The sequence below is a fragment of the Microbacterium gilvum genome (assembly GCF_039543865.1).
In the GTDB taxonomy this organism is placed as follows: domain Bacteria; phylum Actinomycetota; class Actinomycetes; order Actinomycetales; family Microbacteriaceae; genus Microbacterium; species Microbacterium gilvum.
In genome coordinates this window covers 1-222,396 of sequence record NZ_BAABKO010000003.1, presented here as the reverse complement: position 1 = coordinate 222,396, position 222,396 = coordinate 1, and the positions used below count along the sequence as shown (strand labels likewise).

The 222,396-nt window shown below is 70.5% G+C and carries 225 protein-coding genes, 6 tRNA genes and 1 pseudogene (1 of these 232 only partly in view); 50 read left to right on the top strand and 182 right to left on the bottom strand.

Translation table 11 applies throughout. From position 1 onward, the window contains the following. The 7 genes from ABD998_RS10235 to ABD998_RS10205 form a co-directional block, all read right to left on the bottom strand. Positions 1–668 carry the 5' portion of an NAD-dependent epimerase/dehydratase family protein gene (locus ABD998_RS10235; protein WP_345438743.1) on the bottom strand. It extends 133 nt beyond the left edge of the window, so the window shows 668 of its 801 coding nt (coding positions 1–668); it begins with the start codon at positions 666–668; its stop codon lies off the left edge, out of view. Positions 669–728: 60 nt separating this feature from the next. Further along, the gene (locus tag ABD998_RS10230; protein ID WP_345438741.1) at positions 729–998 is read right to left on the bottom strand and encodes a hypothetical protein; all 270 of its coding nucleotides are present in this window, start codon (positions 996–998) and stop codon (positions 729–731) included. Between the two features lie 99 nt (positions 999–1,097). Then, positions 1,098–2,141, bottom strand: a complete 1,044-nt coding sequence (rhaS, locus tag ABD998_RS10225) for a rhamnose ABC transporter substrate-binding protein (protein WP_345438739.1) — start codon at positions 2,139–2,141, stop codon at positions 1,098–1,100. A gap of 38 nt (positions 2,142–2,179) precedes the next feature. After that, a complete protein-coding gene (locus ABD998_RS10220; RefSeq protein ID WP_345438737.1) occupies positions 2,180–3,229 on the bottom strand; it encodes an ABC transporter permease in 1,050 nt (349 codons plus the stop codon). After that, the gene (locus ABD998_RS10215) at positions 3,226–4,260 is read right to left on the bottom strand and encodes an ABC transporter permease (RefSeq protein ID WP_345438735.1); all 1,035 of its coding nucleotides are present in this window, start codon (positions 4,258–4,260) and stop codon (positions 3,226–3,228) included. The genes ABD998_RS10220 and ABD998_RS10215 overlap by 4 nt, the downstream gene beginning before the upstream one ends. Beyond that, the gene (locus ABD998_RS10210; protein ID WP_345438733.1) at positions 4,257–5,762 is read right to left on the bottom strand and encodes a sugar ABC transporter ATP-binding protein; all 1,506 of its coding nucleotides are present in this window, start codon (positions 5,760–5,762) and stop codon (positions 4,257–4,259) included. The genes ABD998_RS10215 and ABD998_RS10210 overlap by 4 nt, the downstream gene beginning before the upstream one ends. 165 nt (positions 5,763–5,927) lie before the next feature. Further along, positions 5,928–6,929 carry a LacI family DNA-binding transcriptional regulator gene (locus ABD998_RS10205; protein WP_345438731.1) on the bottom strand — a complete coding sequence of 334 codons (1,002 nt, stop codon included), beginning with the start codon at positions 6,927–6,929 and terminating at the stop codon, positions 5,928–5,930. A gap of 121 nt (positions 6,930–7,050) precedes the next feature. On the opposite strand from ABD998_RS10205, the gene ABD998_RS10200 reads away from it, so the two are divergent. Continuing rightward, positions 7,051–8,553, top strand: a complete 1,503-nt coding sequence (locus tag ABD998_RS10200) for a sugar ABC transporter ATP-binding protein (RefSeq protein ID WP_345438729.1) — start codon at positions 7,051–7,053, stop codon at positions 8,551–8,553. A gap of 34 nt (positions 8,554–8,587) precedes the next feature. Here ABD998_RS10200 and ABD998_RS10195 read toward each other — a convergent pair whose 3' ends face one another. The 3 genes from ABD998_RS10195 to ABD998_RS10185 form a co-directional block, all read right to left on the bottom strand. Continuing rightward, the gene (locus ABD998_RS10195; protein WP_345438727.1) at positions 8,588–9,550 is read right to left on the bottom strand and encodes an acetylxylan esterase; all 963 of its coding nucleotides are present in this window, start codon (positions 9,548–9,550) and stop codon (positions 8,588–8,590) included. A 63-nt stretch (positions 9,551–9,613) separates the two neighbouring features. Next, positions 9,614–9,686: transfer RNA gene (locus tag ABD998_RS10190), tRNA-Arg, on the bottom strand. A gap of 154 nt (positions 9,687–9,840) precedes the next feature. Beyond that, positions 9,841–10,434 carry a TetR/AcrR family transcriptional regulator gene (locus ABD998_RS10185; RefSeq protein ID WP_345438725.1) on the bottom strand — a complete coding sequence of 198 codons (594 nt, stop codon included), beginning with the start codon at positions 10,432–10,434 and terminating at the stop codon, positions 9,841–9,843. Positions 10,435–10,529: 95 nt separating this feature from the next. Between ABD998_RS10185 and ABD998_RS10180 the strand changes: the two genes are divergently transcribed. The 5 genes from ABD998_RS10180 (at position 10,530) to ABD998_RS10160 (ending at position 15,643) form a co-directional block, all read left to right on the top strand. Next, positions 10,530–11,312: a nuclear transport factor 2 family protein gene (locus ABD998_RS10180; RefSeq protein WP_345438723.1), complete on the top strand. Its 783-nt coding sequence runs from the start codon at positions 10,530–10,532 to the stop codon at positions 11,310–11,312. Between the two features lie 38 nt (positions 11,313–11,350). After that, positions 11,351–12,655 (top strand): C-glycoside deglycosidase beta subunit domain-containing protein, encoded by a 1,305-nt coding sequence (locus ABD998_RS10175; RefSeq protein WP_345438721.1) that lies wholly within the window; start codon positions 11,351–11,353, stop codon positions 12,653–12,655. Further along, positions 12,652–13,815, top strand: coding sequence for an FAD-dependent monooxygenase (locus ABD998_RS10170; RefSeq protein WP_345438719.1), 1,164 nt, complete (start codon positions 12,652–12,654; stop codon positions 13,813–13,815). Before ABD998_RS10175 ends, ABD998_RS10170 begins: the two co-directional genes overlap by 4 nt. A 35-nt stretch (positions 13,816–13,850) precedes the next feature. Further along, positions 13,851–15,353: a GH39 family glycosyl hydrolase gene (locus ABD998_RS10165; RefSeq protein ID WP_345438717.1), complete on the top strand. Its 1,503-nt coding sequence runs from the start codon at positions 13,851–13,853 to the stop codon at positions 15,351–15,353. A gap of 89 nt (positions 15,354–15,442) precedes the next feature. Next, complete coding sequence (locus tag ABD998_RS10160; RefSeq protein WP_345438714.1) at positions 15,443–15,643, top strand: hypothetical protein; 201 nt, start codon at positions 15,443–15,445, stop codon at positions 15,641–15,643. A gap of 47 nt (positions 15,644–15,690) precedes the next feature. Here the strand turns inward: ABD998_RS10160 and ABD998_RS10155 are convergent, their stop codons facing one another. Both ABD998_RS10155 and ABD998_RS10150 read right to left on the bottom strand, forming a co-directional pair. Further along, positions 15,691–16,248 carry an asparagine synthase gene (locus ABD998_RS10155; protein WP_345438712.1) on the bottom strand — a complete coding sequence of 186 codons (558 nt, stop codon included), beginning with the start codon at positions 16,246–16,248 and terminating at the stop codon, positions 15,691–15,693. 49 nt (positions 16,249–16,297) lie between these two features. Further along, positions 16,298–16,693: a tautomerase family protein gene (locus tag ABD998_RS10150; RefSeq protein WP_345438710.1), complete on the bottom strand. Its 396-nt coding sequence runs from the start codon at positions 16,691–16,693 to the stop codon at positions 16,298–16,300. Positions 16,694–16,814: 121 nt separating this feature from the next. On the opposite strand from ABD998_RS10150, the gene ABD998_RS10145 reads away from it, so the two are divergent. Next, positions 16,815–17,834 carry a Gfo/Idh/MocA family oxidoreductase gene (locus ABD998_RS10145; protein ID WP_345438708.1) on the top strand — a complete coding sequence of 340 codons (1,020 nt, stop codon included), beginning with the start codon at positions 16,815–16,817 and terminating at the stop codon, positions 17,832–17,834. A 144-nt stretch (positions 17,835–17,978) separates the two neighbouring features. On the opposite strand, the gene ABD998_RS10140 is transcribed toward ABD998_RS10145, so the two are convergent. Beyond that, positions 17,979–19,439 (bottom strand): sugar porter family MFS transporter, encoded by a 1,461-nt coding sequence (locus tag ABD998_RS10140; RefSeq protein WP_345438706.1) that lies wholly within the window; start codon positions 19,437–19,439, stop codon positions 17,979–17,981. Positions 19,440–19,731: 292 nt separating this feature from the next. On the opposite strand from ABD998_RS10140, the gene ABD998_RS10135 reads away from it, so the two are divergent. The 3 genes from ABD998_RS10135 to ABD998_RS10125 are packed head-to-tail and all read left to right on the top strand — an operon-like array spanning position 19,732 to position 22,698. Continuing rightward, on the top strand, positions 19,732–20,730 hold the full coding sequence (locus ABD998_RS10135; RefSeq protein ID WP_345438704.1) for a substrate-binding domain-containing protein: 999 nt from the start codon (positions 19,732–19,734) through the stop codon (positions 20,728–20,730). Between the two features lie 56 nt (positions 20,731–20,786). Continuing rightward, complete coding sequence (locus ABD998_RS10130) at positions 20,787–21,842, top strand: ABC transporter permease (RefSeq protein WP_345438702.1); 1,056 nt, start codon at positions 20,787–20,789, stop codon at positions 21,840–21,842. A gap of 4 nt (positions 21,843–21,846) precedes the next feature. Next, on the top strand, positions 21,847–22,698 hold the full coding sequence (locus ABD998_RS10125) for an ATP-binding cassette domain-containing protein (RefSeq protein WP_345438700.1): 852 nt from the start codon (positions 21,847–21,849) through the stop codon (positions 22,696–22,698). Between the two features lie 53 nt (positions 22,699–22,751). Here ABD998_RS10125 and ABD998_RS10120 read toward each other — a convergent pair whose 3' ends face one another. The 13 genes from ABD998_RS10120 to iolC form a co-directional block, all read right to left on the bottom strand. After that, complete coding sequence (locus ABD998_RS10120) at positions 22,752–23,237, bottom strand: heme-degrading domain-containing protein (RefSeq protein WP_345438698.1); 486 nt, start codon at positions 23,235–23,237, stop codon at positions 22,752–22,754. Continuing rightward, on the bottom strand, positions 23,234–24,241 hold the full coding sequence (locus tag ABD998_RS10115; RefSeq protein ID WP_345438696.1) for a Gfo/Idh/MocA family oxidoreductase: 1,008 nt from the start codon (positions 24,239–24,241) through the stop codon (positions 23,234–23,236). The genes ABD998_RS10120 and ABD998_RS10115 overlap by 4 nt, the downstream gene beginning before the upstream one ends. Positions 24,242–24,252: 11 nt before the next feature. Next, positions 24,253–25,137, bottom strand: a complete 885-nt coding sequence (locus ABD998_RS10110) for a sugar phosphate isomerase/epimerase family protein (RefSeq protein WP_345438694.1) — start codon at positions 25,135–25,137, stop codon at positions 24,253–24,255. Between the two features lie 12 nt (positions 25,138–25,149). Beyond that, positions 25,150–25,926: an SDR family NAD(P)-dependent oxidoreductase gene (locus ABD998_RS10105; protein ID WP_345438692.1), complete on the bottom strand. Its 777-nt coding sequence runs from the start codon at positions 25,924–25,926 to the stop codon at positions 25,150–25,152. Then, positions 25,923–26,789 (bottom strand): sugar phosphate isomerase/epimerase family protein, encoded by an 867-nt coding sequence (locus ABD998_RS10100; RefSeq protein ID WP_345438690.1) that lies wholly within the window; start codon positions 26,787–26,789, stop codon positions 25,923–25,925. Before ABD998_RS10100 ends, ABD998_RS10105 begins: the two co-directional genes overlap by 4 nt. 14 nt (positions 26,790–26,803) lie before the next feature. Further along, the gene (locus ABD998_RS10095) at positions 26,804–27,817 is read right to left on the bottom strand and encodes a Gfo/Idh/MocA family protein (protein WP_345438688.1); all 1,014 of its coding nucleotides are present in this window, start codon (positions 27,815–27,817) and stop codon (positions 26,804–26,806) included. 14 nt (positions 27,818–27,831) lie between these two features. Further along, positions 27,832–28,755: a sugar phosphate isomerase/epimerase family protein gene (locus ABD998_RS10090; RefSeq protein ID WP_345438686.1), complete on the bottom strand. Its 924-nt coding sequence runs from the start codon at positions 28,753–28,755 to the stop codon at positions 27,832–27,834. A 55-nt stretch (positions 28,756–28,810) separates the two neighbouring features. Then, positions 28,811–29,860: a LacI family DNA-binding transcriptional regulator gene (locus ABD998_RS10085; RefSeq protein ID WP_345438684.1), complete on the bottom strand. Its 1,050-nt coding sequence runs from the start codon at positions 29,858–29,860 to the stop codon at positions 28,811–28,813. 20 nt (positions 29,861–29,880) lie between these two features. After that, complete coding sequence (iolD, locus tag ABD998_RS10080; RefSeq protein ID WP_345438682.1) at positions 29,881–31,794, bottom strand: 3D-(3,5/4)-trihydroxycyclohexane-1,2-dione acylhydrolase (decyclizing); 1,914 nt, start codon at positions 31,792–31,794, stop codon at positions 29,881–29,883. Between the two features lie 2 nt (positions 31,795–31,796). Further along, positions 31,797–32,687, bottom strand: a complete 891-nt coding sequence (gene iolB, locus ABD998_RS10075) for a 5-deoxy-glucuronate isomerase (protein ID WP_345438680.1) — start codon at positions 32,685–32,687, stop codon at positions 31,797–31,799. A gap of 91 nt (positions 32,688–32,778) precedes the next feature. Next, positions 32,779–34,314: a CoA-acylating methylmalonate-semialdehyde dehydrogenase gene (locus ABD998_RS10070; protein ID WP_345438677.1), complete on the bottom strand. Its 1,536-nt coding sequence runs from the start codon at positions 34,312–34,314 to the stop codon at positions 32,779–32,781. A gap of 26 nt (positions 34,315–34,340) precedes the next feature. Then, positions 34,341–35,246: a class I fructose-bisphosphate aldolase gene (locus ABD998_RS10065; protein WP_345438675.1), complete on the bottom strand. Its 906-nt coding sequence runs from the start codon at positions 35,244–35,246 to the stop codon at positions 34,341–34,343. A gap of 1 nt (position 35,247) precedes the next feature. Next, positions 35,248–36,192 carry a 5-dehydro-2-deoxygluconokinase gene (gene iolC / locus ABD998_RS10060; protein ID WP_345438673.1) on the bottom strand — a complete coding sequence of 315 codons (945 nt, stop codon included), beginning with the start codon at positions 36,190–36,192 and terminating at the stop codon, positions 35,248–35,250. A 170-nt stretch (positions 36,193–36,362) separates the two neighbouring features. Here iolC and ABD998_RS10055 point away from each other — a divergent pair, with 170 nt between their 5' ends. Then, positions 36,363–37,124 carry a GntR family transcriptional regulator gene (locus ABD998_RS10055; RefSeq protein ID WP_345438671.1) on the top strand — a complete coding sequence of 254 codons (762 nt, stop codon included), beginning with the start codon at positions 36,363–36,365 and terminating at the stop codon, positions 37,122–37,124. A 43-nt stretch (positions 37,125–37,167) separates the two neighbouring features. Here the strand turns inward: ABD998_RS10055 and ABD998_RS10050 are convergent, their stop codons facing one another. Both ABD998_RS10050 and ABD998_RS10045 read right to left on the bottom strand, forming a co-directional pair. After that, a complete protein-coding gene (locus ABD998_RS10050) occupies positions 37,168–38,682 on the bottom strand; it encodes a glyceraldehyde-3-phosphate dehydrogenase (RefSeq protein ID WP_345438669.1) in 1,515 nt (504 codons plus the stop codon). Positions 38,683–38,785: 103 nt separating this feature from the next. After that, positions 38,786–40,003, bottom strand: a complete 1,218-nt coding sequence (locus tag ABD998_RS10045; RefSeq protein WP_345438667.1) for a multidrug effflux MFS transporter — start codon at positions 40,001–40,003, stop codon at positions 38,786–38,788. Between the two features lie 60 nt (positions 40,004–40,063). On the opposite strand from ABD998_RS10045, the gene ABD998_RS10040 reads away from it, so the two are divergent. Together ABD998_RS10040 and ABD998_RS10035 are read left to right on the top strand one after the other, a co-directional pair. Then, positions 40,064–40,510 (top strand): MarR family transcriptional regulator, encoded by a 447-nt coding sequence (locus ABD998_RS10040; protein ID WP_345438665.1) that lies wholly within the window; start codon positions 40,064–40,066, stop codon positions 40,508–40,510. Between the two features lie 131 nt (positions 40,511–40,641). After that, complete coding sequence (locus ABD998_RS10035) at positions 40,642–42,252, top strand: ATPase (RefSeq protein ID WP_345438662.1); 1,611 nt, start codon at positions 40,642–40,644, stop codon at positions 42,250–42,252. A gap of 20 nt (positions 42,253–42,272) precedes the next feature. On the opposite strand, the gene ABD998_RS10030 is transcribed toward ABD998_RS10035, so the two are convergent. After that, on the bottom strand, positions 42,273–44,777 hold the full coding sequence (locus ABD998_RS10030; protein WP_345438659.1) for a DEAD/DEAH box helicase: 2,505 nt from the start codon (positions 44,775–44,777) through the stop codon (positions 42,273–42,275). 50 nt (positions 44,778–44,827) lie between these two features. On the opposite strand from ABD998_RS10030, the gene ABD998_RS10025 reads away from it, so the two are divergent. Next, entirely contained in the window at positions 44,828–45,256 is a 429-nt protein-coding gene (locus ABD998_RS10025) for a MarR family winged helix-turn-helix transcriptional regulator (protein ID WP_345438656.1), read from the top strand. Between the two features lie 202 nt (positions 45,257–45,458). On the opposite strand, the gene ABD998_RS10020 is transcribed toward ABD998_RS10025, so the two are convergent. The 4 genes from ABD998_RS10020 to ABD998_RS10005 form a co-directional block, all read right to left on the bottom strand. After that, positions 45,459–46,526 (bottom strand): threonine aldolase family protein, encoded by a 1,068-nt coding sequence (locus ABD998_RS10020; protein WP_345438654.1) that lies wholly within the window; start codon positions 46,524–46,526, stop codon positions 45,459–45,461. A 77-nt stretch (positions 46,527–46,603) separates the two neighbouring features. Beyond that, positions 46,604–47,242: an SDR family NAD(P)-dependent oxidoreductase gene (locus ABD998_RS10015; protein ID WP_345438652.1), complete on the bottom strand. Its 639-nt coding sequence runs from the start codon at positions 47,240–47,242 to the stop codon at positions 46,604–46,606. Continuing rightward, complete coding sequence (locus tag ABD998_RS10010; RefSeq protein ID WP_345439111.1) at positions 47,235–48,656, bottom strand: DUF6421 family protein; 1,422 nt, start codon at positions 48,654–48,656, stop codon at positions 47,235–47,237. Before ABD998_RS10010 ends, ABD998_RS10015 begins: the two co-directional genes overlap by 8 nt. A gap of 170 nt (positions 48,657–48,826) precedes the next feature. Beyond that, entirely contained in the window at positions 48,827–49,993 is a 1,167-nt protein-coding gene (locus ABD998_RS10005; protein ID WP_345438649.1) for an MFS transporter, read from the bottom strand. 39 nt (positions 49,994–50,032) lie between these two features. On the opposite strand from ABD998_RS10005, the gene ABD998_RS10000 reads away from it, so the two are divergent. Next, positions 50,033–50,677 (top strand): IMPACT family protein, encoded by a 645-nt coding sequence (locus ABD998_RS10000; RefSeq protein ID WP_345438647.1) that lies wholly within the window; start codon positions 50,033–50,035, stop codon positions 50,675–50,677. Between the two features lie 36 nt (positions 50,678–50,713). Here ABD998_RS10000 and ABD998_RS09995 read toward each other — a convergent pair whose 3' ends face one another. The 8 genes from ABD998_RS09995 to ABD998_RS09960 form a co-directional block, all read right to left on the bottom strand. Next, positions 50,714–51,982 (bottom strand): DUF3500 domain-containing protein, encoded by a 1,269-nt coding sequence (locus tag ABD998_RS09995; RefSeq protein WP_345438645.1) that lies wholly within the window; start codon positions 51,980–51,982, stop codon positions 50,714–50,716. A 102-nt stretch (positions 51,983–52,084) separates the two neighbouring features. Next, positions 52,085–54,151: a hypothetical protein gene (locus tag ABD998_RS09990; protein WP_345438643.1), complete on the bottom strand. Its 2,067-nt coding sequence runs from the start codon at positions 54,149–54,151 to the stop codon at positions 52,085–52,087. Between the two features lie 41 nt (positions 54,152–54,192). After that, positions 54,193–55,053 carry a carbohydrate ABC transporter permease gene (locus tag ABD998_RS09985; RefSeq protein WP_345438640.1) on the bottom strand — a complete coding sequence of 287 codons (861 nt, stop codon included), beginning with the start codon at positions 55,051–55,053 and terminating at the stop codon, positions 54,193–54,195. Beyond that, a complete protein-coding gene (locus ABD998_RS09980) occupies positions 55,050–56,033 on the bottom strand; it encodes a carbohydrate ABC transporter permease (RefSeq protein WP_345438638.1) in 984 nt (327 codons plus the stop codon). Before ABD998_RS09980 ends, ABD998_RS09985 begins: the two co-directional genes overlap by 4 nt. Before the next feature lie 11 nt (positions 56,034–56,044). Continuing rightward, positions 56,045–57,403 (bottom strand): ABC transporter substrate-binding protein, encoded by a 1,359-nt coding sequence (locus ABD998_RS09975; RefSeq protein ID WP_345438636.1) that lies wholly within the window; start codon positions 57,401–57,403, stop codon positions 56,045–56,047. 42 nt (positions 57,404–57,445) lie between these two features. Further along, complete coding sequence (locus tag ABD998_RS09970) at positions 57,446–58,459, bottom strand: LacI family DNA-binding transcriptional regulator (protein ID WP_345438633.1); 1,014 nt, start codon at positions 58,457–58,459, stop codon at positions 57,446–57,448. A gap of 3 nt (positions 58,460–58,462) precedes the next feature. Continuing rightward, positions 58,463–59,461: a magnesium and cobalt transport protein CorA gene (locus ABD998_RS09965; RefSeq protein WP_345438630.1), complete on the bottom strand. Its 999-nt coding sequence runs from the start codon at positions 59,459–59,461 to the stop codon at positions 58,463–58,465. Positions 59,462–59,541: 80 nt separating this feature from the next. Then, on the bottom strand, positions 59,542–59,922 hold the full coding sequence (locus ABD998_RS09960) for a hypothetical protein (RefSeq protein WP_345438628.1): 381 nt from the start codon (positions 59,920–59,922) through the stop codon (positions 59,542–59,544). Between the two features lie 12 nt (positions 59,923–59,934). On the opposite strand from ABD998_RS09960, the gene ABD998_RS09955 reads away from it, so the two are divergent. Genes ABD998_RS09955 through ABD998_RS09940 form a run of 4 tightly spaced genes read left to right on the top strand, consistent with a single transcriptional unit; the run spans position 59,935 to position 62,813 of the window. After that, the gene (locus tag ABD998_RS09955; protein ID WP_345438626.1) at positions 59,935–60,855 is read left to right on the top strand and encodes an FAD:protein FMN transferase; all 921 of its coding nucleotides are present in this window, start codon (positions 59,935–59,937) and stop codon (positions 60,853–60,855) included. Next, positions 60,848–61,435 (top strand): ferric reductase-like transmembrane domain-containing protein, encoded by a 588-nt coding sequence (locus ABD998_RS09950; RefSeq protein WP_345438624.1) that lies wholly within the window; start codon positions 60,848–60,850, stop codon positions 61,433–61,435. The genes ABD998_RS09955 and ABD998_RS09950 overlap by 8 nt, the downstream gene beginning before the upstream one ends. Continuing rightward, complete coding sequence (locus ABD998_RS09945; RefSeq protein WP_345438622.1) at positions 61,432–62,613, top strand: NADH-ubiquinone oxidoreductase-F iron-sulfur binding region domain-containing protein; 1,182 nt, start codon at positions 61,432–61,434, stop codon at positions 62,611–62,613. The genes ABD998_RS09950 and ABD998_RS09945 overlap by 4 nt, the downstream gene beginning before the upstream one ends. Further along, positions 62,610–62,813 (top strand): ferredoxin, encoded by a 204-nt coding sequence (locus tag ABD998_RS09940; RefSeq protein WP_345438620.1) that lies wholly within the window; start codon positions 62,610–62,612, stop codon positions 62,811–62,813. The genes ABD998_RS09945 and ABD998_RS09940 overlap by 4 nt, the downstream gene beginning before the upstream one ends. Positions 62,814–62,820: 7 nt before the next feature. On the opposite strand, the gene ABD998_RS09935 is transcribed toward ABD998_RS09940, so the two are convergent. After that, complete coding sequence (locus ABD998_RS09935; RefSeq protein ID WP_345438617.1) at positions 62,821–63,399, bottom strand: hypothetical protein; 579 nt, start codon at positions 63,397–63,399, stop codon at positions 62,821–62,823. A 66-nt stretch (positions 63,400–63,465) separates the two neighbouring features. Continuing rightward, the gene (locus ABD998_RS09930; RefSeq protein WP_345438614.1) at positions 63,466–64,734 is read right to left on the bottom strand and encodes an ammonium transporter; all 1,269 of its coding nucleotides are present in this window, start codon (positions 64,732–64,734) and stop codon (positions 63,466–63,468) included. Positions 64,735–64,913: 179 nt separating this feature from the next. On the opposite strand from ABD998_RS09930, the gene ABD998_RS09925 reads away from it, so the two are divergent. After that, complete coding sequence (locus tag ABD998_RS09925) at positions 64,914–65,834, top strand: aldo/keto reductase (RefSeq protein WP_345438612.1); 921 nt, start codon at positions 64,914–64,916, stop codon at positions 65,832–65,834. An 82-nt stretch (positions 65,835–65,916) separates the two neighbouring features. Here the strand turns inward: ABD998_RS09925 and ABD998_RS09920 are convergent, their stop codons facing one another. Next, a complete protein-coding gene (locus ABD998_RS09920; RefSeq protein ID WP_345438610.1) occupies positions 65,917–66,285 on the bottom strand; it encodes a DUF4406 domain-containing protein in 369 nt (122 codons plus the stop codon). 36 nt (positions 66,286–66,321) lie between these two features. Between ABD998_RS09920 and ABD998_RS09915 the strand changes: the two genes are divergently transcribed. The 5 genes from ABD998_RS09915 (at position 66,322) to ABD998_RS09895 (ending at position 71,637) form a co-directional block, all read left to right on the top strand. Beyond that, on the top strand, positions 66,322–67,089 hold the full coding sequence (locus ABD998_RS09915; RefSeq protein ID WP_345438608.1) for a DeoR/GlpR family DNA-binding transcription regulator: 768 nt from the start codon (positions 66,322–66,324) through the stop codon (positions 67,087–67,089). A 142-nt stretch (positions 67,090–67,231) separates the two neighbouring features. Beyond that, positions 67,232–67,495 carry a DUF6458 family protein gene (locus tag ABD998_RS09910; protein ID WP_345438607.1) on the top strand — a complete coding sequence of 88 codons (264 nt, stop codon included), beginning with the start codon at positions 67,232–67,234 and terminating at the stop codon, positions 67,493–67,495. Further along, positions 67,495–68,886, top strand: a complete 1,392-nt coding sequence (locus ABD998_RS09905) for a serine/threonine-protein kinase (RefSeq protein WP_345438606.1) — start codon at positions 67,495–67,497, stop codon at positions 68,884–68,886. The genes ABD998_RS09910 and ABD998_RS09905 overlap by 1 nt, the downstream gene beginning before the upstream one ends. A 106-nt stretch (positions 68,887–68,992) precedes the next feature. Then, complete coding sequence (locus tag ABD998_RS09900) at positions 68,993–70,759, top strand: AMP-dependent synthetase/ligase (RefSeq protein WP_345438605.1); 1,767 nt, start codon at positions 68,993–68,995, stop codon at positions 70,757–70,759. Positions 70,760–70,770: 11 nt separating this feature from the next. Beyond that, positions 70,771–71,637 (top strand): DUF1295 domain-containing protein, encoded by an 867-nt coding sequence (locus tag ABD998_RS09895; protein WP_345438602.1) that lies wholly within the window; start codon positions 70,771–70,773, stop codon positions 71,635–71,637. Here the strand turns inward: ABD998_RS09895 and ABD998_RS09890 are convergent. After that, complete coding sequence (locus ABD998_RS09890) at positions 71,592–72,773, bottom strand: MFS transporter (RefSeq protein WP_345438600.1); 1,182 nt, start codon at positions 72,771–72,773, stop codon at positions 71,592–71,594. The genes ABD998_RS09895 and ABD998_RS09890 overlap by 46 nt on opposite strands. 50 nt (positions 72,774–72,823) lie before the next feature. Here ABD998_RS09890 and ABD998_RS09885 point away from each other — a divergent pair, with 50 nt between their 5' ends. Further along, positions 72,824–73,378: a Chromate resistance protein ChrB gene (locus tag ABD998_RS09885; RefSeq protein WP_345438598.1), complete on the top strand. Its 555-nt coding sequence runs from the start codon at positions 72,824–72,826 to the stop codon at positions 73,376–73,378. Between the two features lie 40 nt (positions 73,379–73,418). Further along, positions 73,419–74,030: a DUF624 domain-containing protein gene (locus ABD998_RS09880; RefSeq protein ID WP_345438596.1), complete on the top strand. Its 612-nt coding sequence runs from the start codon at positions 73,419–73,421 to the stop codon at positions 74,028–74,030. Positions 74,031–74,311: 281 nt separating this feature from the next. Here the strand turns inward: ABD998_RS09880 and ABD998_RS09875 are convergent, their stop codons facing one another. From ABD998_RS09875 to ABD998_RS09785, 19 genes are all read right to left on the bottom strand, one after another. Then, on the bottom strand, positions 74,312–76,081 hold the full coding sequence (locus ABD998_RS09875; protein WP_345438594.1) for a type 2 periplasmic-binding domain-containing protein: 1,770 nt from the start codon (positions 76,079–76,081) through the stop codon (positions 74,312–74,314). Positions 76,082–76,109: 28 nt separating this feature from the next. Next, positions 76,110–77,069 carry a carbohydrate ABC transporter permease gene (locus tag ABD998_RS09870; protein ID WP_345438592.1) on the bottom strand — a complete coding sequence of 320 codons (960 nt, stop codon included), beginning with the start codon at positions 77,067–77,069 and terminating at the stop codon, positions 76,110–76,112. Positions 77,070–77,076: 7 nt separating this feature from the next. After that, positions 77,077–78,066, bottom strand: a complete 990-nt coding sequence (locus tag ABD998_RS09865; RefSeq protein WP_345438589.1) for an ABC transporter permease — start codon at positions 78,064–78,066, stop codon at positions 77,077–77,079. A gap of 283 nt (positions 78,067–78,349) precedes the next feature. Then, entirely contained in the window at positions 78,350–79,348 is a 999-nt protein-coding gene (locus ABD998_RS09860; RefSeq protein WP_345438587.1) for a LacI family DNA-binding transcriptional regulator, read from the bottom strand. A gap of 14 nt (positions 79,349–79,362) precedes the next feature. Then, a complete protein-coding gene (locus ABD998_RS09855) occupies positions 79,363–80,901 on the bottom strand; it encodes an alpha-N-arabinofuranosidase (protein WP_345438585.1) in 1,539 nt (512 codons plus the stop codon). Positions 80,902–81,000: 99 nt separating this feature from the next. Continuing rightward, a complete protein-coding gene (locus ABD998_RS09850) occupies positions 81,001–82,572 on the bottom strand; it encodes a family 43 glycosylhydrolase (RefSeq protein WP_345438583.1) in 1,572 nt (523 codons plus the stop codon). A gap of 17 nt (positions 82,573–82,589) precedes the next feature. Continuing rightward, complete coding sequence (locus ABD998_RS09845) at positions 82,590–83,552, bottom strand: hydroxyacid dehydrogenase (protein WP_345438580.1); 963 nt, start codon at positions 83,550–83,552, stop codon at positions 82,590–82,592. Then, complete coding sequence (locus ABD998_RS09840; RefSeq protein ID WP_345439109.1) at positions 83,552–84,433, bottom strand: family 43 glycosylhydrolase; 882 nt, start codon at positions 84,431–84,433, stop codon at positions 83,552–83,554. The genes ABD998_RS09845 and ABD998_RS09840 overlap by 1 nt, the downstream gene beginning before the upstream one ends. 2 nt (positions 84,434–84,435) lie before the next feature. After that, the gene (locus ABD998_RS09835; RefSeq protein ID WP_345438578.1) at positions 84,436–86,490 is read right to left on the bottom strand and encodes a glycoside hydrolase family 36 protein; all 2,055 of its coding nucleotides are present in this window, start codon (positions 86,488–86,490) and stop codon (positions 84,436–84,438) included. Then, positions 86,487–87,188, bottom strand: coding sequence for a hypothetical protein (locus ABD998_RS09830; RefSeq protein WP_345438576.1), 702 nt, complete (start codon positions 87,186–87,188; stop codon positions 86,487–86,489). Before ABD998_RS09830 ends, ABD998_RS09835 begins: the two co-directional genes overlap by 4 nt. Beyond that, entirely contained in the window at positions 87,185–88,069 is an 885-nt protein-coding gene (locus ABD998_RS09825) for a carbohydrate ABC transporter permease (RefSeq protein ID WP_345438573.1), read from the bottom strand. Before ABD998_RS09825 ends, ABD998_RS09830 begins: the two co-directional genes overlap by 4 nt. Beyond that, positions 88,066–89,064, bottom strand: a complete 999-nt coding sequence (locus ABD998_RS09820; RefSeq protein ID WP_345438570.1) for a carbohydrate ABC transporter permease — start codon at positions 89,062–89,064, stop codon at positions 88,066–88,068. Before ABD998_RS09820 ends, ABD998_RS09825 begins: the two co-directional genes overlap by 4 nt. Positions 89,065–89,131: 67 nt before the next feature. Continuing rightward, the gene (locus ABD998_RS09815; protein WP_345438568.1) at positions 89,132–90,472 is read right to left on the bottom strand and encodes an ABC transporter substrate-binding protein; all 1,341 of its coding nucleotides are present in this window, start codon (positions 90,470–90,472) and stop codon (positions 89,132–89,134) included. Between the two features lie 110 nt (positions 90,473–90,582). After that, a complete protein-coding gene (locus tag ABD998_RS09810; protein WP_345438566.1) occupies positions 90,583–91,626 on the bottom strand; it encodes a LacI family DNA-binding transcriptional regulator in 1,044 nt (347 codons plus the stop codon). A 154-nt stretch (positions 91,627–91,780) separates the two neighbouring features. Continuing rightward, positions 91,781–94,957: a hypothetical protein gene (locus ABD998_RS09805; protein ID WP_345438564.1), complete on the bottom strand. Its 3,177-nt coding sequence runs from the start codon at positions 94,955–94,957 to the stop codon at positions 91,781–91,783. A gap of 40 nt (positions 94,958–94,997) precedes the next feature. Then, a complete protein-coding gene (locus tag ABD998_RS09800; RefSeq protein ID WP_345438562.1) occupies positions 94,998–95,957 on the bottom strand; it encodes a hydroxyacid dehydrogenase in 960 nt (319 codons plus the stop codon). Positions 95,958–95,980: 23 nt separating this feature from the next. Then, positions 95,981–96,898 (bottom strand): carbohydrate ABC transporter permease, encoded by a 918-nt coding sequence (locus ABD998_RS09795; RefSeq protein ID WP_345438560.1) that lies wholly within the window; start codon positions 96,896–96,898, stop codon positions 95,981–95,983. Then, positions 96,895–97,824, bottom strand: coding sequence for a carbohydrate ABC transporter permease (locus ABD998_RS09790; RefSeq protein ID WP_345438558.1), 930 nt, complete (start codon positions 97,822–97,824; stop codon positions 96,895–96,897). The genes ABD998_RS09795 and ABD998_RS09790 overlap by 4 nt, the downstream gene beginning before the upstream one ends. 6 nt (positions 97,825–97,830) lie before the next feature. After that, a complete protein-coding gene (locus tag ABD998_RS09785; RefSeq protein WP_345438556.1) occupies positions 97,831–99,177 on the bottom strand; it encodes an ABC transporter substrate-binding protein in 1,347 nt (448 codons plus the stop codon). A 159-nt stretch (positions 99,178–99,336) separates the two neighbouring features. On the opposite strand from ABD998_RS09785, the gene ABD998_RS09780 reads away from it, so the two are divergent. Further along, on the top strand, positions 99,337–100,371 hold the full coding sequence (locus tag ABD998_RS09780; protein WP_345438554.1) for a LacI family DNA-binding transcriptional regulator: 1,035 nt from the start codon (positions 99,337–99,339) through the stop codon (positions 100,369–100,371). Positions 100,372–100,528: 157 nt separating this feature from the next. Here ABD998_RS09780 and ABD998_RS09775 read toward each other — a convergent pair whose 3' ends face one another. Beyond that, positions 100,529–101,542, bottom strand: a complete 1,014-nt coding sequence (locus tag ABD998_RS09775) for a LacI family DNA-binding transcriptional regulator (RefSeq protein WP_345438552.1) — start codon at positions 101,540–101,542, stop codon at positions 100,529–100,531. Positions 101,543–101,604: 62 nt separating this feature from the next. On the opposite strand from ABD998_RS09775, the gene ABD998_RS09770 reads away from it, so the two are divergent. Next, a complete protein-coding gene (locus tag ABD998_RS09770) occupies positions 101,605–103,482 on the top strand; it encodes a glycoside hydrolase family 127 protein (protein ID WP_345438550.1) in 1,878 nt (625 codons plus the stop codon). Between the two features lie 95 nt (positions 103,483–103,577). Here the strand turns inward: ABD998_RS09770 and ABD998_RS09765 are convergent, their stop codons facing one another. After that, the gene (locus tag ABD998_RS09765; RefSeq protein WP_345438548.1) at positions 103,578–103,811 is read right to left on the bottom strand and encodes a hypothetical protein; all 234 of its coding nucleotides are present in this window, start codon (positions 103,809–103,811) and stop codon (positions 103,578–103,580) included. A gap of 82 nt (positions 103,812–103,893) precedes the next feature. After that, positions 103,894–104,532: a YitT family protein gene (locus ABD998_RS09760; protein WP_345438546.1), complete on the bottom strand. Its 639-nt coding sequence runs from the start codon at positions 104,530–104,532 to the stop codon at positions 103,894–103,896. Between the two features lie 115 nt (positions 104,533–104,647). Between ABD998_RS09760 and ABD998_RS09755 the strand changes: the two genes are divergently transcribed. Further along, positions 104,648–105,127: an Lrp/AsnC family transcriptional regulator gene (locus ABD998_RS09755; protein WP_345438544.1), complete on the top strand. Its 480-nt coding sequence runs from the start codon at positions 104,648–104,650 to the stop codon at positions 105,125–105,127. A gap of 191 nt (positions 105,128–105,318) precedes the next feature. Here the strand turns inward: ABD998_RS09755 and ABD998_RS09750 are convergent. From ABD998_RS09750 to serS, 6 genes are all read right to left on the bottom strand, one after another. Then, positions 105,319–105,407: transfer RNA gene (locus tag ABD998_RS09750), tRNA-Ser, on the bottom strand. Between the two features lie 64 nt (positions 105,408–105,471). Then, the gene (locus ABD998_RS09745) at positions 105,472–106,704 is read right to left on the bottom strand and encodes an LCP family protein (RefSeq protein ID WP_345438542.1); all 1,233 of its coding nucleotides are present in this window, start codon (positions 106,702–106,704) and stop codon (positions 105,472–105,474) included. 57 nt (positions 106,705–106,761) lie between these two features. Further along, positions 106,762–108,060 carry an LCP family protein gene (locus ABD998_RS09740; protein WP_345438539.1) on the bottom strand — a complete coding sequence of 433 codons (1,299 nt, stop codon included), beginning with the start codon at positions 108,058–108,060 and terminating at the stop codon, positions 106,762–106,764. 48 nt (positions 108,061–108,108) lie between these two features. Next, positions 108,109–108,193: transfer RNA gene (locus tag ABD998_RS09735), tRNA-Ser, on the bottom strand. 96 nt (positions 108,194–108,289) lie between these two features. Next, complete coding sequence (locus ABD998_RS09730) at positions 108,290–109,138, bottom strand: HAD family hydrolase (protein ID WP_345438537.1); 849 nt, start codon at positions 109,136–109,138, stop codon at positions 108,290–108,292. Continuing rightward, entirely contained in the window at positions 109,135–110,415 is a 1,281-nt protein-coding gene (gene serS / locus ABD998_RS09725; protein WP_345438535.1) for a serine--tRNA ligase, read from the bottom strand. The genes ABD998_RS09730 and serS overlap by 4 nt, the downstream gene beginning before the upstream one ends. A gap of 126 nt (positions 110,416–110,541) precedes the next feature. On the opposite strand from serS, the gene ABD998_RS09720 reads away from it, so the two are divergent. Further along, a complete protein-coding gene (locus tag ABD998_RS09720) occupies positions 110,542–111,123 on the top strand; it encodes a GNAT family N-acetyltransferase (protein ID WP_345438533.1) in 582 nt (193 codons plus the stop codon). Positions 111,124–111,155: 32 nt separating this feature from the next. Further along, positions 111,156–112,148, top strand: coding sequence for a diacylglycerol/lipid kinase family protein (locus ABD998_RS09715; RefSeq protein ID WP_345438530.1), 993 nt, complete (start codon positions 111,156–111,158; stop codon positions 112,146–112,148). 1 nt (position 112,149) lies between these two features. Here the strand turns inward: ABD998_RS09715 and cls are convergent, their stop codons facing one another. The 8 genes from cls to ABD998_RS09675 all read right to left on the bottom strand — a co-directional run bounded on the left by cls (position 112,150) and on the right by ABD998_RS09675 (position 118,833). Then, positions 112,150–113,610 (bottom strand): cardiolipin synthase, encoded by a 1,461-nt coding sequence (gene cls / locus ABD998_RS09710; protein WP_345438528.1) that lies wholly within the window; start codon positions 113,608–113,610, stop codon positions 112,150–112,152. A 50-nt stretch (positions 113,611–113,660) separates the two neighbouring features. Further along, complete coding sequence (locus ABD998_RS09705; RefSeq protein WP_345438526.1) at positions 113,661–114,641, bottom strand: cation transporter; 981 nt, start codon at positions 114,639–114,641, stop codon at positions 113,661–113,663. Beyond that, complete coding sequence (locus ABD998_RS09700) at positions 114,638–115,117, bottom strand: type 2 periplasmic-binding domain-containing protein (RefSeq protein ID WP_345438524.1); 480 nt, start codon at positions 115,115–115,117, stop codon at positions 114,638–114,640. Before ABD998_RS09700 ends, ABD998_RS09705 begins: the two co-directional genes overlap by 4 nt. Before the next feature lie 7 nt (positions 115,118–115,124). Beyond that, positions 115,125–115,577 carry a DUF4383 domain-containing protein gene (locus ABD998_RS09695; RefSeq protein WP_345438522.1) on the bottom strand — a complete coding sequence of 151 codons (453 nt, stop codon included), beginning with the start codon at positions 115,575–115,577 and terminating at the stop codon, positions 115,125–115,127. Between the two features lie 80 nt (positions 115,578–115,657). Beyond that, positions 115,658–116,752, bottom strand: coding sequence for an FAD-dependent oxidoreductase (locus tag ABD998_RS09690; RefSeq protein WP_345438520.1), 1,095 nt, complete (start codon positions 116,750–116,752; stop codon positions 115,658–115,660). Further along, positions 116,749–117,444, bottom strand: a complete 696-nt coding sequence (locus tag ABD998_RS09685; protein WP_345439107.1) for a methyltransferase domain-containing protein — start codon at positions 117,442–117,444, stop codon at positions 116,749–116,751. The genes ABD998_RS09690 and ABD998_RS09685 overlap by 4 nt, the downstream gene beginning before the upstream one ends. Further along, complete coding sequence (locus ABD998_RS09680; RefSeq protein WP_345438518.1) at positions 117,444–118,592, bottom strand: type III polyketide synthase; 1,149 nt, start codon at positions 118,590–118,592, stop codon at positions 117,444–117,446. The genes ABD998_RS09685 and ABD998_RS09680 overlap by 1 nt, the downstream gene beginning before the upstream one ends. 64 nt (positions 118,593–118,656) lie before the next feature. Beyond that, on the bottom strand, positions 118,657–118,833 hold the full coding sequence (locus ABD998_RS09675) for a hypothetical protein (RefSeq protein ID WP_345438515.1): 177 nt from the start codon (positions 118,831–118,833) through the stop codon (positions 118,657–118,659). A gap of 135 nt (positions 118,834–118,968) precedes the next feature. On the opposite strand from ABD998_RS09675, the gene ABD998_RS09670 reads away from it, so the two are divergent. Beyond that, complete coding sequence (locus ABD998_RS09670) at positions 118,969–120,108, top strand: DUF4192 family protein (RefSeq protein ID WP_345438513.1); 1,140 nt, start codon at positions 118,969–118,971, stop codon at positions 120,106–120,108. A gap of 2 nt (positions 120,109–120,110) precedes the next feature. On the opposite strand, the gene lysS is transcribed toward ABD998_RS09670, so the two are convergent. The 13 genes from lysS to tilS all read right to left on the bottom strand — a co-directional run bounded on the left by lysS (position 120,111) and on the right by tilS (position 132,812). Next, complete coding sequence (lysS, locus tag ABD998_RS09665) at positions 120,111–121,631, bottom strand: lysine--tRNA ligase (protein WP_345438510.1); 1,521 nt, start codon at positions 121,629–121,631, stop codon at positions 120,111–120,113. A gap of 78 nt (positions 121,632–121,709) precedes the next feature. Further along, a complete protein-coding gene (locus ABD998_RS09660; protein WP_345438508.1) occupies positions 121,710–122,414 on the bottom strand; it encodes a DUF2520 domain-containing protein in 705 nt (234 codons plus the stop codon). An 87-nt stretch (positions 122,415–122,501) separates the two neighbouring features. After that, a complete protein-coding gene (locus ABD998_RS09655) occupies positions 122,502–124,184 on the bottom strand; it encodes a PH domain-containing protein (protein ID WP_345438506.1) in 1,683 nt (560 codons plus the stop codon). Beyond that, entirely contained in the window at positions 124,181–124,768 is a 588-nt protein-coding gene (locus tag ABD998_RS09650) for a PH domain-containing protein (protein ID WP_425562971.1), read from the bottom strand. The genes ABD998_RS09655 and ABD998_RS09650 overlap by 4 nt, the downstream gene beginning before the upstream one ends. Positions 124,769–125,021: 253 nt before the next feature. After that, complete coding sequence (locus tag ABD998_RS09645; RefSeq protein ID WP_345438504.1) at positions 125,022–125,507, bottom strand: DUF3180 family protein; 486 nt, start codon at positions 125,505–125,507, stop codon at positions 125,022–125,024. Next, complete coding sequence (folK, locus tag ABD998_RS09640; protein ID WP_345438502.1) at positions 125,504–126,049, bottom strand: 2-amino-4-hydroxy-6-hydroxymethyldihydropteridine diphosphokinase; 546 nt, start codon at positions 126,047–126,049, stop codon at positions 125,504–125,506. Before folK ends, ABD998_RS09645 begins: the two co-directional genes overlap by 4 nt. Next, positions 126,046–126,438, bottom strand: coding sequence for a dihydroneopterin aldolase (folB, locus tag ABD998_RS09635; protein ID WP_345438500.1), 393 nt, complete (start codon positions 126,436–126,438; stop codon positions 126,046–126,048). Before folB ends, folK begins: the two co-directional genes overlap by 4 nt. 4 nt (positions 126,439–126,442) lie before the next feature. Continuing rightward, positions 126,443–127,234, bottom strand: a complete 792-nt coding sequence (gene folP, locus ABD998_RS09630; protein ID WP_345438498.1) for a dihydropteroate synthase — start codon at positions 127,232–127,234, stop codon at positions 126,443–126,445. Continuing rightward, positions 127,231–127,836: a GTP cyclohydrolase I gene (gene folE / locus ABD998_RS09625; RefSeq protein ID WP_345438495.1), complete on the bottom strand. Its 606-nt coding sequence runs from the start codon at positions 127,834–127,836 to the stop codon at positions 127,231–127,233. The genes folP and folE overlap by 4 nt, the downstream gene beginning before the upstream one ends. A 4-nt stretch (positions 127,837–127,840) precedes the next feature. Beyond that, positions 127,841–129,847, bottom strand: coding sequence for an ATP-dependent zinc metalloprotease FtsH (gene ftsH, locus ABD998_RS09620; RefSeq protein ID WP_345438493.1), 2,007 nt, complete (start codon positions 129,845–129,847; stop codon positions 127,841–127,843). 132 nt (positions 129,848–129,979) lie between these two features. Further along, positions 129,980–130,531, bottom strand: coding sequence for a hypoxanthine phosphoribosyltransferase (hpt, locus tag ABD998_RS09615; protein WP_345438491.1), 552 nt, complete (start codon positions 130,529–130,531; stop codon positions 129,980–129,982). 53 nt (positions 130,532–130,584) lie between these two features. Further along, the gene (locus ABD998_RS09610) at positions 130,585–131,781 is read right to left on the bottom strand and encodes a hypothetical protein (RefSeq protein ID WP_345438489.1); all 1,197 of its coding nucleotides are present in this window, start codon (positions 131,779–131,781) and stop codon (positions 130,585–130,587) included. Beyond that, positions 131,778–132,812 (bottom strand): tRNA lysidine(34) synthetase TilS, encoded by a 1,035-nt coding sequence (tilS, locus tag ABD998_RS09605; protein WP_345438487.1) that lies wholly within the window; start codon positions 132,810–132,812, stop codon positions 131,778–131,780. Before tilS ends, ABD998_RS09610 begins: the two co-directional genes overlap by 4 nt. 89 nt (positions 132,813–132,901) lie before the next feature. On the opposite strand from tilS, the gene ppa reads away from it, so the two are divergent. After that, positions 132,902–133,438, top strand: coding sequence for an inorganic diphosphatase (gene ppa, locus ABD998_RS09600; RefSeq protein ID WP_345438485.1), 537 nt, complete (start codon positions 132,902–132,904; stop codon positions 133,436–133,438). Between the two features lie 63 nt (positions 133,439–133,501). On the opposite strand, the gene ABD998_RS09595 is transcribed toward ppa, so the two are convergent. Continuing rightward, positions 133,502–134,980 (bottom strand): peptidoglycan DD-metalloendopeptidase family protein, encoded by a 1,479-nt coding sequence (locus tag ABD998_RS09595; RefSeq protein WP_345438483.1) that lies wholly within the window; start codon positions 134,978–134,980, stop codon positions 133,502–133,504. 211 nt (positions 134,981–135,191) lie between these two features. Between ABD998_RS09595 and ABD998_RS09590 the strand changes: the two genes are divergently transcribed. The 3 genes from ABD998_RS09590 to ABD998_RS09580 all read left to right on the top strand — a co-directional run bounded on the left by ABD998_RS09590 (position 135,192) and on the right by ABD998_RS09580 (position 135,519). Then, positions 135,192–135,264: transfer RNA gene (locus tag ABD998_RS09590), tRNA-Glu, on the top strand. Positions 135,265–135,308: 44 nt separating this feature from the next. Then, positions 135,309–135,382 (top strand) — tRNA-Asp (locus ABD998_RS09585). Between the two features lie 64 nt (positions 135,383–135,446). Continuing rightward, positions 135,447–135,519, top strand: a tRNA-Phe gene (locus ABD998_RS09580). 683 nt (positions 135,520–136,202) lie between these two features. On the opposite strand, the gene ABD998_RS09575 is transcribed toward ABD998_RS09580, so the two are convergent. Next, complete coding sequence (locus ABD998_RS09575; RefSeq protein ID WP_345438481.1) at positions 136,203–136,442, bottom strand: DUF3263 domain-containing protein; 240 nt, start codon at positions 136,440–136,442, stop codon at positions 136,203–136,205. 150 nt (positions 136,443–136,592) lie between these two features. Here ABD998_RS09575 and ABD998_RS09570 point away from each other — a divergent pair, with 150 nt between their 5' ends. Further along, positions 136,593–137,264 carry an NYN domain-containing protein gene (locus ABD998_RS09570; protein WP_345438479.1) on the top strand — a complete coding sequence of 224 codons (672 nt, stop codon included), beginning with the start codon at positions 136,593–136,595 and terminating at the stop codon, positions 137,262–137,264. 142 nt (positions 137,265–137,406) lie between these two features. On the opposite strand, the gene ABD998_RS09565 is transcribed toward ABD998_RS09570, so the two are convergent. Next, positions 137,407–137,694, bottom strand: coding sequence for a hypothetical protein (locus ABD998_RS09565; protein WP_345438460.1), 288 nt, complete (start codon positions 137,692–137,694; stop codon positions 137,407–137,409). Between the two features lie 237 nt (positions 137,695–137,931). Between ABD998_RS09565 and ABD998_RS09560 the strand changes: the two genes are divergently transcribed. Next, positions 137,932–138,606, top strand: a complete 675-nt coding sequence (locus tag ABD998_RS09560) for an SGNH/GDSL hydrolase family protein (RefSeq protein WP_345438458.1) — start codon at positions 137,932–137,934, stop codon at positions 138,604–138,606. Here the strand turns inward: ABD998_RS09560 and ABD998_RS09555 are convergent. The 8 genes from ABD998_RS09555 to ABD998_RS09520 all read right to left on the bottom strand — a co-directional run bounded on the left by ABD998_RS09555 (position 138,596) and on the right by ABD998_RS09520 (position 145,224). After that, positions 138,596–139,786, bottom strand: coding sequence for an SGNH/GDSL hydrolase family protein (locus tag ABD998_RS09555; protein WP_345438456.1), 1,191 nt, complete (start codon positions 139,784–139,786; stop codon positions 138,596–138,598). The two genes, ABD998_RS09560 and ABD998_RS09555, sit on opposite strands and share 11 nt — an antisense overlap. 1 nt (position 139,787) lies before the next feature. Continuing rightward, the gene (locus tag ABD998_RS09550; RefSeq protein ID WP_345438454.1) at positions 139,788–140,501 is read right to left on the bottom strand and encodes a hypothetical protein; all 714 of its coding nucleotides are present in this window, start codon (positions 140,499–140,501) and stop codon (positions 139,788–139,790) included. 67 nt (positions 140,502–140,568) lie between these two features. Continuing rightward, positions 140,569–140,802: a hypothetical protein gene (locus tag ABD998_RS09545; RefSeq protein WP_345438452.1), complete on the bottom strand. Its 234-nt coding sequence runs from the start codon at positions 140,800–140,802 to the stop codon at positions 140,569–140,571. Then, positions 140,799–141,146: a hypothetical protein gene (locus tag ABD998_RS09540; RefSeq protein WP_345438450.1), complete on the bottom strand. Its 348-nt coding sequence runs from the start codon at positions 141,144–141,146 to the stop codon at positions 140,799–140,801. The genes ABD998_RS09545 and ABD998_RS09540 overlap by 4 nt, the downstream gene beginning before the upstream one ends. Continuing rightward, on the bottom strand, positions 141,143–141,610 hold the full coding sequence (locus tag ABD998_RS09535) for a hypothetical protein (RefSeq protein ID WP_345438448.1): 468 nt from the start codon (positions 141,608–141,610) through the stop codon (positions 141,143–141,145). Before ABD998_RS09535 ends, ABD998_RS09540 begins: the two co-directional genes overlap by 4 nt. A 3-nt stretch (positions 141,611–141,613) precedes the next feature. Further along, positions 141,614–142,438: a M15 family metallopeptidase gene (locus ABD998_RS09530; RefSeq protein WP_345438446.1), complete on the bottom strand. Its 825-nt coding sequence runs from the start codon at positions 142,436–142,438 to the stop codon at positions 141,614–141,616. Between the two features lie 69 nt (positions 142,439–142,507). Further along, a complete protein-coding gene (locus ABD998_RS09525) occupies positions 142,508–144,760 on the bottom strand; it encodes a hypothetical protein (RefSeq protein WP_345438443.1) in 2,253 nt (750 codons plus the stop codon). After that, entirely contained in the window at positions 144,754–145,224 is a 471-nt protein-coding gene (locus tag ABD998_RS09520; RefSeq protein WP_345438442.1) for a hypothetical protein, read from the bottom strand. The genes ABD998_RS09525 and ABD998_RS09520 overlap by 7 nt, the downstream gene beginning before the upstream one ends. Before the next feature lie 303 nt (positions 145,225–145,527). Here ABD998_RS09520 and ABD998_RS09515 point away from each other — a divergent pair, with 303 nt between their 5' ends. Beyond that, positions 145,528–145,962 (top strand): hypothetical protein, encoded by a 435-nt coding sequence (locus ABD998_RS09515; RefSeq protein ID WP_345438441.1) that lies wholly within the window; start codon positions 145,528–145,530, stop codon positions 145,960–145,962. On the opposite strand, the gene ABD998_RS09510 is transcribed toward ABD998_RS09515, so the two are convergent. The 47 genes from ABD998_RS09510 to ABD998_RS09280 all read right to left on the bottom strand — a co-directional run bounded on the left by ABD998_RS09510 (position 145,963) and on the right by ABD998_RS09280 (position 176,129). Further along, on the bottom strand, positions 145,963–147,123 hold the full coding sequence (locus tag ABD998_RS09510; protein WP_345438440.1) for a M23 family metallopeptidase: 1,161 nt from the start codon (positions 147,121–147,123) through the stop codon (positions 145,963–145,965). It lies immediately after the preceding gene. After that, positions 147,123–148,178 carry a hypothetical protein gene (locus tag ABD998_RS09505; RefSeq protein ID WP_345438439.1) on the bottom strand — a complete coding sequence of 352 codons (1,056 nt, stop codon included), beginning with the start codon at positions 148,176–148,178 and terminating at the stop codon, positions 147,123–147,125. Before ABD998_RS09505 ends, ABD998_RS09510 begins: the two co-directional genes overlap by 1 nt. A 9-nt stretch (positions 148,179–148,187) precedes the next feature. Next, entirely contained in the window at positions 148,188–148,916 is a 729-nt protein-coding gene (locus ABD998_RS09500; RefSeq protein ID WP_345438438.1) for a hypothetical protein, read from the bottom strand. A gap of 3 nt (positions 148,917–148,919) precedes the next feature. After that, positions 148,920–150,803, bottom strand: a complete 1,884-nt coding sequence (locus ABD998_RS09495; RefSeq protein WP_345438437.1) for a tape measure protein — start codon at positions 150,801–150,803, stop codon at positions 148,920–148,922. Between the two features lie 41 nt (positions 150,804–150,844). Then, positions 150,845–151,213, bottom strand: a complete 369-nt coding sequence (locus ABD998_RS09490) for a hypothetical protein (protein WP_345438436.1) — start codon at positions 151,211–151,213, stop codon at positions 150,845–150,847. Further along, the gene (locus ABD998_RS09485; RefSeq protein ID WP_345438435.1) at positions 151,213–151,605 is read right to left on the bottom strand and encodes a hypothetical protein; all 393 of its coding nucleotides are present in this window, start codon (positions 151,603–151,605) and stop codon (positions 151,213–151,215) included. Before ABD998_RS09485 ends, ABD998_RS09490 begins: the two co-directional genes overlap by 1 nt. 72 nt (positions 151,606–151,677) lie before the next feature. After that, entirely contained in the window at positions 151,678–152,175 is a 498-nt protein-coding gene (locus ABD998_RS09480; RefSeq protein WP_459076805.1) for a phage tail tube protein, read from the bottom strand. 123 nt (positions 152,176–152,298) lie between these two features. Further along, a complete protein-coding gene (locus tag ABD998_RS09475; protein WP_345438433.1) occupies positions 152,299–152,670 on the bottom strand; it encodes a hypothetical protein in 372 nt (123 codons plus the stop codon). Then, positions 152,667–152,915 carry a hypothetical protein gene (locus tag ABD998_RS09470; protein WP_345438432.1) on the bottom strand — a complete coding sequence of 83 codons (249 nt, stop codon included), beginning with the start codon at positions 152,913–152,915 and terminating at the stop codon, positions 152,667–152,669. Before ABD998_RS09470 ends, ABD998_RS09475 begins: the two co-directional genes overlap by 4 nt. After that, on the bottom strand, positions 152,915–153,259 hold the full coding sequence (locus ABD998_RS09465; protein WP_345438431.1) for a hypothetical protein: 345 nt from the start codon (positions 153,257–153,259) through the stop codon (positions 152,915–152,917). Before ABD998_RS09465 ends, ABD998_RS09470 begins: the two co-directional genes overlap by 1 nt. After that, complete coding sequence (locus ABD998_RS09460; protein WP_345438430.1) at positions 153,247–153,654, bottom strand: Gp19/Gp15/Gp42 family protein; 408 nt, start codon at positions 153,652–153,654, stop codon at positions 153,247–153,249. Before ABD998_RS09460 ends, ABD998_RS09465 begins: the two co-directional genes overlap by 13 nt. Before the next feature lie 15 nt (positions 153,655–153,669). Then, on the bottom strand, positions 153,670–153,819 hold the full coding sequence (locus ABD998_RS09455; RefSeq protein ID WP_345438428.1) for a hypothetical protein: 150 nt from the start codon (positions 153,817–153,819) through the stop codon (positions 153,670–153,672). Next, complete coding sequence (locus tag ABD998_RS09450) at positions 153,816–154,757, bottom strand: phage major capsid protein (RefSeq protein ID WP_345438426.1); 942 nt, start codon at positions 154,755–154,757, stop codon at positions 153,816–153,818. The genes ABD998_RS09455 and ABD998_RS09450 overlap by 4 nt, the downstream gene beginning before the upstream one ends. A 23-nt stretch (positions 154,758–154,780) precedes the next feature. Beyond that, positions 154,781–155,245 carry a hypothetical protein gene (locus ABD998_RS09445; protein WP_345438424.1) on the bottom strand — a complete coding sequence of 155 codons (465 nt, stop codon included), beginning with the start codon at positions 155,243–155,245 and terminating at the stop codon, positions 154,781–154,783. Positions 155,246–155,300: 55 nt separating this feature from the next. Beyond that, positions 155,301–156,023, bottom strand: coding sequence for a VG15 protein (locus tag ABD998_RS09440; protein WP_345438422.1), 723 nt, complete (start codon positions 156,021–156,023; stop codon positions 155,301–155,303). Further along, a complete protein-coding gene (locus ABD998_RS09435) occupies positions 156,001–157,455 on the bottom strand; it encodes a phage portal protein (RefSeq protein WP_345438420.1) in 1,455 nt (484 codons plus the stop codon). Before ABD998_RS09435 ends, ABD998_RS09440 begins: the two co-directional genes overlap by 23 nt. Further along, complete coding sequence (locus ABD998_RS09430; protein WP_345438418.1) at positions 157,452–158,924, bottom strand: terminase large subunit domain-containing protein; 1,473 nt, start codon at positions 158,922–158,924, stop codon at positions 157,452–157,454. The genes ABD998_RS09435 and ABD998_RS09430 overlap by 4 nt, the downstream gene beginning before the upstream one ends. Continuing rightward, positions 158,875–159,171, bottom strand: a complete 297-nt coding sequence (locus ABD998_RS09425; protein WP_345438416.1) for a hypothetical protein — start codon at positions 159,169–159,171, stop codon at positions 158,875–158,877. Before ABD998_RS09425 ends, ABD998_RS09430 begins: the two co-directional genes overlap by 50 nt. A gap of 708 nt (positions 159,172–159,879) precedes the next feature. Then, on the bottom strand, positions 159,880–160,134 hold the full coding sequence (locus ABD998_RS09420; protein WP_345438414.1) for a hypothetical protein: 255 nt from the start codon (positions 160,132–160,134) through the stop codon (positions 159,880–159,882). A gap of 790 nt (positions 160,135–160,924) precedes the next feature. Next, on the bottom strand, positions 160,925–161,542 hold the full coding sequence (locus tag ABD998_RS09415; RefSeq protein ID WP_345438412.1) for a DUF7341 domain-containing protein: 618 nt from the start codon (positions 161,540–161,542) through the stop codon (positions 160,925–160,927). Further along, positions 161,539–161,739 (bottom strand): hypothetical protein, encoded by a 201-nt coding sequence (locus ABD998_RS09410; RefSeq protein WP_345438410.1) that lies wholly within the window; start codon positions 161,737–161,739, stop codon positions 161,539–161,541. The genes ABD998_RS09415 and ABD998_RS09410 overlap by 4 nt, the downstream gene beginning before the upstream one ends. Then, on the bottom strand, positions 161,736–161,990 hold the full coding sequence (locus ABD998_RS09405; protein WP_345438408.1) for a hypothetical protein: 255 nt from the start codon (positions 161,988–161,990) through the stop codon (positions 161,736–161,738). Before ABD998_RS09405 ends, ABD998_RS09410 begins: the two co-directional genes overlap by 4 nt. After that, complete coding sequence (locus ABD998_RS09400) at positions 161,990–162,502, bottom strand: DNA N-6-adenine-methyltransferase (protein ID WP_345438406.1); 513 nt, start codon at positions 162,500–162,502, stop codon at positions 161,990–161,992. Before ABD998_RS09400 ends, ABD998_RS09405 begins: the two co-directional genes overlap by 1 nt. A gap of 148 nt (positions 162,503–162,650) precedes the next feature. Next, positions 162,651–163,778 carry a DNA cytosine methyltransferase gene (locus tag ABD998_RS09395; protein WP_345438404.1) on the bottom strand — a complete coding sequence of 376 codons (1,128 nt, stop codon included), beginning with the start codon at positions 163,776–163,778 and terminating at the stop codon, positions 162,651–162,653. Then, entirely contained in the window at positions 163,765–164,169 is a 405-nt protein-coding gene (locus tag ABD998_RS09390; RefSeq protein ID WP_345438402.1) for a hypothetical protein, read from the bottom strand. The genes ABD998_RS09395 and ABD998_RS09390 overlap by 14 nt, the downstream gene beginning before the upstream one ends. 247 nt (positions 164,170–164,416) lie before the next feature. After that, positions 164,417–164,653, bottom strand: a complete 237-nt coding sequence (locus ABD998_RS09385; protein WP_345438400.1) for a hypothetical protein — start codon at positions 164,651–164,653, stop codon at positions 164,417–164,419. Then, the gene (locus ABD998_RS09380; RefSeq protein WP_345438398.1) at positions 164,650–165,330 is read right to left on the bottom strand and encodes a hypothetical protein; all 681 of its coding nucleotides are present in this window, start codon (positions 165,328–165,330) and stop codon (positions 164,650–164,652) included. Before ABD998_RS09380 ends, ABD998_RS09385 begins: the two co-directional genes overlap by 4 nt. Continuing rightward, positions 165,323–165,577 carry a hypothetical protein gene (locus ABD998_RS09375; protein ID WP_345438396.1) on the bottom strand — a complete coding sequence of 85 codons (255 nt, stop codon included), beginning with the start codon at positions 165,575–165,577 and terminating at the stop codon, positions 165,323–165,325. The genes ABD998_RS09380 and ABD998_RS09375 overlap by 8 nt, the downstream gene beginning before the upstream one ends. Next, positions 165,574–166,434 carry a hypothetical protein gene (locus ABD998_RS09370; RefSeq protein WP_345438394.1) on the bottom strand — a complete coding sequence of 287 codons (861 nt, stop codon included), beginning with the start codon at positions 166,432–166,434 and terminating at the stop codon, positions 165,574–165,576. The genes ABD998_RS09375 and ABD998_RS09370 overlap by 4 nt, the downstream gene beginning before the upstream one ends. Next, complete coding sequence (locus ABD998_RS09365; RefSeq protein ID WP_345438392.1) at positions 166,431–166,661, bottom strand: hypothetical protein; 231 nt, start codon at positions 166,659–166,661, stop codon at positions 166,431–166,433. The genes ABD998_RS09370 and ABD998_RS09365 overlap by 4 nt, the downstream gene beginning before the upstream one ends. Further along, positions 166,658–167,590: a hypothetical protein gene (locus ABD998_RS09360; protein ID WP_345438390.1), complete on the bottom strand. Its 933-nt coding sequence runs from the start codon at positions 167,588–167,590 to the stop codon at positions 166,658–166,660. The genes ABD998_RS09365 and ABD998_RS09360 overlap by 4 nt, the downstream gene beginning before the upstream one ends. 474 nt (positions 167,591–168,064) lie before the next feature. Beyond that, positions 168,065–168,373 carry a hypothetical protein gene (locus ABD998_RS09355; protein ID WP_345438388.1) on the bottom strand — a complete coding sequence of 103 codons (309 nt, stop codon included), beginning with the start codon at positions 168,371–168,373 and terminating at the stop codon, positions 168,065–168,067. Next, the gene (locus tag ABD998_RS09350; protein WP_345438386.1) at positions 168,370–168,621 is read right to left on the bottom strand and encodes a hypothetical protein; all 252 of its coding nucleotides are present in this window, start codon (positions 168,619–168,621) and stop codon (positions 168,370–168,372) included. The genes ABD998_RS09355 and ABD998_RS09350 overlap by 4 nt, the downstream gene beginning before the upstream one ends. A 184-nt stretch (positions 168,622–168,805) precedes the next feature. Continuing rightward, on the bottom strand, positions 168,806–169,393 hold the full coding sequence (locus tag ABD998_RS09345) for a hypothetical protein (RefSeq protein WP_345438384.1): 588 nt from the start codon (positions 169,391–169,393) through the stop codon (positions 168,806–168,808). Continuing rightward, positions 169,390–169,749, bottom strand: coding sequence for a RusA family crossover junction endodeoxyribonuclease (locus tag ABD998_RS09340; RefSeq protein WP_345438382.1), 360 nt, complete (start codon positions 169,747–169,749; stop codon positions 169,390–169,392). The genes ABD998_RS09345 and ABD998_RS09340 overlap by 4 nt, the downstream gene beginning before the upstream one ends. A 68-nt stretch (positions 169,750–169,817) precedes the next feature. After that, positions 169,818–170,366 (bottom strand): hypothetical protein, encoded by a 549-nt coding sequence (locus tag ABD998_RS09335; protein WP_345438380.1) that lies wholly within the window; start codon positions 170,364–170,366, stop codon positions 169,818–169,820. Then, positions 170,366–171,166: a PD-(D/E)XK nuclease-like domain-containing protein gene (locus ABD998_RS09330; protein ID WP_345438378.1), complete on the bottom strand. Its 801-nt coding sequence runs from the start codon at positions 171,164–171,166 to the stop codon at positions 170,366–170,368. Before ABD998_RS09330 ends, ABD998_RS09335 begins: the two co-directional genes overlap by 1 nt. An 11-nt stretch (positions 171,167–171,177) precedes the next feature. Continuing rightward, on the bottom strand, positions 171,178–171,336 hold the full coding sequence (locus ABD998_RS09325; RefSeq protein WP_345438376.1) for a hypothetical protein: 159 nt from the start codon (positions 171,334–171,336) through the stop codon (positions 171,178–171,180). Continuing rightward, positions 171,336–172,340: a hypothetical protein gene (locus tag ABD998_RS09320; RefSeq protein WP_345438374.1), complete on the bottom strand. Its 1,005-nt coding sequence runs from the start codon at positions 172,338–172,340 to the stop codon at positions 171,336–171,338. The genes ABD998_RS09325 and ABD998_RS09320 overlap by 1 nt, the downstream gene beginning before the upstream one ends. Positions 172,341–172,464: 124 nt before the next feature. Further along, a complete protein-coding gene (locus ABD998_RS09315; RefSeq protein WP_345438372.1) occupies positions 172,465–173,022 on the bottom strand; it encodes a hypothetical protein in 558 nt (185 codons plus the stop codon). A 356-nt stretch (positions 173,023–173,378) separates the two neighbouring features. Then, on the bottom strand, positions 173,379–173,636 hold the full coding sequence (locus ABD998_RS09310) for a hypothetical protein (RefSeq protein WP_345438370.1): 258 nt from the start codon (positions 173,634–173,636) through the stop codon (positions 173,379–173,381). A gap of 124 nt (positions 173,637–173,760) precedes the next feature. After that, on the bottom strand, positions 173,761–174,036 hold the full coding sequence (locus ABD998_RS09305; RefSeq protein ID WP_345438368.1) for a helix-turn-helix domain-containing protein: 276 nt from the start codon (positions 174,034–174,036) through the stop codon (positions 173,761–173,763). A gap of 140 nt (positions 174,037–174,176) precedes the next feature. Continuing rightward, positions 174,177–174,380: a hypothetical protein gene (locus ABD998_RS09300; protein WP_345438366.1), complete on the bottom strand. Its 204-nt coding sequence runs from the start codon at positions 174,378–174,380 to the stop codon at positions 174,177–174,179. A gap of 396 nt (positions 174,381–174,776) precedes the next feature. Further along, positions 174,777–174,947 (bottom strand): hypothetical protein, encoded by a 171-nt coding sequence (locus ABD998_RS09295; protein WP_345438364.1) that lies wholly within the window; start codon positions 174,945–174,947, stop codon positions 174,777–174,779. Continuing rightward, positions 174,944–175,708 (bottom strand): BRO family protein, encoded by a 765-nt coding sequence (locus tag ABD998_RS09290; RefSeq protein ID WP_345438362.1) that lies wholly within the window; start codon positions 175,706–175,708, stop codon positions 174,944–174,946. The genes ABD998_RS09295 and ABD998_RS09290 overlap by 4 nt, the downstream gene beginning before the upstream one ends. After that, the gene (locus ABD998_RS09285; RefSeq protein WP_345438359.1) at positions 175,705–175,908 is read right to left on the bottom strand and encodes a hypothetical protein; all 204 of its coding nucleotides are present in this window, start codon (positions 175,906–175,908) and stop codon (positions 175,705–175,707) included. Before ABD998_RS09285 ends, ABD998_RS09290 begins: the two co-directional genes overlap by 4 nt. Beyond that, a complete protein-coding gene (locus ABD998_RS09280) occupies positions 175,908–176,129 on the bottom strand; it encodes a hypothetical protein (RefSeq protein WP_345438357.1) in 222 nt (73 codons plus the stop codon). Before ABD998_RS09280 ends, ABD998_RS09285 begins: the two co-directional genes overlap by 1 nt. A 92-nt stretch (positions 176,130–176,221) precedes the next feature. On the opposite strand from ABD998_RS09280, the gene ABD998_RS09275 reads away from it, so the two are divergent. Both ABD998_RS09275 and ABD998_RS17795 read left to right on the top strand, forming a co-directional pair. Further along, on the top strand, positions 176,222–176,620 hold the full coding sequence (locus ABD998_RS09275; protein ID WP_345438354.1) for a helix-turn-helix domain-containing protein: 399 nt from the start codon (positions 176,222–176,224) through the stop codon (positions 176,618–176,620). Further along, the gene (locus tag ABD998_RS17795; protein WP_425562962.1) at positions 176,541–176,987 is read left to right on the top strand and encodes an ImmA/IrrE family metallo-endopeptidase; all 447 of its coding nucleotides are present in this window, start codon (positions 176,541–176,543) and stop codon (positions 176,985–176,987) included. The genes ABD998_RS09275 and ABD998_RS17795 overlap by 80 nt, the downstream gene beginning before the upstream one ends. Here the strand turns inward: ABD998_RS17795 and ABD998_RS09270 are convergent. Together ABD998_RS09270 and ABD998_RS09265 are read right to left on the bottom strand one after the other, a co-directional pair. Next, positions 176,938–178,119, bottom strand: coding sequence for a tyrosine-type recombinase/integrase (locus ABD998_RS09270; RefSeq protein WP_345438352.1), 1,182 nt, complete (start codon positions 178,117–178,119; stop codon positions 176,938–176,940). The two genes, ABD998_RS17795 and ABD998_RS09270, sit on opposite strands and share 50 nt — an antisense overlap. 443 nt (positions 178,120–178,562) lie before the next feature. Next, the gene (locus ABD998_RS09265; protein ID WP_345438350.1) at positions 178,563–179,897 is read right to left on the bottom strand and encodes a M23 family metallopeptidase; all 1,335 of its coding nucleotides are present in this window, start codon (positions 179,895–179,897) and stop codon (positions 178,563–178,565) included. 109 nt (positions 179,898–180,006) lie between these two features. Between ABD998_RS09265 and ABD998_RS09260 the strand changes: the two genes are divergently transcribed. Continuing rightward, positions 180,007–180,189, top strand: a complete 183-nt coding sequence (locus ABD998_RS09260) for a hypothetical protein (RefSeq protein WP_345438348.1) — start codon at positions 180,007–180,009, stop codon at positions 180,187–180,189. A gap of 21 nt (positions 180,190–180,210) precedes the next feature. Further along, complete coding sequence (locus ABD998_RS09255) at positions 180,211–180,486, top strand: acylphosphatase (RefSeq protein ID WP_345438346.1); 276 nt, start codon at positions 180,211–180,213, stop codon at positions 180,484–180,486. 8 nt (positions 180,487–180,494) lie between these two features. Here ABD998_RS09255 and ABD998_RS09250 read toward each other — a convergent pair whose 3' ends face one another. Genes ABD998_RS09250 through ypfJ form a run of 3 tightly spaced genes read right to left on the bottom strand, consistent with a single transcriptional unit; the run spans position 180,495 to position 183,174 of the window. Further along, positions 180,495–181,025, bottom strand: a complete 531-nt coding sequence (locus ABD998_RS09250) for a glycine cleavage system transcriptional repressor (protein ID WP_345438344.1) — start codon at positions 181,023–181,025, stop codon at positions 180,495–180,497. A gap of 45 nt (positions 181,026–181,070) precedes the next feature. After that, the gene (locus tag ABD998_RS09245) at positions 181,071–182,255 is read right to left on the bottom strand and encodes a low temperature requirement protein A (protein ID WP_345438342.1); all 1,185 of its coding nucleotides are present in this window, start codon (positions 182,253–182,255) and stop codon (positions 181,071–181,073) included. A gap of 28 nt (positions 182,256–182,283) precedes the next feature. Beyond that, a complete protein-coding gene (ypfJ, locus tag ABD998_RS09240) occupies positions 182,284–183,174 on the bottom strand; it encodes a KPN_02809 family neutral zinc metallopeptidase (protein ID WP_345438340.1) in 891 nt (296 codons plus the stop codon). A gap of 94 nt (positions 183,175–183,268) precedes the next feature. Between ypfJ and trhO the strand changes: the two genes are divergently transcribed. After that, positions 183,269–184,168, top strand: coding sequence for an oxygen-dependent tRNA uridine(34) hydroxylase TrhO (trhO, locus tag ABD998_RS09235; protein ID WP_345438338.1), 900 nt, complete (start codon positions 183,269–183,271; stop codon positions 184,166–184,168). Between the two features lie 38 nt (positions 184,169–184,206). On the opposite strand, the gene ABD998_RS09230 is transcribed toward trhO, so the two are convergent. Further along, complete coding sequence (locus tag ABD998_RS09230) at positions 184,207–184,863, bottom strand: type 1 glutamine amidotransferase domain-containing protein (protein WP_345438336.1); 657 nt, start codon at positions 184,861–184,863, stop codon at positions 184,207–184,209. An 85-nt stretch (positions 184,864–184,948) separates the two neighbouring features. On the opposite strand from ABD998_RS09230, the gene ABD998_RS09225 reads away from it, so the two are divergent. The 4 genes from ABD998_RS09225 (at position 184,949) to arfA (ending at position 191,470) form a co-directional block, all read left to right on the top strand. Next, on the top strand, positions 184,949–185,836 hold the full coding sequence (locus ABD998_RS09225; protein WP_345438334.1) for a LysR family transcriptional regulator: 888 nt from the start codon (positions 184,949–184,951) through the stop codon (positions 185,834–185,836). A gap of 209 nt (positions 185,837–186,045) precedes the next feature. Continuing rightward, positions 186,046–188,715: a phosphoenolpyruvate carboxylase gene (locus ABD998_RS09220; RefSeq protein WP_345438332.1), complete on the top strand. Its 2,670-nt coding sequence runs from the start codon at positions 186,046–186,048 to the stop codon at positions 188,713–188,715. 122 nt (positions 188,716–188,837) lie between these two features. After that, positions 188,838–189,860 (top strand): LacI family DNA-binding transcriptional regulator, encoded by a 1,023-nt coding sequence (locus ABD998_RS09215; protein WP_345438330.1) that lies wholly within the window; start codon positions 188,838–188,840, stop codon positions 189,858–189,860. 74 nt (positions 189,861–189,934) lie between these two features. Further along, positions 189,935–191,470 carry an arabinosylfuranosidase ArfA gene (gene arfA, locus ABD998_RS09210; RefSeq protein ID WP_345438328.1) on the top strand — a complete coding sequence of 512 codons (1,536 nt, stop codon included), beginning with the start codon at positions 189,935–189,937 and terminating at the stop codon, positions 191,468–191,470. Positions 191,471–191,476: 6 nt separating this feature from the next. Here the strand turns inward: arfA and ABD998_RS09205 are convergent, their stop codons facing one another. Beyond that, the gene (locus ABD998_RS09205; RefSeq protein WP_345438326.1) at positions 191,477–192,358 is read right to left on the bottom strand and encodes an alpha/beta fold hydrolase; all 882 of its coding nucleotides are present in this window, start codon (positions 192,356–192,358) and stop codon (positions 191,477–191,479) included. Between the two features lie 59 nt (positions 192,359–192,417). Between ABD998_RS09205 and ABD998_RS09200 the strand changes: the two genes are divergently transcribed. Then, positions 192,418–192,675, top strand: a complete 258-nt coding sequence (locus tag ABD998_RS09200) for a glutaredoxin family protein (RefSeq protein WP_345438324.1) — start codon at positions 192,418–192,420, stop codon at positions 192,673–192,675. 29 nt (positions 192,676–192,704) lie between these two features. Here the strand turns inward: ABD998_RS09200 and ABD998_RS09195 are convergent, their stop codons facing one another. The 23 genes and pseudogenes from ABD998_RS09195 to ABD998_RS09085 all read right to left on the bottom strand — a co-directional run. Further along, positions 192,705–193,139: a recombinase family protein gene (locus ABD998_RS09195; RefSeq protein ID WP_345438322.1), complete on the bottom strand. Its 435-nt coding sequence runs from the start codon at positions 193,137–193,139 to the stop codon at positions 192,705–192,707. A 67-nt stretch (positions 193,140–193,206) separates the two neighbouring features. After that, complete coding sequence (locus ABD998_RS09190) at positions 193,207–194,697, bottom strand: serine/threonine-protein kinase (protein ID WP_345438320.1); 1,491 nt, start codon at positions 194,695–194,697, stop codon at positions 193,207–193,209. Beyond that, a complete protein-coding gene (locus tag ABD998_RS09185) occupies positions 194,694–195,155 on the bottom strand; it encodes an FHA domain-containing protein (protein ID WP_345438318.1) in 462 nt (153 codons plus the stop codon). Before ABD998_RS09185 ends, ABD998_RS09190 begins: the two co-directional genes overlap by 4 nt. After that, positions 195,152–195,949, bottom strand: coding sequence for a PP2C family protein-serine/threonine phosphatase (locus ABD998_RS09180; RefSeq protein ID WP_345438316.1), 798 nt, complete (start codon positions 195,947–195,949; stop codon positions 195,152–195,154). The genes ABD998_RS09185 and ABD998_RS09180 overlap by 4 nt, the downstream gene beginning before the upstream one ends. After that, positions 195,946–197,409, bottom strand: a complete 1,464-nt coding sequence (locus ABD998_RS09175; RefSeq protein ID WP_345438314.1) for an RDD family protein — start codon at positions 197,407–197,409, stop codon at positions 195,946–195,948. Before ABD998_RS09175 ends, ABD998_RS09180 begins: the two co-directional genes overlap by 4 nt. A 1-nt stretch (position 197,410) precedes the next feature. Further along, on the bottom strand, positions 197,411–199,744 hold the full coding sequence (locus tag ABD998_RS09170; protein ID WP_345438312.1) for a transglutaminase-like domain-containing protein: 2,334 nt from the start codon (positions 199,742–199,744) through the stop codon (positions 197,411–197,413). Beyond that, positions 199,741–201,003: a DUF58 domain-containing protein gene (locus tag ABD998_RS09165; RefSeq protein ID WP_345438310.1), complete on the bottom strand. Its 1,263-nt coding sequence runs from the start codon at positions 201,001–201,003 to the stop codon at positions 199,741–199,743. Before ABD998_RS09165 ends, ABD998_RS09170 begins: the two co-directional genes overlap by 4 nt. Further along, positions 201,000–201,962: an AAA family ATPase gene (locus ABD998_RS09160; protein ID WP_345438308.1), complete on the bottom strand. Its 963-nt coding sequence runs from the start codon at positions 201,960–201,962 to the stop codon at positions 201,000–201,002. The genes ABD998_RS09165 and ABD998_RS09160 overlap by 4 nt, the downstream gene beginning before the upstream one ends. Before the next feature lie 27 nt (positions 201,963–201,989). Continuing rightward, the gene (locus tag ABD998_RS09155; protein WP_345438305.1) at positions 201,990–208,109 is read right to left on the bottom strand and encodes an Ig-like domain-containing protein; all 6,120 of its coding nucleotides are present in this window, start codon (positions 208,107–208,109) and stop codon (positions 201,990–201,992) included. Between the two features lie 139 nt (positions 208,110–208,248). Continuing rightward, positions 208,249–209,430 (bottom strand): ferrochelatase, encoded by a 1,182-nt coding sequence (locus ABD998_RS09150; RefSeq protein WP_345438303.1) that lies wholly within the window; start codon positions 209,428–209,430, stop codon positions 208,249–208,251. Between the two features lie 13 nt (positions 209,431–209,443). Then, on the bottom strand, positions 209,444–210,304 hold the full coding sequence (locus tag ABD998_RS09145; protein ID WP_345438301.1) for a prenyltransferase: 861 nt from the start codon (positions 210,302–210,304) through the stop codon (positions 209,444–209,446). Then, positions 210,301–210,624: a lycopene cyclase domain-containing protein gene (locus tag ABD998_RS09140; RefSeq protein ID WP_345438299.1), complete on the bottom strand. Its 324-nt coding sequence runs from the start codon at positions 210,622–210,624 to the stop codon at positions 210,301–210,303. The genes ABD998_RS09145 and ABD998_RS09140 overlap by 4 nt, the downstream gene beginning before the upstream one ends. Then, on the bottom strand, positions 210,621–210,944 hold the full coding sequence (locus ABD998_RS09135) for a lycopene cyclase domain-containing protein (protein ID WP_345438296.1): 324 nt from the start codon (positions 210,942–210,944) through the stop codon (positions 210,621–210,623). Before ABD998_RS09135 ends, ABD998_RS09140 begins: the two co-directional genes overlap by 4 nt. After that, a complete protein-coding gene (gene crtI / locus ABD998_RS09130) occupies positions 210,941–212,500 on the bottom strand; it encodes a phytoene desaturase family protein (protein ID WP_345438294.1) in 1,560 nt (519 codons plus the stop codon). Before crtI ends, ABD998_RS09135 begins: the two co-directional genes overlap by 4 nt. Beyond that, entirely contained in the window at positions 212,497–213,369 is an 873-nt protein-coding gene (locus tag ABD998_RS09125) for a phytoene/squalene synthase family protein (RefSeq protein ID WP_345438292.1), read from the bottom strand. The genes crtI and ABD998_RS09125 overlap by 4 nt, the downstream gene beginning before the upstream one ends. Beyond that, the gene (locus ABD998_RS09120) at positions 213,366–214,415 is read right to left on the bottom strand and encodes a polyprenyl synthetase family protein (protein ID WP_345438290.1); all 1,050 of its coding nucleotides are present in this window, start codon (positions 214,413–214,415) and stop codon (positions 213,366–213,368) included. Before ABD998_RS09120 ends, ABD998_RS09125 begins: the two co-directional genes overlap by 4 nt. Next, complete coding sequence (idi, locus tag ABD998_RS09115) at positions 214,412–214,960, bottom strand: isopentenyl-diphosphate Delta-isomerase (RefSeq protein ID WP_345438288.1); 549 nt, start codon at positions 214,958–214,960, stop codon at positions 214,412–214,414. Before idi ends, ABD998_RS09120 begins: the two co-directional genes overlap by 4 nt. Before the next feature lie 157 nt (positions 214,961–215,117). Next, the gene (locus ABD998_RS09110; RefSeq protein WP_345438286.1) at positions 215,118–217,175 is read right to left on the bottom strand and encodes an acyl-CoA dehydrogenase family protein; all 2,058 of its coding nucleotides are present in this window, start codon (positions 217,173–217,175) and stop codon (positions 215,118–215,120) included. Positions 217,176–217,466: 291 nt separating this feature from the next. Further along, positions 217,467–218,624: a hypothetical protein gene (locus ABD998_RS09105; RefSeq protein ID WP_345438284.1), complete on the bottom strand. Its 1,158-nt coding sequence runs from the start codon at positions 218,622–218,624 to the stop codon at positions 217,467–217,469. Then, a complete protein-coding gene (locus ABD998_RS09100) occupies positions 218,621–219,352 on the bottom strand; it encodes a DUF5819 family protein (RefSeq protein WP_345438282.1) in 732 nt (243 codons plus the stop codon). Before ABD998_RS09100 ends, ABD998_RS09105 begins: the two co-directional genes overlap by 4 nt. Before the next feature lie 3 nt (positions 219,353–219,355). After that, positions 219,356–220,534 carry an HTTM domain-containing protein gene (locus ABD998_RS09095; RefSeq protein WP_345438280.1) on the bottom strand — a complete coding sequence of 393 codons (1,179 nt, stop codon included), beginning with the start codon at positions 220,532–220,534 and terminating at the stop codon, positions 219,356–219,358. Next, the gene (locus tag ABD998_RS09090) at positions 220,531–221,283 is read right to left on the bottom strand and encodes a DUF5819 family protein (RefSeq protein ID WP_345438277.1); all 753 of its coding nucleotides are present in this window, start codon (positions 221,281–221,283) and stop codon (positions 220,531–220,533) included. The genes ABD998_RS09095 and ABD998_RS09090 overlap by 4 nt, the downstream gene beginning before the upstream one ends. Before the next feature lie 147 nt (positions 221,284–221,430). After that, a pseudogene (locus ABD998_RS09085) lies at positions 221,431–222,396 on the bottom strand (hypothetical protein); the annotation flags it as partial.

Here is a 222,396-nt window from a genome sequence, read left to right as displayed (position 1 = left end):
GCGACGAGGTCGAACCATCCCGGAGCATTCCGCGAGACGCCCCACACGACATGATGGCGGCCGTCCCGCAGGGCGATCGCGGCCTCGCACAACCGCGCCGCGTCGTCGGGCGAGAACCATGTCGCCTCGGCGCGCCCCCGCTCGGGCGCGAGCAGGAAGGTGCAGATCCGACCGCTCACGACGGACATCCCGAACCGGTCGGCGAACACGCTGCCCAGGGCCTCCATGGCGGCCTTCGACACCCCGTAGTACGAGTCGGGCCGCGCGGCGGCGACGGGAAGCGGACGGTCGGTGGGCGGGCTCTCGAACCCCGCGGCGTGCACGGAGCTCGCCAGCATCACGCTGCGCACGCCGCCGTCCCGCGCTGCTTCCAGCACCGCCCGGGTGCCGTCGATGTTCACCGCCATCAGGTCGCTCCACGCGGTCTCCGATGCGATGCCCGCGAGATGGACGACGGCGTGGGCACCGTCGCATGCCCGCCGGAGCGCGTCTTCATCGTGCAGCGCGCAGCGGATCCACTCGCCCGCTCGGCCCTCGGCCGGATGCGCCGCGTCGAGCAGCCGCAGCGCCCGGCCGTCACGCCGCAGGCGGGGCACGACGGCCGATCCGATGCGTCCGGCCGCCCCTGTGACGACGACGACCTCGTTCGCGTTCCGTGCATGCGCCATGTTCCCGACGATGCCCGAGGGCGACGGTGCGGAGAAGGGGGTTGCGCCGTCAGCGGCGCGTCACCAGACGATGCCGCCGCCCGCCGAGATCCCGCCCCAGGTGAGCAGCACGAAGATCGCGGCGAAGACGACCGGCGCGATGCCCTGGCCGCTCCGCGCGAGCCCCTTGAGCAGCGCGATCACGGTGAGAACGGCCGCGACGATCGAGAGCCCTCCGCCGAGGATCAGCCCGATGAAGAGCGGGATCGGCATGAGCACGAGACCGGCGAGGCCGACCCAGAAGCCCGCCCAGGCGGTGGGGTTGCGACGGCGTTCGAGGGAGCGCGACATGCGGCCATTATCCGGGGCCCGCATGGGAGATCCCGGAGCGCACACGACCGCCCCCCCGGCCATCCGCGTGGATGGCCGGGGGTGCGAGGGCGGATCGGCTCAGAAGTCGAAGTCGCCGATGTTGTCCGCGTCGAACACGAACGGGTCGCCCAGCAGCACGACGCCGTCGGCGCCGACCGTGTACTCGCCGAGGTCGCCCGCCTCGAACGTGTCGCCCTCGGCGCCCGTGATGTCACCCGCGATGAGCGCCTGCGCCGCGTACGCGGAGAGGTAGCCGAGGTCCTCCGGGTTCCACAGCGCGAACGCCGTGACGGTGCCGTCCTCGACGTACTCGCGCATCTGGTTCGGCGTGCCGAGGCCCGTGACGGCGACCTCGCCCTGGAAGTCGGACGTCTGGATGTAGCGCGCGGCCGCCGCGATGCCGACCGTCGTCGGGGAGATGATCCCCTCCAGGTCGGGGTGCGACTGCAGCAGCGCCGCCGTCTTGTCGAACGACGTCTGGTCGTCGTCGTCGCCGTAGACCGTCTCGACGAGGGTGATGTCGGGGTAGTCGCTCGCGAGGTACTCCTCCATGAGCTCGATCCACGCGTTCTGGTTGGTCGCGTTGGCGGCGGCCGAGAGGATGGCGATCTCGCCGTCGCCGCCGATCTGCTCGGCGATGAGGTCGACCTGCACCTTGGCGATGCCCTCGGCGTCGGCCTGGTTCACGAACAGGTCGCGGCACTCGGGGTTCGTGTCGGAGTCGAAGGTGACGACCTTCACGCCCGCGTCGCGGGCCTCGTTCAGCGCATCGCAGATCGCCTGGGGGTCGTTGGCCGACACGACGAGCGCTCCGACGCCCTGCTGCGTCGCGGTGTTGATGTAGCTCACCTGCGCGTCGGGCGTCGCCTCGGCCGGCCCGACCTCGGCGAACGTGCCGCCGAACTCCTCGACGGCGCGCTCGCCGCCCGTCGACGACGTGTCGAAGTACGGGTTGCCGAGGTTCTTCGGCAGGAACGTGATCGAGAGGTTGCCGGTGTCTCCGCCGGCGTCTCCCCCGTCGGAGCCGGAGCCCGAGCCGGTGTCGAGCGCGCAGCCCGAGAGCGTGATCGCGACGGCCATCGTCAGCGCGGCCGCTGCCGCGCCCTTGCGTGCAAACGTCATTGTCTTCCTTTCGTGGGGGTGGATGGTCCGGGCGGGGCTCATGCTGTGGCGCCCCGTGCCCGGACGTTCCCTGGCCGGCGCCGCGACTTCTGCAGCCAGGCCAGGAGGCTCGCCGACACCACGGAGGCCACGAGCAGCGCCCCCGTGATGATGTTGATGACGTCGGACGTGACGTTCGCGAGACGCAGGGCGCTCGCGAGCACGCCGATGAGGAGCACGGCGGCGATGACGCCGTGGATGCGGCCGCGGCCGCCGAACACCGAGACCCCGCCGAGCACGACGGCCGCGATGACCTGCAGCTCCATGCCCGTCGCGTTGTCGCCGCGGGCGCTGCCGAACCGCAGCGTGTAGTAGATGCCCGCGAAGGCCGACACGACGCCGGCGAGGACGAACAGCGTGAACTTCGTGCGGTCGACGGAGACGCCCGAGAAGTGCGCCGCCTCCTTCGACAGGCCGATGGCGTAGACGCCCCGGCCGAACGGCGTGAAGTGCAGGATGACGACGAAAACGGCGAGCAGGATGAGGAACGGCACGATCACGGCAGGGATGGGCGTGCCGGCGAACTTCGCCTTGGCGAGCGCCGCCCACGTGTCGGGGAAGGTCGTGACCGCGGTCGTGCCGAGCAGCCCCACGGCGAGACCGCGGAACAGCGCGAGCGTCCCGATCGTCACGGCGAGCGACGGGAGCCCGACGACCGTGACGAGGAAGCCGTTGAACGCGCCGCCCACGGCGCCGACCACGAGGGCGGCGAGCGCGGCGACCTCGAACGGCGCTCCCGCCTGCACGAGCACGCCGGTGACGACGCTCGCGAGCCCGACCATGCTGCCGACCGAGAGGTCGATCTCGCCCGTGATCATGACGAGCGTCATCGGCAGCGCGATGAGGAGGATGGGCGCCACGTCGAGGATGAGGTAGGTGAACGTGATCGGCTGCGCGAACCCGCGCACCGTGAGCGAGGCGATGAGCACGACGAGGGCGAGCAGGCCGATCACGGCCGCCTCGCGGTTGATGACGAGGCGCTTCCACAGCGGCCGGTCGAAGTCGTGGACCACGCGGTTCGTCGACGTGGTGACGGGTGCGGTGGTCATGACTGGTCCCTCGCCTCGATGAGCCGACGTCGCTGCCGCACCGCGAGCACGCGGTCGAGCACGATGGCGCCGATGATGAGCAGGCCGACGACGGCGCGCTGCCAGAAGTCGGGGATGCCGAGGATCGGCAGCGCCCGGTTGATGGTCATGAGGAGCATGGCGCCGATCGCCGCTCCCCACACGGAGCCCACCCCGCCGACGATGGCGACGCCGCCGATGACGGCAGCGCCGACCGCGTCGAGCTCCCAGCCCGACCCTGCCTGCGAGTTGACGGTTCCGTAGCGCGCGGCGTAGAAGACGCCCGCGAGCCCCGCGAGCGCGCCCGAGAGGACGAAGGCCGTGAGCAGGCGGCGGGTCACCCGGAGTCCGTACAGCTGAGCGGCGGCGGGGTCGGACCCGATCGCGTAGTACTCGCGTCCTCCGCGGGTGTTCTTCATGTACCAGGCGGCGGCCGCCAGCACGACGAGGGCGACGAGCGACAGGATCGGGATCGTGAGGATCTGACCCGTGCCGAGAGCGAGGAAGTCGCGCGGCATGTCGGAGGCGTTGACGCGGTCGCTTCCCGTCCACAGCACGTTGATGCCGCGGTAGGCGTACAGCGTGCCGAGCGTGATGACCATCGCCGGCACCTTCGCGAACGCGACGAGCGCGCCGTTGACGAGGCCGAGCACCGCTCCGAGGAGGACGGCGAGCACGACGACGACGCCGATGGGGATGCCGGGGACGTCGATGAAGAGACGCCCCGTGAGATAGGCCGACAGCCCCATCACCGACCCGACCGAGAGGTCGACGTTGCGTGTGATGAGCACGATGGCCTGGCCCACGGCGACGAGCACGAGGATCGACGGCGTGAGCAGGAGGTCGCGCCATCCGTCGGCGCTGAAGAGGAACGCGGGGTTCTTCGTCGTCGCCGCGCCGACGACGAGCACGAGCGCCAGCAGGATGCCGAACTCGCGCGCCTTGCCGAGCGCGCCGATGCGGCGGGTCACATCCGACGCCGGGATGGCCCGCGTCGCGTCCGTCGCGGTCATGCCGCCTCCTCGTTCGCGTGGGTCGCCGCGTGCATGACGTTCTCGCTCGTCGCGTCCGCCCGCTCGATCTCCGCCGTGATGCGTCCCTCCCGCATGACGAGCACGCGGTCGGCCATGCCGAGCACCTCCGGCAGCTCGGACGAGATCATGAGCACGCCCATCCCCCGCTGCGCGAGCTGCGAGAGCAGGCGGTGCACCTCCGACTTCGTGCCGACGTCGATGCCGCGCGTTGGCTCGTCGATGATGAGCACGCGGGGGTCGGTGGCGAGCCACTTCGCCAGGACGACCTTCTGCTGGTTGCCGCCCGACAGCGTGGCGGCGACGGTGTCGAGCGCGTTGCTCTTCACCTCGAGGCGGCTCGCCCACTCGCGTGCCGCGCGGTTCTCGATGCCCGTCGTGATGAGCCCGTAGTTCGCGAGCCGGCGCCGGATCGCGAGGGTGATGTTCTCGCCCACCCCCGCCTCGACGACGAGCCCCTGCTTGCGGCGGTCCTCCGGCACGAGGGCGAGCCCTGAGCGCATGGCGGCGGCGGGGCTGTTCTTCGGGATCGCGGCCCCCGCCATCCGGACGGAGCCCTCGCGATAGTCGTCGACGCCGAAGACGGCGCGGGCGACCTCGCTGCGGCCGGCGCCGACGAGGCCGGCGAGGCCCACGATCTCGCCTGCGTGCACCGTGAGCGAGATGTCGGAGAAGACGCCGGGGCTCGTGAGCCCCGTGACCTCGAGCAGCGGGGCGCCCTTCTCGGCGTCGAGCTTGGGGAAGAGCTCGGTCACCTCGCGGCCGACCATCTGGCGCACGATGGCGTCGACGCTCGTGTCGGCGATGCGGTCGGTGGCGATGTACGCCCCGTCGCGCATGACCGTGACGGTGTCGCACAGCGCGAACACCTCGTCGAAGCGGTGCGAGATGAAGATGAGCCCGCGCCCCTCGTCTCGCAGGCTCCGCGCGATCGCGAAGAGCCGGTCCACCTCGACGCCCGAGAGCGCGGCGGTGGGCTCGTCCATGATGAGCAGCGAGGCGTCGAGCGAGACGGCCTTGGCGATCTCGATGACCTGCTGGTCGGCGATCGACAGGCCCTCCGCCGGACGGTCGGGGTCGATCGAGACGCCGAGGCGCGTGAAGAGCCGCTCCACCTCGTGCCGCATCGCCCTCCGGTCGATACGGCCGAAGCGCGTCGTCGGCTGCCGCCCCATGAAGATGTTCTCGGTCACCGAGAGGTCGGGGAAGAGGGTCGGCTCCTGGTAGATGACGGCCACGCCCGCCGCCTTCGACTGCGCCGTCGACGTGAAGTCGACGTCGTCGCCGCGCAGGCGGAAGACGCCCGCGTCCCGCTGGTAGAGGCCCGCGACGATCTTCACGAGGGTGGACTTGCCCGCCCCGTTCTCGCCGACGAGCGCGTGGATGGAGCCCGCGTCGACGGAGATCGTGCCCGAGCGCAGTGCGATGACTGAGCCGAAGGCCTTCTCCACGTCGCGCAGCTCCAGCACCGGCGTCTTCGCCATACTGCTCCTGCCCTCTTCGTCGAGGACGAATCTGAATCGATTCAGTCCTGGTGGCTGCCAGCGTAGGGACGTCGACGAGGAACTGTCAAGCGGATGCCGGAAACGTGATGCGACAGAGCCGTGAACACACCTGAACCGATTCAGGAGCGTGGCGGAGCGTGCGGTTCAGGCGGATGCGCGGACGATGAGCTCGGGCTGGAACACCGTCTGGCGCGGAATCGCCTCCGGATCGGTGGATTCCTCGAGCAGGATGCGCAGCGCCGTCCGCCCGATCACACGGCTCGGCTGGCGGAGCGAGGTGAGCGGCACGGCGGCCGCCGCCGCGAACGGGATGTCGTCGAAGCCGATGAGCGCGATCTCGTCAGGGACGAGCGAGCGCCCGTCGACGACGAGCGACTGCAGGAGGCCCAGCGCGAGCAGGTCGTTGCCCGCGAACACGGCATCCGGTCGCTCCCGACGGGGGCGCGCGAGGATGCGCTCCCCCGCGGCGGCACCCTCTGCGACAGTCATGGCCTCCGTTGCCACGACCTCGAGCTCGACGTCGGCGTCGCTGTCGTCGACGGCGATGCGCGCGCCCGCGAGTCGGTCGTTCATCTGGCGGAGGTCGTACGGCCCGCCGACCACGGCGATGCGCCGCCGGCCCGTCCCGATGAGGTGCTCGGCGGCCATCCTGCCGCCGGCGAGGCTGTCGACCGAGACCGAGGAGAACCTCCCGTCCCCGCTGAACCTGTCGATGAGCACGGAGGGGATGCCGCGGGCGCGCAGCCGCGCGAGCTGCGACGTCACGTCGCCGTGCGGCGCGATCAGCACGCCGCGCACCTGCTGCTCCTCGAAGAGGTCGAGGTACATCCGCTCGCGCGCGACGTCCTCATCGGTGTTGCCGTGGATGAGGGCGATGCCGTGGCGGAAGGCCTCGTCCTCCGCTCCCCGGACGACGTCGTTGAAGAACGGGTTCTGACCGTCCAGCACGACGAAGCCGACCGTGCGGCTGACGCCCGCCCGCAGACGGCGGGCCGCGTCGTTGCGCACGTAGGCCAGCTGCTCGATGGCGGAGTTCACGCGCGTCACGGTGTCGGGGGCGACCTCGTCCGGCCGGTTCAGCACGTTCGAGACGGTTCCGACGGACACGCCGGCGAGCTGCGCGACGTCGCGGATGCTCGCGGCCACGTGCCCTCCTCTGCCCGACGTCGCGCCTCATGCACCGGCGCACGGCGTTCGCGACTAGCCCTAGAGTAGTCGGCACCGGATCGAATCGATTCAGCCCCGTTCAACGCCGAGGGAGGATGGCATGCCCGCGCGCGATCCCGACGCGCCGCCCGTCCTCGAGCTCCGCCGCGTCGTGAAGTCGTTCGGCCCCGTCGTCGCGCTCCGCTCGGCGAGCCTCGTCCTGGAGGCGGGTTCCGTGCACGCGCTGGTGGGCGAGAACGGCGCGGGCAAGTCGACCACGGTGGGGGTCATCGCAGGCGTCCACCGCCGCGACGGCGGCCGCTTCGAGATCGACGGCGAGGTGGTCGACTTCGCCTCGACGGCGCAGGCGCGCGACGCCGGCATCGCCGTCATCTACCAGGAGCCGACGCTGTTCGGCCATCTCTCGGTCGTCGAGAACATCTTCATGGGACGGCAGCCGCGCGGACGCGTCGGCATCGACCGGCGGGCCATGCGCGACGAGGTGCTGCGCGTGTTCGGCCGCCTCGGCGTCCGCATCGACCCCGATCTCCCCGCAGACGGCCTCTCGATCGCCGACCGTCAGATCGTCGAGATCGCGAAGGCCCTCACGCTCGACGCGCGCATCCTCGTCATGGACGAGCCCACGTCGGCGCTCTCGGGAGCCGAGGCGGAGCGCCTGTTCGCGATCGTGCGCAGCCTGCGCGACGACGGCAGGGCGATCCTGTTCATCTCGCACCGCTTCGCGGAGATCTTCGACCTGTGCGACACGGTGACGGTCATGCGCGACGGCGCCTTCGTCGACACCGTGCCGATCGACGACACGACGGTCGACGAGCTCGTGGCGGCCATGGTGGGGCGCGACGTGACGGAGCTGTACCCCAAGCAGGCGGCGCCGATCGGCGAGACCGTGCTGCGCGTGTCCGGCCTCACGCGCGTCGGAGCGTTCCGCGACGTGTCGTTCGAGGTCCGATCCGGTGAGATCGTGGGGCTCGCGGGGCTCGTCGGATCGGGTCGCAGCGCACTGGCTCGCGCCGTCTTCGGCGTCGACCGCTACGACGCGGGCCGCGTCGAGGTGGCGGGCGCGGCCGTCCGCCCCGGGGCGCCGGCCGCAGCCATCCGCGCGGGGATGGCGCTCCTCCCCTCCGACCGCCGCCGCCACGGCGTGGTGCCGGCGATGAGCGTGGCGCGCTCGATCGCCCTCGCCGCACGAGGCCGGCTCGCGCGCAGCGGCCTGCTCACCTCCCGCGCGGAACGCGCCGTCTCGCGGGCATGGGTGGAGCGCCTGCGGATCCGCGCGAGCGCCCTGGACGCGCCCGTCGGCACCCTGAGCGGAGGGAGCCAGCAGCGCGTCGTGCTGGCGAAGTGGCTGGCGACCGGGCCCCGCCTCCTCATCGTCGACGAGCCCACGCGCGGGATCGACGTCGCGTCGAAGGCCGAGGTGCACCGGCTGCTGAGCGCGCTCGCCGCCGAGGGCATGGCGGTGCTCATGATCTCGTCGGAGCTGCCCGAGGTGCTCGGCATGGCCGACCGCGTCCTCGTGATGCGGGAGGGCCGCATCGCCGCCGACCTGCCGCGCGATGCCGCGACGCCGGAGGCGGTCATCCGCGCCGCCACCGGCGGATAGCGACGGCACCGGCGGACAGCACGGCGCCGTCCGCTCAGCGGCGTCCCGGGATCTCCGCGAGGTCGCCCGCAGCGAGGAACTCGACGCCGTGCCGGCGCACGCGGCGCTCGGCCTCGTCGGCGAGGGGGCCGTCGAGGTGGCCGACCTCCCGCACCGTGAGCCGCTTCTCCCCTCCGAGGGCGTGGTAGACGGCGAACTGCCCGCGCGGGTCGACGGAGGGGTCCTGCAGCGCAGCGGCCACGAGCACGGGGATGCGGATGCGGCGCGCGGCGATCGCGGCGTCGAACCAGTCGAGGGTGGCGCGATCCTCGGGGTGGTCGACGAGATGACGGCGCACGGCCTCCCCGCTGCCCGTGCAGAGGCGGCTCAGCCGCATCGGGAAGTGCCCGAAGCTCGGCACGTCGAGGACGGCGCGCCGGAAGCGGTCGTCGAACGCGAGCGCGAGGGCGCCGATCCCGCCCCCGAAGCTCACGCCCAGGTAGTCGAGGCGGTGCCGCGCTCCGGGCGCGGCGTCGAGGAGGAGCGAGGCGGCACGCCAGATGTCCGCGACGGCGAAGCGGTGCGCGTACGTCTCGCGATCGGCGATGCCGTGCAGCACGTGGTCCGAGCCGATCGCGGGGAAGGCGCTCTTGACGTAGCGCGAGAACCCGTTCGCGACGGGGAAGACCGCTGCGACTCCCGCGGGGACGCGATCCATCTCCGGCGCATCGCGCCCGCCGTAGCCGTGTCCGAACACGAGCCCGCCGTGCACGGGCGCCGCCGGCAGCGCGAGCCATGCCGTGGCGCGCTCGCCCGCCGACGAGGCGAACGAGATGCGCTGCACCGTGTGGGCCGCGGTCTCGACCTCCTCCTCGACGGCGACGTCGAGCCCGGGGGCGAGCAGCTCCGTCCGGGTCCTGCCCCAGAACGCGTCGAAGTCGTCGGGCTCGGCGAGCGGGGCCGGCGGCGACAGGAGCCCTGCGAGGTCGTAGATCGTGAGCTCCTCGCCCGGTCGCATCGTCGCGCTCTCCCCTCGGGTAGCAGGAAGGCCCCCGCCGAAGCGAGGGCCTTCCCTGTGATGTGCGCCCGAAGGGACTCGAACCCCTAACCTTCTGATCCGTAGTCAGATGCTCTATCCATTGAGCTACGGGCGCAATCTCCGTTGCCGCGGCAACCGTATGAGCATACAACGCCCGCCGACGCGGGGCCAAATCGAGTGCTCGCCTCCGGGAGTGTCGCGGCGCCGAGGCCCCGCCGATCGCTCGATCGACGACACCCGGGCTGAACAGCCTCCTCCCCCACCCAGCACTAGGCGAGAAGGAGGCCGAACATGGTCTCGAGGGTGTCGGTCAGCTCGTCGACGCTCTGCGTCGGAGACCGCAGGAGGAGCTGGAGCGCGAGTCCGTCGCGCAGGGCGACGAGACCCGAGGCGAGCTGGTCGACGTCGACGCCCGCGACGATGGACCCCTCCCGCTGCATGTCGCTGAGGGTCGCACGGAGGTCGTGATGGATCCGCGTGTAGACATCGCGGAAGAAGTCGTGGGCGGGATGGTCGGGGCGGGTCGCCTCCGCGGCGAGCTGCGTGAACATGGCCGTGATCCCCGGGGCGGCGGCATTCGCCCGCGTCACCGCGACGATCGCCCGGAAGGGCGAGCCCGACTCCGCCAGCACGCGCCCGAACAGCTCCTGATCGGCCTCGTCGCGCTGGCGGAGCAGCGCCATGAGGAGCCCCTCTTTGCTCCCGAAGTGGTGGAGGAGGCCCTGTCGCGTGATCCCGCAGGCGTCGGCGATCTCCTGCACCGTGACCCCGTCGAAGCCCGCGCGCCCGAAGGCGCGGGTCGCCTCGTCCAGGATCTGCCGCTGACGAGCAAGGCCCGGCGCGTACCTGCTTCCTGCTGACACGGTCTCACCTAACCACAGAACGAATGCTTACGCACGCGCAAGTGTTCGTGCTAGCGTCGCGACGTCGATCACCCGCCAGGCAAAGGAGCTTCACCGTGTCCGACACCATCACTGCGGCATCCCTCGAGGAGATCACCGCCGAGCTCACCGCTCTTCGCGAGGAGGTCCTCGCCGCGCGTGCGCTCGCGCAGCGTGCGGAGGACCGCGGGCGCGTGGAGAACCTGTTCAACCGCTACATGCATCTGCACAACGCCTTCGAGGACGAGCAGATCATCCCCCTGTGGGTGAAGGAGGGCACCGAGGGCATCCGCGCGCGCTACACGAACGCGGGGCAGTACACCACGTGGCAGAGCGTGACCGACTACCACCGCGGCCGCCCGCACCCGGTCGGCAAGCTCATCCTCCACGCCACCAGCACCCCGGTCATCGAGGTCGCCGCCGACGGGAAGACGGCCAAGGGCGTCTGGCTCATGGCCGGCACCGAGTCGGGGCTCACCGACCCGAAGGTCGCCGAGGCGTTCCCCGACATGTACTCCCCCGAGGAGGTGCTCGGCCAGAAGGTCTGGGCGCACTGGGTGTGGTGCAAGTACGCCATCGACTTCCTCAAGCAGGACGGCGAGTGGAGGTTCTGGAAGTTCCGCTGCTACGAGCTCGCCCGCGCGCCGTTCGAGGAGAACTGGGTCGCCTTCGGCCTCAAGAACCAGGGCGCCTTCGACCTCGACCTCATGTACTTCGGCGACGACGGCAAGCCCGTCTTCATGCCGCCGGCGGACGAGCCGGTGCCGTCGGGGAACCATCCGTACAGCCCAGAGACGGTGCAGAAGCTCGAGCCGGAGCCGCCGGTGCCGCACGAGACCTTCACCGACACCTTCGCCTGAACCATCCGCCCCGCACCCCACCGAAAGGGACAGCACCGATGCTGCTCGAACGCGACCTCATCCAATCCGTCGGCTTCCGAAACGTCCGCGAGGGCGATGACATCACGGGGTTCCAGTTCCGTGTGCGCATGCCGTCGTACCGCGGCATGGCGGCCAGCCTCATCGACGGCATCGGAGTGAGCATCCCCGGGATCGTCGACGTCGGACCGGACATCCCCCTCTGGACCCTGCAGGGGAGGACCCTCACGCTCGCCGAGCTGTGGGAGAGCGAGGACCTGCGCTGGCCGCTGGAGGACGCTGCGGTCATCACCGTCCCGCTGCCGGGCGGCCTGCCAGACGGGACCCACGAGCTCTCGATCGACCTGCGCCTGCGGATGTCGTACATCCCGCAGGAGCATCAGCCCAGCAGGTACCGGGTCACCAAGCACGTGACCCTCTCGCCCGAGGCGAGCGGCCGGCCGTTCCGCTACGGCGTCAGCCTGTACAGCTTCATGAGCGACTACGGCACCGTGCTCGACCTCGAGACGGCGATGGCCGGGATCGCCGATCTCGGTGCGACCGGCATCGAGATCCTCGGAGAGGGCCACATCCCCGACTACCCCAACCCGTCGCAGGAGTGGGTCGACGACTGGTTCCGCCTGCTCGGGAAGTACGGTCTCGAGCCCACCAACTACGGCTCGTGGATCGACACCCGCCTGCACTCGAGCGGCCCGAACGGCCGCGACATGACGGTCGAGGAGGGCGCGCAGCAGCTCCAGCGCGACCTGCGGCTCGCGGGACGCCTGGGCTTCCGATTCGTGCGGCCCAAGATCGGCGTCGTCTCCGGCGACCTCGTCCCTCACCCCATCTGGACGGAGGTCATCGAAGCCTCGCTGCCCCTGGCGGAGGAACTCGACATCATCATCTGCCCGGAGATCCACTCGCCGACTCCGATCAGGCACGAGGTCGTCGAGGAGTACATCGAGTTCATCGAGCGCACGGGCACGAAGCACTTCGGCATCCTGATCGACACCGGGATCTTCCAGGACCGCCCGATCCCGCTCCGTCCCGGCGAACTCCCCGGCGGACGTCCGGCGTTCCTCGACGGGATCCACGTCGACCCCGCGGACTTCGCCGCCGTCGCCCCGTACACCGTGTTCGTGCAGGCGAAGTTCCACGACATCGACGAGGACCTCGAAGACCAGCAGATCCCGTGGGAGCCGGTGCTCCGGGCCATGCGGGATGCCGGCTACACCGGCTACCTCTCCAGCGAGTACGAGGGCGAACGCGAGCCGTGGCGATCGATCGAGCAGGTCCGCCGCCAGCACTCGCTCCTGCGACAGGTCGCGGACGGGCTCTCATGACGCAGCCGTTGAGAGTCCTCGTCGTCGGCGCCGGCATCGGCGGGCTGACGACGGCCTCGGCGCTGGCGCGGATCGGCGCGCACGTCGACGTCATCGACGACAAACCCGAGATCAGCGTCGCCGGCGTCGGCTTCGGCCTCCGCATCAACGGCCTCCGAGCGGTGCGCGACATCGGGCTGCTGGAGAAGTGCCTCGAGATCGGCCACCCCGCTCCGGCGATCGACAACTACGACGCCGACGGGAACCTCCTCAGCACCATGAGCTACGGCTCGCAGGACGACGGCCTCCCGGGCTGCGTGACGATGTCGAGGATGGCCTTCCTCGAGATGGCCGCGCAGCACGCCCTCGACAACGGGTGCACCTTCCGCCTGGGCACGACCGTCGCCCGACTGACGCAGGACGACGCGAAGGCGAGCGTGACCTTCCGCAGCGGCGACCAGGGCGAGTACGACCTCGTCCTCGGCTTCGACGGCCTCCACTCGCAGATTCGCCGCGACCACTTCGGCGAGAAGTACGCGCCGCGCCCGGTGGGCGGCGTGGCGTGGCGCGCGGGGCTCCCGAATCGCCGCAGGATCATGCAGCCGATCATCAGCCAGGGCTACGGCGGCAAGATCATGCTCACCCCGCTGTCGGAGGACCAGATGTACATGGTCCTCACACTGGCGGAGGAAGGGCGCCCTCGATACGAGGCGGCGAACATGGCCCAGATCATGCACGACCGCGCCGTCGCCCTCACGGGAGGCTCCGAGTTCCTCGCCGACGCGCTGGAAGACGTCCGCCACGCCGAGAACGTCGCCTACACCCCCTACTCGACCGTGTGGGTGCCGTACCCGTGGTTCCGCGGCCGTGTCATGATCATGGGCGACGCCGCCCACACGATGACCCCGTACCTGGGGTCGGGAGCCGCCATGAGCATCGAGGACGGCGTCGTCCTCGCGCAGGAGCTGGCGAAGGACGAGTCCCTGCTCGACGCCCAGCTGAACGTCATGAAACGCCGCCTGCCCCGCGTCCGCGCCGTCCACGAGCGCTCGATCGAGTCGATGCTCGAGGAGTTCGACTCCGTGACACCGGAGGCGTACCGCGCCCGCATCGAGCACCTCCGTCACGACGAGCCGATCGCGAACGAGTACGCGAACCGTCTCCTGCGGATGCCCTACTGATGCACCGATCGCCCTCCACCCTCCAGGAGACGCCCGTGTCGAGAACCGACGAATCCCTCCCCTCCGACGCGCCCTCGTCGGCTTCCACCGCGCGGCTCCTCGTCGTCGACGCGGCCGACGAGAGCGCGTTCCGGCCGCTGAACGGGGTCGGGGGAATCCCCGGGCCGGTCGACGGCCATCCGCAGTTCCCGGACATGACGCCCCTGTGGCGGGAAGCGGGGGTGACGGTCGTCCGGTCGTTCGACTGGGTCTCGCGGCTCGACACGCGGAACAACCCGGCCAGTCTGTTCCCGGACTGGGACGCTCCCGTCGACGATCCCGCGAGCTACAACTTCGCGGCGACGGACGCATGGGTGGAGGCGGTGCACGCGGTCGGCGCCGAGGTCATGTTCACGGTGGCGAGCGCCATCCCCTCCAACAAGCTGCCCGCGCAGGACGTCGATGTCTACGGACGCGTCGTCGAGCACATCGTGCGCCACTACTCGCAGGGGTGGGCGGGCGGGCCGTCGAAGGCCATCCGCATCTACGAGTTCGGGGATCAGCCCGACTTCGGACCGCTGCACTTCGGCGGTCGGCCGGAGGAGTTCTACGGCATGTACCGCGCGTTCTGCGAGGCGGTGCAGCGTGTCGATCGATCGCTGACGGTGGGCGGGCCGGCTCTCGCCCTCCCTCTCGAGGCCGGCGCACCCTACCGGGAGGGGTTCCTGGATTTCGTGAGCGAGAACGAGCTCCCGCTGGACTTCTTCTCGTTCCTCTGGTTCACCGACGCCAGTCGCGACCCCCTCGACTACCGCCACGTGTCGGCGGAGCTCCGGGCGCTGCTCGACCGCCGCGGGTTCACGGACACCGAGCTCACGCTCAGCTACTGGAACTACCTCGGCGTCCCGAGCAGCAGCGCACCGGCGGCGGAGAAGGGCGCATTCCAGGCGGCGACCGCCGTCTACCTGCAGGACACCGTCATCGACCACGCGTTCTTCTTCCGCGCCGACAGCGGCCGCGACCCGCACTACGGCTTCGTCGACCCTGGGGGCATCGGAGCAGCGGATGACGGCCCCGACGAGCGCTCCCGCGCGCTCGCGCTCGCCGGACGCGCGCTCCGCGGCCGGCGCCTCGCCGTGACCGGCGGGGATGAGTCGGGCCTCGCGTGCGCGGCCGGACGCGAGGGGGACACGGTGCGCGTGCTCGTGGCCAACTACGTCGCCCCCGACGTCGCGCTCGTCGAACGGACGGAAGACCGCTTCACCTTCCGCATCCCCATCGGCGAGCAGCGCATCGAACTCGGTTTCGACCTCCCTCCGCAGCGCCCGGAACTGGCCTCGGCCGGAGTGACCTCCGCGCGCATCGACCTCCGCGGCATCCCCTGGGCGGGACGGACGGCGAGCGTGACACGCACCTCGATGGCGGGCGCCGTCGACGGCCCCCAGGACGCGAGGGTGTCGGACGACGGCCGGATCCGGCTCGACCTCGACCTGCCGCCGCAGTCCGTGATCCTCGTGGAGCTGCGCGTGCGCGACGGCGTGCCGGGACGGCACTCGTAGCCGGAGGCGGCGCCGATCTCAACCCCTTCCCGGGCAGGTGCCCGGCGCCTAGCGTCGAAGGACCGGACCGCACGAGGAGAGGAGACGCCATGGGATTCCTGGACGACGCCAAGGAGACCGCGGAGACCGCCGCCCGCAAGGCGAAGGAGTCGTGGGAAGACGCCAAGGACCGCGTCGGCGACAAGGTCGACGAGCTGAAGGCGGAGGCCGACGTGAAGAAGGCCGAGGCCGAGCGCGACTCGGTCAAGGCCCGCAACGACGCCAAGGAAGAGCTGCGCGACGAGCGATGACCGCGACGACAGGGCCGGGGCGCGCGGCGCGCCCCGGCCCTGTCGCGTCAGTCGTCGACCTCGGAGCGGCGCTCCTTCGTCTCGACGGCGAGCTTCTGCAGGTCGACGAGGCGCAGCGCCTGCATGCGCGCCTCCCGCATCGACGCGTAGTCGGGGTCTTCGTCAGGGCGCATAGCCTCGACGCGGAGCCGGGTGTCGAGGGTCGAGGAGATGTCGCCCCACGCCGCCTCGCGGGACTGCTCGACGATCGCCAGCAGGCGCGACTCGTCCTCGAGCTCGGCGCGCAGCGCCTTCGCCACCCCGACGTACTGCTTGGCACGACGGCGGAGGTTTCGGACGTCGCGGTCGCGGTAGTCGTGCGTGCCGTGCGGCTGCGAGTGGCGCCCCCACGCCGCCTTCCTGGCCTTGGAGATGTCGAGCGCGGCCTGCTCGGATTCGTCGGCGAGCGAGGCGACCGCCTCCCGGGCGACGGGCAGGAAATGGGATGCGTCGAACGCCTCGTCGAGCGAGATCGTGCTCACGAGGATCCTGTTCTTGACGGCCAGCCTGGCCGCCGCGTGCGCGATCGCGAGTCCTTCGGCGATCGCATCGGCGTTCCGTCCCACCGCACCTCCTGCCCCCAGCCTAGCCGGGGGCGACGACGCGCACGCAGGCTCAGGCGCGCGGCACGGCGAGCTCGCCCGTGAGGTACTGGGCGCGGCCGAAGCCGAAGCTCCAGTCCTGCGGACCGTTCTCGACGTAGCCGATGAAGACGTCCTGCGGCTCCACACCGACAGGGCCGAGCGCGTCGGCGATGGCGGCGTAGAGGCGCTGCTTCTGCTCGTCCGAGCGGCCGCGCTGCGTGAAGATCTGGATGACGACGGGGTCGGTGCGGTCGAAGCCGAGGCCCGCATCCTCCGCCACGATGGTCGTCGCGGGGCGCGCGGTGACGACCTGGAAGCGGTCGCGCTCGGGGATGCCGTAGACGCCGACGATGGCGTCGTGGATGGCGCCGGCGATCTCGGCGGAGTTGGTGCGGGCGTCGCTGTGGTCGATGCGGACGAGAGGCATGGGGGCTCCTGAAGCAGAGGTCAACTTTGTAAGGACATTCTGTCAAGAGTGACCGTGTGTCGTCAATATTGACAGGACATTACGACAAGAGGAGGCTGAAGCGATCCAGAAAGGAGCGCACATGCGCATCGGACTCGTCGGCTTCGGCGTCGGAGGACGCCTGTTCCACCTCCCCTACATTCAGGCGGCGCGCGAGTGGGAGCTCGTCGGCGTCGTCACCCGTTCGGCGGAGCGCCGCGCCGAGCTGGCCGGCCTCGCGCCCGGCGTCGCCGCCTTCGACGACCTCGACGCGCTGCTCGACGCGGGCGTCGACGCCGTCGTCGTGACGACCCCTCCCGAGACACGACGCGGGCTCGTGCTGCGCGCGCTCGAGCGCGGCGTCCACGTCGTCGCCGACAAGCCGTTCGCCCCCGATGCCGCGACAGCCCGCGAGCTCGCCGCCGCGGCCGAGACCGCCGGGCGCGTGCTGACGGTCTTCCACAACCGGCGCTGGGACACCGACCTCCGCACGCTCGCCGGCGTCCTCGCGGCCGGCGAGCTCGGGTCGGTGCAGCGCGTGGTGAACCGGATGGACCAGGACTCGCCCGGCCTGCTCGAGGTGGGCCCCGCAAGCGGCCTGCTGCGCGATCTCGGGGCGCACCTGGTCGACCAGGCGACGCACCTGCTCGGCCCGGTCGTCCGCGTCGACGGCCACCTCGACTGGGCGGTGCAGGACGGCGAGCGCGTCGACGTGGGCTTCGCCCTCGGCCTCCATCACCGCGACGGGGCCTTCAGCTCCGTCAGCGCGAGCAAGGTGAACGCGCTCGCCGAGCGCGAGCTCATCGTCTACGCCGAGAACGGCTCGTACGTGTCGCGGATGGCGGACGTGCAGTACGAGCAGCTTCTGGCGGGCGCCCATCCCGCCACGAGCGCGGACTGGGGCGTCGAACGCGAGGAGCGCTGGGGAACCCTGCGCACCGTCGCCGGCTCACGCACGGTGCCGAGCGCCCGCGGGGATTACGCGGACTACTACCGAGACCTGCATCGCGCGCTGTCGACAGGCGAGCCCTTCTCTGTCACGCTCGCGCAGGCGGTGCACACGATCGAGATCCTCGACGCCGCACGGGTGAGCGACGCCGAGCGCCGCTCGGTCGAGCTGTAGCGCGCGGCGGGGCGGGGCCGGTGGGGCGGCGGGGGCCGCCGTGCGCGGCGGTGCCGGCCATGCTCGAAGCAGACAGCCGCCCCGCACCCGAACGACACGCAGAAGGGGCTCCGCCGAGCGGGGCCCCTTCTGCGTGTGCGCGCGTCAGCGCAGCGTGCGGCGCGAGTCGCGCTTGGACACCGTGTAGATCGCGCCCGTCGTGACGTCCTCCTCGAGCGCCTCGAGCGTGCGACCGCGCGTCTCCGGCACCTGCGTCACGACGAAGAGGAGGGCGAGGGCGCCGACGCCGGCGAACAGGAAGAACGTCCCCGTGATGCCGACGGCGTCGACGAGCGTGAGGAAGTACAGCGAGAGGAACCCGTTGACGATCCACAGCATGAACACCGAGATGCCCATGCCGAGGCCGCGCATGTGGAGCGGGAAGATCTCCGACAGGTACACCCAGACCGCGATGTTGAGGAACGTCTGCATCGAGCCGACGAACGCGACGACGAGGAAGAGGATGATCCACGGGCGAAGCGGGTTGCCGACCGGCAGCGTCATCGACGCCACGCCGATGAGAAGGTGGCAGGTCGTCGTCAGGGTGAGGCCGATCGCGAACGTCTTTCGGCGGTCGATGCGGTCCATCATCGCCAGGGCGATGACGCCGCCGACGACGGCGATGACTCCGGGGGCGATGTTGGCGATGAGCGCCGCGCTCTCATCGAAGCCCGACTCGATGAGCACCGTCTGGCCGAAGTACATGATCGAGTTGATGCCCGTGAGCTGCTGGGCGACGCCCAGCCCGATGCCGATGAGCAGGATGCGCACGAGGTTGCGGTTCGTGAGGATGGCACGCCAGCCGAGCTGGCCCTCCTCCTTCTCCTCGCGGGCGATGTTCTCGAGCTCCGCGAGCTCGGCCTCGGCGCGCTCCTCGGACCGCACGGTCTTCATGACGGCGAGCGCCTCGTCGCGCCGGCCCTTCTCGATGAGCCAGCGCGGCGACTCCGGCATCCGAAGCATGCCGAAGAACAGCGCGATGGCCGGAAGCGCGCAGATGGCGAACATGATGCGCCAGACGTGGTCGAGGTGCCCGAACAGGTTGCCGATGACCGCGTTCACGACGAAGGCCGCGAGCTGACCCGTCACGATCATGAGCTCGTTGCGGCCCGCGAGGGATCCGCGGATCTCGAACGGCGCGAGCTCGGCGAGGAAGACGGGGACGACGGTCGACGCGCCGCCCACGGCGAGGCCGAGGATGACGCGGCCCACGACGAGCACCGTGAGGTCGGGCGTGAAGACGACGAAGAGCGTCCCGGCGAAGAAGAGCACGGCGAGCAGGATGATCGTCTTCCGACGGCCCCAGCCGTCGGACAGCCGGCCGCCGAACATGGCGCCGATCGCGGCCGCGAAGATGAGCGAGCTCGTCGCGACGCCCTCCGTGAACGCGTTGAGCCCGAGCTCGGCCGCCATGGGGCGGAGCGCGCCGTTGATGACGCCCGTGTCGTAGCCGAACAGCAGGCCGCCGAACGTCGCGATGAGCGCGACGAGTCCGAGCCGCTTGCGGTGGGGACCGGCGGTGAGCGCCGGGAGGGTACTCGAGCCCTCCGGGGATGAGTGGGCCATTCTGACTCCTTCGTCTGGCGAGGGGACGCCTTTGTCCTTACATGATAGCCGGGATGTTTGTCCTGTCAAACGGACATGACATCGATCAGATCACGAAAATGACACTATGTCTTGACATTGATTCCTTCCGGGGTCACAGTGATCCCAGCGCCGACGAGGAGGTCGGCTACCTGTACTCCGGTCGAGCAGAGGCGCTCGACGCACATCGACCTCCTCTGCCCGGTCCGCGGACGGTCCGCGGACGCCCGCACGTCATGGACGTGCACGGGTCGGCCCTCCCGAAAGGACCGCCATGTCGTCGATCACCCCCCGCAAGCTCCTCGGCGCCGGTGCGCTGGCCGCCGTCTCGCTCCTCGCCCTCACCGCCTGCAGCGGAGGCGGTGCCGCATCGCAGAGCACCGCGACCGACTCCTCCGGCGGAGGGGGCGGCGACTCGGGCTACGTCATCTCCATGGTGACGCACGAGACCCCGGGCGACTCGTTCTGGGACAAGATCCGCGCGGGCGCCGAGCAGGCGGCGAAGGACACCGGCGCGACGCTCCAGTACGCCAACGACCCCGCGGCCGACAAGCAGGCCCAGCTCATCCAGACCGCGATCGACTCCGATGTCGACGGCATCGCGACGACCCTCGCCACCCCCGACGCCCTCGCGGCATCGGTCCAGGCGGCGGCCGACGCCGGCATCCCGCTCGTCGGGTTCAACTCCGGCATCGACCAGTACCAGGACGTCGGAGCCCTGATGTACTTCGGCTCCGACGAGAACCTCGCGGGCCAGACGGCCGGGGAGCGGATCGCCGAAGCAGGCGGCGAGCATCCGCTCTGCGTCATCCAGGCCGCAGGCTCCGTCGCACTGGAGGCCCGCTGCGCGGGTGTCGCGAGCGTCGTGCCGGGCACCGAGAACATCCAGGTGAACGGCGCCGACGACTCCGCCGTCGTGGCGGCGCTGCAGGCCAAGCTCCAGCAGGACCCGTCGATCGACTACATCGTCACGCTCGGCGCGCCCATCGCGCTCGACGCGCTCGACGCGATGGAGCAGTCGGGCAGCGAGGCGAAGCTCATCACCTTCGACCTCAACGCCGACGCCGCGCAGGCCATCAAGGACGGCGAGATCGAGTTCTCGATCGATCAGCAGCCGTACATGCAGGGCTACATGGCCGTCACGTCGCTCTACCTCTACCTGAAGAACGGCAACGACCTCGGCGGCGGCCAGCCCGTCCTCACGGGGCCGTCGTTCGTCGACCAGTCGAACATCGACGCCATCCTGCCCTTCGCCGAGAACAACACGCGCTGATCCGCTCCGACGGGCGGGCCGACCGGCCCGCCCGTCCCTCATCCCAGGAGTCCCCCATGTCCCAGGGTTTCGCGTCCTCCGCCCCGTCGGAGGCATCGAACAGGGTGAAGCTCGGCTGGTCGAACCGCCTGCTCTCCCGTCCGGAGGTCGGCGCGGCCGTCGCCGCCGTGCTCATCTTCGTCTTCTTCCTCTCGGTCGCCCCCGCCTTCCGCTCGGCCGACTCGCTCCTCACGGTTCTCTACCAGGCGTCGACGATCGGCATCGTCGCCGTCGCGGTGGGCCTGCTCATGATCGGCGGCGAGTTCGACCTGTCGGCCGGCGTCATCGTCACGAGCGCCGGCCTCTTCAACGCCCTCTTCTCGTACTACCTCGGCGTCAACCTCATCGTCGGGGCCGTGCTGTCGCTCGTGTTCTGCCTCGTCGTCGGCTTCGTGAACGGCTATCTCGTGATGCGCACGGGCATCCCGAGCTTCCTCATCACGCTCGGCTCGTTCTTCATCCTGCAGGGCGCGAACCTCGGCATCACGAAGCTCGTGACCGGCGCGGTCTCGAGCCCCAACATCTCGCAGATGGACGGCTACGACGTCATGAACGCGATCTTCGCGGGATCGTTCCAGATCGGCGGGGTGACCGTCTGGAACAGCGTCCTCTTCTGGTTCGCCTTCGTCGCGCTCGCGGCCTGGATCCTGCAGCGCACGCGCATCGGCAACTGGATCTACGCGGTCGGCGGCAACGCCGCGTCGGCGCGCGCCGTCGGCGTCCCCGTGGTCGCCGTGAAGATCGGCCTGTTCATGTCGGTGTCGTTCCTCGGGTGGTTCATCGGCATGCACACGCTGTACCGCTTCAACACGCTGCAGGCGGGCAACGGCGTCGGCAACGAGTTCCTCTACATCATCGCGGCCGTCGTGGGCGGAACGCTCCTCACGGGCGGGTTCGGCAACGCCATCGGCGTCGCGATCGGCGCCTTCATCTTCGGGATGACCTCCCTCGGCATCGTGTACGCCGGGTGGGACCCGAACTGGTTCCGCTCGTTCCTCGGCGCGATGCTCGTGCTGGCCGTGCTCGTGAACCTCTACGTCAAGAAGCTCTCGACGAGCAGGAAGGTGGGCTGACGCCATGTCGGACACGCTGCAGAGCGGCACGCCGCTCATCCGGATGGCCGACGTCGGCAAGAGCTACGGGGCCATCCGCGCGCTCAAGGGCATCAACCTCACCGTCAACGCGGGCGAGGTGGCCTGCGTGCTCGGCGACAACGGCGCCGGCAAGTCGACGCTCATCAAGATCATGGCGGGCCTGCACGGACACACGGAGGGCACGCTCACGGTGCAGGGCGAGGAGCGCCGCTACGACTCCCCCCGCCAGGCGCTGGAGGACGGCATCGCGACCGTGTACCAGGACCTCGCGGTCGTGGGCCTCATGGAGGTGTGGCGCAACTTCTTCCTCGGCTCGGAGCTCGTTCGCTCGCGCTTCCCGCTCGCGAGCATGAGCATCCGCGACATGAAGGCCATCGCCGACGCCGAGCTGCGCAAGATGGGCATCGTCGTGAAGGACCTCGACCAGCCGATCAGCGAGCTCTCCGGCGGACAGCGCCAGTGCGTCGCGATCGCCCGCGCCGTGTACTTCGGCGCCAAGGTGCTCATCCTCGACGAGCCGACGGCGGCCCTCGGCGTCAAGCAGTCGGGCGTCGTGCTGAAGTACGTCGCCGCCGCGCGCGACGCGGGTCTGGGCGTGGTGTTCATCACTCACAACCCGCACCACGCGTACCTCGTGGGCGACCACTTCGTCATCCTCAAGCTCGGCCAGGCCGTGCTCGACCGCACACGCGACGAGGTCACGCTCGACGAGCTCACGCGGCAGATGGCGGGCGGCGACGAGCTCGCCGAGCTCAGCCACGAGCTCAAGGAGCTGGGCGGCCGCACCGAGGCAATCCGCACCGTCGAGGAGGACACGAAGCGCCGCCGGCGCTGAGGGGAGCGCATGCAGAAGGGCCCGATCCGCGGATCGGGCCCTTCTGCATGCCGTCAGACGATTGAGCGCAGCACCTCGACGACGAGGGCGTGGTCGTCGTGCATCTCGAGCCCGCTCACGCCGACGGCGCCCGCGAGCGCGCCGCGCACCCGGATCGGGAACGCCCCGCCCGCCGCGGTGTAGCGGAGCGGGTCGAGCGCGCTGTGCGTCTCGAACGTCATGCCGTCGGCGAGGTACTGGGCTCGTACGGCGAGCGTCGAGCGGCCGTAGTGCGCGACGACACGGAACTTGCGCTCGAGCCACGCGTCGTTGACCGCGGCGGATCCCGGCACGGCCGCGTGGAAGACCCGCTGCTCGCCGAGGACCACGGCGCACGCGATGCCGTGCCCGCGCTCGATCGCGACGGCGCGCAGCCGCGAGCCCAATTCCCACGCCGTGTCCAGACCGAAGCCGTCGAAGTCGAGCTCCGCCTCCTCCGACTCGAGGCGCGCGAGGAGCGCCTGCGCGTCGAGAGAACGGTATCCCTCCCCCGCGGTCACGCGAGCACTCCGCCGTCGATCGGCTCGCTGCGCCCCGAGGAGAGGGATCGCGTCGCCGCCTCCGCTATCGCCTGCGCGCGGAGGCCGTCGCGCAGGCCGACGGGAACGGGCCCGCCCGTCTCGAGCGCCGTCACGAACGCGCCGAGGGCGGCGGCGTAGGTCGGGCGCACGCGCTCGAACCATCCGGCGTGGAGGCCGTCGGACACCGCCTCCGTGCCGCGGAAGCGCGTCACCCCGCCCGCGCGCATGCGACCGGATTCGGCCATCCCCGCAGACCCCAGCACCTCGATGCGCTCGTCGTAGCCGTAGCCCGTGTGCCGCACGCTGTCGATCTGGACGAGGGCGCCCCCCGCGAGCTTCAGCGTCGCCGCCGAGGTGTCGACGTCGCCGATCTCGGCCACGCGAGGGTCGGCGAGCGCCGATCCGGCCACGTGCACCTCGAGGGGCTCGAGGCCCGTGATCCACCGCGCCAGGTCGAAGAAGTGCACCGTCTGGTCGCGCATCTGCCCGCCGGACACCCGCAGGTAGTCGAGCGGCGGCAGCGCGGGCCCGCGCGACGTGAGCTGCACGAGCGCGACGTCGCCCACGGCCCCGACGTCGACGAGCCGCTTGAGCTCGGCGTGGTCGCGGTCGAACCGCCGGTTGAAGTCGACCATGGCGGGAACGCCCGCGCGTTCGACGTACGCGACGGTCTCGACGGCCTGCGCGAGATCGAGGTCGATGGGCTTCTCCACGAGCACGGCGAGCCCCGCGTCGGCGGCGCGTCGCAGGTTCTCGGCGTGCGTGTCGGTCGACGACGCGATGAAGACGGCGTCGACGAGCTCGGGGTCGAACGCCTCGGCGAGCGAGCGCGCCGCACGTGCGCCGTGCGCCGCGGCGAGCGCCTCGGCGCGGGCGCCGTCGACGTCGTAGACGAGGCGGAAGTCGACGTCGGGATGCTCCGCGAGGCTGCGGGCGTGCACGGAGCCGATGAAGCCGGCTCCGATGAGGGCGAATCGCTGCATGGTCTGCTCTCTCAGGAGACGAGGATGTGGAGGAGCCCGCGGATGGTCGTGGCCACCTCGAGGAAGTCGTGCTCGTTGGCCTTGTCGGAGAACATCTCCGACACCCACCAGCCGTCGTACCCCGTCGACTTGATCGCGTCGACCCACTCCTGCAGGGGGATGGCGCCGCCGCCGATGACGACATTGCGGTGCACGCTCTGGTCCGGCACGTCGCGTTCCCGGTCGAGATCGAGCCCGTCGGAGATGTGCGCGGCCTTGATGAGCTCCTTGGGCGTCGCCGCGACCTCCTCGAGGGTGTCGCCCGTCGTCCAGTAGTGCCATGTGTCCAGTGCGATGCCGACGTTGTCGCGACCGGCCCGCTCGATGATCTCGAGCGAGTGCCGATGGCGGTTGAGGTTCGACCAGGCGAGCGGCTCGAGGTAGAGGTCGAGACCGCGGTCGGCGGCGATGTCGGCGGCCTCGCGCACATTCGCCGCGGCGACATCGAGAGCATCGCCCTCCGAGAACCCGAGCGTGCCGCGGTAGCGGAGGTCGTCGGCGCTGAGGCGTCCGGCCTGGAAGTCCTTCACGACCTCCCAGTCGACCGGGCCCGTGCACATCTGCAGGATTGGGGCGCCGACGACGACGGCGATATCGGCCATCCGCTCGACCTCGGCGAGGAGCGTCTCGCGTGCGTCGCCGCGCCGCTCGAGGTCGAGGACGGCGCCGATGCCCGTCACCTCGAGGCCGTCGAGCAGAGGCGGCAGCGACTCGACGGCGTAGCCTGCGTCGAGGTAGCGGTAGAGCTTGGGGCTCTGCAGCTCGATGCCGCCGTAGCCTGCGGCTTTCGCGACGGCGATGTCGTTGACGACGTTCCCGTGGAAGGTCGTCGTGACGTTCATGGACAGCTTGGTCATGGATGCTCCAGGTCAGGCGGGAGGGCGGGGTGTGCCGATGGAGGCGGTCGTGCCGCCGTCGACGGGCAGGACGACACCCGTGATGTACGAGGCGTCGGGGCTCGCGAGGAACAGCGCCGCCTGCGCGATCTCCGCCGGCTCGGCCGCGCGGTCGAGCGCGAGGCGGTCGACGAGGCGCGCATGGAAGGCGGGGTCGTCGAGCCGCTCGGCCGTCTGCGCCGTGCGCGTGAAGCCGGGGGCGATCGCGTTGACTCGCACGCCCGCACGCCCCTCGTCGATCGCCATCGTCTGCACGAGGGCGTTCACCGCGGCCTTCGTGGCGCTGTACCCGGGTTGCGACCAGTCACCGCCGAGACCGGCGATCGACGTGATCGCGAGGAAGGTCCCTCGCGCGGCGCGCAGGTGCGGCATGCTCGACCGCGCGAGGAAGAGGGTGCCGTCGAGGTTGAGCGTCCTCATCCGCTCCCACGACGCGTCGGAGATGTCGGCGATGCCGCCGTGCTCCGAGAGGCCGGCGTTCGCGACGACGACGTCGATGCCTCCCCAGGCGTCGACCGCAGCGGCGACCGCGCCGTCGACGCCTGCGCGCTGCGACACGTCGGCGACGTGCACGAGCGCGCGATCGGGCGCCGCGGACGCCGTCGCCTCGAGCGTCGCGCGGGTGCGCCCGACGATGGCGACCCGCGCGCCCTGCTCGAGGAAGGCGGTCGCCACCGCGGCGCCGATCCCGGTGCCCGCTCCCGTGACGAGCACCCGCGTGCCGTCGTACGGGTAACGGGCCCAGGTCATCCGATCAGCTCGCGCAGCTTCTCGAGCTGGTAGCGCGACACCTCGTCGCGCGCCTCGTCCTCGGCGAACACGTTCGACACGATGAGGGCGTCGTCGCGGTCGAGGTAGCCGACGTCGCGCAGCGTCGTGAAGAGCTCCGTCCAGTCGACGTCGCCGTCGCCGATCCTCAGGTGCTGGTGCACGCGCACGGCGTTCCCCGGCGGGTTCGTGATGTAGCGGAGCCCGTGCGAGCGGTGGTGGTCGTACGTGTCGGCCGTGTAGACGGCGCCGATGCGGTCGCCGAGCTCGGGGAGCAGCGTCGTCGCGCGGTCGCCGTAGTGGAACGTGTGCGAGGCGACGTAGACGAACCCGACCGCCGGCGAGTTCAGCCCGCGCAGCACGCGCCATCCCTCGAGCCCGTCCTCGACGAAGTCGTCGGGGTGCGGGTCGACGTTGAGGCGGAGCCCCTCGCGCTCGATGATCGGCAGCAGCTCCTCCATCGACGTGTAGAACGCCGCCTCGGAGTCCTCCTGCCGCTCGGGCCGACCGGAGAACTCCGTGTTGATGACGGGGACCTCCAGTTCGACGGCGAGCTCGATGATGCGGCGGAAGTTGCGCACCGCCGCCTGCCGCTGCGGCTCGTCCGGCCACGAGATCCGCTGCACCGGGAGGAGCGCGGGGATCGAGACACCGGCGTCCTTCGCTGCCTTCTTGAGCTTCGCGACGAGCGCGTCGTCGGCCTTCGGGTAGCGGAAGAACGGCCCGAAGTCGGCGTGCGGGGTGAGCTGCAGGTGCTCGTAGCCGAGGCGTGCCGCGATGTCGGGGAACTCCAGGATGGAGTGCCCGTCGTGGTAGGGCGTGGGGTCGAGGGCGATGCGCACCATGTCGTCGTCTCCGATCAGGCGTAGAAGGCGGGGCGGTCTGCGGCCTCGACGGACTGGACGCCGCCGTCGAGCGCGCGGACGCCGGCCTCGCACGCGAGCGCGACGAGGTAGCCGTCCCACGCGTTGGGGCCGTCGACGAGGCGGCCGTCGCGCACGGCGTCGACCCACCGCTGGATCTCGTTGTCGTACGCGGTCGCGAAGCGCGTGGTGAAGCTCACGTGCTCCGCGCTCGACACGCGCCCCGCCTGCCACAGCTGCAGGCCCGACGGCTGCCCGATGCGCGCGACGCCCTGCTGGAAGACGGCCTCCGTGGCGACCTGGTATCCGAACTGCACGCTGACGTTCATCTCGACGTCGACGAGCACGCCGTTCTGCAGCTCGATGAGGACGAGGATGGGCTCGCGCAGGCGCTCGGGCGACAGGTCGTTGCGGCGCGGGTACTTCACCTCGACGCTCGCGATCGGCGAGCCCGCGAGCCACGGCACGACGTCGAACTCGTGCACGACCGAGTCGGTGATGAGCATGCTCTGGCCGTAGCTGTCGGGCACGCTCGGGTTGCGGTGGACCGCGCGCACCATGAGGAGCTCGCCCGCATCGCCCGAGGCGATGAGCTCGCGCAGCTGCGCGTACTCGGGGTCGAAGCGGCGCATGAACCCGACCTGGATGTGCGGGCGGTCGAGCTTCTGCTCGAGCGCGAGCACCTGCAGCGACGTATCCGAGTCGGGCGTGAGCGGCTTCTCGCAGAGGATGGGGAGGCCCGCGGCGAGCGCGGGCTCGAGCACGGGCAGGTGGAACTGGCCGGGCGTCGCGATGAGGACGGCGTCGACGGCCGAGTCGGCGATGGCGTCCTCGACGCGCGAGTACGTCTGCGCGCCGGGTGCGTTCCCGGCGGCCGCCGCGGCACGGCCCGCGTCGGGCTCGATGACGGCGGCGACGCGCGCTCCGCTGATGCGGTGGGTGATGCGGGCGATGTGGTCGGCGCCCATGAGGCCGGCGCCGACGACGCCGATGCGGAGGTCCTGGCTCATGTTGTCTCCTGTGCTCAGTGCTGACGCGCGAACGACGTGCAGCCGAAGATGTGCTGGCGGGTGCGGGTGGCGATCCCGAGGGGCAGGTCGATGTCGACGCCCGGCATGTCCTGCTCGACGATGGCGAAGATCTCGGGATCGATGGCCGAGACGGCCTCGATGATCGGGGCGAAGTCGGGGATGCCCGACGGCGGCTCGACCATGATGCGGCTCGCCGAGTCGGCGAACGGCACGTCGTTCTTCAGGACGTCGAAGCGGTATTCGGGGTCGATCTGCTTGAGGTGCAGGTAGCCGATGCGCTCTGGATGCTCCTGGATGAGGCGGAGGTTGTCGCCGCCGTAGTAGGCGTAGTGTCCCGTGTCGAGGCACAGGTTGAGGTAGCGCGGGTCGGTGAGCTCGAGCAGGCGCACGACCTCGCCGCGCGTGCCGATGTGGCTGTCGGCGTGCGAATGGAACTGCTGGCGGACGCCGTACTCCTCGAGCAGCGCCTTGCCGAGGCGCTCCTGCCCGGCCGCGAGCTTGTCCCACTGCGCGGCGTCGAGGGTGCGCGGCTCGAGCGCCTCGCCCGTGAGGTCGGAGCGCCACATGTCGGGGATGACGACGATGTGCTCCGCGCCGACGGCCGCGGCGAGACCCGCGACCTGGACGGCCTGGTCCCACGCGCGCTGCCACTGCTCGTCGCCCTTGTGGAAGCCCGTGAACACCGTGCCGGCCGAGAGCTTGAGGCCGCGTGCGCCGAGCTCGTCCTCGAGCTGGTGGGGGTCGGTCGGGAGGTAGCCGTAGGGGCCCAGCTCGATCCAGCTGTAGCCGGCCTTCTCGACCTCGTCGAGGAAGCGCTGCCAGGGGATCTGACGCGGGTGCTCGGGGTACCAGACGCCCCACGAGTCGGGCGCCGTGCCGATGCGGAGGCCGCGTGCGGCGGCGTTGTCGGTCGTCATCGTCCTGCCTGCTCCTTTGCTCGACGGCTTTGTTAGGTCATACCGTCAAAGACGATTAGAGCGCACCAAGTGGCTCCGCGTCAAGTCGTCCCCGCCGTGTCGCGCCGCGCGGCGGCGCGGTCGTCGAACGCTCCACGAGGACGGGAGGGATGACGACCGCGCGTGCCGCGATGCCGGGCTCTGCGACACGCTCGAGGAGCATGCGCACGGCCATCCGGCCCTGCTCGCGGGCGTGCTGCTCGAGCGTCGTCAGGCCGATCGACGGCAGCGCGGAGAGGTCGGTGTTGTCGTATCCGACGAGCGACACGTCGCCCGGCACCCCGACGCCCCGCTCGGCGAGCGCCGACATCGCGCCCACCGCCGAGAGGTCGTTGTGGGCGAAGACGGCGGTCGGGAGCGCTTCGCCCTCGCCCCACGCCGCCACGGCGGCGCGCCCGCCCGTCGCCGCGAGGTCGCCCTCCACCACCCACGGCTCGAGCCCGTGCGCGCGCATGGCCGCCTCGTAGCCGCGACGGCGCAGCTGATACGGGTTGCCGTGCGGGCTGGAGACGTGGGCGATGCGCCGATGCCCGAGCGCGATCAGGTGCTCGACCGCGATCGTCGCCCCCTCCGCGTCGTCGGACACCACGCTGTCGACGCCGTCTGCGTCGATGCGACGATTCGCCACGACGACAGGGAGGCCGCGCGCCGTCCGGAGGAGGTCGGCCGCCGACCCCACGTAGCCGGCGACCATAAGGCCGTCGACCTGTAGCGTCACGAGGCGCTCGAGCACGGCCTGCTCGCGGGCGCCGTCGCGCGAGCCCGCGACGAGCAGCACCTCGTAGCCCGCGGCCTCCGCGACCTCCACGACCCCGTCGTGGAGGTCGGCGTACGCGGGGTTGTGGAGGTCGAACAGCAGCAGGCCCAGCGTGCGCGTCGACTTCGCGGCGAGGCGGCTCGCGATCTGGTTGTGCCGGTACCCGAGCTCGTCGATCGCCGCCGCGACCGCGGCCCGCCGCGCGTCGGAGACGAGCGGCGAGCCGCGGACGACGAGCGAGACGAGCGAGCGCGACACGCCCGCGCGAGCCGCCACATCCGCCATCGTGACGGAGCGCTGCGACGCCATGGCCCCTCCCCCGTCGCCGCTCAGCCGATCAGCGGCCTCTGCGCCTTGAGCTGCTCCTCGTACTCGACCCGCGCCGCGAGCGTCGACGGGATGGTCGACACCTGCGCGACGGGCACGTCCCACCATCCGGCCCCGTCGGGGGCGTAGATGTGCGGGTCGCTGTTGATGTGGATGAACGTCGACCGGTCGGATGCCTTCGCCTCTGCGAGAGCGGCCCTCAGGTCGTCGATCGCCGACGCCGTCGGCTCGATCTCGACGACGTCGAGCCCGTAGCTGCGGGCGTTCATCGCGAGGTCGACGGGGAGGATCTCCTCGCCCTGGAAGTCGCGCGCCTGCGGATCGTATGCCCGGTACTTCGTGCCGAACCGCTCGGATCCGACGGTCTCGGACAGATGGCCGATCGACGCGTAGCCGTGGTTCTGGATGAGCACGACGATGATCTTGATGCCCTCGGCGACGGCCGTCACGAGCTCGGTGTTGAGCATGAGGTACGAGCCGTCGCCGACCATGACGATCACGTCGCGGTCGGAGCCCGACGCGAGGGCGCCGCGCTTCGCGCCGATGCCGCCCGCGATCTCGTAGCCCATGCACGAGAAGGCGTACTCGACGTGGTAGCCGAGCGGGTCGCGCACGCGCCACAGCTTGTGGAGGTCGCCGGGCAGGGAGCCGGCGGCCTGCACGACGACGTCCTCCGGCGCGCTCGACTCCTGCACGGCGCCGATGATCTCGGGCTGACCGGGGAGCGCGAGGCCCGACGGAGCGAACGCGGCGTCGACCGCGGCATCCCACGAGGCCTTCTCCGCCGCGATCCGCTCGGCGTAGTCGGCGTCCACGCGCAGGCCGGCGAGCGCGTCCGCCAGCTCGACGATGGCCTCGCGCGCGTCGGCCACGACCGGCAGCTGCGTGCCGTGCTTGTACGCGTCGAACGCCGCGACGTTGATGTTCACGAACGCGACGTCGGGGTTCTGGAACGCCGTGCGCGAGGCCGTCGTGAAGTCGCTGTAGCGCGTGCCGATGCCGATGACGACGTCGGCCTCCGCCGCGAGGCGGTTGGCCGCGAGCGTTCCGGTCGCGCCGACGCCGCCGAGGTTCTGCGGGTGGTCCCAGGCGAGCACGCCGCCGCCGGCCTGCGACGTGCCGACGGGGATGCCCGTGGCCTCGACGAAAGCGCGCAGCTCGCGCTCCGCGTCGGAGTAGAGCACGCCGCCGCCCGCGACGATGAAGGGCCGCTTCGCGTCGCGGATGGCGCGCACGGCCGCGGCGAGCGCGTCGCGCTCGGGGCGCGGCCGGCGGATGCGCCACTCGCGCTCCTGCAGGAACTCCGCCGGGACGTCGAGCGCCTCGGCCTGCACATCCTCGGGGAGCGCGATCGTGACGGCGCCCGTCTCGGCGGGGTCGGTCAGCACCCGCATGGCGGCGAGCGCGATGGAGAACAGCTGCTCAGGACGCTGCACGCGGTCGAAGAAGCGCGAGACGGGGCGGAACGCGTCGCTCACCTGGATGCCGATGTCGTGCGGGTGCTCGAGCTGCTGGAGCACGGGGTCGGCGACACGCGTGGCGAACGTGTCGCTCGGCAGCAGCAGGGCAGGGAGGCGGTTCGAGGTCGCGAGCGCGGCGCCCGTCAGCATGTTGGCGGCGCCGGGGCCGACCGAGGCGGCGGAGGCGAACGTGCCGCGGCGACGGTGCATCCGGGCGTACCCGACCGACTGGTGCACCATGGCCTGCTCGTTGCGGGCCTGGTAGTACGGCATGAGGCCCGGCTGCTCGTGGTGGATCTGCTTGAGCGCCTGGCCGACCCCGGCGACGTTGCCGTGTCCGAAGATGCCGAAGACGCCGGGGATCGTACGCTCGCGCACGTCGCCGTCGACCGTCCACTGGCGGGCGAGGAACTCGACGAGCGCCTGGCTCACCGTCATTCGCGTGGTGCTGCCCATGGTCAGCCCTCCTTGTTCTCGTAGGGGAGGCGGGGATCGAGCTCCTGCCCCTCCCAGGTCTCGCGCACCCAGGCGTGGCCGGGGTGGTCGCTGATGTGCCAGACGCGCTCCGCATCGGGGCCCGCCATGACGTTGAGGTAGTACAGGTCGTACCCGGGCGCCGCGACTGCGGGACCGTGGTAGCCGAACGGCACGAGGGCGACGTCGCCCGTGCGCACCTGCGCGTTGATGTCGATCTCGCCGGCGGGAGACGAGGACGTGCTGAACATCCCGAAAGACGCCTCGTGCGTACCCTTCTCGCCGCCGACGCGTGCGGGCGCGGTCTCGAAGTAGTAGATCTCCTCGAGACGGGACTCGTGGCCGGGCGTGTGCTCATCGTGCTTGTGGGGCGGGTACGACGACCAGTTCTCGGACGGCGTGATCACCTCGCACACGATGAAGCGCGCGGCGTCGAGCGCCTGCGGCGTGCCGAAGTTGTGCACCTGGCGGCTCGACGCCCCGGCTCCCCGCAGCTCGACGGGCGTCTCGGCCGCGCGGATGAGCCGGGTCGGGAACCCGGTCGCCGTCGGAGAGGTCGCCACCGCCACACGCCCCTCCCCCGAGAGCACGCCCGTCTCGGTCGTGGAGAGGTAGAGCACGTCGCTCGGGCCGTCGAACACCGACGCCCGCCCCGCGAGCTCGTGGACGGCGTCCGCCGTCGTCACGCGGAACGAGCCCGCGAGCGGGACGACGAGCTTCTCCGTGCCGGGCTCGAGGGGGAGCTCCTGTCCCGCCTCGAGCCGTGCGACGCGGAGGCCCGTGTGCGCCCAGCCGTCGATGGTCTCGTCGACGACCGTCTCCCATCCGTCGCGCGCGAGCGCGCCGCGGGGATGGAACCAGCGCTGGTCGGTCATGGGATCGATTCTCCTTGGTGTTGCGTGGGGTGGAACCGTCTCGCTCCGCTCGCGGGGCGACCGGATGGCGGCGAGCTCCGCTCGCGAAGCCTCAGTCGTTCTGCGGGAAGCCGAGGTTAATGCCGCGGGCGTCGGACTGGCCCCTCGTGGCGGGGTCGAGCCAGCGGCTCGTGACGGCCTTCTCGCGCGTGAAGAAGTCGAATCCGTGCACGCCGTAGGCCTTCGCGTCCCCGAACAGCGACTGCTTCCATCCGCCGAAGGAGTGGTAGGCGACCGGCACGGGGATCGGCACGTTGATGCCGATCATGCCGACCTGGATCTCGTTCTGGAAGCGGCGGGCCGCTCCGCCGTCGTTCGTGAAGATCGCGGTGCCGTTGCCGAACTGGCCCGAGTTGATGAGGTCGACGCCCTCCTGGAAGCTCTTCACCCTGACGATCTCGAGGACCGGGCCGAAGATCTCCTCCTGGTACGCCCGCGAGGTGAGCGGCACGTCGTCGATGAGGGTAGGGCCGAAGAAGAAGCCGTCCTCGCGCCCCTCGACCTGGAAGCCGCGGCCGTCGACGACGATGGTCGCGCCGTCCGCCTCGGCGATGTCGACGTAGCCCGAGACCTTGTCGCGGTGCTGCGCGGAGATGAGGGGGCCCATGTCCGGCTCGACGCCGTCGGCTCCCGCGCCGTCGCCGATGCGGAGACGGCCGATGCGCTCGACGATCTTCTCGATGAGCTCGTCGGCGACGGGCTCCACCGCGAGGACGACCGAGATCGCCATGCAGCGCTCGCCCGCCGCGCCGTAGCCCGCGTTGATGGCCTGGTCGGCGACGAGGTCGAGGTCGGCGTCTGGCAGCACGAGCATGTGGTTCTTCGCGCCGCCGAGCGCCTGGACGCGCTTGCCGTGACGCGAGGCGGTCTCGTAGATGTACTGCGCGATCGGCGTCGATCCGACGAACGAGACCGACTGCACCTCGGGCGCCGTCAAGAGGCCGTCGACGGCGAGCTTGTCGCCCTGCAGGACCGTGAAGACGCCGTCGGGGAGACCCGCCTCCTTCCACAGCTGGGCGAGCCAGAGAGCGGCCGACGGGTCCTTCTCGCTCGGCTTGAGGACGACGGAGTTGCCCGCGGCGATCGCGATGGGGAAGAACCACATCGGCACCATCGCGGGGAAGTTGAAGGGGCTCACGATGCCCACGACGCCCAGCGGCTGCTTGATCGAGTACACGTCGATGCCCGTCGAGGCGTTCTCGCTGAACGCGCCCTTGATGAGGTGCGGGAAGCCGGTTGCGAGCTCGACGACCTCCTGGCCGCGCAGGATCTCGCCCATCGCGTCGGAGACGACCTTGCCGTGCTCGGCCGTGATGATCTGCGCGAGCTCGGCCTTGCGGGAGTTCAGCAGCTCGCGGAACGCGAACAGCACCGTCTGCCGCTTCGCGATCGAGAACCGGCTCCACGTCTCGAACCCGCGCTGGGCCGAGGCGATCGCCTCGTCGATCTCCGCCTGATCGGCGAGCGCCACATGCGCGCTCACGGCGCCCGTGGCGGGATTGTGGACGGGGGCGGTCCGGCCGCTCTGCGAGGCGCGCACGGCGCCGTCGATCCAGTGGCCGATGACGGGGATGTCGGTGGTGCTCATGGGGTGTGTCCTTCGGATGGGAGGAGTCAGACGGCGGCGGGGATGTCGCGGTGCACGAGCCGCGCCGCCGTGTCGACGGCCGCGGCGACGTCGCCGTCCGGCGGGTAGAGGAGGGTGCGGCCCACGGTGAGACCGCGGACGCCGGGGAGGGCGAGGGCGTTCTCCCACGCCGCGAACGTCTCGTCGGGGTCGGCGCCCGAGTCGCCGCCGAGGAGCAGCGTCGGCATCGTCGTCGCGGCCATGACGCGCTCCATGTCGTCGACGACGGGCAGCTTCATCCACGTGTACGCGCTGTCGGCGCCGAGGCCCGAGGCGATCGCGATCGAGAGGATGACGGCGTCGGTCGACAGGTCGTTGACGATGCGGCCGTCGCGCCACTCGCTCATGAACGGCTCGAGCATGATCGGCAGGCGGGCGGCCGCTGCCGCGTCGACGGCCCGCGCCGTCGCCTCGAGCGTCGGCGCGGTGGCGGCGTCGGCGAGGTTCACGCGGACGAGGGTCTTCGCGAAGTCGATGCCCTTGGCCGCCATCGTCGGCACGTCGTATGCGCCGTAGCGGTCGTCCATCTCGAACGCGGCGCCGCGCAGGCCGCCGCGGTTCATGGAGCCGACGACCACCTTGTCGTCGAGCAGGCCGAGCGCGGCGAGGTCGTCGATGATGTCGGGGGTGCCCAGCACGCCGTCGACCCCGGGGCGCGTGAGCGCCGTCGCGAGCCTGTCGAGGAGCTCGTAGCGGTCGGCCATGGCGGTCTGGTCGGCGCCCACGGCGAGCGCCCCCCGCGCCGGATGGTCGGCCGCGACGATGAAGAGGCGGCCGTCGCCCGCCAGCACGTCGCGACGGCGACGGGCGGCGAATGCCTCGCCGATCTCCTGCGGGCGGTGGGCGCGGATGTCGCGGAGGCGCTCGAAGTCGGCCTCGGTGAGTGCGGGCATGTCAGGCTCCCTGCAGAAGGTTCTCGACCTCGTCGGCCGTGGGCATCGCCGTGGAGCACTCGCGCCGCGATGCGACGACGGCTCCGGCGACGTTGGCGAAGCGGAGGGTGCGCTCGAGGCCCCAGCCCTCCAGGAGGCCGTGGCAGAGGGCGCCGCCGAAGGCGTCGCCCGCGCCGAGGCCGTTGATGACGTCGACGGCGTGCACGGGAACCTCGACGACCTCGTCTCGCGTCTTGGCGAGCACGCCCTTGGGCCCCTGCTTCACGATGGCGATCTCGACCCCGCGCTCGAGGAGCGCGTCGGCCGCGCGCAGCGGCTCGGTCTCGCCGACGGCGACCTGGCATTCCTCGCGGTTGCCGACGGCGACCGTGACCTGGCCCAGCACCTGGGCGATCTGCTCGGTCGCGAGGGAGGGGTCCTCCCAGAACATCGGGCGGTAGTCGAGGTCGAGGATGGTGTGCTGCCGGCGGTCGCGCGCCGCGAGGGCGACGTGGTGCGCCTCGCGGCTCGGCTCCTCGCTGAGACCCGTCGTCGTGAACCAGAGGATGCGCGCCGCCCGCACGGCGTCGAGGTCGATCTGCGCGGCGTCGACGTTCATGTCGGGCGCCTTCGGCTCACGGTAGAAGTAGAGCGGGAAGTCGTCGGGCGGGAAGATCTCGCAGAACGTCACGGGGGTGTTGAGCGACGGATCGGTCGCGACGTAGCGGTTGTCGACACCGAGTCGCGCGAGCTCCGCGAGGAGGTAGCGGCCGAACGGATCGTCGCCGACACGCGAGACGAGCGCGGAGTCGTGTCCGTAGCGGGCGACCGCCACGGTCACGTTGCCGGCCGTGCCGCCGAGGTACTTGCCGAAGGTCTCGACCTGCTCGAGGCCGACGCCGTCCTGCAGCGGGTAGATGTCGACGCCGAGGCGGCCGATCGCGAGAACGTCGGGTGAGGTGCTCATCGTGGTGCTCCGTTGTCCTGACCGGGCATCAGCGCCCGAGCGGTCGTTTGCTTATGTCCTGACAATATCACAAGCGGCGCGTCATGCAAGGGCATCTTCCGCTGACAAACCCGCCTCGCGGTAACATTGTCGGGACATTAGGCCGATGGCCGGCCGCAAAGGAGCGCATCATGGCTGCAGACCAGCCCGTATGGCCCGACGAGCTCTTCGCCGACCTCGATCGGACCGGCCCCGTCCCCCTCTACTTCCAGGTGTCCAGCCGGCTCGAGGCCGCCATCCGCTCGGGCGAGATCGCGCCCGGCGCCAGGCTCGAGAACGAGATCGAGATCGGCCACCGCCTCGGCCTATCGCGGCCGACGGTGCGCAGGGCCATCCAGGAGCTCGTCGACAAGGGCCTGCTCGTGCGGCGCCGCGGCATCGGCACGCAGGTCGTGCAGGGTCAGGTGACGCGTCAGGTGGAGCTGACGAGCCTCTACGAGGACCTCAAGAACGCGCAGCACGACCCCACGACGCGCGTGCTCGTGCGCGATGTGCGGGCGGCACCGGCCGATGTCGCGGAGCAGCTCGGCGTGGCGGTCGGCAGCGACGCGCTGTACCTGCGTCGCCAGCGCAGCACCGACGGAGTCCCCGTGGCGCTGCTGGAGAACTGGCTGCCGAGCGACTTCGCGGACATCTCGCTCGAGACGCTCGAGCAGCAGGGGCTCTACCAGATCCTTCGGACGCGCGGAGTGACCATCCGGGTCGCGAAGCAGCGGATCGGCGCCCGCCGCGAGCACGGCGACGAAGCCGAGCTGCTCGACGTCGACAAGGGCGGCCCGCTGCTGACGATGGAGCGCGTCGCCTACGACGCGTCGGGACGCGCGATCGAGTTCGGGCACCACTGCTACCGCCCCGACATGTACAGCTTCGAGACGACGCTCGTCGCGAAGTAGCCGGGGCGGGGACGGTCGACGGGTCGCCCCCGTCGACCCGGTCTCACACGGCGGCGAGCTCCGCGGCCGCGCCCGACGGGGCCGCCGCGCCCGCCGTGGCGAGCGTCACGGGCTCGCGCACGGGCAGGATGGTCGGATGCGTGCTCGACATCTGCTCGAGCACGCGCACCACCTGGCACGAGTACCCGTACTCGTTGTCGTACCAGACGTAGAGCACGACGCTCGACTCGCCCGCGATCGTCGCGAGGCCGTCGACGATGCCGGCGCGGTTGCTGCCGACGAAGTCGGTCGAGACGACCTCGGGCGACTCGACGTAGTCGATCTGCTGCCGCAGCGGCGATGTCAGCGACGTCTGACGCAGGTACGCGTTGACCTCGTCCTTCGTCGTGGGACGCTCGAGCTGCAGGTTGAGGATCGCGAGCGAGACGTCGGGCGTCGGAACGCGGATCGCGCTGCCCGACAGACGCCCGGCGAGCTGCGGCAGGGCCTTCGCGACGGCCTTCGCGGCACCCGTCTCGGCGATGACCATGTTGAGCGCCGCGGAGCGCCCGCGGCGGTCGCCCTTGTGGAAGTTGTCGATGAGGTTCTGGTCGTTCGTGTACGAGTGCACGGTCTCGACGTGTCCGTGACGGATGCCGAAGGCCTCGTCGACCGCCGCGAGGACGGGGGTGATGGCGTTCGTCGTGCACGACGCCGCGGACAGGATCCGGTCGTCGTCGCGGATCTCGTCGCTGTTGATGCCGGAGACGATGTTCTTGATGGCGCCCTTGCCGGGGGCCGTCAGCAGCACGCGCGCGACGCCCGGAGCGCGGAGGTGCTGCGAGAGCCCCTCCTCGTCGCGCCAGCGCCCCGTGTTGTCCACCACGATCGCGTCGCGGATGCCGTAGGCCGTGTAGTCGACGCCCGCCGGGTCGTCGGAGTAGATGACCTGGATCAGCGTGCCGTTGGCGAGGATCGTGTCGTTCTCCTCGTCGACCTCGATCGTGCCCGCGAACGGTCCGTGCACGGAGTCGCGACGGAGGAGGCTCGCGCGCTTGCGGAGGTCTCCGTCCGCCCCGCGTCGGACGACGACGGCGCGGAGACGGAGACCCGTGCCATCCCCCTGGTGCGCGATGAGGATGCGCGCGAGCAGGCGCCCGATGCGGCCGAACCCGTACAGGACGACGTCCGTCGGCGTCGACTCCCGCGCGTCGAGGACGGGCGCGAGCTCCTCGCGGAGGAAGGCCGCGAGCACCTCGGGCTCGTACGCCCCGCCGCGCCTGTCGAAGCGGGTGACGAGCCGCGCGATGTCGACCGAGGCGGGGCCCGGGCGGAGCGCGTCGAGCGCCTCGAGCACGGCGTAGGTCTTCTCCGGGCGCAGCACGTCGTCGCCGACCTTGCGCGTGAACCGGTGGTTCTTCAGGATCTCGACGGGCGAGATGTTGATGAGGCGCCGCCCGTGGATGGAGGTCACGATCCCGTGCTCGCGGTACAGGCGCCCGATGAGCGGGATCATCCGCTCCGCCAGCTCCTCTCGCGCGATCCATTCCGCTCGTCGGGCTTCGAAGTGCTCGCTCACGCTCGCTCGGTCTCCTTCGGTCGGCGGGTCGTCATCGCCCGCGCTGCTCGTGGCGAGACCAGGCTATGACCGGACGAGGTCGATCTTGCGACTCGCGAGCACGTTAAGAAGTCCGCTTCTTGCCATCCGCGAAAGCCCACGCGGCTACCGCGATGAGGGCGGAGACGAGCATCACGATCCCGCAGGGCACCGCCGTCGCCTCGCCTCCGATGCTCACGAGGGGCGAGACGACCGCCGCCAGGCCGAACTGCAGCGCGCCGATGACGGCCGACGCCGACCCCGCGGCCCCCGGTGCGGCGGCCTGCGCGAGCGCCGTGGCGTTGCCGAGGACGAAGCCGAGCGAGGCGACCGCGACGAAGACGGATGCCGCGAGCAGCCAGAGCGGCGCACCCGTGACCGCGACGACGAGGAAGGCCGCCGATCCCGCGAGCGATCCGCCGAGCCCCCATGCGAGCAGCCGACGAGCGGGCACGCGGTCGACGAGCTTCGCGGAGAGGGCGCTCGTCGCCATGAGCGCGAGCGCGTTGAGGCCGAACAGGAGGCCGTACTGCACCTCGTCGAGGCCCATCATCGTCTGATAGAGGAACGGCGACGCCGAGATGTACGCCATCATGACGCTGAACGCGAAGGCGAACGCGAGCGCGTGGCCGAGGAACGCCCGCGATCGGAGCCCCGCGGCCTGTCGCGTTCCGCTGCGCGCCCGCGCGGCACGCGGATGCGTCTCGCGCACGACGAGCACGACGGCGATGAGCATGAGCACGGAGATGCCGAGCACGACGCCGAGCACGCCGCGCCATCCGAGCGGCTCGGAGAGGAAGCCGCCCACGAGCGGCGCGACGACGGGCGCGACCCCGCCGACGATCATCATGAGGCTGAAGGCGCGCGCCGCCGCCGCGCCCTCCGCGAGGTCGGCGATGATGGCGCGGCCCAGGACCATGCCCGCCGCCCCGGCGAGGCCCTGCACGACGCGCGCCGCGATGAGCACGGGGAGCGTGGGAGCGAGCACGGCGACGGCGCTCGACACGACGAGCGCGACGGCGCCGACGAGCAGGGGCCCGCGGCGCCCGAACCGGTCGGACAGCGGCCCGAAGACGAGCTGGCCGGCAGCCACGCCGACGAGGAAGCCCGTCAGGGTCAGCTGGATACCGGTGGCGTCCGCGGCGAGGTCGACCGCCATCTGCGGGAAGGCCGGCAGGTAGAGGTCGGTCGCGAACGGCGCCACGGCCGACAGCAGGGCGAGCACGAGCAGCAGCGCGGCGCCGATCGCCTCCCCGCTGCGTACGCGGACGGCGGATGACTGGGCGATGGTTCCCGTGCTCATGATCTCCTCGACTTGGTTATGTCGGCATAATCATAGCGGATGCGCGCATAGGATCGGATCATGTCCCCGCACGACGCCGATCTCGCCGCGCTCGCCGACGCGGTGCTCACGCTCGCGCGCGAGATCGAGCTGCGGATGGCCGAGGAGGCCGACGTCGTCGCGCTCACGGCGACCGCGCGGATGGTCCTGCGGCACGTGCACCACCGCGACGGGGCCTCGCCGAGCGACATCGGCGAACGGCTCGGGATCAAGCGCCCCAACGTGAGCGAGGCGCTGCGCCAGCTCGAGCGCGCGGGACTGGTGACACGCGACCATCCGACGGGCGATCGCCGCGGCGTCGTGGTGCGCGCGACGCCGCTCGCCGATGAGAACCTCGCACGGCTGCGCGAGGTCTGGGCGCGCACGCTCGCCCCCGCGCGGGGGATGGCCCTCGACGCGGCGGTGCTGTCGCACTCCCTGGGCGACCTCGCCGACGCCGCAGCCGACGCCCGCACCGGGCGCGCCTGACGCCCGCCTTCCCGCCTCGCCCCGGTCGCACTTCCCGCCCTCAGAATGGGCATCCGGGGCCGGGAAGTGCGACCTGGACAGGGCAGAACTGCCCCCGTACGACGACTGGTCGACGTCTGTAGGCTGAGGACATGCCCCACGACTCCACGCGCGCGGGACTCTCCGCCGTCATCCGCCCCGACGGCTCGGCCGAGCTCACCGTCGACGAGACTCCCCAGGAGATCCCGACGTCGCTCATCGAGGACGCGAGGCGCGAGATCGTGCGGCGCACCGCCGAGATCGCGGCGCTGCTCGGCGGGCCCGTGCAGGTCGTGGTGCACGAGCCGGATGGCGACTGGCCGCTGCTCGTGCATCCCGACGGTCGCGTGGACTCGGACGAGGGCTCCGTGCCGCAGGCCCCCGCCGGTGCGGACGAGAGGCCGGACGAGGACGACGAGGTGTCGGCCGACACCGCCATCCGCCCTTCACCCGCTCGACCGGAGACGCCCGCCGAGGAGACGCCGTCGACCCGGCCCACGGCCGTCCCTGCGTCCTCCGTAACGGCCCCGGTCGCGGCATCCCCGATCTCCTCCGTGCCGCTCGCCGCCCCGGCATCTGCACCGGCACCGGCCGCGCCGGCCCCCGCCCCTGCGGTCTCCGCAGCGCCCGTCTCCGCAGCGCCGGTATCCGCAGCGCCGGTCTCCGCAGCGCCCGCCGCGACCGCGTCACCCGCGCCCGCTCCCCCGCGCAGCGCGAACCCGGCGCCGGCCCGGTCGGCGGCCCCGTCGCGGACCGCCCCCGCGTCGTCTCCCGAGCCCTCCGGCCCCGAGGAGCGCCGCTCCTTCCTCGCCGCCGAGCAGGATGCCGAGGAGCTCGCCACACGCGGATGGCGCGGTGCGCTCGTCCGCACCGGCATGCGCGTCCCGCCCGGATCGGCCGAGCGCGCCGAGCGGGCCGATCAGACGGCCGTCGCGCAGCACTGGTTCGGACCGCGCACGATCGCCGTCGTGAACGGCAAGGGCGGCGCGGGAAAGACGCCCACGACGATCCTCACGGCAGCGGTCTTCGCGCGCTTCGGCGGCGCGGGCGTGCTCGCCTGGGACAACAACCAGACGCGCGGGACGCTCGGCTGGCGCACCGAGCAGGGGCCGCACGAGGCGACCCTGCACGAGCTGCTCCCCGAGACCGACCGCCTGCTGTCGGCCGACGCGCAGGCCGCCGATCTCGCACGCTTCGTGCACCACCAGACGCGCGACCGGTTCGACGTGCTGCGGTCGAAGCCGATGGTGCTCGCCGAGCAGCAGCGCATCCACTCCGACGACGTCGACCGCATCCACGCCGTCGCCTCGAAGTACTACCGCCTCATCGTCATGGACTCCGGCAACGACGAGTCCGACCCGATGTGGCTGCGCATGATCGACCACTCCGACCAGATCGTCGTCACGACGACCTCGCGCGCCGAGCACGCCGAGGCGGGCGCCCTGCTCCTTGAGGCGCTGGCCTCGCGCGACGCCCGTTCGGCGCGGCTCGCGCAGAACGCCGTCGCCGTCGTCAGCCAGGCCGACCCCCACGCGTCGACGACAGAGCACCGCAAGGTCGTCGACGGCTACCGTACCCTCGCGCGCGACGTCGTGAGCGTGCCGTACGACCCGGCGATGATCGGCGGCCTCCTCCACTACGGCGCGCTCAAGCCGGCCACGCAGCGCGCGTGGCTCGCCGCCGGTGCGGCGATCGCGCGGGGTCTCGGTCCCGCAGGAGGCTGAGCCGCGCGGGTCCGGCCCGCCTACAGCCGCACGACCTCCGTCACGCGGACGACCGCGGCGCCGGCCTCGGCGGATGCCTCGAGGTCCACCTCGGCGCGGATGCGCCAGTCGTGGTCGCCCTCCGGGTCGTCGATCGTCTGCTCGACGCGCCAGAGCGCGCCGTCTTCTTCGATGCGGCAGTAGGCGGGCGACCGGGAGGCCCCGGAGACGCCGATGGACTCGTGCTCCGCGTAGTACCGGTCGAGGGCGCCGGGCCAGTCGACGTCGGGGTCGAGCGCCGCGAGGTCCTCGTCCTTCTCGAGCGCCGCGAGCTGCACGCGCCGGAACAGCTCGTTGCGGACGAGCACCGTGAACGCGCGGCGGTTCACGGTGACGGATGGCGGAGCCGGCGGCACGACCGACGTGGCGTCGTCGCCGTCCGCCCCCGAGGCGAGCGCCTCCCACTCGTCGACGAGGCTCGAGTCGACCTGCCGGACCAGCTCGCCGAGCCACTCGATGATGTCGCGCAGCTCGTCCGTGCGCGCCTCGGCGGGCACGGTCTGGCGGATGGCGCGGTATGCGTCGCTGAGGTAGCGCAGCACGAGCCCCTCGCTGCGCCCCAGCTGGTACCAGTTCACGAACTCCGCGAACGACATGGCCTGCTCGAACATGTCGCGCACGACCGACTTGGGACGCAGCTCGAAGTCGCGCACCCACGGCTGGCTCGACGCGAACACCTCGAACGACTGGCGCAGCAGGTCGGCGAGCGGCTTGGCGTAGGTGACCTCCTCGAGCGCCTCCATGCGCTCCTCGTACTCCATCCCCTCGCGCTTCATGGCCGCCACCGCCTCGCCGCGCGCCTTGTACTCCTGCTGGGAGAGGATGGCGCGGGGATCGTCGAGCGTCGACTCGATGACGCTCACGACGTCGAGGGCGTACGACCCCGTGCCCACGCCGTCTGCGCCGTCGGCGGGGTCGAGCAGCTCGATCGCGGCGAGCGCGAAGGGCGACAGCGGCTGGTTGAGGGCGAAGTTCGGCTGCAGGTCGACGACGAGGCGGATGGCTCCGTCCGGCGCGACCTCGACGATGCCCGCCTCGCGCAGCGTGCGGAAGATGGCGAGCGCGCGGCGCGCCAGCTCGTAGCGGCGGTGCCGGGGCTCGTGGTTGTCGAACACGAGGGCGCGGACGTTCGCGAAGACGTCTCCGCCGCGGCCGATGACGTTGATGAGCATGGCGCTCGTGATCTGCAGCTGCGGCTGCAGGGGCTCCGGCTCCGCCTCGACGAGCTTCTCGAAGGTCTGCGCGCTCCACGACACGTAGCCGGCCGGTGCCTTCTTCCGCTGCACGCGCTTGCGCTTGACGGGGTCGTCGCCCGCTTTGCGGAGCGCCTGCGCGTTCTCGATCTCGTGCTCGGGCGCGAGCACGATGACATTGCCGTAGGGGTCGTAGCCGGCGCGGCCCGCGCGACCCGCGATCTGATGGAACTCTCGCGCCGAGAGGCGGCGCATCCGGGTGCCGTCGTACTTGGACAGCGCCGTGATCATGACGGTCCGGATGGGGACGTTGATGCCGACGCCGAGGGTGTCCGTCCCGCAGATGACGCGGAGGAGCCCTCGCTGCGCGAGCGTCTCGACGAGACGGCGGTACCGGGGCAGCATGCCCGCATGGTGAACGCCGATGCCCGAGCGCACCAGCCGCGAGAGGGTCTTGCCGAACGCGGTCGTGAACCGGAACCCGCCGATGGCCTCGGCGATCTCGTCGCGCTGCTCGCGCGTGGTGACCTTGACGCTCGCGAGCGCCTGCGCGCGCTCCACGGCGGCCGCCTGCGAGAAGTGCACGATGTAGACGGGGGTCTCCCGCTCCTCGAGGAGCTTCTCGACCGTCTCGTGCGCGGCGTGGTCGGAGTAGGTGTGGTGCAGCGGCACGGGTCGCTCGGCGCCCGCGACGAGCGCCGTCGGCCGCCCCGTGCGGCGGCTGAGGTCGGCGCGGATGTCGGCGGTGTCGCCGAGGGTCGCCGACATGAGGAGGAACTGCGCACGCGGGAGCAGGAGGAGCGGCACCTGCCATGCCCATCCGCGGTCGGCGTCGCCGTAGTAGTGGAACTCGTCCATGACGACCTGATCGACTTCGGCGTCGGCTCCGTGCCGCAGCGCGAGGTTCGCGAGGATCTCGGCCGTGCAGCACACGATCGGGGCGTCGGCGTTGACCGATGAGTCGCCCGTGACCATCCCGACGTTCTCGGCGCCGAAGATGTCGACGAGGGCGAAGAACTTCTCGCTCACGAGCGCCTTGATCGGCGCCGTGTAGTACGTGCGGCCGGCGCCGGCGAGGGCGACGGCGTGCGCGGCGATCGCGACGAGCGACTTGCCCGTTCCCGTCGGTGTCGCGAGCACGACGTTGGCGCCCGAGACGAGCTCGATGACGGCCTCGTCCTGGGCCGGGTACAGCGCGAGCCCGCGGCCCTCGGCCCACTCCACGAAGGCGGTGTAGAGGGCGTCGGCGTCGGAGCCGGCCGCGCGGACGCTGTCGAGGAGGGAGGAGGCCATCCCCTCGAGTCTGCCTCATCGGCGGAGGGCGCCGCTCTACGATGAGGATCGTGCCCGCGAGTCCTGCCGTCCTGCTCCGCTTCTTCGACGCGCTCGTGGGCGCGGAGGTCAGCCTGTGGGGCGACGCCGACGCCGCCGTGACGGCGGGCACGTCGGCGGGTCTCGGCACCGTGTCGGCGCTCGGCGTCATCGCGGGACACGGCGACGACGCCCGCGTGCAGGACGTGGCCGACGGCATCGGCATCACGGTCGGCGCCGCGAGCAAGCTCGTCGACCGCCTCGAACGCGACGGGCTCGTCGTGCGCGCCCCGAACCCCTCGGATCGCCGCTCGTCGCTGCTGCGGATGACGGCGGATGGCCGGCGCGTGCTCGACGACGGCAGCGGCGTGCTCGTGCACGTGCTGGGCGAGCGCCTCGCCGACCTCGATGAGACGACGCTCGCGTCGGCGACCGAGGTGCTCGAGTCCCTGCGGGGCTGATGCGGATTCTGGAGAAGATGCATCCCGGGCAGGTACATCGTCGCCGCCCCCTTCTCGCCCAGGTCGCGGTTCCCGTCCGCTAACGGCGCCCTCAGGCCGGAAAGTGCAACCCGAGCGGATCGCCCCCTCGCCCAGGTCGCAGTTCCCGTCCGCTACCGGCGACCTGAGGCCGGAAAGCGCGACCCGGACGCGACGGCAGCTGTCAGCGGCTCGTCTCGCGCGCGATCGCAGCGACGAAGGCGTCGATGTCGTCCTCGGTCGTGTCGAAGCTGCACATCCAGCGCACCTCGCCCGTCGACTCGTCCCAGTCGTAGAAGCGGAAGCTCTCGCGGAGGCGGTCGGCGACGCCCTCCGGCAGGATGGCGAACACGCCGTTCGCCTGCGTCTCGCGCGTGAACGACACCCCGCGGATCGAGCCGTCGGCGAGCCCCGTCTCGACGCCCGCCCGCAGCCGCTGCGCCATGGCGTTGGCGTGCCGGGCGTTGCGCAGGTACAGGTCGCCGTCGAAGAGCGCGAGGAGCTGCGCCGAGACGAACCGCATCTTCGACGCGAGCTGCATGTTGAGCTTGCGCAGGTACGTGAGGCCCGTGGCCGCCGCGGGGTCGAGCACGACGATCGCCTCGGCGAGCATGGCGCCGTTCTTCGTGCCGCCGAGCGAGACGACGTCGACCCCCGCGTCGCGCGTGAACGCGCCGAGCGGCAGGTCGAGCGCGGCGGCGGCGTTCGAGATGCGGGCGCCGTCGAGGTGGACGCGCATGCCGAGGCCGTGCGCGTGGTCGGCGATCGCGCGGATCTCGTCCGGCGTGTACAGCGTGCCGAGCTCCGTCGTCTGCGTGATCGAGACGACGAGGGGCTGCGCGCGGTGCTCGTCGCCCCATCCCCACGCCTCGCGGTCGATGAGCTCGGGGGTGAGCTTGCCGTCGTCGGTCGGCACGGTGAGCAGCTTCATTCCGCCGATGCGCTCGGGGGCGCCCTGCTCGTCGACGTTGATATGCGCCGTCGCGGCCGCGATGACGGCGCCCCAGCGCGGCAGCATCGACTGCAGCGCCGTGACGTTGGCGCCCGTGCCGTTGAAGACGGGGAACGCCTCGACGGGGCCGCCGAAGCGCTCCGCGAGCACCTCGTGCAGGCGCGCCGTGTAGACGTCCTCCCCGTAGGCCACCTGGTGCCCGGTGTTGGCGGCGGCGAGCGCCGCGAGCACCTCAGGGTGGATGCCGGCGTAGTTGTCGGACGCGAAGCCGCGCAGATGCGCGTCGTGCAGAGGGTTCACTTCTCCAGCCTATTCAGCGTGGTCGGGCGCGACGCTCGGCGCGGCGCGCAGCGGACGGCGGGGCGGACGGCCGTGCGTCAGGACAGCTCGATCACGCGGTCGTCGACGGCGTCGGCCGGGGCCTGCCAGAGCGCCGCGTACTCCTCGGCGAGGCGCTCCTCGAGGCCCGCGAGCGCCGTCACGCGGAAGATCGTCGCCGCAGCGGCGGGTGCCTCCTTCGCGAAGCCGTGGGCGAGCGCGCGCATCCACGCCTCGCTCGCCGCCTTCACCGCGGCGTAGCTCGCACCGCCCGCGAGCGGTCGCGCGACGGCGGTGGACGACACCATCGCGACCCGCGCGCACGGGGAGGCGACGAAAGATGTCCAGAGGGCGCGGGTCACGAGGCGGAGGGCCGTGAACGACCCCTCCAGGGCACGGTAGTCGGCCTCGGTCTGGCCGGGGATGCCCCCGCCGCCGCGCCATCCGCCGACGAGGTGCAGCACGCCGTCGACGGGGCCGAGGGCCGCGGCGAGCGCGGCCACCTCGTCCTCGTCCGCGAGATCCGCCTCGATCGTCGCGACGCCCTCGCGCCCGAGCGCCGCGAGCTTCGCGGGATCGCGACCGGCGACGACGACGCGCGCGCCGCCATCCGCGAGCCGTCGTGCGACGGCCCGGCCGGCCGCGCTCGTGCCCCCGGAGAGGAGCACGGTGCGGCCGGCGAGGCCGAGGTCAGTCATCGGAGCCGCGGATGCCCGAGGTCTGCGCGATGACCGAGCGCATCTTCTTCTCGAGCGCCTCGTAGAACATCGACAGCGGGAACTCGTCGTCGAGCACGGCGTCGGTGTACCCCCGCACGGGCCCCGCGAGCACGGCGTCGGGGAGGCCCCTCGCCCACGCCGATGCGGGATGCGGCGTCAGCACGGAGCGGACGAGGTCGTACGCCGCGAGCCAGTGCGCCGCCTTCGGGCGGTCGATCGAGCGCCAGTAGAGCTCGTCGATGGCGTCGCCGAGCGCGACCACGGCCTCCGGCACGGCGTCCCAGTCGAACGCGAGCGAGGTGTCGGTCCAGTGCAGCGCGCCGCGCTGATGCAGCCAGGCGAACAGCAGCTGGCCGCCGAGCCCGTCGTAGTTGCGCACGCGGCTCCCCGTGATGGCGAACCGGAAGATGCGGTCGAAGATGACCGCGTACTGCACGAGCACGGCATGCTCGAGCGTCTCGCGTTCGACGTCGTCGAGGTCGTCGGCCGCCGAGAGACGGCGCTGGATGGCCACCGACTCGCGGAACGCGGTGAGGTCGCAGCGCAGCTCCTCGAGGGAGTAGAGGAAGTACGGCATCCGCTGCTTGATCATGAACGGATCGAACGGCAGGTCGCCGCGCATGTGCGTGCGGTCGTGGATGATGTCCCACATGACGAAGGACTTCTCCGTCAGCGACTGGTCCTCCAGCATGCGGCGGGCGTCGTCGGGCAGGTCGAGCTTCGTGATCTCGGCCGCGGCGCGCACGACACGGCGGTAGCGGGCCGCCTCCCTGTCCTGGAAGATCGCGCCCCAGGTGAATTCCGGGACCTCGCGCACCGAGACCGTCTCCGGGAAGAGGACCGCCGAGTTCGTGTCGTAGCCGGCCGTGAAGTCGACGAGCCGCAGGCTCACGAACAGGCGGTTCCCGTAGTCGCCCGCCTCGAGCCGTGCGATGAACTCGGGCCAGATCACCTCGGCGACGAGCGCCTCGATGCGGCGGTCGGGCGACCCGTTCTGCGTGTACATCGGGAAGACGACGAGATGGCGCAGCCCGTCGACGCGGTGCCGCTCGGGGTGGAAGGCGACGAGCGCGTCGTGGAAGTCGGGGACTCCGAACCCCTGAGCCTGCCAGCGCGCCAGGTCGGCGTCGACGGCGGCGAGGTAGGCGGCGTCGTGCGGGAACCGCGGCGCGAGGTCGCGGACGGCCTCGCGCAGGCGCTCGGTCTCGACGCGCGCCGCGGCGTGCAGGGCCGCCTCGGGGATGGCTCCGTCCGCCGCCTGCATGCCCTGCAGCGCGGTCGCCGCCTCCTTCAGGCGGCGCCAGCCGTCCGAGCGCTCGACGCCGGGTGCCCGTCCGTCCTCGACGACCTCGGGCTCGCCGATGATGGCCTTCGTCACCTGGATCTGGCTCATGGACATGGGAACCTCCGTTCTCGAGGCTCGGGCCGCGACGGCGCGGCGACGGATGTCGGTGCCTCCCAGGCTAGGCGTCCGCGCCCCGCGGCGACATGGCCATCCTGCGCGATCTTCCGCGATCGGACGGGCAAGGACCGTGCGTTCTGCGCAGGCGGAACGCGGCCGGCCTACGCAATCCGGCGCGCCGCGAGCAGGCCGGACGCGAGCTGCGCGACGCCGAGCACGACGAGCAGCACGAGCGTCCATGCCCATTCGCCCGTCACCTCCGCGAGAGCGCCGGCCGCGACGGGGCCCGCGGCCGCGAGCAGGTAGCCGACGGTCTGGGCCATGCCGGAGAGCCGCGCCGCCTCGGCGTGCGAGCGCGCCTTCGTGCTCACCATCGTGAGCGCGGCCGTGAGCGAGGCGCCCTGCCCGAAGCCCGCCACGGCGGCCCAGACGAGGGCGAGGCCGGGCGCCGCGAGGAGGCCGGCCGCCGCGACGATCATCGGGACGGCGGCCACGGCCATCCCCGCCCGGTGGTCGCGACCGGGTCGGAGGAAGCGCGGGACGGCGAGGCTCCCGAGGATCCCGACCCACACCATGACGGAGAGGTGGACCCCGGCCGCGCTCGACGACGTGCCTCGCGCCGTCTCGATCGTCGGGAGCCACGTGACGAGCACGTAGAACGCGGTCGACTGCAGGCCCATGAACGCGGTCACCAGCCACGCGGTCGGCCAGGTCCAGACGCTCCCGCCCGCGTGGGGCATCGCGCCGGGCGCGGCCGGCACGGCGGGAGCGGGGCGCCTCACCCGCCACATCCAGGCGATCGCGGCGACGAGCGAGAGCACGCCGGGGGCGAGGAGGGCGAACCGCCAGTCGACGGCCGCGGCGAGCGGCGCGGACGCGGCGGAGGCGACACCCGCGGCGAAGGCGAGGAACGCGGTGTAGAGGCCCGTCGCGCGGGAGACGTGGGCGGCGTAGTCGCGCTTCACGAGCACGGGGACGAGCACATTGCCCACGCCGATCGCGATGCCGATCGCGAACGTGCCGGTCCACAGGCCGGGCTCTGCGCCGTAGGAGCGCAGCACGATCGCCGCGGTGAGCACCAGGAGGGCCGCCAGGATGGTCCGCTCCTCGCCGAGGCGCGTCGAGACGCGGTGCACGAGGGGCGAGACGGCGGCGAAGGCGAGGAGCGGGAGCGCTCCGACGAGCCCGAGAGCCGACTCGCCCAGACCGAGGTCCGCCCCGACGAGCGGGAGGACGGGACCGAACGAGGTCAGCGCGGGGCGCAGGCACATGGCCACGAGGAAGACGAGGGCGGCGACGAGCGCCGTGCGCCGGGTGCGTTCGGTCATCCTCCGATCCCATCATGATCGCGTCGGTACGATCGACGGATGGCCCGGCGGTATCCCTCGACGATCGCGTCGCCCGTCGAGCACGAGCTCGTCATCCGGAAGTCGCGGTTCATCGCGCAGCTCGCGCCGGCCGCGTCCGTCGAGGAGGCCGATGCGGTGATCGCCGCCGTCCGCCGTCGCGCGTGGGACGCGCGGCACAACTGCACCGCCATGGTGACGGGGGTGCTCGGCGACCAGGCGCGCTCGTCCGATGACGGCGAGCCGTCCGGCACGGCGGGCGTGCCGATGCTCGAGGTGCTGCGGCGCCGCGAGCTGACCGACGTCGTGGCCGTCGTGACGCGGTACTTCGGCGGCGTCAAGCTCGGGGCCGGCGGGCTCGTGCGCGCGTACTCATCCGCGGTGTCGGAGGCTCTCGACCGCGCGCTGCTCGTGCGGAGGGAGGCGCTGTCGCAGGCCGTCGTCGACGTGCCGCACGGCGACGCCGGCCGCATCGACAACCTCCTGCGCGATTGGGCGCCGCTGCACGGCGCGACGCTCGGCGATCCCGTCTACGGCGCCACCGCCGCGTTCGAGCTCTGGGTGCCCGAGGATGCCCGTGCGCGCCTCGTCGACGATCTCGCCGCCGCGTCGGCCGGCGCCCTGTCGCCCGTGTTCGGCGTCGAGCGGGTGGTCGACGTCCGCTGACGGTGCCCCGTCATCCCCGGGCGCGCCCGTCCGCGTTCACTCCGCAGGCGCCCCCGACGGCATCTCGCCGTCGGCCGGCGCGCCGCCCATGCCGCCCGCCGCCGCCTGCTGCTCGACGCTGTTCGCATAGTCGTTCGAGGGGTCGCGGTAGATCGTGTGCACGTGGCCCCAGCCGCTCGTGGAGACGCCCTCGACGTCGGCGCCCGCCGAGCCGCCCTGCGCCTGGAAGGCGAGGTAGACGTTCGGGCCGGAGATGGAGAAGTTGATGCCGTCGCCCGTGCTCATGTCGTAGGTCGTCTCGCCCGACCAGGCGATGACCGTCTCGTCGAGCGTGGCCTCGATCTCGGCGAGCTCGGTGGCCGTCGTCTCCTCATCGGCCATCCCGGCCCAGTTGGCGATGAGCTCGAGCAGCAGCTCCCTCTGCTCGTCGGTGAGGTCGGCGCCCGAGAGCCCCGCCCCGCTCTCGTACTCGCACGTGTCGCCCGGCGCGCAGAACGTGACGTCGCCCGAGGTCAGGGTCGCCTGCTGCTCCTCCGTGAGGCTGTCGTAGAAGGCGAACGCGTCGGTGTAGATCGCGTCGAACGGCTGCACCTCCTCGCCGTCCTCGTTCGTGTAGACGGCGGGCTGCACACCCAGATGGGTCGGAGCGAACGTGATCGCGTTCTCGGAGCCGTTGAGGTCGGCGTTGATGCCGAGGTGATGGCCGCCGAACTGCACGGCATAGGCGTCGGTGTCGGATGCGTCACCGAAGAACGCGATGTAGTACTGACCGAGCGATGTCTCGGTCGTGCTGCTGTTCTCCAGCAGGTACTGGTCGCCGCCCATGACGGAGACGACGGTCTCGTATGCCTCGTCGCTCAGCAGCGCCTCGAGCACCGCCATCGCCGCCTCCTGCTGCTCGTCCGTCAGCTCGGCGAGGTTGAGGCCGGCGCGCTCTACGAAGGTCACGGGGAAGTTCGACCACGAGGTGGTCTTCGTCTCGTCGTCGTAGTCGTAGGTCACGGCCTCGACCTGCTCGTCCGAGAGCGTCGCGAGGAAGGCCTCCACCGCGGCCGTCGTGTCCGCGATCGTCTCCTGCGTCGTCGTCGCATCCTCCGACCCCGTCGAGGTCGTGATGATCGCGTCGTCGAGCGTCGAGACGGTCGAGGCCGTGGTGGTGCCGGAGGAGGAGGTGCCGGAGGACGCGGTCGTCGTGCTCGCGCATCCGGCGAGCGCGAGCCCGCCGACCATGAGCGTCGACGCCATCCAGAAGGTGCGGGAACGGGAGGCTCGGCGCAGCACGCCGGTCGAGTCGGAGTTCGTCATGTCCTCGACGGTAGGGTCCGGGTCTACCGGGTTCCTATGGAACGGGCCTCCGATTGCCGACCGCCCACGGAGATGGCGGAGAAGACCAGTCCGCGGTCGCGATCAGGCCAGCGCGGTCAGCCCGTCCGCCTCGAGCTGCATCCAGAGCGCCAGGTGGAAGTCCTGGTCGTTCGCGAGGGGATCGGGGGCGTGGGCTGCGACGCCGTCGACCGTCGTGGGCATGACGAAGGCGCACGTCGCCGATCCGTCGGCGGCGTAGTTGGCCATGTTCGCGCGGAGGATGGCCTCGGCGAGCGCGTCGGTCTCCGACGTGCGCAGCTCACGCGGAAGACGCAGCAGCACGGTCGCGGTGAGCGCGCTCCAGTAGTGCGGGAACACGTCGCCCCACTGCCGCCGCTGCCCGAACCAGTAGCCGTCCCAGTGGCGGATGGCGACACCGTGCAGTCGCGCATGCGGCTGCGCTCCCCCGAACGCGAGCAGCCATGGCAGGCGCCGGCGGATCTCCTCGAGGAGCGCCGGATCGCCCGTGATCGCGTGCGCGTCGATGAGCGTGTGGAGCAGCGGGGCGACGATCGCCTGCTCGTAGGCCACCTCGTGCCCCGGGAGCTCGGCGCCGAGCCCGGCGAAGAAGCGCCCGCTCTCGACCACGGCGTCACGGAGGCCCTGCGACCGCTCCGCCTGGCCCGCGTCGACGAGCGCGTCCGCGACGGCCACGGCGACCTCCGAGAAGCCGATCGTGAGGATGCGCGCGAGGCCGAGCTCGAGACCGCGCTCGAGGAGGCGTGCGGAGAGATCGAGGTCGTCGATGCGACCTCCGTGCGCATGGCGGAGGAGGAAGAACCGTGCCAGCCACGGGCTGTCGTACAGGCGGATGCCGGCGTGCTGATGCTGCGACCCTCGTCGCGGTGCGGCGCTGTCGTCGATGAGGTGCGCACGCGCGAACGCGGCCCATCCGTCGAGCGCGGCCGCCGCATCGTCGTCCAGCCACCCGCGGGCGTGGGCGTGCTGCAGCATGAGCGCGACGCCGATGCGCTCGGAGCCGTCCGTCCAGTCCGACCAGCCGTTGGTCGCCTGGGTCAGGCGCGTCGTCGTGTCGACGGGGACGATCGCGTGCGAGAGGAGCCCCGGCCGCTCGCTGCTGCGCTGGTGCGCGAGCACGTATGCCGACCTCTTCTCCACCGCCGTGCGCACGGCGTCGTGGAAGAGCACCTCGGTGTGCGCGTCGTCGCCGATCCGCACGGTGTAGCTGCCCGCCGAGCGCGCCGTCAGACGGACGCCGTCGTCGACGGCGACCACGTCGATCCCGGCGTCGGCCGTGACGGGGAGGCGCGTGGTGACGAGGATGTCGTCGCCGACCTGCGCCGCGAGGCGCGAGAGGCGCGCGGGTGCGGCGGTCCCCTCGAGGAAGGCCGCGACGTCGTCGTACCAGCCGACCGTCCAGGAGAGGACGTGCTCGGCGCCCGGAGCGAGCACGATCGCCGGCTGACCGCCGAACGCGCCGGGGTTCCGCGCCTGGTCGGTCGCGTGCAGCACGATGTGCCCGCGCGCGTTCGACAGCGTGCTCGCGTTGCGCGTCTCGACGGCGTATCCGTGCAGGGCGCCCTCCGCGAGCACGAGGCCGAGGATGCGGCCCTCGCCGTTCATCGGCTGCGCCGCGACCCATGCCCAGCTGCCGCCCGTGAAGACGTGCGCGTGCACGCGCCGGCGCAGCGCGTCGCCGGCGCCCGGGTAGAGGTCGGCGAACGGCGTCTGTATTCCGAGGCTCGTGATGCGCAGCGGGGCGTCCGATGCGTTGCGGAACCGGTAGGTCTCGACGAGAGCCGCACCGCCCTCGCGTTCGATGCGGACGTCGAGCGCGCCGCCGACCTCGTGGACCGCGACGATGCGGTCGCCCTCGCGCTCCACGACGGACGGGTCGTTCCACCTCCCGCTGAAGCCGTCGGCGATGACGTGCCCCGTGCCCCACGCGTGCTCGAGCGTGTGCCACGGGGTGCCGGCATCGAGCAGGTAGGTCCGCTCCGGCGCATCCGCATCGGTGAACTGCACCGGGATGCCGCTTGCGACGTCGATGGTCGCGTGCCCGGCGCCCATCGGCAGCGTCGCAGTCTCGACGGCTGCGGCCCGGAGCAGCACCTCGGTGGCGATGGTGGTCTCGTGCGTGACGGTCATGATGTCTTCCTGTGGCGCGTCGTGTGTGCGGGATGCGGATGTCAGCCCTTGACGGAGCCGGCGACTCCGCCGATGACCTGCCGCTGGAGGATGAGGTAGAACACCACGAGCGGCAGCACGCCGAGCACCATCATCGGGAACAGCGACGTCCAGTCGATCGAGAACTGGCCGATGTTGCGGTACACCTCCTGCAGGATGACCTGCTTGTCGCGCGATTGGAGGAAGTACAACGGCCCCATGAAGTCGTTCCACGCACTCAGGGTGTTGAGGATGGCGACCGTCACGACGGCGGGGCGCAGCAGCGGGAACACGATCGTCGCGAAGGTGCGGAAGACGCCCGCGCCGTCGATGCCCGCCGCCTCCTCGAGCTCGCGGGGGATCGTCGTGGTGAACGCGTGGAAGAGGAGCGTCGCGAACGGGAGGTTGACGGCGACGTTGATGAGGATCACCGCGAGCAGGCTGTTCATGAGGCCGAGGGCCTTGACGACCTCGTACAGGCCCAGGATCGACATCTGGTAGGGGAACATGAGCCCCGACAGCAGCACGAGGAACGCGATCGACGCCGTCCTGCTCTTCGACTTCCTGCTCAGTGCGTAGCCCGCCATCGAGCCGAGCGCGACCACGCCGACGACGGATCCGGCGGTGATGAGGAAGGTGTTGAGGAAGGCGCGCGGGTACTCCATCCGCACGAACGCGTCGACGTACACCGTGAGGTCGAACGACGTCGGCAGGCCCATGGGGTTCGCGGCCGCCTCGTCGGTCGTCTTGAAGGTGGTGACGAGGAGGTAGTAGACGGGGATGAGGACGACGATGCTCAGCAGGATCAGCGCGACGAGGGCTGCGATCGAGGTGCGGCGCCGCGTTCTGCGCAGCGACGGCAGACGGGCCGGTGCGACGGTCATGAGTAGGTGGCCTCCAGACGGCGGAAGACTCGGAGGAGGACGCCGCCGATGAGGAGGCTGACGAGGAGGAAGAGCACTCCGAACGATGCCGCGAGCCCGTAGTTGCCCTCCGAGAACTTCCGGTACATGAGAGTGAGGACGGTCTCGGTCGCGTAGCCGGGCCCTCCGTTCGTCATGGATATGACGATGTCGAAGACCTTGAGGCCGGCGATGAGGCCCGTGACGATCGTGATCTGGAACGCCGGGATGAGGCCGGGCAGCGTCACCGTGCGGAACGATCGCCAGCGGCCGGCGCCGTCGAGCGCCGCGGCCTCGTACAGGTCCTCGTTGATGGTCTGCAGGGCGGCGAGGTAGATGATCATCTGATAGCCGAACCACTGCCACACCTGGGTGACGATGATCGTCCCGAGCGCGAGATCCGGGTCGCCGAGCCAGTTGACGTTCTCGAAGCCGAGCGTGCGCAGCACGGTGTTGACGAGGCCGTAGTCGTTCGACGAGAAGATGTAGCTCCACAGATAGCCGACGACGAGCACGCTGAGGACCGCGGGGCCGAAGAAGATCGTGCGGAAGCCCCCGCGGAACGGGATCCTGGCGTGCAGGAGCAGCGCCACGGGGAGGGCGATCGCGTTCTGCACCACCACGACGACGACCGCGTACGTGAGCGAGTGCTGGATGCCCGCAAGGATCTGCGGATCGGTGAGCGCCTCGACGTAGTTCTCGAGGCCGATGAAGGTCACCTCGCGCGAGTGGTTGCTCTGATCCGTGAGGCTCAGCACCGCGGTGCGCAGCACCGGGATGATGAAGAACACCGCGAAGACCGCCATGGCCGGCGCGACCATGAGGATGTACGGGAGGCCCGCGCGCAGCGACCCGCGCCTCCGGGAGCGCCGTGGCGACTCCGTCGATCTGGATGCCGGGCCGCCGGCCCGGACGACGATCCTGTCGTCCGGGCGCGGCGGCGCCGTGTCAGCGTGCGTCATGGTGCTCCCGGTCAGTAGCGGATCGAATCCGCCTGCGCGTCCAGCTGCGCGATGAGGTCGTCGGTGCTCTGCTGGCCGCCGATGACGCTCTGCAGCCCCTTGGTCAGCGTGTCGAGCATCGTCTGGGCCGGCATGTTGACCCCCCAACGGTCCCAGCCGACCGCCACGTGGCCTTCCGCCAGCAATGGGGCGACGAGGTCGTACTCGGCGGGGAACGAGCCCTCGACGCCGTTGTAGTAGCTGAAGGCGCCGGGGTTCGCGTCGATCGTCGCCTGCATGGCCTCCTGCGAGGCGAGCGCGTGCAGGGCGATCAGCGCCTCCTCGGGGTGCTCGCTGTCGACGTTGACCCCCATGCTCGCCGCCGGTCCGCCGAGCAGCCACTGGTTCTCGGCGTCGTCTCCGACGTGCGCGAACATCCCGAAGTCGAGACCGGCGTCGACGAAGACCTGGTAGTCCCACGGACCGCTGATGTACATCGCGGCGTCGCCGCCGGTGAACTCCGCCTGCGCCTGCGTCATGGGCGTCCCGATCATCTCCGCGGTGAGCACGCCGTGGTGGATGAGCTCGCTCCATGTGTCGAGCGCGTCGTTCCAGTTGCCGTCGAGCGTCGTCTCGCCGTAGGCGAACTCGGTGTCGATCTCGGGGCTGCCGTCGCCGTTGTGGTAGTAGGCGTTCTCGAGGTAGCCCATGAGCGAGTGGATCGCCTTGTCGCTGTCGGCGAGGCCCGCCGCGAGCGGCGTGATGCCGGCGTCGATCAGCTGGTCGGAGACGTCGAGGAACTCGTCGAACGTCGTCGGGACCTCGACGCCGGCCTCCTCGAACAGTGCCTTGTTGTAGAAGATGCCGGAGAACCACCCGTACGAGGGCACCCCGTAGACGGCGCCGTCCGCGGCGGTGGCGAGGGCGAGGCCCTCCGGCGTGAAGTTCGACACGATCTCGTCGTCGCTGATGTCGACGAGATTGCCCGCCGCGACGCGGGCCGGGAAGCTCGCCCCGTCCATGATGAGGTCGGGCCCCTCGCCCGACGCCAGCTGGGTGCTGAGCCAGGTGTTGTACTGGTCGAGCGGGATCTGGGTGTACTCCAGCTCGATGTCGTCCGCGGCGAGGATCTCGTTAGCGGTCTCGATGGTCGTGCCGATCACGTTCTCCTCGTACCAGGACGAGATCGTGATGGTCGTGGTGCCGCCCTCGGTGCCCGCGTCCGAGGAGCAGGCGGCCAGGGGGAGGGCGGCGAGGGCGAGAGCGGCTGCGGCGGCCGCCGCGTGCATCCCTGCTCGACGTCGAGTCATCGGATTTCCTTCCGTGCCGTCGACAGCGGCGGCGGTGAAGTGGCTGTTCGGGTAGTTGATGCGCATCGATTCGATGCGCATCGATAGCGTAGACGACGCGGTCCGTCGCCCGCAAGAGCAGACTCAGGGGCGGGAGCCGCCCGTGGTCGCGCGGCGTGTCAGCCGCGGCGAGACCAGGTGGACCGACGCCTCGCCGGCCCCGCCGTCGACGCGGTCGAACAGGATGCGCATGGCCTGCCGCGAGACATCCCTCGGCTCGGGCGACACGTTGGTCACGGGGATGCGGAACGATTCCGCGGTCGCGTCGGTGCACAGGCCGACGAGCGAGACGTCGTGCCCCACGACGACGCCATGCGAGGCGAGCGTCTGCATGGTCCTGTCGATGGCCTGCGGCGTGCGGGCGATGACCCCCACGCGCTGCGCTCGGATGTCGTCGACGACCCGGGCGAATCCCGCGAAGCCCGGCCAGCCGTCTGCGTCGGGCTCGTAGGTCGTCAGGTCGGCGCCCGCGGCCCCCGCGGCCGCCGACACCCCGGCGGCGAACTCGGCGATGAAGCCGAACCCCTCGGAGCGCACGGAGGGCGTCTCCCCCACGAGCACGATGCGCTCGGACCCCGTCGAGACGAGCTCCTCGACGGCGAGGGTCGCAGCCATCCGCACGTCGAAGTCGACGCAGTCGAGTCCGTGCGGGTCGTCGGGGACGCCGATCAGCACGACGGGCACGCCGAGTCCGCGCGCGGTCTCGAGCCTGTCGTCGTCGCGACGGATGTCCATGAGCACGATCGCATCGACGATCGCGCGGCCAGCGAGCCGCTCGAGCCCGGCGGGCCCCTCGTCCTCCGTGACGAGGACGACGTCGCAGTCGCGCTCCCTGCTCGATCCGGTGATGGTCTCGATGAAGGGCAGCAGCGCCGCCACATCGGTGTTGCCGGGAAGCCGGGCGACGAGGCCGATCACGTTGGTGCGCCGCCCCGCGAGAGCGCGCGCGCCGGCGTTGGGGTGGTAGGAGAGCTGCTTCATCGCGGCCTCCACCCGCGCGCGGGTCGCCGGCGAGATCGTGCGCGTTCCGCTCATCACGTACGACACGGTGCTCTGCGACACCCCCGCGAGCTTCGCGACATCGCTGGCTGTGACCACGCGCTACATCCACCTCTTCCACTTGAATACGCCCCACAGCCCCAGGCTCGTCGCCGCCATGAGCGCGATGGCCGCCGGGTAGCCCCACACCCAGTGGAGCTCGGGCATGTAGTCGAAGTTCATCCCGTAGATCGCGCCCACGAGCGTCGGCCCGAACAGGATGGCCGCCCACCCCGAGATCTTCTTCACCTGCTCGTTCTGCTGGAGCGACGTCTCGGTCTGGCGCTGGGTGACGATCGTCGCGTTCACCGTGAGCGCGTTGTCGAGCACGGTCCGGAACCCCGCCACCCGGTCGCCGAGCTGCAGCACGTGGTCGAGCACGTCGCGCAGCAGGCGCTGCAGCTCGACGTCGACCCCGTACTTCTCCCCGCCGCGCAGGAGCGCGTCGAGCATGCCCGAGAGCGGCTGGGTTCCGCGCTGGAACGACAGCACCTCGCTCGAGAGCTCGTAGATGCGACGCGAGAGCGGCGTGCCGGTGTCGGCGAACAGGGCGCTCTCGATCTCGTCGATGTCGTTCTCGACGCCGCGGACCACCGGAACGTACTGGTCGACGACCTCGTCGAGGATGGCGTACAGCACCGCCTCGGGGCCCCGCGCGAGCAGCTCGGGGTCGGCCTCCATCCGCCGCCGCACGCGAGACAGGTCCGGCGCCTCCCCGTGGCGCACCGTGACGACGAAGTCGCGGCCCACGAAGACGTGCAGCTCGCCGAACTCCACCGTCTCGGTCTCGTCGACGTACCAGGCCGGCCTCAGCACGACGAACAGGGTCTCGCCGTAGCGTTCCAGCTTCGCGCGCTGATGGCCGGTCTGCGCGTCCTCGATCGCGAGCGCGTGCAGCCCGAACTCGCTCGACACGGTCTCGAGCTCCTCCGCGCTCGGACGCAGCAGCCCGATCCAGCCCATCCCCTGCTTCTCGCGGAGGTACTCGAACGTGAGGTCGAGACTCGCCGGATCGGCGATCCGCCGGCCGTCGACGTACACGGCGTTGTCGATGATGGGCACGCGTCCATTGTGCGCCCGCCACCCGGCATAGGAAGCCCATAGGCGCCATCCGGCGTTCCTCCTGCCCGCGCCTCGGATGCTCATGGCCGCGCCGCCCAGCATGGGGATCGCCGAAGGGAGCAGGACATGGACGAGACCCGCAGAGGATGGCGGCGCACGAGGATCGCGACGGCCGTCGTCGCCTTCACGAGCGTCGTGGCGACCGCGATCGCCGTTCCGGCGTTCGCGGCGGAGACGACGAGCACCACGACGGACGCGGAGTCGAGCACGACCACGTCGACGAGCGACACGTCGACGAACCAGGCGAGCACGACCGAGTCCACCGCGACCGAATCGACCGAATCGACCGACTCGAGCACGGCCGAGTCCACCGAGTCGAGCACGACCGAGTCGACCGAGTCGACCGAGTCCACCGGCTCCTCCGTCAGCGAGTCGACCGAGTCGTCGACCGACGCGACCACGAGCGGCTCCTGATGCGCGCCTCGAGGGAGTGGCCGCTGTGGTCGACGACGGCGCGCGTCGTCGTCGACGACCCGTCCGTGCTCGACGACGCGGTCCGCCTCGCGGATGCGCAGCTCGCGCGCATCGACGAGGCGGCGAGCCGCTTCCGGTCCGACTCCGAGCTCAACCGCGTCGCGCCGCTGCAGCACGCGGGCGTGGAGGTGTCCTCGCTCCTCGCCCTCCTCGTGCAGCGCGGTCTCGACGCCGCGCTCCTCACCGGCGGGCTCGTCGATCCCACGCTGGGGCACAGCATCGACCGCGCGGGCTACGACCGCGACATCCGCTTCGTCGAGTCCGATGACGCCCCGGTGAAGGCGATCGTGACGACCCGGCCCGGATGGCGCAGCGTGCGCCTCGCGGGAACGCATCTGACCGTCCCCGGTCACCTCGCGCTTGACCTCGGCGCCTCCGCGAAAGCCGTCGCGGCCGACCTCGTCGCCCGCGAGATCGCCCGGGAGACGGGGGCGTCGGCCCTCGTCTCGCTCGGCGGCGACATCGCGACGGCCGGGGAGGAGCCCCACGGGGGATGGCACATCTCGGCGCAGGACGGACCCGGCCAGCCGAAGCAGGTGGTGCGGATGGCCGCGGGCACGGGCATCGCGACCTCGAGCACGCTGCACAGGACGTGGCGCCGCGGCGGCGAGCCGATGCACCACATCATCGATCCGCGGACGGGTCTGCCGGCGCCGCCCGTCTGGCGGAGCGTGTCGGTGTCGGCGGAGAGCTGCTTCGTCGCGAACGCGCTCTCCACCGCGGCGGTCGTCCTGGGAGAGAGCGCCCCGGCGTGGCTCGCCGGCCGCGCACCCGCCCGGCTCGTCCGCCACGACGGCCGAGTCGTCACGGTCGGCGGCTGGCCGACCCCCGTGCTGCGCGAGGAGGTGCGCCATGGATGAGGCGATGTGGGCCCTCGGCCGCGGCACGGGCGTCGTGGGTCTCGTGCTCTTCACGGCGGCCATCGTGCTCGGCATCGTCGTGCGCTCGGGCCGCCCTGCGGCGGGTCTGCCCCGGTTCGGCGTCGCGCGACTCCACCGCGACGTCGCGCTCCTCGCGACCGCGTTCATCGGCGTGCACATGGTGAGCCTTCTGTTCGACAGCTATGCGCAGCTCACCGTGGTCGACCTCGTCGTCCCGTTCCTCGCCGACTACGAGCCGGTCTGGCTCGGCATCGGCACGCTCGCCGTCGACATCGTCATCGCCGTCGTCGCGACCGCCCTTCTGCGGCACCGCGTCGGCGTCAAGGCGTTCCGCTTCGTCCACTGGGGCACCTACCTGCTGTGGCCCTTCGCCGTCGCCCACGCGATCGGCGCCGGCAGCGACGCGGGCGAGGCGTGGTTCCTCGCGCTCGTCGGCGTATGCGTCCTCGCCGTCGCGGCGTCGGTCGCCTGGCGCCTCAGCCGCCGCTTCTCGCGGCCCTCCCTTGCGGGGCGGGGAGTCCGCCCCGTCGCGCTCATCCCCCAGGAGGCTTCGTCATGAACGCTCCCGCCCGGCTGCTCGCCGCTCCCGACCCGTCGTTCGCGGCCCACCGCTCGACGTTCGGCGCATTCCGCACGCTCCCGCTCGACGACCTGCTCCGCGAGCTCGAGGCGTCCGCGCTGACGGGGCGCGGCGGTGCGGGCTTCCCCGTGCACCGCAAGCTCGCCGCCGTGGCGCGAGCGTCCGCCGGCGGCGGCGCACCCGCCGTCGTCGCGAACGGCTCGGAGGGCGAGGCCCTGAGCGCGAAGGACGCGACGCTGCTCGCGCGGTCTCCGCATCTCGTCGTCGACGGGATCCTGCTGTGCGCCGCCGCGCTCGGAGCGAAGGACCTCCGGCTCGTGGTCGACGAGCGGGCCGCACCCGCCGTGCGCGCGGCGCTCGCCGAGCGCGACGACGCATTCGCCATCCTCGTCGCCCCCGCCCGGGGAGGGTTCACGGGCGGCGAGGCGTCGGCACTGGTCGCCGGGCTCGACGGGCGGATGGCCGTTCCGGCCGATCGCGTCGTGCGGCTGTCCGAGCGAGGGCTGCGCCGCGCACCCACGCTCGTGCAGAACGTCGAGACCCTCGCGCACATCGCCCTCATCGCCCGGTACGGTGCCGACTGGCATCGCCTGGTCGGCGCACCGGGCGATCCCGGCACGCGCCTCGTCACCGTGAGCGGCACGCGCTCCCCCGTCGTCCGCGAGGTCGCGGGAGGCACCGCCATCCGCACCGTCCTGCGCGCGGCAGGCGAGCCGGACGACCGGCCCGTGCTCGTCGGCGGCTTCCACGGTGCATGGCTCGAGCCGGCGGCGCTCGACGCGGCGCTCTCACCCGACGGCCTCGCGCGTCACGACGCCAGCCCCGGGGCGGGCGTCCTCCATGTCCTCCCCGACGGCCGCTGCGGCCTGCAGGCGACGGGCGACATCCTCGCCGTGCTCGCGGCGGCATCCACACGGCAGTGCGGTCCGTGCGCGAACGGGCTCCCCCGGCTCGCCGAGCTGCTCCGGCTGCTGCTGGCAGGGCAGGACGTCCGCGGCGAGCTGCACCGTGTCGCCGGTCTCGTCGACGGGCGGGGCGCCTGCCATCACCCCGACGGGACGGTGCGGATGCTCCGCAGCGCGCTCGCCGTGTTCTCGGCGGATGCGGATGCCCACGCGCACGGCCGATGCCTGGCGCGCGAGGGGGTGGCGGCATGACGACGCTGCACATCGACTGGACCGCGTGCCGTGGGCGCGGGGGATGCACGGAGCTCCTCGCCGGCGTGCTGCGCCCGGACGACTGGGGGTACCCCGAGGGCGCAGGCGGCTCCGACGTCGAGGTGCCGCGCGCCAGGGTGCGCGACGCGCGCGATGCCGCGGCGCTCTGTCCTCGCCTCGCGCTCACGGTGCGCGGCTGACCCGCTCTCAGCGCACGCCGACGGGCTGCGTCACCCTCACGGCGATGAACCGCGCGCCGTGCGCCCGCACGGCGACGGGATGCTCGGGGTCCAGCACAGCCGCCGACAGCGGCGGCACGCCCTGTCCGTCGACGCTCAGCTCGCCCTCCAGCGCGATGAGCACGCGGGTGCCCCCCGCGAAGGCGTGCTCGCCATCCAGGCCGTGGAACGCGAGCGACGGCGCGGCCTCCGCGGCGTCGTAGCTGAGGAGCAGCATCCGGCTCGCGCCCGACGGCCGCGACGACGGCCGCCGCATGAGCACGGCGGACGTCTCCAGCTCGCTCGCGCGATCGCGTCGCAGCGGGACGAGCCCCTGCGGCTTGCGGATCGACAGCTGCGGCCCCGACAGTCCCGCCACGAGCTGCCGGGTACCTGCCGGGGCCGATGCCGCTCCCTCGGCACTGCGGAGCTCGACGATCTGCAGCATCCAGAGCAGACGCTCGCCGGGCGCCGTCTCGACCTGCACATCGCGCACCGCGCCGATGCCGGAGAGGAGCCGCTGACCCGGCTGGTCGCGGAGGGGGAGCACACGAGGGAGGGGGCTCATGGGGGCCTTCCGGAACGGAGGAGGCGTGCCGGGCTCACGCCCGGCACGCCTCCTGAGGCAGATCGATCAGGCCCGGGCGTCGGTGAGGACGTAGCCCTCTTCGCCGTGGACGATCGTGTCGATGCCGGCGACCTCGTCCTCGTTCTTCACGCGGAAGCCGATCGTCTTCTCGATCGCGAAGCCGATGATGTAGGCCAGCACGAACGAGTACACGAGCACCGCGACGGCCGCGATCGCCTGGACGATGAGCTGGTTCGCCCCACCGCCCATGAAGAGGCCCGTGCCGTTCGCGAAGAAGCCGAGGTAGAGCGTGCCGATGAGGCCGCCGACGAGGTGGATGCCCACGACGTCGAGCGAGTCGTCGAAGCCCCACTTGAACTTCAGGTCGATCGCGAGCGCGCAGACGGCGCCGGCGATGATGCCGAGCAGGATGGCCCAGATCGGCTGCAGCGACGCGCAGGCCGGGGTGATGGCGACGAGACCGGCGACGGCACCAGAGGCCGCGCCGACCGAGGTGGCCTTGCCGTCCTTGAGCTTCTCCACGACGAGCCAGGCGAGGAGGGCGGCGGCGGGAGCGGCGATCGTGTTGACGAACGCGAGGGCCGCGGTGCCGTCGGCGGCGAGCTCGGAGCCGGCGTTGAAGCCGAACCATCCGAACCACAGCAGACCCGCGCCCAGCAGCACGAACGGCGGGTTGTGCGGGACGTGGACGCCCTTCTGGAAGCCGACGCGCTTGCCGAGGACCAGGGCGAGGGCGAGGGCGGCGGCACCCGCGTTGATGTGCACGGCCGTGCCGCCCGCGAAGTCGATCGCGCCGACGCCGAAGACGTCCTGCAGACCGTGGGTGATCCATCCCCCGTACGCGAACGAGCCGTCCTCGGCGAGGCCGAAGTTGAACACCCAGCTCGCGACGGGGAAGTAGACGATCGTGGCCCACAGACCGGCGAAGAGCATCCACGAGCCGAACTTGGCCCGGTCGGCGATGGCGCCGGAGACGAGCGCGACGGTGATGATGGCGAACGTGGCCTGGAACGCGACGAACGCGAGCGGCGGGAAGGCCGCATCCTCAGGCGTCTCGAGCAGGCTGGTGAGGCCGAGCGCCGTCCAGTCGATGTTCCACGGCGCGACCGTGCCCTCCGCTGCGGGGAAGGCGATCGCGTAGCCGTAGAGCACCCACAGGACGCCGATGAGCCCCATGGCGCCGAAGCTGAGCATCATCATGCTGATGACGCTCTTGGCCTTGACGAGACCGCCGTAGAAGAACGCCAGGCCGGGCGTCATCAGCAGCACGAGCGCCGCGGCGATCAGGATGAAAGCTGTGTTTCCTTGATCCATCGGGGAAGAGAGCCTCTCTGGGTGGACGCAGGACGAGCGTCGGGTGCGCCCAGTATTCCGCCGCCGCGTTTCCCGCGGACGGGCTGGATGTTTCCACCGCGTTTCGATCCCCCCGGTTCGTGTGAACATCGCGTGTCGCAGGGCAGGATGGAGGGACGTCCGAGACCGATGGAGGCCCCATGACCGCGCCGATCGACCCGCGTCCGCTCGCCCGCACGGGGCTGGAGGTGAGCCCGATCACGCTGGGCGCGTCGTCGCTCGGCAACCCGGAGCGCTCGCCGGCCGATCCTCTGGAGCTCGCCGAGGCCATGCTCGCGAGCCCGTTCGCCGTCGTCGACACCTCGAACAACTACGCCGACGGAGCGAGCGAGTCGGCGCTCGGCGCGGCCCTCCGCGCCCGCGGCGGCGTCACGGCGGGCCATGCCGTCGTCACGAAGGCCGACGTGGGCGCCGACGGCAGGTTCGACCGCGACCGGGTCTGGCGCTCCTTCGAGGAGAGCACCGCGAAGCTCGGCCTCGAGCGGCTGCCGCTCCTCCACCTGCACGACCCGTGGGCGGTGACGTTCGAGGAGGCCACGGCACCCGGCGGCGCCGTGCAGGGGATGATCGAGCTGCGTGAGCAGGGACTCGTCGGCGCGATCGGCATCGCGGTGGGCGAGCTCAGCCTCGAGACCGCGTACGTGCGCACGGGCGCATTCGACGCCGTGCTCACCCACAACCGGTGCACGCTCGTCGACCGCAGCGCCGAGGCGCTCATCGCCGAAGCCGGCGAGCGGGGCATGGGCGTCTTCAACGCCGCTCCGTTCGGCGGCGGGCTTCTGGCGGGCACGGGCACGTCGTATGCCTACCGCGAGGCCCCGGCCGAGCTGCTCGCGTGGGTGTCGCGGCTGCGCGAGCTCTGCGCGGAGTGGGCTCTCCCCCTCGCGGCGGTCGCCCTGCACTTCTCGCTGCGGCACCCTGGGGTCCATTCCACGGTCGTCGGCGTCGGCCGCGTCGAGCGCATCGACGAGCTCGTGGCGCTGTACCGCACGGCCGTGCCCGAGGACTTCTGGCCCGAGCTCGCCGCGCTCGGCACGCCGCCGTCGACGATCGACGACTGAGCACGTGCCGGCCGGTTGGCGCGATACCGGCGAGCGCGAGCGGGCCACTTCGTGCAGAAACGTGCACGAAGCAGCCGCACCTTCAGACGACGACGCCCGGAACCTCGGCGAGATCGAGGTAGACGGGCAGACCCCGCTCGCGCGCGATCGCGACATCCTGATCGGCGCCCCGCGACTCCCCCGGCAGCCGCAGGACGGCGTCGGCGCGCTCGAGCAGACGGTGCGCCGCGGGGTACACGACCTCCTCGGCGAGAGGCTCGAAAAAGCCACTTCCCGCGCTCGCGAGCACGGGGAGGGCGACCCACTCCCCGATCATCGGCAGGTGTCCTGCGCGAAAGAGGGGCCAGGCGGCCGCCTCGAGTCGGCGCAGGTTGTCGGCCATCAGCCGCGGGTCGTCGCCCGTGCCGGAGCGATAAGGACCGGCGATAAGAATGAACATCGAGTTGTGCATGGTTCTGCACGTTATCACGCGATGTAGGATAGGAACATGCAAGAACAGGAACGGTCCTTGACGGCGGAGCGCAAGGAGCATCTGCTCTCCGCGATCGCTTCCGACGGGAAGGTTCTCGCGAAGGAGGCCGCACGCGACCTGGGCGTCTCGGAGGACACCATCCGCCGCGACCTGCGCGAGCTCGCCGCCGCAGGGCTCTGCCGACGGGTCTACGGCGGAGCGCTCCCCGTGCCGGCGGCGCAGGCGACGTACGAGGAGCGCGGTTCGCTCAACACCGCGGGGAAGTCGCGCGTCGCCGAGGCCGCCGCGGGGCTCGTCCGGCCGGGCATGACGTTCGTCCTCGACGGCGGCACGACCGCGCTGCGCGTGGCGAGGTCGCTCCCCGACGACCTCGCCGCGACGGTCGTGACCCACAGCCCCACGGTGGCCGTCGAGCTGCTGCCGAAGACGGGCATCGAGGTCGTGCTCATCGGCGGCCGCCTGTTCCGGCACTCGGCCGTCGCGTCGGGCGCGGCCGCGGTCGAGGCGGCCTCGCAGATCAACGCCGACTTGTTCCTCATGGGCGTGACCGGCGTCAGCGCCGACTTCGGCCTGACGACCGGCGACTCCGACGAGGCCGTCGTGAAGCGGACGTTCGCGAGGCGCAGCGCCGAGACCTTCGTGCTCGCGAGCTCGGAGAAGATCGGAGCGGCGTCGCCGTTCCAGGTTCTGCCGCTCTCCGGCGTCACGGGCGTCGTGACGGACGCGGAGGAGAGCAGCGCACTCGACGCGATCTCGCAGCGCGTCCGCGTCATCCGCGCATAGCGCCGCACCGGCTACCGGGCTGTGCTCCCCGTGTCAAGCGGGCGACAGGGGGCCCGCGGCCTCAGTAGAAGTGGAGGGGTCCGGCACACCGCCCCGACCCGAGGCGGATGCGGTGCCGGGTCCTTTCGGAAGGAGCACGACCATGGGCATCGGAACCGGCATCGCCCTCATCGCGATCGGCGCCATCATCGCGTTCGCGATCAACGTCGACCTGGGCGGCGCGATCGACCTGCAGCTGATCGGCTACATCCTCATGGCGGCCGGCGCCGTCGTGTTCCTCATCAGCCTCGTTCTCGTCCTCCGCCGACGCAGCAGCGTCTCGACCTCGCGCACCTCGGTCGACCCCGCCAGCGGCGAGCAGATCACGACGCGCCGGACGACAGACGACGGCGACGCCGTCGTCTGATGCCCGCCTCCGGTCTCGTCTCCGGTCCGGAGACAGGTGAGACGCTCGACGGCCGCTACGAGCTGTGTGCGCGCGTGGGATCGGGCGGGATGGCCGCCGTCTACCGGGCGCGCGACCGCCTGCTCGACCGAGACGTCGCCGTCAAGCTCTTCCACCCGGTGCTCGACGACGACGACCAGTCGCGACAGCGCCGCTTCGCCGAGACGCGCCTGCTCGCCTCCCTCAACCACCCCTCTCTCGTCACTCTGTACGACGCGCGCGTCGACGGCGACGACCATCCGTACCTCGTCATGGAGTTCATCGACGGACCGACGCTGCGGGAGCGGATGGCCGACGGCCCGATCCCCGCTCGCGAGATCTCCGACACGGCGGCGGCACTGGCCGACGCTCTCGCGGTCGTGCACGCGGCCGGCATCGTCCATCGCGATCTCAAGCCGTCGAACGTGCTGCTGCGCCCCTCCGTCCTCCCCGGCGGCGCCGCATCGGCGACGCTCGCCGACTTCGGGATCGCGTATCTTCTCGACTCCACGCGGGTGACGACGCCCGGCACGACGATCGGAACCGCGGCCTACCTCGCGCCGGAGCAGGTCCGCGGGGAGGCACCGGCCCCTCCCGCCGACATCTACGCGCTCGGGCTCATGCTCATGGAGTGTCTGTCCGGGCGCCACCCGTTCGGCGGCGGCACGCCCCAGGAGATGCTCGCGTCTCGTGTCGCATCGACACCTCGCATCCCCGCAGGGCTGAGCGTCGGATGGCGCTCCCTGCTCGTCGAGATGACCGCTCACGACCCCGCCGACCGCCCCACGGCGGCGCAGGTGGCTATCCGAGCCCGCGCCCTGCGCGACGACGACGGGATGGCCGCGGCGTCGGCAGCGATCGCCGACCATCCGACCGAGCCGTACACCGTCGACGCGCCCGCGCCGAGCGGGAACCCTGCGTCCGGCACCGCCCCGCACGCCGCTCTCGCTCCCGCCCGGCGACGTCGCGCGCAGTGGTCGGCGGCCGTCGTCGCCGTGGCGCTGTGCGCGCTCCTCCTCGCCATCGGCGTCGTCCTGCCTGCCATCGGCGTCTCGCCCGGCGGCGAGGCGCCGACAGCGACCGCGCCGCGCCACGCGGGCATGCTCGTGCGCGAGGCGGGCCCCGCCGCCGATCCCTCCGCGCCCGGTACTGCCGTCGTCGACAGCGGCACGGCGCCCGCCGTCGTCGAGGAGGTCGCCCCGAGCACCGCGCGAGAGCCGTCCGCCGATCCCGGCCAGGGCAACGGCTCGAACGGCGGGAACGGGAACGGGAACAACGGGAACGGGAACAACGGGAACGGGAACGGGAACAACGGCAACGGGAACGGCTCGAACGGCAACGGGAACGGCTCGAACGGCGGCGGAAAGGGCTGAGCCGACCACGGCCCGGGACGGAGCCCATCCGATCTCGCGTGCGCTCCGAATCACGGGAGCGCGGTCATCCGCGCGCCCATCGACGATCGAGGAGCCCGCCGTCCACATGAGGGAGACCGCCACCCCTTTCGCCGCCGACCACTCGGGTCACCGCAACGTCACCGACCTCCTGGTCCGTCGCGAACGGGCCGCTCCGGATCACGCCGCGTTTGACGTGCCGGAGGACGGCGGCTGGCGTCGCGTCTCGACCACGGAGTTCGCCGACACGGTGCGCGCCGCCGCCAAGGGCCTCATCGCGCAGGGAGTCGGCGCAGGCGACGCGGTCGCGATCATGTCGCCGACCCGCTACGGATGGGCGGTGGCCGACCTCGCCGTGTGGTTCGCGGGCGGGGTCGTCGTGCCCGTCTACGACTCGTCGTCGCCCGAGCAGGTGGCGGAGATCCTGCACGACGCCGGGGTCCGCGCCGCGTTCAGCGGCGACGACCGCTCCCGGGCGCTCCTCGAGTCGTGCACACTGCCGCTGGGCGTGTGGTCGCTCGACGACGACCTCGACCGCCTCGCAGCACTCGGCGAGGGCGTCGACGACCTCGACCTCGAGGCGCGGAGGACGACGGCCGGTCCTGATACGCCTGCGACGATCGTCTACACCTCCGGCACCTCGGGCGCACCTCGCGGAGCGGTGCTCACGCACGCCAACTTCCTGGGGCAGGTCCTCAACATCGCGGCCGCCTACCGCGACATCGTGCGCTCCGACGGCAGCACGGTCATCTTCCTCCCGCTCGCACATGTCCTGGCCCGCGGGCTGCAGCTCATCTGCCTCGCGAGCGGCATGCGCATCGCGCACCTCTCCGCCCCCTCCGAGGTCATCGCCGCGCTGCCCTCGCTGCGGCCGACGTTCCTCGTCGTCGTGCCGCGCGTGCTGGAGAAGATCGCCGAGGCCGCCGCGCAGAAGGCGGCGACGGCGGGCCTCTCGCGCGTGTGGGACGACGCCGTGCGCACGGCGGTCGCGGCGGGCTCACGACGCGAGGCCAGGGAGGCGGGTGCCCGTGGCACATGGGCGCCCGTCGCGGCGGCCCGGACGCGCGTGCACGACGCGGTCTTCTTCCGCCGCGTGCGCGCGCTGCTGGGCGGGCGCATCCGCTACATCCTGTCGGGCGGCGCGCCGCTCCCGACGCGCACGTCCCTCCTCTTCCGGGGGATGGGCGTGCCCGTCGTCGAGGGATACGGGCTGACCGAGACCACGGCGCCGCTGACGGGCAACCTCCCGGGAGCCATCCGATCGGGAACGGTGGGCGTGCCGCTGCCGGGCTCCGCCGTGCGCATCGCCGATGACGGCGAGGTGCTGGCGCGCGGCGTCGGCGTCTTCTCGGGCTACCGCGATCCCCGCGACGACGCGGACGCCTTCGTCGACGGCTGGTTCCGCACGGGCGACCTCGGACGCCTCGACGACGCCGGCCGGCTCATCCTGGAAGGACGCACGAAGGACGTCGTGACGACCTCGCAGGGGAAGACCGTGTCGCCTGCGCGGTGGGAGAGGGAGGTGGAGTCGTCACCGCTCGTCGCCTACGCCGTGACCGTCGGGGACGACCGGCCGTACCTCACCGCGATGCTGCTCCTCGACCGCGAGGCGGTCGCCCGCGTGCACGATGTGCGCGACCCGCGCCCGCTCGACGACGATCCCGCGATCCGCGCCCTCCTGGAGCCGGTGGTCACCGCGGCGAACGCCCGGGTCGCGCGCAGCGAGCGGGTGCGGCGATTCGCGCTCGCCTACGCCGAGCCCGACGACCGCGAGCTGGTCACCCCGACCCTGAAGATCCGCCGTCGCGCCCTGCTGCAGCGGGCGTCCGACACCATCGACCGCCTGTACCTCTGAGAGAGCCGATCATGTCCTCCGCCTCGCGCGCCTCCCTCGTCACCGTTCTCGTCGCCCTCGTGCTCGGCGCCGGCCTCGCCGCCGCCGGCAGCGTCGACGGACCATCCGTCGGCGGTGTTCCCGTCTTCGCCCTCGCCGTCGTCCTCGCGTTCGCCGTGCAGTTCGCCGCCTTCATCCCGGCCGCCGCGCTGCGGACGGAGCGCTTCTTCGACCTCACCGGCAGCCTCACCTTCATCGGCGTGACGCTCGTCGTGCTCCTCCTCACGGGAATCGGCGCGCGCGCCGTCGTCATCGCCGCGATGGTCGTCGTCTGGGCCGCGCGGCTCGGCGCGTTCCTCTTCGCGCGTGTGCGCCGTGACGGATCGGACGGGCGCTTCGATGAGATCAGGACCTCGCCGCTGCGCTTCCTCCGGGTCTGGACGATGCAGGGGCTGTGGGTGTCGGTCACCGCGTCCGCGGCGTGGATCGGCATCGGTGCGGGAGGCGACGGCGTGGACGGATGGCTCGTCGCGGGCGTCGCGGTCTGGCTCGTCGGGTTCGCCGCCGAGGCGACGGCCGACGCGCAGAAGGCGGCCTTCCGCCGCGATCCGGCGAACGCGGGCCGCTTCATCCGCTCGGGTCTGTGGTCGGTGTCGAGGCACCCGAACTATCTCGGCGAGATCCTCGTCTGGTTCGGGGTCGCGCTGGCCGCACTCCCCGTCGCCGTCGGATGGCAGTGGATCGGGCTGCTGTCGCCCGTGTTCGTCTTCCTCCTGCTCACGAGGGTGAGCGGGATCCCGCTGCTCGAGAAGCGCGCCGAGGCGCGGTGGGGCGACGATCCGGAGTATGCCGACTACCGGCGCCGCACTCCCGTGCTCGTCCCCGGCTTCTCCCGGTAGCCCGACCATCCGCCGATCGCCGCGAGCGCGCTCGCGCCGGCGAGCACGGCGAGGGCGGCCGGCAGCGTCCACACGCTCGCGAGGGCTCCGACGAGAAGCGGTCCGCCCGCGTCGCCCACTTCGCGTCCGAGCTCCGCACTCCCCATCGTGCGGCCCATCCGCTCGGCCGGCGTGTTCGCGGCGAGATGCGCGAACGCGAGCGGGGTCACGACCCCGGTCATCGCGCCGAACGCGATTGCCGCCGCGAACAGCGTCACGGCGTGGGGCACGACGGCGAGGAGCACGAGCGCCGCTGCGGCGAGCGCGAGCCCTGCCGTGCTCCCCGCGCGCGTCGACAGCCGACCGGCGTCATGCCGCCGGCCGACGGCGGGCTGGATGGCCGTCGACACGACCGCGAGGACGGCGACCGCCGCCGCCCCCGCGAGCGGGGGCATCCCCAGCCGCGAGGCGAGGAGCGGGAGGAACCCCACCGCGACGCCGAGCACGGCCGTCGTCATGGCGAGGGAGAGCGTCGGGAGCAGGAAGCCGCGTTCCGTCGTCTGCCGGAAGAGGTCGGAGAGGGTGGAGCGCGTGCGCGGCAGCACGGGCAGCGACGGCATCGCGAGCACCGTCCAGACGGCTGCCGCGGCGGCGAGCGCTCCGAGGGCGAGGTACAGCGCGGCCATCCCGAAGGCCTGCACGAGGAGCACGCCGAGCAGAGGCCCTGCGACGTAGCCGAGGCTCTTCCATGCCCCGTATCGCCCGAAGGAGCGACCGAGCCGTTCGGCCCCGGCCATGCGGGCGACGGCCGACGAGGACGCGGGCGAGAAGGCCGCCGCGGCGGCGCCCTGCCCGAGGCGCACGAGCGCCAGCACGAGCGGCGTGGGGTCGAGGATCGCGAGCAGGGAGGCGGCCGCGAACGCCGCAAGACCGCCGACGATGACCGGCTTCGCTCCGATGCGGTCGCTCAGAGCACCGAAGAGCGGCTTGAGCACGACCTCGGCGACGTCGTACAGCGCGAGCGCGAGGCCGAGCCCGAGCAGCGAGAGGCCGATGTCGTCGCTCTCCCCACCCAGGACGGATGCCACGCCGTGCGCTCCGAACGCGGTGGTGAACCCGGCGAGGTAGAGCGGTGCGATGCCGCGTATCTCTGTCACGTTCTGGACTGTAACAGGCGTTACAACATCGCGCACGTTACGCTCGGAGGATGGTCGAGGACACAGGATGGCTGCTCGCCGTCGTGCAGGTGCCGAGCGACCCGTCCCGGCATCGCGTCGCGGTGTGGCGGGAGCTCCGCCGTGTCGGCGCGGTGCCCGTCTCGCAGGGGACGTGGGCGCTGCCCGACGCCGACGCGTTCCGCGCGGCGCTCGCCCGCGCATCCGAGCTCGCAGCGGAGGGCGGCGGCTCGGTCGCATCGTTCGCCGTGACCCCTCAGGACGAGGCGGCGCGCACGCTCGTCGTCGAGACGTTCCGGGAGGCGCGCATCGAGGAGTGGCGGGAGTTCACGGCCGACTGCGGGAAGTTCGAGGACGAGATCGCTCGCGAGATCGCGAAGCGGAAGTTCACGTTCGCCGAGCTCGAGGAGGAGGAGCACAGCCTCGACCGGCTGCGGCGCTGGCATCGCGACCTACGGCGCCGCGACGTCCTCGCCCTCGACGAGGGCGCGCAGGCGGCGACGCGCCTGCGCGCGTGCGAGGCCGCGCTCGACGACTTCGCCGGGCGGGTGTACGAGGAGAACGGCGGAACACGCACGCGGGCATAAGTCGATATTCTCGACATATGCACGCGAGCGATGGCGCCCGATGAGGATCGATCCGGAGGGGCGCGCCCTGTCGGGGCTGTCGACGTTCCTCACCTTCGTGGCGCTCAACGTGTCGTACCTCGTCGTGTGCCTGCCTGTCGTGACGATCGGAACGGCGACGGCGTCGCTGTTCGAGGTGACGATGCGGTACTCCGACGACGAGCAGGGCCGACCCCTCGCCGACTTCTTCCCCGGGCTGGTGCGGAACGCCGCCCGCGGCACGGCCGTCCTCCTCGCGATCGGGCTGCCGCTAGCCGCGCTCGTGTTCAGCGGCGTGTTCTGGCTCGGCATGGAGTCGATCGTCGGCGCGATCGCGGGGGCGGTGGCACTGCTCGGCGCGGCGTACCTCGTCGCCGTTCTCCTCTACGGGCTCGCGCTCGTCGGCCGCTACGGAGCGCCGGTGCGGATCACCCTGCGCAACGCGATGCTGCTGCCGCTCGCGGAGCCGACGCGCACGCTCATCCTCGTGGCCATCCCCGCCGCCTGCGCGAGCCTCGCTGTCGTCGTGCCGCCGTTCACGGTCATCCTCGGCACGATCGGGTTCTCCGTCGGCGCCTACGCCGCGGCGTTCGCGTTCCGCAGCGCCTTCGCGCGGCACACCGACCCGGCCTGATCCGACTCCGGCCCGGCCCGGCCCGGCGCGGCGGCGCGGCGGCGCGGCGGCGCGGCGGCGCGGCGGCGCGGCGGTCGATCTGCCGGTCTCCCCCAGGTCGCACTTCCCGACCCCTACGGCCCCCACACGGCCGCAAACCGCCACCCCGACGAAGGGTCCGAGACCCCGAGGAGGCGGCCCGTGGACGCGGAGGCGGCCCTGGACACCGACCCTGACACACGACGCGGCGGGCCCCGGGACCGAAGCGATCCCGGGGCCCGCGGCTCGGCGGACGGCGCGGCTCACCCGAACTCGGCGGCCACCTCCACGCGCGCCTCGTTCTGCGCCTCGGCCTTCTCGAGGTCGAAGTCGTAGACCTTGTCGTACCCGAGCCCCTCGGCCGTCGTCTTCATCTCGGCGAGCAGCGACTCGAACTGGGCGTCGTCCTCCGCGAACACGAGCTGCCACGAGTACTGCACGATCGACGCCTTGATCTGGTTGCGGAGCGTCTCGATCTCCGATGTGTCGGCGGGCGCCGTGTAGCCCGCGCCCGGGGCGACCGTGATCTGATCGTTCGCCTCGAGGAACTCCATGGTCGACGTCGCCCCGCCCATGTGCGCGGACCAGTCCTCGGTGAAGGGGTTCGCCTGCGTCTCCTGGAAGCTCGGCCAGAACGTGTAGCTGTAGGGGTAGCCCGTGTCGGGGTCGACGTCGGCCGGCAGCACGACCGTCACGTTGAGCGCCGAGACGCCGTCGCGGTAGGCGCCGCCGCCCCACTCCTCGGGCACCGTCGCCTCGCCCGTCAGCAGAGCCTCGGTGCCGAACTCCGTCAGCGCGGGCTCTCCGTCGTCGCCGATCTCCCAGTTGAGACCCTGCGGCCCCGCGGCGGCCCCGGTCTGGCTGCCGTTCGCGTAGGCTCCCTCGGGCGAGTACAGCCAGTCGATGAAGGCGGCGATGCGCTCGGGGTCCTCCGCGTTCGCGCCGATCGCGAGCACCTGCTTGGCGCCGTAGACCTCGGCGCCATACGAGAAGATCCTCTGGTCCGCCATGTCGACCATCCCGAAGCCCCGCCCCTCCGCGGTGTGCTCGGGGGTGTTGTAGGCGGCCTGGCCCAACCACGGCCAGAACGAGAACAGCACCTGGCCGTTCTGGTACTTCGTGAACATGGTGTCGTAGTTCTGCGTGGTCGACTCGGGATCGACGAGGCCCAGCTGGTTGGCCTCGTGGAAGAAGCGCAGCGAGCGCACGTACGCCGAGTCGGGGTCGATGATGCTCTGGTACTCCGAGCCGTCGGCCTGGGCGAGCACGAACCCGACCTCGTCGAAGCCGTAGAACGTCGCCGGCTGCTTGGCGTTGTTCATGAAGTTGCCATCCCAGTCCTTGAACAGAGACAGCGCGTAGGCCTGCTGCCCGTTGTCGCCGGTCGGATGGGCCTCCTGCATGTCGGCGAGGACGGGCAGCAGGTCCTCGAGCGTCCCCACCTCGGGATAGCCGAGCTCGGCGTAGTAGTCCCATCGCAGGTAGGGGCCGAACGTCGGCTCGAGCCCCTCCGACGACTCGGTCGGCTTGATGGAGGACACGCTCGTCGGGAAGGCGTAGACACCCTCGTTCTCCTCGTTGAGCTTATCGACGGCGGCGTCGAACCGCGGCGCGTGCTCCATCTGGTCGTAGTAGGCGCTCGAGTCGAGCACGAGCCCGCCCTCGATGAGCTCGTCGAGCTTCTGCCCCTTGTCGGTGATGATGAGATCGCCGAGGTCTCCCGCCGCGACCCGGGTGTTGTAGAGCGTGTCGCCGCCGCCGGCGACGTTGGGCGCGATGATGTTGAGCTCCATGTTGAACTTGTCCTTGACGATCTTCGCGAACCATCCGCTCTGGACGCCCATGTAGTTCGCGAGGCCGTCGAAGACGTCGATCGTGATCGTCTCGTCCCAGCTCTCCGGGAAGCTCCCCGATGCCCCCGCGGAGCCGTCCGCCTGCTGCGGCTGATCGCCGGTGATCAGCGAGCAGCCGCTCAGCGACGCCACGGCGAGCGCGCCCACCGCGGCGGCCGCGGCCATCCTCTTGATGCTCACGTGCTTTCCTCTCTCTCGAGCTCGACCGTCAGCCCTTGACGGCGCCGAGCATGATGCCCTTGACGAAGAACCGCTGGAACAGCGGGTAGATGAAGATGATGGGGAGCACGACGATCACCGAGATCGTCATGCGGATGGAGGTGGGCGTCTGCGCCGTGGCGGCCGCGGCGATCGCGCCGAGGTTCCCGCCCGCGTTCTGCGCCGCCTGCGCCAGGCTCGAGGCCTGGTTGATGAACATGTACAGCTGGTACTGCAGCGTGTAGAGGCTCTGATCGGTGATGTAGATGAGCGTGTCCTGGAACATGTTCCACTGCGCCACCGCCGAGAAGATCGCGATGGTGGCGAGGATGGGCGTCATGTTCGGCAGGTAGACCTTGAGGAAGACCTGCACGATGTTGGCGCCGTCGACTTCGGCCGCCTCCTGCAGCGTCTGCGGCATCGACTCGACGTAGGTCTTCGCGAGGATGATGTTGAACGGCTGCACGATGAACGGCAGCACGTACACCCAGAAGTTGTTCGTCAGCCCGAGCGCCTTGATGATGATGAACACGGGGATGAGCCCGGCGCTGAAGTACATCGTGATGATCGTGAACCGGTACCAGAACCGGCGCGCCCACATGCGCTCCTGCGTGAACATGAAGCCGAGGAACGCCGAGGCGAGCACGGTCGCCACGGTGCCGAGCACGGTGCGCGCGACCGACACGGCGGCCGCGTTCGCCAACCCGTCGAGCTGGAACACCTGCAGGTAGTTCGCGAGGTGGAGCCCCTCCGGCCACAGCCGCACGTCGCCGAGCGCCGAGACGTCGTTGGCGCTGATCGAGTTGATGATCAGGTAGTAGAAGGGGTACGCGCACAGCAGGGCGAACACCGTGAACAGCGCGTAGTTCGCGATCGGGAAGGCGACGTCTCCCGGCGAGCGGCGGCCGAAGCGCGGCGGCTTCCGTCGCGGCGAGGAGGTGACGAGGGTCGAGGTCTCGGTGACGGTCATGGCTGCCTCAGATGATCGACGCGCCGCGCGTGCGCTTCGCGATGAGGTTGACGGCGAAGAGGAGCACGACCGAGATGAGGCTCTTGAGCATGCCCACGGCGGTCGCCATCGACAGGCTGTTGCCCGTCAGGCCGATGTTGTAGACGTACAGGTCGAGCACCTCGATGTGCTCGCGGTTGAAGGCGTTCTGGAAGACGTAGAACTGCTCCATGCCGTTGTTGAGCAGGTTGGCGATCGACAGCATGAGCAGGACGACGAAGGTCGGCATGAGCTGCGGCAGCGTGATGTGCCACATGATCTGGAACCGCCCGGCGCCGTCGAGCTTCGCCGACTCGTACAGCGCCGGATCGATGCCCGCGATGGCGGCGAGGTAGATGATGGCGCCCCAGCCGAGCCCCTTCCACAGGCTCCACAGCGTCATCGTGAGCCAGACGTTCTCACCGGAGTCGAGGAACTTCACCGGCGCGGTGATGAGGCCGGAGTCGATCAGCACGTCGTTGACGAGGCCCGTGCTCGAGAACAGCGAGAACGCGATCATGTACACGAGCACCCAGGAGATGAAGTTCGGGAGCGTCGTGAGCGTCTGCACGGTGTTGCGGAACCACGGCGCCTTGACCTCGTTGAGGAAGATCGCGAACGCCACCGGGAGGATCGACGTCGCGATGCCGATCGCGCTCATGGCGAGCGTGTTCGTCAGCACCTGCCCGATCTGCGCGACCTGGGCGGGTGAGTTGAACATGAGCTCGAACCACTGGAGCCCGACGAACTCGCTGCCCGCGAGGCCCAGCGCCGGCCGGTAGTCGTACAGGGCGTAGATCCAGCCGTACAGCGGGAAGTACGAGAACAGGAACACGAGCACGAGGAAGGGCGCGATGCAGAGGAACATCGTGAACGACGCGCGCCGGCGCTTGCGCGGCGGGCGGATGGCTGGGGCCGCGGGCTCGTCGGCGTTCGCCGCCTCTGCCGCGACGACGCCGACCTGGGTCTGCACGCTCATGCGCAGGCCCCGCAGATGTCAAGGCGCACAGCCATCCCCACTCCTTCGTGTCGGTGTCGTGTGCTCGTCGTCGCGTGCCTCGCTGGGCGAGTGCGGGCGACTGTCGAACCGCTTCGAAGAAAGTATCCGGAGAATTTGGTGCCGTCAAGCACAAATTCGACGCATGCGAGCGCTCCCACGCGCTGGAGGAAGCGCGTGCGCACGATCCGTGCCGCACGGCCGGAGGCGGCTCCTCCCCGCTCGCGCAAGCGCTTCGACGCTCCGCGCGGATGGATGGCGCCGCTCAGGCCCGGCGCGTCGTCCCGCGCAGGGCGAGCGAGAAAGGGCTCACCGTACGGCGAGGGGCGGGCAGTTGCTCCCCCGCGATCCGCCGCTCCAGCAGGACGACGGCCGTCTCCGCGATGAACTCGTGATCGGGGCTCACGGTCGATATCGCGGGATTCGCATAGCGTGCGGCCGGCACGTCGTCGAAGCCGACGAGCTGCACGTCCTCCGGCACCCGCAGGCCGGCTCCGATGAGCGCGTGCAGCGCACCGAGAGCGACCGCGTCGGTCATGCAGAAGACGCCGTCGAAGGGGGCGCCGCGCCGCAGCAGCTCCGCAGCGGCCGTCGCGCCCCCTTCGATGCCATAGCGCTCGGCCGGCACCGCGAGCGCCGGGTCGGGGACGAGCCCCGCATCTCCGTGGGCGCGCCGGTACCCTGCCAGCCGCTCCGAGGCCATCCCGCCGTCCTCGACGATGCCGCCGAGGACGGCGATGCGGCGCGAGCCCGTCGCGAGGAGATGCGCGACGGCGGCGCGCGCGCCCTCCTCGTTCGGCATCGACACCTGCGGCAGCTCGTCGGCGAGATCCTTCTCGCCGACGAGCACGAGCGGGTAGTCGATGGCGCGCAGGTCGTCGACGCTCACGCCGAGGGCGCTCAGGATGAGCCCGTCGATCATGAGACGGCGCGACAGGGCGACCGCTTCGAGCTCCCTGTCGCGCGCGGCGCTCGTCTGCTCGACGGTCACCCTCAGCCCGCGCCGACCCGCGGCCTCCACGACGTGCGACGCGAGGACGCCGAAGTACGGCTGCGCGATGTCGGGCACCGCGAGCCCGATCGTGCCCGTGCGCGAGCTGCGCAGCCGGCGCGCGGCCGGGTTGACGCGGTAGTCGAGCTCGGCGATCGCCCGCAGCACCTTCTCGCGTGTCTCCGCGCGCACGTGCGGGCGATCGTTGAGGACGTTCGAGACGGTCATGGCGGAGACGCCCGCCGCTTTCGCGACATCGTGGATGGTCGCCATCCGCCCGCCTCCCGTCAGTCGGCGGTGTCGACCGCCAGATCGATCGTCACATACGAGTGCGCGGGGATCGTCACGGTGAGCACGTCGCCGTCGAGAGAGAACCCCTCGAAGGTCGTCACGGCCACGGCATCGGGCGTCGCGAACGTGTTGTGCGCGTCGATCGCGGCGGCCGTGAGGATGCGTCCGCGCACGTCGCCCGCGGTCGCCCCGCGCAGCTGGATGGCGACGGTCGCGGCGTCGGCGTCGTGCGCGTTCGTGAGGGAGAGGAGTGCCCGGCCGTCCTTGCGCGAGGCCGACGCCGACAGCGTGCGCACGTCGCCCGCCGACGACTCGCGCACGGGCGCGTCGTCCAGCAGATGCACGTCGAGCGCACGGGCATCGTGGTGGCCGCGGTTCATCTCGAACACGTGATAGGTGGGCGTCAGCACGAGAGCACCGGTCTCGGTGTCGGTGAGCAGCATCGCCTGGAGCACGTTGATCGTCTGCGCGATGTTCGCCATCACGAGGCGGTCGGCGTGGCGGTGGAACGCGTCGAAGTGCACGCTCGCGACGAGCGCGTCGCGCAGCGTGTTCTGCTGCTCGAGGAAGCCGGGGTTCGTTCCCGGGGTCGGGTCCCACCACGTGCCCCACTCGTCGAGGACGAGTCCGATCTTCTTCTCCGGGTCGTACACGTCCATGACGGCGGAGTGCCCCTCGATGAACCGCTCGGCCTTCGCCGCGGCGGCGATCGCGCGGTAGAACTCGTCGACCGTGAAATCGGTCGCGCTTCCCTTCCGGTCCCACGTCCCGGTCATCGAGTAGTAATGGAACGAGATCGCCTGGAACACGCCGCGCAGCTCGCCCGGCCGCTCGACGCTGCCGAGCGCCTCCATGAGCGTCTGCGTCCACCGGTAGTCGCCGTCCGATGCGCCCGCGGCGATGCGGTAGACGCTGTTGCCGCTGTGCTGGCGCACGTAGGTGGCGTACTGGCGCGCGAGGTCGGCGAAGGTCTGCGCGCTCATGTTGCCGCCGCAGCCCCACGGCTCGTTGCCGACACCCCAGAACGGCACCGTCCAGGGCTCGTCGCGCCCGTTCTCCCGGCGGAGCCGGGCCATCGGCGAGTCGTCGCCGCGCGTGAGGTACTCGACCCAGTCGCTCATCTCCTGCACGGTGCCGGAGCCGACGTTGCCGCTCACGTAGGGCTCGGCGTCCAGCATCTCGCACAGCTGCATGAACTCGTGGGTGCCGAACGCGTTGTTCTCCACGACGTCGCCCCAGTGGCTGTTGACGGTGCGGGGGCGCTCGTCGCGCGGGCCGACGCCGTCGCGCCAGTGGTACTCGTCGGCGAAGCAGCCGCCCGGCCAGCGCAGGTTGGGGATGCCGAGCGCACGGAGCGCCTCCACGACGTCGAGGCGGATGCCGCCCTCGTTCGGGATGTCCGACCCTTCGCCGACCCAGAACCCGCCGTAGATGCACCGGCCCAGGTGCTCGGCGAAGTGCCCGTAGAGGTGGCGGCTGATGGTGGCGCCCGGCAGGTCGACGTTGACGACGGCGCGGATGGGGGTGGAGGTCATGATGATGATTTTTACCGATACAAGAGAGGTGCGTCAAGGCCCTCAGCGGTCTCGGCGGATGACGGTGCGACGGCGGGATGGCGACGCACCGACACCAGCTCACGGGCGGGTGCGCACCTCCGCGCGCGCGAAGTCGGCGGACCATCCGCGCCCGTCGAGGTCCTCGGCGCGCAGGCCGAGGAACATCCCCGTGAACCGCAGCCGTGGCCCGTGGTCGTCCGACAGCGTCCAGGCGGGGAACGTCCCATCGATCGCGCGCCAGCCGCCGTCGATCGCGTACGAGAAGGTCAGGGCCGCGCCGTCGAGGTGCGCCCTGAGCCCCAGCTCGCCTGCCGGCACCGGCACGGCCGCCGATCGGATGGTCGTGCGGTCGTCGCGCCGCACGACGCGCAGGTGCCGGCCATGGTCCGGATCCCACGTCAGCTGCAGCCAGATCCAGCCGCTCCGGTCGTACCAGGCGATGAGTCCCGCCGCCTCCCGCGGCGAGCGCGGGTCGCCGTCGACGATGGTCTCGAACTCCGTGTCGTGCTCCTCCACGCGCGTCAGCACCGTCGACTGCTCGAACACCGATGCCGTCGAGTGCCCGCCGTGCAGACGCAGCCACCCCGGGCGCGCCTCGAGGTCGATGCCCGACTGGGGCGCGGGCACCCGCAGCGTCGACCACCGGAGCGTGTCGAGCTCGGATCGGTCGAAGTCGTCGGTCCAGCCGCTCGCGGGCGGTACGTCCTCCGCCTCCGCGTGCTTGTCCCCTGAGACGGCGAAGGACTGCGCGGGATGATGACCGCCATGCGCGAGCCGCGGCCAGCCGTCCTCGAAGACGACGGACTGCAGGCACGTCTCCCGGCCCAGCGTCCCGTAACGCTCGCCGAGATGCAGTGCGGGACGCGTCGCGAGGTGGGTGAGGACCCACTCGCCTTCCGGCGTCTCGACGAGCTCGCCGTGGCCGGCCTTCTGCAGAGTTGCGCCAGGGGCGTCGCGAGTCGTGAGGACGGCCTCCGCCGTGTCGCGCGCATACGGCCCGAGCAGCGACCGCGAGCGTGCGGCCGAGATCCCGTGGTTCCAGCCCGTGCCGCCCGCGGCGAGCAGGAGGAGGTACTCTCCGCCGATGCGGTAGAGGTTCGGCCCCTCGACGAGACCCTCCTCGGCGTAGATGCGATGCGCCACGCCCGACGTCCGGCGATCCTCGGGCAGGTACTGCTCGACGACGATGCCGCTGAACGAGGGGTGCTCCGGCCGCTGGTCCCACTGCACGCCGACGATCCAATGCGTCCCGTCGTCGTCGTGGAAGAACGAGAAGTCGAAGCCGCGTGAGCCGAGGTGCACGGGCTCGCTCCACGGCCCCAGCGGACTCGGTCCGGTCACGAGGTAGTTGTCGATGTCCTTGTCGTCGCCGTCCATGGTGCGCACGACGGAGTACGCGAGCCAGAACTCGCCGTCGACATGGGTCAGGCTCGGCGCCCACACGCCGCCGGAGTCGGGGATGCCGCGAAGGTCGAGATCGTGCAGGGCGTGCCCGGCGATCTCCCACGTCGCAAGGTCGGCAGACCGGTGGATGCGCACCGCCGGCTGGTACTCGAACGTGCTCGTGGCGAGGAAGTACTCCTCGCCCACTCGCAGGATCGACGGGTCGGGGTTGAATCCGCGCAGGACGGGGTTCTCGATGCGGGCCACGGCGCTCGGTGCTTTCGTCAGATCAGGATGGGGTGGAGCAAGGCGTCGCCGTTCGCGAAGCGGACCGCCTCGGACGCGGAGACCGCGCCGAGTCTGCGCAGCTCGGTCCCCATCGATCCGGCGAGATGGGGCGTGAGGAAGACATTGGGCAGAGCGTAGAGCGGGTGGCCGGGCGGCAGCGGGTCTGGTTCCGTCACGTCGAGCACGGCGTGGATGCGACCGGACCCGAGCTCTGCGACGAGCGACTCCTGGTCGACGAGCGCTCCGCGTGCGGTGTTGACGAGCGTGGCGCCGTCGGGGAGCGCCGCGAGCACGGCGGCCGACACCATCCCCCGCGTCTGCGGCAGGTCGGGGGCGTGGATCGTGAGGATGCGCGAGCGCGCCGCGAGGGCCTCCAGGTCGTCCACCCGCTCGACGCCGAGCGCGATAGCCCGCGCGGCGGACAGCGTCGGGTCGTGCACCGCCACATCGACCCCCTGGTCGTGGAGACCGGCGATGACGAGCTCGCCGATCGTCGACGCGCCGACGACGCCCACGGTCGCACCCGCGAGACCGGTGTGCCCGTACTCCCGCTCGCGGTCGATGTACCGCTGCTCGAGCGTGTACTGGCGCGATGCCCAGAAGACGTCCTTCGCGGCCAGAGTGATCATCGCGAGCGTGAACTCGGCGACCGGAACGGCGTTGGCGGCCTTCGCCGAGGAGAGCGCGATGCCGCGCGCCGCGACGTCGCCGGCGGATCCGAAGCCGCCGCCCCAGTGCACGATCGCCCGCAGCCGGGACAATCGGTCGAGATCGGCGTCGGTCGGCGCCACCGCGCCCCATCCCATCAGCAGCACCTCGACCCGCTCGGGCTCCGCGAGGTCGTGGACGGCGTTCACCGCGGTGAAGCCGATGTCGAAGACCTCGGTCAGCGCACGCCGCTCCTCCTCGCCGAACACGAAGTCGACGAGGTGCGGGTCCATGAGCAGGGCTGCGCGCATCACGCCTCCCCCGGCGTCCAGGCGTCGCGCCACTCGAGCACGGCGCTGTCGCCGTCGATGCGCAGCGGCAGGATGACAGCGGGCGAGTGGAAGAGGTCGTCGGACTGCCAGCGGTCGCCCACATAGATGAAGCCGCTGTCGACGGGCACGACGACGCTGACCTGGGAGTCGAAGGTGCGGCTCCCGGCCGGCGCGAATCCGCGCCACGGCGACCATGGCCCTTCGAGGGTGCCTGCGGTCGCATGCATGTTGTCGTTGAGGCTCCATCCGGTGAGGTCGGAGCCGAACAGGTGATAGCGGTCCTCGTGCTTGACGAGCGTCGGCGACTCGTAGCCGATCTCGGGTCGCATCTGCTGCCGGAGCGTCGCGACGATCGACTCCACCGCGAGGTAGTCGTCGCGCAGACGGTAGAGGTGAAGTCCGTTGTCGCGATCCTCCGACAGGAGATATCCGATGCCCGCCTCCTGGTACACGCCGATGTCTCGGCTGACGTTGCCGAGCGGTCGTTCGCTCCCCATGTACCGGTACGGTCCCTCCGGCCGATCCGACACCGCGTAGCCGACGCGCGCCGCCGCGTAGTCGGTCGTGTCGATGTGGAGCAGGAGCACCCAGGTGCCGTCAGGTCGCCGGAGCGCCTTCGGCCTCTCGACCACACGATCAGGACCGATGTCGCCGTCCGCGGCCTCGAGCGCGTTCCCCTCGAAGCGCCATGTCGCGAAGTCGGCCGTCGAGTAGCAGGCGACGGCCGTGAACGTCTGCCCCGCGGTCTTGTCCTCGCCCCAGGCGAACCAGCGGTCGCCGACGCGCTGCACGCCGATCCCGTGCAGCTGTGCGACACGGCCGCGGTCGTCGAGGAACGTCGTCCCCGGTCGGATGGTCATGGTCACGAGCTCTCCTCCACGGTCAGCACGCGGGCGGTGGGACCCGCGACGGTCTCGATCACGATGCCGTCGCCGGACGACGACACCGCCCATCCGCTCGTCGGAAAGGCCTGCGCGACACACCCGTGCACACCCGGCACGAGGATCGCCGAGGCCTCGGCGGCGCGATCCCAGACGAAGAGCAGCGTGCGCTCTGGCGCGCGGAGTCCGAGGCAGACGATGTCGTCGTCCCAGGCGGGGAGCCCCCGCGGCCAGAACGGCACGGCGTCGGCGAGCGACGCGCGCAGGTCCTTGTGGAGGGCGACGGCGCGCGCGACCGCGGCGCGCTGCTCATCGCTCAGGCTGTCGAGGAAGCCCGACAGGTACAGCCGGCCGCTGAGACCCGTGACGAGCGTGAACGCGGTCTCCTCCTCGCTCATGCCTGCGGCCGGATACGCCCAGTTGCCGCACTGCTCGGGGAGGATCGACATCGGCGCGGACGCCGCCACCGGCGGGTACAGGCGGAAATCCTGCTGATCGCTCGTCGACTGCAGGTGCGTGACAGAGAGCAGCGCGTAGTCGGCGCGCATTGCGCCCGAGCTGCAGTTCTCGAGCTCGAGCCCGGGATGGCGCTCCTGCACCGCGACGAGCCACTCGCGGAAGGCGCGGGTGTGCGCGAGCAGGCCGTCCCCGGCGGATGTCGCGTCGTACTCCGTGCCGGCGCCCGGATTGATGTTGTAGTCGAGCTTCAGATACGTCGCATCATGGTCGCGCACGAGGGCGTCGACCACCGCGTCGAGATGGGCGCGCGCCGAAGGATGCCGGAAGTCGAGGTGGAACCTCTCGTGCTCGCGCACACGCTCGCCGAACCGCTGGAAGAAGGCGTCGTCCGGCAGCGAGCGGGCCGCCGGACTGGCCGCGCCGATGACTTCCGGCTCGAGCCAGAGCCCGACCCTCATGCCGTTCTCCCGGATGGCGCGGGTGACACGCTGCAGTCCGCCGTCGGGGAACCGGGTGGACGACTCGCGCCACTCCCCCACCGTCGCCCACCAGTCGCCGACGGACGGGTCGGCGAACCAGCCGGCGTCGATGCAGAAGACCTCGCACCCCGCCGCGGCGGCCTCTGCGACGAGCGGCAGCAGCACGTCGGTCGTCGGCTGCCCCATGAGGGTGTTCATGAAGTCATTGTAGACGACGGGCAGCGCCTCGATGCGATCGCGCCTGAGCCAGCGGCGATAGGCGGTGAGCTCGGCGATCGCGCCGTCGATGCCGCTCGCCGACACGGCGACGGCGACCGGCACCGCGGCGAACCCGCCCCCGGGCTCGAGCCGATGCGCGAAATGGTTCTCCAGGTCGGCGGGACCGAGCAGCGTGAGGACGCCTCCGTCCGCGGTCTGCGACAGGTCGACGGTCCAGCCCGCGCTCGTCTCGATCTGCCAGGCGAGCGCGTCGCTCCCGGAGACGAGCGCGCCGACCGGAACGAACTCGCCGCTCGACCACGCGCCGTGGCTCGAGATGGCCGCGTGGCCGCGGCCGTCCTGGCCGTGCAGCGGAAGCGAGAGCTCCGGGAGCACGCTCGGCAACGGCCGCTCCGACCAGCGGTTCTCGGCGAGCCACTCGCTGCGAGCCGTGAGCAGACTCATCCCGGCGAGGTCGGCCGCGTCGCGGCCGAAGCCGACCGTGGCCGAGCCGATCGCGGTCAGCGTGATCGGCGCATCGGACGTGTTCACGACCGCCGTCTCGATGCGGAGCGCCGACGTGCCGCGCGGCGCTGTCAGCGTCGTCGACGTCTCGAGCCCGGTCGCCTCGTCGCGCTGCACGATGACGACGGTCTCCTCGTCGATCTGATCGGTCGAACGGACCCTGAGCCGCTCGCCGACGGCAGAGCGGTAGTAGGCCTGGCTCGTGCGGGCACGCTGCTCGGCCGCTGTGAGCACCTCGACGAGCGCCGTTCCGACACGGCCGCCGAGCGTCGAGCGGCCGCTGTGAAGGCCAGCCGGGTGATCATCCGACCAGGCGACCGCGAATGCGCCGGCGTCGAGCGTCGCGAGGGTGGGGGCGGCGAGGACGTCGGTCACAGGTTCTCCTGTTCGATGCGCGGGCCGAAGCCGAGAGCGCGATTGCAGATGTGGATGCCGAGCGCGACGAGCGCCGGGGCGAAAACCATGAGGCTCGGGCCGAGCACGGGCACGGCGCAGGACGCCGTTCCGAGGGCGACGAGCAGGAGCCAGGCGAGCACGATGTGAGGACGCCGCGCTGCCGCTGCCGATGCCGCGGCGATCAGCGCGGGCCCCCGCGCGGGGGCCGCCGCCGCGGTGGCGCAGATCGCGAGCAGCACGGCGATGAGCGTGATCGCGAACCCGAGCACGACGAGCGTGACGGCGTCGTCCTCCGGGAAGAGCGCGAGGTCGTACGACAGCACGACGACGACGGCGCCCGTCGAGAGCGCGACGCCGCGCAGTCGCCCGCAGCCCTCGCGGAACGCGAGCCAGAAGACCGCGCCGGCACGCGCTGCGCCACCGTGGTCGAGCACGCGCCCGGTCGCGACGAGCAGCGCGTGCAGACCGGGCACGACGGGCAGCACGGCGACGCCGAAAAGCGCGATCGCGAGGTGCGTGGGCTGCCATCCGACCAGCGCCTGGAACAGGATGAGCGGAGCGAGCGCCGCGAGGAACGACGCCCCCGCGAGGAAGCACTGCCAGATGGCGAGCAGCCATCCCGCGATCCTCCCGTCGTGCGCGAGCAGGCGACCCGTCCGCGTCGCGGGGGCGCTCATCCCTTCACCGCCCCGATGGACATCCCCTTGATGAAGTAGCGCTGGAACGCGGCGAAGATCACCACGGACGGGATGATCGCGAGGATCGCGCCGGTGTAGATCAACTGCCACTGCGAGGTGAGGAGCCCGACCATCCGGTTGATGGCGACGTTGATCGTGCCCGCCGACGACGAGTCGAGGAACACCAGCGGGATGAAGAAGTCGTTCCACAGGCCGAGCGCCTGGATGATGACGAAGGCGCTCGTCACGGGCAGCAGCATGGGGAACACGATGAGCCAGAACGTGCGCAGCCGGCCCGCGCCGTCCACGTGCGCTGCCTCCTCCACCTCGACCGGGATGCCCTTGATGAAGCTGCAGTACAGCAGGATCCCGAAGCTCGCCGCCCCGCCGAGGTGGACGAGGACCACCGACGTCAGGGTGCTGTAGAGGCCGACGTCGTCGAAGCCCTTCACGAGCGGGATCATGCGCACCTGGAACGGGATCATGAGGCCGGCGATGAAGAGGACGTAGAGCCAGCGGCCGGCGCGTCCGCCCATCCTCTCGATGCCGTACGCGGCCATCGGGACCATGGCGATCAGCAGGACGATCGTCGCCACCGTGATGATGAGCGTGTTGAGCAGCGCCTCGGGGAAGTCCGTCTGCTGGAAGAGCTGCACGTAGTTGTCGAACGCGAACGACGTGGGCAGCCCCATCGGGTCGATGGTGATCTCGGCGTAGGAGCGGAACGAGTTCACGAGGGCATAGAGCACGGGCGTGGAGACGAGCACGACGAGCACGCCGAGCACGACCATCACGACGACCTCGCCGGGCGTCCAGCGCTTGCGCGCCCTCGGCTCCTTGCGCGACGCGCGACGCGTCGTCAGCACCTGTGTGGCGGTCATGCCTGGATCTCCCTCTTGCGCATGTAGGTGTTGGCGGCGACGGTGCTGACGATGACGACGATGAACAGCACGATCGCGGCGGCGCTGCCGAACCCGGCCCGGTACTCGCCGAAGCCGACCTTGTAGATGAAGAACGCCATGGTCTCGCTGATGAATCCGGGGCCACCCGAGGTGAGCACCATGACCTGGTCGAAGATCGTCCAGCCGGCGATCATCGCGAGCGTCATGTTGACGGTCACGGCCCCCGCGAGCATCGGCCAGGTCACGTTCGCGAACACCTGACGCCGATTCGCGCCGTCGATGCGCGCCGCCTCGAGAAGCTCCTGAGGGACCGACTGGAGGTTCGCGAGGTAGATGAGGGTGGTGTTGCCGCCCAGCGTGAAGCAGGTGAGGAACAGGATGACGCCGACGACGATGCTGCTGTCTCCGAGCCAGTCGCGAGCCGCATCGGGCACGCCCAGGTCGCGCAGCAGCGTGTTGACGAACCCGAAGTTGTAGTTGAGGAGGTACTTCCAGATGGTCGCGGCGATGAAGCCGCTCACGAGGGCCGGCAGGTAGACGGCGGTTCGGAAGAACCCCTGGGCGTGCTCGAGCTTGTCGAGCATGAGGGCGATCACGAGCGAGACGACGTTGATGATCACGGCCGACCCCAGTCCGAGGATCAGCGTGTTCTTGACGGCGTTCCAGAATCGGCCGCTCTGCAGGATCTCGCCGTAGTTCGCGAGACCGACGTAGTCGTAGCCGTCGCTCACCCCGTCCCAGTCGGTAAGACTCAGCTCGACCGACTGCAGCGACGGGATGATGACCATCAGCAGGTAGACCGCGAGCGCGGGGACGACGAAGGCGAACATCGTCCACCGGCCCGTGCGCAGGCGGCGACGCGACCGCGGAGGCCGGACACGGGCCGCCACCCGGGGTGCCGCCAGCGTCGGAGCACCGGGCTCGGCGACCGCATCGATGGTCGCTGTGGCCCGCGGCAGGGGTGAATCGCTCATGACATCTCCTCGTCGCGATGCGATGGGTCAGGTGGGGCCGGGCGTCGCCCGGCCCCGGGAAGTGGTGTCAGCCCGCTGCGGGGACGACGGACTTGTCGAACTCCGCCTGGAGCTTCGCGATCGCCTCGTCCACGCTGATCTGCCCGTCCTGCATCTCGATGCGCGTCTGGCGGAAGAACGTGTTGAAGGCGGTCAGCGCCTCGTTGGAGGTGTCGTTGCTGTACCAGGCGAGGCTCGGGTTCTCGAGGAGGGCGAAGTAGTCGGCCGACCCCGGGATGGAGGTGTTGCGCACCACCTCGTCGGCTGCGGCGATGTTCGGCGAGATCCACCCGAGCTCTTCGATGAGGTTCGCCGCGTCGACGGAGTAGAAGTACTCCAGGAACTCCACCGCCGAGTCGTACTCCTCGCCGTCCTCCTCCGCCTGGGCGGAGATCGCGAGACCGCCCGCGGTATCGCCGATGACGGCGTTCTTCAGCACGTCGATCGATCCGTCGTCCGAGGGGATGATGAACAGGCCGGCGTCGAATTCGGGATCGACCTTGTTGATGTCGTTGAGCCGTCCGATGCCCGCCGACGACGTCGCCATGATGGCCTGACCGTTCACGAGAAGGGTGGTCGTCTGCGCGTCGGCCGTGGACTGCCATCCCTCGAGCACGAAGTCGTCCGTGATCGTCTTCAGGCGTTCGAGCGGCTCACGGAGGTCCTCGATCGACGCCGAGCCGTCGATCACGGCGTTCCAGAAGCCCGTCTCGGAGTACTCCGCGAAGACGGGAGCCGCGAGCGGCTTCCAGAGCTGGTCGCTCGGCCACACCTCGGCGGCCGCCGTCGCGAGCGGCGCATCGCCGTTCGCCTGGATGTCCTCGAGAAGGGCGACGAAGTCGTCGTACGTCTCGGGGACCTCGAGGTCGTGCTCGGCGAAGTAGTCCTTGTCGTAGACGATGTTGATGCCGATCTCGCCGTTGAGAGCCGAGGTGGGCACCGTGTACACGTTGCCGTCCTCGGCGGCGCCGTACACCTCGGGCTTGAGCAGCTCGGTCACCGACTCCGGGATCGGCGCGAGCTTGCCCGCCTGGATGTAGGTGATCGTGTCGCGCATGTCGACGACGGCGGGCCAGTTGCCCGTGGCGTCCATCGTCTTGAGTGCGGTCGCGTAATCGCTGCCCGCGGGCAGCGGATCCAGCTCCACCACCGTGTCCTCGCTCTGCGCGTTGAACGCGTCGACCACGCCCTCCACGACCGAGTTCCAGGTCTCATCCCCCGTCGCGTAGAGGAAGCGGATGGTCGTCTTGTCGCCCCCGCTCGCCCCGGCGTCCGATCCGGCGCACCCCGCGAAGGCGAGTGTCGCGGCGGCCGTCCCGGCGACGACGGCCGCGATGCGCCCGGCCGCGCGCGTCTGTGCGTGCTGCATGTGATCTCCTTTGATTCGTGCCGGACGTCGTCCGTCCCGAGGAGCGTAGCGCAAAGTGGACAACGTTTGCCACTGCGTTTCCGAGAAGCCCTCGGGCGGCGCGGTCGCCCTCAGCGCCGCGCGAGCGCGGAGCCGTGGACGATCGGCGTCGCACGCAGGGCGACGCGCTGCCCGGGTGAAGACGACTCGTCGTCGAGCGCGAGCGACAGCGCTGCCTCGCCGAAGGCCTCCAGCGGCACCTCCACCGTGCTGAACTCCGGCAGCACGTCGCCGAGCATGGGCACATGGTCGAAGCCGCTCACTTCTACGTCCGCGGGCGACGAGAGGCCGAGCTCACGCAGTCGGGCGATCACTCCGACCGCCATCGTGTCGCTCATCGCGGCGATCGCATCGAGGTCGCCGACGGGCGTCTCGAGCGCGTCGACAGCCGCATGCCCCCCGTCACGCGAGAAGGAGCGGTGCACGACGTCGCCCGGGGCGACGACGATCCCGTGGGCATCGAGCCCCTCGAGGAAGCCCGCGACGCGTTCGCGCGCCGTGATCTCGAGGTCGGGCCCCGAGACGACGGCGAAGCGCCTGTGCCCAGCGCGGGCGAGCCCGTCCGCGAGCGCCCGTGCAGCCTCCCTGTTGTCGACCGTCACCGCCGGGAAGGGGAGATCGCTGTCGCCGATGACCACGACACGCGTCCCCTGCTCTTCGAGGGTCGAGAGCTGCGACGCGAGCGCGGCTTCGCGCCGCGCATCCGTCGTCCGACTCGTCCCGATGATCATGGCGCGATGCCGTTCCCCGCGGAGTTCGTCGAGCAGTCGGAGCTCTCTCAGCGCGTCGTCGCGCGTCGTCCGCACCGCGACCGACACGCCGCGCTTCTCGGCCGCGTGCATGACACCGGAGATCATCGTGGCCGCGCCGAAGTCGTCGATGTCGCTGACGACGAGGGCGACGGTGCGAGCCCGCCCGCCCTTGATCGCCTGCGCGGCCGGGCTCACGGAGTACCCGAGCGCTCGTGCGGCGTCCTGCACCCGCTGCCGCATCTCGGGAGAACCGCTCTGACGACCGCGTACCCCGCCGTTGAGCGCGCGCGACGCCGTCGGCACAGAGACGCCGGCCAGGCGCGCTACATCCGTCAACGTCGGCGGCCTGTCGGCTTTCGGCATCGGTCCCCCTCGCGTATGTCTGACAACGCTATCCAAGCGGTGGGATCGTCACAATTCACATCGTCGACCGCCCCGCTCCTCCGTCCGCCGACGGTCAGGTTCGAGCGAGGGCACGCGGTCGGAATGAGCACCGCGTGCGACATCCGCGCGCCCGTCACCCGCAGGATGCGGCCGCGTACTCAGCCGTCACGCCGATACCGTCGACGGTGACGGTGACCGTTCCGGCGCCGACCGACGCGGCGCGCGTCGCGAAGACCGCGGAAGACCTCTTCCGCGGTGGGAGCGCGATCGACTTCGCCCCGAACGGCGTCCGGACCTCCGCGGTCGCGCGCCGGTCGCCCCTGTTCGTCACCGTCACCATCAGCCGCACCGCACCGGCGACGCAGCGAGTGCTCACGATGACCTCCGGCGCTGAACCCGGCTCGCGGGCCGCGGGGTCGAACAGGATCACCGTCTCCCCCGGGCCGACCGAGCGCGCGGCCGACAGCTCGACGGTCTCGCCGCTGCGGCAGTCGATCCCCACGCCGCTCGCCGGACATTCGTACGCGAACGTCTGATCGGTCGTCGTGTTCATGGCGATGTGATACCCCGCGTAGGCGAACCGGTAGAACGGCGCCCGTCCCGCCTCGATGGTCTCGACGCCGAGTTCGTCCGCCCCCAGCTTCGGGTCCATGTCCGACGGTGTCGGGGCGATGGGCAGCTCCTCGCCCGCATACGCCTGATGCAGCGCGGGGCCGGGCGGCGTGATCCCACCCGGGAGCAGGCCGTTGCCGTCGCTGTCGTTGATCGTGTAGTCCCAGCAGACCCAGTCCTCGATGGTGAACGTGCCGACGGGGGCGGCGGTCCCGAACTCGACCTCGCACCGCACGGTCGCGACCCGGTCCTCGTCGGGCCGGACGAGATGCGCACGCGACCAGCGATTGACCGCCTGACGAGCACGCCAGTAGAGGGAGGCATAGAGCACCTCGTCCCCGCGCTTGACGGCGACGGCTCCCGTGACCGGGTCAGCGAACGCGAAGTCGGGCTGGCCCCACCCCGAGGGAAGGCGCGCACTGCTCGACGCAGCCGCTTCGAAATGGGGGAGGTCGCGCATGATGAAGCGCGCCGCGTTGAGACCGATCCGCGCAGACGTGTCGGTATGGAGCAGCTCGAGGATGGGCCCGAGCTGGCCGTCCTCGACCATCTCCTGCGACCATCCGACCAGCTCAGGCGTCGGGAATGCGGACGAGGCTTGAAGGGGATTGACGTCCTTGTCGGTCGGAGTGACGTAGACGATCTCGCCCGCGTAGTGCTCGTTGCGCCATCCGATCGCCGACTCGAGCCGCATGACGCGGTGGCCCTCGTCGTCGACGCCCTCGTGGCGGAACCAGCCTCGGGCGAGGAAGAGCTTCTCGATCTGCGCGCGCAGCGCCTCATCCTCGCGCGCGATCGCGCCCTCCGCGACGGCCTCGTACATCGCCACGAGCAGGTCGCCGGTGATCTCGCCGTATCCGCCCACGTACCCGAGCTCGCGGCTCAGACCCTGCTCGCTGTAGATGCGGTAGCCGCGCCCGAGCTTCCACTTCTTCGATCCGTCGGCGAACTCGCCGCTCGACAGCGGCAGCAGGCCGACGGCCTCGTAGATCCACTCCCGCGCGCGCTCCTCCGGCCAGGCATCGTCCGGCGAGAGCAGCTCGAGCCCCTTGTTGCAGAGGTAGATCCCGAGGCTCGTGAACTGGACCTGGTTCGTGTAGTGCCTCTGGTTCTGCCGCCAGTACTCGCGGCTCGCGAGGAGCATGTCGCGGTAGGCCTCGCGTCGCGGCGGGAGGTCGCCGGAAGCCGGCGGCGTTCCCTCGACGAGGGCGAGCTCGACATCGTCGAACCACGCCGTGCCCGTCCCCTCCATCCGCAGGTCGACGCGGATGCGCGCCGCGCCCGCCGGGGTCGCGAGCTCGGCCGCGATCTGCTCCCAGTCATGGGTGCCCGTGCGGGCGAAGAACTTGCGGTCCGACTGCACGACGACACCCGCCGCATCGTAGAAGAGGACGTCGAGGTACGGCCCGGGAGCCGCAGCCTGCTCGGTCCGGCACCAGACCGAGACGCGATAGGTGCCGGTGCCGACGAGCGGACGACTGGCGCCTGTCACCGTGACCCCGACGGCGCTGCCCGTCGTGCCGTTCGCATCGGCCGTGAGCTTGAGCGAGGCCGATCCCGTGCGTGCGACGGCCGCGTCGGCGGCGACCGTGCCGCTCCCCCGCCAGGTCGTCACCGTCCAGCCGGCGGTCCCCACCTCGAACCCCGGGTTCGGCAACACCGTCGTGCCCTGGACGACCCGGGCGTCGAGGAGGTCCTGGAGGTCGCCCCAGAGCGTGTCGAGCGCGAGCGCCACCCGGCCGAACCCCAGCCACTGCTGACCCGACGCGGTCAGAACGGCCTCGTTCCCCTTCCAGGCCACGTAGGTCGCGTCGATCGCCTCGCACACCTTCGTCAGCGCGCGCGGATCGCGGTAGGCGGGGCCGTCCTCCCAGCGGTATCCGTGTGCGAGGGTCATCCAGGCCCAGGGATCGATCGATGCCGGCGGCTTCGCCGAGAGGAGCGCGTTCTGATCCGCGAGCACGCGCTCGCGTACTCGGCGGATGGCCTCGGCCGAGTCGTCGGCGCGCACGCCACGGCTCGACGGCGTGCCGAACTCGTCTCCGTCCGCCGGGAGGAAGTGCGCGTCGGCGTGGGTGTAAGCCGCGTAGATCGGACGCGACGAGGTCGTCATGTCCTTGTAGAAGGACGACGCGTCGCCGTACGCCCAGATGCGGCCGAGCGAACGGATCTCGACCTCGAGCTCGGTCTGCCCCTCCGTCATCCGCTCGGGGAGCGGAATCGTGTGGAGCGCGAAAAGGCCGGCCGTCCGAGGAGCCGTGCTCATCTGATCGAGGCTGTCGACGGGCCCCTGGTCGAGCCATCCCGCCGCCTTGCCGTCGATGAACAGCTGCAGCCGCCACTCCTCAGTGATCGGGGAGACGTCCTCACCCCAGACCTTGAGCGACAGGTAGGTCGTGCGCGCCGGGTCGATCTGCATCCGGAAGCGGAGCGTGCCGCCCCACGGGCCGACGGGGTCGGAGGGGTCGAGTATGCGGGCGGTCTGGGCGAGCGCCCCGGTGAGAGTCGTGCTGCGGTCGCCGACGAGACCGTGCGCGGCCTCCGAGACGCCGTCGCCGAACACGATGCGATCGAGAGCCGGGTTCGCGCGGCCGACCGTCACCGCCCTCGCGACGGCGGGATCGTCGAGCGTCCAGACGGCGGCCGTCGCGAGGGCGACGGCACCTGCCTGCACGAAGGCACGGCGGGAGAGTTCCATGGGCATTCGGGCTCCTTCGTCCGAGTGTGTGTACGTCTGGTCAGGCGGGGACGGCCTCGCGGTAGGCGAAGGCGCGACCATGCACGAATCTCTCGAGCTCGTCGACGACGTCGCGGCCGAGTCTGTGCAGCTCGCTGCCGGTCGCCCCCGCGATATGCGGGGTGAGCGAGACGTTCGGCAGGTCCCAGAGCTCGTCGTCCGCAGGCAGCGGCTCGGGCACCGTGACGTCGAGGACCGCGTCGATGCGCCCTGTGCGGACGTGCGGTCGCAGCGCCTCGTGATCGAGCAGCGTGCCGCGGGCGGTGTTGATGAGCGTCGCCCCGTCCCTCAGCAGCGCCAGTTCGCGCGCGCCGATCATCTCGTGGGTCTCGGCGGTCGCCGGGGCGTGGATGGAGACGATGTCGCTCAAGGCGAGCAGCTCGTCGAGTCCGCAGCGCCGTGCCCCCAGCGCCGCCACGTCCGCGCCGCTCGCGTACGGGTCGTAGACGATGACGTCGAGGTCGGTGGGCCGCAGCAGCTCGGCCACGCGGCGCCCGATGCGCGAGGCGCCGATGAGCCCGACGACACGACGGTAGTTGCCGGTGTCGCGCAACTCGACCTCGCGGTCGACGTGGGCGCGACGCTCGCGGTACAGCCGCTCGGCGAATGCCGCGCGCTTTCCGGCGAGCAGGATGACCCCGAGCGTGTACTCGGCGACGGCCTGCGCATTGCCCTCCCCCGCGTTGGTGAAGACGATCCCGCGTTCGGCCGCGATCCGCGTGTCGAGGACGGCGGCGGCCGCCCCTCCCGCGAAGAGCACCGCGCGCAGGCGCGGCATCCGGGCGAGCACCTCGGCGTCGAGGCGCGGGCATCCCCACCCCGCGAGGAGGATCTCCGTCTCGGCGAGGCGGCCATCCGCTTCATCGAACCGCTCGCGCGCATCCGGGTGCAGATCGACGAGCCCTTCCAGCCGTGCGCGCTCGTGTGCGAACAGATCGTCGGCGAGCGCCGCCGGGCGCATCGCCATTGTCGCGACCGGCCGGCTCACTTGAGCGCTCCCAGGGAGACGCCCGTGCGCCAGAAGCGCTGCAGCAGGAGCATGACGGCGGCGAGCGGGATGACGGAGAGCAGGGACCCGGTCACGACGATGCTCGTGAAGTCGATCGTGCTCGCGTTCGAGACCTGGCTCTGTCGGAGCCAGTTGTAGAGGCCGAGCGTCATGGTCCAGTTCTCGGAGTCCTGCAGCATCGTGATCGGGAGGAAGAAGCCGTTCCAGGACGCGACGAAGGCGAGGAGGAAGATGGTGGCTCCGGCGGTCGGGAGCATGCGCGCGACGATGCTGAAGAAGATGCGCGCCTCGCCCGCTCCATCGAGCCGAGCCGCTTCGAGCAGCTCCACGGGGATCGACGACTCGACGTACACCTTCGCCAGATAGACGCTGAACGGGTTGATCACGGTGGGGATGAGCACGGCCCAGAGCGTGTTCGTGATCCCCATGCTCGAGAACAGCAGGTACAGGGGCAGGGTCAGCATCGAGTACGGGATGAGGAAGGAGCCCACGACCAGCCCTGTCAGCACGCCCCGGCCGCGGAAAGAGAACCGGGCGAGACCGTAGCCCGCCATGAGAGCGACGAGCGTGCCGATCCCTCCCCCGACGAAGGCGAACAGCAGCGAGTTCGCCGTCCAGCGCAGGAAGACGCCGTCCTGGTAGGCGAAGATCTGGCCGAGGTTCTCGAAGAGGTTGAACTCGGCGAACCACAGGCCGTTCGTGAGCAGCAGATCACGGGAGTCCTTCGTGGCGTTGACGATGAGCCACCAGACGGGAGCCACGGAGTAGATGAGGAAGAGGACGAGACCAGCCGTCACGAAGGCGCGCGTCCGACGCGGCAGACGGCGTTCGTCCTCGGCCGACGCCTTCGCGGCGCGGGGTCGGACCTCGCGGAGGGTGGTGGTGGCGCTCATGCGGCCGTCTCCCGGTTCGTGAGCTTGTAGAAGACGACCGATACGACGCCGACGACGAGAGCGAGGATGACCGACAGGGCGGACGCGTAGTTGTAGTTGCTCTGCTGGAAGGCGAGGTTGTAGATCATCATGATCGGGGTGAAGTCGGCGGTCACGGTCTCAGGCGACGTGACGCGGAAGACGAGGGGCTCGGCGAAGATCTGGAGCATGTGGATGATCGAGAGCATCCCCGTCAGGACGAGCGAGCCGCGCACGTACGGGATCTTGATGGACCACGCGATGCGGAACTCGCCCGCGCCGTCGAGGTAGGCCGCCTCGAAGAGCTCGCGCGGCACGGAGCGCAACGAGCCGTAGATGATGAGCATGTTGTACCCGAGCCCGGCCCACGTGAGCAGATTGCCGATGGAGACCCACAGCAGCTGCGGCGAGAACATGTCGACCGCCCCTCCCAGCCACTCGGCGATGTCGGAGATCGGTCCGAGGCGTGGCGAGTACAGGTAGAGCCACACGAGCGTCGCGACGATCGCGGGGATCATGTACGGGATGAGCAGGCCGAGGCGGAAGAAGCGGGCGCTTCGCCCCACGACCATGTCGAGCAGGAGCGCTGCGACGAGGCTGAGGCCCAGCATGATCGGGATCTGGACGAGCGCGAACAGGCCGACCCGGCCGATGCTCGCCCAGAAGTCGCCGTCGGCGAATCCGAGCGCGAAGTTGTCGAGGCCGACGAAGGTGCGCACGGCGCCGCCGAGGCCCGAGCCCGAGCGCCGCTGAGCGAACAGGCTCTCGACCAGTGCGTATCCGAACGGCACGACGAACACGAGGGCGAAGCCCGCGAAGAACGGCGCGGTGAACAGGAATCCCTTCGCTCCGGTGAGGTCGGTCCGGCTTCGGCGCCGCGTCGTGCGCACCTTCGTCTGCGAGTACATGGGTGGTCAGTCCTCCGAGACCGAGATGCCCTGCTGGGTGAGGTCGTCGACGATCCATTCCTGCAGCTGCGGGGCGATCTCGGTCGTCGCGATCTCGCCCGCGACCGCCTTGCCCCAGAGGTCCTGGAGCTGGGTGAAGGCGCCGGCCCAGTTCGGCCCGTAGGTCCAGTCGCCGAGCTGCGTGTCGACGGCCTCCAGGACGACGGGTTCCCAGGCGGAGGCGTGCTCGCCGACGAGGTCTGCGGGCAGCGTGTCGGCGACATAGGGCTGCGGGTCGGCGACCGCGGGGAAGTACGACAGCCCCGTCTCCGGGCTGGCGAGCGCCGCGACCGACGCCTCCTCAGTGGAGAGCGCGTGCGCGGCGAACACCGCCGCCTCGACGTCGTCGGCGTCCGCGCTGACGGCGAACACCCTCGTGAACGCGGCGTTCGCGGCGTCGCGCCCCTCCCAGTGCAGGTTCGGAGCCGGTTCCCACGAGCCGAGCGAGTCGACGAGGTTCGCCTGCATGCCCTTCGTCTGCCACGTGGACAGCTGGCGGGACGCGATCTGCCCCTGGTCGTACGACTGCATCATGGCGGCGTACTCGGCATAGGAGATGGTCGAGAACATCCCTGCGGCGAACCCGTCGTCGAAGTACTCGGCGGCCCGCTGCGTCTCCTCGCTGTCGACGTCGATGTGCCATGTGTCGCCGTCGAGCTCGTACCAGCGCGCACCGGCCTCCCACGCGAGGTATATCAGCGCGGTCGGGTCCTCACCCGCCACATTGAAGATGCTGATGCCCCGGTCGGCGAGGGTCTTCCCCGCCTCGAGGAACTCCTCGTACGTCTCGGGGTACTCGAGGCCGTTGTCGGCGAAGATCCGGGCGTTGTAGAGCATGAAGGTGGGGATGTCGGCCGCCGGCACCGCCCACTGCCGATCTCCCGTGGTCACCGCTTCGTTGACCACGTCGGAGTAGTCGGACGCGATGCTCTCGTAGTACGCGGTCACGTCCGCCGCGATGCCGTCGGCGATGAACGAGGCGAGATCGGCGGTCTGCGAGATGAACAGATCCGGAGCGTCTCCGGCCGCCGACGCATTTCGGACGGCCGTGTTGAGGTCGGTCGTCTCGACGAACTCGATCTGGATGCCCTCGTCCTCGTGCGCGGTGTTGAAGGCCTCGACGGCGGGCTGGAGGGCGGCGTTGTCGTGCCAGATCTCGACGGTCACGGGATCGCCCGTCCAGGTGTCTCCGATCTCGACGGGCTCGGCGTCGTCGGCGACGTCGTCCGAACTCGATGCCGGCGTTCCGCAGCCGGCGAGGGCGAGGGCGGACACCAGCCCGAGGCCGGTGAACGCGAGTGCGCGGGTCTTCATGGATCGTCTCCTCGTCAAGCGATCGATCCGGACGGCGGGTCCGTCCGGATCCCGGGACATGGTTCGTTCCATGCCCGGTAGTAAACCTTTTCTGCGCCTACAGTAAAGCTTTACTAGGATGTTGTCCAGTCCTTCTTGCCCTTTACTGAAGGAGTAGCCGTGGCCACCACGATCCATGACGTCGCACGCGAGGCCGCCGTCTCGATCGCCACCGTGTCGCGGGTTCTGGCCGGCAACTACCCGGTCGCCGAGAAGACCCGCGCACGGGTGCTCGCCGCCGTCGAGGCGCTCGACTACGCCGCGAATCCCAACGCCCGCCGCCTGCGCGGCGCCGACGCGGGGCCGATCGCCGTCCTGCTCGGCAGCATCACCGGCCCGTCGTTCGCCGCTCTCGCCCAGGGCGTCGAGAGCGAGGCCCGCGCCCGTGGTCGCGTCTGCCTCATCGGCGCGACCGGCGGCGACGCCGACAGGGAGATCGAGCTCGTCGAGCTCATGCGCAGACAGCACGCCTCCGCGGTGATCGTCCCCGGCGGGTTCTGGCGCGACGATGCCCACCACGATCGGATCGCCCGCCTCGCAAAGCTCCTCGCGGAGGACGGCACCCCGCTCGTCCTCTGCGGCAACCGGTCGCTCCGCGTGAACGCCGACGACGCCATCGCCATCCGGTACGAGAACGAGCGCGGCGCGGCGCGGATCGCCGGTCGCGTCGCAGCCGCCGGGCACCGACGCGTGCTGCTGCTGCCCGGCGACACGCGAGGCTCGACCGCCGAGGAGCGACTGCGCGGGTTCGCCGAGGCGTTCGCCGGGGTCGACGGCGCCGAGCTGATCGTCCGAGAGACGTCGTTCGACCGCGAGCCTGCGCGCGACATGCTGCACGCCGTGCTCGACGAGCTGTCGCAGGGCGGACGGCCGCCCTTCAGCGCCGTGCTCTCGGGCACCGACCAGATGGCGTCGGGTGTGCTCGCCGCGCTGAGGGAACGCGGACTCGCCTGCCCTGCCGACGTCTCGGTCACCGGGTACGACGACGTGCCAGCCGCCCGCGATCTCAATCCCGCCCTCACCACCGTCCGCGTGCCCTACGAGGAGATGGGGGCGCTCGCCGTGCAGCAGGCGCTCGACGGGGCGCCGTCCGCGCCGACCGTCCTGCCCGTCGAGGTCGTGGAGCGGGAGTCGGTCGGGGCCGCCTCCCGCTGAGCGGCGCCCGCCCGTCGGAAACTTTCGCTCGTTGCGTTTCGAATCCGCTTTCGCTACTTTCGCTGTCGATGCCGGAGCCCGCGTGATTGACGCGGGGTTCCACAGTTCGAGCGGCGGGGCCCGGGAGGGGAGCGGTCAGGTGGGATGCGGTCGGCTCTCAGCGACGCAGGACGGTCGAGTCGCGGATGATCAGGCTCCCCGGCAGCCGCTCGACGCCGCCGCGGATCTCGCCGGTGGTCGCCCGCTGGAGGCGATGGGCGGCCACCCGCCCGAGCTGCTGCAGCTGGAGGTCCACGGTCGTCAAGGGCGGTCGTGCGTGCGCCGCGAGCGGCTCCCAGTTGTCGACGCCGATGACGGCGACATCGTCGGGCACCCGCACTCTGCGCTCGTGCAGCGTGTCGAGCACTCCTCGCGCGACCTGGTCGCTCCCGCAGAGGATGGCGTCCACGTCCCCGTCCTGATCGAGGATGTCGTGCGCGGCGGCGCGCCCCCATCCCTCCGACCAGTCCCCGAACCGTACGCGGCCCGCGCCCTCGAGGAGTCCGGCTGCGGCGATCGCAGAGGATGCGCCGCCGACTCTGTCTCGGGATGCCCCGTGGCTCGCCTCTCCTGCGACCTGCGCGATCCTCCGGCGGCCGATGTCGAGGAGATGCCGGGCCGCGCGCCGGCCGACGTCGGCGTTGTCGACCGTGACGGACATGTCCGAGGGATCGTCGGACTCGGCGTACGCGTAGACGACGGGCACCGGGATCGCACCGAGCGACGGCCTCGGATCGGTCTGGCGCCCGACGAGGATCAGGCCGTCGACACGACGGGCGAGCAGGCTCGCGATCAGGCTCTCCTCCCGCAGATCGTCGCCGCGCGCGTCGCACAGGAAGCTCAGGATGCGGTCGATCCCGAGCGAGTCCTCGACGCCCATGAGGATCGGAAGCGCGAAGCGGCCATCCAGGTCGGTCGTCACGACGCCGACCGTGCCCGTCCTCGCGCCCATGAGCCCGCGCGCGAGGCTGTTGGGGAGGTAGCCGAGATCACGCGCCGCCTGCTCCACCCGCGCCCGCGTCGCCTCGTTGACGTCGACCCGCCCGTTGAGCGCCTTCGAGGCCGTCGCCGACGAGACGCCGGCACGCCTCGCCACCTCGGCGAGGCTGACCGGTGTTTCCGAGATGCGCACCTTCGCCCCTTTCCTCCCCCAGCCGATACCGTATTCGATTCTTTCGAGACCAGGAGTCCCCGATGACCGCCTCCTCCGCCACCGCCGCACCCGTCATCCCGTCACGCAGTGAACTGACTCCCCTGTCCGTCGAGGCCGTCGCCCTTCGCGCGGGATTCTGGGACGAACGGCAGCGCCTCAACACGGCGGTGATCATCCCGCACGCCGCGGGGTGGATGGACAGGCTCGGATGGATCGCGAACCTCCGGCACGCCGGCACCGCAGAGGGCTACGAGCACACGGGGCGGGAGTTCGCCGACTCCGAGATCTACAAGCTCATGGAGGCGATCTCCTGGGACACGGCCCGCGGTGTCGACGAGCACGGCGAGCTGTTCGAAGAGCTTCTCGCCGCAGTCGAGGGCGCTCAGGATCCCGACGGCTATCTGCACACCCTGTTCGGACGACCGTGGCAGCGCCCGCGCTATTCCGACTTCCAGTGGGGACACGAGCTCTACTGCTTCGGCCACCTCATCCAGTCCGCCGTCGCCCACCACCGGGCGACAGGAGAGGACCGCTTCCTGCGCGTCGCCATCCGTGTCGCCGACCACGTCTGCACGATGTTCGGCCCCGACGGCCTCGACCGCGTCTGCGGTCACGCCGAGATCGAGGTGGCGCTCGTCGAGCTCTTCCGCGCGACAGGAGAGCGACGCTACCTCGACCAGGCGAGCGTGTTCGTGGAGCGTCGCGGCACGGGCACCCTGCCGCTGTTCGAGTTCGGCAAGGCGTACTGGCAGGACGACCTGCCTGTACGCGAGGCGACGGTGCTCCGCGGGCACGCCGTCAGAGCGCTCTACCTCGCGGCCGGCGCGGTGGACGTCGCCGTCGACACGGGAGACGACGAGCTCCTCCGGGCCCTCATCGAGCAGTGGGACAACACGGTCGCCCGGCGCACCTACCTCACCGGCGGGATGGGCTCCCACCACATGGACGAGGCGTACGGCGACGACTTCGTGCTGCCGCCCGACCGCTCGTACTGCGAGACGTGCGCCGGCGTCGCGTCGATCATGTTCAGCTGGCGCCTTCTGCTCGCGACCGGCGAGGCGAAGTACGCCGATCTCATCGAACGCACGCTCTACAACGTCATCGCGACGTCGCCGTCGGAGGACGGCACGGCCTTCTTCTATGCGAACACCCTGCACCAGCGCACCGAGCACACGCCGCCGCCGTTGAACGAGGACGGCGTCGTGATCCGCGGAGGGGCGTCGGGTCGGCAGGCGTGGTACGAGGTCTCCTGCTGCCCGCCCAACGTCGCGCGGACGCTCGCGAGTCTCGGAAGCTACATCGCCACCGGGACGGCGTCGGCCATCCAGATCCATCAGTTCGCGGCTGCCGAGATCCGCACCGAGGGCACCGCGCTCGTCGTCGAGACGGAGTACCCGTCGACGGGGACCATCCGCGTCACCGCCGCCGAGGCATCCGATGACGGCGTCGCCGTGAGCCTGCGCGTGCCCGCCTGGTCGAAGGGAGGGGTCCTGGAGCATCGGGACGAGACCATCCCGGTCGACGGGGGCGCGTACACGCCGTCCGTCGTGCTGCGCGCAGGCGAGTCGCTCACGCTCGAGCTGCCGCTCGACGTCCGCGTGACGGTCCCCGACGACCGGATCGACGCGATCCGGGGCACGGTGGCATTCGAACGCGGGCCCGAGGTGTTCGCGCTCGAGTCGGTCGATCTTCCGGATGGCGTCGCACTGGAGGACGTGCGGGTGTCGTCCGAGGCAGCGTACGACGGGGAGACCGTCACCGTCGCCGCGACGTCGGTTCGCCGCGAGGACGCGGACTGGCCCTTCGGCGTCGACGGCGCAGAGAGCGTCTCGACGTTCCGAGCGCGTCTCGTGCGCTATCACCGGTGGGCGGAGCGCGGACCTTCGCTCATGCGCGTCTGGATCCCGACGGCGTCATGAGGCTGCCTCGCCGAGACCGGCCCCGCCGTCGAATGCCTGCGCGGAACGCGGGTCGGGCGACGGGGCCGGTCTGAGCAGGATGGGCGAGCGCGAGGTCAGCTCTCCGAGGCGTCGACCTCGTCCGCGCCCTCCTCGCCGGGGATCTCGGCGTTGTGCACGCCGATCCCCACGGCGTGGTGGCTCGGCTCCTTGCCGTCGGGCTCGGGGGCCTTCGGCTCCTCCCCCGGCTCCTGCTCCGTGCTGGGCTCCTCGAGCTCGGCATCGTCGCGCTGCTCCTCCGGCTGCACGTCGAGCGCGTCTCCGTCATCGTGGTTCTGCACATCCGACATGGTGCTCTCCTCTCGTCGAGCCTTCATCGTGCGACGGCGGCGCACGACACGGGAGCGGGTTGACGACGGATGGCCGCGGGCGTTAGCGGGGTCCGGTCGCGACATAGCGGCCGGGCCGGTGGTTCAGCGCGATGATGAGGTTCAGGATGACCGCGCCCACCGCCGAGTACGCGACGGAGAGCGGCGGGACGACGGCGAACGACGCGATGACCACGAGCGCGTCGAGCACCATGAGCACGTAGCCGGCACGGAAGCCCCGGTGCTCCTGCAGATGCAGGGCGACGATGTTGAACCCGCCCAGGCTCGACCCGTGCCGGAACAGGATCAGCACGCCGACGCCCGACAGCACGTTGCCCATGATGGCGGCGTACGCGGCGTCGATGCCGTCGAGGTCGACGAAGAGCGGCTGGACGAGCACGAGGGCCCCGACCATCGCGATCGCGAGGCAGCTGCGGAGCGTGAACGACCATCCCCTGCCGCGGGCTGCGAACAGGAAGAACGGCACGTTGATGGCGAGGAACAGCACGCCGGTGGGGGTGGGGACGACATAGCCGAGCAGCAGCGAGAGCCCCGCGGTGCCGCCGGTCACCGCGCCGCCGCCCTTCAGGATGGCGAGGCCGAGCGACACGATGAGGGTGCCGGCGATCAGCGCGACGATGTCGTCGACGAGCCGGTGCGGGGGCACCTCGGGCGCGGTGCGCACGGCGACGGTCGCGCTCATCGGGCGCACGGGACGATCTGCAGCATGCATCCACTGTCGAGATCAGGATGGTCCTGCGCAACAGAGCCATCGGATGGGGGTGCTCTTTTCAATTGGTCGGCGTCAGACTGACGAAATGACCACCAGATCAGAGCTCGACGCGCTCGATGCGCGCATCCTCCTCGCGATGGACGACGAGCCGTCCGCGTCGGCGCTCGCACTCGCGCGTCGCCTGGGGGTCGCGCGCAACACCGTGCACGCCCGGCTGCAGAAGCTCGAGCGGCGGGGCGCGCTCGCCGCGCCCAGCCGCCGGCTCACCCCCGCGGCGTTCGGCTACCACCTGACGGCGTTCGTCGACGTCGAGCTGAGCCAGGCGCAGGCGGCCGCCGCGTACGCGGCGCTCGCGGCCATCCCCGAGATCGTGGAGGTGCACTCGACGACGGGCGACGCCGACCTCATGCTCAAGGTCATGGCGCGCGACACCCGCGACCTGCGCCGCATCACCGAGCTGCTGCTCGCCGCCCCCGGCGTGCAGCGCACGAGCACGACCGTGTCGCTCGGAGAGGTCGTCGCCTACCGCGTCGACGGCGTCCTGCGCCGGCTCGCGGAGGGGTAGGGCCGACTGCAGACCGGCGGGGTGACCGGGACGCTGACGTGGACGGGCTCGTCGCTGTCGCCCGCAACCATGACGTCCAGGACGACGACGTCCGGCTGGGATTCGAACGCGGTAGGGGCCTCTGACTCACCGACCAGCGCCCCTCAACCAGAAGGACCCCGCCTCAGCGGGGTCCTTCCAGAAGAAAGCGGCGGAGACGAGGGGATTTGAACCCCTGGTCCCCTTACGGGGACTCCACCTTAGCAGGGTGGTGCACTAGGCCTGACTATGCGACGTCTCCATGTGCCTGCACGCAGACACGTCGTCCATCCTAACGCGTCGGAGGGGGTGCCGCGAACCGCGGCTCAGCCGCGTCCGTTCGCGCACAGGCTCTCGGATGCGCGCGTGCCGGTCTGCGCGCCGGATGCCGTCTCCTCCGTGTTCGCGGCGGGCGGCGCGGTCGTGGGCGCCGTCGAGGGGGCCGGCTCGACCGTGGCGTCCGGCGGCGCCTCGATCGTGCCCGTGACATCGTCCTGCGCCACGTCGAACGGCGTGTTCGCATCGAGCGCCTGCCAGAGGGCGTCTGCCTTCTCCTCATCGAGCACGACCCGGTTCGCATTCGTCGGCGCCGGGAAGGTCGGCAGCCGCACGAACGTGACGTCGTCCAGTGGCACCTCCGCGAGCGCGAGGCCGAGCTGGGCGAGCGTTGTGACGTCGGCGAGGTTCTCGCTCGGCGTGACGCTGCCCACGATCGTGCGGGCGAGCGACAGCACGCGCACCGGGTCGGACACGACCCCCTCGCTCGTCATCTTCTGCGCGAGCGCGGTCATGAACAGCTGCTGGTTGTTGACGCGGGCGAGGTCGCTGCCGTCTCCCACCCCCTCGCGCGTGCGGAGGAACTCGAGCGCCCAGATCCCCTGCAGCGTGTGCATGCCCGGCGCGAGCGCGAGACCCGTGTTGTCGGGGTCGTAGATGCCGTCGCCGCCCACGCACACCTCGACGCCGCCGATCGCGTCCGTGATCTCGATGACGCCGCCCCATGTCACGGCCATCGCGAAGTCGACCTGCTGTCCGCTGATCGCCGTGATCGTCCGCGCGATGCACGGCACCCCGCCTCGCGCGTACAGTGCGTTGATCTGCGACGACGCCATCGGAGAGAGCTCCGATCCGTCGTCGCCGGTGCATGCCGGCACCGGCGTGAGCAGATCGCGAGGGAAGGTGACGGCGGTGACACGTCGCGGCTGCTCCGAGACGTGCACGAGGATGTTCACGTCGTTGAGCGCACTCGCCGCGTCTGCGTCGCACCGGCCGGGAAAGTAGTGCGCGTACTCGTCCTCGCATTCGTCGCTGCCGACCAGGAGCAGGGTGAACGCCTCGTCGCGCGCCGCGAGATCGACCGCGGGCCCGTCGACGGGCAGGGCGATCTGCTCGTCGCCCCACGCACGCGCGAAGTCCCAGGCCGCATACGCGCCGACGCCGAGCGCACTCACGAGCAGGACGGTCGCCGCGACCGCGACGCCGCGCAGCGCCTGACGCACCGGCCCCGGCGAGCGCAGCACCCCATGGCGCGCGATCGTCGTGCGTCCCTCGACAGCCATCCGGCACCCCCGTTCGCGGAGACGGCCGAGCCGCCCTCGCGGCAGGATACCCGCGACTCAGCCCGCGCCGTTGGAGCAGGTGACCTGGCCGGCGTTCGTGCCGTGCACGTTGGAGCCCAGCTCGCCGCTCGCGATCGTCTCGGTCGGGTCGGGCGTCGCGGTGGCCGACTCGGTCGGCGCCGTCGTGTCGACGGGGGCCTCGGTCTCGGTGCCCTCCTCGCCCTCGGCGAGCACGGCTCCGCCGCCGGTGTCGCCGCTCAGGTCGATCGCCACGTTGGCGTCGAGCGCCGCCCACAGCTGCTCGGCCGACGCGTAGTCGGGGGCGACGCGGTTGGAGTCGTACGGGTCGTCCACGACCGGGTACTGCACGAACGTGAACTCGTCGAGCGGAACATCCGCGGCCGCCATGGCGATCTGCACGAGCGTGACCGGGTTCGTGAGGCTCGACGACGGGTCGACGTTCTCGAGCGTCGTGCGCGCGAGCGTGAGGAGCGCGCCCGGATTCGTGAGCACCTCCTCGCTCGTGAGCTTGCGCGCGAGCGCCGACATGTACACCTGCTGGTTGCTGATGCGGTTGAGGTCGCTTCCGCCGACGCCGTAGCGGGTGCGGAGGAACTGCAGCGCCTCGACGCCGACTAGCGTGTAGTTCTCGGAGGGCGCGATCGCGAGGCCCGTGTGCTCGTCGTAGATGCCCTCGCCGCCGATGCACACGTCGACGCCGCCGATCGCGTTCGTGATCTCGATGACGCCGCCCCAGGTGACGGTCGCGGCGTAGTCGATGGACAGGCCCGTGAAGCTCTCGATCGTCGTCGCGATGCACCCGAGATCGCCGCGGTAGTACGCCTGGTTGAGCTGGCTGTACGACGAGGCCGCCGTGACGTTGCCCTGCGGGTCGGTGCACTCCGGCGCCTCGATCATGAGGTCGCGAGGGAAGCTGATGACGGTGACCTTGCGCGGCTCCGGCGAGATGTGCACGACCATGTTCACGTCGTTGAGCACGCCGTCGCGCGAGTCCTCCGAGTAGTACGCGTCCTCCGGGCAGCGGCCGTCGCCGAAGTACTGCGCGTACTCCTCCTCGCACGCGTCGAGGCCCGCGAACAGGATGTTCACGCCCTCGTTGTCGAGGGCGCCGATGTCGGGGGGCGTCGACTCCTGCCCGTCCAGCACGACGGCGTCGGCGGCGAAGGTCGCCCCGAAGTCCGCCGCCGCGTACGCGACCACGCCGAGCCCGCTCACGAGCACGACCGAGAGGCTCACGGCCAGCACGCGGAGCAGCTGTCGGGCGGGCGTCAGCGTCGACAGACGGCCGTGGCGGGCGATCGTGCGCCGCACGCCGTCTCGGGGGGTGTCGCTCACTCGGGTCCTCTCGGCTGGACGAGGTCGCTCCGGCCACGGGGGCCTGGGCGGAGGGTGTGGGATTCGAACCCACGGGACATTTCTGCCCACCGGTTTTCAAGACCGGATCCTTCGGCCGCTCGGACAACCCTCCGTGCCCACGGATGCCCGTGGACTGGCGTCGAGTCTAGTCGACCGGACCTCCCGCCATTGTCGGGGCCGCTCCTGTGCGCGCCCTGGCAGAGCGCCGTCAGCGGATGGTCGAGGTCGCCGCGCCGAGCTGCGACAGGGCGGCCGCCACACCGCCTCCCTCGACCGAGAGCGTGAGACGCGACGCGTGCTGCTGCACCTCGAGGGGAGCCTGCCCCATCGCGACGGCCTCGCCGCCTCCCTCGCGCGCCCAGGCGAGCATCTCGACGTCGTTGCGTCCGTCGCCCATCACGACGATGCGAGCCGGGTCGACGTCGAGCAGCGCGCGCACCTTCTCGAGCGCCGTCGCCTTGTTGACGCCCTGCGGCGCGATGTCGAGCCACGCCGACCATCCGACCGCGTACGTGACCTGCTGCAGGCCCATCCGCTCGACGAAGTCGTTGAAGTCGTCGCCATCGTGCTCGGGCGAGACGACGACGACGCGGGTGACGTGCAGGCCCAGCATCTCGTCGAACGGCACCTGATGCGCTCCGGGGCGGTTCAGGTCCCAGTCGTCCATGAAGTCGGTGAAGAGGCGCGTGCCGTCGCCGAGCTCGACCATGTAGCTCGCGCCGGGCAGGTGGCCGCGGATGAAGCGCAGCACCTCCGTAGCGTCGAACGTCTCGATCGTGTGCCGGGCGTAGCCGGTCGGCTCGTCGGCGTCGCGCGACATGATCGTCGCGCCGTTGGCGCACACGACGTACGGCGGGCGGATGTCCAGGCGATCGAGCACGGGATGCGTCGACTCCCAGCTGCGCCCTGTTGCGAGCGTGACGGCGTGCCCGCGGTCGACGGCCTCGGCCACCGCCTCCTCGACGCCGGGGCTCGACGTCCCGTCCTCGAGCAGCACCGTGCCGTCGATGTCGAGGGCGATGAACAGGCGGTCCGGCTCGGGGACGGGGAGCGTCACGCGATCGGCTCCAGCACCTCGAGGCCGCGCAGGTACGGCCGCAGCGGCTCCGGGACGACGACCGAGCCATCCGGTCGCTGATGCGTCTCGAGGATGGCCACGATCCAGCGGGTCGTCGCGAGCGTGCCGTTGAGGGTCGCGACGGGCTGCGTCCTGCCGCCGTCCGGCCTGTGCCGGATGTCGAGACGACGCGCCTGGTAGGTCGTGCAGTTCGAGGTCGACGTCAGCTCGCGGTACGCGCCCTGCGTGGGGACCCATGCCTCGGTGTCGTACTTGCGCGCGGCACTCGATCCGAGATCGCCCGCCGCGACGTCGATGACGCGGTAGGCCAGGCCGAGAGACTGCAGCATCTGCTCCTCGAGCGCGACGAGGCGGGCGTGCTCGGCCTCCGCCTCCTCCGGCGTCGTGTAGACGAACATCTCGAGCTTGTTGAACTGGTGCACGCGGATGATGCCGCGCGTGTCCTTGCCGTGAGAGCCCGCCTCCCGGCGGTAGCACGTCGACCAGCCGGCGTAGCGGAGGGGGCCGTCCTGAAGGTCGACGATCTCGTCCTTGTGGTAGCCGGCGAGCGCGACCTCGCTCGTGCCGACGAGGTAGAGGTCGTCCTCCTCGAGCCGGTAGATCTCGTCGGCGTGCGCACCGAGGAAGCCCGTGCCCGCCATGATGTCGGGCCGCACGAGCGTCGGCGTGATCATGGGCGTGAAGCCGTTGTCGAGGGCCGTGTCGAGGGCGTAGTTCATGAGCGCGAGCTCGAGCCGTGCGCCGACGCCCTTCAGGAAGTAGAAGCGCGCGCCGGAGACCTTCGCGCCGCGCTCCATGTCGATCGCGCCGAGCTTCTCGCCGAGCGCGAGGTGGTCGAGCGGGCCGTCGGGGAAGTCGGCCGGGTCGAAGGTCGGGATGTCCCCGACGCGCCGCAGCTCCACGAAGTCGTCCTCGCCGCCCGCCGGCACGCCGTCGATGACGACGTTCTGGATGGCGTCGAGCGCCGTACGGGCCGCTTCCTCCGCCTCGTTCGCGGCCTGCTGGGCCGCCTTGACGCGGTCGGCGAGCTCCTTCGCCTGCGCGACGAGGGCGGCCTTCTCGTCCTTCGGCGCCTTCGCCACGCGCTTGCCGAACGCGTTCTGCTCGGCGCGCAGCTCCTCGAACGCCGTGATCGCCGACCGGCGCGACGCGTCTGCGGCGAGCGCGGCGTCGACGGTCTCGGGCGAGTTGCCTCGGGCGACCTGGGAACGCCGGACGAGTTCGGGGTCTTCGCGGAGCAGCACGGGGTCGATCACCCTCCGAGTCTAGGCGTGTCGCCCGCTCCCGGCCGCGGGCCCGCGGCGGACGACGGCGGCACCCTGCCCCGGGCGACCGGAAGCAGCGGTCCGCCCGGTCGAGGCGACGGCCGTATCCTGAGGCGCATGTCCGATCCCCTCGACGCCGTCGACTGGCCCGTCCGCACCGAGCGCCTCGTCATCCGGCGGGCGACGGCCGACGACGCCGAGGCGCTGTGGCGGCATCGGCGGCTGCCCGAGGTGACCATGTGGATCACGAACGGGCCATCCGATCTCGAGGACTTCCGAGCGCACCTCGTCCAGCCCGAGCGGCTCGCGACGACCCTCGTGATCGAGCTCGTGGAGCCGGGAGGTCCCCTCGTCATCGGCGACGTCATGCTGCGCGTCGAGGACGGCTGGGCGCAGCGCGAGGTCGCCGAGCTCGCGCGCGGCACCGAGGCCGAGCTCGGCTGGACGCTGCACCCCGGCCACTCCGGTCGCGGCTACGCGACCGAGGCCGTCCGCGCCGTGATCGCGACGTGCTTCGGGGCGCTCGGGCTACGCCGTGTCCACGCGGGGTGCTTCGCGGCGAACGAGCCCTCGTGGCGGCTCATGGAGCGCGTCGGGATGGAGCGCGAGGAGTTCAGCCGCAAGACCGGGCTGCACCGCTCCGGCGTCTGGATGGACGGTATGCACTACGGGGTCCTGGCGGAGGACTGGACGGGCTGAGCCGGCGGCCATCCGCCACCTAGAGTGTGAGCATGACCGCCCACGACGCCTCCGCGAAGCGGGCGGCGCTCGTCTACAACCCCGTGAAGGTCGCCTCGGCGGACGCCCTGCGATCGGCCGTGACGCTGCTCTCGCACGAGGCCGGATGGCTGCCGCCGCTCGTCTTCGAGACCACGGTGGACGACCCGGGCCAGGCCGTCACGCGGCGCGCGCTCGACGAGGGGGTGGCCGCCGTGCTCGTGGCGGGCGGAGACGGCACCGTGCGCGCCGTCTCGGAGGCGATGAACGGGACGGGCGTGCGGCTCGCGATCGTTCCCAGCGGCACGGGCAACCTGCTCGCCCGCAACCTGCGCCTTCCGCTCGCCGACCCCGAGGAGATGGTGCGCGCGGCGATCGAGGGCGACACCGCCGCCGTCGACATCGGCGTCGCGCGGCTGCGCCGACCGGGCGGGGCGGTCGAGGAGCACGCGTTCGTCGTCATGGCGGGCATCGGGCTCGACGCCGCGATGATCGCCAACACGAGCCCGCGTCTCAAGAAGCAGGTCGGGTGGGTGGCGTACGTCGACGGCGCCGCGCGGGCGCTCCCCGGCGCGCACCCGTTCCGCGTCGTCTACCAGGTCGAGGGCGGCAAGCTCCACGCCGCCAAGGTGCAGAGCGTGCTGTTCGCCAACTGCGGCACGCTCCCCGCCGGCATCGAGCTCATCCCCGAGGCGTCGATCGCCGACGGGCGGCTCGACGTCGCGCTCATCCAGCCGTCGGGGCCCTTCGGCTGGCTCGGAGTCTTCCGCAAGGTGTGGTGGGACAACTCCGTGCTGCGCCGCTCGCGTCTCGGGCGTCGCGTGATCGAGAGGCGCCACGACACCTCCGTCCGGTTCCTGCAGGGGCGCTCCGTCGAGGCGGCGGCGGTCGAGGCGCAGCCGGTCGAGCTCGACGGCGACGAGTTCGGCGAGGCGGTGCGCCTGCTCTGCCGTGTCGACGAGGGCGGCCTCCTGCTCGCGGTGCCGAAGGGCCATCCGCCCCTCTGAGTCATTGGAGCGCCGAGGTGAGCCGCGCGAGGTTGTCGAGCACCTGGCTCCAGAACGGACGCCGCACCCACTCGACGAGGTCGAGCCGCTTAGAGCGCGCGCGGTAGTCGTCCTCGACGCTCCGCAGCTGCTGCACGAACTCCTCGCCGCGCACGAGCAGCGACACCTCGAAGTTGAGGCCGAACGAGCGCATGTCCATGTTGCTCGACCCGATGACGGCGACCTCGTCGTCGATCGACAGCGTCTTCGTGTGCAGGATGTACGGCGGCGGGAAGAGGTAGATCTTCACTCCGGCCTTGAGCAGCGCCTCGTAGTAGCTGCGCTGCGCGTGGAACACCATGGCCTGGTCGCTGATCTCCGAGACGAACAGCTCCACGCGCACGCCGCGGGAGACGGCGGCGCTCACGGCGAGCATGAGCGCCTCATCCGGCACGAAGTACGGGCTGATCATGATGATCTTGTCCTGCGCCGCGTACATCAGGCCCAGGAACAGGCGCAGGTTGTTCTCGACCTCGAACCCGGGGCCCGACGGCACGACCTGGCAGTCGAGGTCGCCCGTGCCGTCGTCCATCTCGCGCAGGTCGACGCCCGCCGGCGTCTCGCCCGTCTCGCTGTAGTAGTCGCTGAGGAACACGGCGTCGACGCTCGACACGACCGGCCCGTCGAGCCGCACCATGAGATCGACCCACTGCAGCCCGCGCCGGATGTTCGCCTTCACGTTGTAGCTCGCATCGGTGACGTTCTGCGAGCCGAGGTACGCGACCTCCCCGTCGACGACCAGGAGCTTGCGGTGGTTGCGCAGGTCGGGCCGCTGCCAGCGCCCGCCGAGGGGTCGCAGGGGCAGCAGGTAGTGCCAGTCGGCGCCCATGCGGGTGAGGCGGTCGCGCGTCCTCCTGTGCAGCGGCTTCGAGAGGTTCGCCCAGTGGTCCATGAGCACGCGCACCTCCACGCCGCGTGCGCACGCCTCCTCGAGCGCCCGGAAGAAGTTCTCCGTCGACGAGTCGGACTTGAAGATGTAGAACTCGACGTGCACGTAGCGCTGCGCGCGCCGGATGGCCTCGGCCATCGCGTCGAGGCTCTCCTGGTACCCCGTGATGAGACGGACGCCGTTGTCGCCGGAGATCGGGAGGGCGCCGAGCTCGCGGTTCATGCGCACGAGGGCGCTGAACCACGCGGGCTCGTGGGGGCGCAGCGTGCCCCGTTCGAGGCTCTCGTTCGCCTCGCGGAGCACGGCGTTGATCTCCGTCTGCATCCGACGGCGCTTGCGCGGCAGCCGCGGGTTGCCGATGAGGAGGAAGAGGAGCAGCCCGGGGATCGGGAGGAGGAAGATCGCGAGCAACCACGCCATGGCCGATGTCGGCTTGCGGTTGCGCGGGATGATGATGAGCGCGAGCACGCGGACGATGATGTCGACGACGGTGTACGCGCCGATCCAGAAGGCAGAGCTGATGAGCCAGTCCACGCCGCTCCCCTCCGTTCGCCCCAGCCTATCGAAGGGCGGCTTCCGGGCGTCTACCGTCCGGGATCGGCCTCGTCGGGGAGGTGCGCGACGGGGATCATCTGCACGTCCTGGACCTTCCAGTCCAGCGCGGCGATCGACTCGGCCGCGCGCGTCAGGTCGTCCACCCTCACACCGCGTCGTCGCGGCACGGCGAACGCCTCGATGTGGAGCACCTGCCCCTGATCGCGCACGCGGACCGCGGCATCCCGCACCCAGTGCGCCTGACGCAGGCGCGAGACCGCCGCGGCGGCGAGGGGGTGCGGCTCGGCGTCGTCGTACGTGCGGGCGCGGCGGTCCATGAGGTCGACGACCGCCGCGCGGGTGTTGCGCACGCCGTCCCACACGATGCCCGCGGAGATGACGAGAGCGGCGGCGCCGTCGAGCCACCACACGCCCAGACCCACGCCGAGCACTCCGACGACCGACGAGACGGTCGTCTGCCAGTCGGCCTTCGCCATGTCGGCGTCGGCGTGCAGCAGCTTGTTGTGCAGCACGGGCGCGAGCCTCGCCTTCGCGGGGCCGTAGAGGAACACCGGGCCCACGATGATGAGCAGCATGACGGCGATCATGAGCCATCCGAGCCAGATGGTGTGCCCGAAGAGGGCGACCGTGCCGATCGTGGGATGCTCGGCCGACGCGAGGGAGACGACGGCCTCCACGGCGAGGTTCGTGCCGACCGCGAGGAGCGCGACGCCCGCGACGAGGTGGCCGACGCCCATGGCGCGGTGCTTGCCGTACGGGTACTCCCTGGTCGGGGGCTTCCGCACGAACGGCAGCGCCGCGAGGAAGGCGAGCTGGGGGATGAGCGACAGCATGTCCTCGATCCACGCCGTGCGCATGGCCTGCGAGCCGCCGACGACGAAGGCCAGCAGCGCGATCGTCGCGGCCGTGTAGCAGATCGTGAAGACCTCCCACCGGACGGCCCGGCGGAGCGCGTCGCGCTGCTCGGCCGGCAGGTCGGTGCGGCCGAAGTGATGCCACCGGACGCTCACCCGCCGGCCTCCGCGTCGAGGTGCGCCTCGAGCGCCGCGAGGAGGCGGTTCTCGCCGAGCGGCACGAGGAGGACGACGGGGCGCCCCACGGCGCCGGGCAGGTCGGGGTAGCCGCGCGTGAGGCCCGCGCGGTCGATCCACGGCGAGGCGTCGGTGAATCCCCCGACGGCGATGTCGACGTCGCCCGTCTCCAGCATTCCGACGAGCGTCTCCTCGCTGCCCTCCGTCCACGTGACGCCGACGCCGATCCCGTCCGCGAAGCGCTCCACGACGTCGGCGAGGGGTCCCGTCGCCGCGCCCGCGTCGACCTCGACGAGTCCCGGCTCGTCGGATGCGCCGACGGCGAGCACCCCGGCGGCGACGACGGCGTCGAGCGTGCCGTCGGGGTCCTCGGGGATGCGCAGGCCGCACGCGCTCGTCGCGAGGACGGCGGCGAGCGCGGCGACGGCGCCGATCCGCCGGACCGACGCCGTCATGACGGCCTCACACCCGTCGGCGCGCGTCCCGGCCGAGGAGCGCACCCGCCGCGATCATGACGATCGCGAGACCCAGATGGAGCCAGTTGTCGGCGCTGTTGAGCGGCACGAAGTTGGCGGCGTGGTCGTGCGGCACCACGAGGCCGTACACGAACAGCGCGAGGTAGAGGACGCCGCCCACGACGAGGTACCCTCGCGATCCGGGGGCGGAGCCGGCGAGCGCGAGTCCCGCGACGCCGAACATCACGTGCACGAGGTTGTGCAGGATCGACACCTGGAAGATGCCGAGGAGCATGGCCTCCGATGTGTGGCTCGCGACCTCCAGCGACCCGATGTCGGTCGTGAGCCCGGGGATGAACCCGGCGATGCCGACCAGGAGGAACACGACCCCGAAGACGAGGGCGACCTTCTGGACGGGCGTGCCCGCGTAGCGGACCCTGCTGACGGTGGTGTCGCTCATGTGCTGCTCCTCTCGACGTCTCCCCCGCGAACAGCAGACCGCGTCCGAGCCGGCGAGGGCAGGGGCTTGACAGCGCGCGCTCACAGGCCGCGCATGGTGAAGGCACCTTCCGCGGCGCGGTGCGCGGGAGGCAGCGCGATCATCCGCACGGCCGCGTCGCGGACGAGCAGCGCGGCGCCCGATCTCGGAGCACCCATCGCCATGTTGAAGCGCGCGCGCCGCTGCGCGAGGAGGGCGGCCTCGCGGCGCGCATCCGCATACGCCGCCCACGGCTCCGCGCGCTCGCGGCCGTCGCCCACGGCATCGGCGAACGCGGCCGCATCGAGCCACCCGAGGTTCATCCCCTGACCGCCGATGGGGCTCATCTCGTGCGCCGCATCGCCGACCAGCACGACCCGCCCGCGGGCGAACTGCTCGGCGATGCGCTGACGGGCCGCGAACGGGCTCGGCTCCCCGAGGGCGCTCAGGACGGCGCCCGTGCGTGCGCGGACGACGGCCGCGAAGCCCGCCCGGGAACGGGCGGCGGGGTCGTCGGTGCGCACGACCCAGCGGCGGCGGCCTCCCGGCAGCGGGAACGACTCCACCACGCCCTCCCGCTCCAGGTGGATGGCCGCGACAGCGCCGGATCCGGTGTCGTCGGCCGCATCGGCCATGACGAATGCGACGTCGGGATCGCGGCGCTCCCACCGGATGCCGGCCGCATCGCGCACGAGGCTGCGGGCGCCGTCCGCTCCGACGAGGACCCGCGCCGACGCCCCGCCCCGGCTGTCCTCGATCTCGACCGCGTCGGGTGCCAGGTGGACCGCCCCGACCTCGACGCCCCGCGCGAGCGCCCGCGGGGCGAGCTCCCGAAGCCGCGCTTCGAGGAGCCGTTCCGTGCGGTCCTGCGTGAGCGAGAGCACGGGGTCGCGGAACCGGAGGCGGCCGAGCGTGCGGCCTCGGCGGAGCGCCGCGCCGCCCGGGATGGCCACGGCCTCCGCCCGCACGGCGTCGCCGATCCCGACGGCGTCGAGCACGGCGAGCCCGGGAGGGTGGATGCCGATGGCGCGGGTGAGCGGCGACGGCGCCTCCGCGCGCTCCCGCACGACGACGTCGACGCCGCGCTGCGCGAGCAGGCACGCGAGCGCGAGGCCGACGGGTCCTCCGCCGACGATCGCGACGTCGTGCGCGCTCATCGCGCGCGCACCGCCTCGACGCGCCACGGCCATCCGCGCCGCACCTCCCAGCCGTCCGGCACGAGAGAGGAGAGCTCGCGCGCCGTGCGGCTGCGGCGGATGGAGGTGAGCCCGTCGGGGCGGATGAACGTGCCGCGCAGCAGCCATGGCTGGAACGGCAGCGTGGCGAGCGCGAACGCGGCGAAGGCCAGCCCGGACCGGGCGATGTCGCGGTGGACGGCGACGCCGCCGGGCCGCAGGAGCCGTTCCGACACGCGCAGGAGCTCCACCACCTCGTCGTCGGCGAGGTGGTGGAGGACGTGGTTCGAGTGCACCACGTCGAACCGCTCGCCCGCGTCGAGCACGGCCTCCGCGGTCATCTGCCGGATGCGCAGGCCGTGCTGATGCGGCCCGCGCATCGCCCACCCGTACGCGCGCGGGTCGGGGTCGATCGCGAGGATGTCGAGCGGGTGCGCGGCGCGGCGCGCCCACCGGACGACGGCGCGCGGGAAGTCTCCCCCGCCCGTTCCGATGTCGAGCAGGCGGACGCCTCCCGTGCGCAGGCGCGGCGCGATCCGCCGACGGTAGGTGCGCCGGGGAGCGGCCACGACGGCGTTGACGATGCCGAATCGGGCATACGTCCGATCGAGCCGGACGGGATCGCATGCCGGGTCGTCCATGAGCTCGCGGACGTCGGCATCCCGCCGGCGCATCACGAGCCCCGGATGGTGAGGAGTGCGGACTCGACCGTCAGGCCGGGTCCGAACGCCATCGCGGCGACCCGCTCTCCCGCCGCAGCGGCGGGAGAGTCGAGGATGTGCCGCAGCACGAACAGCACGGTCGCGCTCGACATGTTGCCGAAGTCTCGCAGGGTCGCCCGCGCCGGGACGAGCTGCGCCTCATCGAGGTGGAGAGACGCCTCGACGCGGTCGAGGATGCTCCGGCCGCCCGGATGCACGGCCCAGTGCGGGATGGCCGCGCCCGCCGCCCCGTCGTCGAGTGCGCGCGCGAGCGCCGGCTCGGGGGCGAGAAGGGGGCGGACGGCGTCGACGACGTGGCGCCCGAGGATCGCCGGGACGGCGTTCGACAGCACCATCTCGAAGCCGTGGTCGCCGATGCGCCATGCCATGTCGCCCTCGCCCTCCGGCGCGACCCTCGACGCGAAGCGGTCGAGGTCGAAGCCCGGCTCGTCCGACCCGATGGGCCGCGCCGTCACGAGGGCCGCGCCCGCGCCGTCCGAGAAGAGCGAGGTGGCGACGATCGTGTCGGGGTCGTCGGAGGGCCGCAGGTGCAGCGTGCAGAGCTCGACGCTGATGACGAGGACGACGGCGTCGGGATCGGCCAGGCACAGCTGGCTCGCGAGACGGAGCGCCGGCAGCGACGCGTAGCATCCCATGAAGCCGAGGTGGAACCGCTGCACGTCGGCGGGCAGGCCGAGGTCGCGCGCGACGACGAAGTCGGGGCCGGGAGCGTAGAAGCCGGTGCACGAGACGGTGATGACGTGGGTGACGTCGTCGGCGTCGAGCGCCCGCTGCTGCGCGAGCGCGGCGCGCCCCGCGTCGACGTAGAGGCGGGTGGCCTCGCGGATGTAGATCTCGTTTCGCGCCTTCGTGCCGGGAGAGCGCAGCTCGCGCGTCTCGCGGTCGTAGAAGAGCGGCTCGCCGCCGTCGGGCTCGCCGCCGCCCAGCTCGCGCAGCACGGTGTGGCGGCGCTCGATGCCGGAGACGCCGAACGACGTCGTGACGAGCCGCTGCGCGAGCCGCGACTGGCCGGGCTGCGCGGCGAAGACGTCGCGCACCTCGTCCTGATGCAGCACCGTCGGCGGGACGAGGGTCGCGAGACCGAGGAGGGTGACCGTCATGCCGCGAAGGTATCCGCGACCGCGCGGCGGCGACAGGGGGTTGCTTTCCCGCGCCGCTCCGGGATCAGCCCTCGCGGGGAGGCAGTCCGCGCCTGGCGCGCTCCTCCGCCTCGATCTCGCCGTACACCCGGCGCTCGGTGCGGTCGAACTTCAGGATGTTGCGGAGGATCAGCCAGAAGACGATCGCGATGACGACGGTGGGCGCGAGCGACCACAGCGCCGCCATCCAGAAACTGTCCACGCCGCCATCGTACGCGGCGCGCCGGAGGGCTTCCTGGGGGCGTCCTCGCGTGCACAGGGCGCGCAGCCCGGCGCGGCGGCCATCCGGGCTGTGGACACCCGCCGGAACGACGCCGGCGCACGCCAGCCTCGGACCATGACCACGATCATCCGCGCCCGCGACGCCCGCTCGTTCCTCTCGCTCCTCCCCCACGTCTGCGGCTACCGCCCGCGCCGCAGCCTCCTCGTCGTCCCGTTCGAGGACGGGCGCACGGCCGGCGCCGCCCGCATCGACCTGCCGAAGCGGCCGGAGCACTGGCCCGAGGCCGTCGCCGTCGCGCTCGGCATGGTGTGCCGCATGCGCGGCGTGACGCAGTTCGCCGCCGTCGTCTACACCGACGAGCCGCTGCTCGGCGCCGACGGGATGGCGTTCGCGGGCCTCGTCGAGGCGCTCCGCGAGCGCGCCGACCACTGCGGGCTCGAGGTCAGAGATGCGCTGTGCGTCGCGGCCGACGGATGGGGCGCCTACGCCGACGGGCGGCCGACGCCGCGCCCGCTCGAGGAGATCGCCCACGAAGACGCCGTTCCCGGCGGAGATGACGTGCTGCCCGACCAGGGAGCGGGGATCGCCCCGCCCGCCGTCGACCTCGCCGAGCGCGAGCGCCTCGGGCGGGCTCATCTCGAGCTCGGCCGCGCGTTGGCTGTCATCCTGGGCGAGGACCATCCGGGGACCAGCGCCATCGGCGCGGCGTCGAACCGCGGCATCCCGCCTCGAGCGCTCGCGACCGCGTGCTTCGCCGCCGACCTGCCCGTCGTCTTCGAGGAGTGCCTCGACTGGGAGACGGACGACCTCGACCCGTACCTCGCCGCCCTCCTCGTCTGGGCGCTCGAGCGTCCGTGCTTCCGCGATGTCGCGCTCTCGCAGTGGAGCAGCGACCTGCAGGAGGGGTGGAACGTCCTCGACCTCAACGAGCGATGGGCCGACGGCGACGACTCGCTGCCCGACGGACCGCTGCGGCTCAAGGGAGAAGGACCGCGCCCCGATCCCGACCGCCTCGAACGCGCGCTCGCGCTCGTGCAGCGGCTCGCGGCCTCCGCCCCCGGCCGCTCGCGCGCGGGGGCGCTCGCCTCGGCCGCCTGGCTCATGTGGGCCCTCGGCCACGGCACGCACGCCCTGGCGTACGCGCGGCAGGCGCTCGCCGTCGACGACGAGCACGGACTCGCGCGGCTCGTCGGGGCCATGGCATCGCACGGCATGCTGCCGGAGTGGGCGTTCGAGCGGCCGGGGGCCGCGTGAGGCTACTTGACGAGCGGGAAGAGGATGGTCTCGCGGATCCCCAGGCCCGTGATGGCCATCAGGAGGCGGTCGATGCCCATGCCCATGCCGCCCGTCGGCGGCATGCCGTGCTCGAGGGCCCGGAGGAACTCCTCGTCGATGCGCATGGCCTCGTCGTCGCCGCGGTCGGCGAGCTTCGCCTGCTCGACGAAGCGCTCGCGCTGGATGACGGGGTCCACGAGCTCGGAGTAGCCGGTCGCGAGCTCGAAGCCGCGCACGTAGAGGTCCCACTTCTCCACGACGCCGGGGATCGACCGGTGCTCGCGCACGAGCGGGCTCGTGTCGAGGGGGAAGTCCATGACGAACGTCGGGCGCGTGAGGTGCTGCTCGACGAAGTGCTCCCACAGCTCCTCGACGAGCTTGCCGTGCGTGGCGTGCGCCGGCACCTCCACGCCGTTCGCCTCGGCGAGGGCGAGCAGCTCGCCGAGCGGCGTCTCGGGCGTGACCTCGACGCCGGCGGCCTCCGACAGCGAGGGGTACATCGAGACGCGGTCCCACTGGCCGCCGAGATCGAACTCGGTGCCGTCCGCCCAGGTCACGGTCGTCGAGCCCGCCACGGCGACGGCGGCGTTCTGGATGAGCTCCTGCGTGAGGTCGGCGATGCCGTTGTAGTCGCTGTAGGCCTGGTAGGCCTCGAGCATGGCGAACTCGGGACTGTGCGTCGAGTCGGCACCCTCGTTGCGGAAGTTGCGGTTGATCTCGAACACGCGGTCGATGCCGCCGACGACGGCGCGCTTGAGGTAGAGCTCGGGCGCGATGCGCAGGTAGAGCTCGGTGTCGAAGGCGTTCGAGTGGGTGATGAACGGCCGGGCCGTCGCGCCGCCCGGCTGCACCTGCAGCATGGGCGTCTCGACCTCGACGAAGTCGTGGCCCTCGAACGTCGCGCGGAGGCTCGCGTTGACCTTCGCCCGCGCGCGGACGGTGTCGCGCGCCTGGTCCCGCACGATGAGATCGAGGAATCTGCTGCGCACTCGGCTCTCCTCGCTGAGCTCGGAGTGCAGGTTCGGCAGCGGCAGGACGGCCTTGGCCGCGATGGCCCACTCGGTCACCATGATCGACAGCTCGCCACGGCGGCTCGAGATCACCTCGCCCGACACGAAGACGTGGTCGCCGAGATCGACGAGCTCCTTCCATGCCGCGAGCGAGTCGTCGCCCACGTTGGCGAGCGACACCATCGCCTGGATGCGGGACCCGTCGCCGGACTGCAGGCTCGCGAAGCACAGCTTGCCAGTGTTGCGGCTGAAGACGACCCGCCCTGCGACGCCCGCCGTCGTGCCCGTCTCGGCGCCCGCCTCGAGCGCGCCGTACTCGGCGCGCAGGGCCGGGATGGTCGTCGTCACGGGAACCGACACCGGGTACGCGCCGCCCGCCGCGCTCTCGCGCTCCGCCACGAGCCGCTCGCGCTTCGCCAGCCGCACCGCCTTCTGCTCGAAGATGTCGTCCTCGGGCGTCTCGGGGGCGTTCTCGACGGGCGTTTCAGACATGCGGGGGCTCCTCGGGGAAAGTCTGCGACCAGTCTAGTCGGCCCCTCTGCGCCTCCCCTGGCGAGCCGTCCGCCCCCGTCAGTCGTCGAGCGGCAGGTCGGGGATGGCGGGCGTCGCCTCGGTGAGCGCCTGATCGACCGTCGACCGGACGAGCGCGGAGAGGTAGCCGCCGGGGTTCTCGACGCCGATGCCGCGCAGCAGCGCCGTCGCCTGATGGACGATCTGCCGGGAGAACGCGGATGCCGTCTCGATCGCCTCCGCGTAGGCTGCGCGGTCGGTCTCGGCGACGACGACGGGCTCGCATCCGAGCTCGACGGCGAGCGCCTGGGCGATCGGCAGCACGGCGGATGGCGCCGTCACCGCGGCATACGATGCGGCGAGCTGGCGCAAGTCGACGCTCGTGCCCGTGAACGCCATCGCGGGGTGCACCGCGAGCGGGATCGCGCCCTTCTCGGCCGCCGGCCGCAGCACCTCGATGCCGTGGGAGGCGTCGGTGTGGAGGACGAGCTGGCCGAGCTGCCACGCGCCGACCTCGGCGAGTCCGGCTACGAGGGCCGCGAGCTCCGGTCGCGGCACGGCGAGCACGACGAGCTCGCTGCGCCGCACCACCTCGAGCGCGTCGAGCACCGGTGCGCCCGGCAGGACGGCGGACGCGCGGTCCTCGTCGGACCCGCGCGTGATGCCCGTGATCGCGTGTCCTGCACCGGCGAGCGCGGCACCGATGACGGGCCCGACCCGACCGGCGCCGATGATCCCGACACCCAGCCGTCCGTCGCGTCGCACGGCCTCGACCCTACGCGACCCTGCTCGACCTACGCGACCCCGCCCGATCCGCGCGACCGGGTCGGCCGCGCGCGGCCGGCGGCCGCATCAGGCCCTGGCCGCCCAGCGATGCGAGTGGTCGTGTGTCGCAGCCTGCACCGACCCGCGGCTGACCCGTTCCAGCAGGGCGACGGCGTCGTCGCGTTCGAGCCCGACGATCTGCCCCGAGATCGGCCCGACGACCGTGTGGGCCTGTCCCCAGGCGACGCGCTGCAGCCGGTCGATCGGGCCCTGTGCGATCGACACGCCCTGCAGCCGCGCCAAGGGGAACACGGCGAGCTTGCGCCAGACCCGCCCGCGCCGCAGCAGCAGCCCGAACTCCGTCACGGCGTACCCGTGCCGCCGCCACGACACCGGCCGGCGCCACCAGGCGCGCGCCGGGATCGTCCGGTACGGGTCGTCGGGGCCCGGCCCGAGGATGCCGTGCTCCCAGACGAGCGGGAGGTCCTGGGGCGGCATGTCGGGGAGGATGAGCGCGAGCACCCTCTCCACGTCCTCGCGCTTCCCCACGGGCAGCACGACGTTGAACTGCTGCGCGCTCCCCGACTGCTGCTGCGCGGCGCTCTTCCCCGACATGCGGTTGATCTTGATCGTCCACCAGCCGAACGGACGCCACAGCAGCGACTGCGACACCTCGACGGCGAAGATGCGGCCGGGCGGCAGCGTCTCGGTGACAGTGGTGAGGAGGCCGTAGGTGATGCGCACGCCGTCGGGGGTGGGAGCGATCGAGTAGCGCAGCGACTTCGAGATCTGCGCCCACGTGATGCCGACGGTCGCGATGACGAGCGGCACGCCCATGCCGAGGCCCGCCCCCAGGAGGATGACGAGCCCGTCGCCGTCGTCGTTGCCGAGCGCGACCGGCAGGAGGAACGCCAGGACCACGCCGAGGAGGACCGCGAAGAACCCGAACCACAGCACGCCGCTGATGACCTGCGAGCCGATGAGGCGCCCCGCGGGGATCTTCACGACGCTCTCCGGCACGAGGTCGGCACGGTCGACGCCGTCGATGAGCCCGCTCACCCCCTGGTTGAGGTTGCCGAGGAAGTGCTCCCGCGCTCCCGCGGCGCCACCCGGCGCAGCGGCACGAGCGGAACCCGCCGCGGCGCCCGCGCGTGCGGCCTCGCGCGCGGCGCGCGCGCCGGACGCGAGCCGGAGGATGTCGGAGCGCACCGCCTCGGCGCGCGCCGTCGCGAGGTACTCGAGCGGCACGTTCGCGTCGGTGCCCGCGCCCACGACCTCGAGCTTGGCCATGCCGATGAGCCGTGCGGGGAACGGACGCGTGAGGTTCACGCCCTGCACGCGGTCGAGCGGAGCGCGTCGGTGCGAGCGGAAGACGATGCCCTTGCGCACCTCGACGTGCTCGTCGGTGATGCGGAACTGCTGGAACCGCCACACGAGCCAGAACGCGCCGCTCAGCACCGCGACGACGGCGAGCGTCGCGAGCAGCGCCACGACGAGGAGGTTGTTCGACAGCACCCAGTCGACGGGGTCGCCGCTCGAGTAGTCCTCGACGCGCGTGCCGCGCGGCGTGAACAGGTCGACGAACCCGTAGATCAGGCGGTCGCGCAGGTTGCCGATCACGATTCCCGCGACGATGAGGAGCGCGAGTCCGCCCTTGAACAGCGGCGTCAGCGGATGCAGCCGATGCCAGTCGCCGTCCGCGAGCGACGACGAGCCCCCTCCGGGCAGCACGGAGGGTTCCGGCGCGGCCGGGCGCGACGGGTCGCTCACAGCCCGGTCCGGCGGGTCTCGGCGACCTCGATGAGGGTGTCGCGCAGCGCTTCGGCGGCGTCCTGCGAGAGACCGGGGATCTCGACGCCGGTCGTGGCCGCGGCCGTCACCATCTTCAGCTTGGCGATGCCGAAGGCGCGATCCATGGGACCGTGGGTGATGTCGACGAGCTGCATGCGGCCGTACGGCACCGCGACCATCCGCTGCCACAGGATGCCCTTGCGGAACACGAGGTCGTCGGGGCGCAGCATGTAGCCGAGCGCACGAGCCTGGCGAGGCAGCACGATCATCGTGAGCACCGTGACGAGCACGATCGCGCCCGCGACGAGCCACACCCACGGCTCCGACACGACGAGCGCCCAGAACACGCCGGCGGCGGCGAGCACGACGGCGACGAAGATCGCGTTCTGCACGAACTGCGAGACCACGTACTTCGGCGAGATCTGGTGCCACGTGCCGTCGAGGGAGAGGCGTCCGGCTCCGCGCGGCTCGCGGATGGCGGGGTAGGTGCCCGCGTCGAGCACATCGGGTGCCGCGACGGGGGCGGAGGGCTCGGGCGTCGCGGGAGCGGGCGGCACCCACAGGTCCTCGCCGGGAGGCCATGCCGCCGGCGGCAGGATGCCGGCGGATCGCGCGGGCGGGACGGGAGGCGCGGGCGGCACGGCCGCGGGCGGCGGCACGGCCGCGGCCGGAGGCACGGCCGGAGCCGGCGGCGCGGGAGGCACGGGCGGCACAGCGCGTGCCGTCTCCTCCGGCGCCGTGGAGCCGGTCGGCGCCTGCGGGTCGGCCGCAGCGCGACGCGCAGCGGCGCGCGTCAGCGGAGGGGTCGCCGGTTCGTCACCGGGGTTCGAGTCCGGCTGCGGGGTCGTCGGGCTGTCGCTCATCTGGATCCTTCGGCAGCGTGCAGAAATGCTCTGCGACCAGCGCCGCGACCACGAGAAGCGCCCCCGCGACCGCCGTGGCGATGGTCGTTCCCAACGACCCTAGCGCGGGCGACACCGGCCGGGTGGCTCCGTAGAGCAGCAGGCCGAGTGCGGCGCCGCCCACGGCGGAGCCGACGATACTGGCCGACTTCGCGAGCACCGCGACGCGCAGCGCGCGGAACGGGTCGACGCGCGGTGCCTCCGCGTCGCGCACGGCCCTGCGGATGGGCCACGCGAGCGCGAGGCACAGGGCGCCGAGGAGGACGAGGAGGACCGGCAGCATGAGAGCGGGCGCGAACGTCGTGCGACCGCTCGAGGTGAGCACGTGGTCGAGGAGGAATCCGCCCCCTCCGCCGAGGAGAGCCGCCACGACGAGCGCGAGCACGGTCGTCCGCTTCATCGCGCGCCCCGCCCTGCCACGAGCGCGGCGACCGGTCCGTGGCCCGGCAGTACGGCGTCGGGATCGACCTGGAGCCACGGGAGCAGCACGAAGTCGCGCTCCGCGGCACGAGGATGCGGAAGCACGAGCCGCGGGTCGTCGGAGACCACGTCGCCGTAGACGATGAGGTCGAGATCGAGCGTGCGATCGCCCCAGCGCTCGCGCCGCACCCGGCCGTGGCGCTGCTCGATCGCCTGCAGGAAGCCGAGCAGCACGGTCGGCGCGAGCCGCGTCTCGACGAGCGCGACGGCGTTGAGGTAGGCGGGGGCGTCGGCATCGGGCCCGTCGAGCTTCACCGCGACGGTCTCGAGCGGCTCCGAGCAGACGACGCTCCCCGTCAGCGGGAGGCGGTCGAGCTCGCGGACCGCGGCGTCGAGCGTCGCCCGCCTGTCGCCGAGGTTGGCCCCGAGCGCGACGACGGCGCGCACGTACGCCGCGGGCGTGCGCCGCGACGGGGCGCCCGCCGACGCGCGCGCGGGCGGGTCGGGGCGGCGCGTCGTCATGACGGCTCCGCCCGGCCGCCTCCGGCGCGTGTGCGCTGCACCGTCACGGAGACGTCGGCGAACCGGGCGCGGATGGGCGCGTGCGGCTTGTGCACGGTCACCGCGACGACGTGCACGCGGTCGTCGGCGAGCACGACGTCGGCGATGCGGTGCGCGAGCGTCTCGATGAGGTTCACGGGGTCGCCTTCGACGACGGCGACGACCTTCTCGGCGAGCTCGCCGTAGTGCACCGTGTCGGCGACGTCGTCGCTCGCGGCGGCACGGGAGGTGTCGAGGTGGAGCCTGAGGTCGACAGAGAAGTCCTGCCCCTCCTCGCGCTCGACCTCGAAGACTCCGTGACGGCCGAACGCCGTGAGGCCGCGCAGCTCGATCGTATCGAGGGGGATCATGCTCTCAACCCTGCCATTCCCGTGCGACCGCGAGCGCATCGCGTGTCGACGCCGCATCGTGCACGCGCACACCCCACGCCCCCGCCTGCACCGCGAGCACGCTCGTCACGGCCGTGGCGAGGTCGCGCCGTTCGAGCGCCGCGTCGTCGCCGATCGCCGACGCGAGGAACCGCTTGCGCGACGTGCCGACGAGCACGCGGTGTCCGAGCTCGAGCACGTCGTCGAGGGCGCGCAGGAGCGCCCAGTTCTGCGGGCCGCGCTTGGCGAAGCCGATGCCGGGGTCGACGACGATCCGCGCATCGGCGATCCCCGCCGCACGGGCGGCATCGACGCGCGCCGCCAGCTCTGCCGCGACCTCGCGGCCGATCCGGTCGTACGCGGCGTGCGCGTACATGTCGGCGGACGGCCCGCGCCAGTGCCCGAGCGCGACGTCGACGCCGTGCTCCGCGACGACCTCGAGCAGCGCGGGGTCGGCGAGCCCGCCGGCGACGTCGTTCACGACGGCGGCTCCCGCCGCGATGGCCGCGCGCGCGGTCTCGGCCCGGTAGGTGTCGACGCTCACGACGGCTCCGTCGGCGGCGAGCGCGCGGATGACGGGCTCGATCCGACGGATCTCCTCCGCCGCTCCCACGGGCTCGGAACCCGGCCGGGTCGACTCGCCTCCCACGTCGAGCACGGTGGCGCCGTCGGCGAGGAGCCGGCGTCCGTGCGCGACCGCGGCGTCATGCGCGAAGTGGCGCCCGCCATCCGAGAACGAGTCGGGCGTGACGTTGACGATGCCCCAGATGGAGGTCACGCCTGCTCCTCGTGCCCGCCGCCCAGGGCGATGAGCGCGATGATCTCGCCTCGGGCGGCGGGCTCGGCGAGCGCGCCGCGCGCCGCGACGGTGACCGTGGAGCTGTCGCTCTGACGGCCTCCGCGCGTCGTCACGCACTGGTGCACGGCGTCGAGCACGACGACGACGCCGCGGGTGTCGAGAGATCCGTCGATGACGTCGGCGATCTGCTCGCCGAGGCGCTCCTGCACCTGCGGCCGGGCCGCGAGCACGTCGACGACCTTCGGCAGCGCGCCGAGCCCGACGACCTGCTCGCCCGGCAGGTACGCGATGTGGGCATGGCCGACGAACGGCAGCAGATGGTGCTCGCACACCGAGCGGAAGCGCACGCCGCGCAGCAGCACGGCGCCCGATGGGAGCGTGTCGGGCGCCGGGCCGCGGCTGACGCTGATGGTGTGCGCGAGCGGCTCGGCGGGGTCCTGGCCGACGCCCGCGAAGAACTCCGCGTACGCATCGGCGACCCGCTGCGGGGTCTGGCGCAGGCCCGCGCGGTCGGGGTCCTCCCCGATCGCGACGAGCAGCTCGCGCGTGAGCTCCGCGACGCGCTCCCGGTCGACGGTCACGCCGTCACGCCGTGGCGGGTCGCGTGTGGCCCGTCGCGGGCCGGGTCGCGGGCTGCGTCGCCGTCGGCTGCTCGGCCGACGCCTGCGCGGCGACCCCGTCGGGCTGCCGCTTGCGCGGCACGTCGATGGGCGGCAGCGCCGAGACGGGGCGGTCACTCGACGAGAGCCACTGCGGCCGCTCGGGGAGCTTGCGCACGTCCTTGAAGATCTCCTCGATCTGCAGATGGTCGAGCGTCTCGTGCTCCAGGAGCGCGAGCGCCAGCCGGTCGAGGATGTCGCGGTTGGCGTTCAGCACCTCGTACGCCTCGTTGTGGGCGAGCTCGATCAGCGCGCGCACCTCGTCGTCGACGTTCTCGGCGATGCGCTCGGAGTAGTCGCGGCCGTGGCCCATGTCGCGGCCCATGAAGACCTCGCCGCTCGAGCCGCCGAGCTTGACGGGGCCCACGGCTGTCGTCATGCCGTACTCGGTGACCATCTTGCGCGCGATGCTCGTCGCCTTCTCGATGTCGTTCGACGCCCCCGTCGTGGGGTCGTGGAAGACGATCTCCTCGGCGACACGGCCGCCCATGGCGTACGCGAGCTGGTCCTGCAGCTCGTTGCGGGTGACGGAGTACTTGTCTTCGAGGGGCAGCACCATCGTGTAGCCGAGCGCCTTGCCTCGCGGCAGGATGGTGATCTTCGTGACGGGGTCGGAGTAGTTCATCGCCGCCGCGGCGAGGGCGTGGCCGCCCTCGTGGTAGGCCGTGATGAGCTTCTCCTTGTCCTTCATGACGCGCGTGCGGCGCTGCGGCCCGGCGATGACGCGGTCGATGGCCTCGTCCATGGCGCGGTCGTCGATGAGCTGAGCGTTCGAGCGCGCGGTGAGGAGCGCCGCCTCGTTGAGCACGTTCGCGAGGTCGGCGCCCGTGAAGCCGGGCGTCTTGCGCGCGACGACCTCGAGATCGACGTTGTCGGCGAGCGGCTTGCCGCGGCTGTGCACCTGGAGGATGCGCAGGCGCCCCTTCAGGTCGGGGGCGTCGACGCCGATCTGGCGGTCGAAGCGCCCGGGGCGCAGGAGCGCCGGGTCGAGGATGTCGGGACGGTTCGTCGCCGCGATGACGATGACGTTCACCTTGGGGTCGAAGCCGTCCATCTCGACGAGCATCTGGTTGAGGGTCTGCTCGCGCTCGTCGTGGCCGCCGCCCATGCCCGCGCCGCGGTGCCGTCCGACGGCGTCGATCTCGTCGATGAAGATGATGGCGGGCGACGACTCCTTCGCCTGGTTGAAGAGGTCGCGCACGCGGCTCGCGCCGACGCCGACGAACATCTCGACGAAGTCGGAGCCCGAGATCGAGTAGAAGGGGACGCCCGCTTCGCCGGCCACCGCACGCGCGAGGAGCGTCTTGCCGGTTCCGGGAGGGCCGTACAGCAGCACGCCCTTCGGGATGCGCGCGCCCACCGCCTGGAAGCGGGCGGGGTCCTTCAGGAACTCCTTGATCTCGTGGAGCTCCTCGATGGCCTCGTCGGCGCCCGCGACGTCGGCGAAGGTGACGTCGGGGTGCTCCTTGCTCATGAGCTTGGCGCGCGACTTGCCGAACTGCATGACGCCGCGGCCTCCGCCCTGCGCGCTCGACATGAGGAACCAGAAGAGCAGGCCGAGGAGGAGGATCGGGATGGCGAGCGACAGCAGGCTGTCCCAGATCGTCGCGCGCGGGACGGCGTCGTCGTAGCCGTCCTCCGGGGCGGCCTCGCTGACGGCGCTGACGACCTCGTCGGCACGGGCCTCGACGTAGTAGAACTGCACGTCCGTCGCGCCCTCGTAGGCGTCGGACAGCGTCATGTCGACCCGCTGGTCGCCATCCGTGATGAGCACCTCGGTGACGGTGTCGCCGTTCAGCAGCTCGAGGCCCTCCTGGGTCGAGATCTGCTTGGGCGCGCCCAGGTTGGAGATGAGCGAGAACCCGACGATCAGCAGCACGCCGACCAGAAGGATGTAGATCAGCGGGTTTCGGGTGAGCTTCTTGACGTCCATGCCTGGGGTGACTTCCTCCCGTCGGCGCGACCAGCGCGCAGTCGTCTCAGGCTACCCCTCGACGTCTATGGGCCATCTGTGATTCGCCCACGGCGTACGTGTGGGGAGGTCGTCGCGGTGATGCGCGTCGCGTCAGCTGTACACGTGGGGGGCGAGCACGGCGACGTCGCGGAGGTTGCGGTACTGCTCGGCGTAGTCGAGTCCGTAGCCGACGACGAACTCGTTGGGGATGTCGAAGCCGAGGTAGCGGCAGTCGATCTCGACCTTGGCGGCCTCGGGCTTGCGCAGCAGCGCGAGCACCTCGATCGACTCGGCTCCGCGCGAGGCGAAGTTGCTGAGCAGCCAGCTCAGCGTGAGACCGGAGTCGATGATGTCCTCGACGATGAGCACGTGGTAGCCCTGCAGATCGGTGTCGAGGTCCTTGCGGATCTGCACGACGCCGCTCGACTTGGTGCTCGAGCCGTAGCTCGACACGGCCATCCAGTCCATGACGACCTCGCGCGTGAGGCAGCGCATGAAGTCGGCCATGACCATGACGGCGCCCTTGAGCACGCCCACGAGCAGCAGCTTCTTGCCGGCGTAGTCGGCCTCCACCTGCACGGCGAGCTCGCGGAGCTTCGCCTGGATCTCCTCCTCGGTGACGAGGACGCGGTCGAGGTCACCGGAGATGTCGGCAGCACGCATGTGCGCCATCCTACGGTCCGCCCCTGGCGGGCCGCCGCACGCGATGAGCGGGATCAGCCGACGTCGCCCAGCGCGGCGAGGATGGCCGCCCTGCGTGCCCGGCTGTCGACGGCGCCCGCGATGCCCGCGGCGAGCCCGGCGACGAGGACGCCGACGCCCGGCGCGAGCAGCACGGACAGACCGGCGAGCGCCCCCACGTCGTCCTCCGACGCCGAGTCGTTGACGAGCGCGGTCCACGGCGCGATGCCGAGGAGGACGAGGAGCGCGCCGACGGTGGCGAGCCCGTACGCGAGCCGGGTGAGCCATCCCGGTGCCGTGAGCTGGGAGAGGACGTCGTCGGAGCGTTGCAGCGTTCCCGCACGGGCGTCGCGCACGATGCGGCGCTCGGCGCGCGCCGTGCGCAGCAGGAACGGGACGGTGGAGGCGAGGAGCAGTGCGACGGGGATGAGGATGAGCAGGCCGCCGAGGCCGACGAGCAGGTCGACGACGCCCTCCATCGGCCCTCCGCCGTAGTCGATCTGATCGCAGCCACGGCACGGCTGGCGGAGGATGACGCCCGCGAAGAACGCGTAGACCCCCAGCTGCAGGGCGAACCCGGTGACGACGCGCCATCCGATCGCCTTCGTCGCGGCACCCGCTCGACGCGTCGCGGCTCGCGCGGTGCCGCCCCGACGGCGGGTCCCTGGACCGGGCCCGCGCACGCGCTCGACCCGGGCCGTCCAGCGGCGTGCGAGACCGCCGTGGGCGAAGAAGAGGCCGACGGCGCCCAGCGTGATCGCCGCGCCGGCTCCGAGGGCGATCCCGTCGAAGTCGAATCCCGAGACGAGGTCGACGAGCATGACGACGGGGCCGAGGACGACCGCGAACCAGGCGAGCACGAGGAGCCCGCCGTAGGGCTCCTCACGCAGGGCGCGGTCCTCCGCGCGCGGCAGGCGGGGCGCGTCGGGGCCCGATCCGCGGCGCTCGGCGGCCCGCAGGCGCATCCGGCGCTCGAGGATGCCGCGCGGAAGCTCGACGAGGAGCGCCGCGCCGACGGCGAGCAGCACGCCGCCCATGAGCGAGCGCGAGAGCACGTCGAGGACCGACGGCATGCCGATCGCCTCCTCGCCGACGATGCCCGCGACGAGCACGACGACGAAGGCGATCCCGGCTGCCGCGAAGGTGCCGATCGTCACGGCGCCGAGGCCCGCGACGACGGCGAGGGCCGGCCCGACGGGCAGCGGCTCGATGCGGCGCGGCTCGGGGCTCATGCGGGGGTGCCCTCCACGGTGGTGTCCGCTGAGGGGGTGTCGTCTGCGCGCGCGACGAGCGAGACGAGGCCGGCCGTGCGCGCCGCGGTGAAGCCCGGCAGGTCGAGAGGCCCCTGCCCGCGCCAGTCGGAGACGAGGCGCGCGACCTCGAGCGTCTGCCGTCGGGTGAGGGCGACGCCGAACTCGCTCTGCGCGACGTGCCGGATGATGCGGTGCCGGAGAGCGGGAGGGTTCGCCGCGAGCGCCGGGACGGAGATCGCGATGCCCGCCTCGACGTGCTCGACGATGTCCTCGATGACCTCGTCGATCATGTCGGCGAACGCCTCGTTGTCCTCGCGCAGCTGCTCGGCGGTCCGCGCGAGCGCCTCCGCCACTCCCGGGCCGAGCTCGCGCTCGAGGACGGGCAGGATGGCGCGCCGCACGCGCACGCGCGAGAAGCGGTCGTCGACGTTGTGCGGGTCGTCCCACGCGTCGAGGCCGGAGGCGGCGCAGAACGCGCCGGTGTCGTCGCGGCGGAGGCCGAGGAGCGGGCGGAGCCACGCGAGCCCGCGTTCGTCGAGGCGGCGGGGGGCCATCCCCGCGAGGCTGCCGGCCCCTGCGCCGCGTGCCAGGCCGAGGAGCACGGTCTCGGCCTGGTCGTCGAGGGTGTGGCCGAGGAGCACGCCGGCCGCCCCCGTGTCGAGGGCCGCGGCGCGCAGTGCCGCGCGGCGCGCGTCGCGCGCCGCGGCCTCCGGGCCGCCCTCCGAGCCGACGTCGACGCGGACGACGCGGGCCTCGGCCATCCCGAGCGCGCGCGCCTGCTCGGCCGCGCGCGCGGCGACATCCGCCGAGCCGGCCTGCAGGCCGTGGTCGACCGTGATGCTCACGGCGCGGATGCCCAGCCGGGGCGCCTCGAAGGCCGCGGCGGCGGCGAGGGCGAGCGAGTCGGCACCGCCGGACAGCGCGACGAGCACGGTCGCGTCGGCGCCCTCGAAGGGCGCGAGCGCCGTGCGGACGGCGAGGCGGACGGCGGCGATGGCGGGAGCGAGCACGCCTCCACGGTAGCCGCGCCGACGGCGCCGACCGCGACCCGGCTACGCTGGACGTCGTCCACACCCTTTCTCTGAGGAGCGATATCGCCATGGGCGCGTACGACGCAGTCATCGAGATCCCGCGCGGCAGCCGCGTGAAGTACGAGGTCGACCACGGCACGGGCCGCGTGTTCCTCGACCGCGTGCTCTACACGACGTTCGGCTACCCCACCGACTACGGGTTCTTCGACAACTCCCTCGGCGAGGACGGCGACCCGCTCGACGTGCTCGTCGTCATGGACTTCCCCGTGTTCCCCGGCGTCGGCGTGAAGGTGCGCCCGGTCGGCGTGCTGAAGATGAGCGACGAGGCCGGAGGCGACGACAAGGTCGTCGCCGTCATCGCCAAGGACCCGCGCTGGGACCACATCCAGGACGTCGACGACCTGCCGGAGTACACGCGCAAGGAGATCGCGCACTTCTTCGAGCACTACAAGGACCTCGAGCCCAACAAGTGGGTCAAGGTCGACGAGTGGGCGGACGCCGCGGAGGCCGAGCGTCTCATCGCCGAGGCGTACGTGCGCTTCGAGGAGCACGAGGCGCAGACGCGCACGCAGGGCGAGGGCGAGCTGCCCGACACCCGCTCCTGACATCCGTCCGGATACGCGAAGGGCGCCTGCCGATCGGCAGGCGCCCTTCGCGTATCCGGGTCGTCAGACGTAGATGCCGACGCCCGCCATGTAGTCGATGGGGTTGGTCGTCGCGCCGTTCAGGTAGACCTCGTAGTGGAGGTGGCAGCCGAAGGAGTTGCCCGTGTTGCCCTCGAGGGCGATGAGGTCGCCCGCGTTCACCCACTGGCCGTATCCGACGAGGACGCCGCCGTCGACGATGTGGGCGTAGCCCGTGCCGACGCCGTCGCCGTTGTCGATCTTGATGTAGTTGCCGTAGCCGCCGTTGTAGCCGGCGTAGACCACGGTTCCCGAGTGGGCGGCGTAGATGCCCGATCCGCAGCCCGACGCGAGGTCGACGCCCGCGTGGAACGAGGTGGAGCAGTAGCTGGAGCCGCAGATCTGCGACCGCCATCCGTAACCCGAGGTGCGCGTGGCGCCGGGGTGCGGGTGCGTCCAGCCGTTGGCGGCGGGCGTCGACGAGCCGCCGCCACCGCCCGTGCTCGCCGGGGCCTCCGAGCCGCCGCCTCCGCCGCTGTTGTTCTGCTGCTGCTGTTGCTCCTGCTGGCGCTGCTCCTCGAGCTGGCGCTGCTGCTCCTCGAGGGCCTTGCGCTGGCGCTCGGCCTCCTCGCGGGCGCGCTGCTCGGCGATGCGGCGCTGCTCCTCCTCGTAGGCCTTCTTGGCCTCGACGCCCTCCTGGTACTCCGCGACGGTCTTGTCGGTGGTGTCCTTGAGGGCCGCGAGCTGCGCCTCGAGCGTGATGAGGTTGGCCTCCTGGTCGGCCAGGGCCTGCTCGGCGGCGGCCTGCGCCTCCTGGGCGGCGACGAGCTTCTCCTCCGCGATCTTCTGGAGGCGGTCTCGCTCGTCGCGGGCGACCTGCGCCTGGTCGCTGAGCGACTGGGCGGAGTCGCGCGCGGCGACGGCGGCGGCGTACACCGACTCGTTGCGCTCGATGAGCTTGTCCATCTGGCCGAGCTGCGTGAGGAGCTGGTCGGCGTTCTCGGCGGAGCCCGCGAAGAGCACCTCGAGGGAGGTGTCGTCGCCGCCGGAGCGGGCGAGCTGGGCGGCGAGGCGCGCGGCGGTCGCGGCGGCCTCATCCGCCTTCACGGCCTGCTCGTCGGCCTGGCGCTGCAGCTCGTCGGCGCGGTACGAGGCCTCGAAGAGGGCCTGCTGGGCTTCGTAGAGCTCGTCGGCGGCGGCCTTCGCGGCGGCCTGGGTCTCGGCGACGCGCTGCTCGAGGCCGGCGATGAGTCCCTCGATGCGGGAGACCTCTGCGGCCTTCGCCGACTCGTCGTTGCGGGCCGCCTCGACGTCGTCCCACGTGGGGTAGTCGTCGGGGTTGTAGGTGACCGCGTGCGCTGCGGGCCCGAAGGGGCTCGTGGCGACGAGCGCGGAGGCCGTCGCGATGCCGAGCGCGCCGAACACGAGGGCGTTGCGTCGGGAGACAGGGCTCCAGAGCGTGCGGCGTTCCGCGGCGGTGGGAGCGCAGTCGCACGCCTCCGAGGCAGTCTCTTCGGCGCCCATGACACCCCTTTCCGCGCGAATCACACAGGTAACAGTAACAACAAGCGTCACATCCGGCACTCCCGAGTTCGGTCCCGGGGCATGGTTCGCCACCCATCCTGGGGGCCATCCTGGCCGCGGCACGCCCGGCGCGCGGGTTGAGTTTGGATTTTTCATCCGCGTCTGCGTATGCTGGATCGTCGGCAAGCGTGAGCCCCGGTGGTTCACCCCCGGCCCCATCGTTTAGCGGCCTAGGACGCCGCCCTTTCACGGCGGTAGCACGGGTTCGAATCCCGTTGGGGTCACACGAGCTGATACAATTGAAAACTGTGTGCGAAAGCACGATCATGGCCCTGTAGCGCAGTTGGTTAGCGTGCCGCCCTGTCACGGCGGAGGTCGCGGGTTCAAGTCCCGTCAGGGTCGCTCCACACCGAAAGGCCTCCTCTCGAGGAGGCCTTTCGGGTAGGAAGCGGCAGACATGCCGCACGGCTCTGTAGCTCAGTTGGTAGAGCGCACGACTGAAAATCGTGAGGTCACGGGATCGACGCCCGTCGGAGCCACTTGAAACCCCGGCTCGGTCCGGGGTTTTCTCGTCTCAACCTACACCCACAGTGGCCTGGTGTAGCCGCCCGTGTATCCGATCTGTTTCGGCTACCAGTCTCGGCGTGTTGTGGGATCGTTGGCTATGAAGTTCTTCGAGTTGCTGAGAGGCGCGAAGGCGCGCCAGCCGTCCGGGACGAGACGTTACGTCGTGCAGGTCGTGTTCTGCCCCCTCACGGGCCCCATCCCCGACAGTCGCACGACTTATGACTACGAGTGGGCGCTTGCAACACCACCGCGCGTAGGAGATCGCGTCTTCGTGCGCGGAGGGGACGGACGGCACGCTGAAGCTGCAATCACGTCGGTCGGGGAGGCTGTCAGCAAGACGCGCGTACTAGACCTCGCGCCCGTGTACCGAGTCGCAACAGACGAGGACATGCGAGAAGCGACCGCCGCGGAGGAACGAGCGAGAGCACGTGCTGACGAGGAAGAGCGCGCCTGGCTCCGGGTGATGCGTAAGGCAGCAGGACTGCCGACGCCGGGGCGAGTGTCCGCTAAGTTGCCAGAGCGGTTCCCGAGCGTCCCTCCGGCAACCGGAACAGCTTCACCAGAGAAGGCCAATGAGTACGGCAGGGCGTGGTGGCGCGCGTACAAGCGTGCCGAGGAACGAGGCCATGACTCAGAGGAAGTGCAGGCATTTCGGTCACTCGCGCACCGCTGGTATGCGATCCGCGACAAGGGCTGAGGCGTCTCTGCCCCGTGCGCGGATGCGCCGGCACGTGACCGGGTCGTGTCGGATGCCGTCGATGCTTCCCGCGGCCCTGTGGAGGAGCACGTAGTACCTGGCTGGGGTGATGCCAAGCTGTCCACGGATGGTCTCTTCTTTCCACCCGTTGTGTCGTGGGTGGGTGCGTTCGAAGTCGATGAGGGTGGCGGCGTCCATGCGGGTATGGTCGCATGAACCACGGACATGCGACACGCCCGGGATGCAGGCCGCTTGCTCCGTGTCCAGCTGCCCCTGTTAGGTTGAGGACCAATCCACCCCGTCGTCCGGCCTAGCCGCACGGCGGGGCTTTTTCTACTCGGAGCAGTTGTGTCCCAGCGTCTCATCGTCTTCTTCGATTGGCAGAACGTGTACAAGCGTGCGCGGGAGACCTTCGAAGGCAACGATGGTCCCGCTTACAAGGGGCAGGTGGATCCCATCGACCTGGCTCGTGTCCTCCAGAGGAAGTATGAGGAGCACCACGACGTAATCGCCGAGCTCGAGCAGATACGCGTGTACCGCGGTCGCCCGACTCAGCAACACGACCCGAAGGGGTACCAGGCCTTCCGTCGCCAGGACTCGAACTGGTCGCGGAACAACAAGCTCTTGCCGTTCTACTCGGATCTCCGCTATCCGGAGAACTGGGGACAACCTGGATGCGATAAGCCTCGCGAGAAGGGCGTGGATGTCGCGCTTGCCGTGGACCTCGTGACCCTCGCCCACAAGGGGTTGATGGATGCGGCGATTGTGATGTCTGCGGACTACGACCTTCTGCCAGCGATCGAGACCGCAGTAAAAGTCGAGGATGGCCCTCGGGTTGAGGTGGCCGCGTGGAAGGGGCAGCACGATTCTCGCCCTCTGCGCATCAGGCGCGCGAATGGCCCGCTCTGGTGTCACTGGCTATCCCAGCAGGACTACTGGGGCGTGACGGACGACACTGATTACGCCCTCCCAGCAGAACGACCAGTCCGCCCCGTCCCCGGTCCGCCGCGTCGGTACTGATCTTGTCGTGGACTTCCTGGGCGACGTGGTAGAACCTCACTGTCCGACGTGCGGGACGGTGCTGCACGCGCATCCACGAGGGTGGGAGTGCCGCGGGTGTCGGGTTGAGTGGCCGGAGGGTGTGGTGCGTTTCGGGGACCGCTCAGAGGGTCACTGACGGGCGCGGGAGGGGTCGGTTCGGTGCACCCTCGTACACGGTCGCGCGCATGCGCTCGTGACGCGCCCATGCCCCTTCGCAGGCGGACTTGAGGGTGGTCGTCCACCCCATCACCTCGCCCGCCATCGTGATCCGGTATCTGGGGCCGACGTTCGTCCTGCGCAGTTCGATGTCCGCGATCGTGCCCGAGTTGGCGTCACCGAACAACCAGTGCCCAGGGTTGATCTCCTGGGTCATGAGCATCACGTGGTACGGCGGCTGTGGGATGGACATGCAGGGATGCTACGCCGAGTCTCAGACATGCGTTCGCCACGATTAAGTGCCTGGGCTTCATCGGGTCGAAGATTCATCGGAACACGAAACCGCCCCCTCCCAGAATGGGAGGGGGCGATCTGTGTGTATAGGTGAGTCACGGGGCAGTAACCCCCGGGCAGTATCCTGGGCGGCATGGCGCGCGAACGGCACAGCATCCTCTCCGAGCACCCCTGGTGGCAGTGGGCGATCCTCGGGGTGGCTGCGGTGTTCGCTCTCGTCTTCACATACCTCGCGCTCGACAAGGGCTCAACACCCCCGGCGGTGTCCGCGCCGCGGTTCACTCCCGCTCCGGTCGAAACCACCGAGCCGCGGCCGTCGATTGCCGCGCTCGGGGACTCGTATACCGGAGGCTCCGAGGAGGACTCGGGTGAGGTAGCGCGGTGGCCCTACCTGGTCGCGCGAGCGCTCGACGTTCCCATCGACGTCATCGCGAGCGGCGGATCGGGCTACGTCGTGCCGGGCCCGAACGACACCACTTTCCCTGAGCTCGCCGCCGACGTTCCCGCAGACAGCGACCTGGTCATCATCTACGGCAGCCGCAACGATGTCGCGACGGCCGAGGAGGTCTACGACGCCGCGACCGCTACCGTGTTCAGCCTGGGAGAGGTCGCACCCGACGCCGACATCATCATCGTCGGACCCACGTGGATCACCGCCGACCCGCCTCAGAACATCCTCGACAGCGAATCCGCGCTGACGCGCGTTGCCGCTGACCAAGGTCTCCGCTACGTCTCGTCGCTGGCATGGCTCACGGAGGATGCCGAGCTCATCGGCGGGGACGGCGTGCACCCGAACGATGCAGGGCACGCCGTCCTCGCTGACCGCATGGACGACGTCGTTGAGGAGTGGCTGGCCGCCTCTACGAGCTGAGCGCCTCACGGAGGGTTTCCGCGAACCGGACCCCCGCGTAGTCGTGCCCGGCCTGGGTTGGGTGCACGGCGTCGCTGTAGACGTAGGCGTCGGAGTTCCCCACGCCGGTCGTCGCGCCCACGCGCCCCGTCCCGGTGAACCACGGCACGCCGGGGCCGGTCGCCTGAGGGATGAACACGTCCGCGTCCACGGCGGAAAAGATCGCCGCTTCCCGTGCTGCCCACGTCGCGAGCTGCCCCGCACCGCCGACGAACCACGGGCCCGCTGCGACGACGAGCGCGTCCGGCCATGCGGCACGGATGGCGGCGTAGACGGGGACCGCGGCGGCGGCGATCTCGGTGGGCGTGCCGTTGTCGTTGTGCCCGGAGGAGACGATCACCACGTCGGGCTGGATGCCCGCCGCGACAGCCTTCGCGACCTGCGCGAGCGTGTTGTTCTGCTGCCCGCCGACCGTGGCGATGTAGCCCGTCGAGCCGACCGCGTTCTGGTAGATGTCCTCCCACCCGAGGGTGTCGGCCATCGCGGACAGCCACGTCGTATATGCCGCGCCGTTCGCGCCGGTCGCGCCGCCGGTGTAGGAGTCCCCGAACGCGATCACTCGGGGGCCGCGCGGGCGGGCGGGCCAGATGGTGCCCGTCACGGACGTGTTCAGGCCGATCGGGAGCGCGGTCGTCTCGATCACGATGCGACGCAGCGCGGCAGTGCCGAAGTCGAGCTGGAGCCACCTGGTCGCGCCCGCGACGCCGAACGACGTCGCGGTTGTGGTCACGTACTCGTCGTCGACCTTGACCCGATACGTCGCCCCGGACGGGATGTAGAACGACGCCTCGTACTTCGCCTGGTCGCAGTAGGTCATGATCTTGTACCCGGCGACCGTGAGCCCGTTGACGTCCAGGGCGCGGTCGGTGCGCCACCACGAGGCGGCGTTCCAGCCGTTCGTCGGGTGTGCCCATCCCGCACCGCCGACGAGGCAGTCGGGCATGGCGGTCACGGGGTCGATCTGCGGTGCCGCGGCACCCGTGATCGTGGAGTTGCCGGAGTAGACGGTGATCGTCGGCGGGGTCGTCATCACGCGTCGCACCTGCGTGCGCGGGGGTGCGTGGCGGATGAGGTCCGAGCGCGCATCCGCGACCTTGAACGAGTCGAGTCGACGCCCGTGCGCGTCACGCATGTACGCCATCTCAGGCCTCCTCGAACGTGATGTCGTCGATGTCGCCGGTCACGGTGTTGACGTGGATCGTGGTCACGGAACCGGCCGGGAGCGGGTCGCCGTTCTGATCCACGAACCGAACAAAATGGGTGTCCAGTTCGGTTTCCGACAGCCGGCCCGTGGTGGTGAGGGTCTTCAGGTCGTCCACGTCATCCGCGACCGGCGCGACTGCTGTGGTGGCGTCTGTCGCGGCCTGTGCAGCTTCCTCCGCGGCCGTCTGCGCTTCCGTGACAAGCTGCCCCCACAGGTCGGGAACCGCGATCACATCACCTGCGACGGTGGATGCAGGGACGGTCTTGTCGAGGTCGATCGGCCCTTCCCCATCGGGGACGACGAACGGCCCGAGGGTGAGTTTCCGCATCGTCCGGTTCTGCTCGTCCAGGATCTCCACGAGCGCCGTGTACCGGTGCGTGTACGAGTTCGGTGCAGACACGTCGATCAGCTGGTTCGTTTCCGCGTCCTTCCACCCCGACACGTCCGTGTGGGGAAGGATGAACGACACCTCCGAACCCAGTTCCGACGTCTTCACGTCCGGGACACGCTCGAACCGGTACCCCGTCGCATCCCACACCAGGGACTTCGACGAGGACACCGTCACCCGCACCTTCAACAGGGCAGACGACTCAATACTCATCGCACCACCGAGAGTGACCACCCTCGTCGCGATGTCAGGGGGAAAAGCCATGCTGCCTCCTCAGGCCAACACGAAACGCCCCCACATGGAGGGCGTCAGAGAGGGTGGTCAGGCCGGGTTAGGCCTTCGGGGTGTTGCTGTTGTCGACCGTCAGACCGAACACGGCACGAGCGGCACCCCACCCGGCAAGCGTCGGAGTGGTGACCGCGAGCAGGTTGAACGCGTCCGTTGCCGCGTCGACCGCCATCGTCACCACCAGGGCCGCACCGATCGTGTCCAGCACCGTGCGGGCGATCTTACGAACCTTCGGGTTCTCGATCACAACGTTCGGGGTCTGCGTGGGAAGAGTCATGGGGTCTCCTTACGTGCCCGCCGAATCCAAGCCGGCGGGATGGTGTCTTCAACTTCTGAGATGTCGTCCGGGTCCAGGTCGGGCCCATGGGGGTCGCCGGTCCACTGGCGGGCGATCTGACGGAGGATGCGCGCAAACGCGGACGCCTGCCGGACAGCAGCGTTCTCCACCTCGTCGAGCCGCTTGTACACCCGCTCGAGCTCATGGTTCAGGCGGGCATCGATCCGGGCGTCGAGGGCGGTCTTCGCGTCCGCACGGGTCTTCCCCTTCGTCCCCATGTAGGTGACGACACCGCCCATGAGGAGGAACGCGCCACCGACGATGGCGATGATGATCTCGTTCACGCGACCCCCAACTGTGCCTGACGGCGTTCCTTCATCTCCTCACCGAGCAGGTTCAGTCGGAACATCGCGAGGGGGAGACCGAACGCGAGCATGCCGACGACGAACGTGTTCGGTTCGGGGGAACGGGAGAAGAAGATGATCGCCGCCACATACCCGGCGACCAACCCCACGAGCACGACCTTCCCCGCGATCTCCACCGCATACAGTCGGGGAAACGCCACCCCGAGGAGGGCGACGGTCGCGACGAACGTGAACAGCAGCCCGAGCGAATCAACCCACTCGGGAGGAAACAGCCGGTTCAGGAGTGTGGAGCCGTACAGCATCGCCTGGATGCCCGCGTAGATCGCGATGCAGTCGTACAGGGGAAGCCACACCCTTTTCAGGTTGCGGAACTTCCACTCGTCCGCGGGGATCGCTTCGGGATGCCAGATCGACGCCCGCCACAACCGCCGTAGCAGGCGCACCCGTCACTCCCCCGAGTCGAAGAGCGCGTTGAGCGACGCAACATCGACGCCCTCCGCGGTCAGGAGCTTGTCGAGCTTCGCTTCGATCCTCTTGTTCGCCTTCGACGCGTGACCGGCGGCGACCTTCGTCTTGTTCGCCGCGTCGAGCGCGGCCTCCGCGATCTTTCGGATCTTCGGGAGCTCCTCCGTTTCTATGCGGCCGACCGCGTTCTTCACGGTGTTCGCGGTCTCCACCGCCTGCTTCGCGGAGTCCGCGGCCTGCTTCAGCTGCTTCACCTGGTGCTCGTTGTCGATCGTTCCCATGTCGTCCTCCTCGGGGATGGTGTCCGCGTCGGATGACGCAGGGATGTTGTCGGAGCCGCCCGCCCATGGGTCTAGGTGGGCGGCGAGTTCGATGTGCCACGGTTCCCCGAACCCGTACCCGGCGGGGTCGAACCCGTAGCGGGCGGCGTTGGCGCGAATCCAGTTCGATCGGGCGTTCCCCGCAGTGGTGACGCCTGCTCCGGACCCGGAGTCGCGGATGTCGAGTGCGCGGCCGTTGCCGTGATTCGACGTGCCCGGCTGTGCGACCGTGCCCTCCCCAGACGTGCGCACGTACCGGATACCGTTCCACCAGCGCACATCCCCGTACGGCCCGGTCCCGACCGTCTGCGGCACGTACCGATCGAGGAAGATCTTCGCCTGGTCGTCGTACGACCGGTAGCCGCTGTAGACGTGCAGGGTGATGCCAGGGAACGCAGTGTCGAAAGCCTTCTTGAGGGTCGCGAACGCGAGGGCGGTGCCCACAGCGACCGGCCACCCATCGATGCGGACAGTTGTCTCAGCCATTCGGCTTCCTCTCGGGTACGACGAAGCCCCGCCACTGTGGGGCGGGGCTCCGTCATGGGATGGGTGGGGTCAGGCGACGCGCGCCCAGATGCCGGATGTGCCGTCCCACATGAGACGCATCGACTGTCCGGGCGACAGGGTGACGTTCGCACCGCCAAGGTCGGTCCCGAACGAGGCGCCGTGCGGGATCGTCACCGCGGCCGGGGAACCGGTGTGACAGTAGATCACCATCTGCTGCCCCGCGAACGCGCCCGCGTACACCTCGCCCGCCGTTGCCGCCGACGTTGCGCGCACCCGGTAGAGGATCACCGGGTCGCCCGACCAGTGGGTGAGGTTCGCTCCCGCGGTGACCGTGAGCGCCCGGAACGCGGACGACGACGCCGCGTCGTTCGTGCGCAGCGCGCGGAGTGTCGCGACTTGCAACGGGGCGCGCTGCGTGTTCCCCGCCTGGGGGAGCATGGTAGTGGCGTCGTTGACCTTCGCCCGCACCTCCCCGCGTGCCGTGGCCCACCGGATCACGCACGTCGTGTTCAGCAACGCCCAATCGGACAGCACCAGGTCGAGGTCGAGGTCTACGGTCTGGAACCCCGACGACAGCGTCCCGAAGCTGATGATCTCCGTGAGCGTTCCCGAGGTGATCGAGCGTGCCACGATGCGGGCACTGCCTCGAACCTCGCCGTTGCCCACGTTGATGAGGTTCGACGTCGAGGGCACGGTCAACCCGGTGTAGCGGAACGTCGGGCACCCGTTGAGCAGCACCCGGCCGTTCGCGATGTCCATGCACGCCGCGCCGGTCGCGTCGAAGTCCCCACCATCGATCGACACCGTGAAACCGCGCCGCACATCCATGATCTGCGACAAAGCGATCTGAATCGGCTGCCGAACGTTCCGGGTGGTGGCCCCGATGATCCGATGCCCCTCAGACGTCGCCCACGTTCCCACGCCCTCATCGTGGATGCGGAACCCGACCTGTGCGCCGTTCGCGAAGGGGTTCGCGATCGTGTGCGACCGGCCCCGCAGCGAGAACAGTGGCGCACCGGACGCGCCGGCACCCGTAGCTGAGATGTCGTAGAACAGGTGACCGTAGCCACCATGGTGGGTGTCCCACGAAGCCTGCGTGGTAGCCATGGACGCGCCCGTGATGCGGTCAAACATCGACCGTCCGTACCGTCCCGGGTCGCTCGTCTCGCCCGTTGCCAACGGGTACACGCCATCCGTGTAGGAGTGACGGCACCGGTTGGCGTTGATCCTGAGGTCCGACGCCACCGAGGAGTACGACCCCACCACGTACCCGTCCGTCTCCGGCAGGTTCGCACCCGACACATCCACCCGCGCCCCGTACGTGGACTCGAGGTAGACCGCGGGGCCAGGTGCGCGGAGGATGTCCCCCGTGACCGCGGGGAACGGGAGGGAACGCAGGCGGAACATAACCCGCCCACTGAACGTGCCTCCCGCGCCACCACCGGATGCCGCGTCGAAGTCCGCCGTCCCGAAGTGGAACTCGATGTGATGCGGGATGAACTTCGCCACCCTCACGTTCAGGTCGTACGTGTCGAGAAGCGGGGCCACGACCGTGACCGTGTTCCCGCTGATCGCCGTGATGACTGCGAACTCACCCTGCCGCCCAACAGACCCGGTGCCCTCATCACGAGCATCCGAGATCACGTTGTCGGAGAACACCTTCACCATGTTTCCCACAGCGAACCCTGAAGCGTCCGCCACCGTGAGGACCGAGTTCAGAGAGTTGGTCGTCACGCCTCCCACGGAGATGTTCGGGCCCCACTCGCCCTCGCCCGTGAAGATCGGTTGCGCCGCGGTGCGCACCACATGCGAGCCGGAGAAGTCGACGATCACAGACTTCTTCGACACGACGATCCCCGATGAGCGGATCGTTGACCCAGGCGGGGCGGTGAGCTTCAGGACACCGAACGACCCCGACCACGCATTGATTGCCGCGTTGATGGGTGCCGCATCATCATCCACACCGTTCATCGGTGCACCGACGTCAGCGACGTTGACGTAGAACACCCCCTTGGGGGTGAACCCGCCCTCGAGGGCGGCGCGAGTCTCAGAGTCGAGAGCCGCGATGTATGTCGCGAACGCGGAATCGTTCGCGAGCGCGTTCGTCCCAGGCAGGCCGCGGGGGATGCGGAAGTTCGCGACCTTAGCAGTCTCGGGGCCCGTCAAGAACACCTCAGCCGGCTGCTCCGCCGCGACCGACACCGCGTTCGCCCCAGCGAACGTACCCGTGTCCCCCTTCACGCCCTTCGCGCCCTCCGGGCCACGCAGGTAGCTGATCGGGGTCAGCTTCTCGGTCACCATGTGATCTCCCTCTGGTAGAGCCACGTCGTGGACGGGTTGTATGCGAGCTGATAGCGAGGGACCGGTGACATGTTCTCCGCCACCGCATCGGACACGTACACGAGCCCAAGACCCGCGATGATCTCCACCAGATCCCCGATCGGACCGCCCGTGTCCGGAAAGATCGGCACCGGCCATTCGAAGAACGCCCTCGCCCGCTCCTCGGAAGGCTCAGACTCCTGCCCAGGGATCAGCCAGTCAGCGCGCAGCGTGTAGAACAGGTCCGGTTCGAGCGTCGACCACACATCAGCCGTGAACGCCCCTGTCGCACGGTTCAACGCGCACAGGACGGGCTGGCCATCCAGTGCCCTAGAACCCTTGATGTGCCCCTTGTTGGGGACCAGCCAGAGACGCTGCTGCAACGACTCGGGCAGGATGGCCAGGCCATGCTCCGACACGTTGCCAGTCAAAGTCACCAAAGGCATGGCAACCTCCCTCTATCGCACACCCGCGACACCTGGTTGACTGCGGCGTATGCCGCAAGATGGATGGGTGGTCCCTGACACCCAGCGCTCAACGGCCTGTACGTGTTCGCGGCGGACGTCCTACAAGCCGTGTACAAGCTCGAAACAGGGCAGATAGCACCACCCGTGCGCGTCGTCGACGATGCCGACTGACCGCAGCCGCGACAGCCGCATCCGCCTCGACCGCATTGAAGCCCGGCAGACCACGCGGGATCGAGAATTCAGCCATATCGGCCCCCTATGAAATTCGGTACTCTTGCGGGCATGAAGAAAAGCGCCTGGATCACCGCTGCGACCGCGGCAGTCGTCGTCGCTGGTGGTGTCGGCGCATACGCACTCACCAGCCAGGACGAACCCGCACCCGTCGAGACCGTCGCCGTCGAGACGACCGCGCCCACCGTGGAGCCGACGCCCACCACGGAACCGACCGGAACGCCCACGCCGACCGTCGAACCGACGCCGGAACCGACGCCCGAGGCGACCTACAGCGAGAGCGAATCCGCCTACCTCGCCGCTGCCGACGAGAGCCTCCGCGGATGGCAGATCGTCAAGACGGATCAGGAACTGATGGAGGCAGGCTGGTACGTCTGCGAAGACCTCGCAAACGGCGGGCACGTCAACACGACGACTCCGCTCGCGGAGGGCGGGACGGTCGCGAACTCGAACCTGGCCCGGATCGCTGACGAGTACCTCTGCTGATCACTCAGGCCCATAGGCGGCCATAAATGAGCGCGGGTTGATGTGCGTGCCGTAGCTGGTGCCCATCCACGTTTCGAAGTGCAGGTGCGCGCCGAAGCTATTGCCGGTGTTGCCGACGTAGCCGATGACCTGACCCTTCGTCACGGTCGCGCCAACCCCAACGAGCGGGGTTGCGTTCATGTGTCCATAGAGCGTGGAGACCTGCTGCCCGCCGTCTAGCGTGTGCGTGATGCGAACGTAGTTCCCCCATCCCGTCGACGGAGAACCGCCCTGCGAGACCGCGACCACGCCGTCACCAGCAGCGATGATCGGGGCACCCGCGACCGCCGGGGAGATGCCGAAGTCGATGCCCTCATGGAAGCCCGTGTAGGGCGTCGTGCGCGGCCCGTACTCACTCGTGACGGACGTGAGGGGGAACGGCCACTGGAAGTTCCCCAGATCCTCGCCAGGCTCTGGGTCTCCGCCGCCGCCCACGCCGGACGACAGGTACAGATTCCCCAGCAAGTCCGCGACGACGTACTTCGCTGCGGTTCCGCTCGGCAGATCCTGGATGTTCGGGATTCGGATGGTGCCGTTCGTGAAGTAGATGACATCCGTGCTGCCCGGCATCGTGAACGTGAAGGACTGTCCCGTAGGTGACCCTACGATCTGCGACAGACCAAAGTTCGCACGGGGCGAGTTGAACGTGCTGTCCAACTGCACGATGTTGCTCCCCGTGCCGACGATGATCTTCCCGCCGCCGACCACGTTCATGTCGCCCGTCAGGTCGACGTCACCCGTGATATCCCCATCGCCATCCAGGGACCACGCCCCGTTGATGTCGATCGGCCCGTTCTGCGTCCACTTCCCTGTCGCCGTGACGTCACCGGAGATCGTCCCGTCGCCCTCGAAGTTCCACGGGCCAGTGAACTCCACCGAACCCGACCACACCAACTGACCAGACCCGTTCAGCAGGCCCGTGATGTTGACCGTCCCGTTCGCGTTCATCGTCCCGATGAGCGTCAGCGTCGCACCGGAATCAAGCCGCAGCTCGCCGCCGATGAACCGCATGCGGCCGTTCTCGATCGCGGAGTCTTCCAACATCGTCGTGTTCTCAAGACGCCGGATCTTCTTCTGCATCTTGCGGATCTCGGCCCACGCATCAGACAGGTCATCGACCATCAGATCTGCACCTCCGGGGTGATCGCGAGAGACATGTCTCCGCTCAGAGCGATGACCCGTAGCGTTGTGCGGCCGTCATTCATCCACGGGTCTCCCTGGCTTTCGAGGTAGACCCGCTCGCCGGGGAAGAACGCGTTTGGCGTTTCGTCGCCCAGTTGGATCTTGAAGCTGTACTGCTCGATTGGGAGATCCCACAAGTCGAGGAACGCGGCGGCGATCTCGCCCAGCCGGGTGGCGTTGCGGGTGTCCTTCGAGGACTCGTAGGCGTCCCGGATGGGGATGGTGTTTCCTGTGGTTGAACCCGCCCAGTTCGTCACCATGTCGGGCCCTGTTCCGTTTCCTGACACGAACACGCCCGTGAGCCGTTTGGACCCGTCCGACGTCATCTTCAGGTCCGTGATGGGGCATTCCGGGGCGGTGAGGTTGAAGTCCCGGAATCCTCCCGAAATGGGACGTCCCACCCGCACCGACCAGCGCAACACGCCAGACGTGAGAGCGGGCCGGAACTCGATCTCGTACCCCTCCTCCTCCACGGACCCGAGGAGGTCTTCGATGGTGAGCACCTGGTGCTTCTTCCACGACCGGCTCAACGTCCCCGATTCGTTCTCCGGGAGGTCGAGAGGTAGCGCCCATTCGGATGACCACTGGGTGGCGCGCTGCAAGATGGCCCTGACGACACCGTTCGCGTTCTTGTTGGTGATGGTCAGATCGCCGTTGACGTACTGGTTGACGCCGAACGTCAGGCGTTGCTTGAAGATGTGCCGGATCTCAGTGTGAGAGACCGTCACCGTTCGGGTGGAACGGTCGTACGCGGAAGAGAGGATCATTCCCGCGTACACCGGGGTCTCCTCCCAGCAGACCAAGAGCGTGCGCGCGTTGTCCCGCAACAGGTCTCGCCACGTCGCCCGGGAGAAACCTGTCTCCGAGTCTGTCAACACGAACGTGTGCTGCCCCTGCCCCTGACCGGTCAGTCGCCGCGCCCAGGACCCCGCGGAGGGGAAGACCTCCACGAGCCTTGCGCCGGAGATCGTGTCATGTACGTAGAAACGCCACATGGCACCCCCTCAGATGAACGTGTCGACAATCTGCGCCGTGAACGTCCCCGTGTTGATCGAGTGGACCCACCCGGGCCCTGGTGGCACCGCCCACGTCGGGCCTGCCGCCACACCGAGCATCAGAACCCCGTTCCGTGCGACCCGGCCTGTGCGCATGTCAACCACGTGCGTTCCGCCCGCGGTGGCACCTGACACGACGAACGACCCGGCTGGCGACGTGATGGTGTACGCGGCCGGCGCGGAGGTGATCGTGAATGTGGGCGCGGCTTCGAAGTTCCCGTCGTGGTAGATCGTCCCCGGCGGGAACGACCTCTCCGCGCCGAACCTGCGAGGGTTCGGGGCCCAGAACTGCACCTCGAAGTCCGCTTCCATTCCGGAGGGATGACGGTCGATCTGGCACGACGCCAACCTGACGTCCGCCCAGGTCGCGTCCCCACGATCGTCCTGCACCGTGAGGCGCTTCTTCGACCCGTCCGCACCCAGCCCAGAGAGATGCAACAGCATCCGTTCCAGGATGTCTTCTGACGATGCCAACGCGGTCCCTGTGATGCCCACGACTCGGGCGGGAAGGAACCCGGGGGCGTCGAACGCGCCGTGAGCGTACGGTCGAGCCGTCTCCTCGCGCCGCATCGACGCCCCACCGAACCATCCCGTCAACCCGCCCGGGGTGATCACGAACGACGTGTCCAGGTCGCGCGGCCACTCGTCGAAGCTCAAACCGTTGATCGTCGCCCGCATGGACTACCCCCTGAGTGCGAAGTTCAACTGCGACGCCGCGACCTGACCGACGACCGTCTCATCCATCCCCGCGGACGGGTGAATGTTCATCTCCACCGAACGCCCACCCCCACCACCGCCGAGAGCAGCGAGAACCTGCGGCGACAGGGGCACCACGGCCTCGTCGTACCGGCCCTCACCGATGACCGCGAGCGTGCCCCCACTGGACCGGGACACCAGGCCACCCTCAGCGAGGTGAGGGATAGCGCCGATCGTGAAGTCCACAGCCCCGCCGGTCACGTCCGACACGAAGTTCCCCACCTCGTTCAGACCCGCCGTGAAACCGTTGATGATGTCGATCAGGCCGTTGATGACGCCCTTACCGATCTCCCCGACACCCTCGAAGATGCTCGTGAAGATGTCGGTGATGCCCTGCCACGCCTTCTCCCAGTCGCCCGTGAACACGCCCGTCAGGAACGTGATCACCCCGCCCAGCACATCCACCAACGTGTTGATGATCGGGATGAGGACGGACGACAGGGCATCGACGACACCACCGATCACGGGCACGAGAGCCTGGAACAGGGTGACGAGGATCGGCAGCACCGCCTGCACCAGTTGCAGCAGCATCGGCAGCAACGGCAGGATCGGGGTCAGCAACGCCCGGAACAGGGTCGCCACTTCCCCGAGCAACGGCATCAGCAACGGCAGCACCTGAGCGACAAGCTGCGCGAACACGACCGCGATGCCCGAGATCGTGGGCAGCAGTGCTTGCAGAATGTTCCCCACAAGGGGTTCGAGGATCTGCGTCAACTGGGTGAACGCCGCCACGATCATCGGCAGCAGTGGTGCGAGAAGCTGGAACACCAACCCCAGCGGGGACACCAGGGGCAACATCTCCATCAGTTGCCCGAGGAACGGCCCCAACGCGTCGAACGCGCCCCGCAGGAACTCCCCGAACGCCATCAGGTTCTGCACCAACCCCAGGGGGAGGATCGAATCCTCCTCCATCAGGTTCCCCGTGAACCCGACCTTGATGACGTCGATCACCTCGAACGCCATCCCGATCAGGTCCGACAGGCCGTTGATCATCTCCGTGATCGCCGGCTTCCCGGACGTGATCATGTCGGAGAAACCGCCGACGATCGTCGCCTGAAGGTTCCCGATCGCGCCCTCAATGGTGGACGCACTGGTCGCGGCCTTCACCGCGGCATCGTTCTGCCCGAGCTCGAGCAGAGCCGCGTTGAACTCCTCCGCAGTGATCTCCCCCGCGGCCATCGCGTCACGGAAGTTCCCCGTGTACGCGCCCGCATCCGCAAGGGACTTCTGGATGATGCCCGACGCGCCAGGGATCGCGTCCGCGAGCTGGTTCCAGTTCTCCGTCGTCAGCTTCCCAGCACCCGCAGTCTGGGTGAGCATCATCGCGACCGATGAGAACGTGTCACTGTTGCCACCGGCAACCGCGTTCAGGTTCCCCGCAGCCTCGGTGAGCTCCGCGTAGTTGTCGATCCCGTTCGCCGCGAGCTGCGCAGTCGTGTTCTGGATCTCCGCCAGGTCGTACACGGTCGCGTCCGCATAGTCACGGGTCGACTTCGTGAGCTGGTCGATGGTGTCCGTGTCGAGACCCGCGAAATCGAGAGTCGACTTGAACTTGTCCGTCGCGTCCGACGCCGCGATCGCTTCCGACGCCAACCCGCCGATCGCGGACGTCAACGTCGTCGTCAAAGACGCCGCGATACCACCCACAGCGCCCGCGAAACCGGCCGTGAACAGCCCGCCGGCCTTCTTCCCTTCCCCGCCGACATCCGCCTGCCCCAAGGCCGTCTGGATGTCCCGCCGGGCACCGGGCATCTTCACACCCAGAGCGACATACGCGTTCGCGATCTCCGCACCAGAACCAAACGCCATGCGGACCCCCAAAGCGAAAGCCCCGGGAGGATGTCCCGGGGCTACCCGTGTTCAGTTCGTTCTTGGATGCGACGGAACGTCTCCGCCTGCCGCGCAAACTTCTCCTGCTGCGCCCGCTTCTCATGAGCGAACGGCGGGTCCTGCGGGGGCTTCGGCTTCTTCCCCTTGCCGTGACGGGCGTGGTAGTCCGCCACCCGGACCGAGTAGTCGAGCATCTGGATAGCCCTGGTCTGCTCCGTGACGGCCGCAGGGCCCCCGAAGGAACGCCAGAACGCGCACCCCGCGGGCAACCACTGCACAAGGTCAGAGAGTTCGAACATGTCCCGCATGTCCGCGAGCCTCAGCCCGTACACCTCCATCAGCGATGCCCGCAACGCACCCTCGTGGTAGTGGAGGGCGAGCGCGAGCATCAGGAGTTTGGGCGGGCCTCCTTGATGAGCTCGTACACGAACTGCACGACGTGCGCGATGTTCAACGACCCGTGCTTCGCGGCGAGCTTGTCGAGCGCCTGCGCTTCACCGCGCGCACCAACAAGTCGCCGGATCAGCGCCGGCACACGCAAGTTCAGTTCCGCGACCACATGGTGGTCGGGTTCCTGCCCGGCGGCGCTCGCATCCGCCAACTCCTGCATCAATCCGAGAGCGGACGCTGTGCGCGGGTCCGCGAGAGCGGCGAGGTTCACCGTGTACTCCACCCCGTCCAGAGTCACTGTCGGATCAGCGCGATCCTCGGCAGGCTCCGGTGCCTCAACCTCCGACGCCTTCGGGCGGTGATCCTGAGGGATCTTCCGGTTCTTCGACATGTCAGCCCCATTCCGCAGCCCCAAGAGTGAAGGTGGGCGAGGCTGGGGCTAACCACCCCGCCCACCGGTCTGTCACGCCTCGGGGCCCTGCGACACGTTCTCGTAGTCGCCCACGATCTCCCCAAGGAACGGGAACGCCGCAATGTCGTTGTTCACGAACACCCGGTCCCCATCGGGTGCGACCTCGAACCGCGGGATCTCGTCCCGGTCCTGCACACCCTCGAAGTCGGAATCGAACTTGTCGATGATCGCCGCCCACCGCGTGATCTTCTGACCCGCCCCACGCACCTCACGGCGCACACCCGACGTCGTGGTCGACGACTTCACGTCGTACCGCATCCCCCGGGTCAGGGGCGTGTCCTCGAGCGCGACGAACGCGATCTGCGTCCCCGGCTCCTCCATCCGGGTCCGCACCACACGATTGCCCTGATGCCCACGGATCGACGTCCGCGAACCAGTCGGGGTCTCCGTGATGCCATCCGTGTGCAGCCACCCGACCGCCTGCCACGGCGAACCAGGAGCCGCAAGGTCAGTCGGGAACGGCGTCCCCACAGGGGCCAGATACACCATGTCCAGATCGGAACCATAGATCCGGGCGTTGTCCGAGTTAACGGGCATGTCTCCTCCTAAGCGCCCAATCCGGGCATGGAAAAGCCCCCACCGGCGGCAGGGGCTGGAACAAGAAACAAGGGGTCAGGAACGGGACGCGCGCACGCTCAACCGCACCGAGAGCCGGTACACCGGCAGGTTCGTCTCCGGGTCAGGCGACAGGTATGGGCCCGTCAACTCCTCCACACCCCGAACGAGCGGCATCGCCGTGTACCCGTTCAGCAGAGCCTCACGGGCAACAGACGCCATTTCCTCCGCACGAGTCGTGGACTTCGCCCACGCATCCACCGTCACAGTAGGGAAATCCAGGACACGCGACGCCGCACCCCCACCATTCCGGCGCGCCACAACGAACTCATCCGGCCGCGACGACGGCACCCGCAGATACGCCTTCACCGGGTTCAACACCGGGCCAAGGAAGTCCAACAGCATCGCGTCCACATCGGGGAGCGTCATATACGCCTCCTCGACAACACCCGCTCAAGCACCGCATCACGCGCCTGCCGGCGAGCACCCTCACCAGACGCGACCTGCACATACCCGCGCGCACCGAACCGATGCGGACTCGGCACATACTCGAACCCCGGACCCGCGTCCGCCTCCATCGCCCGGCCAACATCGTCAACGATGTCCTGCACCGCACGATCCCGCATCACCTTGTTCAGGCCGGGGAGGATCATCTTCACCGGGATCGACACCATCAGCCATCCGCCCTTTCGAGCTCGACAGGCATATGCCACCGGGTGGGCGTGTTGGCAAGGGTGAACGGTTGCGGGTCACCGATCACATCACAAGGGGCACCGCCACGAACGGAAACCTTCGCGCCCCGCAACGACCCCGTGAACGTCTTCGGAAAATGCAGATTCCACGCCACAACCGTCCCCACAGGACGGAACGCGTCCGGGATGTCTGCACGTGGCCCCGGAGCGATCAGCACATCATCCACCGACTCCTCCACAGCCTCCGTGATGGGCTCGTTGTGCGCATCCGTGCCCGTCACAACCTCCCGCACCACCACGACCGTCTCACCGATCACAGCGGCCACCACACAAGCGTCACAGGTGCAGGGTCGGGAGCCATCGACACGGTGAACGCCGTCTGCTTCCCGCACCCCAGAAGCGCCTTGTCCGCCTTCGTGAGATACAGGTCACCTGTCGGGTTCGAGAACTGCACCGTCTCCTGATACGGCCCCGCACCCTGCTGAACAGACGTCACACCCAACCCACCCGAACCCGACGACCCGGTGACCATCGCACGCTTCACCATCTCGCACGACACGATCAACCGGGACGCAAGCTCCTGCGACGTCGGCGGCACAGACGGGGCGCAGAGAGCATCCAACCTGACCGCGGCATCCTCCAACAGCACCCCCGCACGCGCCTGCTCATCCGAGGTGAGGGTGCGCCACCGCGCTTCCAGATCAGCGACCGTCGCGTACATGACGCACCCCCACACTCACTCAGACTTCTTCGGACGACCCGGGCCGCGCTTCACAGGAGCCTTCTCAGGCTCCTCCCCGACCCACCCGGCCTGCTCGAGGACGGTGACCGTGACCGGATTGGCGACGGTCACCGTCTTGTCAGTTCCGGGCTTGGTGAACCTCACGGCGTGACGTCTGCGGGCGTCAGGACCGCAGCCGGGTAACGGGTCGCGGCCGTCCCGTTGACACGGGTCAGCGGGTTCGCGACCTGGAAGCCGACACGGAACACCACGCGGAGGATCTTCGAATCCTGCTGGTACGCGTTCACGATGACCTTGCCGTCCGCGTCGGTGATGACCGCGCTGTCGGAGATGCTGAACGTGATGTCCTGTCGCACGCCGACCACGAACTTGCGGAAGTCGGCGGCGAGCAGCTCTGCGGCAGTCGCGTCCCATGCGCCGTTCGTGACCTCGTTGAGGCCGTAGCCGTACAGGGTCGACGGGGCGCCGGCAGCGAGCGAGGGCGTGTAGATCGGCGCGCCCTGCGCGGAGCGGAGTCCGATCAGCTCCCAGTTGAAGCCGGGGGCCGTGGCGAACCCGTTCGCGGAGAATCCGTCCTGCGCGAGCAGGCGTCCCAGCGAAGCGACGTCGACCGCGAGGTCCGCACCCGTGCCGCGCTCGACCACATTCCCGGCCGCGATAGCCCCCGGGACGACCGCGGTCGGCCAGGAAGCGGGCTTGTCGACGCCGAACAGGCCAGCCTCATCGACCTTGCGGCCGATCGCCTCGACCATAAGAGGACGAACCTCGGACCAGATCGGGATCGAGGAGTCGTCGATCACCGCATCAGGCACGACGACGAGCGCCGCGAGCTCCTCCGCGGTGATGACGAGGTTGTCCCACTCCGCCTTCGTGGTCTGCTTGAGACCGGCGTCGCCGTTCACCCAGTACGCGTCGGGCAGAGCCGACAGGACGGGCTGCTTGAGCGTCTTGGACGACATGCGCACCTGGCGGGCACGGTTGAGGAGCACGGACGCGCCGGGAAGCTCCTGGATGATCTCGTTCGCGACCGGCTCGGGAATGACGGTGTCACCGCGAGCGATCGACTCGTTGTATCCAGCCATGCTGGTTTCCTTTCAGGAAGTGGTTATCGCTTCGCGAGGTTGCGAAGCCAGTCATCGGCGCTCTCGGGAGCTGCCTTGTCGGGCGTCTTGCCCTGGGTGGGGACGACCGGGCCCTTGGCCGGCTCCCCGCGGAAAGCGATGAGCGCATCAGCGGATGCTTCAAGCTCCTCCTGTGTGGTGCCGGTGAGCAGTGCAGCGGGAACACCCTTCGCGGCTGCGACCTCGGCTCGAGCGGCCTTCGTCGCGAGGTCGTTCGCCTGCTTCTCAGCGGCCTCGGCGCGTTTCTGCGCCTTCTCGAGCTCGGTCAGGTTGGCCTGCTCGATCCGTTCGAGCTGAGCCTTGTAGTCCGCGGCAGCCTTCTCGGCGGTCTTGCGGGCCTCGCGCTCCGCGGCGATCGCCTTCTTGCCCGCGTCGCCCAGACCGTCCTCATTCGGCTCGCTGGGCGCGTTCTGCGGGTCTTCCGCTGGGGTCTCGTTCGTGTCCGTCATCGTTTCCTCCCGAATCGCTCGGTGTCAGCCCAGCGACATCGCGTCGCAGGGAAGATCAGTGGGCAAGGCCCATCTCGGCGCGCATGCGCGCGGCGATGTTCTTCGTGTTCACGGCCGTTTCGGGGAACTGCCTGTGGAAGTTCCGCAACCGAAGGTCGGGGGCGAGCTTCCGCTTCTCGCGGTAGTCCGCGAGGATGTCGGCTCGCGCTTTCTCTGCGGCGTCAGCGAACCGGTCCATGTAGTCCGCGTCAGGGAGCGGGTTGTCCTCCCACCAGGGCACGTTCACGCAGGTGCAATCGGTGTGCCACACGGTGTCGTCGTAGACGGTCGCTTCGACGGTCGACAGGTACGCGCAGAACGCGCACGCGCCAGCCCTCGCGAACCTGCGGACCCCGCCAGACAGTGGGTCAGCGGCGGAGGTGAGCATCATCGTCTGCCGGTCGCCCGCCGCCGTGTGCAAGCTGACCGCGCCGGCCAGGCGAGAGAGGAAGGTCTGCCCAGGGGAGCCGAAGGCTTCCGGCGTGAACAAGGGGGCAAGCGCGTACCCAAGGTCCGCTGCGAGCCTCTCCCCGATCGACGGGGGCGCTATTTCTACCGGGGCACCGGCCTGAGGGCGCTGCCCCTCATAGAACAACGCAGCACCCTCAGCGGCAACACCCGAATACGTCCCCACGATCGCCGCAGATGCTTCACGCACCTGACCCGCCACATCCTCCGGCGACTCGTTCATCACGGCCCGCGCGTACGCGGTGATGTCAGACGCTGCGAGCGTCGTCACCTGCGACAGTTGCGACCTGTGCTGTTCCACTTCCGCCAGAAGCATCAGACCTCCCCGCCGCCACCGCGCTCAACGCGCGCGTGAACGCCCGCGAGTCATACCGGGACTTATCTGCCAGCAGTCGTGTGATCTGAGCGTGGGAGAAGCCCGCGTACTCGAGGGCGACTTCCGACTCAGACAGCCACGGGAACACGGTGGAGAGCTCGCGGAGGGCAGTCGCGGATGTGATCGGTGACGTAAACGTCGGGTTCATCCAAGATGCGCTCAGCTTCTGCATCTCGTCCGTCACGATCCCGCCATCACGGAGACGGATGACCTTCTGCGCCATGCGCTTCAGCCCCGACGCCATGATCCGGTTCTGCCGGTTCGCGGTCGCCACAATTCGACGGTCGTCCGCGTACAACGCCTCCGCGGACGGCGGGTTGTCCGTCAGGATGCCGAGACTCGACACCGGGACACCTGTCGCCCCAGAGAACTGGGTTGCGTACATGCGGTACTGCTCGTGGATCGGCTGCATCGTCATCTGCGGGAACTGCCCCACAGTGGGCGCATCGCCGTTCTCGTCCTTCGTGATCGCGAACCACCGGTCGATCGCGGCCTGCCACTTCCCACGCGAGAACGCATCCTCAGACACGCCCAGCGCGTACATGCGCGGGACCGCGTAGAAGTCCGATGAGATCTCGGAACGGACGATCGTCGTGAGGGCGTGGTCGGTGATGTTCATCACCGGACGCGAAATCCGAGACCGGCCGAAAGGCCGATCCAGTTGCGGGTCGTAGCAGATCGCCTCTACCAGCACCTCACCCAGCGGGTTCGGTCGACGGTCCACTACAACCCACGAACCTGAGGGCCGGCGCGTCAGAGTGAGTACCGTACTCGGGAGGTAGACATCGAGACTGTCTGGTCGCCCCACATCGTCTGTTGACGTGACCGCCATCGCCGCCGCAATCGAACGCCGACGCTGATCCCACGTAGCAGCCGACCACATCGCCTCACGCGGCACCACAAGCACCTCAGGCTCACCCGACGCCACATCACCCAGAGCGGTCGTGATGAACGCGCACGAGTGCTTGTACGCCGAGGTGATCACCTGTGGGAGCTCGAGGTCGAACCTGTTCGCGTCGAGAATGGAGGCCAGGTCGAACGGGTCTTGCTGCGCACCCGGTGAAACGAACCCCTCGAACACCGACCGATCCGCCAGAGCCGAGACGGCCTTCTCAGGCCAGTCCAACACCGCCCTGATCTTCCGCATCGCCTCCTCAGGGATGTTCCCCGTGGACTGGACGGGCATCTTCGCGTCGAAGTACGTGGACCGCAGCAAGTTGCGCGGATACTTCCGCTGCCACTTGTCGAACAAACCCCTGATGATGTCGTGCTCCACATCATCGACGCCGGCCACGAAAGAAGGTGTCTCCCAGACAAGAACCGTCATATCAACACCTGCTTTCGTCCGGGGACTCGCTTGCTTGTTCGAGCAGCCCAATAGGCCGCGCAGAACGCCTCCACAGGCGTCTCATCCCCGTCCGGGACGGTCGGTTCCCAACCCCACTGCCCATTCATGCCGCGACGCTTCGTGTCACTCACCGCGACCGACGCGTTCAACACGTCACCCTCAGCACCCACCGGGTGCGAAATCGCTTTGGCCTTGATCCCGTCTTCGGTCATCGTGTTCGCCGCGAAGTAGTCCTGCGTCGACATGACATGCAGCACCTGCTCCGGAACCTTCCGGTCCCGCAGAGCGGCTTTCAACGCCGCGCCAGCGGTGCCGAGGATCGCGATACGCGACACATCCCGCCACCGCTCCGCCAGCCAATCAGCGAGCGGGTCGACCCCCCGCTCCTGGACACCCTGGAACGCGTCGATGAGCTCCACATGCACGCCGTCCTCATGCTTCACCGCGCCCGCCAACGACAGCCTCGAGCCGTCCAGCGAGAACGCGACCGCGAACGACCGCACACCACCCTCAGGGGCCCATTCCGTATTGACCGATGACCAGAAGTCCGCCGACCAGCGTCGCGTGCCCTCAGCGTCGTCATCCCAGATGCCCATGCCCTCACGACGCCAGTCCGCAGGGGTCAGCTTCCGCTTCAACCGCTGTAGCGACTGCGCCGGGGTACGCTTCGGGTAGGACGGGTTCATCTTGCGCCACTGCGCACGGTCGTCATCCTTCGCGTCCGCATCAGCACCGAACTCGATCCAGGCACCATCCGTCAGCGTTCCCGCCAGCGCCTCCCGACGCATCCGCTTGAACGTCTCCGAACGATCCTCCGGCTTCGGCGGAGTCCCGATGTACAACTGCAACCCGAACCGCGACGTGTTCATCGTGGCGAGCATGTTCGACATCGCCTTGTCGGAAAGGATCTGCGCCTCATCGAAGATCAGCACATCCACACCAGGGATACCGCGACCGAAACCGTGCTCACGAGCCCCGAACAGAATCCGCGACCCGTTGTGGAAGCGGACCTCCTCGTCACCAGACCCGGTGAACACCTGCTTGATGTGCGGGGCGACCTTCACACGCTTCGCCATGCCCTGCATCGACAGGAACGTCTCCGTCGACGTTGCGGAGTGATGAGCCGTCCAGATCACCAGAAGGCCAGGAATGTTCACGCACAGCGCGAACGCCACATAGCCGACTAGATGCGTCTTCCCCACCTGGCGGGGTAGGGACATCCCAACGCCATCGATCATCGCGGCGAGGCTGCCGTCCTCACGCTTCGCGAGCATCACCCGGCCGGCGCCGTCCTGCCAGTCGTCGAACTCCGCACCCAACTTCTCCGTGCACGTCTTCAGCACAGACGGCCACATCGTCGACGTGATGTCGGCAGGTACCGCCAGATGCTTAGCGAGCTCAGAGAGCTTCCGCCGCCCACTCCTCGTCTTCTGCGACGTCAGCGGCATCAGCACCCTCTTCCCTCGCCCGCAAATCCAACGCCTCGATCTCTTTCGAGATGTCCTGCAACCGCCGTGTCAACGACGCCAGATCACGCGGAGGACAATCCGGGTCCGAAACAGTCCGAGCAATCCGCTCCCGCATCGCCACCAGCAAGGCCCGATGATCACCCGTCGCCGCAGCCTGCTGAACCGACAGCTTCTCGGCCGGCTTCTCCCCCGGCTCCACCGCCCGTAGAACCTTCTTCGCAGGCATGCTCACCTCCGGGGCGGTGTGGAAAAACGAGGTAGATATGACGGCCCTGGCCTCCGGGCGGGCTGTCGAGGGGAGGGGGAGGGGGTTGGGGTCACCATGCGATGAGCGTGGTGATGGTGCGGGTTGCTTGTGCGGTTTGGTGTTGTTGTTGTCTTGCGGTGTACTCGTGCACGGGCATGTTGCCGCGTGCTCTGTTGCAGGCGCCTATCGGTGCGCGAGCCTGGTGTTGGTTCGCGCGTATGGGTCACCGCCTCGTGAGACGGGGATGATCTCGTCTACTTCGGCTCGCATGTCGTGGGGGATGCATCCTGCGCAGTCGCCGGCACATCGTGGGCCGTGCTTGCCGGGGGTCATGCTGAGTGTCTTGTCCACCCACCCCCCGCAGAGGTGGCAGTGGGTCTCTTCCGCGAGGACGCGTTTGCGTAGCTCGGTGCGGCGGTGTCCGTTCTGCCTGCGGACGTTGACTTCCCGCATGTCGGCACCTGCCTCAGTCGATCCCGCGGTAGATGCCGCGTCGTTGTTCTTCCTCGGTGTTGCAGCAGAACAGGAGCGCTGACTCGTTCGTGAAGGTGCGCCCACAGTCGGGGCACTCGTACATGGGCCGCGCGTCAGGCATGAGCTAGCCGTTCGATCACTTCGCGGTGATCCACGATGACCTGGTCCGCGACGGCCATGACCTCATCGTGGTCGGCGTACTCGATCAATGCGTCAGGCATCTCTCAGCACCTCGTTCAGGTAGTCGCGGAGCCTGATTGTTTCTTCACGTCGGAGTGCTCCGGTTGCGCTGTATTCGGCGCGCGGTTCGATGGTGCGAGCTCCGTTGACATCGAACGCTTCGATGTAGATCTCGCCATCTCGGTACCCGTGGACGATGACGCCCGACTTCTCAGATTCGACGTGTTCAACCCCGTCGTCATCGAAGTACTTGTCGTTGAACGTCAGATCAATGGACAGATCAGGCATTGCCGTCGTCCTCGCTCGGTCGTAGGGGGATGAATGCTTCACGGCCGGTCTCGGACTCTGCGAACACGAGACCTTCGTAGGCGTCAGGCATCGTCGCCCTCCTGGGGTGTGGAGCTATTCACGGGGGGAGGTTGCATGCGTTGGCCGGTCGCATCCCCGGGGCGGTCTCGCACGCCTGGCGAGGTTCGGTACCTCGCTGGTCCACCACGGCAACGACGTTTCAGCCCATGCCTTTGACCGTTACGCGACAGGATCGCGGCGGGACTTGAACCCGCATCCGTACCCTTCCCGAGGTTCGAACTCGGACTGTGGCGGGTTTGGGCCGCTTGCCTCTGCCTGTTGGGCTAGAAGGGTGCACACCCGCGGCCGCAGCTCGGGAGCTTTGGCCGCGGGTGGCATACAGCGCGCTTCCGTCTCCTGGACGGCGCAACCGTGACATATCCCCACCAGGCCCGGAGGACGGCGGGGAGCAAAGACGGTCATGCGGCGTTCCGGTTTCCCGGGTGAGGCGTGATCGCCACTGACGCATGCACCGTGTCTCGATATCTGCCGTCGAGACTCGCGCGTGTGTAGTTGTTGACCGGCGTCGGCCTGTGTGTTGCGCGATCGTCGCGCGTCCTTCGTCCACGCTGGCACCGGGGTTCCGTTGCGTCTGGTGGGAGGAAACAGGAAAGCCGCCCTGGACGTGTGTCCTTGGCGGCTTGGTTCTACCTGGAAAAGTGCGCACTTCAGGTAGGCGTCATCAGGGTATCACCTGGCGTAGGGCGATTTCACCTTTTCTTGGCGCGTGTCATGCGGTCTTGTCGTTGAGTTCGTCGTTGAGTTCCTCCATGGCGTCTTTCCCGTTCCAGATGGCGTCGCAGGCTTTGCACATGACTTTCGCGTGGCCTTCGTCGTCGGGTCGGTAGATGAGGACGAGGGGGTTGGTGACGAGTTCCCCGATGTCGTTCGTGTACGTTCCCTGGTTGCAGACGGGGCAGGGGGCGGTGATCTCGATCGTCTTGGGCGGGTTGATCATGCTGCGGATCTGTCCTGCCCATGCCTTCATCTGGTCGATGTAGAACCCGTCCGAATCGCGTGTCTGGGGTGGTGCGGCGAGCCTGGATACATACCAGGTCCTGAGGTCGGTGACGGGGTTGCGGGTGACATTGACTCTCCCCATGCGGCACCAGTCCCCGATGGTGGAGGTGATGATGGTGGCCTGGTAGAGGGCTGTCGAGTCGAGCACGTTCCTCGTCCATGCTGCCCCGCCGGCACCGGAACCGGAGTTCATCGACGATGACACGGCTTCCGCGAGCTGCACAAGCAGGGCGTCCTCTGTGGCCCACTTCGGCCCGTCGTCTGTGTCCACCTTCACGGGTTTCGGGGCGGTGAGATCATCCACCGCGTCCAACAGTTCGTCCGTCATGGTCGTGTTTCCTCTCGTGCGGTGAGGCTGGTTCCCAGCGGGCGCTTGAACTCGATGGCCGTCCCGTTGATCGACCAAGTGCAGTCTTCATCGGAGAAGTACTCGGCCGCGTCGTAAAGGTCGCGGATCGTGTCCCGACCCGGGACAACACGCGTCAACTCGAACTCCTCCGTCAGGTGATAGTGAGTAACCGTCACGACTGCCCCCTAATCTCGTCATCCGCCGGGCGGCCGTGCTCGCGCATGTACTCGACCACGGCGGATGCGGTGCGCAGCGCATCGAGCCTGTCGTCGTCCGATGCTTGTTCGGACCAAACGTCCCAGTCGAGCCAGGGAGTGCCTGTCACGTGTCGCGTGAGCAAGATGATCGCGACTTCCTTGACAATCAGGTCGGCTTCGAGTGCCTCTTGCTCCTCGATCAGCTCCTGATCCCAGTCACGCATGTCCATCAGCCCTGCCCCCTAATCTCGTCATTCGCGGACCGCAACGGCACGTATGTGCCGTTAATCTCGGCCGTCATGAGGCGCTCGGCCGCCCAGTCGCCATACGCGACAAGCACGGACGGGGCGCCCGAATTCGCGGCGGCGCGAGTGCCGTCCGCGTGGTGGAAGTGCAGCCGACCATGCAGGAACAACAGGCCCGCCGCCTTCCCCCACACCTCGCGCACGAAACCGGCGGTCTCAGTGCGGGCGAAAACCAGCGCGATGCCGTCACCGTGTGCCGCGAGTTTCTCCAGCCACGTCCACGCGGCGAAACTGTAGGGCGGGTTCAGCCACACGTGCCCCGTCCACTCCGCCGTAAGACCATCCTCAGGAAGCTCGACATGTCGGGCAGCGGTCGGCCACGGCCTCGGCGACGGAGCGGCGCACGGGTCCATGTCGAATGGGCCGAGCTTCTCAATCAGTTCCGGTGGCGTGAGCCACGTCGTCGTCTTCGCTCGCGCCGACTGGTGGGCGCCCATCGCCCTACTCATCGCTCACGCCTCTCGTTCTCTCGTTTAGCGGTTTCAGTTGTCATCTCGGTCGTTCCTTGCGTCGTCTCTTCCGGGGATGAGTTCGTCGTGGTCGTCGACGGTCCAGAGTTCGTCCCAGAGTTGGGTGGTGTGACGGTCAGCGGGCCAGGACATGGGTGTCCCATTCGATGTCGGGCACGCCGGGGCGTGCGAGCATTTCGCGGAGCGCTGCGGCCGCTTGTTGGGGGACGGCGCCGTTGCCCGCGATCTTCAACTGTTCGGCGCGTGTGAGGCCGATGGCGGGGTGGGTGACGTGCCCGGCAGGCCAGCCCATCATCCACTCCGGGAGCTCCGGGTTCAGGCGGGCCTTCCCACCCTTCCCGTCCATCCGTACCGGGGCCGGCGCGGGGCGACCGAGTACGGTCTCCCAGCGTGCGACGGCCGCCGCGTACGGGCCCCAGTCGGTGGCGTGTTCGCGAGCGAGTCCCGGAAGCAGCTTCTCCCCCGATCGGTCTCCGCCACGCTGAGCGTTGCCGCCCGTTGCGTTGCCCACAGTCGGAGTCGGCAGCAGCGCTACGGGAGCATGCGTACCGCTATCGCGAGAGGCGCGCCCGCTCCGTTCCCGTTGATCCCCATGTCTTTCAACCTCGCCTGCCGCGCGAGGAATGCCTCGGGCTCTCCCTCGAACGGATTCGCGGACGGCGTCGGCAGCAGTGCGCTCTCGGGGCCAGGCGAGGATGAAGACCCGGAACCGGCCGTGGGGTGCGCCGACGTCGGCGGCTCGGATGCCTGTCCATTCCGCATCGAACCCGAGGTCGGCCAGGTCTCCAAGTACGGCTCCAAGTGCCCGCAGAACATGCCCTGGGTTGTCTCCCACACAGAGCGGGCAGGGTTCCACATCGCTAGCAGCGTCCGCGCTGAGAAGTCCTCGGACATTCTCGATCACCACCCAGTCAGGTCGGTCTTCTTCGATGGATCGGGCGAACTCGGACCACAGTCCGGATCGTGTGCTCTCGGTCATCCCGCGTCTCCTTCCCGCGAGTGACACGTCCTGGCAGGGGAATCCGCCGGATCGGACGTGCGTGTGCGGGAGGTTGCGGAAGTTGACCTTGGTGACGTCGCCGTGGTTGGGGACGTCGGGATGGTGGTGGGCGAGCACCTTGGATGGGGCGGGGTCGAACTCGCTGAACCATCCGGGCCGGGTGCCGAACACTTCGTCGACCGCCATCCCGAGACCACCTGCCCCGGCGAACAGTTCCCCACTGAGGGGTTCAGAAGGGAACATCCGCGCTCCCAGGTGTCGCGGTGTCCCAGGTGTCGGCTTGGGGTGCCTGCTGTGGGGCCTGTGCGGGCGTCTGCGGGGCGTTTACCCCATCCCTGAGGTTCTGCCTCGTCGGGACGTGTGAAACTGCCTCAGCCCACACGACAAGGTCGTAGTAGTCCTTGCCCTCGTGGGTGCGCTTCTCGGTGCGTTCCTGTCCGGCGACCGCGACCCGGTCTCCCTTCGCGTATCGGGTGAAGTCGATGTCGCCCTTCACGGTGCGGAACGTGCGCGCCACGGTCTCGTACCCGGTGTCCGTCTTCCGCTGATGCAGTTCGGAGGTTCGCAACGCCCATGGGCCGTCACGGCCGATAAGCACGTCGTCGATGAACGCCTTAAACACGATGGTTGCCATCTCTTACCTTCCGGTTGTCCGCCAGTACCAGCGGAGGAATGAGAGAGCGCCCCTTTTCAGGAGCGCTCGAGTGATTTCGTATGCGATGACCGCGGGTATCGCCCAGACCGGTTTCATGAGGTCTTGGGTTGGTTCGCGTCGCGGTATGCGATGTTGCGTCGTCTGCTGCGTTGGTAGGCGGTGTTCGCGGCTTTGCAGTCGTCGCACCGGCACTTGTGGCGGTCGTACGCTGCTTTCGTTCCGTGGGTCATTCGTCCACCCTTGCGTCGACCTGTTGGATGGCCTGCTGGCCTCGGATGAATCTCCGTAACCGTTCTGTCTCTTCGTCGTACGCGATCTGCGCGGCGTAGTCCGGTGTCTTCTTGAACCTTTCCCACATCGCTTTACGCAGGCGTGGCCCGGACTCTTGCAGTCGCTTCATGTGTTCGTCAGACCACTCGGTTGCGAGGCCGGGTCGGTCGGTCGACGACGCGGCGGCATTCATCGCCCCTGCTCCCTGATCCGGGCGGCGAACTCGTCGGCACGAGAGGTCAGCCGCATGGCCTCTGCCCGCATGTGATGGAGCGGCTCGTTCAGCGCTCGCCACGCCTGGCTGCCCTTCGGGTGCTCGTTCCGCGCCGCTTCGCAGTCGCTGATGCGTTCTCGCAGGTGCATCGACTCATCGCGCAGTGTTTTCTCGCGCTCGTCCTGGCGCACCTTCTCGTTGTGACGGGCGTAGGCGCACGGCCAGTCCTCGCCGTCGGCCTCGCAGTAGTGGCGCGTGTAGTCGTCCGGCACGGGTCCTTCGTACCCCTCGGCCACATCGTCGGCGTACGCGATGCCCTCGACATGCTCGTAGTCCAGGAGCGCGCGCTCCTTCTGGCGAGCCTGCTCCGCGATCTCCTCGTCTCGATGCTCCACGTCGATGAGCCGGTTCATGGCCTCCACGACCGCGATCGCTGCGCCGTATCCGAGAGGAGTCACCATCGCCATGTAGCGCGCGAGGCGCTCATCCTTCGCGGGGTCGTACGTCTCGCGCTCCTCCTGGCGTACGGCCTCGATCAGCGCGGGAAGGAGTTCATCGATGGCGCTCTCCAGCGCCTCGTGCCAGACCCTCGGATCGTGTCGCATGCGGTTGCGGGCTTCCAGCTTCATGCCCTCGATCAGCGCTTCGTCAGCCACGGTCCTGCTCCTTCCGGTAGGGGTTGGCCTGTGGGCTTGATGCATCCCAGTAACGGCGGGCTCCGTCGCCCCTCCAAGCCTCATAACCCTCGTCCCATGCCTTCGCCTTCTCGGCCTCGATACCCCGCCGGAACTCGGCCTCCCACTTGGTCATGGGCATGGGCGACTCGTCTGTCGCCTCGATGTGGTGTGCCATCCAGGCGACACGGAGGTCGTCCAGGCTCGGCGTGTACTCGGTGTCGGTCATCGGTCCTCCTCGCCATCTGGCCGCACTGCGTCGATCCGATCCTGGATCGGCATTGGGATGCGCGAGGGGCGTCTGGGGTCGTGATCCTCTCGATGGTCGCCTCGGCAATCGACCCATCGATGCGGCCACTTCTGGCAGTCGGGATAGTGCTCCTGCTCCTCGGTGACCGGCTCAGCGCTGTCGAGCAGCGCGAGCGCCGACAGGATCAGGCCCGATGAGTCCTCGGCGCGCCCACGGCGGGCGTAGTCGATCGCCCAGTTCAGGAGGTGGCGGATGCCGTGCTCGGCGTCGTGCTCCGGACCGTAGCCCTTCGCGATCGCCCGGTCACGCGCCGCCTGCGCTCGCGCCGCCCACTCCTCGACGGTCGGCTCGGTGACCGGCTGGGATGCCCGCTCTAGAGCGTCGGCCATCTGCATCACCATTCCGACAGGCGAGTCGGGGGACCACGACCCGCGCTGGTCCCACGAACGAACCAGCTCCCGAGCCTCCGCGATGAGCGCGGCCACGTCGGTGAGTGCCTGTCCCTTCGGCTTGACCCCGAAGGCTTCGACGAGCCCGATGGCAGTGAACACATCAGCCATCACCTCGTCGGCAAGCGCGTCCTCGTCGGCATTCTGGAAGACGTCCATGACTCGGTGGGCAACCTGCCGCATGTGAGCGTCAATCACACCCTGCGCCTGCCCCTTCGGTGTCACGTCGAAACGCGACAGGATGGCGTCGACGTCACGTCGCCGAGCGCGCAGCGCCTCGTCGTCGACCTCGCCAGCACCGCGACCCGGTCCTATCCATCCGTCGAGCCCGACGCCGTTGCCTTCGTCCCATGCTGCTTCCAGCGCCTCGCGCACGTTGTCGGTCACAGCCCCATCTCCTCTTCGATCCATGCCTTGTGCCCCTGCGAGAGCGCGTCGGCCGCAGTGCAGTACGCGATGAAGTTGGCGGCCCGCTGCTCCTGCGCGAGCGCGAGCGTCGCGTGCACCTGGGCGGACGCGATCATCTCGTCCAGGGACAGGTCTGCGCCGTGCACCCCGTCTATAACGATCAGGATGCGCTCCGCCTCGGCGGCGTGGTCGATTCGTTCGGTCATGTCATGTCCTTTCGTGCTGTGCATCGGGCGCATGTCCCGTCTCTCACCCACAGGTGCCCGATACTGCACGGGTCGGTGGGTGTGTTCATGAGTTGGTCCCACTGGGTGTTGATCACCGTTGGGGATGCGGTGGGGAGGTCATCCGTCCACCGTTCTCCGTTCAACCAGACGACAAGCGCCGGCACGTACCGGGCTTCCGTGGTTGACGTGTACGCACGCCCGAACTTGACCACCTGTTCGGCCAGCCACTCCGGGTCATGCTTCTTCGCCAGCAGTTTGAACTTCTCCGCCGACTTCTTCTTCTCCGTCTTCTTCGGCCACGACTTGTACGCACGCTCGAACACCGTGTCGAGCTCGCTCGGCGCGGGTAGTGAGTGGCTTGTAGATGTAGCTGTAGAGGTAGTTAGTAGTGGGGCATCCCTTTCGGGAAGGGTCAACGGAACGGTTCCGGTCAGCAAATCGGAAGGGTTAACCGAACCCTTCGACATCACTTCGCGAACCTCCCGCACGTCGAACCCTTTCCAGTCGGGGAACCGTTTGTGCAGCCGGTTCAGCTCGTGCACCACCACACCTTTGAGGTCGAGTGAGTACACGCCGTCGTACGCTTTGACCATTGCTTTCGCGACGTTCGGCTTCTGAAGCAGCCCGTCGTGGCGGAGGAACGACCGGATCAGGATCTCCTCGGTCATCTCGTCGATCACCACATAGAGGCCGTCCACGAGTTCCTGAGCGGCCTTCTCCACCGTTCCCGGCGCTCTACCCGCAGACAAGGCTGCGATGCGCTTAGGACGCCAATCTGCTACCCCCACGTAGGTGAGAGTGGCCGAGGTGAGCAGTTGAAGGTAGAGGAATTGCGCCTCTGCGCTCAGTCTCCTGAAGTCGTCGTCGTTCCAGATGTCTGTCCTGATATTCGCCCTATCTCGGGACACGTCTCCTCCTTTCAGAACGGCGCATCCGGCCCGACCTCCACACGACGCCCATCCCCCGTCAACCACCACGCCACGCCCCGCCAGTCGACCAACGGCACCATGCGAGGGTCCGCGGTCTGACGCACACGGAAACCCCGTTCAGCGGCCTCGTCAGGGTGGGATTCGATGTACCCGTGGCATCCGGTGGTCCCGGTGCCGTGCACGACGACACCGTTCGCCGCCCCGTTCGTGACCGGGTTCCTGGACCCACCCATGCCCCTCGCGCGACGGTGCTGCAACGAGTAGTCGTCGGGTCGTGCAGGCTCCCCACACCATTGACAAAGGCCGTGATCACGTTCGATCACGGCCTTCCTCGTCTTCACAGTGAACCCTGTCACTCGTCTCTCCTGTGACAGTCGCACTCCGGCTTCCGGCACAGGTACTCGCCACCGAACTGCCGGCCCGGGTGGCAGGAAGAACACCTCATGCAAGCGCTCATCGGTTCTCCCGGATTCGTGTTGCGATGGTCCCGGCTGCGTCATCCCAGCCCTCCGCGTACTCGAAAGCACCGTTGGTCGGCTCGTTCTCCGCGACACGAGCGCACAGTTCACGCTCCTCCGCCCGGACCTTCGCCTCCAAGGCCGCGTCGTGCGCCGCGATCATCCGGTCGAACTCGGCACGCTGGGATGCTCGGAGCCCGCTGAGGTCTGTTTCGCCCTCGGCGTCCTCTGTGCGCCACGCGTACGCCCACGAGTACAAGTCCCGCACACGGTCCAGGCTCGGGGTGTATCCGGTGCCGGTCATCGGTTCCCCTCCCTCGCGATCCAGGACGCCGCGCGGTTCGTGACCCCGAACTCGTCTCGAAGCTCGCTCACGATCCGCTCACGCTCCGCCGCACGAGCCTTCGCCTCCACGGCCTCGTCATGCCGCGCGATCATCCGGTCGAATGCGTCAAAGTACATTCCACGACGGCTCTTGTCGCCCTTAGCCCTGGCGAACGCGAATGTGCTGCGCGCCGAATGCAGGCTCGGCGTGAAGTCGGTCTCGGTCATCGGCCCTTCTTCCGCCTGGTCATTCATGACACGCCCTGCGCAAAGTGCCAGAGGTGCATGAAGCCACCCGCTTCGACGCGGCCGTCCCAGTCCGCTCGCGAAATCGGCAACACGACCTCACCGGGCGCGAACGGCACCCCGCATTCGTGGCACGGCGTATGGATAGTCGTCTGAGTTCCTTCAGTCATGCTGCTTCCTTCGTTCGTTCCAGCCATGCACGCTTGTACGCCATGGCGACTTCGTGACAGGACGGGGTGGCAGGGCACGGGTCGCCCTTTCGGCACTTCTTCGCCGTGTACATCGACACGGTGCCGTGCTCAAGATGCGGGCGACGGCGACCCTGGCTGCGGGACTTGCGGCGTGGTTTCCCCTTCTCCGGCCCCTTCCGGTCCGGGTGCACAGGCAACTCCATCTGCCGGCGCAACTTCCCGACGTACGCGATCGTTTCGCCCATGTCGGCCGCGATCTGCCGGTCCGTCCACCCCTTCTCGTGACGGTGGCGAACCTCGCGTCGTTTCTGGTTCGCGTTCGAGATCCGTTCGTCGTTCACATTCCGCACCGGGCGGGCCTGTGCGGCCTTCTCCCGCGCCAGAATCGACTCCACCGACTCGCCACCGTCCACGGCCTTCGCGAACGCGTAGTCGCCCCTGTAGCGGACGCTGAACGCTGCACACGACAACGGGGCAGGACAGATCGATCCCTTGCATCCCAACCGGAAACCCTCCACCGTGCCGTGCGGGAAACCGTCCTCGATCATCGCCACGAGAGTCACGACGCCACCTCCCTGATCAGGAGCTCGAAGTGCGGGTCGGCGTCCTTCTCCAACCGGATGAAGGGAGCGAGCTTGTCCATGTACTGAGGCGTGTCATCGGGGACGACCCCACCGTCCACGAGCCCGTCACAGAGCGCTTTGAACGTGGGGTAGATGTTGTCCGCATCCCGGCGACGGTTGTCCTTCACCACCCATGTCAGCTTCACCGCGACCTTCTCGAACGTCTCGAGAGGGGCAGTCATCATCGCCGCGGTTCTCACCATCCTGGTGAGCTGGGCACGTTCGGCCCAGTGGAGCCGCTGGTTTGCGGTGAGTGGTGGTCGTTTCCACCCGAAGACGATGGTCGTCTCAAACAAGAGGTTCTCCTTAGGTACGAGGAAGGCCCGACACCATGCAGATGTCGGGCCTCGAAGAGGTTGAGGGGTCAGGCGAGCTCGGTCTTCCGGGCTTCCTTCGCAGCGATCACATCCGGGTGACCCTGCACGCCACGCTTCCCCGCCAGATCCCACGCCGCCTTCAGCGCGGGGATCGACGTCGCCTGAGCGATGTCCTCCAACGCCGCGGCAACCATCTGCGGGTCAGGACCGGACGGCAACGGACGGATCGTGACCTGCTTGTACTGGCCCCGGGTGATCGTGTGAGCCGTCTGCACCGGGCCGTCGATGTGAGACAGACCGGAAACCCGAATCCCGCCCACTTCCTTGCCCGCCCACTTCACAGTCGGCTCGTTGTACAACTCGATACGCCGACCGATCCACGGTTGCGTCTCCCGGCCCCACGCCTTCCCCAGATCCCGCAGGACCGTCTTGGAAGGCTTGAACGGGCGCTCCGGGCCGAACACGTCCGTGATGATGTGCACGGGCTGCTCAGCGTTCCCCTTGCGAACATCCACGACCGTCACCGTCACCGGCTCCACGAGATCCACCGCATTGAGCTGGTCACTGCGAGCGAGGATGGCATCTGAGATGTCCATCAGAACGTGAACTCCTCTGCGTCTTCGTTCTCATACACCGCCCATGTGGGCGGCGTGAGCGTCGCGGTCCCGTACCCGGGCCAGGTGCCCGTTTCGGTGCACCGTCGCCACAGGTCGCGGGCTTCCTTGACCTTCTTCATCCCGAGTTCCGCCCACATGAAGTCCAGGTCGTACACACCCACCAGGTAGGGGGCAGTGTTCTCCACGACGATGAACTTGAACTCCTCGAGCTCACCCCCGGTCTCGGCTTGGTACGCGTCGCGGTAGAAACGCTCCTGGATGTGGTATCCGCGGTGTGCAACGGACCGGTTGAAGCCACCAGGCGATGAGTCCAGGGCGGTCTTGAGGTCGCCGGCCTTCCGCCCGTTGTAGATGTCGAACCGAGCTCGTGTCGGAACACCTTCGACGTCAGCGAAGACGCTGACCTCGCGGCCCTCCACGGCTTCCAGGAACTGCCGCGCCTCGAGGTGGGCCAGCACAGCCTCCGCCATCGCGTCGACCTTCGCGGCGTCACGTCTACTGAGCAGTACGCGGCCAGCCGCCATCTGCTCCGCTTCCCACGCGACCGTCACGGCCTTCGTCGAGACATTCCCGGAGGGCGTCAGATGCTCCTCCGGGTAGGTCACGACCGGTGATCCGACCCCCAGTACCTTCGTGTGCGTGGCGGTGCCGAGGATCATGGCCGGCGTCGGACGGGACGGATGATCCTGCTCCCACTTGAACTTCGCGGGGGACTCCAAAATGCGTCGCGCCCCGGTGCTCGAAAGCTCTGGGCGCGAATGGTAAACCTCGTCAGGCATGTCATGGACGATCATCCCGTCACCTCCCTCATCCGGTCGGCGGCGTGCGAGAACGCCCACGCAGCGCCGGCACGGAACGCGTCCGCTTCGGCCTGTCTGATCGTGTAGTCGTCTCTGCCCCAGTTACAGGGCTGGTCGAGGTAGTCGGCCAACGCTTCATCCAGACCCATCAGATGCTCCTCGTCCAGAAGTCGGGGTCGTTCTCCGGGGTGTACTCGTTTCCCGCTCCGTCCGGCGGGAACTCGGCGACCATGCGGTCGAACGAGTCGAGCACAGGCACGTCCGGGTAGTTACGCTTCACCTTGGCGACGAGATGAGCGGGCACGTCGTCTCGGAATGTGAGAGCAACGATCCGGGCCTTCATGCATCGGAACCCGCGAGTACCGATCACGGTCTCCCCGTATCCCTCCACGACCGCCGACACCATTCCGGTTTCGGAGTAGTCGTCGGACCCGTCGTAGTAGGCGTAGAAGCCGTGCTTGCAGTCGGCCATCGTGTGCGCGTCTTGGCGGTACTCGCGTGCCGGCTCAACAGGCCGGGTTCCGGTGCCCCAGGACTGGTACAGAGCCCTCTGCACCGCGTAGGACATCGCTGCCGATTCGTTCTCTACGGCACGACACATAGCCTCGTTCTCGCCCGGCGTCCAGATCTGCTTGTGATGCACGCCCGTTAGTCGCCCCAGCTTGTCGACCCGGAATGAACGCACACCCCGGACTACGCCAGCGCTGAACCCTACATCCTCGAGTTCGGGCAGGTTCAGCACGGTCTTCCCAGAGAACTCATCGAGGTTCATGCGGGCACCGGTTCCTCGACCGGAGCCGCTGGAACCGTTGCCGGCACCTCCAAAGGTTCCAACTCGATGTGCTTGCGTTCCTCCCCAATGTCCCCCAGGCGGGGTGCTCCAACCGATGAGCGGTTGAACATGAGGGTGAATTGTGAAATCGCCATGGACTTTACCTTTGCTTTTCGTCTGCTTGTTCGCTTTCAGGACGGCGCGAATCCACTTAACGGCGAAATAACCGTTCGCCGCGCCGATGATGAAATTGACGGCGGTGCGCCATCCGATAGGAAGGTTGAGGAGGTGAGTCAGAAGCGGGGCGACGAAAACAACCACGACCGCCCCAGAGACAATGGCTGCAACCTGAAAGCACGCCTTCCGCTTGCGCTCACCCATCAGTCCACGCTCCTGTACATTTCCCACCCGACCGTCCGGTTCACGTATGCGCGTTCCTCCACCGTCAACGGGGTGAAGGACGGTTCCCACGGGGCGTTCTCCGCCACACGAAACAGGACAGCCATCAGTCACCCTCCGGCCAGATGCGGCGGGCTTCGGTTATCGCGGCGGACGGCACGAACCAAGTTGGGGATGGCTCGTTCAACGGCAGGAATGCGACCGCGTGTTCGCTGTACGTGGGCTCAACCACCTTGCAAGGGCGTTCCTTGCCGTGCAGGGTCACGGCCCATACCTCGCCCGGCTTCGCGTCCTCCCACGGCTTCCGCTCCGGGTGATCTTCGAAGTAAGCGCGAGCCGCGACAAGGAAGGGGTTACCCTCGCCTGCGCCCCTTGCGGCAGCCCGCGTCACGCAGAACGCCGCGACCCCCTCGGGCTCGGAAAGAACGGCGACATGACCATCGTCTCTTGGGTACACCATGTAGTTCGGGTTCTCGGGCCAGCGCCAACGCCCCAGATCGGCGTCACGCTCGGCGTCCAGGCACTCGATGAGCGCCTTCAAGTTCCGCCCAGAGATCTCGATGGAGACGCCGTCTTTTCGGCCGAACCACAGTCGTCGCCATCCTGTGATGGCCTGCTTCTCCATGGTCACTTCGACCCCGTTGCTTGCTGTGAACTTCTCCATCACTCCACCTCCGGGAGTTTGTCGATATCGGCTCTCACTTCCGCTTCGAACATGTGACGTTCGACCCACGGGTACACGTCCATGAGCGAGTCGTAAACGGGTGTGCTCATCGTTCTGCCTCCGTGTCGATCACGACTGTCCCCCACCGGGACGCAAACTCTTCCGCTTCCCTGCGACTATTCGTCCGAACACCCGCCTCACCCGACGACGTATTCACGATGAAACGGTCACTCATCGCATACCCCACTCGGCAGTGTGAGCGTCCATGTCTTCCTCCGACCCGGGCAGGAATCCGCATTCGCATTCAATGTGGCCCCCATAGTTGAAGACCACTTCGAACCACTCATGTTCCTTGCTCATGCGGCGCAATCCTCTTCGTCTTCCTGATCCCACGAGTGATCCACAGGGCACCCCGAATCCATGTCATCCAAACGCGACCGGGAAGAAGGCTCCACACCCACCCAAAACCCTGGCGAGAACACACCGAACGTCCAAAGGAGAACCGCCGACGCGAGAACACCGATAACGAACAAGCCGTTATAAGTGCGCGTGAAACCCAGGCCGATCAGACAAGCCACGATCACGAAACCCGCCGACCATCTCACGGCGATCATGACCGCCACCGTTCCGCGACGTACCGTTCCAGAGCATCCACTTCCGCGGGAGTCGCCATTTGAACGTTTCCGTCCTCGTCGAGTGTTCCCAGACGGCCCTCATCATCGATGACAACCCACCGCATCAGACGTCCTTCGCCATCGCGTCGAGGTCGGAACGCCAGATGTAGAGGCGCTGCGGTCCGAACCGATGGGCTGGGAGGATACCTTTCTGAATCCAGCCGTAGATTGTCTTCGCCGAAACGCGCCGATACTTAGCGGCTTCACTCACGGTCATCTCATGATCCGCGGCCGGAGCTGCCTGGGGCGCGAATATCGCCAAGAGTTGCTGGCGCTGCTCATCCGTCAGCGGCGGTGCCTGAGCAACCAGCTTCGCTACATAATCCTCGTACTCACCCATGTCTCTTCTCCTTCGAATACGTGAAGAACGCCCCACACCAGGACGCCCCGAAAACACTGGTGACGCAGCCGGGACTCACACCCGGACATCTCTGACCTCGAGCACTGCGCCGACCGCTGTAACCCCGCGGCGGGGACTAGTCACCTCTCGATGACTTGGATGACAATTTCGTTATCTCGGGCGATGACTTCGTAGGCGTCGTCGTACCCTGCCTTGTCGGGAAACTCGCTGTCCAGCTCCTGCTGGATCAGGTGTAGCGAGAGCGCGAACTGTTTGGCATCGCACGGTGTCTCAATCACCCACTCGTGAATCGTCCGGGTGCGACGAGTTGGCACATCTCCCATGTCTTGCTCCTTTCCGTGCCCTGCTCGGTGTCGAACCGAGGCACCTAACAGCGATTTCTTTAGGTGCGTCCCCAACCAGGGCTAGTGCGACATTGCCGAGTCGCCCGTCCAGCACCCCTATCCCCAAACGGGGGTCACTAGTGCTGCCTGAAAATAGCTCCACACCCACCTAGCTACTTTCTCTCGCGGGCGGCAACTCCCCTGCCTGGGGCCCGTCCATTCATCGCGGTTCCGGCTTTCCCGGCGTCCAGCACCCAATGGCGTGAGTGCCGCGTATCCTCGCTAGTCAGTGTTATTGAATTGTCAAAGAACAATGTTCGAGACCCGAAAAAGGGTGCACGAAACCGCGGTACCGGCCGATCCGCGAGCGCACCGGTACCTGCGACCCGTGAAGGGTCAGATCATTGGGCTTGGTTCCCGCATCTCCGGGTATCCCGCCCACGTCGCGGGGCTGTAGCAGTCCCCGTCGTCGTCGTGGCAGTAGTTCGCGCGCTTTTCGCCGATCCAGACGGTGGCCATCATCTGACCGTCAGCACGTCCGCAGGCCGCGCACTTCTTGCGGCTCATGCCGCCACCTCGAGGTTCAGCTTCCCCAGACGAACCCGCAGCCGTTCCAGACCCCGAACCGTCACCCGAACCTGCGGAGGGTCCAACACCAACTCCCCCGTCCGCGGATGATGATGCGACTGCGGCAACTCCCGCAGATACCCCGCATTCACCGCCGACTGGAACGCCGTCCACTTGCCCCGCTCACCACGGAACACCCACCCCAACTTCGCGAGCTGCGTGAACAACCTCTGCTGACCCGTCTCGATCCCAGCCCGCGCCAGGATCTTCGCCGCATCCCCCACCGCGTAGTCACCATCAGCAGACGCCAGGTCATCCCACGCATCCGCGCGAGGCGTGAGCTCCGCTACCTCATGCTTCGCCGCGACCAACTCCTCAGCCGTCCGAGTGAGCGTCTGCGCCAGAGCCAGCACACCCTCCGGGGTCGACAGGTCAGGAAGCGCCGGGGCGCCATACGAACCCGTCCTGCGAATGGTGGGCAGCACCTCGTGAGTCACCCACCGCTTGAACTGCTTCGCCTCAGCCTTCCGACTGCCGAGGATCAGCGAGTACAGTCCCGCCTCGTTCACGGCGTTCACCTCTCGACCACCCTCATTTGAGATGAGGGTGCGCTCGTCTTCATCCAGGCGAGCGAGCGCCTGCGTCGTGTTGGCGAGGTCGAGAGCGTTGCACACGTCAACCGCGACGAACCAAGGCTCCCCATCGATCAGCCCTGCTCGGAACGGAAGCTCGTTGAAGTCGAATCGCTGCAAGCCGCTCACGCGACACGCTCCGGCTTCTCGTTCGGCAGGCTCTCAAGCCATCTCCTCGCCTCATCCCGCGTCACCACGGGCTTCGTGCCGAAGTAGTTCGCCACGAGATCGCCGGCCTTGATCGCCTTGCTAATCGAATCGACCGAAAGGTCCGTGGCGAGAGCCAGGTTCGGAACCGAGTAGCTGAGCTTGTCGAGCTGCGTGTCCATCACGCGGCCTCCTCCATGAATCGAGTGACGGGGATACGCAGAAAGCCGCCGACACGCACCAGTACCCCAAGCTGAAAGTCGGCACGCCCGTTCAGGCAGTCGAGCAGCTCGAGGTCGGTGATGTCGGCGGCTTGTGCGACGCTGTGAACGTCCGAGCCTGCCTCGCTGATCGCGAGGTTCACTCTTCTTGCGATGCCGATTCCGGCGTGCAACCTGTCCATATCGGTAGGCTACATGCCGCCAGCGGTTGCCGCAACCCGTTAGCGGAACTTTTCATGCCGAAATCGGTGGGCTGGCGACCTAGACTGGAACCGTGTCCCCCGCCCAGCCACTCATCAGCCAAGTAGCCTCCGACGTCCTAACGGGCTTCTATAAGCGGAAGCGACTCACGCAAGAAGAGCTTGCCGAGCGCTCGGAGATCCCGCTTACATCGCTTCAGAAGAAGCTCCGCGGGACCGCACCCGTCACGGCGACCGACCTTGTGGTGATCTCCAACGCGATCGGCGTCAGCCCGACGATTGTGATGGAGGAGATCCTGCGAGAGCTGGCAGAGCGCGAGCAGGCCGGGATGTCGGATGGTCCCGTTAGCCTCGAAGCCCACCGAACGAAGAAGTCGGTTGCCGAGATGACAGATGACGAGATCGAGGCGATCGAGAAGAAGGCAGCGATCTATGACACCGAGCTCGAACAGGACGAGCCCGAGCTTCCCTAGGGGGCGGGCCTATGACCCGTATGCCCACGCCGACGCGATCGGTTTGGAGGTAGTCGTCAGGCCGCTGCGGACTGGGCACGAACTCTGGCTGCCGGAACTGCGCACCCTCATCGTCAACTCCAAGCTGAGGTCAGTGCACCGAAGGAACGCCTTGGCGCACGGCATCGGACACTCCGAGTACGGGCACGAGGACGACCGCCCAAAACACGAAAAACAGGCCGACCAGTTCGCTGCCTGGCATCTCATAGATCCAGAGGAACTGGCCGACCTGTATAGGTGGTGCCCTGACGAGGAGCGCTTGGTGAGCGAGCTGGGGGTTACGCTGCGTCTATTTCGCGCGTATGTGGCGGGACAACGAACAGCTTAGAGAACTGCTCCATAGCGCCCAAAAGACGCTGGCGGTTCTGAGCGGTCTTGTACCCGCGGGTCGTAGAGCGCACCGAGTGGCCGACGATCTCCATGATGAGGTCTTCAGGGACGCCGGCCTCGAAGAGAAGGTCCACCGCGGAGTGGCGGGCGTCGTGTAGCCGGACGTTCTTCTCGATCCCCGCTGCAGCCAGAGACGTGCGCCAATCTCGTGACGCTTGATCGGGGCTGATCGGGTTGCCGTCGCGGGTGAACACGAGACCCCAAGGGTTGTCGGGCGCGTGCTCCATGTGCCGCTCGAGGATGCCTTTCAGCGGGTCCACCAGAGGGATGATGCGCCACGACTTTGACGACTTCGGCCGGGTGAGATAGAGCCCGCCCTTGACATGCTGGTACTCGTAGTCGTCGGGCACATTGGGCTTGCCGTCCGTTTCCGTCTTCGCGATACGGATCAACTGCCAGGAGAGGTCAAGGACGTCGGTAACGCGGTCGCGCTGCAACCCAAGCACCTCACCACGACGTGCCCCGCTCATAAGGGCCGTCGCCCACTTGGCCCCGTGGATAGGGTCGCGCAGGGCGTGGTCCAGGAAGTGGATCGCCTCTGCGCCGGTCAGCGCTTCAAGCTCTGGCCGCGCTTTGCGCGGTGCTGCGGTCATCTCGGCAGGGTTCCTTCCTAAGCGCCCCTCGCGGACTGCGATCTTGAACGACACGGACATGACGCGGTGTGCAAGCAGGGCCGTGGTGGACTTCATGCCCTTCTCGGTGATCGCGTCGTGTACGCGTCGGATGTGCGTCGCCGTCACCTTGTCGAGCTTGGTCTTCCCGATGGCGGGGATGATGTGGTTCTCAACCGTGCGTCGGTAACCGTCGTAGGTGTTCGGTCGCACTGTCTTGGCGGCGACCTCGCGGAGCCAGTAGTTCATCCACTGGTCAACGGTCTGCCCACCCGTGGGGAGGTCGCCGCGCCGGGACAGTTCGGCTGTCTGGCGGCGCATCTCGTCGATAAGCGCCTTCTTGTCCTTGCGGCGGATCACTTTGCGGCGTCGGTCGCCCCCGTGCGACGGGAGTTCGATGACCCCGTTCCAGAGTCCGCGCTTGTCCTTGAAGATCGAGCCTTCGCCCTTGCCCCTCATGCGGGCCTCCCCTGTTCGTGCTGCTTGCGTTGAGACGCTCGCGGACCCCGTTGTCCGCGGATCTTCTTCTCATGCGTTCGACGTACGTCACCGCTGGTTCCTTCCGGCCAAGGTTGGTGTATTCGACGGTGTAGCCATAGCGACCTGTCGCTAGCGGCTGTCACCTGCCGATATCGACACGCTAGCACGCGGCTGAGGCCAGATTCAAGCCGTTATCGACAAGTTCCTCACAACTGAAAATCGTGAGGTCACGGGATCGACGCCCGTCGGAGCCACAAGGACCGTCGTTACAACGGTCCCAGAAACCCTCGCCTAGCTTCTACATGGCGGGGGTTTTGCTCTGCCCCAGCGCCGTGCCCCTGCCTCTGGCCGATGAGCGAGCGAAGCGAGACGAAACACCCGCGCCACTCCCCGCCCTTGGTCGATGACCGGGCGGGCGGGGCTCACTCCGCCGGCGGCTCCGTCGGCGCGAACGTGATGTCGAGCTCAGGGAGCGGCGCCGCCGACGGGGCGGTCGTGCTCGACGGCGATGTCGACGGCGCGGGGGTCGTCGACTCCGCCGGAGGAGTGGAGGTCGCGGGCGGCTGCGTCTCGGCGGGAGGCTCCGTCGTCACCGGCGGCTGCGTCGGCTCGCTCGTCTCGGGCGGCGCCGTCTCGGGCGGCGCCGTCGTGGGCGGCGCCGTTGTCGGAGGCGCTGTCGTGGGCGGAGCCGTCGTCGGAGGCGCTGTCGTCGGAGGAGCCGTCGTCGGAGGCGCCGTCGTCGGCGGCGCCGTGGTCGGAGGGGTCGACGGAGACGGAGACGAAGGGCTCGTCGGCGTCGGCGTCCCGGGAGCGGTCGGCTTCGGCGTTCCCGGAGCCGTCGTCGGAGTCGCCGGCGCCGAAGGCGCAGCCGACGGCGTCGTGCCGGCGGGCTGGCCGCCGCCTGTCGGCGTCCACGGCTTCACGTCGTCGGGTGTGCCCGCCCCGTCGAGGTAGATGCGCGGGTCGACCGGCACGCCCTTGACCCGCACCTCGAAGTGCAGGTGGTCGCCGAAGCTGTGGCCCGTGTTCCCGACCTGGCCGATCGGGTCGCCGGCCTCCACCCAGTCGCCCTCCTCGACGACGCGGCTGCCGTACGTCATGTGCCCGTACAGCGTCTGCACGCCGTTCACATGCTGGATGATGACCGCCACGCCGTACCCGTAGTAGCCCTCGCTCGACACGACGACGACACCGGGCGACGCGGCTGTGATGGGCGTGCCGCCCGCTGCGGCGATGTCCATGCCCATGTGCTTGCCGTTCCGCGCGCCGAACTGGTCGGTGAGCACGTAGTCCTTCACGGGCCAGAGGAACCGCCCGATCGAGGTGAGCCCCTTCTCGTCGAGCCGCGACAGGTCGACGTCGAGGCCCGACTCGATCGCCGAGCGGATGAGCGCCTCACGCGCCTTCTTCTGCGCCTTGGTCAGCTCGTCCATCGTCGTCGCGCCGTAGGAGCTCGATGCGAGCTCGGGGAGCTCGACCACGGATCCCGCGGCGAACTGCGCCGCAGCATCCGAGAACCCGGCCGTGGGCGACTCGGGCACCTCGTGGTCGTCGGAGACCTCCGGCACGGCGGCGATCGAGACGGCCGCGACGGGCGCGCTCTCCGCCGTCGGCACGGCCACGGCGAGCGCCCCCGCTCCCGTGGCGATGGCGAGTGCGGCTGCCGCCGCGACGCCCACGTGCGCCATGCGCCGCGGCCTCGGCGGCCGTTCCCTCCGCAGCGCCTGGTCGTGCTGCGTGTCGTCTTCAGACTGCATATGTGATTCCCCCGCAACCCATACTGAACGCTCAGGCGCGAAGAGGGAACCCCTTCTTGCCCACGTCAACCCCGCGACGTCCGGCACCCGCGCATGCGACGGTGGGGTCATGAGTCTCATCTGGTTCACGCAGGACGCCGACTTCCGCCGCGAGTGGACGGGCCGGCCCGTCGACGAGATCGTCGCGCACGCGGCGCCCGTCGTCGAGCAGCTCACGCCCGGCGCGACGCCCGAGCTCGTCCGCGCCTACGCCATCTCCGTCTCGGAGGGCCGCCCCTTCTCGCTCGACTGATCCGATGCGAGGATGGCCCGCATGAAGCGCGTGCATGTGGTCGCCCGCGGCGTCGTGCAGGGAGTCGGCTTCCGCTGGAGCACAGCCCGGCAAGCCGAACGGCGGGATGTCGCGGGCTGGGTCCGCAACGTCGGCTCCGATCGCGTCGAGGCCGAGCTGGAGGGATCCGACACGGCCGTCGACGCCGTCGTGGCCTGGATGCACTCCGGCCCCGTCGGGTCGCGCGTGGACGGCCTCGAGGTCGACGACGCCGATCCGCAGGGCGACAGCACCTTCGAGGTGCGCGCCTCGATCTGACCGAGCGACTACTCGGCGGGCAGCAGATCGACCTGGATGTCGGCCGCGATCCGCTCCAGCTCGCCGATCGCCGCATCCAGTTCCGCGTCGTCCGCCACGCGCACGGCGGCGGTCGCCTCGAACAGCCGACCGCCCGCCATCGCGGCGTCCCGCGTCTCCGTCGCCATGCTCTCGATGCTGAGCCCGTGCGCGCGCAGCGCCGACGACACCTCCCGCACGATCCCCGGGCGGTCGTCCCCCAGCACACGGAGCGTCACGGAGCGTCCCGCGCCATCCGACCCGGTGCCATCCGACTCGGTGCCATCCGACCCCGTCCGCACGACGACGGTGAGCAGCCCGTCGAGCGCGTCGAGCCCCTCGCGCAGCGCGGCGACCCGCTCGGACGGCACGGACACCTGCACGACGCCCGCGAACGTGCCGTCGAGCTCGGCGAGGCGGCTGGTCTCCCAGTTGCCCCCATGGGCATCGACGACGTCGGCGATCGCCGCGACGAGGCCGGCGCGATCGTCGCCGATGACGGTGAGGACGAGGGTGGTCACGGCGTCACTGTAGCCGCGTCGCCGACCCCGCCGCCAGGGCGGCCGTCACGACGGATGGCGGTCGCCGGCCTCCACGGGCGGGCGCAGCACGAGCACCACGACGACGACGGCGAGGATGAGAGCCGTCAGCGTCACGGGGATCGGCAGGACGGGATCGAGGAGCACGAGCACGGCGCCCGCCGGCACGGCGACGTTGACGACGCGGTCGGCGCTCCGACGGATCGCGATCCACCAGATGCCGAGCACGAATACGGCGATCGGCACCGTCACGGTGAACGACGCCGCGACCCCCGTCAGGGCGCTGTGCCCCGTGAGGGCGTCGATCTCGACCTCGATCCCGGCCGAGAACGCCCCGGCCGCCGCGAACACGAAGTAGTGCACGTAGCCGTAGCGGATGGACTGCCCCAGCGTCCCGATCGCGCGGTGGTGGGGCGGCCAGAAGTAGATCCACCACAGCGCCGCCGTCACGACGAGCGTGAGCACGGCGATCGCGACGAGCGGCCCGAGGGTCTCGACCTCCTCGAGCGCCTCGATGATCGCGTTGGCGGAGGCGAGCAGGCTCTCGCCGAGCAGGATGAGCGTGAACAGACCGTACCGCTCCGTGATGTGGTGCGGATGCCACGGCGTCTGGCCGCGACGCTCCGCGAGGAGGGGGATGGCCACCTCGAGGGCGACCCCGACGAGGAACGCGATCGTGAACGGCACGCCGTGCGGCACGAAGAGGATGGCCACCCAGTAGACCTGCACGGCGGCGATGCCGCCTGCGTAGACGCGCGTGGCCCGTCGCGCTCCGCCCGCCGACGCCGAGGCGCGCAGCCACTGCGTCACCATCGCGATGCGCATGATGACGTACCCGACGACGGGGATCGCGAACTCGCCGTGGAACGCCTGCGGGATGCCAGCCGCGAGCACGAGCACGCCGCTCATCTGCACGATCGTCAGCACGCGGTACAGCCAGTCGTCGGTGTCGAACGACGTCGCGAACCACGTGAAGTTCATCCACGCCCACCAGATCGCGAAGAACACGAGCCCGTACGACAGCAGCCCCTCGGCGACGTGGCCCTCCGCGAGCGCGTGGTGCAGCTGCACAGCGGCCGTGCTCACGGCGACGACGAAGACGAGGTCGAAGAACAGCTCGAGCGACGTCGCCGCACGATGCGGTTCGCGCGGGTCGCGGGGCTGCATCGGGGTGAGCCGCAGGCGCGGCATCCCGGGCACTCGGGTGGTCATGGCGGTCAGGATAGCGACCGCGGCGGCCTCACAGCTCGTCGCCCTCCACGGCGAACGTGTCGCAGGCCGAGACGCCGGACGCGTAGCCGGTCTGGAACCACCGCATGCGCTGCTCGCTCGAGCCGTGGCTCCAGCTCTCCGGGTTCACGAATCCGCCCGACTGCTCCTGGATGTGGTCGTCGCCCACGGCCGACGCCGCATCCAGCGCGTCGGCGAGCTGGGCCTGCGTGGGCGCCTCGAGATAGGGAACCCCGTTCTCGTCGACCTGGTCCGTCATGTCGCCCACCCAGGCACCCGCGAAGCAGTCGGCCTGCAGCTCCGTGCGCACGCCGTCGCTCTCCGGCCCCGTGGCCGAGCTCTGGTGCTCCGAGAGCGTGCCCTCGAGGTTCTGGATGTGGTGGCCCCACTCGTGCGCGAGCACGTACAGCTGCGCGAGCGGCCCCGCCTGGGCGTCGTACCGCTCCCGCAGCAGCGAGAAGAACGTCGGGTCGACGTACACCGTCTCGTCGGGCGGGCAGTAGAACGGGCCGGCGGCGTTCGACGCCGTTCCGCACGACGTCGCCGTCTGCCCGTCGACGATGACGAGCCCGGGCTCGCGGTACGCATCGGCGAGCGTGTCGCCCCAGAACTGGTCGAGCGCGAGGGAGCCCGCCGCGAGGCGGCAGTCGTCGTCCTCGTTGGCATCCTGCCCCGTCTCGCAGTCCGCGATGACCGACCCCTCGCCGGAGCCGCCCGTCGTCGTGCCGCCGTCGGGCGAGAGCAGCCCGAGGAGGGATCCGAAGTCGCCGCCCGTGAGGAGACCGAGCACGAGCACGCCGATCACGCCGAGGCCCGCCACCCCGCCGCCCGCCACCGCTGCCGTGCGCCCGCGGCGGCGCGCGCGATTGCCGCCCACGTTCGCGTTCTCGTTGAACGTCATGCGCTCACGGTAGCGCCCACGGGCATGCCCCGCGCGAGGGCCTTGACGACGCCGCGACCGGCGTCCTCACGGCCATCCGCCCTACCCTGGAGGCGTGCCCGCGAAGATCCTCCTCTACTACCTGTTCACGCCGATCGCCGATCCCGAGGCCGTGCGCCTCTGGCAGCGCGATCTGTGCGAGCTGCTGGGGCTGCGCGGACGCATCCTGCTGTCGAAGGACGGCATCAACGGCACCGTCGGCGGCGACATGGACGCCCTGAAGCGCTACATCCGCAAGACGAAGGACTACGCGCCGTTCGCGCGCATCGAGTTCAAGTGGTCGTCCGGCTCCGGTCTCGACGCGGAGGGCCGCAGCCTCGACTTCCCCCGGATGTCCGTCAAGGTGCGCGACGAGATCGTCTCGTTCGGCGCGCCGGGCGAGCTCCGCGTCGACGAGGACGGCGTCGTGGGCGGCGGCACCCATCTGACCCCAGGTGCGCTCCACAAGCTCGTCGAGGAGCGCGGCGACGAGGTCGTCTTCTTCGACGGGCGCAACGGCTTCGAGGCGGCGATCGGGCGGTTCAAGAACGCCGTCGTGCCGGACGTCGCGACGACGCGCGACTTCATCGCCGAGCTCGACTCCGGCCGCTACGACGACCTCAAGGGCAAGCCGGTCGTGACCTACTGCACGGGCGGCATCCGCTGCGAGGTGCTGTCGAGCCTCATGACGGCGCGCGGCTTCGGCGAGGTGTACCAGCTCGACGGCGGCATCGTGCGCTACGGGGAGACCTTCGGCAACACCGGCCTGTGGGAGGGCTCGCTGTACGTCTTCGACGGACGCGAGTCGATGACCTTCGGGTCGGGCGCCGCCGTCATCTCGCAGTGCACGTCGTGCGGCACGGCGACCGACCGGATGGTCGACTGCGTGGACGACGCCTGCCAGGTGCGCGTCGTCCTCTGCGGGGGATGCGGCGACTCCGCTCCCTGCGCACGTCACGCCGACGCGCTCGTCTGAGGCGGATGGCCCGGCCCGCGCGGGCCGGGCCATCCGGCTCAGAGGCGCTCGAGCAGGGCGCGCGCGACCGACGCCGACGACTGCGGGTTCTGCCCCGTCACGAGCGGCCCGTCGACGACGACGTGATCGGCCCACGGCTCGGCCGCGTCGACGACGACGCCGCGGTCGCGCAGCGCCGTCTCCAGCAGCCAGGGCGCGCGCTCGCCGAGCCCGCCCTGCCGCTCCTCGGCGTCGGTGAACGCGGCGACCGTCCGGCCCGCAGCGGCGAGCGCGCCGTCCTCCCGCGTCGCCGCGACCAGCGCCGCGAGGCCATGGCACACGAGCGCGGTGGGGATCCCGGCGTCGAGCGCCCCCGAGAGGAGGGCACCCGAGACGGCGTCGGTCGCGAGGTCGGCCATCGGGCCGTGCCCGCCCGGATAGAACACGGCGTCGAACGCGCCGACGTCCTCCAGGCGGCGAGGAGCGGCGAGGCCCGGGATGGCGGCGAGCGCCACGGCGTCGCCCTCGGCGAGCGATGCGGGGTCGGCGACGGGCGCGACCCCGCCGGGCGTCGCGAACACGACGTCGTGGCCGGCCTCGACGAGCAGGCGGTAGGGCGCGAGCAGCTCCTCCGCCCAGAACCCGGTCGGGTGGGCGGAGCCGTCGGAGAGGGTCAGGGTGCGGGCACCCGTGACGACGAACAGGACGGTGGACATGGGGTCTCCTCGATCTCGGCGGCCCTCGTGGGCCTCGATGGGTCGAACGGTCCGTCATCACCACCTCTTCCGATAGCTTGGCGATATGCCCCATAGCTCATCTGATGGCCTGGACGACCTCCCCCTGTGGCGCGCGTTCCTCGCCATCCACGCCGCGGGATCGCTCTCGGGCGCGGCTCGCACGCTCGGCCTCACCCAGCCGGCCGTGACCGCGCAGCTGCAGGCGCTCGAGCGCACCCAGGGCCAGCGCCTGTTCGAACGCGGTGCGCGCGGCGTCATCCCGACCCCGCACGCCGACGCGCTCGCCGCGCGACTGGCGGCGCCCTTCGCGGGGGTCGCCGCGGCGCTGGGCGGAGGCGACGGCGTGCGCTCGCCGCAGCCGCCCGTGCGCGTGGGCGGGGCGGCCGAGCTGCTGGCGGAGATCGTCGCGCCTGCGCTCGCTCCGCTCGTCGCCGACGGCGTCCGAGTGCGCACGACGCCCGGACTGAGCGCCGCGCTCGTCGACGCCCTGCGGGCCGGCGCCCTCGACCTGGTCGTCGCCTCCGAGCGGCCTCGCGGGCGCTCCGTCGTCTCCGTGCCGCTCTCCGACGAGGTCTTCGCGCTCGTCGCGGCACCGCGATGGGCGAAGGCGCCCCTCGACGACACGCCCCTCCTCTCCTACGCGCACGACGTGCCCATCCTCCGCCGCTTCTGGCGCCATGTGCTCGGCACGCGCCTCGAGCGCGAGCCCGCCCTGATCGCGCCCGATCTGCGCGCCCTGCGGCGGGCGGCAGTCGCGGGCGCCGGAGCCACCGCGCTGCCGCTGCACCTGTGCCGCGACGACCTGGCCGACGGCCGCCTCGTCGACCTGGCGCCGACCGACGACCCGCCGATCAACACGCTGTTCCTCGCCCGGAGACCCGGAGCGCTCGCACCGCACGTCGAGCGGGTCCGCGCCGCCGTGGAACGGGCCGTCGTCGACGCGCTCGCCTGACGCTCCCGTCGCACTCGCCGCATCCTCCCGGACGCACGACGATGCGCAGGTTGCACAGCGTCCACCGGCCTCCACCGGCCGTTCCGCACACGCGGCGAGGACTCGACAGCGCACCCCGCGCAGAGCGGGCGCACCCGACGACTCCGCGCACGTTGCCGCGGGTGACCGGCCGTGACAAAGCGGCAACAGACGGGCGATACCGTTGAGTCATGCACGATCCCACACCCACGGAAGTACTCGACGCCGTCGGGCGGCTGGAGGCCGAGCAGGAGATCCCCGAGCAGATGCGCGCGGATGTGCGCCTGCTCGGATCGCTGCTCGGGCAGGTGCTGCGCGAGAGCGGCTCGACCGGCCTCTTCGAGGACGTCGAGCGCCTGCGCACCGCCACCATCCACGCCTACACCGACCCCTCCCCCGAGGCGTTCGACCGTGCCGTGGCGATCGCCGACGCCTTCACGGTCGCCCGCGCCGACGAGGTCGCGCGCGCGTTCACGTGCTACTTCCACCTCGTGAACCTCGCGGAGGAGAAGCACCGCGTGCGCGTGCTGCGCGAACGCGACGGGCAGCCGGAGCGCGACCCGCGCGGCACGATCGCGGGCGCCTACGCCGAGCTCTCCGCGGAGATCGGCGAGGATGCGGCACGCGACCGCCTGCAGGCGCTGCGCTTCCACCCCGTCTTCACCGCGCACCCCACCGAGGCGCGGCGCCGCGCCGTCTCCACGAGCATCCGCCGCCTGTCGGGGCTCGTCGACGACCTGTCGACCGCTCCGCAGGGCGGGTCGGCCGAGCAGCGCACCCGGCGCCTCATGCTCGAGGAGATCGACACGCTGTGGCGCACCGCGCCCATCCGTCCAGAGAAGCCGTCGCCGAAGGACGAGGTGCGGGCCGTCATGGCGGTGTTCGACGACACCCTCTTCACCTCCGTCCCGGAGATCTACCGTCGCGTCGACGACGCCCTGCAGGGCGTCGACGGCGGCGACCGCGCCCCCGTCGTGCGCCCCTTCGTGCGGGTCGGCACGTGGGTCGGCGGCGACCGCGACGGCAACCCCTTCGTCACCGCCAAGATCAGCCGCAAGGCGGCGGCGATCGCGAGCGAGCACGTGCTGCTCGGGCTCGAGCGCGCCACCCAGCGCGTCGGCCGCGGCCTCACGCTCGATGCGACGACCACGCCGCCCAGCGACGAGCTGCTCGCCCTGTGGGAGCGGCTGCGGAGCGCCGACGAGGACACCGCGGCCGAGGTCGCCAAGCGCTCCCCCAACGAGCCGCACCGGCGCATCCTGCTCCTCCTCGCGCGCAAGATCACCGCGACCCGCACGCGCGACGCCGACCTCGCCTACCGCGACCCCGAGCACTTCCTCGCCGACCTGCGCGTCGTGCAGCAGTCGCTCGCCGCCGCCGGTGCGGCCCGCCAGGCCTACGGCGCGCTGCAGGAGCTCATCTGGCAGGTGGAGACCTACGGCTTCCACCTCGCGGAGCTCGAGGTGCGCCAGCACTCCGCCGTGCACGCCAAGGTGCTCGCCGAGCTCGACGCGGGCGGCACCCGCAGCGAGCTGACGGAGGAGGTGCTCGAGGTCTTCCGCGCCATCTCCTACATCCAGGAGCGCTTCGGGCCGCGTGCGGCCGGCCGCTACATCGTGTCGTTCACGCAGTCGGCCGACGACCTCGCGAACGTGCACCGTCTCGCACGGTACGCCGTCGGCGAGACGGGGACCGTGCCCGTCCTCGACGTCATCCCGCTCTTCGAGACGTTCGCGGACCTGCAGGCGGCCCCGGGCATCCTCGCGGAGATCGTCGACCATCCGGAGTTCGCGTCGCGACTCGACGCCACCGGCCGCCGGCTCGAGGTCATGCTCGGCTACTCCGACTCGTCGAAGGACGTCGGCCCCGTCGCCGCGAACCTCGCCCTCTACGAGGCGCAGGCCGCCATCGCCGCGTGGGCGCAGGAGCAGCGCATCGAGCTGACCCTCTTCCACGGCCGCGGCGGCGCGCTCGGCCGAGGCGGCGGGCCGGCGAACAGCGCCATCCTCGCGCAGCCCCCGCACTCCGTCGACGGGCGGTTCAAGCTGACGGAGCAGGGCGAGGTCATCTTCGCCCGCTACGGCGACGCCGACATCGCGATGCGCCACGTCGATCAGGTGGCAGCGGCCATCCTCACCGCGTCGGCGCCGTCGAACGAGGAGCGCAACCGCACGGCTGCCGAGCGCTTCGCGGGCATCGCGCAGACGATGGAGACGACCTCGCGGGCGCGCTTCTTCGAGCTCGTGAAGGCCCCCGGCTTCGCACCGTGGTTCGCGACCGTCACCCCCATGGAGGAGGTCGGCCTGCTCGCGCTGGGCTCGCGTCCCGCACGCCGCGGCCTGTCGGTCGAGTCGCTCGAGGACCTCCGCGCCATCCCGTGGGTCTTCGCCTGGACGCAGGCGCGCATCAACCTCGCAGGATGGTTCGGGCTCGGCACGGCGCTCGAGGCCGTCGGCGACGAGGCGCTCCTGAAGGACGCCTACGCGCAGTGGCCGCTCTTCCGCACGATGATCGACAACGTCGCCATGAGCCTCGCGAAGGCCGACGACCGCATCGCCCGCCAGTACCTCGCCCTCGGCGACCGCGACGACCTCGCCGCGCTCGTCTCGGACGAGATGGCGCTCACGCGCGACTGGGTGGTGCGCATCGCGGGCGGCGACGGCCTGCTCGCGAACAAGCCCGTGCTGCAGCGCGCCGTGAAGCTGCGGAGCCCCTACGTCGACGCGCTGTCGCTGCTGCAGCTGCGGGCGCTGCGCGCCCTGCGGGAGACCCCGGCGGGCGGCAACGCCGACCCCGAGCAGCAGCGCCTCCTGCTGCTGTCGGTGTCGGGCGTCGCCGCCGGCCTGCAGAACACCGGCTGAGCCGGCGTCGCCCGTCGTCGAACGGCCGCGCCCTCCGGGGCGCGGCCGTTCGACGATCTCGGGGGCTCCCTCTCCGGCACCGCCCTCGCGGAGGCGACGGGAGCCGCGGCTATCCTGGGCGGATGGCGGCAGGCGGGGCGAGGGCGACGATGAAGGATGTCGCGGCGCTCGCCGGCGTCTCCGCCAAGACCGTCTCGAACGTCGTCACCGGCTCCGTCTTCGTGCGCCCGGAGACGATCGAGCGCGTCCAGGCCGCCATGGCCGAGCTCGACTTCGTGCCGAACCTCGCCGCGCGCGGGCTCCGCAACGGGCGCACGGGCGTCATCGCCCTCGCCCTCCCCGACCTCGCGACGGCGTACTCGGCCGAGGTCGTCCACAGCATCGTCGAGGTCGCGCACGAGCGCGGGTTCGCCGTGCAGATCGAGGAGACGGCCGCCGAGCCCGCACGCGAGCACGCCCTCGTGTCGCGTGCGCGGGCGCATCTCGTCGACGGCGTCATCCTCAACCCCATCCGCCTCGAGGACAGCGCCGTCGACCACACCGACCGGCTGCCGCCTGTCGTCCTCATCGGCGAGGTGGAGCAGCACGTCACCGACCGCGTGCTCGTCGACAGCCGCGCCGCCGCGCGCGACATCACCCGGCACCTGCTCGCCCAGGGTGCGCGCCGTGTCGCGGTCGTCGGCGGCGGGGGCCGCGGTGAGGCCGCGACCGCGACGAGCCGCCTGCGTCTGGCCGGCGTGCACGACGCCCTCGCCGAAGCGGGCATCGCCCCCGACCCCGACCGGGAGGCGACCGTCTTCCCGTGGAACACCGAGGCGGGGGCGCGCGCCGCCGACGAGCTCGTCGAGCGCGGAGCGCCGTTCGACGCCGTCGTCGCCTTCACCGACTCCCTCGCGGTCGGGGTGCTGCACGCGCTCGCCGCGCGCGGCATCCGCGTGCCCGAGGACGTGCTCGTGACGGGCTTCGACGACATCGAGCCCGCGCGGTTCACGACTCCCGCGCTCACGACCGTCCGCTTCGACCGCCGCCGCTTCGCGGAGGAGGTGCTCGCACTGCTCGAGAGCCGGATGGCCGACCGCTCGCGCCCGCCGCGCGCCGTCGTCGTTCCTCACGAGGTCGTGGAGCGGGCGAGCACGGCCCGCTGACCGCCGCCGTCTCCCCCTCTTGCGCAGAGGATTTCATCGATGTAACGATGGGTGCGCCCGATCGAAGGAGAGACATGGCCCGCGCCCGTATCACGATCGACCGCGACTTCACGATCGCCGACGTGCCCCGTCGCCTCTTCGGCTCGTTCGTCGAGCACATGGGACGCTGCGTGTACACCGGCATCTTCGAGCCCGGCCATCCGCAGGCCGATGAGCGCGGCTTCCGCCGCGACGTGCTCGCCCTCGTCGACGAGCTCGGCCCGACCGTCGTGCGCTACCCCGGCGGCAACTTCGTCTCCGGCTACCGGTGGGAGGACGGCGTCGGCCCGGTCGCCGAGCGCCCGCGCCGCCTCGACGGCGCCTGGCACACGGTCGAGACCAACGCGTTCGGACTGCACGAGTTCGCCGCGTGGGCGGACGAGGCCGGCGTCGAGATCATGGAGGCCGTCAACCTCGGCACGCGCGGCGTCGAGGAGGCGAGGGCCCTCGTCGAGTACGCCAACCATCCGGGCGGCACGCACTGGTCGGACCTGCGCCGCGCCAACGGCGCCGAGAAGCCGTTCGACATCCGCCTGTGGTGCCTCGGCAACGAGCTCGACGGCCCGTGGCAGATCGGCCACAAGACGGCGCACGAGTACGGACGACTCGCGCAGGAGACGGCCAAGGCGATGCGCCTCGTCGACCCGACGATCGAGCTCGTCGCGGTCGGCTCGTCCAACCGGCAGATGCCGACGTTCGGCACCTGGGAGCACACCGTGCTCACGCACGCGTACGACGAGGTCGACTACATCTCGATGCACGCCTACTACCAGGAGCACGACGGCGACGCCGCGTCGTTCCTCGCCGAGGCCGTCGACATGGACGCGTTCATCGACGGCGTCGTCGCCACGGTCGACGCCGTCAAGGCCGCGGGGAAGCACAGGAAGCGGGTCGACATCTCGTTCGACGAGTGGAACGTCTGGTACCAGCGAGGCCTCGACACCGACGACCAGCCGCATCTCGTCGCACGGCGGTGGCGGGAGCATCCGCGCCTCATCGAGGACGCCTACAACGTCACCGACGCCGTCGTCGTCGGCACGTTCCTCCACAGCCTGCTGCGGCACGGAGACCGCGTCCGCATCGCCAACCAGGCGCAGCTCGTCAACGTCATCGCGCCCATCCGCTCGGAGGAGGGCGGCCCCGCGTGGCGCCAGTCGATCTTCTGGCCCTTCGCGCGGATGGCCCGGCTCGCGCGGGGCCGGATCCTGCGGCTCGCGGTCGACGCCTCGCGGATCGCGACGGCGCGCCACGGCGACGTCGACGCGGTCGACGCCGCCGCGACGTGGGACGAGGAGACGGGAGCGGTCGCGCTCTTCCTGGCGAACCGCTCGCTCTCCGAGCCCGGCGACGTGACGGTCGACCTGCACGGCCTCGCCGCCACGGCCATCCGCTCGGCCGAGGTGCTCACCGTCCCCGAGGGAGGCGACCGGTTCACGGCGAACCTCGCGCACGCGCAGGACGCCGTGGGCCTCGTCGCCCTCGACGCCGCCGCACTCGTCGACGGGTCGCTGCGCGCGACGCTGCCCCCGCTCTCCTGGGCGGTCGTCGTCCTCGACGTCGCGCGGGTCTGAGCCGTCTCAGCCGCGATCGAGCCATCCTCGGATGCGCTCGGCCGCTGGCGCGCCGTCGCGGATCATCGTCTCGTGTCCGTGGCCCGGGATCTCGACGAGCTCGCCGTCGGGAAGCAGCCCCGCGACGCGTCGACACCATGGCTCGGGGCACACGACGTCGTCGGCACCGCGGACGACGAGCGCGCGCGAGCGGATGCGCGGATAGGCGTCCTCCGGCCGATGCGCGAGCATGGCGCGCATCTTGCGACGGAGGTGGGGGCCGGCGCGGAGGTACTCGCGCGCGCCGAGAAGCAGGACCTTGACGCTCTCGCCCAGGAGGTCGCGTCCGAGTCGGGCGAGCTGCGGGAGCGCCCGGCGAGCCGACGGGTCGACCGTCGGCGCCACGAGGACGACGGGGCCCGCCAGCTCGGGATGGCGGGCCGCGACCTCCGCGACGACCTGCGTGCCCATCGAGTGCCCGACGAGCACGGGGCGCTCGAGCCCGCGATCGCGGATGAACGCGGCGACGAGGTCGGCGACGCGCTCGATCGCGGGCGTGCGCCGCGGCTCCGGCGCCTCGCCGTATCCGGGCTGGTCGATGGCGATCGTCCTGCCGTGGGCGGCGAGCCGGACGGCGACGTCGCCGAACACCTTGCGCCCCATGCCGATCCCGTGGACGAGCAGGAAGACCGGCTCGCCCGCACCGCGCTCCTCGGCGACGAGCGTGGCGCCCTGCCACGTGAACCGCGAGACGCGGCCCTCGTCTGGCGCGTCCACGAGGTCGTCGATGGCGGCGTCGACCGTGTCCGCGACGTCGCGAGCGACCGCCTCGGCCTCCGCGACGGTCTCGTCGATCGCCGCCTTCGCGCGCTCCGCCGTCTCGTCGATCCCGTCCGCAGCCCGTTCCATCCCCCCAGCCTAGAGTCGGCGTCGGAGCCGGCGGCACGACGCGGATCTATCCTGGAGACATGACGAACGCGAACGAGATCACGATGTTCGGCGCCGAGTGGTGCCGCGACTGCCGCCGCACGAAGGCGCAGCTCGACGGGCTCGGAGTCGCCTACACCTACGTCGACCTCGAGGCCGACCCCTCAGCGGCCGACGTCGCCAAGGAGATCTCCGGTCGGACGAACATCCCCGTCGTCGTCTACCCCGACGCCAGCCACCACGTCGAGCCGTCGAACGCCGACGTCGAGGCGAAGCTCCGGGAGCTCTCGCTCATCTGACGCGGCACCGGTCCGGCCCGGGGCGATCCTCAGCGGGCGGATGGCGCGTCGTGGAGGTGCTTCCGGCCGTGGTCGAGCACCTTCACGACGACGCCGCGTCGCGTCAGCGCGGCGATCGTGCGGACCTCCTCCGCGGCATCGCGACCGAGGGCGTGCACGCTCGCGACGACGAGCACGTCGCCGGCCTTGAGGTGCGAGAACAGCCGCTCGAGCCGCTGCTCCCACGACTCCAGGATGTTGGGCGCCGGATGCCGGAAGCTCTCGATCGGCACCCCGAACCTCGTGAGGTCGTCGCGCTGCTGGATGACCGACGGCATGTCGTCGCGCTGCACGACGAGGCCGACGAGGCGGGAGCCGGCGGGGCGCGCCTGCCACCAGTCGTTGTCGCGGCGCAGCTCCACGAAGCACTCCGGGCACTCCGCTGCCTGATGGATGTCGGTGTCGGTCGTGTCTGCGTGCGTCATGTCCCTGGCCTCCACGTCCATTCTGCCGTGCCGACCCCCTCGATTCCCAGCCCCGGCGCGCCGCCCGTCATCCCCCGACGCACGCCGTCTCGTCGGCCGAGCTCGTGCCGTTCGCGCGCCGGAGGGTCACCGTGAGGCACGTCTGCGCGCCGCGCGCCGGCACCGTGACGGACGTCTCCTCCGTGACCTCCGGATCCGGCTCCTCGTCGATCGCGGCGGCGTCCCAGATGTAGCTGTCGCCATCCTCGGGATCGGGGTTGGTCCACGTGAACACGACCTCGTCGCCGGCTACCTCCCCCGTGAGCTGCTCGACGGCGGGGACCACTGCGACGGGGTCCTGCGGGGCGATCGTCGCCGTCGTCTCCTGCGGCTCCGGCGGGGCGAGGAGCGCGGGGACGCCGGCCGCGACGACGCCTGCCGCGGCGACGCCGACGACGACCGCGGCGGTGATCCACGGCCACCGCGCACGCGCGCTCTCCGCGGAGATCTCCGTGCGCGGCGCGTCGGCCTTCTTCGCGGAGTACGGCGGCCGGATGACCGTGGCGTCGACGGGCTCGATGCTGACGGCCCCGCGCAGCACCGTGTCGGCGTCGACGGACGCGCCGCCCGCCGCCTGCGGCTCGATGCTGACGACGCCCCGCACGCGCGTGCGTCCGCCGTCGGAGTCGTCCCCGCGCTCCGCGACGGGCCGCTCGTCGATGATGTCGATCGGCGTGACCGTCTGGCCGAGCTCGGCCTGGATCCGCTGCAGGTCGCGGGCGAGCGCGAGCGCGGTGGGATGACGGTCGGCCATCCGCCTCGCCATCGCCTTCGCGAGCACCTCCTGCAGCGACTCCGGCACGTCGGGACGGTCGAGTCGCGGCAGCGGCAGGGTCTGGATGCGGTCGACGACGTCGGCCGTGCCGTTGCTCCTGCCCGGGATCTCGAACGGCGACCGGCCGGCGAGCAGCGTGTAGAGCGTCGCACCCAGCTGGTAGACGTCGGAGCGGGGGGCGCTGCGCTGCACGTCGCCGAACGCCTCAGGAGGCGACCACGGGATCGACATCCCCGTCGCCTCGGACGGCGCGTGGGCCGTCGCGGCGATGCCGAAGTCGGTGAGCGCTGGTCGGCCGTACTCCGTGACGAGGATGTTCGCGGGCTTGATGTCGCGATGCAGCACGCCCGCACGGTGCGCGGTCTCGACCGCTCCCGCGATGGGGATGCCGATGCGGAGCGTCTCGGCGACGGACAGCGGCTCGCGCCGGTATCGGACCTGCAGGTTCGGCCCTGGGCAGTACTCCATGACGAGGTACGGTCGCTCGTCGGCGGCGACGCCGGCCTGCAGCACCGTCACGATCGCCGGATGGCTCGAGAGCATCGCCATGACGTTGGCCTCGGCCGTGAACTGCGCGGCGTCGGACACGGCGCCGTCCGCGAGCATCACCTTGATCGCGACCTGGCGTCGCGGCAGCTCCTGCTCGTAGCGGTACACGTCGGCGAACCCGCCCGACCCGAGCACGTCGACGTAGTGGAAGCCGGGGATCTCGGGCGGCGGGGCTGCAGGGCGGCGCGTGCTCACGCGAGCCCCTCGAAGCGGATGGCCGCGCCGTCGCCGAGGTCGACGACATCCCCCGGGACGACGACGGTCCGCTCGTGCGGGGGAAGGGACTCGGGTGCGGAGGCCGAGCGGATGAGGACCGAGCCGTTCGTCGAGGCGAGGTCGGCGACGACGATCCCCTCGCCGACGGGGAGGACGGCGAGGTGGCTGCGGGAGACCTCGCCGGTCGGGCTCGGCACCGCGACGAGACGCGCGCCGGGCATCGCCCCGGCCCGCGGCAGGCGGCCCACGACGACGGGCGCGTCGATCGCGACGACCTCGCCCGTCGGGAGGACCATCCGCCCCTCGATGCGGCGCGGGCCCCGGCCCGCCCGATGCGGGCGGGTGTCGCCGTCGTGGTCGCCGGGCCTGCCGGAGGGGACGGTGCGCCCGTCGTGATCGCCCGCCGGCACCCGCGTGGGGGCGGCGACGGCCGTCATGCGCGCTCCCGACGAGGGCGGGTGTCGACGTCGAGCTCGCCGGTGTCGTCGGCGCCGCCGCGCCCGGCCACCGCGAGGGCGTCGACGACGATGGCGGTGACGTTGTCGCGCCCGCCCCGTGCGACGGCCGCCGCCACGAGCCGGTCGGCCGCGCGCTGCGGATCGGGCTCGCGTCGGAGGATGTCTCCGATCGCGGCGTGATCGACCTCGCGCGGCAGGCCGTCCGAGCACACGAGGATGCGGTCGCCGGGTGCCGCGGGGAGCATCCAGTAGTCGATGCGGGCGCTGCTGCCCGCGCCGAGCGCGCGCGTGATGACGTTGCGGCGCGGATCGCCCTCGGCCTGCGCGGCCGCGAGCTCCCCCGCGTCGACGAGCTCCTGCACGAGGGAGTGGTCGACGCTGATCTGCGCGAGGTTCCCGCCGGAGAGCCGGTAGGTGCGCGAGTCGCCGATGTTGAGCGCGAGCCAGTGCCCGACGCCGCGCGTCTCCGTGACGACGACGCCGGTGAGGGTCGTCCCCGCTCCCGCGCCGCGCGACGACGACAGCACGTCGATGCGGCGGCGCACGGCGTCGAGCGCCGCCCGCACCGCGTCGACGTCGACGTGCGTGCGCCCCGCGAACGCACGGAACGCGGCGACGGCCATCTGCGACGCCGCCTCGCCGGCATCGTGCCCGCCCATCCCGTCGGCGACGAGGAAGACGGGAGTCTCGGCGATGACGGAGTCCTCGTTGAGGCTGCGGCGGCGCCCCACGTCGGTCGCCGCGCCGAAGGACACCGTGATGGGCGCCGTCATGAGGCGTCCCCCACGGTCGCGGTGCGGTCGCCGAGCTCGAGGACGTCGCCCTCGTGCAGGGCGGTGCGCTCGCCCGGGACGACCTCGATGCGCTCGTCGCCGCGCACGATCGCCACGCCGTTCGTGGAGTGCAGGTCGACGATCCAGGCGCCGTCGGCGTCGACGTCGACGGAGAAGTGGGTCTTCGACAGCGAGAGCGTCTCGTCGCGCACGGCGATGCGGTCGCCGTCGCCCGACGGGTTGCGTCCGAACAGCGAGACGCCGTCGATCGTGTGGGCGGCGCCGTCGTCCCAGATGAGCGAGGTCGTCGGGCGGGCCGCGGGCCGCCGCACGACGACGGTGTCGTCGAGCAGCGGGTCGAACGACCGCTCGCCCGGGATGATCGTCTCGTCGGAGAGGTCGTCGTCGGACCAGGCCGGCGCGGACGCCGCGGGGCCGGCCGGGGCCGGCGTCGGCTCGGGGACGGCGGAGGTCGGCGTCGGCTCGGGGACGGCGCGGGCCGGCGTCGGCTCGGCACCGGCCCGGGCCGCGGCGGCGGCGGGCTGCACCGCAGCACGCGCGGGCGCGGGGGGCGGGTCCTGCGTGATGCCGGGGACCCGGTCGATGAGCGCGCCGCCGCCGACCTGATCCGTCTCGGCGCGAGGGGGTGCGGCATCCACGCGAGGAGGAACGGGCGGGGTCGGCGGAACGGGCGGGACGGTCCGCTCCGGACCGGAGCCCTGTTCAGCGGGTGCCAGTTCAGCGGGTGCCGGGGCGACCGGCGCCGGGAGCGGGGGACGCGGGGGGATGACGAGACCGGGCTCGATCGGCGCCGATGACGGGGGAACGGGCGCCACCGGAGCGGGCGCGTCAACGGGCGCCGCGGAGGCGGGTGCCGCCTGCGCCCGGTGTGCGGGGGCGCGGGGTGGGAGCGGAAGGCCGGCCGACCCCCGCGCGTCGGAGGGAGCAGGGCCTGACGCGGCCCGTGCGTCCAGCACGAGGGCGTCGGCGACGAGGTCGTGCCATCCCTGCCGCCGGCCGGACCGGTCGAAGAGCACCGACACGTACCCCACGACGATGCTGGCCGCGAGCGCCCAGATGACGTTGCGCAGCAGCGCGCGCCCGAACCCGAGCGGCGCGCCTCCGTCCGCGCGCACGAGCCGCGTGCCCATCCAGCGCATGCCGGGGGTCCCGCGCCGGCCGCCCTGCAGCCAGCTGTAGAGCAGCCACCAGCCGGCGACCAGCACGCTCGCGACGGCGGCGAGCGCGGCGCCCAGCCAGAGCGGTCCGGCGAGGAACGCCCACGCCGTGAGGCCTCCCAGCGCTCCCGCGCCGACCACGGCGACCGCGACGTCGACGAGGTACGCGAGCGCGCGGCGCCCCAGCGGGGCGACGGCATCGGGAGCGGGCCGCAGCGGCGCCGGCCCGTAGCCGGCCGGAAGCGGCGGGCGGCCGCTGCTGTGCGGTGCCGGTGTCGTCATGTCACCCATCCTTCCGTCCCCGCGCGCGAGCGGCGCGACGCGCGCGGATCCTGTCCTGCCATCCTCCCGGACGACGCAGCGAGCGCAGGCTCAGCCGTGCACGCAGCCTCCGCCACGGCGACGACCCGCCCTTCATGCCGCCCACGAGGGCGTCGACCTCCGCCCAGAACGCCTCCACGTCGTCGGGGCGGGGGTCGCCAGGGCCGAACACCTCGGCGTCGGCGCGGACGGCGAGCGCGTCGACGCGCGTGTCGTCGAGCGCCTCCGTGAGCACGGCGGCCTCCTCCACGCGCGTGCGCCCGCGCGGCGCGTCGACGGGGAACGCGCGGAAGTCGACCGCGCGGTCGCGCAGCTCGTCCCATCCGCCGCTGATCCGATCGGACGCCTTCTCGGCCTGGCGGCGTCTCCGCCGGCGCGCCGCCTTGAGGGCGCCGATCACGATGAGCGGGGAGAGCAGCACGAGGATCGTCCCGAGCCCGATGCCGCCCGCCACGAGCACGATGGCGAGCGAGCCGTCGTCCGGCTCCTCCGGATCGTCGGTCTTGCGCTCGTCGGGGACGAGAGGCGGCAGCTCTGCCGGCTCCTGCGGCGGAGGCGGCGGCTGCAGCACCTGGGGCTTCGGATCGCTGCGCGGCTTCGTCGTCTGGTCGTTCGGCACCTGGTCCTCGGGGGGCGTGGGGTCGAACGCGACCCACCCGGCGCCGCGGAACGCGACCTCCACCCAGGCGTGGACATCCTCGCCGGTCACGAGGTACGGGTCGGACGCCGCGGCGTCCTCGTCGGGATGGAAGCCCATCACGACGCGCGCGGGGATGCCGAGCTCGCCCGCCATGAGGGCCATCGCGACGGCGTACTGCTCGTCGTCGCCCACCATCTGCGTCGCGCCCACGAGGGCCGCGATGCGCTGCGAGCCGTGCCCCGCACGCGAGACCACCTCGCCCTCGAGGCCGTGGCTGAAGGCGCCGGACTCGGAGAGGAACGCCTCCAGGGCGAGCACCGTGTCGATGGGCGTCGTCGCGGCGACGACGGCGTCCGCGGCGATCTCCGCGAGGTCCCCCGGCACATCCTCCGCGGTCGGGATCTCGACGTCGGCGAAGACGTCGTCGGCCGCGACCGTGTCGGCCGTCGCCGTGGGCAGCACGGTGTCGATCGTGTAGGCGTCGCCCTCGCGCAGCCCGTCGCGCACGACCGCCGTGTCGGTCCGGTCGTTGTAGTACGCGCCCCGGCGCAGGTCGTCGCCGCGGTCGCCTGTGAACGCGATGCTGTCGACGGCGCCCGCATCGGGCAGCCACGGCCCCTCGTATCCCTCGATCTCGAAGCCGATCGTCGCCTGCTGACCCTCCGCGCCCTCGGCCATGTTCGACCGCAGCGGCGTGAAGTCGCTCGACGACTCCGCGACGTCGTACACGACGCCCGTGTACGCGTCCATGGTGGCGAGCCGCACGCGGGCTCCCGCCGGGAGCCCCGTCACGGTGAGGAGCGGGTCCTCGTCGTAGTCGCGCACGTACTTGCGGAACGACTGCAGCGGACTCGGGTACTGGCGCACGTCGAAGGGCGGGATGATCACCTCGCGGAGCACCGCGCGGGTCTCGTCCGCAGGGGTGGCGGCGAGCGAGACCGCCCCGGCGCCGACGGCGACCGCGAGCACGGCGCCGCCCGCGGCGAGCCGCCGCACGAGCGCGTATCGGCCGTCCGCTCCCCCGCCCTCCTCGGGCGTCGCCGCGACGGCTGCGCCCTGCTCGGGAGCGAGCGCCGCCCGCACCGAGAGCCACGCCACCGCGGCGACGGCGAACAGCGCTCCCTGCACGAGAGGCGCGGCGGGATCGACCGTTCCGAGGGCGATCTGCAGGACGAGGAAGGCGCCGGCCGGCACGAGCGTCCACGCCGCCTGCTCGACGCGCAGCGCCAGGCTCGCCGTCACGGTGGCGAACACGAGGGAGAGGATGAACGGCACGATGAGGTGCCCGTCCTCCGCGGCGACCGGCGCGACCGAGGTGAGGAGCGACTTCCACGCCGTGATGACGCCGGCCGCGAGCTGCCGCAGGGTCTCGAGCGTCGGGACCACGCCGCCGATCGCGGTGTGCCCGAGCGCGAGCGCACCGCCGAAGACGAAGTACGCCGCGACGACGACGGCCGCGACGAGCAGCACGCTCCAGCGCCGGATGGCCCCGGCCGTCGCGATCGCGAGCCCGAGCACGAGCCCTCCCGCTGCGGCGGGCAGGGAGGAGAGCCCTTCGAAGGTGGGGCCGAAGCCGATGACGGGCACCAGCAGGAGCAGCAGCGCCGCTCCGAGATCGAGCGCGCGCCGCGGCCATCCGCCCGGGTCCCGCATCATCCCAGTGCCTTCCGCAGGGCGCGCGGCAGGTCGTCGAGCTCGGCGATCGTCAGCACGTCGGTGTCGCCGATGCGGCGCCGCCCCGTCTCCGCATCGGCCGAGACGACGACGGCGAGCGTGCGCGCGCCCGCGGGGAGCCGCGAGACGGCGTCGCGCAGATCCGCGGGAGCGGCGCCGCCGCCGCACACGAGGACGACGACGCTCGCGAGCGGGGCGGAGGCCGCAACGGATCCGGCGAGGTCGGCCACGCGGCCCTCGCGCGACCGGGTGCCGTCGACGCCCGACAGGGAGTCGAGGAGCTGTCGGCCGGAGTCGGCCCTCAGGGGGCCGGCGGGCACGCGCGCCTCGACGTGGAACGCATCCCGCAGGGCGCGCAGGCCCAGCGACGCCGCCGCCGAGACGGCGGTCTCGAACTCCGCCTCGCCGGCGTAGTCGGCCGTCGCGGTGGACAGGCCGATGACGAAGTGCGACCGCCGGGTCTGCTCGTACGTGCGCATCATGAGGGTGCCGGTGCGCGCCGTCGAGCGCCAGTGCACGTGGCGGAGGTCGTCGCCCGGCTGGTACTCGGAGAGCGCGTGGAACGCGATGTCGTCGCGCGCGAGGTCGCGCGTCTCCATCCCCTCGAGATCGCGGACGAACCCGATCGACTGCCCCTCGAGCCGCACGGTGCGCGGGTGCACGTAGAGCGGCACGGGCTCGTCGCGCCGGTCGACGCGCTCGTACAGCCCGAACGGGTCGCCGCGCACGATGCTCACGGGGCCGACCGCCAGGACGGCCCGCTTCTGCGTCGGGATGGAGAAGAGCTCCTCGATGCTGTCGCCGGGGGCGAGCTGGCGCACGCCGAAGACGCCGCGCCCCGAGCCGACCGGCAGCACGATGCGCGACGGCAGGATGCGCCGCGTCCCCGTGTTCGCGAGTCGCAGCGCCCCGACGGCGCGCTCCCCCACGACGACGCGCGTGCGTGTCAGGTCGAGTTCGACGGCGTACGAGGTGCGGCCGAAGAGGAACAGCACGGACAGCACGAGCGTCGCGGCCAGCACGACGGCGATCGTGCGCACCTCCCGCCATCCGTAGACCGTCCCGAGCACGCCCAGCACGACGGCGGCGGCGAGGAGGATCCACGCGAGCGGCCGCACGACGCCCGCGACGGCGCGCGCCGCAGCGAGCGCGAGCACCGCGGCACGGCGCCCGGCGGCTGTCCAGCCCGTGCGCTCGACCGGCTCGTCCGGCGTGCTCGTCGTCGCGTCCTCGGTCGTCATCGCACCTGCGGGGCGGCCACCTGCGAGACGACGCGCGAGATGACGCGCGCGGCCGTCGCCCCGGAGAACTCCGCCTCGGGGTCGAGCACGATGCGGTGCGTCCACACGGGGCCGACGAGCGCCTTGACGTCGTCGGGGACGACGTAGTGCCGGCCGAGCGATGCCGCGCGCACCTTCGCGAGGCGCACGATCGCGAGCGCGCCGCGCACGGAGACCCCGAGCATCGTGTCGGGGTCCTCGCGCGTCGCCTCCGCGAGCTCTGCGGCGTACCGCAGCACGCTCGCCTCGATGTGCGCCGTCGACGCGAGGTCGGCCATGTCGGCGACCGCGCCCGTCGTGATGATGGCGGAGAGCGACGCCGCGGGGTTGCGGTCGGCGGATCCCGCGAGGATGCGCTCGGTCACCTCGACCGTCGGATAGCCGATCGAGGTCTTCACGAGGAAGCGGTCGAGCTGCGCCTCGGGGAGCTTGTAGGTCCCGGCCTGCTCGATGGGGTTCTGCGTCGCGATGACGAGGAAGGGTCGCCCCACCTCGTGGGCGACGCCGTCCACCGTGACGCGCGACTCCTCCATCACCTCCAGCAGGGCCGACTGCGTCTTCGGGCTCGCGCGGTTGATCTCGTCGGCGAGGACGATCGAGGCGAACACGGGCCCGCGGTGGAACTCGAAGCGGTGCTCCTGCTGGTCGTAGATGGTCACGCCCGTCACGTCGGACGGCAGCAGGTCGGGCGTGAACTGGATGCGGTTCGACGTGCCCTGCACCGTCGCCGCGAGCGCCTTCGCGAGGCTCGTCTTGCCCGTGCCCGGGGCATCCTCGAGGAGCACGTGGCCCTCGGCGAGCATGGCCGACACGACGAGGCCGACGATCTCGCGCTTGCCCATGAGGGCGCGGTCGACGTTGTCGACCAGGCGCTCGAACGTCTCCTGGAACCAGGACGCCTGCTCGGGGGTCATCGTCATGCGGGGGTTCTCCTCGGTGGGGTGGGGTCAGCGCCAGACCACGGCCTCGGCGTCGCCCCATCCCTCGATGTGGACGTAGACCTTGTTGCCGGCCGTGCCGTAGTAGCAGTGCGGGTTCGAGCCGACGTAGATCGACCCGTTGGCGGGGATGCTGATGACGCCGACATCGCGGAACGGCCCGTCGGGCGAGTTGCACGATGCGCGGTAGTCGCCCGCGGGGAAGTTCTCGACGTTGAGGATGAGGTACTCGCAGTTGTCGGTGCTGCAGTTCTTCTCGTCCTTGGCGCTCTGGTCGGGCGCCTGCGTCGTCCAGGCGCGCGCCTGCGGGATGGTCGTGGCCTCGGCTTTCGGCGAATCCGCGGCCTGGCCCTCCGCCGTCGTCGCGCGGGCCTCGATGGTGTGCGTCTCGGAGTACCCGTACGAGCGCGTCATCGATCCGGTCGGCTCGACCGCCTCCCACGCGCCGCCGTCGATGCGGATCTGCATCGCGACGTCGCGGCCGTTCGGCTGCGGCGCCGTCCACGTGAAGCGGATGTCGCGGCCGTCTCCCGCGCGCTCGGCGGTCACAGACGGCGTGCGGATGGCGCCGTAGGGGATGGCGGCGGCCGAGGGGGCAGACCCTGCGCTCGCGACGGTCCCCGCGCCTCCTCCGGGCGTGAGGCTCGCGGCGTACACGGCCCGCACCGACACCGTGTACGACGAGCCGTTCGAGAGGCCGGCGGCGATGACGGAGCCTGCGGGGTTCGCGGCTCCCGACCACGTGCTCTTCCACTCGCCGCCGTTGAGCGCGTACTGCCAGGAGATCTCGCTCTCCTTGATGCCGTTGCGGTCCGACGGCGTCCACGTGACGGTGATCGTGCCGTCTTCGTTCGGCGTCGACGCCGTGACGCCCGTCGGCGCGTCGGGCGCCGTGTAGGCGCGGCGCGGCTCCGACGCGGTGCTCCAGCCGCCCCATCCCGCCTTGTTCTTCGCCTGCACCTGGAACGTGTAGTCGGTCTCCGAGGTGTCGACCTCGACCGTCCGCGACGTCTGGGAGGCGTCGACGGGGAGCGTCTGCAGGACCTCGCCGCCGCGGATGACCTGGAGCTGGTAGCCGTCGATCTCGTCGCCGTTGGTCGCGGGCTTCGTCCACGACACCGTGAGGCGGGCCTGGTCGCCGACCGGCTGCGCCATCGCGGTGGTCGGCTGCGCAGGAGCGTCGGGCACGGTCGCGGGGATGTTCGTCGCCGACCATGCGCTCCACGACGAGGGGTCGGGAGCGAGGTTGTGGGCGCGTACGCGCACCTGGTACGCCGTGCCGTTCTCCAGCCCCTCCCATGTGAGGGCGTTGCCCGTGACGCCCGTCTTCGTCGCGATGCCGTTCGGCGGCGCGGGCGAGATCTCCAGCGTGTAGCTCTCCACGGGCGATCCGGGCGTCGACGGCGTCTTCCACTGGATGTCGAGGCTGCGGTCGCCGAAGCCCGTGATCTGCGGAGCCTGGGGCGTGTCGGGCCGCGCGTCCGGCCGCGCCACCTGGCTCGCGAGCGACGCCTCCGAGGCGCCGACGGCGTTCACGGCGACGACCGTGAACTGGTACTCGACGTTGTTCTGGAGCCCGTCGAGCGTGCACGTCGTCGCGGCGCACGACCGCTCGTACGCGCCGTCGACGCTCGAGACGAGGTACTCCGTGATGGCGGAGCCGTTGTCGGACGGCGGCGTCCAGCTGAGGGCGACCTGGCGGCTCTGCACGCTCGAGACCGTGGGCTTGCCCGGCGTGCCCGGCACGCCCTGGACCGTCACCCGGATGCGGCCCTCGACCATGCGGTCCTGCGCACCGGTCGCGTCGGCCACCCGGTACCGCACGACGACCGTGCCGTGGAAGTCGCCCGCCGGAGTCACGACGACCTGGTCGCCCTCGACCTCGACCTGGGCCTCGCCCGTCTCGAGGGTCGCCGAGAGCAGCTCGAGCGGGACGTCCTCGAACGGGTTGACGTCGTTGTCGAGGACGGGGACCGTGAGCGCCTCGCCCTGATCCCACTCCGCGTACACGTCGTCGTTCGCGACGGGGAGGGGGCGCGAGGACGCCGTGATCGAGACCGCGATCTCCCCCGCGACGGGATCGTTCCGGCCGTCCGACACCGTGAACCCGACCGTGCGGTCGAGGCCGGCCGTGTCGGGGCCGGCGTCGACCGTGAGCACCGAGCCGTCGATCGTGAGCTCGACGTCGCTGACCGAGGCGATGCCGCCGAGCGCGAAGGTCAGGTCGTCGCCGTCGATGTCGCTCGCGAGCGTCGCGAGGTCGAGCGAGACCGGCCCGTCGCCCGCGCCCGCCGTCATCTCGCTGCTCGTCACCTCGGGCGGCTCGTTCTCGGGCGGCAGCACCGTGAGGGGGATGGTGAGGGTCGCGCGGGCGCCGCCCGGGTCGTCGATCGACTCGCCGTCTGTCACCTCGAACGTGATCGCGTCGGCGCCCGAGTAGCGGTAGGCAGAGGTGTAGACGAGCGTCGTCTCATCGCGCACGAGCGCGGAGCCGTCGCTGTTGCCGGCCTGCACCTTCTCGGCGTCGGTGAGGATGACGGGCGCACCCGTCATCGACTTCACGTAGTCGGCGAGCGGGATCTCCACGGCGGTGTTGCTCGGGACGACGAGCGGCTCGGCGTCGAGGAGCACGGGCCGCAGGTCCACCTGCGCCGGCACGTGGACGTACGCCGTCCCCGTCAGGCCGTCCTCGTCGGTGACGGTGTACTCGATCAGCTGGCGGGTCTCGAGGACGTCGACGGTGAGGATGCCCGCCGCGGCGTCGAACGTGCCGCCGTCGACCGCGACGTCGGCGAAGGAGGTCGTGCCGTCGGGGTCGGAGTCGTTCGCGAACAGGTCGACCTCGGCGGTGAGCTCGTCGGTGACGTCGGCGGCGAGCACGAAGTCGTCCTGCGCCACGGGCGCCTGCAGCGGCACCTCGGGGTCGACGGTGATCTGGATCACGCCCTGCGCCGTCGCGCCGTGGGAGTCCTGGATCGTGTACTGGACGGCCGTCTCCATCTCGCGGTCGGGCGCCGTCACCTCCACGGCCCCGCCGTCGACCACCTCGGCCGACAGCCCGTCGACGTCGGGCACCGTCAGCCCGTCGGCGACGAGGCCCGGGGTCTCGCCGTCGGGGTCGACGTCGTTGGCGACGACGGGCACGGCCACCGTGCGCCCGGGCCGCACGTGCAGCGCGTCGGTCACGGCGTAGGGCGCCTGGTTCGCCGTCTCGGCGGGGGCGACGCCGACGCGGATGGTCCCGATCGCCTCGACGCCGAGCGCGTCGCGGACCCGGTACGTGAAGGTGTCGAGCCCCGCCGCGTCGTCGTAGGCGCGGTAGATGAAGTGGTCGGACTCGACGGCCTCGATGCGCCCGCGCTGCGGCGACGAGGCGATCTCGACGAGCGAGACGGAGTCGCCGTCCGGATCGATGCCGTCGAGCGGGATGCTCACGGTCGCCTGCTCGCCCGCCAGCGCCCGCACCGTCACGTCGAGCGGGTTGGGGGCCTCGTTGGCCTCCTCGTCGACCGGCAGGATCTCGAACCGGACGAGCCCCGCGTCGCTCTGCCCCGTCGAGTCGACGACCTCGTAGACGGCCTCGACGGTCTGCGGCTCGGTGCCCGCGCGGAAGCGCACGGTGTCGTTCGAGACGAACGCCGTGCCGACGTCGGGGTCGACCGGCGCCTCCACGAGGTCGTCGGCGACGTGGATCTCGTCGCCGTTCGGGTGGTAGTCGTTGTCGAGCACGGGCACGGTGACGACATCGCCCGCGCGGACGACGACGTCGAGGTCGTCGTTGGCGACCGGGGGCCGCAGCGTCTCGTCGGCGGGGATGGGCGAGACGACGACCTGGCCCTCGACCGTCTGCGCGCCGTTCGACATCCGGTAGGTGAGGGTGGTCTGCTCCTGCAGCTGCGCGCGGTCGGTGATCCGCAGGGTCTCGTGGCCGAGCACCGCGACGGCGATCCCGGAGTCCTCCGGCACCGACACCGACTGCACGACGAGCACGCCGCCCGCGGGGTCGGAGTCGTTCGCGAGGACGTTGGCGAGCACCTCGCCGCCGGCGGGGAGCAGCGCGATGTCGCGCACCGCGACGGGCGGCAGGTCGCTGCCCTCGTCGGGCACGACGTCGACGCGCACGATGCCGGGCACGGCGTTGGCCCCCGATGCGGCGAGGTACTGCACGTACTCCGTGCCGACCTCCGACCCCTCCACGGTGAACGTCTTGTCGGAGAAGGCCGGCGTGATCGTGAGCCCCTCGACCTCGTCGACCTTGGTCAGCCGCAGCGGCTCGACGCTCGCGGAGATGTCGTTCGCGAGCGGCGAGACGGTCGCCTGCTGGCCGAGGCGCACGACCACGTGGTCGGCGTTGGTCACGGGAGGCGTCGAGCCCGTGGGGCGCACGTCGAGCTTGAGCGTGCCGGATGCCGCCGACTCGCCGTCGGAGACGACGACCTCGACCTCGACCGGCCCCTGCGCGCCGGAGATCGCGCGGTACGTGATTCGGCCGTCCGACGTGAACGTCGCCTCGTCGCCCTGGGCGGGCGTGACCTCGGCGAGGTAGAGGTCGTCGCCGTCGGCGTCGCGCCAGTCCGGCATGATGTCGTACGTCACGGTGCCGCCGGTCTCGACCGCGACGGTCGTGACGCGCTGCTGATCGGGCGCGGCGTTCTGCGAGGCCGGATGCACGTCGAGGCGCACCTCTGCCCGGTCGGTGCCTCCCCGGCCGTCGTCGACCTCGTACACGAACCTGCCGCCGCCCGTCGCGTCCTCCGGGACGACGACCTGCAGCGCGGTGCCGTTGCGGATGAGCTGCACGTCGGCGAGATCGGGCACGCCGTCGGGCAGCGTGATGGTCAGGACATCGCCGTCGGCGTCGGAGTCGTTGTCGAGCACGGGGATGATGACCGTGCGCCCCGCGCGCACGCCGAAGGCGTCGTCGACCGCGATGGGGGGCGTGTTCTCCTGCGTGCGCTCCGGCAGCGTCGTCTCGAGGGTCTCCTCCGTGGTGTCGTCCTCCTGCTCCTCCTCGCCGTCGTCGGGCGGGGTGAGCTCCTCCCAGTTGTCGACGCGCTGCATCGACTCGCTCGCGAGCCACGCTCCGCCGCCGACGGCGTCGTTGAGCATGACGACGTCGCGGTTGACGCGGAAGACGAGCTCGCCATCCGGCTCGTACTCGGGGATGGCCGTGGCCAGGTCCTGCGCGTCGCCGCCGCAGTCGCGCAGGAACACGCCGGCACCGTCCCACGCTCCGTACGCGCAGCCGCCGAGGACGACCGGCTGGGCGGGCGCGCCCGCGACGGCGCCGTTGGCGGTCTCCGTCGGGTCGGACCCGTCGAGGGGCGCCCGGAGGAGGGATCCCGACGTCGCGACGACGACCTCGCCGGCCGCCGCGGAGTCGGCGGCCAGCACGGGGCTCTCGACGCTCCCGAGGGGGATCTCGGTGCCGTCGTCGACGAGCAGCGTCCTGTCGGCGCCGTCGAGCGCGACGGCGCGCGAGCCGACGGCGGTGATCGACAGCGGCGCACCGGCGTCGACCTCGATCGGCGTCGTGACGGCGTCCTCCGGCTCGCCGTCTGCCGTCATGGGGACGGTCACGATCCCCGCGTCGCGCGACACGGCGTGCACCGTGCCGTCGACGCCCACCGTGACGGCCGCGCCCTCGCCGAGCTCGGCGACCGGCTCGGCGTCTGCGGGGTCGAACCCCGACAGGGTGCGGAACGGCATCGCGTACAGATCGCCGGACTGCGCGTCGAGCACCGCGACGATGCCTCCGCCGAGCGCCACCTGCGCTCCGCCCGGCAGGTCGACGCGGTCTCCCATGGCGACGGTCGCGGGGTCGACCGCGGCGACGGCCGACTCGGCCTCGTCGAGCACGAGCACGTCCTGGCCGTCCTGCAGGATGTCGTACTTCTCGCTCGTCGTGCGCAGGCTGCCGTCGAGCAGCTGCGACTCGTGGTTGAAGTGCCCGACGAGCAGGCTCGACGACCGCGTGATCCAGACGCTGCCGTCGTGCAGCTCGACCTCGGTCGTCGGATTGCCCTCGTAGGCGAACGCCATGGTGCCGATGGCGACCGTGGCGGCGGTGACGACGGCGGCGCCCGCCGCCGTCTTCGGACGCGCACGCAGCCAGGCCATCGCCTTCATCCGTGTGCGCCTCCCCCCGGGCTCCGCAGCCGCGGACGCGGAGCACTCACCGTCGCGCGGGCATGTCGTCCAGGGTACCCGCGGGCACCTCCCCTGCCCATGCGGGTGAATGGGCAGGGGTGCCCGTGCCGTCAGGGGATCAGGGCGCGATTCCCGCGGCGGCGGGCCGGAAGCCGAGGCGGGCGTTCTCGCAGCAGCCGGGGCGGCAGACGTCGAACCACGGTCCGAGTGCCGTCTCCCGCGCGCGCTCGTCGACCGGGACGGCGGCCATCCGCTCCTCCACGAGGTCGACGATGCCCGCCACGAAGCCGGGGTCGACACCGGGGGTCGGCGTCCGGATGGCACGCAGGCCGGCCTCGGCCGCCGCGGCGAGCGCCTCCTCGTCGAGGTCCCACAGCACCTCCATGTGGTCGCTCACGAATCCGACGGGCACGATCGCGACGGCCGAGACGCCCTCCGCGGGCAGCTCCGCGATGCGATCGCAGATGTCGGGCTCGAGCCAGGGCTGCGAGGCGGGGCCGGAGCGCGACTGGAAGACGAGCTCCCACGCGACGTCGGCGGCGCGGGCGTCGCGCTCGGCGACGCGCCGCATGACGGCGTCGGCGACCGCGCGGTGCTGCGCCTCGTAGGCGCCGCCCTCTCCCAGCCCGAGCGAGCTCGGGCCCGACCGACGGGCGTCGTCGACGGGGATGCTGTGCGTCGTGAAGAGCACGCGCACCGCGGAGGGCGGCTCCGTGTCGAGGAACGACGACACGGCGTCGGCGACGCCGGCGACGAAGGCGTCGACGAAGCCGGGATGGTCGAAGAACTGGCGGATCTTGTCGATGGTCACCGTCTCGCCGAGCGCGGTCTCGTCGAGCACGCGAGCGAAGTCCTCCCGGTACTGCCGGCAGCTGGAATAGGAGCTGTAGGCGCTCGTCGCGAACGCGAGGAGACGCGTGCGGCCGTCGGCCGCGGCCTCGGCCACCGCGTCGGTAAGGTACGGAGCCCAGTTCCGGTTGCCCCAGTAGACCGGGAGCTCGAGCCCGCGCCGCGCGATCTCGGCCTCGAGCGCGGCCTTGAGCGCCCTGTTCTGGGCGTTGATGGGGCTCACGCCGCCGAACGCCCGGTAGTGGTGGGCGACCTCCTCGAGCCGCTCGTCGGGGATCCCGCGGCCGCGCGTGACGTTGCGGAGGAAGGGGATGACGTCGTCCTGCCCCTCGGGTCCGCCGAAGCCGGCGAGCAGGAGCGCGTCGTACCGCTGCGGGCGCGTGACGTGCGGTGAGCCGTCGCGCGAGGCTGGCGAGGCGAAGGGGACGACGGGGGTGTCGGTCGGGCTCATGGGTGCTCCCGGGTCAGGCGGTCTCGATCGCGAAGACGATGAGCAGCATCGTCGCGACGAAGCCGCAGGCGTAGTTGATCCAGAGGAAGTGCCGCCATCCGCGGTTGGCCCGCGGGGAGTCGGCATCGGAGACGGAGACGTAGGGCGCGGCGGCCCACAGGTACGGCAGCGCGAGGAGTGCCGCCCAGGCCCCCGGCACGCCCGTGGTGAGCATGAGGAGGCCGGCGGCGGTCCATGCGGCGAGCGCGAGGCGCACCGTCGTGCGCGCGCCCAGCACGGTCGCGATGGAGGAGATGCCGCCCTCGCGATCGGGCACGACGTCCTGCACGGCGCCGAAGGCGTGGCTCGCGAGACCCCAGAGGAAGAACGCCGACAGCACGGCGGCCGAGCCGGAGTCGAGGCTCCCTCCCGCGAGCACGATGCCGTAGAGCGCGGGGCTCGCGAAGTGCGTGCTCGAGGTGACGGAGTCGAGGACGGGCACCTCCTTGAAGCGGAACGGCGGGGCCGAGTACGCGAGCACGGCGAAGAGGCTGACAGCGAGGACGAGCCACGACCAGGGAGAACCGACCACGACGAGCGCGACGACGAACGGCAGGCACGACAGCGCCGCCGCCAGGAGCACCGTGCGGTGCCGGCGCGGGTCGAGGAGGGCCCCCTCCACGCCCCCCTTGCGCGGGTTGGCGAGGTCCGACGCGTAGTCGAAGACGTCGTTCACGCCGTACATGGCGAGGTTGTACGGGATGAGGAAGAAGAGGGTGCCGACGACGAGGGCGAGATCGACCTCGCGCGCGGTGAGGAGGTACGCGGCCGCGAACGGGTACGCCGTGTTGATCCAGCTGAGGGGGCGGGAGGCCGCGATGAGGTCGCGGATCACGGCGTCTCCTCCCCCGCGTCCGGCGCCCCGCGGCGGGCGCGGATCGCGACCCACACGGAGGGCAGCAGGATGGCCGCTGCGAGCGGGTACGCGAAGTCCTCCACGGGCGCCGCGCCGATGCGGAGACCGGAGATGAGGCCGTCGTCGTAGGCGAACAGGCCGGCGGCGATCATGACGTTGTCGAAGACGGCGGTGAGGAGGACGAGCGCGGACGCGGCGATCACGGCCGCGGCCATCCGCACGCGGGCACGGCGCGCGAGGAGCAGCGCCGCGAGGAGGGCGGCGCCGACGAAGATCGCGCACAGCAGCGGGTAGGTCATGCGGTGCGCCTCCGGGAGAGCAGGCGCACGGCGCCGGTGTAGAGCACCATGGCGAGCTCGCAGAGGAACAGGAGGAACACGGGCTCCTCGAGGGGCAGCTCCGGCGCGAGCACGATCCCCGTCATGAACGCCGTCTCGGCGCGGAAGAAGATGCCCAGGGCGATGCCCGCGGCGTCCCAGGCGAGGAAGAACACCAGCCCCACGCCGAGGACCGCGAGCGCGGCGACGGGGTCGCGGCCGAGGAACAGCCGGTGCCGCAGATCGAGGAGGACGACGCCCGCGAGCGACACGAGCAGGCAGGCGAGGTAGACGACGCTCATGCGCCGGCACTCGCGACGGGCTCCGGCAGCGGGCCCGCCGAGACGTCTCCGCGCAGGCGCTTCACGACGAGCTCCGCGCTGATGAGGCACATCGGCAGGCCGATCCCGGGGATGGTCGTGGCTCCCGCGTAGAGGAGTCCGTCGACACGCGACGAGGCGTTCGCGCCGCGCAGGAACGCACTCTGGCGGAGCGTGTGGGCGGGCCCGAGCGCACCGCCGCGCCACGCGCCGAAGTCGCGCTCGAAGTCGGCGGGGCCGATGCTCCGCCGCACGACGATGCGCTCGCGCAGGTCGGGCACGCCCGCCCATCCGGCGATCTGGTCGATCGCGGCGTCGACCGCGCGCTCGACGGCCGCGTCGCCCGTGCCGTCCTCGCCGCCCGCGCCGATCCCCGTGTCGGCGGGGACGGGGATGAGGACGAAGAGGTTCTCGTGCCCGTCCGGCGCGACGTCGTCGGTCGCGCTCGGGCGGCAGACGTAGAGCGACGCGGGATCGGGGATGCGCGGGGCGTCGCCGTAGATCGCGTCGAAGCCCTCCTCCCAGTCGCGCGTGAAGAACAGCGTGTGGTGGGCGAGCTCGGGGAGCTCGCCGCGGACGCCGAGCAGCGCGAGCACAGCGCCGGGGCCGGGATCGCGGCGATCCCACCACGCCGCACTGCGGGTGCGGTGCTCCGGCGCGAGCAGGCGGCTCTCCGTGACGTGCAGGTCTGCGCTCGAGACGACGACGTCGGCCGGCAGCAGCTCCCGGCCGTCCGGCCCGTCGATCTCGACCCCCGTCGCCGCGCCATCCGCCACGATGATGCGGCGCGCCGGAGACGACGTGCGGATGCGGACCCCCTCGCGCTCGGCGAGACGGGCGATGGCGTCGATCACGGCGCCGAACCCCCCGCGGGGGTAGAGCACGCCCTGACCCACGTCGAGATGGCTCATGAGGTGGTACATGCTGGGTGCGGCAGCGGGCGACGTGCCGAGGAAGACGGCGGGGTAGCCGAGCACCTGCTGCACGCGCCGGTCGGCGGAGTGCCGGCCGATGAAGCGGTCGAGCGGCTCGGCGAGCAGGCGGGCGAGCGTCGGCAGCCCGCGCAGCGTCTCGCGGGTGATCAGCGGGCGCAGGGACTCGTAGGTGCTGTAGAGGAAGGTCCCCGTCGCGAGCCCGTACGTCTCCTCCGCGGACGCGAGGTACGCGTCGAGGGCGTCGGCGGAACCCGGGTCGAGCGACACGAGCGCGTCGCGAGCGCCCTCCGCCGGCAGGTCGAACGGCTCGGCGTCGCCCTCGAAGTAGACGCGGTACGCGGGGTCGAGCTCGACGAGGTCGAGCTCGTCGGCCGACGAGGTGCCGAGGAGGCGGAAGAAGTGGTCGAACACCTCCGGCATGAGGTACCACGACGGCCCCGTATCGAAGGTGAAGCCGTGCGCGCGCCAGCGGCCGGCGCGGCCGCCGAGCTCGGTGCGCGCTTCGACGAGCTCGACGTCGTGCCCCTCGCGTGCGAGGAGGGCCGCCGTGGCGAGCCCCGAGATGCCGCCGCCGATGACGACGACGCGACGCTGTGCGGTCATGCCGGCACCCTCCCCATCGCGGCGGATGCGAGTATCCGCAGCTTCTCCGCGCGCGGGACCGACACGCGGCGTCGGCGCAGCTCCGCGGCGGGCGTCGCCCGCAGCCGCGCGTTGAGCCGGCCGAACAGGCCGGCGGCGGCCGCCGTCGCGCGGCGTCCGCCGGGCGGCAGCCGCACGATGGCCGTGCGCGCGACCGCGAGGTCGGCATCGATCTCGTCCACGACCGCGATCTTGTCGTCGTCCGTGAAGCGCGCGGGGTCGACCCCGGGCAGATAGGTGCGGCCGAGGCGGTCGCAGTCGTCGGCGAGGTCGCGCAGGAAGTTCACCTTCTGGAACGCCGCTCCCAGTCGGCGCGCCCCCTCCTCGAGCTCGTCGTCGAGGCGGATGCCCCGTCCCTCGCCCGCGAACGCGCGCAGGCACATGGACCCCACGACCTCGGCCGAGCCGTGGATGTACGACCGGTAGGCGGCGTCGTCGAATTCGGCGACACCGTCGGCGTCGACCCGCATCGATGCGAAGAACGGCCGGACGAGCGCGGCGTCGATGCCCGTCTCGCGCGCCGTCACGGCGAAGGCGTGCACGACGAGGTTGGCGCTGAAGCCGCTCGACATCGCGGCGATCGTCTCCGCCTCCAGCCGGTCGACGAGCTCGCGCTTGCGGGTGACGGCGAGCCCCGCCTCCTCGGCGGGGCCGTCGACGATCTCGTCCGCGACTCGGACCAGGGCGTACACGTCGGCCACGTGCGTGCGCACGTCGCGGGGAAGGAGCCGGCTGGCCATCCCGAACGACGTCGAGTACGCGCCGATGACGCGCGCCGACGACGCCCTCGCCGTGCGGGTGTAGAGATCGAGCCCGGTCGAGGCCGTCATGCGTCCCGCTCCGCGCACAGCCGCGCGAGCTCGCCGAGCTCCGCGGCGAGCGGGGCGGGCAGGCCCGCCGCGCGGATGCCCGCCTCGACCTGTTCGCGCTGCTCGACGATGAGGCGCTCGATCTCGCCTGCTGCACCGGATGCGACGAGCGCGGCGCGCAGGCGGTCGGCGTCGTCCGGCTCGAGGGCGCGACGCCCGAAGAGGTGCTCGACCGCGCGCCAGGCGGGGTGCTCCGCGGCGAAGGCGATGAGGAGCGTCCGCTTGCCCTCGCGCAGGTCGCCCATCGCGGTCTTTCCGGTGCGGTGCTCCACGCCGAAGACGCCGAGGACGTCGTCGCGGAGCTGGTAGAGGAAGCCGAGGTCGGCGCCGATGCGGTCGAGCGCCGCGTCGAGATCGGCGCCGCCTCCTGCGAGCGCCGCGCCCGTGCGCAGCGGCGCCGAGAACGAGTAGGCGGCGGTCTTCTGCTCCATCATGCGCGCGATGTCGGCCGAGCGCGCCTCGACGGCTCCGAGCGCGAAGCCGACGTCGGCGTGCTCGCCGGCCGCCGTCTGCAGCAGGCACTCGTCGACGATCTCGTGGATGTCCGCGCGTGCGGGCGACTCGATCCCGGCGAGCAGCGTGTGCACGCCGCTCAGAAGGAGGTCGCCGGCGAGGAGGCCCGACGCCTCGCCCCACGCGGTCGCCGCATCCGGCCCGAGTCCCGCATCGAGCGCGGCGGCCGCGAACTCGCCGGCGAGGTTCGGCCGGCCGCGGCGCACGAGGTCGCCGTCGAGGACGTCGTCGTGCAGGAGGAGGGCCGTGTGGAGGACCTCGAAGGCCGCGGCCGCGATGGCTGCCGAGCGGTGGTCGTCTCCGCCGAGCGCGTCGTGGGCGGCGAGCACGAGGCGGGGACGCACCCGCTTGCCACCCTGGGTCGATGCCGCGACCCGCCGCCACAGGAGCGCGCTCTGACCGCCGAGCGCCTGGGCGCGCGCGATGCGGGTCGCGAAGAACCCGTCGAGCACGGAGTCGACGGCGTCGCGGCGGGTGAGCTCGCTCATGGTCATGTCACCGCCTCCCACCGGGCCGTCGTCTCGGACAGCTCGCGGGCCTGCAGCACGAGCCACGGGCTGAACGCCCACGGGGTCGCAGCGAGGGCTGCGGCGAGGTCGTCGGGATGCACCCACTCGAGGTCCATGACCTCGTCGGGATCGGGGTGGACGGGCCCCGCGGCGACGGCGGTGTAGACGGGGCAGATCTCGTTCTCGACGATGCCAGAGGCGTCGACCGCGCGGTAACGGAAGTCGGGCAGGACGAGTCGCAGCTCGCGCAGCTCGAGGCCGAGCTCGTCGCGGCCGCGCCGGGCGACGGCGTCGGGGACGGGCTCGAAGGGCTGCGGATGTCCGCAGAACGCGTTCGTCCAGGTGCCTGGCCAGGCCTTCTTGCCGAGGGCGCGACGCGTGAGGAGGAGGCGACCCTCCTCGTCGCGCACATGGCAGGAGAAGGCGAGGTGGAGCGGCGTCGACGCGTGGTGCACCGTCGCCTTGTCCGCGACGCCGGCAGGGGCGCCGTCCTCGTCGAGAAGCACCACTCGCTCCGAGATCCGATCCATATCGCTCTCCGTCCTTGTTGCTATCCAAGCTAGCTACTAGGACTCCTAATTTCCAGTCCGGGTCTCCGGACACGCCGAAGAGGCCCCGGTCGGATGACCGGGGCCTCTTCGTCCGAGCTGTCCACGCACGATGCGCCACCACAGGAGCGCGCTGAGGTCAGCGGGCGGGCTTGCGCTCCCGCACGGGGGCGTCTCCGCTCGCAGCGAGGGCGGCGACGTAGGCGGCGGCCTCATCCTGCCGGTCCTGCTCGGCGCCCGAGGCGAGGGGGGCGCGGACGTGCTCGGGCGCGAACCCGAAGGCGTCGACGAGATCCTGCGCATGCGGGCGCAGCCGCGCGCACAGCCGGTCGATGTAGCGGGAGACGGCGGCTGCGCGCTGCGTCGAGAGCCGCCCGTTCAGCAGATGCCACGCGAGGTGCTTCTCGATGAGGCCGAGGCCGAACAGGTCGCGCAGCCACGTCAGCACCTGCCGCGTTCCCGCGTCGTCGACGCGGCCGAGGGCATCGGTGAACGCCTCCCACTGCAGCAGCTCGCCGTGAGCGCGCGCCGCCTCGAGCAGCTCGACCTGGTTCTCGTCGAAGAGCGCCGCGGCATCGGCTGGCGACATCTTCGCGGAGGGCCGCAGGCGCGTCGCGACGTCGGCGACCATACGCTGCACCCGCTCGGTGAGGAGCTGCTGCTGGTCGTCGGCGCGCAGCCCGTGCTCGACCGACCGCGCGGTCGAGCCGAGGTCGGCGAACGCCTGGCCGAGCTGGCGAAGGCCCGCGCCGTGGAAGATCTTGTCCGCCGTCTCGCCCACCGCGAACGCCGCGAGCGCGCGGGCGTCCTTGCCCTTGAACTGGGCGGCGTAGTCTCCCAGCAGGCGCTTGCCGACGAGCTGCAGCAGCACGTTGTTGTCGCCCTCGAACGTCACGTAGACGTCGAGGTCCTGGTGAAGCGTGACGAGCCGGTTCTCGGCGAGGTAGCCCGCGCCGCCGCACGCCTCGCGGCTCTCCTGGATGGTCGCGAGCGCGTGCCAGGTCGACAGCGGCTTGAGCGCTGCCGCGAGCGTCTCGAGGTCCTGCCTGTTGTCATCGGTGTCGGCTGTCCCTCCGAAGACGCCGTCGAACTTGACGAGCAGCTCGTCATGCGCGAACGCCTGGGCGTAGGTCGTCGCGAGGAGCGGGAGCAGCCGGCGGCGGTGCTTGGCGTAGTCGAGGAGCACCGTCTCGCCGGCTCCGTTGTCGAACTGACGACGCTGGTTGCCGTAGGTGATGGCGATCTTGAGGGCCAGGCCGGATGCCCATGTCGCCGCGCCGTCGAGGGAGACGCGACCCTGCACGAGCGCGCCGAGCATCGTGAAGAATCGGCGCCCGGGGCTCGCGATGGGGCTGGAGTACGTGCCGTCGGCCGCGACGTCGCCGTAGCGGTTGAGCAGGTTCTCGCGCGGCACGCGCACCCGGTCGAAGTGCAGGCGGCCGTTGTCGACGCCGTTGAGGCCGCCCTTGACGCCGTCGTCCTGCCCTCCGACGCCCGGAAGGAAGACGCCGTTCGCGTCGCGGATGGGCACGAAGAAGCAGTGCACGCCGTAGTTCACGCCGCGCGAGATGAGCTGCGCGAACACGGTCGCGGCCGTCGCGTGCACGGCGGCGTTGCCGAGGTAGTCCTTCCACGCGCCTCGGAACGGCGTGTGGATGACGAACTCCTCCGTCTCGGGGTCGTAGGTCGCGGTCGTGCCGATGGCGGCGACGTCCGATCCGTGCCCCGTCTCGGTCATGGCGAACGCGCCGAGGATGCGGAGGTCCATGATGTCGCGCAGCCAGCGGTCGTGATGGGACTTCGTGCCGAGCTGGTAGACGGCGCTGCCGAAGAGCCCCCACTGCACACCCGACTTGATCTGCAGGCTCGGGTCGGCCAGCACGAGCTCCTCGAAGCCGGCGAGGTTGCCGCCGTTCGTGGCCATGCCGCCGTACTCGACGGGGTAGGCGCGCCCGCCCGCACCGTGCTGCGCGAGGAGCCGGGTCTGGTCGAGCACGCGCTCGCGATGCGCGTGGTGGCTGAGCCCGTCGATGCGCCAGAACGCGGAGTCCGCGATCATCTCGCGCGCCTCGAGCCGGATCTCCTTCCACGTCCCGAGGAGGAGGTCGGTGACGGCGGGCACGTCGATGCGCGCATCGGCGCCGGCGGCGGAGGTGCGGGAGGCGGACGGGGCAGTGCTGACGGCGGTGTCGACCATGACGCTCACGCTAGGCCGCGGCCGAGGGCGCGGGCGGATGTTTGTCCACGCGGCACAGCCCCGGCGCGGTTCGCGACGGGGCCGGGTTGTCCGGCGGAGACAGTCGGACGCCCGGCGACGTGGCACCCACTCGCCAGTGCGGATGTGCACCGCACCGCACCCGCACCCACTCGCCAGTGCGGATGTAGGCCAGCCGTCCACTCGCCAGTGCGGATGTAGGCGTATCAGGCGCTTCTGACCTACATCCGCACTGGCGAAGCCGGCCGTCGCCGCCAGAGGCCGGCGCCGGAGTCAGAGGCCAGCTGACTCGCGGCGCGCGCGCCGTGACGTCGGCACGGGTGCGGCGGCGGACTCCTCCGCCACGGACCCCGCCGTGGCCGCGGGCGGGGAGCTGCCCGCGGGCGCCGCGTCGCCGCGCCCTCCGCTCGCGCGCCACAGCGCAGCCGCCCCGCGCCCGAAGGCGGAGTACGCGTCGTCGGGCACGAACACGGCGATCGTCGCCAGCACCGCGAGCGCATACCAGGGCAGCGCCATCGCGACTCCCACGACGGCGAGCGACACGATCGCGAGCGCGATCGCGAGGGGGCGGGTTGCGGCCGACAGCAGCAGGAACGGGAACGCCACCTGCAGAAGAAGGAGCCCCCACGTCGCGACCATGACACCAGGAGCCCACGCCGTGAGCACATCGCTCAGCCACGGGGACGTCTGGAACAGCGGCGTGTACAGGAACGCGGCGATCGCCGTCCCGTCGCGCCAGGCGGCGCCGCCCGCCTGATGCAGCCCCGCGGCCGTCGACAGCAGGCAGAGCTGGGCGGCGATCAGCACGACCGCGAGGTTGTGCACGGTGTTCGCGAGCCAGGCCGGTGCGAAGGGCTCGCCCTGCACGATGCGCACGAGACGCGAAGCGGCGGAAGGCGCGACGGCCCGCCGCCGCGCGTCGAGCGAGAGCCGCGCGCCCGAGTCCGCGAACGCGAGCCAGAGCAGCGCGATGCGGAGCGGATCGTCGACGGGAGCGGCCGCGGTCCGCCCGAACCCGGCGAGCACCGTCAGCACGACGACGAGGACCGGCACGGCGATGCGGGTGCGCCATCCGAGGAGCGCGGCGGCCGCGGCGACGCCGCCGATCAGGAAGAGCAGCGCGAGCGGCGCGTCGCCGAGGAACGGATCGCCCGTCCACGCCGAGGCAGCACCGCGCGCGTATCCGCGGCTCGCGATGTCGGTGAGGAGCGTGCCGAGACTTGCGACGGCGAGCAGGATGCGCGCGACGGCGAGCCCGGTCAGGGCGTGCCGGCGGTCGACGAGCCAGGCCTCGCCGGCCGCGAACACCTCTCCCGCGATGCGGGCGAGACCCGCGACGAGAAGCGCCGCTCCGCGTCCGGCGAACCGCCCGAGCACGCGCGGCGCACCGAGCACGCGCCCTGCTCCGGGTGCGCTGCCCGCGGCGGTCATCCGCACACCTTCTCAGGGGCGCCGCAGAACGCGTCGGCGAATGCCACGGGGTCCTGCCCCGCGCGCACGACGAGTCCGCGCCATCCGGTCTCGCTCGCGAGGCCCGTCCCCGTGCTCGCGGCCTGGTCGCCGCGATCCGCGGCAGAGGGCTCGGTCGTCACGTGGAACTGCACGCGGGCGACGTCCTCCCCCCACACGGCCGCCGCCACCTGCGTCGCATACGCCGTGAGCGTTTCGTCCGCATCGAGGTAGGCGCGCGCCGCATCGTCCTCGCCGAGCCCGTCGGCGAGCCGGGAGTCCCAGCCATCTCGGAACCAGTTGAGCGCCGCCGTCTGACGCTGCGCGTCGGAGAGCGCCAGCCACGCGTCGAGGAGATCTCGACCCGCCGAAGCCGCGAGCGCCGCCGACCGTGGCACCGCGATGCCGCTCGCCGTCGACAGCTCGACCTCCGATGCCGCGACCCATCCGGTGATCTCGGCGGCATCGCCCTCGCCTGCCTCGAGCGCGGCGCGGACATCGACCCGGACGGGAGCGCCGGCCGCGGCGAAGGCCGCGGCGTCCTGGTCGAACAGGGGCTGGATGGACGACGCGAGGATGCCTCCCGGCGCCGCATCGCGCTCGGGGGCTGCGGGCGCGGCCCAGAGGAAGGTCGTGAGGATGTGCCAGGCGGCGAACGCCGTGAGGACGGCGACGACGGTGCGGCGGAGAGTGCGCGGGTGCGGTCTCATGGGTCAGCGAGCGACCCGGATCTTCTTGGTCGACGCCGCCGGCGCGAGCACCGGAGCGGCGGTGTCCGCGTCCTCCACGGGCCGATCATCCGCCGACGGGTCGCCGACGGGCTCCGAGAGGGCGGAGGGGTCTTTCGCGAAGGCGCGCCGGACCGCCCACGCGAGGTGCTGCCACGACCGGTCGCGGATGAAGATGAAGTCGATGCCGATCATGGCGAGCGAGAACCACGGCAGGCCCATGAGCACGCCGATGCCGATGTGGAAGCTCATGATGCCGATGAGCGCGATGATGCGGGTCGGGCGCGTGAGGAGCATGAACGGGAACGCGATCTGGAGGATGATCGACCCCCAGCTCGCGATCGTCACCATCGGGCCCCACGCCGTGACGAGGTCGCTGAGCACGGGCCAGGTGCCGAACCGCTCGGTCATGAGCGGCGCGTAGACGGCGTATCCCCCCGACCAGGGGTCGCCTCCGGCCTTGTACAGCCCCCCCGAGGCGTAGACGAACACGACCTGCGCGGTCATCGCGACGAGCACGAGGTTGTGCAGCAGGGTGCTGATCTCGACGGGCAGGATGGTCCGGAACCCCGTCTTCGCGCGTCGTCGCGCGTCGAGCGACCACCGCGCGGCCGGATCGGCGAAGAGCAGGAGCAGCAGGACGATCCGGTACATGTTGTCGCCCTGGTCGCCCACGGCGTCGTTCATCTCGATGAAGCTCACCCAGAGGACGAAGTAGACCGGGAGCACGATCTTCACGCGCCATCCGATCGTCACCATGACGGCGAGCACGAGGAGCCCCAGGTAGAGCAGCGTGAACAGCGTGTCGTCGAGGCGGACAGCGTCGAACAGGCCGAACAGCCAGATCTTCGGGAAGTCGCTCACCGGCTCCGCCGCCTCGCCGTTCCAGGCCGAGCCCGAACCGAACGTGTAGAGACGCGTGGAGAAGTTCGACAGCAGCAGGCCGACGCCCGTGAGGCCGAACAGGATGCGGGTGACGGCGAGACCGTAGAGCGACTTCTTCGAGTCGAGCAGCCAGGACTCGCCGAACAGCCACGCGCGGCGGACGACGTCGCCCAGCACACGGAGCAGCTCGGCGACGAGCGTCGCGACGGCGCGGGGCGCGCGGGCGACGAGGCCGCCCGCCTCGGAGAGGAGGGCGGAGGGGGCGCGGCGGGCGCTCATCCGGAGATCCTCTCCCACTGGGCGCGGAAGACGTCGGCGAACGCCTCCTGCGACTGCCCCTCCTCGACGACGAGACCGCGCCACCCGGTCGGCGAGTACTGGACATCCGGACGCTCGGCCTCCGGGTCGTGGCGATCGGCGAAGGGGATGACGTTCTGGCGGGTGGCCTGGAACTGCACGCGCTCGACGTCGTCGCCCCAGATCGCGAGGGCCACCTGCGTCGCGTAGGCGGTCGCGCGGTGCTCCTGCGCGACGTAGTCGGACACGAGCTGGGGGTCGTCGCCGTAGGCGTTCATCGCCTCGGTCATGCGCGCCTCCCAGTCGTCCTTGAAGTAGTTGAGCTCGGCGACGCCCTGCTGCTCCTCGTCGAGGTCGGCCCAGGCGCCCTTGAACTGGCTGGACACGTCCATCGCCTGGATGCCCGCCCGCGGGGTGAAGAGGTTGTACCGGATCATCGACAGCTCGACGTCGGAGGCGCTCACCCACTCCGTCTCCTCGCCGTCGACGATCGCGCGCACCTCGAAGCGGTAGTCGCCGTTGATGGGCTCGGGCGCGAACACGCTCCACGACTGGCCGAAGATCGGGAGCATGTAGCCGGAGAGCGCCTTCTGCGGCACGACCTCGCGCAGCGGCGACCAGGGTGCGATCCAGAGGAACGATGCGAACACGTGCCACGCCGTGAAGAGCACGGCGACGATCATGACGACGCGGGTGTACACGCGCCGACGGGGAACGGTCTTCTCTGGCACGTCGCTCTCTCTTCGCACGGACTGGGGTTCCTGCGAACCGAGTGTGCCCCGGTGAGATCATCACCGGGGCACAGTCGGTATTTCAGAAGGCTACCCGGTGCTCCGGGCGGTCGCCCGCCCGGAGCACCGGGTGTCTCGCGTCTGGGATCAGACGCCGGCTCCGCGTCGGCGGATGGCGAGCCAGATGGCCGCACCGCCGAACAGCATCGCCGCCGCGAGGGCGCCGAGCTGGAGCGTGGTGTCTCCGCCCGTCGGCGCGAGCGCGCCGGCCTTGGCGTAGACCTCGAAGGTGGCGTCGACAGCGCCCGACTCGGCACCCACGAGCTCGACGCGGTGGTCGCCGAGAGGCGTCCCGTTCGCGATCGTCCACGTGAAGAGCACGTCGCCGTTCGCGTCGGCCACCTGCGTGCCGAGGTCGGTGGGCGTCGAGTACTGGGTACCCGTCACCGTCTCGCCCGGCTCGAAGCCGTGACCGTACGCGATCTGCACCTGCCCGGCCGTGCGGCGCTCGTGCTCCAGCTCGATCGAGAGCTGGATGCCGTCGGCGCTCGAGCTCGCGTTCGCATCGGCCGAAGCCGTGGCGTCGGTGTCCGAAGCCGAGTCGCTGTCCGAAGCCGAGTCTGCGTCGGACGTCGAGTCGCTGTCTGCCGTCGCGGCGCTGTCCGCCGCAGCCGAGCTGTCCGCCTCGTTGTCCGCGTCGGCGGTGGCCGTCGCCGTGGCAGCGCTGTCCGCAGCAGCCGTCGCGTCCGCGTCAGCCGTAGCCGTAGCCGTGGCCGTGGCCGTGGCCGTGGCGTCAGCGTCTGCCGTGGCCGTCGCATCCGCATCAGCCGTGGCCGTCGCGTCAGCGGTGGCGTCAGCCGTGGCCGTGGCGTCAGCCGTCGCGTCCGCAGCAGCCGTCGCGTCCGCGTCAGCCGTGGCTGCAGCCGTCGCATCAGCGTCAGCCGAAGCCGTCGCATCAGCGTCAGCCGAAGCCGTCGCGTCAGCATCAGCCGTCGCCGTGGCGGTCGCATCCGCGTCCGCGTTCGCCGCGGCCTCAGCCGAGGCGTCCGTCGACGAGTCCGCGTTCGACGCCGCAGCCGCAGCAGCCGACGCGTTCGCGTTCGCCGCCGAGGT

Excerpts from the sequence above, each read along its gene's own strand:
- ABD998_RS10230 (WP_345438741.1), bottom strand. The coding sequence starts at position 998 with ATGTCGCGCTCCCTCGAACGCCGTCGCAACCCCACCGCCTGGGCGGGC.
- rhaS (WP_345438739.1), bottom strand. The coding sequence starts at position 2,141 with ATGACGTTTGCACGCAAGGGCGCGGCAGCGGCCGCGCTGACGATGGCC.
- ABD998_RS10220 (WP_345438737.1), bottom strand. The coding sequence starts at position 3,229 with ATGACCACCGCACCCGTCACCACGTCGACGAACCGCGTGGTCCACGAC.
- ABD998_RS10215 (WP_345438735.1), bottom strand. The coding sequence starts at position 4,260 with ATGACCGCGACGGACGCGACGCGGGCCATCCCGGCGTCGGATGTGACC.
- ABD998_RS10210 (WP_345438733.1), bottom strand. The coding sequence starts at position 5,762 with ATGGCGAAGACGCCGGTGCTGGAGCTGCGCGACGTGGAGAAGGCCTTC.
- ABD998_RS10200 (WP_345438729.1), top strand. The coding sequence starts at position 7,051 with ATGCCCGCGCGCGATCCCGACGCGCCGCCCGTCCTCGAGCTCCGCCGC.
- ABD998_RS10195 (WP_345438727.1), bottom strand. The coding sequence starts at position 9,550 with ATGCGACCGGGCGAGGAGCTCACGATCTACGACCTCGCAGGGCTCCTG.
- ABD998_RS10175 (WP_345438721.1), top strand. The coding sequence starts at position 11,351 with ATGCTGCTCGAACGCGACCTCATCCAATCCGTCGGCTTCCGAAACGTC.
- ABD998_RS10170 (WP_345438719.1), top strand. The coding sequence starts at position 12,652 with ATGACGCAGCCGTTGAGAGTCCTCGTCGTCGGCGCCGGCATCGGCGGG.
- ABD998_RS10160 (WP_345438714.1), top strand. The coding sequence starts at position 15,443 with ATGGGATTCCTGGACGACGCCAAGGAGACCGCGGAGACCGCCGCCCGC.
- ABD998_RS10150 (WP_345438710.1), bottom strand. The coding sequence starts at position 16,693 with ATGCCTCTCGTCCGCATCGACCACAGCGACGCCCGCACCAACTCCGCC.
- ABD998_RS10145 (WP_345438708.1), top strand. The coding sequence starts at position 16,815 with ATGCGCATCGGACTCGTCGGCTTCGGCGTCGGAGGACGCCTGTTCCAC.
- ABD998_RS10140 (WP_345438706.1), bottom strand. The coding sequence starts at position 19,439 with ATGGCCCACTCATCCCCGGAGGGCTCGAGTACCCTCCCGGCGCTCACC.
- ABD998_RS10135 (WP_345438704.1), top strand. The coding sequence starts at position 19,732 with ATGTCGTCGATCACCCCCCGCAAGCTCCTCGGCGCCGGTGCGCTGGCC.
- ABD998_RS10130 (WP_345438702.1), top strand. The coding sequence starts at position 20,787 with ATGTCCCAGGGTTTCGCGTCCTCCGCCCCGTCGGAGGCATCGAACAGG.
- ABD998_RS10125 (WP_345438700.1), top strand. The coding sequence starts at position 21,847 with ATGTCGGACACGCTGCAGAGCGGCACGCCGCTCATCCGGATGGCCGAC.
- ABD998_RS10115 (WP_345438696.1), bottom strand. The coding sequence starts at position 24,241 with ATGCAGCGATTCGCCCTCATCGGAGCCGGCTTCATCGGCTCCGTGCAC.
- ABD998_RS10110 (WP_345438694.1), bottom strand. The coding sequence starts at position 25,137 with ATGACCAAGCTGTCCATGAACGTCACGACGACCTTCCACGGGAACGTC.
- ABD998_RS10105 (WP_345438692.1), bottom strand. The coding sequence starts at position 25,926 with ATGACCTGGGCCCGTTACCCGTACGACGGCACGCGGGTGCTCGTCACG.
- ABD998_RS10100 (WP_345438690.1), bottom strand. The coding sequence starts at position 26,789 with ATGGTGCGCATCGCCCTCGACCCCACGCCCTACCACGACGGGCACTCC.
- ABD998_RS10095 (WP_345438688.1), bottom strand. The coding sequence starts at position 27,817 with ATGAGCCAGGACCTCCGCATCGGCGTCGTCGGCGCCGGCCTCATGGGC.
- ABD998_RS10090 (WP_345438686.1), bottom strand. The coding sequence starts at position 28,755 with ATGACGACCGACAACGCCGCCGCACGCGGCCTCCGCATCGGCACGGCG.
- ABD998_RS10085 (WP_345438684.1), bottom strand. The coding sequence starts at position 29,860 with ATGGCGTCGCAGCGCTCCGTCACGATGGCGGATGTGGCGGCTCGCGCG.
- iolD (WP_345438682.1), bottom strand. The coding sequence starts at position 31,794 with ATGGGCAGCACCACGCGAATGACGGTGAGCCAGGCGCTCGTCGAGTTC.
- iolB (WP_345438680.1), bottom strand. The coding sequence starts at position 32,687 with ATGACCGACCAGCGCTGGTTCCATCCCCGCGGCGCGCTCGCGCGCGAC.
- ABD998_RS10070 (WP_345438677.1), bottom strand. The coding sequence starts at position 34,314 with ATGAGCACCACCGACATCCCCGTCATCGGCCACTGGATCGACGGCGCC.
- ABD998_RS10065 (WP_345438675.1), bottom strand. The coding sequence starts at position 35,246 with ATGCCCGCACTCACCGAGGCCGACTTCGAGCGCCTCCGCGACATCCGC.
- iolC (WP_345438673.1), bottom strand. The coding sequence starts at position 36,192 with ATGAGCACCTCACCCGACGTTCTCGCGATCGGCCGCCTCGGCGTCGAC.
- ABD998_RS10055 (WP_345438671.1), top strand. The coding sequence starts at position 36,363 with ATGGCTGCAGACCAGCCCGTATGGCCCGACGAGCTCTTCGCCGACCTC.
- ABD998_RS10045 (WP_345438667.1), bottom strand. The coding sequence starts at position 40,003 with ATGAGCACGGGAACCATCGCCCAGTCATCCGCCGTCCGCGTACGCAGC.
- ABD998_RS10040 (WP_345438665.1), top strand. The coding sequence starts at position 40,064 with ATGTCCCCGCACGACGCCGATCTCGCCGCGCTCGCCGACGCGGTGCTC.
- ABD998_RS10035 (WP_345438662.1), top strand. The coding sequence starts at position 40,642 with ATGCCCCACGACTCCACGCGCGCGGGACTCTCCGCCGTCATCCGCCCC.
- ABD998_RS10030 (WP_345438659.1), bottom strand. The coding sequence starts at position 44,777 with ATGGCCTCCTCCCTCCTCGACAGCGTCCGCGCGGCCGGCTCCGACGCC.
- ABD998_RS10015 (WP_345438652.1), bottom strand. The coding sequence starts at position 47,242 with ATGACTGACCTCGGCCTCGCCGGCCGCACCGTGCTCCTCTCCGGGGGC.
- ABD998_RS10010 (WP_345439111.1), bottom strand. The coding sequence starts at position 48,656 with ATGAGCCAGATCCAGGTGACGAAGGCCATCATCGGCGAGCCCGAGGTC.
- ABD998_RS10005 (WP_345438649.1), bottom strand. The coding sequence starts at position 49,993 with ATGACCGAACGCACCCGGCGCACGGCGCTCGTCGCCGCCCTCGTCTTC.
- ABD998_RS10000 (WP_345438647.1), top strand. The coding sequence starts at position 50,033 with ATGGCCCGGCGGTATCCCTCGACGATCGCGTCGCCCGTCGAGCACGAG.
- ABD998_RS09995 (WP_345438645.1), bottom strand. The coding sequence starts at position 51,982 with ATGACGAACTCCGACTCGACCGGCGTGCTGCGCCGAGCCTCCCGTTCC.
- ABD998_RS09990 (WP_345438643.1), bottom strand. The coding sequence starts at position 54,151 with ATGACCGTCACGCACGAGACCACCATCGCCACCGAGGTGCTGCTCCGG.
- ABD998_RS09985 (WP_345438640.1), bottom strand. The coding sequence starts at position 55,053 with ATGACCGTCGCACCGGCCCGTCTGCCGTCGCTGCGCAGAACGCGGCGC.
- ABD998_RS09980 (WP_345438638.1), bottom strand. The coding sequence starts at position 56,033 with ATGACGCACGCTGACACGGCGCCGCCGCGCCCGGACGACAGGATCGTC.
- ABD998_RS09975 (WP_345438636.1), bottom strand. The coding sequence starts at position 57,403 with ATGCGCATCGAATCGATGCGCATCAACTACCCGAACAGCCACTTCACC.
- ABD998_RS09955 (WP_345438626.1), top strand. The coding sequence starts at position 59,935 with ATGCGCGCCTCGAGGGAGTGGCCGCTGTGGTCGACGACGGCGCGCGTC.
- ABD998_RS09950 (WP_345438624.1), top strand. The coding sequence starts at position 60,848 with ATGGATGAGGCGATGTGGGCCCTCGGCCGCGGCACGGGCGTCGTGGGT.
- ABD998_RS09945 (WP_345438622.1), top strand. The coding sequence starts at position 61,432 with ATGAACGCTCCCGCCCGGCTGCTCGCCGCTCCCGACCCGTCGTTCGCG.
- ABD998_RS09940 (WP_345438620.1), top strand. The coding sequence starts at position 62,610 with ATGACGACGCTGCACATCGACTGGACCGCGTGCCGTGGGCGCGGGGGA.
- ABD998_RS09935 (WP_345438617.1), bottom strand. The coding sequence starts at position 63,399 with ATGAGCCCCCTCCCTCGTGTGCTCCCCCTCCGCGACCAGCCGGGTCAG.
- ABD998_RS09930 (WP_345438614.1), bottom strand. The coding sequence starts at position 64,734 with ATGGATCAAGGAAACACAGCTTTCATCCTGATCGCCGCGGCGCTCGTG.
- ABD998_RS09925 (WP_345438612.1), top strand. The coding sequence starts at position 64,914 with ATGACCGCGCCGATCGACCCGCGTCCGCTCGCCCGCACGGGGCTGGAG.
- ABD998_RS09920 (WP_345438610.1), bottom strand. The coding sequence starts at position 66,285 with ATGCACAACTCGATGTTCATTCTTATCGCCGGTCCTTATCGCTCCGGC.
- ABD998_RS09915 (WP_345438608.1), top strand. The coding sequence starts at position 66,322 with ATGCAAGAACAGGAACGGTCCTTGACGGCGGAGCGCAAGGAGCATCTG.
- ABD998_RS09910 (WP_345438607.1), top strand. The coding sequence starts at position 67,232 with ATGGGCATCGGAACCGGCATCGCCCTCATCGCGATCGGCGCCATCATC.
- ABD998_RS09905 (WP_345438606.1), top strand. The coding sequence starts at position 67,495 with ATGCCCGCCTCCGGTCTCGTCTCCGGTCCGGAGACAGGTGAGACGCTC.
- ABD998_RS09900 (WP_345438605.1), top strand. The coding sequence starts at position 68,993 with ATGAGGGAGACCGCCACCCCTTTCGCCGCCGACCACTCGGGTCACCGC.
- ABD998_RS09895 (WP_345438602.1), top strand. The coding sequence starts at position 70,771 with ATGTCCTCCGCCTCGCGCGCCTCCCTCGTCACCGTTCTCGTCGCCCTC.
- ABD998_RS09885 (WP_345438598.1), top strand. The coding sequence starts at position 72,824 with ATGGTCGAGGACACAGGATGGCTGCTCGCCGTCGTGCAGGTGCCGAGC.
- ABD998_RS09880 (WP_345438596.1), top strand. The coding sequence starts at position 73,419 with ATGAGGATCGATCCGGAGGGGCGCGCCCTGTCGGGGCTGTCGACGTTC.
- ABD998_RS09870 (WP_345438592.1), bottom strand. The coding sequence starts at position 77,069 with ATGACCGTCACCGAGACCTCGACCCTCGTCACCTCCTCGCCGCGACGG.
- ABD998_RS09865 (WP_345438589.1), bottom strand. The coding sequence starts at position 78,066 with ATGAGCGTGCAGACCCAGGTCGGCGTCGTCGCGGCAGAGGCGGCGAAC.
- ABD998_RS09860 (WP_345438587.1), bottom strand. The coding sequence starts at position 79,348 with ATGGCGACCATCCACGATGTCGCGAAAGCGGCGGGCGTCTCCGCCATG.
- ABD998_RS09855 (WP_345438585.1), bottom strand. The coding sequence starts at position 80,901 with ATGACCTCCACCCCCATCCGCGCCGTCGTCAACGTCGACCTGCCGGGC.
- ABD998_RS09845 (WP_345438580.1), bottom strand. The coding sequence starts at position 83,552 with ATGCGCGCAGCCCTGCTCATGGACCCGCACCTCGTCGACTTCGTGTTC.
- ABD998_RS09840 (WP_345439109.1), bottom strand. The coding sequence starts at position 84,433 with ATGACCATCCGACCGGGGACGACGTTCCTCGACGACCGCGGCCGTGTC.
- ABD998_RS09830 (WP_345438576.1), bottom strand. The coding sequence starts at position 87,188 with ATGAGCGCCCCCGCGACGCGGACGGGTCGCCTGCTCGCGCACGACGGG.
- ABD998_RS09825 (WP_345438573.1), bottom strand. The coding sequence starts at position 88,069 with ATGACCGCCACACAGGTGCTGACGACGCGTCGCGCGTCGCGCAAGGAG.
- ABD998_RS09820 (WP_345438570.1), bottom strand. The coding sequence starts at position 89,064 with ATGAGCGATTCACCCCTGCCGCGGGCCACAGCGACCATCGATGCGGTC.
- ABD998_RS09815 (WP_345438568.1), bottom strand. The coding sequence starts at position 90,472 with ATGCAGCACGCACAGACGCGCGCGGCCGGGCGCATCGCGGCCGTCGTC.
- ABD998_RS09810 (WP_345438566.1), bottom strand. The coding sequence starts at position 91,626 with ATGCCGAAAGCCGACAGGCCGCCGACGTTGACGGATGTAGCGCGCCTG.
- ABD998_RS09805 (WP_345438564.1), bottom strand. The coding sequence starts at position 94,957 with ATGGAACTCTCCCGCCGTGCCTTCGTGCAGGCAGGTGCCGTCGCCCTC.
- ABD998_RS09800 (WP_345438562.1), bottom strand. The coding sequence starts at position 95,957 with ATGCGCCCGGCGGCGCTCGCCGACGATCTGTTCGCACACGAGCGCGCA.
- ABD998_RS09795 (WP_345438560.1), bottom strand. The coding sequence starts at position 96,898 with ATGAGCGCCACCACCACCCTCCGCGAGGTCCGACCCCGCGCCGCGAAG.
- ABD998_RS09790 (WP_345438558.1), bottom strand. The coding sequence starts at position 97,824 with ATGTACTCGCAGACGAAGGTGCGCACGACGCGGCGCCGAAGCCGGACC.
- ABD998_RS09785 (WP_345438556.1), bottom strand. The coding sequence starts at position 99,177 with ATGAAGACCCGCGCACTCGCGTTCACCGGCCTCGGGCTGGTGTCCGCC.
- ABD998_RS09770 (WP_345438550.1), top strand. The coding sequence starts at position 101,605 with ATGACCGCCTCCTCCGCCACCGCCGCACCCGTCATCCCGTCACGCAGT.
- ABD998_RS09765 (WP_345438548.1), bottom strand. The coding sequence starts at position 103,811 with ATGTCGGATGTGCAGAACCACGATGACGGAGACGCGCTCGACGTGCAG.
- ABD998_RS09760 (WP_345438546.1), bottom strand. The coding sequence starts at position 104,532 with ATGAGCGCGACCGTCGCCGTGCGCACCGCGCCCGAGGTGCCCCCGCAC.
- ABD998_RS09755 (WP_345438544.1), top strand. The coding sequence starts at position 104,648 with ATGACCACCAGATCAGAGCTCGACGCGCTCGATGCGCGCATCCTCCTC.
- ABD998_RS09745 (WP_345438542.1), bottom strand. The coding sequence starts at position 106,704 with ATGGCTGTCGAGGGACGCACGACGATCGCGCGCCATGGGGTGCTGCGC.
- ABD998_RS09720 (WP_345438533.1), top strand. The coding sequence starts at position 110,542 with ATGTCCGATCCCCTCGACGCCGTCGACTGGCCCGTCCGCACCGAGCGC.
- ABD998_RS09715 (WP_345438530.1), top strand. The coding sequence starts at position 111,156 with ATGACCGCCCACGACGCCTCCGCGAAGCGGGCGGCGCTCGTCTACAAC.
- ABD998_RS09700 (WP_345438524.1), bottom strand. The coding sequence starts at position 115,117 with ATGACGGCGTCGGTCCGGCGGATCGGCGCCGTCGCCGCGCTCGCCGCC.
- ABD998_RS09695 (WP_345438522.1), bottom strand. The coding sequence starts at position 115,577 with ATGAGCGACACCACCGTCAGCAGGGTCCGCTACGCGGGCACGCCCGTC.
- ABD998_RS09690 (WP_345438520.1), bottom strand. The coding sequence starts at position 116,752 with ATGAGCGCGCACGACGTCGCGATCGTCGGCGGAGGACCCGTCGGCCTC.
- ABD998_RS09685 (WP_345439107.1), bottom strand. The coding sequence starts at position 117,444 with ATGCGCCGGCGGGATGCCGACGTCCGCGAGCTCATGGACGACCCGGCA.
- ABD998_RS09680 (WP_345438518.1), bottom strand. The coding sequence starts at position 118,592 with ATGACGGTCACCCTCCTCGGTCTCGCGACCCTCGTCCCGCCGACGGTG.
- ABD998_RS09670 (WP_345438513.1), top strand. The coding sequence starts at position 118,969 with ATGACCACGATCATCCGCGCCCGCGACGCCCGCTCGTTCCTCTCGCTC.
- lysS (WP_345438510.1), bottom strand. The coding sequence starts at position 121,631 with ATGTCTGAAACGCCCGTCGAGAACGCCCCCGAGACGCCCGAGGACGAC.
- ABD998_RS09645 (WP_345438504.1), bottom strand. The coding sequence starts at position 125,507 with ATGAAGCGGACGACCGTGCTCGCGCTCGTCGTGGCGGCTCTCCTCGGC.
- folK (WP_345438502.1), bottom strand. The coding sequence starts at position 126,049 with ATGACGACGCGCCGCCCCGACCCGCCCGCGCGCGCGTCGGCGGGCGCC.
- folB (WP_345438500.1), bottom strand. The coding sequence starts at position 126,438 with ATGATCCCCCTCGATACGATCGAGCTGCGCGGCCTCACGGCGTTCGGC.
- ftsH (WP_345438493.1), bottom strand. The coding sequence starts at position 129,847 with ATGGACGTCAAGAAGCTCACCCGAAACCCGCTGATCTACATCCTTCTG.
- hpt (WP_345438491.1), bottom strand. The coding sequence starts at position 130,531 with ATGCGTGCTGCCGACATCTCCGGTGACCTCGACCGCGTCCTCGTCACC.
- ABD998_RS09610 (WP_345438489.1), bottom strand. The coding sequence starts at position 131,781 with ATGAGCCCCGAGCCGCGCCGCATCGAGCCGCTGCCCGTCGGGCCGGCC.
- ppa (WP_345438485.1), top strand. The coding sequence starts at position 132,902 with ATGGGCGCGTACGACGCAGTCATCGAGATCCCGCGCGGCAGCCGCGTG.
- ABD998_RS09595 (WP_345438483.1), bottom strand. The coding sequence starts at position 134,980 with ATGGGCGCCGAAGAGACTGCCTCGGAGGCGTGCGACTGCGCTCCCACC.
- ABD998_RS09575 (WP_345438481.1), bottom strand. The coding sequence starts at position 136,442 with ATGGACGCCGCCACCCTCATCGACTTCGAACGCACCCACCCACGACAC.
- ABD998_RS09565 (WP_345438460.1), bottom strand. The coding sequence starts at position 137,694 with ATGTCCATCCCACAGCCGCCGTACCACGTGATGCTCATGACCCAGGAG.
- ABD998_RS09555 (WP_345438456.1), bottom strand. The coding sequence starts at position 139,786 with ATGGCGTACATGCGTGACGCGCACGGGCGTCGACTCGACTCGTTCAAG.
- ABD998_RS09550 (WP_345438454.1), bottom strand. The coding sequence starts at position 140,501 with ATGGCTTTTCCCCCTGACATCGCGACGAGGGTGGTCACTCTCGGTGGT.
- ABD998_RS09545 (WP_345438452.1), bottom strand. The coding sequence starts at position 140,802 with ATGACTCTTCCCACGCAGACCCCGAACGTTGTGATCGAGAACCCGAAG.
- ABD998_RS09530 (WP_345438446.1), bottom strand. The coding sequence starts at position 142,438 with ATGGCTGAGACAACTGTCCGCATCGATGGGTGGCCGGTCGCTGTGGGC.
- ABD998_RS09525 (WP_345438443.1), bottom strand. The coding sequence starts at position 144,760 with ATGGTGACCGAGAAGCTGACCCCGATCAGCTACCTGCGTGGCCCGGAG.
- ABD998_RS09520 (WP_345438442.1), bottom strand. The coding sequence starts at position 145,224 with ATGCCTTTGGTGACTTTGACTGGCAACGTGTCGGAGCATGGCCTGGCC.
- ABD998_RS09515 (WP_345438441.1), top strand. The coding sequence starts at position 145,528 with ATGAAGAAAAGCGCCTGGATCACCGCTGCGACCGCGGCAGTCGTCGTC.
- ABD998_RS09510 (WP_345438440.1), bottom strand. The coding sequence starts at position 147,123 with ATGGTCGATGACCTGTCTGATGCGTGGGCCGAGATCCGCAAGATGCAG.
- ABD998_RS09505 (WP_345438439.1), bottom strand. The coding sequence starts at position 148,178 with ATGTGGCGTTTCTACGTACATGACACGATCTCCGGCGCAAGGCTCGTG.
- ABD998_RS09500 (WP_345438438.1), bottom strand. The coding sequence starts at position 148,916 with ATGCGGGCGACGATCAACGGTTTGAGCTTCGACGAGTGGCCGCGCGAC.
- ABD998_RS09495 (WP_345438437.1), bottom strand. The coding sequence starts at position 150,803 with ATGGCGTTTGGTTCTGGTGCGGAGATCGCGAACGCGTATGTCGCTCTG.
- ABD998_RS09490 (WP_345438436.1), bottom strand. The coding sequence starts at position 151,213 with ATGCTCGCGCTCGCCCTCCACTACCACGAGGGTGCGTTGCGGGCATCG.
- ABD998_RS09485 (WP_345438435.1), bottom strand. The coding sequence starts at position 151,605 with ATGTCGAAGAACCGGAAGATCCCTCAGGATCACCGCCCGAAGGCGTCG.
- ABD998_RS09480 (WP_459076805.1), bottom strand. The coding sequence starts at position 152,175 with ATGGTGTATCTGGCCCCTGTGGGGACGCCGTTCCCGACTGACCTTGCG.
- ABD998_RS09475 (WP_345438433.1), bottom strand. The coding sequence starts at position 152,670 with ATGACGCTCCCCGATGTGGACGCGATGCTGTTGGACTTCCTTGGCCCG.
- ABD998_RS09470 (WP_345438432.1), bottom strand. The coding sequence starts at position 152,915 with ATGGTGTCGATCCCGGTGAAGATGATCCTCCCCGGCCTGAACAAGGTG.
- ABD998_RS09460 (WP_345438430.1), bottom strand. The coding sequence starts at position 153,654 with ATGTACGCGACGGTCGCTGATCTGGAAGCGCGGTGGCGCACCCTCACC.
- ABD998_RS09450 (WP_345438426.1), bottom strand. The coding sequence starts at position 154,757 with ATGGCTGGATACAACGAGTCGATCGCTCGCGGTGACACCGTCATTCCC.
- ABD998_RS09445 (WP_345438424.1), bottom strand. The coding sequence starts at position 155,245 with ATGACGGACACGAACGAGACCCCAGCGGAAGACCCGCAGAACGCGCCC.
- ABD998_RS09435 (WP_345438420.1), bottom strand. The coding sequence starts at position 157,455 with ATGACGGTTCTTGTCTGGGAGACACCTTCTTTCGTGGCCGGCGTCGAT.
- ABD998_RS09430 (WP_345438418.1), bottom strand. The coding sequence starts at position 158,924 with ATGCCGCTGACGTCGCAGAAGACGAGGAGTGGGCGGCGGAAGCTCTCT.
- ABD998_RS09425 (WP_345438416.1), bottom strand. The coding sequence starts at position 159,171 with ATGCCTGCGAAGAAGGTTCTACGGGCGGTGGAGCCGGGGGAGAAGCCG.
- ABD998_RS09420 (WP_345438414.1), bottom strand. The coding sequence starts at position 160,134 with ATGCCTGATCTGTCCATTGATCTGACGTTCAACGACAAGTACTTCGAT.
- ABD998_RS09415 (WP_345438412.1), bottom strand. The coding sequence starts at position 161,542 with ATGACGGACGAACTGTTGGACGCGGTGGATGATCTCACCGCCCCGAAA.
- ABD998_RS09405 (WP_345438408.1), bottom strand. The coding sequence starts at position 161,990 with ATGGACATGCGTGACTGGGATCAGGAGCTGATCGAGGAGCAAGAGGCA.
- ABD998_RS09400 (WP_345438406.1), bottom strand. The coding sequence starts at position 162,502 with ATGGGCGCCCACCAGTCGGCGCGAGCGAAGACGACGACGTGGCTCACG.
- ABD998_RS09395 (WP_345438404.1), bottom strand. The coding sequence starts at position 163,778 with ATGTTCCCTTCTGAACCCCTCAGTGGGGAACTGTTCGCCGGGGCAGGT.
- ABD998_RS09390 (WP_345438402.1), bottom strand. The coding sequence starts at position 164,169 with ATGGCAACCATCGTGTTTAAGGCGTTCATCGACGACGTGCTTATCGGC.
- ABD998_RS09385 (WP_345438400.1), bottom strand. The coding sequence starts at position 164,653 with ATGAATGCCGCCGCGTCGTCGACCGACCGACCCGGCCTCGCAACCGAG.
- ABD998_RS09375 (WP_345438396.1), bottom strand. The coding sequence starts at position 165,577 with ATGACCGACACCGAGTACACGCCGAGCCTGGACGACCTCCGTGTCGCC.
- ABD998_RS09365 (WP_345438392.1), bottom strand. The coding sequence starts at position 166,661 with ATGACCGAACGAATCGACCACGCCGCCGAGGCGGAGCGCATCCTGATC.
- ABD998_RS09355 (WP_345438388.1), bottom strand. The coding sequence starts at position 168,373 with ATGACCGGCACCGGATACACCCCGAGCCTGGACCGTGTGCGGGACTTG.
- ABD998_RS09350 (WP_345438386.1), bottom strand. The coding sequence starts at position 168,621 with ATGACCGAGACCGACTTCACGCCGAGCCTGCATTCGGCGCGCAGCACA.
- ABD998_RS09335 (WP_345438380.1), bottom strand. The coding sequence starts at position 170,366 with ATGGACATCTCAGATGCCATCCTCGCTCGCAGTGACCAGCTCAATGCG.
- ABD998_RS09330 (WP_345438378.1), bottom strand. The coding sequence starts at position 171,166 with ATGCCTGACGAGGTTTACCATTCGCGCCCAGAGCTTTCGAGCACCGGG.
- ABD998_RS09325 (WP_345438376.1), bottom strand. The coding sequence starts at position 171,336 with ATGGGTCTGGATGAAGCGTTGGCCGACTACCTCGACCAGCCCTGTAAC.
- ABD998_RS09320 (WP_345438374.1), bottom strand. The coding sequence starts at position 172,340 with ATGGGTGAGCGCAAGCGGAAGGCGTGCTTTCAGGTTGCAGCCATTGTC.
- ABD998_RS09315 (WP_345438372.1), bottom strand. The coding sequence starts at position 173,022 with ATGGAGAAGTTCACAGCAAGCAACGGGGTCGAAGTGACCATGGAGAAG.
- ABD998_RS09310 (WP_345438370.1), bottom strand. The coding sequence starts at position 173,636 with ATGATCGCCGTGAGATGGTCGGCGGGTTTCGTGATCGTGGCTTGTCTG.
- ABD998_RS09305 (WP_345438368.1), bottom strand. The coding sequence starts at position 174,036 with ATGGGTGAGTACGAGGATTATGTAGCGAAGCTGGTTGCTCAGGCACCG.
- ABD998_RS09300 (WP_345438366.1), bottom strand. The coding sequence starts at position 174,380 with ATGGGAGATGTGCCAACTCGTCGCACCCGGACGATTCACGAGTGGGTG.
- ABD998_RS09295 (WP_345438364.1), bottom strand. The coding sequence starts at position 174,947 with ATGAGCCGCAAGAAGTGCGCGGCCTGCGGACGTGCTGACGGTCAGATG.
- ABD998_RS09285 (WP_345438359.1), bottom strand. The coding sequence starts at position 175,908 with ATGGACACGCAGCTCGACAAGCTCAGCTACTCGGTTCCGAACCTGGCT.
- ABD998_RS09280 (WP_345438357.1), bottom strand. The coding sequence starts at position 176,129 with ATGGACAGGTTGCACGCCGGAATCGGCATCGCAAGAAGAGTGAACCTC.
- ABD998_RS17795 (WP_425562962.1), top strand. The coding sequence starts at position 176,541 with ATGACGAGATCGAGGCGATCGAGAAGAAGGCAGCGATCTATGACACCG.
- ABD998_RS09270 (WP_345438352.1), bottom strand. The coding sequence starts at position 178,119 with ATGAGGGGCAAGGGCGAAGGCTCGATCTTCAAGGACAAGCGCGGACTC.
- ABD998_RS09265 (WP_345438350.1), bottom strand. The coding sequence starts at position 179,897 with ATGCAGTCTGAAGACGACACGCAGCACGACCAGGCGCTGCGGAGGGAA.
- ABD998_RS09260 (WP_345438348.1), top strand. The coding sequence starts at position 180,007 with ATGAGTCTCATCTGGTTCACGCAGGACGCCGACTTCCGCCGCGAGTGG.
- ABD998_RS09255 (WP_345438346.1), top strand. The coding sequence starts at position 180,211 with ATGAAGCGCGTGCATGTGGTCGCCCGCGGCGTCGTGCAGGGAGTCGGC.
- ABD998_RS09245 (WP_345438342.1), bottom strand. The coding sequence starts at position 182,255 with ATGACCACCCGAGTGCCCGGGATGCCGCGCCTGCGGCTCACCCCGATG.
- ypfJ (WP_345438340.1), bottom strand. The coding sequence starts at position 183,174 with ATGACGTTCAACGAGAACGCGAACGTGGGCGGCAATCGCGCGCGCCGC.
- ABD998_RS09230 (WP_345438336.1), bottom strand. The coding sequence starts at position 184,863 with ATGTCCACCGTCCTGTTCGTCGTCACGGGTGCCCGCACCCTGACCCTC.
- ABD998_RS09225 (WP_345438334.1), top strand. The coding sequence starts at position 184,949 with ATGCCCCATAGCTCATCTGATGGCCTGGACGACCTCCCCCTGTGGCGC.
- ABD998_RS09220 (WP_345438332.1), top strand. The coding sequence starts at position 186,046 with ATGCACGATCCCACACCCACGGAAGTACTCGACGCCGTCGGGCGGCTG.
- ABD998_RS09215 (WP_345438330.1), top strand. The coding sequence starts at position 188,838 with ATGGCGGCAGGCGGGGCGAGGGCGACGATGAAGGATGTCGCGGCGCTC.
- arfA (WP_345438328.1), top strand. The coding sequence starts at position 189,935 with ATGGCCCGCGCCCGTATCACGATCGACCGCGACTTCACGATCGCCGAC.
- ABD998_RS09205 (WP_345438326.1), bottom strand. The coding sequence starts at position 192,358 with ATGGAACGGGCTGCGGACGGGATCGACGAGACGGCGGAGCGCGCGAAG.
- ABD998_RS09200 (WP_345438324.1), top strand. The coding sequence starts at position 192,418 with ATGACGAACGCGAACGAGATCACGATGTTCGGCGCCGAGTGGTGCCGC.
- ABD998_RS09195 (WP_345438322.1), bottom strand. The coding sequence starts at position 193,139 with ATGACGCACGCAGACACGACCGACACCGACATCCATCAGGCAGCGGAG.
- ABD998_RS09185 (WP_345438318.1), bottom strand. The coding sequence starts at position 195,155 with ATGACGGCCGTCGCCGCCCCCACGCGGGTGCCGGCGGGCGATCACGAC.
- ABD998_RS09180 (WP_345438316.1), bottom strand. The coding sequence starts at position 195,949 with ATGACGGCGCCCATCACGGTGTCCTTCGGCGCGGCGACCGACGTGGGG.
- ABD998_RS09175 (WP_345438314.1), bottom strand. The coding sequence starts at position 197,409 with ATGACGACACCGGCACCGCACAGCAGCGGCCGCCCGCCGCTTCCGGCC.
- ABD998_RS09170 (WP_345438312.1), bottom strand. The coding sequence starts at position 199,744 with ATGATGCGGGACCCGGGCGGATGGCCGCGGCGCGCGCTCGATCTCGGA.
- ABD998_RS09165 (WP_345438310.1), bottom strand. The coding sequence starts at position 201,003 with ATGACGACCGAGGACGCGACGACGAGCACGCCGGACGAGCCGGTCGAG.
- ABD998_RS09160 (WP_345438308.1), bottom strand. The coding sequence starts at position 201,962 with ATGACGATGACCCCCGAGCAGGCGTCCTGGTTCCAGGAGACGTTCGAG.
- ABD998_RS09155 (WP_345438305.1), bottom strand. The coding sequence starts at position 208,109 with ATGAAGGCGATGGCCTGGCTGCGTGCGCGTCCGAAGACGGCGGCGGGC.
- ABD998_RS09150 (WP_345438303.1), bottom strand. The coding sequence starts at position 209,430 with ATGAGCCCGACCGACACCCCCGTCGTCCCCTTCGCCTCGCCAGCCTCG.
- ABD998_RS09140 (WP_345438299.1), bottom strand. The coding sequence starts at position 210,624 with ATGACCTACCCGCTGCTGTGCGCGATCTTCGTCGGCGCCGCCCTCCTC.
- ABD998_RS09135 (WP_345438296.1), bottom strand. The coding sequence starts at position 210,944 with ATGAGCGTCGTCTACCTCGCCTGCCTGCTCGTGTCGCTCGCGGGCGTC.
- crtI (WP_345438294.1), bottom strand. The coding sequence starts at position 212,500 with ATGACCGCACAGCGTCGCGTCGTCGTCATCGGCGGCGGCATCTCGGGG.
- ABD998_RS09125 (WP_345438292.1), bottom strand. The coding sequence starts at position 213,369 with ATGACGGCCTCGACCGGGCTCGATCTCTACACCCGCACGGCGAGGGCG.
- ABD998_RS09120 (WP_345438290.1), bottom strand. The coding sequence starts at position 214,415 with ATGACCATGAGCGAGCTCACCCGCCGCGACGCCGTCGACTCCGTGCTC.
- idi (WP_345438288.1), bottom strand. The coding sequence starts at position 214,960 with ATGGATCGGATCTCGGAGCGAGTGGTGCTTCTCGACGAGGACGGCGCC.
- ABD998_RS09110 (WP_345438286.1), bottom strand. The coding sequence starts at position 217,175 with ATGGTCGACACCGCCGTCAGCACTGCCCCGTCCGCCTCCCGCACCTCC.
- ABD998_RS09105 (WP_345438284.1), bottom strand. The coding sequence starts at position 218,624 with ATGACCGCCGCGGGCAGCGCACCCGGAGCAGGGCGCGTGCTCGGTGCG.
- ABD998_RS09100 (WP_345438282.1), bottom strand. The coding sequence starts at position 219,352 with ATGAGACCGCACCCGCGCACTCTCCGCCGCACCGTCGTCGCCGTCCTC.
- ABD998_RS09095 (WP_345438280.1), bottom strand. The coding sequence starts at position 220,534 with ATGAGCGCCCGCCGCGCCCCCTCCGCCCTCCTCTCCGAGGCGGGCGGC.